The sequence below is a fragment of the Streptomyces sp. NPDC048291 genome (assembly GCF_043201715.1).
Taxonomy (GTDB): Bacteria; Actinomycetota; Actinomycetes; order Streptomycetales; family Streptomycetaceae; genus Streptomyces.
In genome coordinates, this window is sequence record NZ_JBICZC010000002.1 from 148016 (window position 1) to 376249 (window position 228234).

Below are 228234 nucleotides of genomic sequence, written 5' to 3' on the forward strand. Positions count from 1 at the left end.
ATCGCGTTCTCCGAGACCCGGCGCCGGGTGCCGGTGGCCCTGGGGGCGTGTCTCCTGTCGTTCGCCGCGTTCTGGGTGGCCCAGCGGGCCGCGCAGGTGTCGATGATCGACCTGATGGTCTACCGGGCGGAGGGGGCGACCGTCCGTGCGGGCGGCGACCTCTACGCGCTGCGTACGACGGCGGCTCATCTGCCGTCCACCTACCCTCCGTTCGCGGCGCTGCTGTTCGTCCCGCTGACGCTGCTGGACGTCACGGGCATGCGCACGCTGGCGACGGCCGGGAACCTGGCCCTGCTGCTGGTGTTCGTCGGGCTGTCGATGCGGCTCGTCGGGCACGCGCGCGTGGAGCGCGTCCTGTGGGTCGCGGCGGCGGCGGTGTGGTGCGAGCCGGTATGGACGACCGTGCGCTACGGGCAGGTCAATCTGCTGCTGGCCGTACTGGTGCTGTGGGATCTGTCACGTCGTCCCGCCGAACGCCCGGACCGCTGGGCGGGGGTGGGCGTCGGGCTCGCGGCGGCGGTCAAGCTGACCCCCGCCCTGTTCGCGGTGTTCCTGCTCGCCAGCGGCCTGGCCGCGCGCCTCGCCGGACGGGACGGCGGCCCGTGGCTGCGGCACGCGCGCGGGGCGGCGGCCGTCTTCGCGGGGGCGACGCTGCTGGCGGCGGCCGTCCTGCCGTACGACTCGTGGCGGTTCTGGACCGGGATGGTGTTCCGGACGGGACGGGTGGGGCGGGCCGAGGAGACCGCGAATCAGGCCCTGCGCGGCGTTCTGGCGCGTCTGCTGCACACTCCCGACCCGGGAGCCCTGTGGGCCGCCGCGGCGGCCCTGACGGCCGTTCTGGGGCTCGCGGTGGCGGTGACGGCGGAGTTGCGCGGCCGGCGGGCCTGGGCGGTGGCCGCCTGCGCGGTGACCGCGCTCCTGATCAGCCCGGTGTCCTGGTCGCACCACTGGGTGTGGTGCGTGCCCGTCGTGCTGCTGCTGTGGACCCGCGGGTACCGGACGGTGGCCGCGGGCACGCTGCTGGTGTTCTGCTCGTACGCACTGTGGTGGGTGCCACACGGGAACGGGCGGCCCGAACTGCACCAGGACGCCGTCGCCTTGACGTTGTCCGCGCTGTACACGGCCACCGGGGTGCTGTTCCTCGTGCTCGCCCGGACCTCGTTGCCGAGGCCGGGCCCCGGTCAGGCCGTGACGAACGAATAGAACCGTTTGAGCGTGCAGTGCTCTTCGAGGAGCCGACCGTAGATCGGCTCGCCCTCCAGCTCACGGTAGGTCTCGATCGGGTCGCCTTTTATGATCAGCGCCCGCGCGCATTCCTCGCACCAGTACTGGTAGTCGGGATTGATCGGCTCCATGTCGCGGACGATGGGGGTGCCGCTCCCGCACCAGTCGCACTTCCGCCTGTGTGCACCCATCGATCAGCTCCAGCTGTGGCCGCAGGCCGTGCACACGTAGGAGATCCCGCCGTTGTCGCCGAGTACTTGGGCGACATCCACGGAACCACAGGAAGGGCAGAGCAGCCGGGTGATCGTGTCCCGTATCAACGCCGCACCGAGGAGGTGGCCGCCCTCCTCAAGGATGCTCGCAGGCATCGCTACTCCTCCCGTCGGGCCGCGCCCCCTTCCGGCCGTTTGATTCTGCCACGGCCGGACCAATACGGTCAGCGACGCCTCAGTACCAGTCCGGACACGGCACCCGCGGCCGCCGTCGCGGCGAGCGCCCATGCGCAGGCTGACAGCGCCTCCGCAGAGGTATACGCCCGCGGGCCCCCAACTGACTCAAGCCGGTTCAAGAACAGTGTGCCGAACGCCGCGACCCCGATGAGCTGGCCGAGCTGGGTGACGGTCGCGAGGAGTCCGCTGGCGTCCGCCGCGTCCTCGGGGCGCACGGTTGCAAGCGCGCCGGTGAGCGTGGGACTGAACGCGAGCGCGAGCCCCGCGCCCACACCGGCGTACGCCACATAGAGCTGCGCGCCCCCGTCGCCGCCCCCGTGGAAGGCCAGCCCGACCCCGGCCACGCCCAGCGCGGTGAGCGCGAACCCGGCCGGGGTCAGCGCCCGCTGCCAGGCGGCCGGCCACCTGCGCCAGGTGAGGGCGACCGCACCGAAGACGACGGCGGTCGGCGCGAAGGTGAGACCGGCGCGCAGCGCGCTGTAGCCGAGGCCGCTCTGGACGTGCAGGGTGAGCGTGAAGAGGAATCCGGCGTTGACGGCCATGACGGCGAGGATCCGCAGGACGGCCAGGCCCATGCCGGGGTGGCGCAGCACCCGGGGTGCGACGATCGGGGCGCCGCCGCGCCGGGCCAGCCTCGCCTCGTACCCGCAGAACAGCGCGAACAGGAGCACGGCGGCGGTCAGGGACAGCCAGGACCACAGCGGCCAGTCCTCCTCCTGGCCGAGCACCAGCGGAACCGTCAGCAGCGACACGGCGGCCCCCAGCAGGACCAGGCCGGGCAGGTCCAGGCCGCGGGCCCGTTCGGGACCGGATCCGGCGCCGGGCGGCAGGACGCGCCGGCCGAGGACGAGGAGTACGGCGCCGACGGGCACGTTGACGAGGAACACCGGCCGCCAGCCGGTGCCGAACAGGTCGGCGCTGACCAGGACGCCGCCGATGACCTGGCCGGCGGCGGCGCCGACCGCGAGGACCGCGGAGTAGGCGCCGAGCGCCCGTATACGGGCCTCGCCGGTGAAGGCGCGCTGGATGATGCTGAGGACCTGCGGGATCATCACCGCCGAGCCGGCGCCCTGCACGAGCCGGAACACGATCAGCTCGGTGGCCCCCTGGGCCAGGCCGCAGGCGAGCGACGCCGTGGTGAACAGGGCGAGGCCTGCGAGGTGGACCCGGCCGTGGCCGAGCCGGTCGCCGAGCCGGGCACCGGTGATCAGCAGCACCGAGTACGTGATGGCGTAGCCGGCCACGACCAGCTGCAAGTCGGCGCCCGAGGCGTGGAGTTCGGAACCCATGGTGGGGGCCGCGACGTTCACGATGAAGACGTCCAGCACGGCCATGAACAGGGCCGCGAGGACGATCGCGAGGAGCAGCCGGGGCCGGTTGTCAGTGCCGGGTGCTTCACTTTTCGCAGGGGTCGGAGCGGGTGCGGGACCTGGTCCCGTCCGGGATGTCGTCGTCATGCGACCGAGCGTGGCGGCGGTCCGGTACGGGTGCCGAGAGCCCGCCGATGCTGGTACTGGCAGCACCTGGCAGAGGACGGGGGCTGCACCGACGATGGATGACGTGACGACGGGGGACGTGACGATGGCGACGACAGCACACCGCCGCAGGCCGGAGCTGGCCGCGTTCCTGCGCGGCAGGCGGGCCCGGGTGCAGCCGGCGGACGTGGGGATGCCGCCGGGGCTCAGGCGGCGCACGCCCGGGCTGCGCCGGGAGGAGGTCGCCCAGCTGTCCGGGGTGGGGGTGACCTGGTACACGTGGCTGGAGCAGGGCCGGCCGATCAACGCGTCGGCGCAGGTCCTGGACGCGGTGGCGCGGACCCTGAAGCTGGACCCGCCCGAGCGGGAGCATCTGTACCGGCTGGCGGAGGTGCCGTTCGCCCCGGTTCCGGAGGGGCTGTCCCGGTCGGTCGGCGCGGAGGTGCAGGGCATCATCGACGCGCTCGACCCGCTGATGGCGGTGGTGTACACCTCGCGCTACGACGTGCTGGCCACCAATGCCGCCTACCGGGACCTGTTCCTGGTGCCGGAGACGGTGCGGATCGGCGTGCCGAACGTGCTGTGGACGCTGTTCACGGTCCCGGAGGAGACCAGCCCGGTGGTGCACGTGCAGCGTGAACTGCCGGTGATGGTGGCGACCCTGCGTTCCTCCTACGGCAGGCATGTCGGCGAGCCGGCCTGGGAGGACTTCATACGGGCGCTGTCCCAGGCGAGTCCGTACTTCGCCCGGTTGTGGGCGAGCGGGGCGGTGGCGCAGCCGGGGCCGCGGGTGAAGACGTTCCGTCACGGGGCGGTGGGCGAGTTGCGGATGACGTCGCAGTCGCTGTCGGTCGACGGGATGCCGGAGGCGCGGATCGTGGTCTACACGCCGGAGGACGAACGGACGCGGGAGCGGGTGGCGTTGCTGCGGGAGCGCAGGCAGCGGCTGTGGCCGGTGACGGAGGAGGAGGCCAACGAGATCCTCCGGGAGTGGAACACAAGAAAACCCGCCCTCTGAAGAGGACGGGTTTCCCATTACCGATCTTTGACAACTCGACAGTGTGTGGAGTGCCGATCTGTGGAGCTAAGGAGAATTGAACTCCTGACCTCCTGCATGCCATGCAGGCGCTCTACCAACTGAGCTATAGCCCCGTGCGTTCTTCCCGTCTTTCCGCTCGGCGGGGTGAACAAGAAGAACTTTAGCCTGCGACCTGCCGGAAAGTGAAATCCGGGCTCCGGGCGGGCCGGGTGGCCGCAGGTTCCTCAGTCGTCGTCGCCGAGCACGGGCTCCGGGAGGGTGCCGGCGTTGTGCTCGAGGAGCCGCCAGCCGCGGGCGCCTTCGCCGAGCACGGACCAGCAGCAGTTGGTGAGACCGCCGAGGCTCTCCCAGTGCCGGGACTCCAGGCCGAGGAGGCGGCCGATGGTGGTGCGGATGGTGCCGCCGTGGCTGACGACCACGAGGGTGCCGTCCTCGGGGAGCTTCTCGGCGTGCCGGAGCACGACGGGGGCGGCCCGGTCGGCGACCTCGGTCTCCAGTTCGCCGCCGCCGCGGCGGACCGGCTCGCCGCGCTTCCAGGCGGCGTACTCGTCGCCGTGGCGGGCGATGATCTCCTCGTGGGTGAGGCCCTGCCACACGCCCGCGTAGGTCTCCCGCAGTGCCTCGTCGTGGATCACGTCGAGGCCGGTGAGGGCGGCCAGCTGGGCGGCCGTGTCGGCGGCCCGCTTCAGGTCGGAGGAGACGATCGTGTCCGGGCCGAGGGAGGCGAGCAGGCGGGCCGCGCGGCGGGCCTGGCCGATGCCGGTCTCGGTGAGCTCGACGTCGGTGGAGCCCTGGAAGCGGCGCTCCACGTTCCAGGCGGTCTGGCCGTGCCGCCACAGGATGACGCGGCGACCGCGGCCTGCGCGGTCGGTCACCTCGCCCGTGGCGCTCATCACCAGTCCCCGCCCGGCTCGCCGGAGTCCTCGGCGGCCTGCAGCGCGGCGTGGGCCGCCGCCTTGCCGCGGGTGGCCTTGGCGTCGGCGGGCAGCTCGATCTCGGGGCAGTCCTTCCACAGCCGTTCCAGGGCGTAGAAGACGCGCTCCTCGCTGTGCTGGACGTGGACGACGATGTCCACGTAGTCGAGCAGGATCCAGCGGGACTCGCGGTCGCCCTCGCGGCGTACCGGCTTGACGCCGAGTTCTTTCTGGAGGCGTTCCTCGATCTCGTCGACGATCGACTTGACCTGCCGGTCGTTGGGCGCGGAGGCCAGCAGGAAGGCGTCCGTGATCGACAGGACGTCGCTGACGTCGTAGGCGATGACGTCGTGGGCGAGCTTGTCGGCGGCGGCCTGGGCGGCGGCGGTGATGAGCTCGATGGAACGGTCGGTTGCGGTCACTGCGTGGCTTTCCGTCGGCGGTCGTTTGACCTCAAGGGTCTCACGGACCGCCGGGCGCACCCCACGTGATTACCGGGTCACGTGGGGTGCGGCGGGCCGCCTCAGGAGGAGGACGGCTTGTAGTCCTGGCCGAGGACGACCGAGACGTCCGCGCCGGAGCCGACGGTGCCCTTGCGGACGGCACCGGTGCCGAGGCCGAGGGTCTTGGCGACCTCGGTGGCGTTCTCCTTGTCGGCGGCGTCGGAGTAGAGCACCTCGGAGGTGGCCCGGGTGCCGGAGGCCGTACCGCCCTCCAGGAAGGTGTAGCCGCCGTTGACGAGGACCACGCGGGCCTTCTCGGTGTCGTCCTTGACGCCGGTGGCGTTCTGGACGGAGACGCGCACCGCGGATCCCGCCGACGGGCTCTTGGCGGTGCCGCCGAGGATGTCCTTGACGACGCTGGAGCTGGTCTCGGCGCTCAGGGTGCCGTCGTTCTGGACCGGCAGCAGGGCGGTCTTGTAGTCGCCGTCCTTGGCGAGGTCGGCGAGCTTGGCGAGGAAGGTGCCGAGGTCCTTGTCGGTGAGGGACGGGTCGAGGATCTGCGCGAGGGTCTGCACCGTGGTCGTCGCGGTGGAGGCGTCGGAGGGCAGTTTGCGCAGGACGCCCTGCATGACCTGCCCGAACCGCTCCAGCTGGGCGTTCTGTGCCTCGCCGGAGGCGCGGTACGTGGCGTAGGCGACGGCGGCCTTGCCCCCGAGGGTCTGGTCCTTGCCCTTGTTGACGAGGGGCTCCGAGCCCTTCTTCTTGGCGTCCGGGTCGGGGACGTCGGCGTTGGTGTCGATGTCGATGTTGCCGACGAGGTCGACGAGATTCTGCAGGTAGGGGGTGTCCAGGCGCCAGGTGCCCTCGATGCTGGTGCCGAGGACGGTGTCGAGCTGGTCGCGGGTGCCGGAGGAGCCGTCGCCGTCGACGGACTTGGCGAGGGTCGTGGTGGTGCCGTCGTCGTCGGTGAGGGCGAGGGAGTTGGGCAGCAGGACGGTGCTGCCCTGTTTGGTGGTGGTGTTGTCGACGAGCAGCGCGGTCGAGGTCCCGCCGCCTCCGGTGTTGTGCAGGTGGACGACGACCACGTCGCGTTTCTGGGCGGCCGCCGGGGTCGTCGTGCCGGTCTTGGCGGCGGTGGAGGACAGGCCGGGGATCTTTCCGGCGTACCAGAGGTAGCCGACGCCGCCGACGGCGACCAGGGCGAGGACGACGACCAGGGCGATCATCCGGCTGCGGGCGCGGCGCTTGGCCTCCTCGCGGCGCTCGGTTCGGTTCTCGGTGAAGTTCAGCCAGTCGATGACGTCCTCGGAGTCGCCGTCGGGCTGTTCGACGAACGCGAACTGGCCGGTGTGGTAGTCACGTTCGCCGTCGTCCTGCCGGGGACCTGCGGCGTGGTCGGCCGGTCCGGCCTGCTGCGGGATGTGCGCGGTCTGCTCGGCGACCCGGGGCTGCCGGCCGCTCGTGGCCGCCTGCCCGTAGGGGTCGTAGGCGGCGTGGCCGCCGGTGCCGTACGGGTCGTACGCGGGCGTGGGCGGCTGCCGGCCGGTGTCGTGGACGGGGGCCTGCTGCCCGGTGTCGTACGACGGCGCGGCCTGCTGCCCGCCGCCGCCGGCGTACGGGTCGTAGCCGTAGCCCTGCCCCTGCCCCTGCCCCTGCCCCTGCCCCTGCCCCGCGTACGGGTCGTACGTCTGCTGCTGTTGTTGTGCGGGGATCTGGCGGTACACCGGCTGCCCGTACTCGTCGTAGCCGACGAGTTCGTACTGGTCGCTTCCGTATCCCGCGTCGTATCGGTCGTTCACCGGTGCCCCTCTCGGCTCACTCGCCGCGGTACAGCTCGCGCTTGTCGATGTAGCGCACGACTCCGTCCGGCACCATGTACCAGATGGGGTCGCTCTTGGCGACTCTCGCACGGCAGTCTGTGGAGGAGATGGCGAGCGCGGGAACCTCCACCAGCGAGACGCCGCCCTCCGGGAGACCGCGGTCGGTCAGGTGGTGGCCGGGCCGGGTGCAGCCGATGAAGTGGGCCAGGGAGAAGAGTTCCTCCGAGTCCCGCCAGGTGAGGATCTGGCCGAGTGCGTCGGCGCCGGTGATGAAGAACAGGTCGGTGTCGGGGTTGAGGGCGCGCAGGTCGCGCAGGGTGTCGACGGTGTAGGTGGGGCCGCCGCGGTCGATGTCGATGCGGCTGACGGAGAACTGCGGGTTCTCGGCGGTCGCGATGACCGTCATCAGATAGCGGTCCTCGGCCGGCGAGACGGCGCGGGAGGTCTTCTGCCACGGCTGCCCGGTGGGCACGAAGACCACCTCGTCGAGGTGGAACTGGGCGGCGACCTCGCTGGCCGCCACGAGGTGCCCGTGGTGGATCGGGTCGAACGTTCCGCCCATGACACCGAGGCGGCGTTTGCCGGTGTGCGCGGGGCCCGCCGGCGTGTACCGGGGCCGTGTCGCCATGTCGTCGGCCTCGTCAGCTGCCGGACCGGTAGGCATGTCCTGCTCTCCCATGCGTGCAGACCCTACCGGCCCGGCCCGTGGGCCCCGCCCGGAGGACCGGTGCCGGGGCTCGGCGTCCGGCTCAGCGGTCGCGGTTGAAGCGGGTGGTGATCCACAGCAGGAGCAGCAGGATGACGAAGGCGCTGCCGCCGGTGACGGCCGGGTTGAGGCTGTTGTGGTTGCCGCCGTGCTCCTCGCCCTCTGCGGCGAGGGTGACCAACTGGGCAGCGGCACTGTGGAGATTCATCATCTGCGGCAGGACCTATCGCGTGTGGGCGGGATAAAGATGTCGGCTCATCGTATGCGGGCGCCCCGGCGGCGATCACGCCGACTCCTCCATCGGGGAACGATCCCGGCGGCTCAGTCGTCCTTCTGTTTGTACCCGCGCAGCAGGAACCAGGCGGTCAGTGCGCAGCCGACGAACATGACGACGATGACGACCCGGAGCAGATCGCCCGAGCTCTGGTGCTGGGCGGCGCTCGCAGCCTGGGTGAGCCAGGCGGCCGGGGGGTGGTGCTCCATGAGGACTCCTTCGGCTGTACTGCCCGTCCACGGTATCTCCGCCTAGGCTGGGCCCTGCCCCGGGGGCACGGCAGACACTCACGCACATGGGGGATGACATGTCCGACGACGGCCACCAGCAGAACGGGCACGAACAGGACGGGCACGCGCGGGTGCCGAGCAGGCAGCGCAGGCGGTTCCCGGGGATCTCCTCGCGTGCGTACGAGCATCCGGCGGACCGTTCGGCGCTGGTGGCGCTGCGCAAGCTCAGCGGCTTCGACGCGGTCTTCAAGGCGCTCAGCGGGCTGCTTCCGGAGCGGAGCCTCAGGCTGCTGTTCCTGTCCGACTCGGTCCGGGTGTCCGACCAGCAGTTCACACACCTGAACGACATGTTGCGGGACGCCTGCTACATCCTGGACCTGGAGAAGGTCCCCCCGATGTACGTGACGCAGGATCCGCAGCCGAACGCGATGTGCATCGGCCTGGACGAGCCGATCATCGTGGTGACCACGGGTCTGGTGGAACTCCTCGACGAGGAGGAGATGCGGGCGGTCGTCGGCCACGAGGTGGGGCACGCGCTGTCCGGGCACTCGGTGTACCGGACGATCCTGCTGTTCCTGACCAGCCTGGCGCTCAAGGTCGCCTGGATCCCGCTGGGCAACCTGGCGATCCTGGCGATCGTGACGGCCCTGCGGGAGTGGTTCCGCAAGTCGGAGCTGTCCGCCGACCGGGCCGGGCTGCTGGCGGGCCAGGACCTGCGGGCCTCGATGCGCGGCCTGATGAAGATCGCGGGCGGCAACCACCTGCACGAGATGAACGTGGACGCGTTCCTGCAGCAGGCCGAGGAGTACGAGGCGGGCGGCGACCTGCGCGACTCGGTCCTGAAGATCCTGAACGTGCTGCCGCGCTCGCACCCCTTCACCACGGTCCGCGCGGCCGAGCTGAAGAAGTGGGCCGAGTCCCGCGACTACCAGCGGATCATGGACGGTCACTACCCGCGGCGCGCCGAGGACAAGGACACCTCGGTCGGCGACTCGTTCAAGGAGTCCGCGGCGAGCTATGCCGGTGACGTGAAGACCTCCAAGGACCCGCTGATGAAGCTGGTCTCGGACTTCGCGGGCGGGGCGGGAAACCTGGGCGGCCGGGTGAAGCGCGGCTTCGACGGCTTCACCAGCGCGCCCCCGCCGAAGGACGCGCCGCCCCGGGACACTCCCGCGGAGGACGACGAGGCGTAGCGGGGCCCTGCCCTGCCCTGTCGCCGGATCGCCGGATCGCCGGATCGCCGGATGTACGGTACGGCCGCTCAGACCTTCGGTTCGGCCGCGGCGGACAGCGTCCCGCACAGAGCGGTGGCGCCGTCCGTGGCGAACGGGTTCGTGCCCGCGGGGCCGCCCGCCCTGGCCGTCTGGCCGGCCAGCAGGGGGTGCAGGTGGTCGGCGGCGTCCTCGGCGCAGGACAGGGGGCCCGCCTGGACGTAGGAGACGACCAGCTGGGTCTGGTGCAGGCGCAGGTCGTCCTGGTCGAAGCGGAAGGTCAGCTGGCGGCGCACGGTGAACAGGGAGGCCTGGGCGCCGGCCGGAGCGCCGGTGGGCCGCAGCGCGTAGACGAAGGTGTGGTCGGCGGTGACCTCCAGGGTGGCCGGGTCGGTCTCGGTGGCCGTCAGGCTGCCCTGGACGCGGATCCTCGGGTCGGCGAGTTCGGCGCGGGTGGGGTCGAAGCGGACCAGCCATCCGGTGGGGGCGTGCCGGCCGTCCGCCGCGGGGTGGTCGACGCTCTGGTCGAACTGGTCGAGCTGACCGGGGTCGAGCAGCGCCCGCGCGGGCCGCACCTCGCTGCTGTCGAGGACCTCGCGGTAGAGCGAGGAGCGGACGAGGTAGTCCTTGACCGTGGTCAGGGCGGTGACGACCTGGCTGTCGGAGAAGTGCGCGGTGCTCCGGGCGGCCGGCAGCGGTATCCCCTCGGCGCCGACCTCGTACTGCGCGGCCGGGCTGTGCGCGAACAACGTCTCGGCGTCGGCGGCGCCGGGCACCTTGCCCTGCGGGGAGAGCGGGATGACGGTCATCCGCAGGGGTTCGACGGGCGGCTGGGCCTCGTCGCTGCCGTAGGGGTGGCGGACGCCCATGTAGATCGCGGTGCCGAAGGCCACGAGGATCAGCACGACGAGGATCAGGGCCTGCCGGGTGAGGCCCCGGCGCAGGGCCGGGCGACGGCGTACGGCGGGCGCGTGGTCGGTCATGCGTTCGCGTGCGGAGGACTCCTGGAGGCGGGCAGCGCGGATGAACGATTCGTCGAAGACGACGGATCGGTACTCGTCCTCGCCACCCACGGGGCCGCCCTCGGGTGTCCCCTCAGGTGGGTCTCCTGGCCCGCCCATACTTTCAGAGTAGGTCCCGGGAGCCTCAGGTAAACGCCCTGCTACACGACAACTTCTGACAGGTTCTCACCAGGACTGCCACCAGGGCGACCGCGACCGGTCAGGGGGTGCGCGGGACCACGGAGACCGCTGGCTTGGCGGACTGGGAGTAGTCGGCGGACACGGAGGGTGCCGCCGCGGTGCCCTGTTCCTGGCCCGTGGAGGGGGGCCTGGGGACCTGGTCGCGGCTGCCGCCCGAGGAGGCGCTGCGGTAGACCGCGGCGAAGGCGAGCGCGACCATGCCGATGCCCATGACGAGGGCGAGCACCCAGGCGACCGGACGGTGCCAGCGGACGTGTTTGCCGTAGGTCCCGGCGGCGCCGTAACGGTCCTCGACCAGGTCGGTGTCGTCCAGGTCGTCGAGTTCGCCGGCGTGCCCGAACTCGGGGCCGTCGGGGCCGAAGCCGTCGTCGTAGCGCTCGCCTCTGGTGCGGGCGCGGCGGGCCTCGGCCTCGGAGGCCTCGGCTCTGGCCTGGGCGGCGGCAAGGAGGCGTTCGACGGCGGTCGGCTCATGGACCACTGCCGCCTTCACGAAGGCCTCGTCGAAGACCACGGAGTCGAATTCTTCGTCCGACTTTCCGTGGTCATGGTCGTCGTCGGGCTCCCAGCCGTCAGGGAACGGCGTGCCCCCCACGTCCTCCGGCACGGATCCAGAGTAGACCTGGGGGGTCAATTTGGGCAGACGGTATGGAAATTCATAGGTCCGGTGAGACGCCTTTCACGCCGGCCCGGGGCCGCGGGCGCCCCGCCGCGCGCCCGCACGCCGTACGGAGTGCGCGGCTGGGCCGTACGGGTGTCAGCGGCGGATGTGGCCGTCGCCGGTGACGATGTACTTGGTGCTGGTCAGCTCCGGCAGGCCCATGGGGCCGCGGGCGTGCAGTTTCTGGGTGGAGATGCCGATCTCGGCGCCGAAGCCGAACTGGCCGCCGTCGGTGAAACGGGTGGAGGCGTTCACGGCGACCGTGGTGGAGTCGACCAGCTGGGTGAAGCGGCGGGCGGCCTGCTGCGAGGTGGTGACGATGGCCTCGGTGTGCCCGGAGGTCCACAGCCGGATGTGCTCGACGGCCCGGTCGAGGGAGTCGACGACGGCGGCGGCGATGTCGTACGACAGGTACTCGGTCTCCCAGTCCTCCGGGACCGCCTCGACGACGGTCGCCTTGGAGTCCGCGGCGTAGGCGAGGACGCGTTCGTCGGCGTGGACGGTGACGCCGGCCTCGGCGAGGGCGTCCAGGGCGCGCGGCAGGAACTCGGCGGCGATGTCCTGGTGGACGAGGAGGGTCTCGGCGGCGTTGCAGACGCTGACCCGGTGCGCCTTGGAGTTGATCAGGATGTCGACGGCCATGTCGATGTCGGCGTGGGCGTCGACGTAGACGTGGCAGTTTCCGGTGCCGGTCTCGATGACGGGGACCTTGGACTCCATGACGACGGTCTGGATGAGGGAGGCGCCGCCGCGCGGGATGAGGACGTCGACGAGGCCGCGGGCGCGCATCAGCTCGTGGACGGAGTCGCGGCCCTCGCCGGGCACCAGCTGGATCGCGTCGGCGGGCAGCCCGGCGCCGCCGACGGCGTCGCGCAGGACGCGGACGAGGGCGGTGTTGGAGGCGTGGGCGGAGGCGGAACCGCGCAGCAGGACCGCGTTGCCGGACTTCAGGCAGAGGGCGGCGGCGTCGACGGTGACGTTCGGGCGGGCCTCGTAGATGATGCCGACGACGCCGAGCGGCACGCGGACCTGGCGCAGGTCGATGCCGTTGGGGAGGGTGGAGCCGCGGACGACCTCGCCGACCGGGTCGGGCAGCTTCGCCACGTCGCGGACGTCGGAGGCGATGGTGCGGACCCGCTCCGGGGTGAGGGTGAGGCGGTCGACGATCGCCTCGCTGGTGCCGTTCTCGCGGGCCTTGGCGATGTCCTTGGCGTTGGCCTCGACGATCTCGCTGGTACGGACCTCCAGGGCGTCCGCGATGGCCAGCAGCGCGTCGTCCTTCACGGCCCGCGGCAGCGGCGCGAGGTCGGCGGCGGCGGCCTTGGCGCGGTAGGCGGCCTGGGTGACCGGGGACATGGCGTCGTACGGCGAGAGCGTCGTCATGAGGGAAGGGTAGTGCGCCCCGGCGGGCCGTCCACGTGGCATCCCATACCGCGAGACGTGGATCAAAACGGGTGAATACCGGCCGGCGGCGGAGGCGGCACCGGAAGGGCAGGAGGCTTCGGAAGGGTTCAGAAGGGTTCAGAAGGGGTGGATGCCGACCGGGGTCGCGGGCGGCGGGCCGTAGCCCTCGGCGACGCGCTGGTGGTAGGTGGCGCGGTCGATGACCTCGAGGCCGACGATCTCCCAGGCCGGCAGACCGGCGGTCTGGCGGTGCTCGCCCCACAGGCGCAGGGCGACGGCGGCGGCGTCGTGCAGGTCGCGGGCCTCTTCCCAGTAGCGGATCTCGGCGTGGTCGCAGGCGTAGCGGCTGGTGAGGAGGAACGGGTGGTCGTGGGCCAGCTGTTCGAGTCCGCGGCGCAGTTCCGGCAGGGGGACCTCGGCACCGCAGACGCTGAGGGTGACGTGCCACAGGCGGGGCAGGTCCTTCGGCTCCTCGTAGGTGTCCCCGGCCGCGACGCTCGTCAGAGCACCGCGGGAGGCCGCAGCTCCAGGGCGCACTCGTCTCACGACGGCCTCCTTCAGCTGTGCTCGTGCGGAACGTGGTCCTGAGACAAAGTTGAGCAGGCCGCAAGGGTTCGTGTGGCGGTTTTACGGAACGTCCCCCACCGGGGTCCGTCGTTACGCCCCGTTTTACGGGTGCAGGATCACCAGGTCGTCCCTGTGTACGACCTCGCGTTCGTACGCGGGGCCCAGCTCGCGTGCCAGCTCCCTGGTCGAACGCCCGATCAGCTGGGGGATCTCCTTGGCGTCGAAGCTGACGAGCCCGCGGGCCACCGCACGGCCTCCGGTGTCGCGCAGCTCGACCGGGTCGCCGGCGCCGAACTCGCCCTCGACCGCGGCGATCCCGGCCGGCAGCAGCGACTTGCGGCCTTCCACGACCGCGCGGACGGCGCCGTCGTCGAGGGTGAGCGAGCCCTGCGGGGTGGAGGCGTGCTGGAGCCACAGAAGGCGGTCTGCGGACCGTTTGCCGGTGGGGTGGAAGTAGGTGCCGGTGTCACTGCCCGAGAGCGCGTCGGCGGCATGCACGGCGCTCGTGAGGACCACCGGGATGCCCGCCGCGGCGGCGATCCGGGCGGCCTCGACCTTGGTGACCATCCCGCCGGTGCCGACACCGGCTTTCCCCGCGCTGCCGATCTCGACCCCCGTCAGGTCCTCGGGTCCCGTCACCTCCGCTATCCGCGAGGTGCCGGGCCTGCTGGGGTCGCCGTCGTAGACGCCGTCGACGTCGGAGAGGAGGACCAGCAGGTCGGCGTGGACGAGGTGGGCGACGAGGGCGGCGAGGCGGTCGTTGTCGCCGAAGCGGATCTCGTCGGTGGCGACGGTGTCGTTCTCGTTGACGACCGGCAGCGCGCCCATCGCGAGCAGCTTGTCCAGGGTGCGGGAGGCGTTGCGGTGGTGGGCGCGGCGGCTCATGTCGTCGGAGGTGAGCAGGACCTGGCCGACGCGGACGGCGTAGCGGGCGAAGGAGGCGGTGTAGCGGGCGACGAGCAGGCCCTGGCCGACGCTGGCGGCGGCCTGCTGGCGGGCCAGGTCCCGGGGGCGGCGGCGCAGGCCGAGCGGGGCGAGTCCGGCGGCGATGGCGCCGGAGGAGACGAGGACGATCTCCTTCTCGCCGCCGCTGCGGCTCTTGGCCAGGGCGTCGACGAGCGCGTCGACACGGTCGGCGTCCAGGCCGCCGGAGGCGGTGGTCAGCGAGGAGGAGCCCACCTTGACGACGATCCTGCGGGCCTCGCCGACGGCCTGCCTTGCCCTTGCCACGTCCTGTGTGTCCCCTCGCGTAGGTACGGCTGCCCGCCCGGCAATCTACGCGAACGGGACCGTGCGGCGCGCGTCGGTCCATACCCCGGACAGCGGTCCGTGACCGGCCGCAGGGACGGCGGGCCGCCAGGTCGGCCGACGTGGCTCAGTAGCCGCGGACGACGGTCCGCATGGAGACGAAGTTGTTCTTGTACTGGTCGTGGATGCCCGCGCTCTTGATGCGCAGCAGCGCCTCGTCGTTTTCGCGGAGCGACGATTCGTCGTAGTTGGGGCTGCCGGTGAACACCCATTTGGTGTCCTTCTGGCTCGCGTAAGTGCCTTCCACGAGGAGGTACTTGGAGTGGATGAGGTCTCCGTCGGCCTGGTTGAGCTCGTAGAGTTTGATGCGGTCGTGACCGGAGAGACTTGCGGTGCTGCCGGAACTCATGTGGCGGTAGACGACGTCGATCCAGCAGTTCTCGTCGGCGAGTTCCCGCAGTTTCCTCGCGATGCCCTCCCTGGTGAGGTCCCAGGCCCCGATCCTGATCACCGTGCGGCCGGTGGGCGTGCCGACGGTGGTGTTGCCCTCGCAGGTGACGTTGTCCAGGATCTCGACGACGGTGTCCGTGGAGTCGCCGGTGCCGGCTCGCGGGAAGAAGTACGACTTGACGTCGCCCGAGGTCGTCATCCGGTAGTAGTCGTCGGTCTCCCGGTCCGGCGAGGCGGCCAGGTCTGCGAAGTAGTCGACATAAGCCGTGTAGAGGCCCGTGTTGCCGACCACGGTGACCGCGTTGTTCCAGTAGTCCTGGGTGTTGTGTGCGGTCAGGTTGGCGGAGGACTGCACGACGACGTCGTCCCCGTCTCCCGTGCGGGAGAAGAGGAAGAACTTGTTGTGCATGCGCGGGGTTCCGGCGTTGCCGACACACGCGCGGTTCGCGCATCGCTTGACCCACGAGTTCGCACCACGATCGCTGCCCAGTGCCGACACCAGCCTGGCGTACGCCGCGTCGTTCTGGTCGGTCGAGTCGAGCACGATGCGGACGTGCACGCCCCGTGCGCTCGCGGCGATGAGTTCGTTCACGAAGTCCATGTCCGTGACGACGTAGAGCGCGATCCTGACCCGTGCCTCGGCGGGCGCCTGCCGGACCAGGCTCCTGATGTGGCTGACGATCGCCTGTTGTTCCGTCGCGGTGCCCTGCGGGTCGTTGAAGACGGCGCCGGTCGTGATCGCGGCCGCGGCCGGTTCCTCCGCGGCGGGGGCGGCGTTCGTCGAGGCGGCCAGTACGGCTGTCAGCGTCGCGGCAACGGCGAGGGCACGCCGGAGGGACGGCCTGCGGGGCATGGGACTCCTCTTTGCGGTTCGGGGTGGACGTGGAACGGCGGCCCGGGGCGGGAGCGCCCGGACCGCCGTGCGGATCGGGTACTAGAGGCCGGCGACGCCGTTGATCCAGTCGAGGCTCGTGGGCACCGTCGAGGACCACATCGGGCCGATGCAGACGTTGTCGCTCGTCCGGTAGGTGACACCGGAGGTCACGCCGACCTGGTATCGCAGTCCGTCGACCAGCTTGAACTGCGGGCCGCCGGAGTCGCCGGAGCAGGCCATGCCGTTGCCCTTGGAGCTCTTGATACCGCGGCCCTCGCCGAGGATGTCGGTGCTGTCGATGTCGTCGACGGTGACCGTCGCCCGCTTGAGGCCCTTCGACGGTGCGCCGCCGATCTTGCTCTGCGATCCCCAGCCGAAGATGTAGTTGGTGGTGCCCTCCTGGGGGCTCGCACCCGCCAGGCGTACATGCTCGGAGTTGGCGTCACGGGTGAGGTGGAGCAGAGCGATGTCGTGGTTGGTGCGCCATTTGATGTCGTCCACCTGGATGACGCCGCCGCCCTCGTTGTACTGCGTGCTCTTGACCCGGACCTGGATCTTGGAGGCGTCCTGTCCCACGCTGGTGTTGGCGAAGCAGTGCTTCGCCGTGAGAATCCAGCGTTCGGCGATGATCGAGCCGGTGCAGAGCAGATTGCCCCGGCCGGTGCCTGCGTCGGCGCTGTCCCAGAGAATCGCGGCTATGCCGTCCGCGGAGGCCGCGGCTTCTCCGTTCACGACCGTGGGGGACTCGGACACTCCGTCGCCGGTGGTGCCCACCGGGCCGATCGTGGCGACGCCGTCCTCTGCCATCGCACTCGGTGCACCCGCGCCGAAAAGGCTCGCGCCGATGATCGCGGTCGTGGTCACGAAGGTACGAATTCTCAAGGCTGTTCCTTCTGTCGGCCTGTATGGGGTCGCCGAACATGCTCGACGCCGGCCCTGAAAACCGCCTGAATTCTCATTGAAAGCGCGTGATCAATGCCGAAAAATCGGCTGTTGGACGCGGAAAACAGAACTAAAGATCATGTTCCGGACAACGGGAAAGAGACAGTGGTCACCGGATTACTCGGAGGTGACATCCAGGGCCACTGGGGTAAAATCGAGGTATTGCCCAGGGGTGGGTCAGGTCAAGGGGGGACAATGAGCCAGGTCGAATTCCGACTGCTTGGACCTGTGGATATCTTGAACGGGGAACAGTCGCTGGGGCTCGCGACACCGCAGCAACGGGGAATTCTGGCCTCGCTGCTGCTCGACGCAAACCGGGTCGTCCCCATAGAGAAGATGCTTCGAGCGATATGGGGAGAGGAACCGACGGAATCGGCCCGCAACGCCGTGCAGGGATACATATCAAAAATCCGCCGCATACTGGCGCCGTTTCCCGATTGCGGGATAGCGACCAGCCCGCAGGGCTATTCCCTGCAAGTGGACCGGGATCGAATCGACCTCTACCGTTTCCGGCATCTGGTGGACGTGGCCCACCGGTCGGACGCGGCGCATTCGGCCGAACACCTGAAGCGGGCACTCGAACTGTGGCAGGGCCCCGCCCTCACAGGAGTGGCGGGCCAGTGGCTGCCGTCGAGGGTCGGCACCTACCTTGAGGAAGAACGGCTCTCCGCCCTCGAGGACCACGCCGCGGCCGTACTGGCGGTCGGGCGGCTACGGGAGGCGATTGCGGAACTGACGACCCTCGTCGTCGACCATCCGCTCCGGGAGCGGGCGGCCGGCCTCCTGATGGCGGCCCTGCACAGAGCGGGCCGCCGAGCCGACGCCCTGACGGTCTTCCGGAACACCCGGCACCATCTCGTGCGGGAACTCGGCATCGAACCGGGAACCGTCCTGCACCGCACGCATCAGCAGATCCTCAGCGACGCTTTGTGACCCGCGCCAGAGCACCCCGGCGCGGCCGCCGCCTACGCCGTCACGCGGCCGTGGCCGTCCCGCCGGGCGGCGACCCTCGGTCTCAGCAGGCGGCGCACCCTGCGTGCCGCGCGGCGGACGAACGTACCGGCGGCCGCTTCCCTGTACCCCTCGACGGCGCGGGCCTCGCGGGGTTCGGCGAGGTAGATCCAGTCGGGGACGCCGGCCGCCTCGGAACGGAAGTGCGGGTAGCCGAGGTAGACGCTGGTGCCGCGGTTCTCCAGGACCGGTGCGGGCTGCTTCCCGGCCCGCACGAACTCGAGCACGTCCGGGAGGAGTTCGGTGCGCCGGACGGCGACCAGGTGCAGCTGGAGCCGCTCGTGGACCTTGAGGCGGCGGGCCACCTCGGGGTTCCAGTGGGCGTCCAGCAGCGGCTCGGCGAGCTCCCGTTTGTGCCGCCGCACCTCGTCGGTGTCCTTGAGGAACCGGGGGCCGAACTGCGGGAGCAGTGTGACCTTGAACGGCCGGACCATGAGGCTGTCGCGTCGCGGCCCCGCCGGGACCATCTCGGCGATCAGGCCGATCAGGGCGCGCGCGGAGTCGAAGCGGAGGGTGTAACCGCCGCTCTTGGTGACGTGTTTGCCGTCCTCGCGGCCGACGAGGTAGTAGCAGGGGTAGTCGGCGACGACCGAGACGCCGTCGGCGCGCAGATAGGCCTCCATGGTGAACAGCGCGTCCTCGCCGGTCCACAGGGATTCGTCGAACCGCATGCCGTGGCGTTCCAGCAGGGCTCGGCGGAAGAGTTTCTGGGCGCTGAGGGTGAACTTGATGTTGGAGGAGAAGACGTCGGTACGGTCGAGCGTCTTCCCCCACATCGACTGCGGGGGTTTGCGGTTGATTCCCTCGACCTTGCCGACGACGACGTCGGTGCCGTTCTTGTCGGCCATGGCGACCATGCGTTCCAGGGCCTCGTCGCCGAGCCGGTCGTCGGCGTCCAGGAAGAACACGTAGCGGCCGGCGGCCTTGGCGAGGCCGACGTTGCGCGGGCCGCTGGGGCCGCCCGAGTTCTCCTGGCGGATCACGGTCACCGGCATGGCGGCGCGGGCCGCGAACTCCTCCAGGCACTCCCCCGTGCCGTCGGTCGATCCGTCGTCGACGGCGATGACCTCCATGCGGGCCGGGTCGAGGGTCTGGCGCTCGACGGAGGCCAGGCACTCGACCAGGTACGGCATCGCTTCGTACGCCCCGATGATCACGGTCACATCAGGCTGCGCAACGACGGTCACGTTTCCCCCTAGTCAATGGTGCATTCCCCCTGCGTCACCTCGATCGCAACGTTTTAGATGACCGATCGGTGCGACAGGTTGCCCCGGGAGGCCCGTCCAGTGATCCAGCTCACATGACGAGCGGACTGCCGGGTGGTGTACAGCGGGTTACATCGGACAGTACGGGCGTGCGGTAAGAGCTGCTCAACGCGAACGGGGAAGCACGGGTAAGAAGACATCCGCGTATCTCGAAGCAGAGGTAAGAGAACGCGGCGGGAGAACGGGAACGGCGAACGGGCTCGGTCCCGGGGAGAAGTCCCCGGGACCGAGCCCGTTCGCCGCAGTGGCGGAGGTCAGCCGGTGGTCGCGCTCTTCGCCTTGGGGTCGCCGGCCGCGATCCCGGTCTCCTGGCCCAGGTTGCGGGTCTCGGCCTTGCGGGCGAGCGCGGTCACCGCGTCGTTGAACTGCTCGATGGAGGTCGGCTCGTCCGGCCCGAGCAGGTAGTGCTTGAGTTCGTCCCGGTCCGCGGCCAGCGGGTCGGCCGAGGGGTCGCGTACGGCGTCCAGCAGGCCGCCGAGTTCCTTGGCGCTGTTGGAGAGGATCACGGCGGCGCGCACGGCGGTGTTGGCCCGCTTGAACTCCTCCGCGCCGACGCCGGCCGAGTCGGTGACGGCGTACGGCTTGCCGCTGGCGATGAAGTCGGAGACCACGCTGGAGATGTCGGAGACCATCGCGTCGGAGACGTTGAAGCAGTCGTACAGGGGGGGTTCGGCACCCGCGATGACGGCGTGCTGGTACGGCGGCAGGGCCTGCCAGTAGGAGTCGTTCCAGGCGGCGCGCAACCGGGCGATCTCCTCGTGCTTCGCCAGGTCGACGACATCGTCGCGGCTTGCCTCGGCCTCGTCGCGCCTGTCGTCGCCGGTGCCGGCCAGTTCGGTCAGGCGGGTCTCGATGCGGGTCAGTTCGGCCTGGGCCGCCGCCTGGGCGGCCGGGTCGGCGGTGAAGCGGGCGTCGGTGGCGCGGGCGGCGGCGGCCTTCTGGACGAGGGCGGTGACGCGCCGGTGGGCGGCGCCCGCCTCGGCACTGACGGTGCCGGTGAAGGGGTGCGGCTTGTAGAGGACGCGGACCGGTGGGTCGGCCTTGACCAGCTTCTTCACGATGTTCTCGCCGGCGAGCACGAGGGAGGTGTTGCCGGGATTGCCGTCCCAGCCCTCCCAGGTGGGCGCGTAGAGCACGGTGGGGATACGCCCGTCGGGGACGTCCTGCCGGCCCTGGATGGGGGCCAGCTGGGGGCGGCCGACCTCGACGATGTCGTCGTCGCGGACGCCGACGTCGGCGATGGCGTAGCGGTCGCGGCCCGCGCGGCCGGCGGTCCACACCTCGTCGTACACCTTGCTGAACGGGTTGACGCTGGCCAGCTTGTCGCTGTCGCCGTGGCCGATGAAGACGTGCTTCATCGTGGGGACGCGGAGCAGGTGGATGTTCTTGCCGACGTTGGCCGCGTAGAGGGCGACGCGGACCGTGGAGAGGTCCATGTTCATCAGGTGCACGCCGCCGGGCACGCAGATGACGGGGACGGTGGTCGGGGCGAGGTTCTGCAGGATGACCCGCTCGCGCAGCAGGATCAGCGGGCGGGACTCCAGCTGTTCCATCGTCTCCAGCCACATGTTGAGCTGGTAGGTGGAGTCCTTGGAGCCCGAGAAGTACAGCACGGTCCCGGGCCGGTACTCGGCCAGCCAGTCGTCGACGGCGGCGAGGACGGTGTCGGCGTCCGGCGGGGTCTTGCGGCCGCGCACGTAGGGCGTCAGCACCAGTACGTACAGGCAGCCCAGGGCGAGGGTGACGCCCATGCCGACGAAGCCGGCGACCGCGTCGTCCGTCGTCGCCGAGACCAGCAGGCCGACGACGGCCGCGAGGTCGAGGTGGAGCATCTTCTCGGCGGAGCGGTCCAGCAGGCCCTGCGGCGGGGCGTCCGGGATGCGGATGCGGGACTTCAGGTCGACGTTGCGGGTGGCGACCGGCAGGCGACGGCGGTTGCGGATCAGGGTGACCAGGGCGCCGTGCGGGGCCTGCAGGCCGTAGAAGGCGATGAAGCAGGCGACCGCGCCGTAGAAGACCAGGCCGTTGGAGAGGTCCATCCTGGCCAGCAGCAGGATCAGCAGCAGCTGCCGGATCAGGAAGCGGATCGACAGGCCGGCCCGGACCTTGCTCAGGCGGTTGACGAGGTAGCTGCCCTTGCGGTGCAGGTAGTGGTCCGCCAGGTACGTGACGGCGGCCGCGGCCGCGAAGGCGTAGACGCTCGGGACGAGCGCGGCGACCATGAGGGCCGGGAAGCCCAGGATCATGAGTGCCGCCGCGGCCAGCTCGGCCGCGCTGCCCACTCGGGCGACGCGAATAGCGGTGGATATCACGGAGAACCTTTTGCTGACAAAAAGGCCTGAATTCGACCTTGCGGACAATCTGAGAGGTGGTCGATCCGGGTTCTACGGGTTCAGGCCCCTGCGATTGCTCCGCGAACGCGCAACCACAGAGGCCTGAATTACATACGACTAATGGCTGTCGATTATGCCACGCCGTCCTGTCGGTCCAGGACACTGGCGAGGGCCTGCTCGAAGCCGGAGGCCTGGCCGGCGGCGGCCGTCGGGTCCTGCTGGCGGACGTCGATGACATGGCCGGTGAGCTCGGAGAGCAGCACGTCGAGGGAGGTGCGGGCGACGGCCTCGGAGGAGAGCAGCGAGCCCGTCGGCTCCTGGCCGAACGCCTTGGTGCGCATGGGGGTGGCGGTGCGCTCGGGGTTGATGCAGTTGACGCGGACGGCGTCGCCGGCCCATTCGTCGGACAGGGCCTGGGTGAGGTTCACCATGGCGGCCTTGGTCGAGGAGTAGAGGCTGTACTCGGCACGCCCGCGGGTGTAGCTGCTGGAGGTGTAGAGCAGCAGCTGGCCCTGGGTCTCGGCGAGGTACTTGTAGCTGGAGCGGGCGATCTGCACCGGGGCCAGGTAGTTGACCTTCAGCGCCTCCTCGATGGTGGCGTTGTCGGTCTCGGCGAGCTTGCCGATGCGGAGCACGCCCGCGGTGTTGACGACGTAGTCGATCCGGCCGGTCTCGGCGTAGGCCTTGGAGAGCGCGTCGTCGACCTCCTCCGGGTTCTCCACGTGGGTGCCGGTGGTGGAGCGGCCGAGCGCGTAGACGTTCGCGCCGTAGGACTCGGCGAGTTCGGCGATGTCCTTGCCGATGCCGTACGAGCCGCCGAAGATCACCGCGGTCTTTCCGGTGAGGAGTTCGCGGTAGGCGTCCTCGCCGTTCTGCTCGGGGGCGGCGGTGGAGGCGAGCTGGAAGAGCTTGTCGGCGATGAAGACGTCGACGGGCTGCGTGACCTTCATGTTGTACTCGTCGCCGGCGACGACGTGGATCGGTACGTCCGGCAGGTACTTGAGGACGACGGAGCAGTCGTCGGTGGCCTGGAAGTTGGGGTCGCCGGCGGCGACCTCGTAGGCGCGCTTGACCGTGGACAGCTTGAACGCCTGCGGGGTCTGGCCGCGGCGCAGCCGGGAGCGGTCCGGGATCTCGGTGATGAACTCGCCGTCCCCGCCGTGGGTCCGCGTGACGATGATGGTGTCGGCGGACGGGATCGCGACGTCGACGGCCTGGTAGCGCTCCAGTGCGGTCACGCAGTCGTCGATGACCCGCCGTGAGAGCAGGGGGCGTACGGCATCGTGGAAGAGGACGTTGAGGTCCTCGCCCTCGGCCAGGCCCTCGCCGAGGGCCGCGATGGCGCGCTCGGTGGTCTCGTTCCGCGTGTTGCCGCCCTCGATGATCTTCTTGACCTTCGCGAACCCGGCCTTGGCGACGATCTTCTCGACGTCCGCGACGTAGCCCGGTGCCATCAGCACGATGATGTCGTCGATCGAGTCGGCCTTCTCGAAGGTGGCCAGGGTGTGCTCGATGACGGCCTTGCCGGCGATCTTCAGCAGCTGCTTGGGGATCGACAGACCCACCCGCTGGCCGGTGCCACCGGCCAGGATCACTGCGGTGGTTCGGGGCTTGGCTATGTGCTGGGACACAGGTGACCTACCTTGGGGCATCAGGGAACCAGGAAATGGTCCCACTTCCGGTAACCGCTGTGCAAGGTGAGCGCCGTCCGCTGCATATGTGCCCGCAACCTTTCATTCACCTTGCGTCGCTGGTGATGGGCGCCGCCCACCGGACCACCGGAAGAGTTCCGTGAATTTGCTGTGAGTAACTACACAGGGCATTCCGATTGCTGTGCGTGACCCGATCCGCGCCTCAGTAACGCTACGCCGTACCGCGGGAACTACTTAGCGCGACTAAGCCGTCCCCGCGGGCCCGGCCCGCCGTCCGGCTCGCCGACCGGCCCGCAGCGCGGTCCGCAGCAGGGCTCCCGGCTCCTCAGCGCCGTCGCAGCTTCTTCAGACATCGGTGCCCCAGGACCCGTACCAGTTCCTTCGACGACGTCTGGTGCACGGTGCGGGACTTCGCCTCGGCGGTGTGGCGTACCGGGGCCGCGGCCGCCGCGGCGAGCGCGCCGTAGAGGGCCTGGGCGGCGACCTCGGGGGCGATGCGGGCCTCGGCGGCGGGCGGTCCCGGCTGCGTGGGGATGGCGGGCAGGGTGTGGAGCAGGGCCGGTTCGCCGACGACGCGGACGCCCATGGCGCCGATGCGTTCGACCATCTCGGCGCCGATGCGGCCGGCGGCCTCGACGGCCCAGGCGGGGGTGGAGATCTTCACGTCGTCGGCGGTGGGGCTGCACGAGTTCTTCATATGCATGACGGCGCCGTTGCGGACGAGCTTGGAATACAGCTCGTCGGGGAGTCCATTGCCGCGGAATTCCACGTTGAGCTTTCGCAGCATTTCGGTCTCGGCGAGGGTGAGGGAGCGGTTCGCCGTGTCCGGGACGGGCTGGAGGAGATTTTCCGGAAGTCCGAGGAGGGCTTCGAAGGTGCGCATCAGGCCGTCGCGGTCCCGGTCGTCGACCACGACGACGGTGACCCGGTCCGCGCCGACCGCGCGGACCCAGCGTTCGACGAGCCGGTCGTGCCGGTGCCGGTGCCAGAAGCTGGGGTTGGGCTTCTCGTAGGGGGCCTTGCGGAGCATGTGGTGCAGCCAGTCCTCGTAGCCCATGCGCAGTCCGTTCTGCACGTACTGCTGCCACTGGGAGGGCATGATCCTGGCGAGCGGGCGGAGGGTGACGAGGACGTGGACGCGTTCGCCGCCGAGCTGCTCGACGATGCGGGCGACGGTCTCGTCGTCGGGGGCGTCGGCGAAGAACTCGCTGCTGATCACCGAGGTGCGGGTGCCGGTGGCCTCGACCTGGCCGAGCAGCCGTATCCAGTGCTTCTCGGTGGGCACGGTGTCGCCCATCATCGCCGGCCGGGCGCAGGCGGCCAGGGCGGCCTCCATCGGGTGCCGGGTGGCCGCCGGGAACTCCACACCGTGTTCGGGCAGCCTGTCCCTGGCCGCGAACAGGGCGCCCTGGATGGCCGTCGTGCCCGTCTTGTGCGGGCCGATGTGCAGCAGGCGGGTGCCCGCGGCCAGGGCGGCAAGGGGACCGGTCGGGCCTGCGGGGTCCGTGATGGCGTTGTTCACCGGGGCTTCGCCTCTCGTACAGTCCGTCTCCATGGTTAACGGAAGGTAAGACGTTTACCTTAGGTTCACCTGAGAGAAGCCTGGGACACAGATGAGTCCCAGGCTTCTGTTACACAGACTTGACCTTCGGCGCACCTGGCGACGGTGCGCTCAAGGCGGCCGGCGGGCCTACTCGAACGGGTCGAAGTCGCCGTACTCCTGGAGGGACTCGTCCCGTTCGGCCTGCCGGTCGCGGCGGCGCTGGACGGCGGGCCGCTGTTCCTCGAAGCGGTGGTCCTCGCCGCGGCGGCCGAGCATCTCGGCGCCGGACATCATGGACGGTTCCCAGTCGAAGACGACGGCGTTGTCCTCGGGGCCGATGGCGACGCCGTCGCCTGCCCGGGCGCCCGCCTTCATCAACTGCTCCTCCACGCCGAGGCGGTTGAGGCGGTCGGCGAGGTAGCCGACGGCTTCGTCGTTGTTGAAGTCGGTCTGGCGGACCCAGCGTTCGGGCTTCTCGCCGCGCACCCGGAAGAGGCCGTCGTCCTCCGGGGTGACGGTGAAGCCGGCGTCGTCGACGGCCTTGGGCCGGATGACGATCCGGGTCGCCTCCTCCTTCGGCTTGGCGGCGCGGGCCTTGGCGACCAGGTCGCCGAGTGCGAACGTCAGCTCGCGCAGGCCCAGGTGGGCGACGGCGGACACCTCGAAGACGCGGTAGCCGCGGGCCTCCAGGTCGGGGCGGACCATCTCGGCGAGGTCCTTGCCGTCGGGGACGTCGATCTTGTTGAGGACGACCATCCGGGGCCGGTCGCCGAGGCCGCCGTACTGCTTGAGCTCCTCCTCGATGACGTCGAGGTCGGAGACGGGGTCGCGCTCGGACTCCAGGGTCGCGGTGTCGAGGACGTGGACGAGGACGCTGCACCGCTCGACGTGGCGGAGGAACTCCAGGCCGAGGCCGCGGCCCTGGCTGGCGCCGGGGATGAGGCCGGGCACGTCGGCGATGGTGTAGACGGTGGAACCGGCGGTCACCACGCCGAGGTTGGGCACCAGGGTGGTGAACGGGTAGTCGGCGATCTTCGGCTTGGCGGCGGACAGCACGGAGATCAGCGAGGACTTGCCGGCGCTCGGGTAGCCGACCAGGGCCACGTCGGCGACGGTCTTGAGCTCCAGGACGATGTCCCCGAGGTCTCCGGGCTCGCCGAGCAGCGCGAAACCGGGGGCTTTGCGGCGGGCGCTGGCGAGGGCCGCGTTGCCGAGGCCGCCGCGGCCGCCCTGAGCGGCGACGTAGGAGGTGCCCTGGCCGACGAGGTCGGCGAGGACGTTGCCGTCCTTGTCCAGGACGACGGTGCCGTCGGGTACCGGCAGGACCAGGTCCTGGCCGTCCTTGCCGGCCCGGTTGCCGCCCTCGCCGGGCTTGCCGTTGGTGGCCTTGCGGTGCGGGGAGTGGTGGTAGTCGAGAAGAGTCGTCACCGACTGGTCGACGGTCAGGGTGACGTCGCCGCCACGGCCGCCGTTGCCGCCGTCGGGGCCGCCGAGCGGCTTGAACTTCTCCCGGTGAACGGAGGCGCAGCCGTGGCCTCCGTTACCCGCGGCGATGTGCAGCTCGACGCGGTCCACGAAGGTGGTCATGGTGCAGTGCCTCCAAAAACTTACGGGGTGATACCTATGTCAACACGCGAAAGGCGGACCCGCCTTCCCGATCGGGAAGTGAGGTCCGCCTCGCGAAACGTTCGGTGCAGAGCCTTGCGGTGAGCAGACTCAGGCGACCGGGACGATGTTCACGACCTTGCGGCCACGGTGGGTACCGAACTCCACCGCGCCCGGCAGGAGCGCGAACAGCGTGTCGTCGCCGCCGCGGCCGACGCCCGCACCCGGGTGGAAGTGGGTGCCGCGCTGACGGACCAGGATCTCGCCCGCGTTGACGACCTGACCGCCGAAGCGCTTCACGCCGAGGCGCTGAGCGTTGGAGTCACGACCGTTACGGGTGGACGATGCGCCCTTCTTGTGTGCCATCTCTCCTCAGTCCCTTACTTCGCAGCCGCGGGGATCTCAGTGACCTTGATCGCCGTGTACTGCTGGCGGTGGCCCTGACGACGGCGGTAGCCGGTCTTGTTCTTGTAGCGAAGGATGTCGATCTTGACGCCCTTGTGGTGGTCCACGACCTCGGCCTGGACCTTGATGCCGGCCAGGACCCACGGGTCGCTGGTCACAGCGTCGCCGTCGACAACGAGCAGGGTCGAGAGCTCGACCGTGTCGCCAACCTTGGCGGTGGAAATCTTGTCAACCTCAACGATGTCGCCGACAGCAACCTTGTGCTGGCGACCACCGCTGCGCACGATGGCGTACACGCGGATCTCACTCTCTCGCTCGGGAACGGCACCCCCGCAGTCCAGCCACCCGGCGAACGCGGGCGGCCTCTCCGGAACAGGGTGTGCTCCGGAGGAAGAGGTTTACGGGGATGTGGCACGTCCTCATATCCATGGACACGCCGACGGTCAAGGTTACGGGGCCGCGCGGAGGCGGTCAAACCGGGCCCGTGCCGACCGGTACGGGCGGCCCGCCCGCCGGCCCTCCCGCCGACCCGGTCGCTGCTGAGAAGCGGCTGCGGTTACCCTGTGACTCCACTCGTGCATCAGTTGGTCACCGGCTGTACACGGTTCATTCAGGTCGTAGTCAGCTTCCCCGAAACTGGAGCCAGGTAACAGAGATGTCGATCAAGGTGAGCGTCATCATCCCGGTGTACAACCCGGGAAAGTACATCCAACCCTGCATCGACTCCCTGTTGAGGCAGACGCTTCCCGCGAACGAGTTCGAGGTCCTGTTCGTCGACGACGGTTCGACCGACGAGAGCCCCGCCGAGCTGGACGCCCTGGCCGAGAAGCACCCGCACTTCCGGGTCATCCACATACCGAACTCGGGCTGGCCCGGCAAGCCGCGGAACATCGGCGTGGGCGAGGCGAAGGGCGAGTACGTCCAGTTCGTCGACCAGGACGACTACCTCGCCTCCGACGCCCTGCGCCGGCTGTACGAGATGGGGCACCGCAACGGCTCCGACATCGTCATCGGCAAGGTGGCCAGCAACTTCCGGGGTGTGCCGCACGGCGTCTTCAAGGCGGACCGGGAGAAGTGCACCATCCACGACGCGCCGCTGTACGACAGCCTCACGCCGCACAAGATGTTCCGCGCGGAGTTCCTGCGCGAGAACGGCATCGCCTATCCCGAGGGCAAGCGGCGCCTGGAGGACCAGCTGTACATGATGGAGGCGTACTTCCCCGCCAAGGTCGTCTCCATTCTGGGCAGCTACACCTGCTACTTCTACTCGAAGCGTGACGACGGCCAGAACGCGGGTTCCGCGCGGATCGTGCCGTCGGGTTACTACGGAAACCTCCGTGAGGTGCTCGACGTCGTCATGGCGAACACCGAGCCCGGCGACTTCCGCGACCTGCTGCTGCGCCGTTTCTACCGGGTGGAGATGCTCGGCCGGCTCAGCGAGCCCAACGTCCTCAAGTACGACGAGGCCTACCTCGGCGAGATGCTGGAGGCCGTACGGCCGCTGGCCGAGGAGTTCATGGGCGAGGGCGTGCGCGACGGGCTCGGGGCCCTCACCCGCGTCCGCTCGACGCTGCTGCGCCGTGACGACGGCGACGGCCTGCTGCGGTTCGCCCGCTTCGGGCTCTCCGTCAAGGGCGCGACCCGGCTGGAGGAGGCCGAGTGGCGGCCCGACGGCAAGCTCGCCGTCACCGTCAGCGCCCGGCTGGTGCACGGCGACGACGCCGCGCCGGTCCGCCTGCTGCGCCGTGACGGCCGCTTCTACCTGCACCCCGACCTGGTCAAGGACGTGCTGGACGCGGACGACCTGGTCGACGTCACGGACGAGATGGACCAGTTCAAGGCCGAGATGTCGCTGCGCAACCGCGAGACGGCCGTCGAGTGGCCGTGTGCGGCCGAGTTCACCTCGCACGTCGAGGACCTCGGCGACGGCGCCTGTGAGGTCGTCCTGCGCGGCAGCGGCGTGGTCAGCCCCCAGGGCGTGAAGGGACGCGGCCCGGTCTCCAGGGGCTTCTGGGACATCTGGGTCAGCGTCCGGGGCCTCGGTCTGGTCCGCAAGGCCCGGCTCGGCGCCGACCGCGTCGCCGGTGTGGAGACGGAGCTGCGTCCCGCGCTGCTCGGCTCTCCCGCCCGTGCGGTCATCCCGTACTTCACCGACCCGCACGGCAACCTCACCCTGGACGTCGCCCGCCGCAGCAAGAGGCTGGCGCCCTACCTGGAGAACCGCCCCGTGCAGCGGATGCCGGGCAGCCGCCCGGAGCTGCGACTGGACGTGTTCACCCGCCCGAAGACCGCCCCGGCCAGGACCGAGCTGGTCCTCAGCTCCGGGGACGGCGGCGGTACGCACGTGGTGACGGCCGAGATCCGCAACGTGGCCGGCCGCGCCCACATCGCCGTTCCCGCGCGTGCGGCGTCGGTGCCCGCCGGCCGCTGGAGCCTGGCGGCCCGGCTGGACGGCGAGAAGGACGCGGCCCTGCCGCTGTGCACCGTGACCGTCAGGAGCAACGGGCGGCTGCGGCTCGACGACGCCCTGCCCGTGGTGGACGCCGAGCTCGTCCGCACGACGCTGTCCAAGCGCCGCAAGGCGGCCCTGCGGCGGCGGCTGCGCGCCGTCGGCGGTCCGGTCGTGCGCAGGCTGCCCGCACCGGCCCGCAGGAAGCTGCGCGGCCTGGCGGCGAAGCTGGCCGGCTGATCCGCCGGTCCCACCACGCCCACCACCGCGTGCACGCGGCACGGCCACGGGCACACAGCACGGACACGCAGTACGACAAGGATGTGATCGACATGCGGGAGCTCGGCATCGCCGGCGCCTGGGTCCATGAACCGAAGGTCTTTCCGGACGCCCGCGGGAGCTTCCACGAGTGGTTCAAGGGACCGGACTTCGCCGAGGCCGCCGGCCACCGGCTGAATCTGGCGCAGGCCAACTGCTCGGTCTCCAGCCGCGGCACCCTGCGCGGCATCCACTTCGCCGACGTGCCGCCCAGCCAGGCCAAGTACGTCAAGTGCGTACGGGGCGCCGTGCTGGACGTCATCGTCGACATCCGTACCGGCTCGCCCACGTACAAGCAGTGGGAGGCCGTACGGCTGGACGACGTGGACCACCACTCGGTCTACCTCTCCGAGGGGCTCGGGCACGCCTTCATGGCGCTGACCGACGACGCGACCGTGGTGTACCTGTGCTCCGAGGGGTACGCCCCGCAGCGCGAGCACGGCATCCACCCGCTCGACCCCGAGCTGGGCATCGAGTGGCCGGCGGACCTGACCCCGGTACTGTCCGAGAAGGACGCGGCGGCACCGTCCCTGGCCGTCGCCGAGGCCGAGGGCCTGCTGCCGTCCTACGAGGCGTGCCAGGCCTACGCGGCGCGGCTGCGCGGCTGAGACCCGTACGACCGGTACGACGAGGGGCCCCGCGGATGATCCGCGGGGCCCCTCGTCGTGGTCGTGCCGCCGCTCAGCCGCCCAGTGCCGCGATCTGCCCCCGCAGCCGCTCGAAGCCCGCGCGCGGACGGCGCAGGTTCCGGGCCCGGACCAGGGCGGGCCAGAAGTCCGCCGCCAGCAGCGCCTCGGGGCGCGCGGCGTGCTTGCGCACCAGCACCTCGTCGGGGACCGCCTGCGGATCCGGGGTGACGTACTCCGCGATGATGTCGTCGTAGGCGTCCTTGAGCACCGTGTTGTCCGGGTCGGCGCCGAAGACCACGGCGACACCGGTCGGCTCGGTGTCGACCTCCACGACGACCAGGTCGGGGCGGTACTTGCGCAGGACCGTCACCAGTTTGTAGACGTCGCCCGTCCAGTATTTGGTGTGCCGGTCGCGGGCGGCCTCGTCGACGTCGCGGGGCAGCATGTCGTCGAGGACGATCACGCTCGACCAGCGGGAGTGGCGTTCGACGTTCATGAAGTCGCGCAGCGCGTACTCGAAAAGATGCATGCCGTCGATGAACGACAGTTCCAGCGTGGGATCGCCTCCGAACACCCCGAGCGGGTCGCGGCGGGCGAGGGCGCGGAAGGGGTTGCGGCCTCGCCGCAGGTGCACCAGCGGGTCCTTGCGGGCGAAGAAGTCGTCGCTGGTCGACTGGACCAGGTGCACATCGCAGCTGATCGACGTCACCACCTTGAAGGCAGGGTCGATCGCCACGGACGCCACACGGGAAAGCGCCAGACTGCGACCGTCGTTGACGCCGATCTCCAGATAGTTGCGCGGGTGGTAGACGCGGTGGAGTCCACGCAGCAGTTCATGACGGTTCACTGGAGCGGCCTTTCGTAGTGATTCCGCTGTCCGGGTTCCCGGCGAAGTTACTCGTACGACAAGCGTGCGCGTAACCTTTCCCGTCAATTTACCGAGCGTTCCCTGTGAACGGGCCGATGCCTCCGGCCACCGTTCTCGTCCGGTCGGTCACGCTGTGTGGCGGGCGTCCAGGCCGTCGCCCCGCCGACCCGGTGCACGACCCGGCCCGGGAACCCGGCGCGGGATCCGGCGAAAACGCGATCGGCTCCCGGCCGTGGGGCCGGGAGCCGATCGCTGGTGTGCGGGCCGGGGCCCGTCAGTCCTCGTCGGAGGCGGTGGCGACCGTGGTGGTCTTCTTCGCCGTCGACTTGGCGGCGGCCGTCTTGGCGGTCTTGGCCGCCTTCTTGGCCGTCGTCTTCTTCGCGGCCGTCTTCTTGGCAGCGGTCTTCTTGGCGACCGTCTTCTTCGCCGCGGTCTTCTTGGCCGCCGTCTTGCGGGCCGTCTTCTTGGCCGGAACGGCCTCCTCGACACCCTCCTCGGCAGCCTCGGCGGCCCCGGCGGCCTCGCTGGGGGCCTCCTCGGCCGCCGCCGGCGTCTCCGCCGACGGTACGACCACGACGGCCGTCTCCTCGGACGCGGTCGGCGCGGTGGCCTTGCGCACCGCACGGCGGCGCGCACGGGCCGGAGCGGCGCTCTCGGCGGCCATGGCCGCCTCGGGCTCGGCGACCGGTTCCGGCGCCGTCGCGGCCACCGTCTCCGGCACCGCTTCCGCGGCGCTGTCCGCCACCGGGGCGCTCTCGGCGACGACCGTCACCACGGTCGCCTCGGCACCGGCCGGGGAGCCGGCGGGTGCCGACACCTTCCGGGTGGCGCGCCGACGCGTACGGCCCTTGGGAGCGGCCTCCTCGGCGACCGGGGCCTGCGGGGCCTCGACCACGGCGGCCTCGACCACCGGGACCTCGACGGCGACCGGCACGTCCTGCGCGGTCGGCGCCTCGGCCTCGCCGGCCCCGCCGGCCGCCGCAGCGGTCTCGGTGCGTGCCGTACGGCCCTTGGGCGCGCCGGCCGGAGCCGAGGCCCTGCGGCTCGCGCGGCGGCGGGTACGGCCGCGGCCGGCCGCGGCCTCCGCCTCGGCGACGCTGCTGTACAGCTCCTCGTCCGGCGCGAAGTCGGGCGCGGGCAGCGCGATGGGTCCGGCGGCCTCGGCGGCGACCTCCGCCGCCGTCTCGACGGCGTGGACGGCCTCGGCGTGCTCGACGGCTCCGTCGGCCGCGACCTCGTGGGTCTCGTGCACGTCGTGCTCGTGGTCGTGCTCGTGCCCGTCACCGCCGCGCCCGCGCTTCTTGCGCTTGCCGCCGCCACCGCCGCCACTGGAGCCGGGCTGCTCCATGTGGACGATGACGCCACGGCCGTTGCAGTGCACGCAGGTCTCGGAGAAGGACTCCAGGAGGCCCTGTCCGACGCGCTTGCGGGTCATCTGGACGAGCCCCAGCGAGGTCACCTCGGCCACCTGGTGCTTCGTGCGGTCCCGCCCGAGGCATTCGAGCAGGCGCCGCAGCACCAGGTCCCGGTTGGACTCCAGGACCATGTCGATGAAGTCGATGACGATGATGCCGCCGAGGTCGCGCAGCCGCAGCTGGCGGACGATCTCCTCGGCCGCCTCCAGGTTGTTGCGGGTGACGGTCTCTTCGAGGTTGCCGCCCTGGCCGGTGAACTTGCCGGTGTTGACGTCGACGACGACCATTGCCTCGGTCCGGTCGATGACCAGCGAACCGCCGCTCGGCAGCCAGACCTTGCGGTCCAGCGCCTTGGACAGCTGCTCGTCGATCCGATACGTGGCGAAGACGTCGACCTCGGAGGTCCACTTCGACAGGCGTCCCGCGAGGTCGGGCGCGACGTGCGAGACGTAGCCGTGGACGGTCTCCCAGGCCTCGTCACCGCTGACGACGACCTTGGAGAAGTCCTCGTTGAAGATGTCGCGGACGACCCGGACGGTCATGTCCGGCTCGCCGTACAGCAGCGTCGGGGCGTTGCCGTTCTTCGACTTCTTCTGGATGTCCTCCCACTGCGCCTGGAGCCGTTCGACGTCGCGGCGCAGCTCGTCCTCGCTCGCGCCCTCGGCGGCGGTGCGCACGATGACGCCCGCGTCCTCGGGGACGATCTTCTTGAGGATGGTCTTCAGCCGGGCGCGCTCGGTGTCGGGCAGCTTGCGGCTGATGCCGGTCATCGAGCCCTCGGGGACGTACACCAGGTAGCGGCCCGGGAGGGAGACCTGGCTGGTGAGGCGGGCGCCCTTGTGACCGATCGGGTCCTTCGTCACCTGGACGAGGACGGACTGGCCGGACTTCAGGGCGGCCTCGATGCGGCGCGGGCCGTTGGCCATGCCGAGCGCCTCGAAGTTGACCTCACCGGCGTACAGGACGGCGTTGCGGCCCTTGCCGATGTCGATGAAGGCGGCCTCCATGGACGGCAGCACGTTCTGGACCTTGCCCAGGTAGACGTTGCCGACGTACGAGGTGGCCTGCTCCTTGTTGACGTAGTGCTCGACGAGCACGCCGTCCTCCAGGACGCCGATCTGGGTGCGGTCGCCGTGCTGGCGTACGACCATCACGCGCTCGACGGCCTCGCGGCGGGCGAGGAACTCGGCCTCGGTGATGATCGGGACGCGGCGGCGGCCCTGCTCGCGGCCTTCGCGGCGGCGCTGCTTCTTGGCCTCCAGGCGGGTCGAGCCCTTGATGGACTGGACCTCGTCGGACGGCTCGGAGGGCTTGCGGGGCTCGCGGACCTTGACGACCGTGCGCTCCGGGTCGCCCTCGCCGGGCTCGGTGTCGGGGCCGTCCCCGGAACGCCTGCGGCGGCGCCGGCGACGGCGGCTGCTGGAGGAGGACATGCCGGCCTCGTCGTGGGCCTCCTCGTCGTCCTCTTCCTCCTGCTCGGCGGTGTCCTCGGCGTCCTGCCCGGCCTGCTCGGCGGCGAGCTCGTCGGTGCCGTCGTCGCCGTCGCCGTCGGCGGCGTCACCGCGACGGCGGCGCCGGCCACCGCGGCGGCGGCGCCGGCGGGAGCCGGACTCCTCGGCCTCGTCGTCGCCGTCGGCGATGTCCTCGGCGGACTCCTCCGGCTCGTCGGTCTCGTCCTCGACGGCGGCCTCGGTGACCGGGGCCTCCTCCACGGCGCCCCGGCGGCGGCGCCGGCGACGCGAACCGGCGTCGGCCTGCTCGGCCTGCTCGGCGGGTTCGGCGGTCTCGGTGGCGAAGGACGCGGAAGCGGCCGAAGCGGAGGAGGCGGCGGAGGCGGACGGGGCGGGGGCGGCAGGGGCCGCCGCGAACTCCTCCGGCTCCTCGGCGACCACGGCCGAGGCGGCCGCCTCGGCGGCGGCGCGCTCCGGGGTCTGGAACCTCGGCTCGGTGAACACGGGCGCCTGGAAGACGGCGACGGCGGGCCTGGCCGGGCGGCGCTGCGGCTCCTCCTCGGCGCCGGCCCGGGCGGCGGGCTCGGAGAACCCGGTGGCGGCCTGCCGCACGACACGGCGCCTACGGCGCGGCGTCTCGGCCTCGACGGGCTCGGCGGACGGGGTCTCGGCGGTCACCGGCTGCGGCTCCTCGGCGGCGGCCGTCTCGGCGGCCTCGGCCTCGGGCGCACCGGCGGGCGCGGACACCCGGCGGGTGGCGCGGCGGCGGGTGCGGGGAACGGACGCGGTCTCTTCGGGAGCCTCGACGGGCTCGGGTGCCTCGGCCGCCTCGGTGGACGCGGCGCTCTCCGCACCGGCCTCGGCGGCGACGGCCGGGGCCGCGGCTTCTTCGCCGGACTCGGCGGTGGCCGGGGCGGCGGCGGGCGCGGACACCCGACGGGTGGCGCGGCGGCGGGTCCGCGGAGCGGGCGCGGCCTCGGCGGCCTCGGCGGCCTCGTCCACGGCTTCAGCGGCCTCGGGGGCCTCTTCCGCGGGCTCTGCCGTCGCTTCGGCGGCGGACGGCTCCGCCGCCTCGGCCGGAGCCTCGGCGGGCGCGGAGACGCGGCGGGTCGCACGGCGACGCGTCCGCGGAGCGGGCACCGCCTCCTCGTCGCCGTCGGCGGCGGCCTCGGCCACGGCCGTGCTCTCGGCGGGCTCGGTCACGGCACCGGCGGCAGCAGCAGGCACAACGGTCTCTGCGGTCTCGGCGGGGGCGCCGGCGGGCGCGGACGCCCGGCGGGGCGCACGGCGACGCGTCCGCGGAGCGGGCGCGGCCTCGGCAACCTCCTCCGGGGCCTGTTCCGTGACCTCTTCCGTCGCTTCGGCGGCGGACGCGAAGGCCTCGGCGGCCGGTGTGGCCGGCGCCGTGGTCTCGGCGACGGCCTCGGTCCCGGTGGGCGGTCCCGCGGGGCGGGACGCGGCACGGCGACGCCTGCGCGGCGGCAGGGTGTCGCTGGGGGTGTTCAGTTCGGAGCCCTCGGTGGGCTCGGTCGGTTCGAGCATGCGGGCGTTTCTCCCGTCAGGCTCCCGGGCGCCGCGCCTGGTCCGGCGTCGATCGGTTCGAACGACCGCCGGTGACGTCCACGGCTCGCGCGATGCGCGGTGCCGCCGTGTGGGGCGCGGGCGCCGCACAGGAGCTCTCTGTGTCCTGTCTCGCCGGTTCCGTACGCCTTGTCGCGGACGGCCTGGCGAAAGTCTTCTGGTCGGTGCGCTGCCCGACCCAGGTGGCTCCCGAGTACGAGGGCGGCGCTACGACGTCCGTCCTTCGCGGGACCTTCCTTACGCCGGCACCGTCGCGGCGGCAGTGGGTTCGGCCTTCGAGAGGGCCTCGGCTGCCTCGCGGTCGGGCGCGAGCGGGTCGGTCACCGTGCCGGTCTCTTCATCGAGCAGCCCCTGCGCCAGCCTGGTCACCGCTGCGGGGACCGGCGGCGTCAGGTCGGCCACGGCGCGGAGACCGGACAGGACGTCGTCGGGTCGTACGGCAGGCGTCACGTGCCGAACAACCAGCCGCAGTATCGCACAGGCCTGGTCGGTCGGCCTATCAGCCGTTTCACTCTGTGTTTCAAGTTGTACGACGGCGGGGCGGGCGTCGAAGGTGCGGACGCCGTTCTTGGTGGTGCGCCGGACCTCGACGGACTCGGCGGCGTTGAACGCGGCGACGGCCTTCTCGGCCTCCGCCGGGTCCTGGCCGGCCAGCCGCAGCTCCCACACGGATGCGGTGAGCCGGTCGGCCAGTCCGGACGTGTGCACCTCGACCGCGTCGACGATGTCGAGCCCGGCGGGCAGGGACTCGTCGAGGAGGGCGCGCAGCCGCTCCGGGTCGCGGGGCGCGGTGAGCGCGATCTCCAGGTACTCGGCCTCGCTGCCCGTGCCGGTGGGTGCGGCATTGGCGTACGACACCTTCGGGTGCGGTGTGAACCCCGCCGAGTACGCCATGGGCACCTCGGCGCGGCGCAGCGCACGCTCGAAGGCGCGCTGGAAGTCACGGTGGCTGGTGAACCGGAGGCGGCCGCGCTTGGTGTAGCGCAGTCGGATGCGCTGCACCGCGGGTGCGGGCGGCGGGCCTTCGGGCTGTCGCTTGCCCAGTGTCGTCAGTCCTTCGTGGTTCTTGTGCGTTCTGTTGCGTTCTTGTCTGTTCCGCTGCGAGGGCCGTACCGCTGTGGGCCGTACGGCAGTGCGCTGCTATCCATCAAGAGTACGTGTGTCGCGGCCCCCGGGTTCCCGGCGGTCCACGGGCGCGGGCCGTCGCGGCTCGCCGAAAAGGGCGCGGCGGACGTCGGCGCGGGCCTGGCCGACGGCCCGGCCGATCGCGCGGGCGGCCTGGGCGGCGGGGCGCAGGACGAGGTCACGGACGACGTGTCCGACGGGGGTGAGGACGGTCCGGTAGGCCCAGCGCGCGGGCTCCAGGAAGATCCACCGGAAGAGGGTCCCGAGAACCCGCCCGGCGGCACGTGCGACGTATCCGGCGGCCCGCCAGGCGTGGCCGAGGGCCTCCCCGATCTCGCGCAGGACGATGCCGAGGACCCGGGCGACGGGGGCGAGGATCCAGCGCCACAGGGCGAGGGCGGGCAGGACGAGGAGTACGCGCGCGGTCCAGTACAGGCCGACGGCGAGCTTCCCGGCCAGCCAGGCGATCTTTCCGGCCGCCCAGACGACGGCTGCGGCCAGGGCCTCCACGACGGGCGTGAGCAGCCATACGAGTGCGCGGCCGATCGGGGTGAGCACGCGCGCGTGGAGCCACAGAAGGGCGTGGCCGAGCGGGGTCAGCAGGTGGCGGTACAGCCAGACCAGGGGGACGACGAGGAGGACGTGCAGGAGCAGGCCGAGGGCGCGGCCGGCGGGGGCGAGGAGGTAGCGCCACAGGAACCGTGCGACGGCGGCCAGGGCGTCCCAGAGCAGGCGTACCGGCAGCACGACGAGGAAGGCGAGGATCCGCACGGGGATTCTGATCGCGACGACCAGGCATCCCTCGTCAGGCGCGGGTTGCCGCGGTTGCCGTGGGTACTGCGACTGCGAAGGCTGGGGCTGTTTCTGCATGTCCATGGCCGAAGAGACGCTATCGCGTACCGCGCGGATGCGATCGGCCGGTATTGATCACCGATCGGCGGCGAGAAGGTAACGGTTGACCCGCACACGCCAATCTGAATGGAACCGGCCACGTCGGCTTGATTTGCTGTGGAACCAATCAAGCCTTGATCCCCGGGGGGACGAGTAATGAACTGGTACGTGGACGTACTGAAGAAGTACGTGGTGTTCAGCGGACGCGCGCGTCGGCAGGAATACTGGATGTTCACGCTGATCAACACGATCATCGCGATCGTGCTCATCGCCGTCGGCGCGGCCATCCACTTCAGCGCCCTCGCGGCGATCTACGACCTCGCGGTCCTGCTGCCCAGCCTCGGTGTCGCGGTGCGCCGCCTGCACGACACCGGCCGCTCCGGCTGGGCGATCCTGGTCGGCATCATCCCGCTGGTCGGCTGGATCTTCGTGCTCGTCTGGCTCGCCTCCGACGGCAAGCCGGAGGAGAACCAGTACGGCGTCAACCCGAAGTACGCGGCCGCCGTCTGACCCGCCGTCACCCCGAAGGCCCGCCGGAACCGTCCGGCGGGCCTTCGCCGGTTCCGGCCGCACGGCGGACTTCGCCTACGCGGCGGACGACGAGCTCTTGTTGCGTTCGGTCTGCAGGTGCAGCACCAGGAAGAGGACGCGCAGCAGGTCGTCGGGAAGAGCGTGCATTCCCGCCGGCAGGACGACGCGGCGGGGCCGCCCGCCCAGCAGGTCGTACTCCACGGAGAGCGGTCCGATGCCGCGCACCCGGCCGCTGAACCTGGGGTGGTCGACCGGGTACGGCCCGATCTGCCGCGGGATCCCGGACCAGGCGGCGCAGTCGACGTCCCAGCTCCCGAACGTCCTGGGGACGCTGCCGAGGCGGCCGTAGCCTATCTCGACGTCGCCGATCCGGCGCAGCCGGCTGCCGAGCAGGTCGTACTCCAGCGGATGCGGCCCGAGCGCGCGGGGCCGGCCGCCCCACCGGCCGTAGGTGAGTTCGACCTCCCCGATGCTGCGGAGCCGGCCGCCGAGCAGGTCGTATCCCAGTTCAAGTTCCATATCAGCCCACTCCCCCGCGGTCCGTCTGTGTCAGGCCGTGTTCGGCTGCACACCCGTGTTCGGTTTTCCTGATTGTGCGGCCGGTCCGGTGCGGCTTCCATGGCGGTCGTGTCACGGTTTCGTCGGCGTCCGCCAAGGCCCGGTCCGAGGCGCGTCGGTCAGGTCCGGGGGGCCGGCCTGCCGTTCCAGCGGGCGAGGAACTTGCCGGTCTCCCACAGTGCGAGCAGCGCGAGCGCCGGGAGCAGCGTCCAGGCGAACTGGGCGAGGTTCAGTTCGGTCGTCCCGAGCAGCCTGCGGAAGGCGTCCATCTGGGTGACCAGGACCGCGAGGACGAACTCGATCAGCATGGCCCGGTTCATCTGCTTGCTGTCGAAGCTGGCGGTGGTGAGCACGGTGTCGCGTTCGCTGCGGCACTCCAGGGCGGCCACGATCAGGCAGAGCGCGAAGGACGTGAACGCCATCGACTGGCCGATCGCGACGCTGTCGTAGCGGGAGGTGCCGAGGTCGATCAGGCAGAGCAGGCCGATGGTGATGACCAGGCCGGACAGTCCGACGGTGAGCATGACGCCCCGGGTGAGCACGTGCGCGCCGCGCGGTCGCGGGCGGCGGGCCATCAGACCGGGGCTCTGCCGGTCGAAGCCGAGCGCGAAACCGAAGGCCGCGTTGACGAAGAAGTGGATCCACAGCACCTGCGCAGGGGTGAACGGCTCGCCGGCGGCGATGTCGAACAGGGTCGCGCCGAGGAACGTCAGCACGAAAACGACGAGCAGGACGAGCACGAACCGGATGTATTTGGTGAGGTTGTCGTAGATCTTGCGGCCCTGTTCGACGGCGAAGACGATCGTGGCGAAGTTGTCGTCGGCGAGGACCATACGGCCGGCGTTCTTGGCGACCTCGGTGCCGGACCCCATGGCGATGCCGACGTCGGCCGCCTTGATCGCGGGCGCGTCGTTGACGCCGTCGCCGGTCATGGCGACGACGTTGCCCTTCTTCTTCAGCGTCTCGGCGAGCAGCACCTTGTGCTCGGGCGCGACCCGGCCGACGACCCCGATGCCGTCGATCCTGGCGAGCCGTTCGCTCTCCGGCAGGGCTGCGAAGTCCGCGCCCAGCACGGCCTCGCCCTCGATGCCGAGCTGCCGGGCGATGGCGGCGCCGGTGACGACGTCGTCGCCGGTCACCATGCGGACCCTGATGTGCGCGGACTGCGCGTCGGCGACCGCGGCCTTCGACTCGGCGCGCGGCGGGTCGACCATGCCGACCAGGCTGGTCATCTGCAGGCCGGTGACGTAACCGAGGAGGTCGCCGTCCGGGTCGAACGCCGCCGGGTCGAGGTCGCGGCGGGCCGCGGCCATCACCCGCAGGCCTTCGCCGCCCATCCGTTCGACCTGTTCCTGCGCCCGCTGCCGCAGTTCCTCGTCCCAGGGGACGGAGGTGCCCTGCCTGAGGGCCGTGGCGGCGCGGTCCATCACGGCGGGCGCCGCGCCCTTCACGAAGCAGCGCACGACGGGGCGGCCTTCCCCGTCGGTCGCCCGGTTGAAGGTGGCCATCAGCTTGTAGGCGGGGTCGAAGGGCAGGACGGCGAGCCGGGGCAGCCGTTCCCGGGTGGCGTCGACGTCCAGGCCGGCCTTGTGGCCGAGGACCAGCAGGGCGCCCTCGGTGGGGTCGCCGACGACCTTGCCGTCCACCAGCCGGGCGTCGTTGGCGACCAGGTAGGGCAGGATCGCGTCGGTCATGTCCGGGGAGCTGCCCACCGGGTGCCGGATCCTGCCCTCCAGGCCGTAGCCGGTGCCGGAGACGGTGTAGCGGTCGCCGGCGTCGACGACCTCCACGGCCGTCATCTGGTTCATGGTGAGCGTGCCGGTCTTGTCGGAGTTGATCGCCGAGGTGAAACCCAGGGCCTCCACCGACGGCAGGTCCTTCACGATGGCCTGTCGTTTCGACAGGTCGACGGCCCCGATGGACAGGATCGTCTGGGAGACGGTGGGCAGCGCCTCGGGAATGGCGGCGATGGCCAGCGAGACGGCGCTGACGAACAGCGCGTCCCATGCGGTGCCCCGGCCGCGGCCGAGCACGAACATCAGGATCATCGTCACCCCGGCCGTACCCGTGATCCACAGGGTGAGCCGGTCCATCTCCCGGGTCAGCGGCGAGGCCTCCCGGCGGGTGGTCGACAGCATGCCCGAGATGCGGCCGAGCTCGGTGTCCACGCCGGTCGCCGTGACCACCACCGTGCCGCTGCCGTGGGTGACGGGAGTGTTCATGAACGCCATGTTCCGGCGCTCCCCCGGTGGCAGGTCGCCGGCGGTGAGGGTGCCCGCCTCCTTCGCGGCCGGCACGCTCTCACCGGTCAGCGCCGACTCGTCTATCTGCAGGGCGTTCGCCGTGACGACCCGGCCGTCCGCCGGCACCTCGTCGCCGGCCGCGAGCAGCACCACGTCACCCGGTACGACCTCCTCGGCCGGGATCTTCGACTCGGTGCCGTCCCTGCGCACGCGCGCGCTGGTCTTCATCATCGACTTCAGCGCGTTCATGGCGCTGTCCGCCTTGCCCTCCTGGCGCATCCCGGCGACCGCGTTGACGACGGTCAGCACGAGCAGCAGGATCCCGGTGCTCCACTCCTTGATGACGAGTGAGACGACGGCGGCGGCCACCAGGACCAGTTGCATGTAGCTGCGGTACTGGGCGAGGTAACGGCGCCAGCCCGGCAGCGGCTTCTCCTCGGGCAGCGCGTTCGGGCCGTGGGTCCGCAGCAGTTCCGCGGCGCGGGCGGTGGACAACCCGGCGGCCGGATCCACATCGAAGGCGGCGGCCACCTGCTCGGGCGGACACGCGTACCACGGCCTGCCGTCGGCCGCCCGGCCCTGCGGGACGTCTGCCGGCGCGGTCACGAAAACGCCTTCTCGTTCTTCTTGTTTTTCTCGCCCTTCTCGCGCTTCCCGTTCTTCTTGGTTTTCTTGGATTTCTTGGTTTTCGGCCCGTTCTGCTTCTCTGCCGCCTCGTACGGGTCCGGGGCCGCACCTGCGGGTGCCTCCGCCTCCAGGTCCTGCCTGATCTCGGCGAGCTCACGCCGTTTCTCGTCGCTGACCTGCGGGTACTGCGGGTCGATGTCCATCAGGGTGTGCACCAGGACGGCGGCCGCGCAGACCCGGGCGAACCACTTGTGGTCGGCGGGAACGACGTACCAGGGCGCCCAGTGCGTACTGGTGGCGGACAACATCTGCGAAAACGCATGCTGGTAGTCGTCCCAGTAGGCCCGTTCACGCACGTCGGCCGACGAGAACTTCCAGTTCCGTTCGGGTACGTCGATGCGTTTGAGGAAACGGGTGCGCTGTTCTTCCTTCGACAGGTTCAGGAAGATTTTCACGATCCTGAAGCCGTTGTCGGTCAGGTAGCGCTCCCAGTCGTTGATCTCGCGGTAGCGCCGCTCCCACACGTCCGGGCCGCGGGCCGCGTCGGGCAGCTTCTGGCGGCGCAGGTTTTCGGGGTGCACCCGCACCACGAGCACTTCCTCGTAGTGGGAGCGGTTGAAGATGCCGATCTCGCCGCGGCCGGGCAGGTTCCGGGAGTAACGCCACAGGTAGTCGTGGTCGAGTTCGTCGTTCGAGGGGACCTTGAAACCGACCACGCGCACGCCCTGCGGGTTCACTCCGCTCATGACGTGGCGGATGGTGCCGTCCTTGCCGCCGGCGTCCAGGGCCTGCAGACAGAACAGCACGCCGTAGGTGTCCTGGGCGGCCAGCCGCCGCTGGTAGTCCGCCAGCAGTTCGATACCGCCGCGGAGCAGTTCGACGCCGTCCTGCTTCTTGCGGATGCCCGCTCTGAAGCCGGGGTCGAAGTCCTCGGCCAGTCGCACCCTGCTGCCGGGTTTCACCCGCAGCGGCTCGATGAACTCCGCGATGCGGTCGGCGCTGCCGACTCCGCCGTCTCTGTCGTCGCCCATGGCCCACCCGCCCTTCCGGACCGACCATGCTCCCGCCGGCCGCCGGGGACAGCCTCACCCCTCGGGGGTGGTTCAGGCGGCCGGGCCGTCACCGCCGCCGCGGCGCGGAAGGACACCGGCCGCGAGGAGGGTGTCGTACAGGCGCTGCTGTTCCGGGTCGAGGCCGGAGTACAGCAGGTCGTACGCCTCCTCCTCGCCGCGCACCGTCTCGACGGGGTCCCAGTCGTCGCCGAGCGCCGCCATGACATGGGCGCGGCGGGTCAGCTCGTGACCGGTGAGGTCGACGGAGAACTCGACCGGCTCGGCGGGAAGGGAGGCATCTTTGTCGGACATATAACCGAATTTAGGTAAGCCTTCCGGGCGCGGACAAGGGCCCGTGGGGCACCTCACAGCAGGTCGGAGCGGAAGGAAGGCTGCTGGTCACTCTCCGCGGCCGGCTCACGTGGGCGGTTCGGTCCCGGCCTGCTCGCTCACCAGGTAGCGCGCGTACCAGTCGGGCCAGTCCGGGTCCTCGACACCGGTGCGTGCCTCGTGCTCGCCGTGTGCGGCCGCGGCCCGGCGCAGCGCGTCCGCCAGGTCACCCGCGGAGGAGAAGGCGGTGGTGGCGGGGTCGAGCCGTCCCGGGAGCCGGGTGGTGACCTCCTGGAGGAGCCAGCCGTTGCCGTCCGGGTCGCTGAACGACAGGAAGGACCCGTAGCTGCCGTCGGGGCCGGCCACCCGGGCGTCGGCGCCGGCGTGGTGGAAGACACCGCCGGCGTCGTGGAACACGTCGCTCGGGTGGGCGCCCTGCCGGGCGAGTTCGTCGTGGGCGGTCCCGATGTCGTCGACGATCAGGTGCAGGCCCTGGGCCGAGCCCGGAGCCTGGTCGGTGACCGAGGAGCCGAAGATGACCGACGCCGGGGAGCCCGGCGGGGTCACCTGCACGACCCGGAAGTCCCCGTCGCCCGCGATGTCCGCGTCGAGCCGCCAGCCCAGCGTGGTGTAGAAGTCCTTGGCCCGGTCGACGTCGGTGACCGGCACGACGACGACCTCCAGTTTCATGTCCATGGCTTGCGTCTCCCGTCTCGTGGACGTGCAGGGACGTTCAGGGATGTTCGAAGGCGTGCGGCGGCGTGTGAGGGCGCAGGGGATGCCGGCGGGCGCGGGCGGTCAGTGGGCGAGCAGTTGCTGACCGCCGTCGATGTCGTAAGTGGCGCCGGTGAGGGCGTCGTTGACCATGATGTGTACGGCGAGAGCGGCCACGTCCGCCGGGCCGACCACCCGGCCGATGGGCAGCGTCCTGCGCAACTCCTCACGCCGTTCCTCCAGTCGGTCCCCGAGGAGGGCGGCGGACAGCGGGGTGTCCACGAACCCGGCGGCGATGAGGTTGACCCGGACCGGGGCGATCTCCAGGGCCAGGTTGGCGGTGAGCGCCGGCAGCGCCGCGGTGACCGCGCCCGCGACGGCCATCCCGGGCGCGGGCCGTCGGCCGCCGGTGCCGCCGATGAACAGCAGCGTTCCCCCGGCTCTGACCTTCTCCCGGCCCGCCCGCGCCACCGCCAGCATCACGGCGAGCCGCGTGCCGAAGTCCCGGGCGGCGTCGGCGGGATCGAGTTCGCCGAGCGGGGTGTACGACGGGCTGCCCGCCGTCACCAGCACGTGGTCGACCCGTCCGGGCAGCTCCCCGAGGAAACCCTCCAGTCGGGCGGTGTCCTGGGCGTCGAACGCGGCCGTGCTCAGCGGGTGCAGTTCGTCCGCGGCCCGCCGCAGGCGCTCGGCGTTGCGCGCCACCAGCACCAGGTCGCCGCCGGCCGCCCGCACCTGGCGTGCCGTCTCCAGCCCGATGCCGGCGCTGCCGCCCACCACGACGACCGTCTGCCCGGCCAGTTCTCCGTGCGCGCCGCTCGGCTCACCGGCCATGACCGACTCCATGGCCGACTCCCTGACCGACTCCGGGGGCGGCTCCGGCGACGGCTCCGGCGACGGCTCCAGGAACGGCTCCAGGAACGGCTCCAGGGCCGCCCACGTCCCCGTCGTCCGCGAGGCCGGTGAACTCTTCGGTGGTGAGCACGGCGTGGGCGTACAGGGGCGCGTTGAGATCGAGCGTCGCTGTCATCTCCGCCCAGCTGAAGGAGCCGATGGCGTCGCGGACGAGGGTGACGTGGTAGCCGAGTTCCTGTCCGAAGCGCGCGGTGGTGTCGATGCAGGTGTTGGCCCGCATGCCGATGATCACGATCTTGCGGATGCGGTGCTGCTTGAGCATCAGGTCGAGGTCGGTGTCGGCGAACCCGCTGGAGGCCCAGTGCTGCCGTACGACGATCTCGTCCTCGCGCGGCCGGAAGTCGGGGTGCCACTCGCCTCCCCGGCTTCCTTCCGCGAACGTCTGGTCGGCCATGGTGCGCTGCTGGGACGGCGACAGGTGGTCCCAGGTGCGGTAGTCGCCCGGTACCGTCCGGTGGTGGGGCACGACGAGGACGCGGCAGCCGTGGCCGCGGGCGGTGGCCAGTACGGCACGCATGTGGTCGGGCAGCCCGACCCGCTCCGCCACCTCCTTCGCCCGGGGCCACAGTTTTCCGCCCTCGGACAGGAAGTCGTTGCAGGGGTCGACGATCAGCAGAGCGGTTTCCCGCGGGGAGTACCGCGCTTCAGAAGTCATGGGGAGTTCCCGACTGGCCGGCGAACGGGCCGATCGCTGCTGGGTCGCGCGGAGCGGGGACGGACGGGGCCGCCCGAGCTGTCCGCCACGGTCACCCGGCTCCGGACCTCAGTCTGTCACCCGCCCGGCGGAACGGCATCCGGGCCGCCCCTCGGCGGGGCCGTGGTGAGGCCGAACTGGGCGGCTTCGAGGGTTCCCGTTCCGCTGCCCGACGTGTGGGCGTCGGCGAGTTCGAGTGTGAGGCTGTTGCCGGCGGCGTAGCGGGTGTACCAGATCGCGTCGATCCCGAGGTGGTCCAGGGCGGTCTTCTGGGCCGGCGTGGGGCGCGTGGCGTACTGGCGTGTGACGATGAGCCGGCTCGTGTCGGTGAAGGTGCAGTCGGCCCTGTCGTCGCCGCTCGCGAAGTTCCAGTGGACGGTGCCGTAGTAGTCCTTGGGGTAGGCGGCCTCGGGGTGCGGCACGGGGGCGGATTCCGTGGCGGTCACGGTGGCCGCATCGTAGGCGCCGACCAGGCGTTTCCCGGTCGTGGTGTCGTCGACGAGGAACACGGGGACGGTGGCGGAGCCGTACTCCTCGCGCAGGTGGAGGTCGGCGCCGATCACCGAGAAGGGGCCGACGGAGCCGCGTCCCCAGCGCCAGTGTTCGACGCCGCAGGGGAAGGGCCGGTTGCCCCAGTTGCGGTCGTGGTAGCCGTGTCCGGTGAAGGACCGCTGCTTCCCGTTGACGGTGACCGTTCCGGTGACGGTCCCGGACGGAACGACGCAGAGCCAGCCGAAGTACTTGTCCGTGTCGCCGAAGCGGATGATGCCGGTGCCCGGGCGGAACGGCCGGACCACGCTGGTCAGGGTGAGGTCGACGCCCACGTCGCCCGACCGGCCCCGCATGCGGTACGTCTTCAGGTCGCCGGTGAAGGTGAAGGGGCCGAGGCGTACGTCGCAGTGTTCCGTGGAACTGCTGAAGTCGCTCCAGCCGTAGGTGTGGGTGCCGCCGTGCCCGGTGCCGTCCGGATCGGTGATGATGACGCCGGCCTTGGGTCTGCGGCCGGCCTCGCCCGGCTCCGGGACGAAACCGTCGTCGAGACGGGTGCTCAGGGTGAAGGAGACCACCGTTCCGTCGTCCCCGGTGAAGTCGGAGTACCACCACTCGAAGACGTCGGGGTCGTCGTTGTCCGCGGCCGTGCGGAACCCGTCCTCCCACTGCTGGACGCGGTCGCGGGAGAGGCGGGCACGGGCGAAGTCGGCGTCGGTGTGCCCGTAGCCGTTGGAGGTGAGTCCGCCGCCCGGCGCGCTCGGCGAGGTCCGGGGGCTCGGCGAAGCAGGCGCGGCCTCCGTCTCCAGGGGCCCCGAACAGGCCGTCAGTACCGGGCCGGGTACGGCGACGGCCGCCCCGGCGGCCGCCATGTCCCGCAGTACGGTGCGCCGGGAGGGACGGGCGTCGTCAGCGGTCACGGGAACCCCCAGGCGTACAGCTCGGGCGGCAGGATCAAGGGCCGGGTGAAGTGGTTGTCGGGCACCTTGGTCCCGCCCCTTCAAGTCGGCGTCCCGGACGGCGCGGGAGCATCCCCTGAGACCCGTTCAGGCGATCCGGCGTCCGAGAGCCGGGGGAAGGCCGGCCGGGCGAGCGCGAGGCGCCGCACGCAACGACGCGGCGGGGCGGGGCGGGGCGAATCGTCCTGCCACGACCGCTGCCACAACCGATGTCACGGGGCTGGTTCGGCGCGCCGAAGGCTGCGGAACACCGCCGGGGTCGTCCAGCCGCGGAGGGTGGCGTCGATCGTCGACCGGAAGGTGGCCTCGGCGGTGGCGGTGTCGAGGGCCCCGGCCAGTTCGAGTGTCACCAGCCCGTGCAGGGTCACCCAGACGGAGAGGGCGATCGACGTCCTCTCGCCCTCGATGAGGGATTCCGCCAGGCCGCGGTCGATCGCTGCGAGGAGCGGCCGGACCGGGTCGCCGGCGGAGACCGCGCCCGACGGGTCGAAGGACTGCACCCCGCCGAACAGCACCGCGTAGAGGTGGCTGTGTTCGCCCGCCCACCGGCGGTACGCGACGGCAAGCGCGTGGATGTCGGCGAGGGGCTGCCCGGAGGCGGGCACCGCGGACAGCCCCCGGAAGAGTCCGAGGACAGCTCTGTCGCGCACCTCGCCGATCAGTCCGTCCTTGCCGCCGAACAGGGAGTACACCGCAGTCGTCGACGCGCCGGCGGCGGCGGCCACGGCGCGCACCGTGACGGACTCCTGCGGACCGGTGGCGAGCAGCTCGGTCGCGCACGCCACGAGCCGCTCCTTGACTTCCTCGTCGTTCGTTCTCGGCCTACCCACGACGAGCAGCCTACCCGGACTGATAACGTCGTTTCAGAACAGCGTTCTGAAACCACTGGGGAACCGTCGTGCCTACGTCCGCCAAACGCCTCGTCCGTCCCGCAGCCCGCTTCACAGCCCGCTTGCTCCTCGCTCTGGCAGCGGTCGTGGCGCTGCTCGTCGTCTTTCTCGCACTGCTCGTCGTCACGGACGGGGCGGGTTCGGGGCTCGCCGCGTGGTCGGCGACCCTGGGCATCGCCACCGGCGCCGCACTCCGGCGGGGCCGGCGCCGCCCCGGGCGGGCCCGGCTGATGATGTTCCTGCCGGTGGTCGTCGCCGCGGCCCTGGCGGCGTCGGTCTGCATACCCGGCGCCCCCACCGCACGGCGCTACCCGCCCGCCCTGCCGTCCGTGGCCACGCAGCACTGGAACCTGGCCACGGGCAGCCGGGTCGCGGTGTACCACTACCCGCCCGCCAACACCGGCGCCCGGCACCGGATTCCTTTGGTGTACCTCAACGGCGGCCCGGTCCGCGGCATCTCGTTGCTCGACCACCGCTTCCTGCGGCTCCTGGCGCGGCAGGGCTATGACGTCTACGCCTACGAACAGGCCGGCGGCGGCCGCAGCGACCTGCTTCCCATGGACCAGTACACGATCTCCAGGTCGGTCCGCGACCTGGCCGCCTTCGTCGACCGCCTGGGCAGGGGCGGCGTCGACGTCCTCGGGTTCTCCTCGGGTGCGGTCGTGCTCACCCGGGCGCTGGCCGACCCGCACACGGCCGCACGCCTGCACCGGGCGATCATCGCCGAGCCCGGCCCGATGGACGGCCCGACGGCGCGGATCGCCGGGCACGAGGGCCGCCGATCCGCGCGCGGCCTCGCGCCTGCGCCGACCGGACCGCGGTCGACGCATGTTCCGCGCTACGCCGTCGCGTTCGGCCTCATGCGGCTCGGGCTGCTCACCCCCGGCACCGGACTGATCGGACAGGCCGAGGGCGACAACGCGTTCACCGCAGCCGATCTCGGCGGCGACACCGCGTCCGGCTACTGCGCACGCGACGCGCACCGCATCCCCGCCGAGGACACGGCACAGAACTTCTCCTTCAGCCCGGCCGCCAGCCTCCGCATCCAGCAGACGGTCAAGGACTCCCCCTCCATCGCCCCGCAGCTGAGACGCTCGCGGACCCCCGCGATGCTGATGATCGCCGAGTGCTCCTCCCAGCTCCGTGAATGGGCGACCGCCGTCCTCGCGGACGACCCCGCCGTCCGGCGCACGCAGTACATGCCAGGGGTGGGACACCACATGTGGAACGGGCTCGACGACAACAACGAACGGGCCGTCGCCGTCATCACCGCGTTCCTTCAGGACCGGCGGGCGCCCCTGCCGGACTACCCGACCCGCGCCGATGTCCCGGCGTTCCTCGGGGACTGATCCGGACCGGCGCCGTCCGCCGCGTTCACCGGCCGACCGATCAGTTCCGCGGGCCCGTGGAGTCTGCCTCCGTACCGGCAGAAGCCGCGTACGAGAACTGTGAGGGAACCATGACCAGGACCGACATCGCGCTACCGCCCGTCGTCGACGCCACGACGTGGGAACACCGGCTCCAGGCGCTGCGAGCCCGGGAGAAGGCCGCGACGCGGGAGCTCGACGCCATCGCCGCCGAGCGCCGCCGCCTGCCGATGGTCGAGATGCCCGACTACACACTCGAAGGCGCGGACGGCTCCGTTCGGCTGGCGGACGTCTTCGAGGGGAAGAGCCAGCTGATCGTCTACAACCACATGTGGTTCACCGGCAAGGAATGGCAGTGCCCGGGCTGTACCGGGTTCACCTCGCAGTACACCCGCCTGGAGTTCCTGGACAACTACGATGCGCGTTTCGTCGTCGTCACCCAGGGACCGATCGATGAGGCACTCGCCTACAAGCAGCGGGTCGGCAACCGGATGGCGTGGTACTCGACCGCGAACAGCCCGTTCGGGTCGGACGTAGGGGCACCGCCCGACGCAGGATTCGCGGTCAACGTGTTCCTGCGCCACGGCGACACCGTCTACCGCACCTGGCACACCGACGGCCGGGGCACCGAGCAGCTCAGCCACAGCTTCGCAATGATCGACCTCCTGCCGTACGGCCGCCAGGAGGAGTGGCAGGACTCACCGGCGGGCTGGCCCCAGTCCCCCACCTACAGCCGGTGGGCGACGTCTCAGAACATCGCCGCGCTCTACGGCCCGGATGCCGGGTGAACGCCCCTGTCACTCACTTACGCCCGTGGCCCTCTCCGCGACAGCTCACGCCTGTCGCAGAGAGAGCGACAACCGGCGCCGCTCCCGGTCGACGTCCACGACCACGACGGTCAGTTGATCGCCGACCTGTACGACTTCCTCCGGCGCCGAACGGGAGCCACCCCGCGCCTGACTCGACGGCTGCGCTGCGCCCGCCGACGCCTCGATGCCCCGGTCGAGCGCCCCGCTCACCTCAGTGCGTGTGCCTGCTCGCAGCTGGGGCCGGCGCGGCGTTCTTGCGCCGCGTCCAGGATGCGTTCGCGGTTGCCCTGGGCGTCCGAGCGCAGGGTCTGAGGCAAACGGTCGGTCACCGCTCTCACTTCAGCGAAACGGACGCAGGCGTCCGTTAGCGTCCGGGATCGGCGGGCGGCTCCGTCCCCACCGGTCCCAGGAGCAGGAGACGACCTTGAAAGCAGTCACGATCCGGGCGTTCGGAAGCGCCGAAGGTCTGGCGGTCATCGACCTTCCGACCCCGGTCCCCACCCGTGGGCATGTGCTGATCGACACCGAGGCGATCGGCGTCGGCGGTGTCGACACCCTGATCCGAAGCGGCGCCTTGGCCGCCTACGGCTTCAGGGAAGGCCATGTCCCCGGCGGCGAAGTGGCGGGCACGGTGACAGCGGTCGGCGACGAGGTCGACATGTCATGGATCGGTCGGCGCGTGTGGGCGTCCACCGGCCTGGGCGGCGGCTACGCGGAGCAGGCCGTCGTCCCGGTCGAGGAGATCCTCCCCCTCCCCGCGGACCTGTCCGCCGCCGACGCGGTGACGCTCGGAAGCTCCGGAGTGGTGGCCCACTTCGCTCTCTCCCACGCCCGCTTCGGCCCCAGCGAGTCGGTGCTGGTACGCGGCGCGGCCGGCAGCATCGGGATCATGGCGGTCCAGCTCGCGGCCGGTGCCGGTGCCGGTGCCGGTGCGGTGGCTGTCACGACATCGTCGGCGAAGCGCGGCGAGCGCCTGCGCAAGCTCGGCGCGACACATGTCCTGGACCGTTCCGGCGCGGGGGACGAGGACGCTCCGGCCGGCTACGACGTCGTCATCGACATCGTCGCGGGTACGGACATGCCCTCGTTCTTCGAGCGGCTCAACCCGAACGGCCGCATGGTGGCCGTCGGCATGGTCGGCGGACCTCCGCCGGCCGACTTCGGGATGAGCATGATGGCGGCGTTCCGGAAGTCCATGTCGTTCGCGACGTTCAGCGCCGACACCGTGAGCGCGCCCGCGCGACGTGCCGTCCGGACCGAACAGTTCGCCGCGGCGGGTCGCGGTGAACTCCGCACGGTGGTGCACGAGTTGCTGCCGTTGGAACAGGCCGTGCTCGCGCACCGCACGATGGATGCGGGCGAGGTGTTCGGCAGGATCGTGCTCGTCCCGTAGCCGGTGGGCCCTGCGGGCGTTCCCGCAGGGCGCGATCGACCTACTTGTTCACCACGGTCAGCGGAAGAAGCTTCTTCCCGGTCGGCCCCACCTGGATCTGGGTGTCCATGGCCGGGCACACCCCGCAGTCGAAGCACGGGGTCCAGCGGCAGTCCTCGACCTCTGTCTCGTCGAGGGCGTCCTGCCAGTCCTCCCAGAGCCAGTCCTTGTCGAGGCCGGAGTCGAGGTGGTCCCAGGGGAGGACCTCCTCGTAGGCGCGCTCGCGGGTGGTGTACCAGTCGACGTCGACGCCGGCGGGGGCGAGGGCCTTGTCGGCGCAGGCCATCCAGCGGTCGTAGGAGAAGTGCTCGCGCCAGCCGTCGAAGCGGCCGCCGTCCTCGTAGACGGCGCGGATGACGGCGCCGATGCGGCGGTCGCCGCGGGAGAGGAGGCCCTCGACGATGCCGGGCTTGCCGTCGTGGTAGCGGAAGCCGATGGAGCGGCCGTACTTCTTGTCGCCGCGGATCTTGTCGCGGAGCTTCGTGAGGCGAGCGTCCGTCTCCTCGGCGGAGAGCTGCGGCGCCCACTGGAAGGGGGTGTGGGGCTTGGGGACGAAGCCGCCGATCGAGACCGTGCAGCGGATGTCGTTCTGGCCGGAGACCTTGCGGCCCTCGGCGATCACGTTCATCGCCATGTCGGCGATCTGGAGGACGTCCTCGTCGGTCTCGGTGGGCAGGCCGCACATGAAGTAGAGCTTCACCTGGCGCCAGCCGTTGCCGTAGGCCGTGGAGACCGTACGGATGAGGTCGTCCTCGGAGACCATCTTGTTGATGACCTTGCGGATGCGTTCCGAGCCGCCCTCGGGGGCGAAGGTGAGGCCCGAGCGGCGGCCGTTGCGGGTCAGTTCGTTGGCCAGGTCGATGTTGAAGGCGTCGACGCGGGTGGAGGGCAGGGAGAGGCCGATCTTGTCCTCGGTGTAGCGGTCGGCCAGGCCCTTGGCGATGTCGCCGATCTCGGAGTGGTCCGCGGAGGAGAGGGAGAGCAGGCCGACCTCCTCGAAGCCGGTCGCCTTGAGGCCCTTGTCGACCATCTCGCCGATGCCGGTGATGGAGCGTTCGCGGACCGGTCGGGTGATCATGCCGGCCTGGCAGAAGCGGCAGCCGCGGGTGCAGCCGCGGAAGATCTCGACGGACATGCGCTCGTGGACCGTCTCGGCCAGGGGGACGAGGGGCTGCTTGGGGTAGGGCCACTCGTCCAGGTCCATGACCGTGTGCTTGGAGACGCGCCACGGGACGCCGGACCGGTTGGGGACCACGCGGGCGATGCGGCCGTCGGGGAGGTACTCGACGTCGTAGAAGGCCGGGATGTAGACGGAGCCGGTCTTCGCGAGGCGGAGGAGGACCTCCTCGCGGCCGCCGGGGCGGCCCTCCGCCTTCCAGTCGCGGATGATCCTCGTCATGTCGAGGACGGCCTGTTCGCCGTCGCCGATGATCGCCGCGTCGATGAAGTCCGCGATCGGTTCCGGGTTGAAGGCCGCGTGGCCGCCGGCCAGGACGATCGGGTCGTCGAGGGTGCGGTCCTTGGACTCCAGGGGGATGCCGGCCAGGTCCAGGGCCGTGAGCATGTTCGTGTAGCCCAGCTCGGTGGAGAAGGACAGGCCGAACACGTCGAAGGCCTTCACCGGGCGGTGGCTGTCCACCGTGAACTGCGGGACCCGGTGCTCGCGCATCAGCGCCTCCAGGTCCGGCCACACGCTGTAGGTGCGCTCGGCGAGGACGCCCTCCTGCTCGTTGAGGACCTCGTAGAGGATCATGACGCCCTGGTTGGGCAGGCCGACCTCGTAGGCGTCCGGGTACATGAGCGCCCAGCGGACGTCGCAGGTCTCCCACGGCTTGACCGTGGAGTTGAGCTCCCCGCCGACGTACTGGATCGGCTTCTGTACATGCGGGAGCAGAGCTTCGAGCTGCGGGAACACAGACTCAGCGACCTGGGCGGCGGCTTCGGCAGGCATCTCGCGGACCTTTGTGAGGTGGCTGGGGGCTCCCCGGCCGGAGGCTGGGGCGGCTCCCCGGCCGTGACCGGGGAGGGTGACCATCAAGCCTAACCCGGTCGGCGGACTCCCCCGTACGTCCGGATCACACCGGCGCCCCGGCCTTGATCGCCGCCCAGGCCCCGGGGGTCTCGGCCTCCACCGCCGCCGCGCGCTGCTCCTCGTGGCCGTAGAGCAGCCCGTAGGTGAACGTGCTCTCCCCGGCCGCGTGGGCCACCGCGGACAGCTCGCGCAGGGTTTCGCGGGCCATGACGCTGTCCTGGTGTTCGCCGAGCAGGGTCTGCAGGGACTTCATGGACTTGAGCAGGGTCTTCGCCGGTCCGCCGAGGGCGGGGCGGGCCGTCTCGGCGGCGTAGCGGGTGCGTTTGGCCTTCTTGCGGGCCTCGTGCAGGCCGAGGTCGCGGTCGTGGCCGGGGGGCTGGGCCATGGCGGTCTCGATCAGGTCGGTGACCTTGGCGAAGTCCTTGTGGACGGCTTTGGCGAGGATCTCCTCGGGGTCGCCGGCGGCGGCCTTCAGCAGGGGCGGGTCGGCGGCGAGGGAGTCGAGGGTGTCGAGGAGCGCCAGGTAGCGCTTGGAGTCGAGGACGCCGAGGAGCCGGCTGCGGGAGCCGCGTTCACTCGCCTCGGCCCAGTGGCGCAGGCGGTCGTCGACGGGGCCGTCGACGAGGGCGGGGGGTACGGCGGCGAGGTCTGCCTTCAGGCGTTCGGCGAGGACCTCCTGGTCGCGGCCGACGCCCAGTTCGCCGGCGAGCCATTTCAGCTCGTCGGCGATCGGGTCGGTGACCCGGCGGTCGAGGACCTTGCCGAAGGTGCGGAAGGTGCTGCGCAGGCGGCGGGTGGCGACCCGCATGTCGTGGACGCCCTCCTCGGTGTCCAGGCGGACGGCCGGGTCGAGCTCGACGACGGCGTCGCGCTGGTCGCGGACGTAGGCCATGACGTGGTCGCCGGCCGTGCGGGGCGCGGCGGGCCCGGTCTTCGGCCGGCGGGGCTTGCCGCCCTTGGTCTCGGCGAGGGCGCGGGCGAGCTTGGACGCGGACTTCGAGGGGCGTACGCCCGCCTTGCCCAATCGTTTCTCCACCTTGTCGAGGAAGGCGGGGTCGCCGCCGTCGGCGAGTTCCACCTCGATCTCGGTCCACTGGGCCTTGCCGTCGCCGCCGAAGAGCCGGTCGGCCCGGACGCGGTCCACGCTCACCTCGGCGAGCAGGGCGCCGTCGGCGTCGACGAGGTGCCGGATGTCGCGGGTGGTGCGCAGCCGGATCACCGGGACCAGCTGCCCCTCGCGGACCCGGGAGCGGGCCAGGGCGGCGAGTTCGTCGGGGAGCGTGTCGGAGAGGGGGGCGTGGATCTCGTCCCGGACGCCGGGGGCGACGGGGAGTTTGAGGTGCCAGCCGGCGTCGCTGCCTCCGCTGCGGCGGCGCAGGGTGACCTTGGCCGAGGCCAGGCGCAGGTCGGAGGTGTCGTGGTAGGTCGCGTCGAGGTCGGCGGTGCCCTTGTCCACGACGTTCGCCACGCCGGCGACGCCGGTCAGGTCGGGCAGGCCGCTGTCCTCGGATTCGTACTTGCGCTCGATTTCACGCTTCGTATCCGCCATGAGTTGAATCTAGTGGTCGGGCCGCCGTAGAGGCAGAGGCCAAAGAGAGTAAATCGCAGGAAAACTGAATTCGTACGGGAGGTGAACAAGCCGTTGTGGCGTGTTCACCTCCCTGGGTTCCCCGGGCGGGGTCGCCTATGCCGACATCGGCCGCTGCACCCTGATCGACTGCAGCAGACCCACCGCCACCCACACCGCGAACATCGACGAACCGCCGTACGACACGAACGGCAGCGGCAGGCCGGTGACCGGCATGATGCCGAGGGTCATGCCGATGTTCTCGAACGCCTGGAACGCGAACCAGGCCACGATCCCCGCCGCCACGATCGTGCCGTACAGCTCGGTCGTCTCGCGGGCGATCCGGCAGGCGCGCCACAGGACGACGCCGAGGAGCACGATGATCAGTCCCGCGCCGACGAAGCCCAGCTCCTCCCCCGCGACCGTGAAGACGAAGTCGGTCTGCTGCTCGGGGACGAACTGGCCGGTGGTCTGCGAGCCGTGGAAGAGGCCCGCGCCGGTCAGGCCGCCGGAGCCGATGGCGATGCGGGCCTGGTTGGTGTTGTAGCCGACGCCGGCCGGGTCGAGGCTGGGGTTGGCGAAGGCGGCGAAGCGGGCGATCTGGTACTCGTCGAGGATGTGCAGCTGCCAGATGGCGACACAGCCGACCACGCCCGCGGCGAGCAGGCCGAAGACCCAGCGGTTGGAGGCGCCGGAGGCGAGCAGCACGCCGAGGATGATGGTCACCATGACCAGGACCGTGCCGAGGTCGGGCATGAGCAGCACGACCATGATCGGGACCGCGGCCAGGCCCAGGGACTGCAGGACGGTGCGGTGGTCCGGGTACTTCTTGTCACCGGCGTCCACCCGCGCCGCCAGTATCATCGCCATGCCCAGAATGATCGTGATCTTGACGAACTCGGCGGGCTGCAGCGAGAACCCGCCGCCGAGGACGATCCAGTTGCGGCTGCCGTTGATGGTGGCGCCCAGCGGGGTCAGCACCGCGAGGATGCCGGCCAGCGAGAGGCCGTAGAGGATCGGTACGGCGTTGCGGAGCTGGCGGTGGCCGACCCAGATGGTGCCGATCATCAGGGCGAGCCCGATGCCCATGTTCATCAGGTGCCGGACCAGGAAGTAGTACTGGTCGCCCTGGTTGATCTCGGTGCGGTTGCGGGTGGCCGAGTAGACCAGCACCGAGCCGAGCAGGGACAGGGCGAGGGCGGCCAGCAGCATCGGCCAGTCCAGGCGGCGGGCGAGCGAGTCCCGGGCGAGGACCCGGGTCCAGCCGGCCCGGGCCGGGCCGTATCCGGAGACGGAGAAGCTGTTGACGCCGGTCATGTGAGCATCCTCCGGCTTCCGCGCTTGCGGGCTCGCCTGCGGGTGTTGCGGTTGCCCGTGGACGGTGAGGCCGTGGTGGCGGCCGGGGTCTGCCCGTCGCCGGTGCTCTTGTCGCCCTGCTGGGAGTAGACCTGGAAGTCCTTCGCCGGGTCCTTGGACACCTTCGGGGAGTCGATCGTGCCGTCCGTGCGGACCTTCGGCAGGCCCTGCTGCGGGGTGTAGAGCAGTGCCTTGTTCTTGTCGACGGAGCCGTCGGCCGAGACACCGTACAGCGCGCTGTAGATGTTGCGGACCGCCTCACCGGAGGCACCGGAACCGGTACCGGCCTGGGCGATGGTCATGATGACCGTGTAGTCCTTGCTGTAGGTGGCCAGCCACGACGTGGTCTGCTTGCCGTAGACCTCGGCGGTACCGGTCTTGCCGTGCAGGGCGATCTTGTTCTGCGGCCAGCCGCCGAACTTCCAGGCCGCCGTACCGCGGGTGATGACGCCCGCGAAGGCCTCGTCCATGCCCTTGAGGGTGGCCTGGGTGACCGGCAGCTTGCGGACCACCTTGGGCTTGATCTCCTGGACGGTCCTGCCGTCGGCGCTGATGATCGCCTTGCCGATGGTCGGCTGGTACTCGGTGCCGCCGTTGGCCACGGCGCCGTAGATCATCGCCTCCTGTATCGGCGTGACGAGGGTGTCGCCCTGGCCGATGGAGTAGTTGATCTCGTCGCCCTCGCGCATCTTGTTGCCTTCGAGGCAGTTCTCGTACTCGATCTTCTCGACGTAGGTGCCGTCCTTCTTCCCGGACTTGCACCAGGCGTCCTTGTTCGCCTTCCAGTAGTCGATCTTCCACTGGCGGTCGGGGACGCGGCCGGTGACCTCGTTGGGCAGGTCGATGCCGGTCTCCTTGCCGAGGCCGAACTGGTGGGCGGTCTTGAAGAAGTAGTCCTTCGGCTCGCCCGCCTTGGGGTTGATGCCGCCGTCCTTCTTCCACTCGCGGTCGGCGAGGCCGTAGAAGACGGTGTCGCAGGAGACCTCCAGGGCGCGGCCCAGGGAGATGTCGCCGAAGTTCTCGCCCTCGAAGTTCTTGAAGACCTGGCCGCCCACCGAGTAGGAGCTGGTGCAGGGGTAGCCGCCGTCCCACGCGTAGCCGGCGTTGACCGCGGCGGCGGTGGAGACGACCTTGAACGTCGAACCGGGGGCCGCCTGACCCTGTATGGCCCGGTTGAGCAGCGGGTAGTCGGAGTTCTTGCCGGTGAGGGCCTTGTAGTCCTTGGCGGAGATGCCGCCGACCCAGACGTTGGGGTCGTAGGTGGGGGCGGAGGCCATGGCGACGATCCGGCCGGTCTTGGCCTCCATCACGATGACGGCGCCGGAGTCGGCCTTGTAGTTCTCGTGGGTGATGCTGTCGTACTGCTTGCGGGCGGCCTTCATCGCCGTGTCCAGCTCGTACTCGGCGACCCGCTGGACGCGGGAGTCGATGCTGGTGACCAGGTTCGAACCGGGCTCGGCGGCATCGGACCTGGCCTTGCCGATGACGCGGCCGAGGTTGTCGACCTCGTAGCGGGTGACGCCCGCCTTGCCGCGCAGTTCCTTGTCGTACTCGCGCTCCAGGCCCGAGCGGCCGACCTGGTCGGAGCGCAGGTACGGCGAGGAGGTGTCCTTGGCCTGCTGGATCTCGTCGTCGGTGACTGGGGAGAGGTAGCCGAGAACCTGGGCGGTGTTGGACTTGCCGGGGCCCGCGTACCGGCGGACGGCCTCGGGCTCGGCGGTGATGCCGGGGAAGTCCTCGGAGCGCTCGCGGATCTGCAGGGCCTGCTTGGCGGTGGCCTCGTCGGTGATCGGGATCGGCTGGTACGGCGAGCCGTTCCAGCAGGGCTGGGGGGTCTTGGCGTCGCAGAGGCGGACCTTCTGCATGACCTCCTCGGGCTTCATCCCGAGGACGCCCGCGAGCTTGGTCAGGACCGCCTTGCCGTCGTCCTTCTGCTTGAGCAGGTCGGTGCGGGAGGCGGAGACCACCAGCCGGGTCTCGTTGTCCGCGAGGGGGACTCCGCGGGCGTCCAGGATCGATCCGCGCACGGCGGGGTCGACGACCTGCTGGACGTGGTTGCCGGAGGCCTCCTTCTGGTACTCGGCGCCCTCGCGGATCTGCAGGTACCACAGGCGGCCGCCGAGGGTGCCGAGCAGGGAGAGGACGAGGATCTGGATGACGACGAGACGGATCTGGACGCGTGGGGTCCGACCGGTCTCGGGAATGTTGGTCACTGGGCTGCCTCCCCCTCTCCCGGCACAAATGCGCGTGCGCGTACGAATGATGAACGATCGACCTGTGAGACCGCGTTCCGCCCCCGTGCACCCGTCCGGGTGAACTCCGCCGTCCTCACAGGCGCTTGACCCCCTTGATGCGGCCGACGCGGACGTTGCGGGTGCGGGCCCTGGCCCTGAGGCTGCCGAGGCCGCCGCGCTGGCCGCCGATGCGCATCCCGGTGCCGGAGGAGATCCAGCCGGAGGAGATGTCGCCGGCCTTGCCGCCGGAGTTGGCCTCGGTGAGCGGGTCGTTGTCGGCGCGGCGGGCCAGGGCCATGACACCGGGGACCACGAACGGGGCGAGCAGCAGGTCGTAGAGGGCGGCCGTGATCAGCAGACTGGTCATGCCGACGTGCCGGGCGGCGGTGTCGCCGACGAGGGCGCCGACGCCGGCGTACAGCAGGGTGGAGCCGACGGCGGCGGCGACCACGACGAGCATCGGGCCGGTCGCGGACTTCAGGCGGCCGTTCTCCGGCTTGATGAGGCCGGCGCAGTAGCCGACGACGCAGAGCACCAGGGCGTAGCGGCCGGCCGCGTGGTCGGCCGGCGGCGCGAGGTCGGCGAGGAGTCCGGCCCCGAAGCCGACGAGGGCGCCGCCCACATGGCCGTAGACCATGGCGAGGCCGAGGACGGTGAGCAGCATGAGGTCGGGGACGGCGCCGGGCAGGTGGAGGCGGGCGAGGACGCTCACCTGGATCACCAGGGCGACGACGACCAGGGCGGAGGAGAGCAGGATCCGGTTGACACGCATGGGGGATTCAGCTCCTACTGCTGCTCGCCGGTGGTGTTGGACGCGTTGGTGCTCGCGTCCGCGGACGGGGTGACCGTGACGGTCACCGTCGGGGTCGGGGTCGGCCTGGGCTTGGCCGGGAGCACCTCGTCGCGCGGGTCCTTCTTCGGTGCCTGGACGACCACGCCGACGATGTCGAGCTTGGTGAAGGACACGAACGGCGTGACGTACAGCGTGCGGGTCAGGCCGCCGTTGGAGGGGTCGACGCTGGTGACCGTGCCGACCGGGACGCCGGGCACGAACGGCTTGTCGCCCTGCGAGCCGAAGGTGACGAGCCGGTCGCCCTTCTTCACCTCGGCCTTGCTGTCGAGGAGTTCGACGCGCAGCGGGCGGTCGCCCTGGCCGGAGGCGAAGCCGAGTTCGTCGCTGCCCTCCATGCGGGTGCCGACGGTGAAGTCGGGGTCGTTGGCGAGCAGCACGGTGGAGGCGTCCGGGCCGACCGTGGTCACGCGGCCGACCAGGCCGTTGCCGTTGAGGACGGTCATGTCACGCTTGATGCCGTCGTTGTAGCCGACGTCGATGGTGACGGTCCAGGAGAAGCCCTGCGCCGACCCTATGGCGATGACCTGGGCGCCCTTGATGCCGTACTGGCCCTCGGCGGCGACGTTGAGCATCTTCTCGAGCTGGCTCAGGCGGCTGCGGTTGCGGTCGTCGCTGCCGAGTTTCGCCTTGAGGGTCGCGTTCTGCTTCTCCAGCCGGGCCAGCCGGTCGTGCCGTTCGCCGGAGTCACGGACGGCGGAGACGGCGTTTCCGACCGGGTCCACCACCGTCGACATGCCGTTCTCGATCGGGCCGAAGACCGCTGCCGCGGCCTGCCGGGCGCCGTCGACCGGGGAGTTCCTGCCACCTCGGATGTCCACCGTGATCAGCGCGAACGCGATGGCGATCAGCAGCACCAGGAGCAGCCGGCTCTCTTTCGTGTCCCTCACGTGCGGCGGCCGTGCCTTCCTCAATAGGAACTTGCGGAGCTTGATTGGGATTGCGGGAGCTTGTGAAGCATGTGGGGGGGGTGGGGGTGCGGAGGCTTGTGGGGGGGGTGGAGAACCCGCCCGGTGCGAGCCTATGCCTCCATATCAACGATCCGCCGTACGAGAGGGGATCATCTCGTACGGCGGAATCGAAGAGTTACGTCATCTGCGCGGCTGGGCGTCCAGGACCTGCTGGAGCGCCTCGAACTCCTCGACGCACTTGCCGGAGCCGAGCGCCACGCTGTCCAGCGGGTCCTCGGCGATGTGGATCGGCATGCCGGTCTCCCGTCGCAGCCGCTCGTCCAGACCGCGCAGCAGGGCTCCGCCGCCGGTCAGAACGATTCCCCTGTCCATGATGTCGCCGGACAGCTCCGGCGGGCACTTGTCGAGCGTGGTCTTGACGGCGTCGACGATCGCGTTGACCGGCTCCTCGATCGCCTTGCGGACCTCGGCGGCCGAGATGACGACGGTCTTGGGCAGGCCGGAGACCAGGTCCCGGCCGCGGATCTCGGTGTGCTCGTCGGAGTCGAGGTCGTACGCGGAACCGATCGTGATCTTGATCTGTTCGGCCGTCCGCTCACCGAGGAGGAGCGAGTACTCCTTCTTGATGTGCTGGATGATCGCGTTGTCCAGTTCGTCGCCCGCGACGCGGATGGACTGGGCGGTGACGATGCCGCCGAGCGAGATGACCGCGACCTCCGTGGTGCCGCCGCCGATGTCCACCACCATGTTGCCGGTGGCCTCGTGGACCGGCAGGCCCGAGCCGATGGCGGCGGCCATGGGCTCCTCGATGATGTGCACCTGGCGGGCACCGGCCTGAGACGACGCCTCGATGACGGCGCGGCGCTCGACGCCGGTGATGCCGGAGGGCACGCACACGACGACGCGCGGCCGGGCGAGGTAGCGGCGCTTGTGGATCTTCAGGATGAAGTAGCGGAGCATCCGCTCGGTGATCTCGAAGTCGGCGATCACGCCGTCCTTCAGCGGGCGCACGGCGACGATGTTGCCGGGCGTGCGCCCGATCATCTTCTTCGCCTCCGCGCCGACCGCCAGAATTCCACCGGTGTTCGTGTTGATCGCGACAACGGACGGCTCGTTGAGTACGATCCCGCGACCCCTGACGTACACCAGCGTGTTGGCGGTCCCGAGGTCGACAGCCATGTCACGGCCGATGAACGACATTGAGTTCCCCATCAGGATTCGTCTGGCCTTCCCGGGAGCTTTTGAGGGCATTTCAGGTCGGCGAAGTGGGTGCTGTGACGTGAAGGCTTACATCGTAGACGCGCCTGCACGAACACTGCGCGAGGGTCTTCGCCATTGTCAGCACGTGTACGGCCGCCTCGCTTGTGGAGACGGTCCGACGGGGCCACTCGTTCCCCCGATCGGCACGCATATGCCGAGGGACGGCCGAAATCGTTCGGCCGTCCCAGGTCACGCAGCTCAGCGGGCTGACGCCTCGTCAAGAACTTCCACGAAAACTCCGTACGGGCCCTTTACGGGGTCCTCGCGACTACGCGCGGCCGGGGAAGAAGATCTTGACCTCGCGCTCGGCGGACTCCTCCGAGTCGGAGGCGTGGATCAGGTTCTCGCGGACGATCACGCCGAAGTCGCCGCGGATGGAGCCGGGGGCGGCGGCGATCGGGTCGGTGGGGCCGGCCAGGGCGCGGATGCCCTCGATGACCCGCTCGCCCTCGACGATCAGGGCGACGGACGGGCCGGCGGACATGAACTCGACCAGCGGCTCGTAGAACGGCTTGCCGACGTGCTCGGCGTAGTGCTGCTCCAGCGTGGCGCGCTCCAGGGTGCGCAGCTCCAGCGCGGTGATCTGCCAGCCGGCCTTGCGCTCGATTCGGCTGATGATCTCGCCGGTCAGGCCCCGACGGACGGCGTCGGGCTTGAGCAGGACGAGGGTGCGCTGGGTCACGGGTGAGCTCCTTCGGTACTGGCCGGGTGCGGTGAGGAGAGGCTACAGGGCTGGTCTGAACGCCCGTCGCACAGTGTCCGGGTCGGTCGCTGCCACCGTCTTCGGGGGCCGCCGCCCCCGACCCCCCGCCTCGGCCCGAACGGCCTCGCCCTCAAACTCCGGACGGGCTGGCAGGGGGTACGGACCAGCCTTCGTCCTCACGCCCCCCGACGGGCTGGGAGGGGGTGCGGACCAGCCTTCGTCCTCACGCCCCCCGACGGGCTCAGAGGGGGTGCGGACCAGCCTTCGTCCTCACGCCCCCCGACGGGCTCAGAGGGAGTACCGGCCGGACCTCGTCCTCACACGCCCAACGGGCCGAGAGGAGGCACCGACCAACCCTCGTCCCCACACACCCAACAGGCTGAGAGGGAGTACCGACCGGCCCTCGTCCCCACGCGCCCGACGGGCTGGGAGAGGGTGCGGACCGGCGTTCATCTCCACACACCCAACAGGCTGGGAGGAGGCGCCGACCGGCCCTCGTCCTCATGCGCCCGACGGGCTGAGAGGGAGTACCGACCGGCCCTCATCCCCACGCGCCCGACGGGCTGGGAGAGGGTGCGGACCGGCCCTCGTCCCCACGCGCCCGACGGGCTGGGAGAGGGTGCGGACCGGCGTTCGTCCTCACGCGCCCGATGGGCTGTCCTGGGTGGGTTGGGTTGTGAAGCGGGCCTTGGCCTCGTCGATCTTTTTTCCGTAGTGGACGGAGGCCCACCACAGGCCGGCGAAGATCGCGCCCATGAAGTACATGGTCGGGACGAAGATCCCGGAGGCGATCAGGGCGATCTGGAGGGCCCAGCCGAGGGCGACGCCGCCGGGGCGGGTGAGCACGCCGCACAGGGCCACGCAGAGGAACATCGCGATGCCGCTGACCAGCCACACCGTGGCGGTGGACAGGTCGGGGTCCTTCATGGCGACCAGGGCGGCGAAGCCGATGACGAAGAACTCGCCGATCAGGGTGGAGGAACAGAGCGTGCGCATGGTCAGGGCCTCCCGAGGAGCAGGCGGGCCTCGCCCACGGTGATGACGGAACCGGTGACCAGCACGCCGCCGCCGGCGAACTCGCCCTCCTCCTCGGCCAGCGTGATCGCGGCCTCCAGGGCGTCGGGCAGCCGCGGCTCGACCTGGACGCGGTCCTCGCCGAACACCTCGACGGCGATCGCGGCCAGCTCGTCCGCGTCCATCGCGCGGTGGCTGGAGTTCTGGGTGACGACGACCTCGGCGAAGATCGGCTCGAACGCCTCCAGGAGACCCTGGACGTCCTTGTCGCCGCTGGCCCCGACCACGCCGATCAGCCGGCTGAAGTCGAAGGCCTCGCCGACCGCCTCGGCGGTGGCGCGGGCGCCGGCCGGGTTGTGGGCGGCGTCGAGGACGACGGTGGGAGAGCGCCGTACGACTTCGAGGCGGCCCGGGGAGGAGACGGCCGCGAAGGCCTTGCGGACCGTGTCGATGGCGAGGGGCTCGGGGCGCTGGGAGCCGACCCCGAAGAACGCCTCCACCGCGGCGAGCGCGACGGCCGCGTTGTGCGCCTGGTAGGGGCCGTGCAGCGGGAGATAGACCTGCTCGTACTCGCCGCCGAGCCCGCGCAGGGTGAGCAGCTGGCCGCCGACGGCGACCTGGCGGGCGACGACGCCGAACTCGAGGCCCTCACGGGCGACGGTGGCGTCCACCTCGACGGCCTTCTTGAGGAGCACCTGCGCCGCGTCGACCGGCTGCTGGGCCAGGATCGCGGTGGCGTCCTGCTTGATGATCCCGGCCTTCTCGCCGGCGATCTCCGCGGTGGTCTCGCCGAGGCGGTCGGTGTGGTCGAGGTCGATGGGGGTGACGACGGCGACGTCCCCGTCGATGACGTTGGTGGCGTCCCAGGAGCCGCCCATGCCGACCTCGACGACGGCGACGTCCACGGGGGCGTCCGCGAAGGCCGCGTACGCCATGGCGGTGAGCACCTCGAAGAAGGAGAGCCGGTACTCCTGCTGCGCGTCGACCAGCTCGACGTAGGGCTTGATGTCCTGGTACGTCTCGATGAACCGCTCGGCGGAGATCGGGGCGCCGTCGAGGCTGATGCGCTCGGTGATCGACTGCACGTGCGGGCTGGTGTAGCGGCCGGTGCGCAGGTCGAAGGCGCCGAGCAGGGCCTCGACCATGCGGGCGGTGGAGGTCTTGCCGTTGGTGCCGGTGATGTGGATCGAGGGGTAGGACCGCTGGGGCTCGCCCAGCACGTCCATCAGGGCGGCGATCCTGGTGACCGACGGCTCCAGCTTGGTCTCGCCCCAGCGGGTGGCGAGCTCCGCCTCCACCTCGCGCAGGGCCCGGTCGACCTCGGGGTCCTCGGGCCGGCCCGGGACGTCGGCCTGTTGCGGGCCGCCCTGGGTGCGCAGGGTGCGGCTGCCGGCCTCGATCACCGCGAGATCGGGGTCACGGTCCGTCTCGGCCGCGACGATGTCGTCGAAGCCGTCCTCGAAGTCGCCGTCGAAGCTCTCATGGGGGTCGCGCGGAGGCAGATCACTCACGGCACCAGTCTACGGAGCCCGGCGGACGCGTGGACGCGACGGTCGCCGGAAGCGCCTGCTCGCACCAGATCGTCTTGCCCGCGGAGGTCTGCCTGGTCCCCCACCGCCGGGTGAGCCGGGCCACCAGCAGCAGGCCCCGGCCGCCCTCGTCGAAGACCCGGGCCCGCCGCAGGTGCGGGGCGGTGCTGCTGCCGTCGGAGACCTCGCAGATCAGCATCCTGGTGTCGCGGATGAGCCGCAGCTGGATCGGGGGGCCGCCGTAGCGGACGGCGTTGGTGACGAGTTCGCTGACCACCAGTTCGGTGGTGAAGGCCAGCTCGTCCAGTTTCCAGGCGGCGAGCTGCTCGGTGGCCAGGGTCCGGGCCCCGGCGACCTGCTCGGGGTCCGCGGGGACCTCCCAGGCGGCCACCTGGTCGCCGGGCAGGGCGCGGGTGCGGGCGAGGAGCAGGGTGACGTCGTCGGCGGGTTCGCCGGTGCGCAGCGCGGCCACCACCCGCTCGCAGGACTCCTCCAGCGGCTCTCCCTCCCCGGCCGCGGTGAGCGCGCGGCGCAGCCGGTCGAGGCCGCGGCTCAGGTCGAGGTCGCGGGAGTGCACCAGGCCGTTGCTGAACAGGGCGAGCGTGGAGCCCGCGGTGAGCTCCAGGTCGGTGGTCTCGAACGGCAGCCCGCCGAGCCCGAGCGGCGGGCCGGCCTGGCCGGGGGCCGGCTCCACCACCCCCTGGGGAGTGATCACGAAGGGCAGCGGATGGCCGGCGCTGGCCAGCGAGCAGTGCCGCGAGACCGGGTCGTAGACGGCGTACAGGCAGGTCGAACCCACCTCGCCGGCCTGCTCGCCGACGCCGTCGTCGAGGTGCAGGACCAGGTCGTCGAGGTGGGTGAGGAGTTCGTCGGGGGGCAGGTCGACGTCCGCGAGGGTGCGGACCGCCGTGCGCAGCCGGCCCATGGTGGCGGAGGCCTGGATGCCGTGGCCGACGACGTCCCCGACGACCAGGGCCACCCGGGTGCCGGACAGCGGGATCACGTCGAGCCAGTCGCCGCCGACGCCGGCCCGGGTGCCGGTGGGGAGGTAGCGGTAGGCGAAGTCGACGCTCGGGCAGTCGGGCAGGCCGTGCGGGAGCAGGCTGCGCTGGAGCGCCAGCGCGGTCTCGCGCTCCCGGGTGTAGCGGCGCGCGTTGTCGATGGCGGTCGCGGACTTCGCGGCGAGTTCCTCGGCGTCGGACAGGTCGTCCTTCTCGAAGGGCGGGGAGTCCCGGGTGCGCCAGAAGACGATCACTCCCATCAGGACGCCCTGTGCCGACAGCGGCGCGGTGATCAGCGAGCGCATGCCGTAGTCGAGGAGCTGTTCGGTGTGGCGCGCGTCGGGAAACCTCGCGCGCCGGGTGACCCGCAGGTCGGCCATGAGGGCCGGGGCGGCTGCGGTGTGCCGGTCGGCACCGGGCGGCGGGTCCACGGCGATCAGGGCTCCGGTGGGGTCCAGCGGGGGGTCGTCGCGGACGCCGCCGCGGGCGACGCGCCGCAGGACGGTCTCGGCGGCCGTCGGTTCCCCGCCGTGCAGCACCGACTCCTCCAGGTCGACGGTGACGAAGTCGGCGAAGCGGGGTACGGCCACCCGCACCAGTTCGTCGGCGGTGCGCCCCACGTCCAGGGTGTTGCCGACGGCGGTGCTGGCGTCGTAGAGCAGCCGCAGTCGGCGGTGGCTCTTCTCCAGCGAGCCCGCCATGGTGTTGAACGCGGTCTCCAGCTGCCCGATCTCCCAGCGCCCGGAGGGCGGCACCCGGGCGCCCATGTCCCCGGCGGCGAGCCGGGTCGCGAAGCGGGCCATCCTGCGCACCGGCCAGACGATCACCCGGGTCACGTAGGCGCCGTAGGCGACGATCAGCAGGACCGCCGCGCCGACGCCGACGGACGCGGCGATCGTCAGCATGCGCATCCGGGCCTCCAGCGCGTTCTCGCGCCGGCTGATCGCGACGCGCTCGTCGTGGATGTAGCGGGAGAACTGGCCCCGGAGCGTGTCGAGCCGCTGCTTGCCCTCCAGCGTGCGCGCCGTGCTGCTCGCGTCGGGATCGCCGCGCCGGGCCTCGGCCACGAGCGGGACGGAGTAGTCGTCGATGAAGGACTGGCCGGACCGCTGGATCTGCCGGGCGAGCTGCCGCTGGCCGGAGGAGGTGCTGACGTCCACGAGCCGCCGCGCCTGTGCGGGGAACGCGGCCCGGGCGGTCCGCCAGGGTTCGAGGAAGGCGTCCTGGCGGGTGATGACGTAGCTGCGCTGACCGCCCTCCATGTCGAGGACGGTGCCCTGGACCACGCCGATCTGATCCAGGGCGGGCCGGCCGCTCCGGGCGGAGAGCAGGGAGTGCTGGGCGTCCGCGATCGCCAGTACCAGTATCAGGAAGACGAGGCCCACGAGTACGGCGAGCAGGCCGCCCGCACCGGCCGTCAGGGGGACCAGTCCCCGGTGCGGAGGCGTCCTCGTCCGGCCCCTGAGCTGCATGTGGGCGTTCCCTCCGCCGCATGGCACCAAAACGGATCATTACGGTCATGTTCCTACTTCTGGATTGTAGGGCGACGGCCGGACGGCGCTTCGCGACCCGGGAAACGCGCGCAGGCGCCCGGCGGCCCCGTGGAAGGGGGCTGCCGGGCGCCTGCGGAACGCGGTGCGGCTACGCCTGCGGGAGGCGGTCCAGCTGGGTCCCGATGCGGGCGATGTCCTCGTCGGCCTTGGCGAGCCGGGTACGGATCTTCTCGACCACGTTGTCCGGGGCCTTCGCCAGGAACGCCTCGTTGCCGAGCTTGCCGGTCGCCTGGGCCTTCTCCTTCTCGGCGGCGGCGAGGTCCTTCGCGAGGCGCTTGCGCTCCGCGGCAACGTCGATGGTGCCGGAGAGGTCGAGGGCGACCGTGGCGCCGGCCACCGGGAGGGTCGCGGTCGCCGCGAAGGCGTCGCCCTCGGGCTGCAGGCGCAGCAGCTGGCGGATGGCCGCCTCGTGCGGGGCGAGGGCCGTACCGTCCAGCGTCAGGCGGGCCGGGACCCGCTGGCCGGGCTGCAGGCCCTGGTCGGCGCGGAAGCGGCGGACCTCGGTGATGACGGACTGGAGGCTCTCGATCTCCCGCTCCGCCGCCTCGTCCCGGAAGCCGCTGTCGGCCGGCCAGTCGGCGATCACGACCGACTCGCCGCCGGTCAGCGTCGTCCACAGGGTGTCCGTGACGAACGGGACGACCGGGTGGAGCAGCTTCAGGGTGACGTCGAGGACCTCGCCCAGGACGCGCCGGGAGACCTCGGCGCCCCGGCCGCCCTCCAGGAACGTCGTCTTGGACAGCTCGACGTACCAGTCGAAGACCTCGTCCCACGCGAAGTGGAAGAGGGCGTCGGAGAGCTTCGCGAACTGGAAGTCGTCGTAGAACGCGTCGACTTCGGCGACGGTCTCGTTGAGGCGGGACAGGATCCAGCGGTCCGTCGCCGACATCTCGGCCGGGTCCGGGAGCGGGCCCTCGACGGTCGCGCCGTTCATCAGGGCGAAGCGGGTGGCGTTCCAGATCTTGTTGGCGAAGTTCCGGGACGCCTGGACCCACTCCTCGCCGATCGGGACGTCGGTGCCGGGGTTGGCGCCGCGGGCCAGGGTGAAGCGGACGGCGTCGGAGCCGTACTTGTCCATCCAGTCCAGCGGGTCGACGACGTTGCCGAAGGACTTCGACATCTTCTTGCCGCGCTCGTCGCGGACCAGGCCGGTCAGCGCGATGGTGTGGAAGGGGACCTCGCCGTCCATGGCGTAGAGGCCGAACATCATCATCCGGGCGACCCAGAAGAAGATGATGTCGTGGCCGGTGAGCAGGACGTCGGTCGGGTAGAACTTCCGCAGGTCGGCGGTCTGTTCGGGCCAGCCGAGGGTGGAGAACGGCCACAGGCCGGAGGAGAACCAGGTGTCCAGGACGTCGGTGTCCTGCTTCCAGCCCTCGGCCTCGGTGCCGGGCGGCTCCTCGTCGGGGCCGACGCAGACGACCTGGCCCTCGGGGCCGTACCAGACCGGGATGCGGTGGCCCCACCACAGCTGGCGCGAGATGCACCAGTCGTGCATGTTGTCGACCCAGTCGAAGTACCGCTTCGACATGTCCTCGGGGTGGATCTTCACCCGGCCGTCGCGGACCGCGTCACCGGCGGCCTTGGCGAGCGGGGCGACCTTGACCCACCACTGCATGGACAGGCGCGGCTCGACGGTGGTCTTGCAGCGCGAGCAGTGGCCGACGCTGTGGACGTAGGGCCGCTTCTCGGCGACGATCCGGCCCTGCGAGCGGAGCGCGGCGACGATCGCGGAGCGCGCCTCGAAGCGGTCGAGTCCCTCGAACGGGCCGTGGACGGTGATGACCGCCCGCTCGTTCATGACGGTGATGGACTCCAGACCGTGGCGCTGGCCGATCGCGAAGTCGTTCGGGTCGTGGGCCGGGGTGACCTTGACGGCGCCCGTGCCGAACTCCGGGTCGACGTGGGTGTCCGCGACGACGGGGATGGTGCGGTCGGTCAGCGGGAGCTTGATGCGCCTGCCGACCAGGTGCTTGTAGCGCTCGTCGTCGGGGTGGACGGCGACGGCGGTGTCACCGAGCATCGTCTCCGCACGCGTGGTGGCGACGACCAGGGTCTCGTCGCCCTCGCCGTACTTGATGGAGACCAGCTCGCCGTCGTCCTCCTGGTACTCCACCTCGATGTCCGAGATGGCCGTCAGACAGCGCGGGCACCAGTTGATGATGCGCTCGGCGCGGTAGATCAGCTCGTCGTCGTAGAGCTTCTTGAAGATGGTCTGGACGGCCTTGGACAGGCCCTCGTCCATGGTGAAGCGCTCGCGGTCCCAGTCGACGCCGTCGCCGAGCCGGCGCATCTGGCCGAGGATCCTGCCGCCGTACTCTTCCTTCCACTGCCAGACGCGCTCGACGAACTCCTCGCGGCCGAGGTCCTGGCGGGACTTGCCCTCCTCGGCGAGCTGCTGCTCGACCTTGTTCTGGGTGGCGATGCCGGCGTGGTCCATGCCGGGCAGCCACAGCGACTCGAAGCCCTGCATGCGCTTGCGGCGGGTCAGCGCGTCCATCAGCGTGTGCTGGAAGGCGTGGCCCAGGTGCAGGGAGCCGGTGACGTTGGGCGGCGGGATGACGATGGTGTACGCGGGCTTGTCGCTCTTGGCGTCGGCCGCGAAGTAACCGCGCTCTACCCAGCGCTCGTACAGCGGCCCCTCTACGTCGGCCGGCGCGTACTGGGTCGGCAGTTCGGTGCTGGGCGCTGTGGGCTGCTGCTGAGCATTCTCGGTCACGGGGCCCAGTTTAGGGGTGTCTCAGGGCTGTCCCGAAACGCGTTTGTTCCGTAACGGTGGGCACCCCCGCGCCATGAGTCCGCTGTGCCTGCGCCAGGATGTCAGGAACACATAAGCATCTGGAGGGGAACCCAGAGATGAGCTACAACCAGCCGGGCCCGTACGGCGCGCCGCCGCCGCAGCAGCCGGGACCGTACGGGCAGCAGCCGGGCCCGTACGGCCAGCAGCCGCAGCCGCCCCAGGCGCCCCAGCCCGGCTACGGCTACCCGCAGCAGGCTCCGCCGCAGCCGGGTTACGGCCAGCCGCCGCAGCCCCCGCAGCCGGGCTACGGCTACCCGCCCCAGGGCGTTCCCCCGCAGGACAACCCGTACGGCCAGCAGCAGCCGCCCTACGGCCAGCCCCCGTACGGCCAGCAGCCCTACGGCGTGCCGCAGCCGCCGCCGGGCGGCGGGAAGAAGAAGACGGGGCTGGTCATCGGGGCGGTCGCCGTGGTGGCGGCGATCGGCGTCGGGGCGTACTTCGTGCTCGCCGGGAGCAGCGGCGCGGGCGGCATCAAGGACGACGGCGCGCACAAGCTGACGACGCCGGCGACGGTCATCGACGGGACGTACAAGAAGTCGGACAACGCCGACTCCTCGGACGGGCTGACCGACTCCGACGTCTCGGACTTCGAGAAGATGGGCGTGAAGAACCCGAAGGCCGTCAGCGCCGTCTACGGGAACGGCTCGGGCCTGACGACGAAGAGCCTCTCGTTCGCCGGGGTGTACGGGACGATCGACGACCCGGAGGCCGTCGTCGACGCCATGTTCGCCAAGGTCAAGTCCGAGTCCGAGAAGAGCGGTTCGTCGGACCGGAGCAAGCTGGTCGGCAGCCCCGAGGCGGTCGAGCCGGCGGGCTTCACCAACGGCGTCATGAAGTGCCAGGTGGTGCAGGTCGACAACAGTTCCGCCGCCTCCGCGGGTGAGCCGAAGACCCTCAAGTCGCCCATGTGCATCTGGGGCGACCACAGCACCGTCGCCATCGTCTCGGCGTTCAGCTTCGCCAATCTGGCCGGGAGCGAACGCAACCTGGTCGCCGACAACGCGGAGATCGCGGCCAAGCTGCGGAACGAGGTCCGCGTCAAGCTCTAGCGGCGAACGACGGAAGGGGCCCCGGTCACGGTCGACCGGGGCCCCTTCCGTCGTTCGTCGTACGGGGGTTACGCCGACTTCTGCTCCCCCGCGCCCCGGCCGCGCGCGTCGCGCGGGATCAGGGTCGGGTTGACGTTGGAGTGGACGACGTCGGCGGTGATGACGACGCGGGCCACGTCCTTGCGGGACGGGACCTCGTACATCACCGACATGAGGACCTCCTCCATGATGGCGCGCAGGCCGCGCGCGCCGGTCTGGCGGAGGATGGCCTGGTCGGCGATGGCCTCCAGGGCCTCGCGCTCGAAGTCCAGCTCCACCCCGTCGAGTTCGAAGAGGCGCTGGTACTGCTTGACGAGCGCGTTGCGCGGCTCGATGAGGATCTGGAGCAGGGCCTCGCGGTCCAGGTTGTGGACCGAGGTGATGACCGGGAGGCGGCCGATGAACTCCGGGATCATGCCGAACTTGACCAGGTCCTCGGGCATGACGTCCTCGAACTGGTCCTTGGACTGCAGTTCGCGCTTGGAGCGGATGGTCGCGCCGAAGCCGATGCCCTTGGCGCCCGCCCGGGACTCGATGATCTTCTCCAGGCCGGCGAACGCACCGCCCACGATGAACAGCACGTTCGTCGTGTCGATCTGGATGAACTCCTGGTGCGGGTGCTTCCGGCCGCCCTGCGGCGGGACGGAGGCCGTGGTGCCTTCGAGGATCTTGAGCAGGGCCTGCTGCACACCCTCGCCGGAGACGTCGCGCGTGATCGAAGGATTTTCGCTCTTACGGGCTACCTTGTCGATCTCGTCGATGTAGATGATCCCGGTCTCGGCCTTCTTGACGTCGTAGTCCGCGGCCTGGATCAGCTTGAGGAGGATGTTCTCCACGTCCTCGCCCACGTAGCCGGCCTCCGTCAGCGCGGTGGCGTCGGCGATCGCGAACGGCACGTTCAGCATGCGGGCCAGGGTCTGCGCGAGGAGCGTCTTGCCGGAGCCGGTGGGGCCCAGCAGGAGGATGTTCGACTTCGCCAACTCGATGGCGTCGTCGCGGCCTTGGGCGCCGCCGTTCTCCCCTGCCTGGACGCGCTTGTAGTGGTTGTACACCGCGACCGAGAGGGCCTTCTTGGCGGGCTCCTGGCCCACCACGTAGCCCTCGAGGAACTCGTAGATCTCGCGGGGCTTGGGGAGTTCCTCCCAGCGCACCTCGCTCGTCTCGGCGAGTTCCTCCTCGATGATCTCGTTGCAGAGATCGATGCACTCGTCGCAGATGTACACACCGGGCCCTGCGATGAGCTTCTTGACCTGCTTCTGGCTCTTGCCGCAGAACGAGCACTTGAGCAGATCGCCGCCGTCACCGATGCGTGCCACGGTGTGCTTCCCCTTCGCCTGGGAGACGCCTGGACTCTCTCGAATCCAGCGGCTCCTGGTGCTGCCTTATGTCGACGGTACCTTGCCGGGCCCCCCGTACGGGCCCCCCTTGGCACGGTTCACTTTGACGTGCACCTTGCGGTGCGCGCGGTCAAACCGTGCCAAGGGCGGCAGAGAATACATTCTCTGTCAGCGGCCTCTGTCAGCGGACGTCCGCGTTGTTCATCTTCCGGGTGGAGATGATCTGGTCCACGATGCCGTAGTCGAGCGCTTCCTCAGCGGTGAGGATCTTGTCGCGCTCGATGTCCTCGCGGACCTGCTCGATCGGCCGGTTGGAGTGCTTGGCCAGCATGTTCTCCAGCTGGTCGCGCATCCGCGTGAACTCGTTGGCGATGATCTCCAGGTCGGAGAGCTGGCCGCGGCCGGTGGAACCGGCCGGCTGGTGGATCAGCACCCGGGAGTTCGGCAGCGCCATGCGCTTGCCGGGCGTGCCGGCGGCCAGCAGGATCGCCGCGGCGGAGGCCGCCTGGCCCATGCAGACCGTCTGGATGTCGGGCTTCACGAACTGCATCGTGTCGTAGATCGCCGTGAGGGCGGTCATGTCGCCGCCCGGGCTGTTGATGTAGATCGAGATGTCCCGGTCGGGGTCCATCGACTCCAGGCACAGCAGCTGCGCCATGACGTCGTTGGCGGAGGCGTCGTCGATCTGGACGCCGAGGAAGATCACGCGCTCCTCGAAGAGCTTCGCGTACGGGTCGTACTCGCGGATGCCCTGGGAGGTGCGCTCGACGAAGCGCGGGATGACGTAGCGGGCGTCGGGCCGGGGCCCGTCGTAGCGGGCGTCAGCGGCGCCGGGGATGTTGGTCATGAGGGTGTTCACCGTCCTGGTGGCGTTCGGGGGGCTGGAGTCTCGGCGGAGTGCGGCCTGGCCGGGCTCAGGCGGCACCGGTGCCGCCGCCTCCCGGAACACCGGAGGCATGCGTGATGATCCCGTCGATAAGACCGTACTCCTTGGCCTCTTCCGGGGTGAACCAGCGGTCGCGGTCGCCGTCGCGGACGATCGTCTCGACGGACTGGCCGGAGTGCAGGGCGGTCAGCTCGGACATGGTCTTCTTGGTGCGCAGCAGGTACTGGGCCTGGATCTTGATGTCCGAGACCGTACCGCCCAGGCCCGCGGAGCCCTGGTGCATCATGATGTCGGTGTGCGGCAGCGCGAAGCGCTTGCCCGCGGTACCGCCGGTGAGCAGGAACTGGCCCATCGAGGCCGCCATGCCCATCGCGATGGTCACCACGTCGTTCGGGATGAACTGCATGGTGTCGTAGATCGCCATGCCGGCCGTCACCGAGCCGCCGGGGCTGTTGATGTAGAGGAAGACGTCCTTGTTGGGCTCTGCCGCGAGCAGCAGCAGCTGTGCGGTGATCTTGTTGGCGATGTCGTCGTCCACCTGCTGGCCCAGGAAGATGATCCGCTCACCGAGCAGCCGGTTGTAGACCTGGTCACCGAGGCCACCACCGAAGGAAGGCTCGCCGGCGGCGGAGGGCATCAGATTCGTCACGTATCCACCTGCTCGTCTGTACGACGGCGCCGGGCCGTCTCACGTTTCCCTAGCCGGGGGCTTGGCCGGGGGCTGCAGTCCTGTCGGACTCCGGTCCCCTTGCCCTCGTACTCATGGACCCTAACGCGATGGTCCCTTCGGGGAATCCCGGTAACAGGGCTGTTCGCCGGGGGCGTAGCGGCTGCGCCGGTGGGCCGACGGCCACGCGCCGCGGTGGCGCGGGTGCGTGGGCGCGTGCGAGTGCGTCGTGGTTGCCCGCGCAGTTCCCCGCGCCCCTTTGGGGCACGCTGCAGCCCAGGGGGATGCCAAAGGGGCCCCCGGGATGGTCCCAGGGGCCCCTGTGTGGCGCTGTGGGCGCCGGTGGGCTCAGCCCTCGGTCTTGTCCTCGGCGGGGGCGTCCGTGGCCTCGGCGGCGGCCTCAGGGGCCTCCGTCTCGTCCTCGTCCTCGTCGTCCAGGTCGACGATCTCGCCGTTGGTGTCCTTCACCGTGGCGGCCTCGACCACGACGGCCAGGGCCTTGCCGCGGGCGACCTCGCCGACCAGGAGCGGGACCTGGCCGCCCTCGACGACGGCCTGGGCGAACTGGTCGGGGGACATGCCGGAGGAGGCCGCGCGCCGCATGAGGTGCTCGGTGAGCTCCTCCTGGTTGACGTTCAGCTTCTCGACCTTGACCAGCTCGTCGAGGACGAACTGGGTCTTGATGCCCTTGACCGCGGCCTCACGGGTCTCGGTCTCGAACTCCTCGGCGGTCTTGCCCTGGATCTCCAGGTACTTGTCGAGGTCGAGGCCCATCTGGCCGAGCTGGTGGTGCTCCAGGTTGTGCTTGCGGGTGTTGATCTCGTCCTCGAGCAGCTTCTCGGGGACGGGCACCTCGACGAGCTCCAGGAGCTTCTCCAGGACGCGCTCCTGGGCCTGCGTGGCCTGGTCGTACGTCTTCATGTTGGCGAGCCGCTTGCGGCTGTCTTCCTTGAGCTCGTCCAGCGTGTCGAACTCCGAGGCGAGCTGCGCGAACTCGTCGTCCAGCTCGGGCAGTTCGCGGGCGGCGACCTGGGTGACCTTCACGGTGACCTCGGCCTCGCGGCCGGCCGCGGAGCCGCCCTTGAGCTCGGAGGCGAAGGTGGCCTCGCCACCGGCCTCCAGGCCCTTCACGGCGTCGTCGATGCCGTCCAGCAGCTCGCCGGAGCCGATGGTGTACGAGACACCGCTGGCGATGCCGTCCTCCAGGACCTCGCCGTCGACCTTGGCCTCCAGGTCGATGGTGACGACGTCGCCGTCCTCGGCGGCCCGCTCCACCGGCGAGGTGGAGGCGAAGCGCTCACGGAGCTGCTCGACCGACTTCTCGACGTCCTCGTCGCTGACCTCGACCGCGTCGACCTCGACCTCGATGCCCGAGTAGTCCGGGATCTCCAGGGCGGGGCGGACGTCCACCTCGGCGGTGAAGTTCAGCGTCTCGCCGTCCTTCAGCTCGGTGATGTCGACGTCGGGCTGGCCCAGCGGGTTCAGCTCGGCCTCGTTGACCGCTTCGGTGTAGAACTTCGGAAGCGCGTCGTTGACCGCCTCCTCCAGGACCGCTCCGCGGCCGAACCGCTGGTCGATGACGCGGGCCGGGATCTTGCCCTTGCGGAAGCCCTTCACCGTGACCTGCTGGTTGATCTTCTTGTACGCCGCGTCGAGGCTGTCCTTGAGCTCCTCGAAGGGCACCTCGACAGTGAGCCGAACCCGGGTCGGGTTCAGGGTCTCCACGGCGCTCTTCACGGTTCGGTCTCCTTGTGGCTGACTTCTTGGGTTCTGCCGGTGCCAGAGGGGCCCGGCGGAGTTTCGCCGCCCGGAGGAGTTCGTAGGCCGCCGTGCGGGGGCCGGGACACGCGGGCGCGCAGCTTGCATAGTAACCGCAGCGGCTCAGCGCCCCAAAAGGCGATCAAGACGGACGCCGTCAGGTGGTGGTCGGGGTGGCGGGATTTGAACCCACGGCCTTCCGCTCCCAAAGCGGACGCGCTACCAAGCTGCGCCACACCCCGTTCCGGTGCGACACGTAGGGTACATGCCCGGGCCGCCTGCGTCGGCCGCTTTGTTCACCCGCACCGGCGGCGCGTCCCCGGCGTGTCCCGGTCGTCCTCCGGTCGCATCCCCGCAGACCAATCGCGTTGGCCTACGTGGCGGGCGACCCGCTACGATGCCTTCTGTGCCGCGGTCGCCGACCTGCGGCGCGTGTTGTGCGGGCGTAGCTCAATGGTAGAGCTTCAGTCTTCCAAACTGACTACGCGGGTTCGATTCCCGTCGCCCGCTCCGAATGGCTCAGGCCCAGGTCACGGGGGTAGATTTACCCCCGTGACCTGGGCCTGAGGCGTTGTCGGGGCCGGGTCCGGGTCCGCGACGAAGGAGAAGCCGGCATGGCCATGGGAGCCGCCGGGCTGCCCGGCAGAGAGTGGATGGTCAAGGACGCGAAGGGTCGTAAGTACAGCTACGACTCGGCGGAAGAAGCGTTCCAGGAGCTCCCCGGGCACGGTGAGGGTGCCACCGTGTGGACCCGCGAGGTCTACCGGGTCCTCTTCGTGACGAGGTCGGTCGACGGCTGGAAGCAGGTCCCCGTCCCGCGCGGATAGGCGGATGGACGGGCACTGCCGCCGGCCGGCTCCCGCGGTCAGAAGTTGATCGAGTTTATGGTCTGCGCCAGCGAGTCGAGGAAGCGCTGGATGGAGGGGGCCATCCCGGTCGACGCGAGGAAGAAGCCGAACAGGACGGCGACGATCGCGGGGCCCGCCTTGATGTTCCCCCCTCTCATCAACACCACAAGGATGATCGCCAACAGCAACACTACAGACAGTGAAATGGCCACAACTGATCACACCCTCGGTCGGTCCGCTCTCCGGCCCTGGGGTACGGCCCCGCACCCCCGCCAGATCCATCGTGCCACCAACCCGGCCGCACTATGCGGTTCGTGACACAACGTCGACAACGCACCTCACACCGGCAACTGCCCGCACTGCAATTCGAGGCCCCACCCGCCCGCGGATCCACGGCAATTGACGGACATGGTTTCCGTGTCCACACAACTCGCGCGCAGCCAATTCGAATTATTGACACAGGCGCGGCAAAGAGCGGCGACCTGCGGACGTTATGCACCAATTAGTAGGGATGAATGGGGACATCAAGGGTCTAAGTGGAGCATGGAACTGCATAGGCGCAGGCATCTACCCCGGCAAATACCCCGGCGATCAAGATTCGGTTGTCGCCGATTACCAGGAATCACATCGGCGGTTTTACGAAATCCCACAGGCAACGCTAGGGTGCCTCAGATGTTTGACGCCGCCACGTCCCCCGGCCAGAACCGAACACCACGTCCCCCGGCCCGACCGCCGGCGGGCAGACCGCGCGACGCGTTCTTCGACAACGCCAAGTACCTGGCGATCGTGCTCGTCGCGATGGGTCACTCATGGGAGCCGCTGAAGGGCGACAGCCGCGTCCTGGAGGCGGTGTACTGCGTGGTGTACGCCTTCCACATGCCGGCGTTCATCATCGTCTCCGGCTACTTCTCCCGGAACTTCGACATGCGCCCCGACCGGCTGAAGCGGCTGGTCACCGGGGTCCTCGTCCCCTATGTCCTGTTCGAGACCGGCTACTCGCTCTTCCAGCGCTTCGTCGTCGGCGACTCCGGCATGGACATCAGCCTGCTCGATCCCTGGTACCTGACCTGGTTCCTGTGCGCGCTGTTCGTCTGGCGCCTGACCACGCCCCTGTGGAAGGCGGTCCGCCATCCCCTTCCGGTCGCCTTCGGCATCGCGATGCTGGCATCCGTGTCGCCGTCCATCGGCGACGACCTCGACCTCCAGCGGGTGCTGCAGTTCCTGCCGTACTTCGTGCTCGGCCTGTGCCTGCGGCCCGAGCACTTCCGGCTGGTGCGCAGGTGGCCGGTGCGGATCGCCGCGGTGCCGGTGTTCGCCCTCGCGCTGGCGTTCGCGTGGTGGTCGGTGCCGCGGCTGAACACCGCGTGGTTCTACCACCGGGACTCCGCGCAGGAGCTGGGCGCGCCGTGGTGGTCCGGGCCGCTGATGGTGCTCGGCATGTTCGGCTGCTCGATGCTGCTGACGGCCGGCTTCTTCTCCTGGGTACCGGGCCGGCGGACGTGGTTCACGGCGCTGGGCGCGGGCACGCTCTACGGCTACCTGCTGCACGGCTTCGGCGTGAAGTACGGCGTCCACGCGGGCTGGTTCGATCCGGAGTGGCTGCACGGGCCGCTCGGCGAGATCCTCGTCACGGCGCTCGCGGGCGCGTGCGTGACGCTGCTGTGCACGCGGCCCGTGCGGCGGGTGTTCCGGTTCGCCATGGAGCCGCGGATGGACTGGGCGTTCCGGCGGGACGCGGCGGTACCGGCCCGGGAACAGGAGCGGGAGCGGGAGCCGCGGAGCCGGGAGATGGCCGACGCGTGAGAGCGCCTACCCGGGGAGGCCGAGGAGGGCGCGCATCCGGGCGTACTTCTCGGTCAGCCGTGTGCGGGTGTGCTCGTCCAGTACGGCGAGGCGGCCGGGGTCGGCGTTGTGCGCGAGGTCGGCTTCCTTGACGAGGAGGGCGCCGGGGGTGGTGCGGACGCGGTGGGCGTACGACTCCGGGGGCTCGCCCGGGTGTTTGGTGAGGGCGAGCACGATGGCCTTCGTGCGGGGGCTCAGGGCGGCCGTGTCCAGCCACTCCTCGGTGAGGGCGTGGTCCTCGACGGCGTCGTGCAGCCAGGCGGCGGCGATCTGGTCCGGGTCGCCGCCGCGGGCGCGGACGCCGTGGGCGACGGCGGCGAGGTGCTCGGCGTAGGGACGCCCGGCCTTGTCCGTCTGCGCCGCGTGGGCGGTCCGGGCGAGCGACTCCACGTCGGCGAGGGTGAGGATGTCCACGGTGCGAGTATCTCGTGGCCGGGGCGGGGGGTTTCACTCACCGGCGCTTGCAGGGTCCCCCCGCGCCCACCCGTGCCGCCCTGCGGCACGCCTGCCCCCGGCTATGCAACTGGCGCGGGTACAACGCCCCGTAAGGGGCGCGGGGAACTGCGCGGCCGGCCCCCACTCGCCCGCAGACTCCCAAGACCCGCCACCACCCCGACGACACCACGGCCGCGGCCAGGAGGAAACGGCGGGCGAAGCGCCCCCTCAGGGGCGCGGGGAACTGCGCGGTCAGCCCCTATGCACCCGAGGCCGCCGACGGGCCGCGGGCGTGGCCCGGGCTGCGGTCATCTCGCCGGCTCGCGGCGAGTATGTAGGACGCGGCGGGGCAGCGCCCCGTAAGGGGCGCGGGGAACTGCGCGGTCAGCCCCTATGCACCCGAGGCCGCCGACGGGCCGCGGGCGTGGCCCGGGGCGCGGTCATCTCGCCGCCTCGCGGCAGATCAGGAGGAGCGCCCTGTCGTCGTTGACGTCCTTGGCCACTGCCTCGATGAGGTGCCAGGCGGCGCCGTGGAAGCCGCCGGCGACGTAGCGGTCGGCTTCTCCCGTGAGGCGGTCCATGCCTTCGACGATGTCGCGGTCGGCCGTCTCGACCAGCCCGTCCGTGAAGATCATGAGGACGTCGCCGGGGCGCAGGGAGCCCTTCACCGGGTCGAACTGGGCGCCGTCGTACACACCGAGGAGGGGGCCCTCGGCGGCCTTCTCCTCCCAGCGGCCGCTGCCCGCGCTGAGCTGGAGGCCGGGCGGGTGGCCCGCGGAGTACAGCTCGTAGTCGCCGGAGTCGAGGTCCAGGACCAGGTGTATGGAGGTCGCGAAGCCCTCGTCCCAGTCCTGGCGGAGCAGGTACCCGTTGGCGGCGGGGAGGAAGGCGTGCGGCGGGAGCGAGCCGAGGAGGCCGCCGAAGGCGCCGGAGAGGAGCAGGGCGCGGGACGCCGCGTCCATGCCCTTGCCGGAGACGTCCGTGAGGACGACCTCCATCGTGCGGCCGTTGTTCGTGCGGGCCGCGACCACGAAGTCGCCGGAGAAGGACTGCCCGCCGGCCGGCCGCAGCGCCATCTCGCGGTGCCAGCCGGGCGGCAGCTTCGGCAGCTTGCTCTGCACCCGGATGCGTTCGCGCAGGTCGAAGAGCATGGTGCCGCCGCGTCGCCAGGGCACGCCGACCCGGCTGCGGAACTGGGCGGTGAGGAGGCCGAAGAAGCCGCAGGCGGCCACCACCAGGACGACACCGGGGGTGACGCGGGAGGGGCCCTCGGTGTAGGGGCCGAGCCGTACCGACTCCACGATCAGGGCGGTGGCCGCCGCCGCGTACAGGCCGAGCAGGCTCGCCGGGCGCAGCAGCAGGCCGCCCGCGATGATCGGCAGGACCAGCGCGGCCGGCGAGAACCAGACCGAGTTGGCGAGGGTCATCGAGGCGAGGACCGGGACGGTGAGCAGCAGTCCGACCAGGGCGATCCAGTCGGAGCCGTCGCCACGGAAGTAGTCCACGGCGCTTCTGCGCACGCCGACGCGGACCCGGTGCCACTGCACTTTCCACCGGGCCGGAAGCGTCTCGGCCTTCGCGCGCCGCTCTCGGTCTACTGCCATTAGTTCGGGACCCTATCCATCGGACCAGCTGCTTGGCACGGGAGGTCCCACTTGTCCCCCGTCCGAGACTCACCTTCGGGTGCGACTTCACAGTGAACTTCACCGGAAGCCCCCGCGTCGCCGTCCGGGAGAAATTCGCTGGCTCGTCCTGCAATGCCCTGGTAGTCATGGCGTATGGCGACCGTGCGTGCGACCGAGTTGAAGGTGCTGCGTCCCGAGGAGTTCGACGGGTGGTGGGACCACCTGGTGCGGGCCTTCGGTGCCGGTTCGACTCCGGCCGAGGAGCGTGCGCTGGACCGGTCCCTGACGGAGTGCGAGCGGTCGCTGGCCGTCTGGGACGGGTCCGAACTGGTCGGGACGGCGGGGGCGTTCCGGTTCCGGATGACGGTGCCGGGCGGTGCCGTGCTGCCCACCGCGGGGATCACCATGGTGAGCGTGGCCGCGACGCACCGGCGGCGCGGGGTGCTGACGTCGATGATGCGCCGCCAGCTGGACGACATACGCGAGTGGGGCGAGCCGCTGGCCGCGCTGACCGCCTCCGAGCCGGCGATCTACGGCCGCTTCGGGTACGGCGCCGCGACCTTCCAGCTGCAGGCCGAGATCGACACGGGCCGGGTGACGCTGGACGTGCCGGCCGGCACCGGTGACATACGGCTGCGGTACGCCGACCCGGCCGCCGTGCTCGACGCGTGCGAGGCGGTCTACGCGGAGCTGGTGCCGCTGCGGCCCGGGATGCTGGCCCGGCAGCCGGGCTGGGAGCGGGCGGGCCTGCTGGACCCGGAGAGCGAGCGGGGCGGCGCGTCGGCGCTGCAGTGCGTGGTCGCGGAGCGGGACGGGCGGGTCACCGGGTTCGCCCGGTTCCGTACGAAGCTGGGCTGGTCGCCGAGCGGCCACGACGGCACGGTGTCGCTGGAGGACCTCGCCGCGCTCGATCCGGCGAGCGACGCGGCGCTGTGGCGGTTCCTGTTCGGCATCGACCTGATGTCGAAGCTGACGGTACGGGGGCGGCCGGTCGACGACGCCTGGCAGCACCAGGTCTCCGACATCCGGCGCTGTCTGACGCGGCTGCGGGACATGGGGTACGTGCGTCTCGTCGACGTCGGCGCGGCGCTCGCGGCGCGCACCTACCAGACGCCGGTGGACGTGGTGCTGGAGGTGGCGGACGCCTTCTGCCCCTGGAACGCGGGGCGTTGGCGGCTGACCGGGGACACCAAGGGGGCGTCCTGCGAGCGTACGACGGACGCGGCCGAACTGACCCTGCCGGTAAGGGAGCTGGGGGCGGCCTACCTCGGTGGCGTGTCCCTGCTGTCGCTGGCGCGGGCCGGGCGGGTGGACGAGGTACGGCCGGGGGCGCTGGCGGAGGCGTCGGTGGCGTTCGGTTCACCGGTGCCGCCGTGGCTGCCGCACGGCTTCTAGCGGCGCCGCGCGGTCAGCGTCTCTGGCAGGCGGGGCACCAGAAGAGGTTGCGGGCGGCGAGGTCGGCGGTGCGGATGCCGGTGCCGCAGAGGTGGCAGGGCAGGGTGGCCCGGCGGTAGACGTACACCTCGCCGCCGTGGTCGTCCACGCGCGGCGGGCGGCCCATCGCCTCCGGGGTGTGCTCCGGGCGGACGGTGTCGATGCGGTTGTTCCGGACGCCCTCGTGCATGAGTCCGACGAGGTCGGCCCAGATGCCGTCCCACTCGGCGGGGGTGAGGTCCCTGCCCGCGCGGTACGGGTCGATCCCGTGCCGGAAGAGGACCTCGGCGCGGTAGACGTTCCCGACGCCCGCGATGACCTTCTGGTCCATCAGCAGGGCGGCGACCGTCGTACGGCTGCGGGAGATCCTGCGGTACGCCGCGTCCGGGTCGGCGTCGGCGCGCAGCGGGTCGGGGCCGAGGCGGGCGTGTACGGCGTTCTTCTCGGCGTCGGTGATCAGGGCGCAGGTGGTGGGGCCGCGCAGGTCGACGTAGGCGGTGTGGTCGGCCAGGCGGAGCCGGACGGTGTCGGTGGCCGGGGGCGCGGGGGCGTCGCCGAAGGTGACCTTGCCGAAGAGGCCGAGGTGGATGTGGACCCAGTCGCTGTCGCGGAAGCCGAGGAAGAGGTGCTTGCCGTGGGCCTCGGTACGGGTGAGGGGGGCGCCGTCGATCAGCTCCGCGGCGTCGGAGAACTTGCCCTGCGGGCTGCTGACCCGTACGGGTCCGGTGAGCCGCCGGTAGTCCAGCGCGAGCCGGTGGATCGTGTGCCCCTCTGGCACCGGGATTCCTTTCCCACGCACCCACCCACCCGACTCGGTCGGTGAAGAGGTGAACGTCGAAGGGCGCACGACCACGGCGCCCCGTCAGGGGCGCGGGGAACTGCGCGAACAGCCCCCACGCGCCCGCGGCCGAACGTCTACCGGCCGTCCCCGGAGGGGTGGTGCGCCGGGATCGGGGGGAGGTCGCCCGTGGTCTCGTACGCGGACAGCATGTCGATGCGGCGGATGTGCCGCTCGCCCTCGGAGAACGGCGTGTTCAGGAACGTCTCGACGAACTTCGTCGCCTCGTCCTGCGTGTGCATGCGCGCGCCCACCGCCACGACGTTCGCGTTGTTGTGCTGCCGGCCGAGCGACGCCGTCTCCTCGCTCCAGGCGAGCGCCGCCCGCACGCCCTTCACCTTGTTCGCGGCGATCTGCTCACCGTTGCCGGAGCCGCCGATCACGATGCCGAGGGCGGCGGGGTCCGCCGCCGTCCGCTCGGCCGCGCGGAGGCAGAAGGGCGGGTAGTCGTCGTCGGCGTCGTAGATGTGGGGGCCGCAGTCCACGGGGTCGTGACCCGCCGCCCTCAGCCACTCGACGAGGTGGTTCTTGAGTTCGAAGCCCGCATGGTCGGAGCCGAGATACACGCGCATGGGATGAGTGTGACACGGGCGTGAACGCACGGCAGGGGCGGGGCCGCATACCGAAAGCGTCCCGGAAATTGTGAGTAACACTACAGAACCTCAGGAAAACCTCAAGTAACAATCTGGATTCAAAGGTTCAGGAATCAGTCCGCCTCCGTTTCACTGGACCAACTCGTACGCCGCTCGTACGAGAGCCCGCTCACCCGGCGCAAAGGATTCCCCCCATGACTGGCAACGGTCCCCACGGCCGTCCCCACGACGGTCTCCAAGCAGGACTCAAGAACCGGCATCTGTCGATGATCGCGATCGGCGGTGTCATCGGTGCCGGCCTCTTCGTCGGTTCCAGCACCGGCATCGCCACCGCAGGCCCCGGCATCCTGCTGTCGTACGCACTCGTCGGCACGCTCGTGGTGCTGGTGATGCGGATGCTCGGCGAGATGTCCGCCGCCAACCCCACCTCAGGATCGTTCTCCGCGCACGCGGACCGCGCGCTCGGCCGCTGGGCCGGGTTCTCCGTCGGCTGGCTGTACTGGTTCTTCTGGGTGGTGGTGCTGGCGGTCGAGGCCACCGCCGGTGCCACGATCCTGGAAGGCTGGATCCCGGCCGTACCGCAGTGGGCCTGGGCGCTCATCGTGATGACGGTGCTCACCGCCACCAACCTGGTCTCCGTCGGCTCCTACGGCGAGTTCGAGTTCTGGTTCGCCGGCATCAAGGTCGTCGCGATCGGCGCGTTCATCGTCGTCGGCCTGCTGGCGGTGCTGGGCGTGCTGCCCGGCGCGGACACCGACAAGGCGGGCTTCTCCAACCTCACCGGCCACGGCGGTTTCCTGCCGCACGGGCCCGGCGCCATCCTCACCGGCGTGCTGCTCGTCGTCTTCTCCTTCATGGGCAGCGAGATCGCCACCCTGGCCGCCGGCGAGTCCGAGGACCCGCAGCGCGCGGTCACCAAGTCCACCAACAGCATCATCTGGCGGATCGGCGTCTTCTACCTCGGCTCGATCCTCATCGTGGTCTCGCTGCTGCCGTGGAACGACCCGTCCATCAAGGAGAAGGGCTCGTACGTCGCCGCCCTCGACTCCCTCGGCATCGCGCACGCCGGCCAGATCATGAACTTCATCGTGCTGACCTCGGTGCTGTCCTGTCTCAACTCCGGTCTGTACACGGCCTCCCGGATGGCGTTCTCGCTCGGGCAGCGCGGTGACGCGCCGAAGGCGTTCGCGCGGACCACCGCCCGCGGGGTGCCGACGGCCGCGATCGTCGCGTCCGTCGTCTTCGGGTTCGTCGCCGTCTTCTTCAACTACCGGTTCCCGGACTCCGTCTTCCTCTTCCTCGTCAACTCCAGTGGCGCGGTGGCCCTGTTCGTCTGGCTGGTCATCTGCTTCTCGCAGCTGCGCATGCGGAAGATCATCCAGGCCGAGGCGCCGGAGAAGCTCGTCGTGAAGATGTGGCTGTACCCGTACCTGACCTGGGCGACGGCCGCTCTGATCGTCTTCGTGCTGGGCTACATGCTGACCGACACGGAGGGCGAGAGCAGCGGTCGTACGACGGTGCTGCTCTCGCTGCTGGTCGCGGCGGCGGTGGTCGCGGTCGCCGTGGTGAAGCAGAAGGTGACGGGCGGTGGCCGCGCGGACGCGGAGGCCGGCGCGGACGCCGACTCCGACGCCGACTCAGCCGACCAGGTGTCCGTCGGCTGACCCTCACAGCAGGGTGAAGCTGTCCTTCACCTTCTCGTACGTCCGTACGGCCTGGGCTTCGACCGCCGGCTGGTACCAGGTGTTGATCTGGTACGACTTGCCGCCTGCGTCGAAGCCCAGCAGCCGTGCGTGCCAGGGGGTGCCGCCGAGGGTGAAGGTGTACTCCCAGACGACGGCCGGGTGGCCGCGGAAGGTCGTCTCGGCCAGCCGGATCTTGGTGTAGTCCTGGCCCTGGTGGGCGCTCTGCTCGGAGGCGCTCCAGGTCTCCATAAGGTTGCCGCGGGCGAGCGAGGACTTGGCGACGAGTTCCTGGCCGCCGTCGGGGGAGGTGTAGTGGACCTCGGCGCCCGTCTTCACGTCCCTGCGCCAGCCGGCGGGCGGCGCCCAGGCGAAGCCGCCGGCCTCTTCGTGGGTGCCGGGTGGGAGGGAGCGGGGGCGAGTCGTTCCCTCTACGGTCGGCGCCGATGAAGCGGGCTTGGCCGAGGAGGAGGTGCCGGTCGCTGTCTTGTTGTCGCCGCCGCCCGTTGTGGTGGTGAGGAGGATGGCGAGGGCGGTGACTACGGCTGCTGTTCCCAGTACGGCGAGGAGAGTTGTGCGTTTGGGGGGCTTGCGGTGGTGGGGCGGTGCGGGTGGGTGGGGGCTGGGCGCGCCGTTCCCCGCGCCCCTTACGGGGCCCTGTTGTTCGGAGCGTTGGAGGGGTTCGGGGCGTTGGAGGGTCGGGGCCGTCGAGTTGTCGGGCGGGGTTTCCGAGCGGACCTCCGTGCGGGGTTCCGAGGCCGCCTCTGTCGATGCACTGACCTGTGGCTGTGGGGGTTCGTCCTGCGGGGTCGGGGGGCGCAGTACGTATGTGGGGGTTCGGCGTTCCACGGGGGCCGGGTGGGCCACCGGGCGCAGTTCCCGTTCGACCTCCTCCAGGCCTGGGCGGGCCTCCGGTTCCTTCTCCAGCAGGGCGGCCAGCAGGGCGTGCAACGGGCCTGCGCCGGACGGGAGTTCGGGCTCCTCGTAGAGGACGGCGTGCAGGGTGGCCAGGGTGGTGTCGCGGGAGAAGGGGGAGCGGCCGCCGAGGGCCGCGCACAGGGTCGCGCCGAGCGACCAGAGGTCGGAGGGCGGGCCCTGCGGGCGGCCGGAGACGCGTTCGGGCGCCATGTAGTCGGGGGAGCCGACGAGCATGCCGACCATGGTGAGCGCCTTGGCGTCCTGGATCGCGGCGATGCCGAAGTCGGTGAGGACGACCCTGCCCGCTGCGTTCTCGACGAGCACGTTCCCGGGTTTGATGTCGCGGTGCAGCACTCCCCCGGCGTGCACCTGACGCAGCGCCGCGACCAGGCCGAGGCCGATCCGGGCGGCTGCGCGGGGGCTCAGCGCGCCCTCCTCGGCCATGATCCACTCCAGGGAGCGGCCGTGGACCAGCTCCATGACGATCCAGAGGCGTTCGCCCTCGTCGACGACGTCGTAGACCCGCACCACGTTGGGGTGGTCGATCCGGGCGGTGGCCCTGGCCTCGCGCAGGGTGCGTTCGCGGCGGGTGCGGGTGTCCTCGGCGTCGAGGCCGTCGATCCGCATCTCCTTGACGGCGACCTGCCGGTCGAGCGTCTCGTCGGCGGCCCGCCACACCCGCCCCATGCCGCCCTGCCCGATACTCTCGGCCAGCCGGTAGCGGCCGGTCACCAGCAGCCCGGGGACCCCGCCCGTCCCCGCGCTCTCCGGATTCCCCGGATTCCCCGGATTCCCCGCATTCTCCGGACCCCCCGGATTCCCCGCGCCAACTGAATTCCCTGAATTCTCTGAATTCCCCGGCAATTCGCTGCACCCCCTCAACGACCGCCCCTGCTGACACACAATGGTCACACTTACGGCCGTACCAGCATAGTGCGGAGAAATCTTGTGGTACCTCTTCAAGTGACCGCGAATTCAGGGCGCGGTCCAGGGGGATGCAAGGGGGACGAACATGAGTTCTCGTCGTACGGTCCGGCGGCTGACCGTGGTCACCGGATCGCTGGTCACGGCATCTTTCTCGGCCGTGATGATCCTGCCGTTCACGGCTGTCGCCGACGACCAGGGACCGGGAAGCGGCAAGGGGGGAAAGGCGGTCGACCAGGCGCCGGACGGGGTGCGGCTGACGACCACGCTGCCGGAGAGGATCTCGGTCGACAACAGTTCGCGGAAAACGGCGATCACCGCCACCGTGAAGAATGAGGGGACCAAGGACAGCGGCGACATCAGTCTTCTGGTGGTCGGTTTCGACGGCCTGAAGATCAATGGCGTTCAGGGTTGTACCTCGATCGCGCAGAAAGACCTGCCGGCCGGTTCGAACAGCGCCTTCACATGCTCCGTCGGCGCGCTCGGCGCGGGCAGGTCGAAGTCCTATGCCGTGGACGCCACGTTCGACCTCGGCAGGACCGGGAAGATCTGCCTGCCCGTGCAGAGCGCGGACGGGAAGAAGACGTTCTGGCAGCAGGGCCCGGTGCCGTTCGGTACGACGAACCCGTCGCCGAACGCGCCGGCCACCCCGCTGCTGCTCGGCACCGACAACAAGCCGGTGGGGCCGAGCGGCGACCAGCTGCCGAAGACCGGCGCGGGCGGTGACGTGCTGCCGCTCGGCGCGGCCGGCGCGGGGCTGATCGCGGCCGGGGCGGCGGGGGTGTGGTGGTCGCAGCGACGGCCGCGGCAGCAGCCGTAACAGCCCGAACAGGAGTGGGGCCCCGGGTGCCGAAGCATCCGGGGCCCCACCGCCGTTCGGGTCGGGTCAGCGCTTGTCGACGAGCTTCCACGCCGCGGGCACCGCGCCCATCGCCAGGACCGCCTTCACCGCGTCGCCGATCAGGAACGGGGTGAGGCCGGCCGCGATCGCCGCGGACGCGGACATCCCGGCGGCGTAGGCGAGGTAGGGCACGCCGATCGCGTAGATGATCGCCTCGCCGAGCAGCATCGTGCCGGCCATGCGCAGCACGCCGCGGTCGGCGCCGCGCCGGGCCAGGGCGCCGACGACGGCGGAGGCCAGCATCATGCCGAGGATGTAGCCGAAGGAGACCGAGACACCGGAGGTGCCGCTCGCGAACCAGGGCACGCCCGCGAGGCCGGCCAGCGCGTACAGGGCGAGGGAGAGCAGGCCGCGGCGGGCGCCGAGGGCGGTGCCGACGAGCAGGGCCGCGAAGGTCTGGCCGGTCACCGGGACCGGGGAGCCGGGCACCGGGACGGCGAGCTGGGCGGCGAGGCCGGTGAGCGCGGCACCGCCGAGCACGAGGGCGGCGTCGCGCACCCGGGACGCGGGCAGGAGGTCGGCGAGGACGGTGCCGGTACGGGTCGGCGCGGCGGCGGTGGCGGTGCTCATGGGGACTCCGCGGGGTGGGGGCAGGCAAGGGACTCTGTGACGCTATCCCGACCCGTCTGAGCCGGACACGTCAGCGATCGACAAAGGCCGGAAGCGGCACTTGGTGGGCTCCCCACAAAGGGTGCGGGTTACACGCGGTAGGGGGTGACGCCGATCACTGAGGCAGAGATGTTTCAGTCACGTCAACGGCGTTGAACAGGCCTGTGGAGTTCCGCCAATCGAATCCCAGCGGTCTGGTGGGATTCAAGGTTTCTGGCCTACGCTTCCGGACATGGTCGCCCAGTCCCTGAACCTCACGTCGCGTCGCTATGTCGACCTGCGACGCCAGGGGGCTGCCACCTGTCGCCGTACGCCCTGAGGCCGCGCGGCGGGAGACCGGTCCGGCGCGCCTCGACGTCCGAGACGTGTCGGCCCCGTTCCCGAGGACGGTTTCCCATGCCCCGTACCGCGGCACCTCCGCCCACCTCCGCGCCCCGTGACCGGCGGCGGACCAGCGCCAGTGTGGTCCTCCGCTCGGTCCTGGAGCACGGGCCGGTCGCCCGCTCCACCATCGCCCGGCTGACCGGGCTCTCCCCGGCCTCCGTCACCGACTACTGCGCCCGGTTCACCGAACTCGGCCTGATCCGGGAGACGGAGGCGCCGCGGCGCGTGAAGGGCGTGGGCCGGCCGCACGTACCGGTCGACCTGGACGACTCGCGGTTCGTGGTCGGCGGGGTGCACGTGGCCGTGCCGTACACCACGGTCGCCCTGCTCGACCTGCGCGGACGGGTCGTCGTACGGCGGGAGTTGAAGCACCGGGACACCGATCCGCGCGCGGTGCTGGCGCGGGCCGCCGCGGGGCTCGACGCGCTGCTCGACGAGACGCCCGGCAGCCGGCCGCTGGGCGTCGGCGTCGCCGTCGGCGGCTGGGTGGACCGGGACTCCGGCACCGTCGTCGAGCACCCCCTGCTGGGCTGGCGCGAGGTGCCGGTGCGCGAGCTGCTCGGCGCGCACACCGGGCTGCCGGTCCATGTGGACGGGCACGCGCGCGCGTTGGTCAACGGGGAGCGGCTCTTCGGGCGGGCCCGGTCCAGCCGCAGCGTGCTGCACCTGTTCGTCGGGAACGTGGTCGACGCGGCCTTCGCCACCGGCGACGAGGTGCACCACGGCCCGCGCTCCCAGGCCGGCACGATCGGCCACCTCCCGGTGCCTGGCGGTACCGAGCCCTGCGCCTGCGGACGCACCGGCTGCCTCCAGGTGGAGCTCAGCGAACGCACCCTGGTGCGGCGGGCCCGGGCGGCCGGGGTGACGGACAGCGGCAACCCGATGGACGTCCTCGCGGCGGCCGGGGCCGGCGATCCGGCGGCCGCAGGACTGCTGGTGGAGCGGGCGCGGCTGACCGGGCGGGCGGCGGCGCTGCTGCTCGACGTCCTCAACCCGGAGAGCGTGGTCGTCACCGAGGTCGGCGTGCTCTACCGGGAGGACTGTCTGGCCGCGCTGCGGGAGGCGGTCGGCACGGAGCGGGCGGCCGTGGTCGCGCCGACCAGTTTCGGGGCCTCGGTGCTGGCGGTGGCGGGCGGTTCGGTGGTCCTCGACGTGCTGTACCGGGACCCGCTGAGCGCCTCGCACGCCACGGCTCCGGCCCTGTCACCAGAGCTTATTTAATTCAGAAACTCGGAATATTGACAGCCGTCGTCCACGGCAAGGAACATCCCTCTCATGACCTGTCGCACCCTCTGTTGCTGACGTCTTGACGCGCCCCGGGCGCGCATTTCCCTCTGCGTGAGATCTCTCTTTCCGGCCTTCCGTCGCCGGGAATTCGCCCTGCCTTTCTGCTGCTTTTCTCCCCGGAGCACTCCCATGCCTTCTGTGTCCTCCTCCGGCATCGACCGCCGGCTCTTCCTCACCTCACTGCTCGGCGCCTCGGCGGCCGTGGCCGGGCTGAGCGGCTGCGCGGGCGGCAGCGCGGCCGCCGACACCGCGGGCGCCTCGACCGCTCCGCTGGCCGACAAGGTCCCGGCCGGCACCAGCCTGAAGATCGCCTCCTATCTGGGCGTGCAGCAGCTGGCGTTCAATCTGGCGAAGCTGCCGGAACTGCCGTTCACGGTGTCGAGCTGGGTGAACATCGGTGCCGGTCCTGATGTCATCAACGCGTTCCGCGCCAAGTCCCTCGACCTCGCCAACAATGCGGGAATTCCGCCGATCCAGGCGCAGTACCAGGGTTTCGCCGCAAAAATCGTGGCGATCGAGCTGACCCGCAAGCCGAACTACCTGTTCGCCACCAAGCCCGGCAGCGACATACGCACGGTCGCCGAATTCAAGGGAAAGAATCTCGCCTTCTCGCAGGGGCAGGCCCAGGGTGTGGTGCTGCTGCGGGCGCTGAAGGAGGCCGGGCTCGCCTACGACGACGTGAAGCTGGTCCCGCTGACCAGCAACCAGTTCCTCACCGCCCTGCAGTCCGGGCAGGTGGACGTGGCCCCGCTCGCCAACACCCAGGCGCCGGCCTACCTCCAGCAGTACGGCTCCAAGGGCGCGCACACCATCGCCACCGACGTCGTCGACCTGCTGAACCTGCTGTGGGCGCCGCAGGCGGTGCTGAACGACAAGGCCAAGGCCGCCGCGGTCGCCGCGTACATCCCCGAGTGGGCCAAGGGCCTGGTCTGGCAGTGGGAGAACCCGGGCACCTGGAACGAGGAGTTCTACGTCAAGACGCAGAACCTGACCCTCGCCCAGGCCCAGGGCATCACCAGGCTCGCCAACAAGCCTCTGTTCCCGCCCAGCTGGGACGAGGCGATCAAGTGGGAGCAGGAGACCGCGGATCTGCTCGCGGAGGGCGGGTTCGTGAAGAAGACCGACGTCACCGGGCTCTTCGACCACCGCTTCGAGTCGCTCGCCGCGAAGGCCGTGGCGGCGGAGTACCGGAAGTGACCGCCGTGACCACCGGCACCGTGCCGGTCCCCGTCGCGGAGGCGCAGGCGCGCCGGGTCCGGCCGCGCCGCCGGCTCTCCCCCGGCCGCCGGCTGCCCGCCGCCCGGCTCGCCGGTCCGCTCGTCGTCCTCGCCGCCTGGGCAATCGCCTCCGCCGCCGGGCGGCTCGACCCCGGCGCGATCCCCGCGCCCTGGACCGTCCTGGACACCGCCGTCCACCTGTGGACCGCCGGGACGCTGCGCACCGACGTCCTGACCTCCGTGGAGCGGGCCGGGTACGGCTTCGTGATCGGCCTGGTCGCCGGGGTGCTGCTGGCCCTGGCCTCCGGGCTCACCCGCACCGGCGAGGCGCTGATCGACGGGACCGTGCAGATCAACCGGGCGATCCCCACCCTCGGCCTGATCCCGCTGTTCATCCTCTGGCTGGGCATCGGCGAGACCTTCAAGATCGCCATCATCGCGATCGTCGTCTACATCCCGGTCTACCTGAACACCCATGCCGCGCTGTCCGCGATCGACAGCCGGTACGTCGAACTCGCCGAGGTGCTGGACCTGTCGAGGATCCGGTTCATCCGGGAGGTCGTGATCCCCGGCGCGCTGCCCGGATTCTTCGTGGGGCTCCGGCTCGGCGTCACCGGCTCCTGGCTCGGCCTGGTCGTCCTGGAGCAGATCAACGCCGCCAGCGGCCTCGGCTACATGATGTTCCAGGCCCAGAACTACGGGCGCAGCGACATCATCCTCGTCGGCCTGCTGATCTACGGCGTCTTCGGCCTCGTCTCCGACACCGTGGTCCGCGTCGTCGAACGGAGGGTGCTGTCATGGCGCCGCACACTGAGCAGCTGACCCGCCCCGCCGTCCGGCTCCGCGGCCTGACCCGGTCGTTCGGGGAGCGCACGGTCCTCGACTCCGTCGATCTCGACCTGCCGGCCGGGCAGTTCACCGCGCTGCTCGGGCACAGCGGGTCCGGCAAGAGCACCCTGCTGCGGGCGGTCGCCGGACTCGACCACGGGGTCACCGGCAGCGGTGAACTCACCGCCCCGGAACGGGTGTCGGTGGTCTTCCAGGACTCCCGGCTGCTGCCCTGGCGACGGGTCCTCGACAACGTGGTGCTGGGCCTGGACGGCCGGGACGCCCACGACCTGGGGCGGGCCGCGCTCGAAGAAGTCGGCCTCGGCGGCCGGGAGCGGGCCTGGCCGGGCGAGCTGTCCGGCGGTGAGGCGCAGCGGGCCGCGCTCGCCCGCTCCCTGGTCCGCGAGCCCGAACTGCTCCTCGCCGACGAGCCGTTCGGCGCGCTGGACGCCCTGACCCGCATCAGGATGCACCACCTGCTGCGCGAGCTGTGGAAGCGGCACCGGCCGTCCGTGCTGCTCGTCACCCACGACGTCGACGAGGCGATCGTCCTCGCCGACCGGGTGCTGGTCCTGGAGCACGGGCGGATCGGCCTCGACCTGGCCCTCGACGGGGGTTCCCGCGGGGAGTACCGGTCGCGGTTGCTGGCGGCGTTGGGGGTCACGGAGGACACGTGAACGTCCGCGGGGGCTGCCGCCCCCACACCCCCGCTTCGGCCTTCGGCCTCGTCCTCAATCGCCGGACGGGCTCAAACGTTGCAAAGGACCCCCATGACCCGCCAGCTCCACCTCAACGCCTTCCTCATGAACACCGGTCACCACGAGGCGTCCTGGCGCCTCCCGGAGAGCGACCCGTACGCGCACGTCGACCTCGCGCACTACGTCGGGCTGGCCCGGACCGCCGAACGCGGCACCTTCGACTCCCTCTTCCTCGCCGACGGCCCGCACCTGTGGGGCAGCGTCGGGCAACGGCCCGCCGGGGCGCTGGAACCGCTCACCCTGCTCACCGCGCTGGCGACGGCGACCGAGCACATCGGGCTGATCGCCACCGCCTCCACCTCCTACAACTCCCCCTACAACCTGGCCCGGAAGTTCGCCTCGCTGGACATCATCAGCGGCGGGAGGGCGGGCTGGAACATCGTCACCACGGCGGGGGCGGAGGCGGCCCGCAACTTCGGGATCGACGGGGAGCCCGCGCACGCCGAGCGGTACGCGCGGGCCGCCGAGTTCCTCGACGTGGCCCTGAAGCTCTGGGACAGCTGGGAGGACGACGCGATCGTCGCCGACAAGGCGGCCGGCGTCTGGGGCGACGACGCGAAGATCCACCCGCCCCGGCACCGGGGCACGTATTTCAGCGTTGAGGGCGCCCTCAACGTGCCCCGCAGCCCGCAGGGTTACCCGCTGCTGGTGCAGGCCGGGTCCAGCGAGGACGGCAAGGCGTTCGCCGCCCGGTACGCGGAGGCGGTGTTCACCGCGCAGCAGACCGTCGAGGAGGCGCGGGACTTCTACGCCTACCTGAAGTCCCGTACGGCCGCGGCCGGCCGCGACCCCGACCACGTCAAGGTGCTGCCCGGCATCGTCCCCGTCATCGGCTCGACGGAGGCCGAGGCGCGGGCGCACGAACAGCTCCTGGAGGACCGCATCGTGCACCGGCACGGCGTGGCCAACCTGGAACGGCTCCTCCATCTCCCTTCCGGAACCCTGGAGTTGGACAGCCCGCTCCCCGCCGGGCTGCCGTCCGAGGACGCCATCGAGGGTGCGAAGAGCCGCTACTCGCTGGTCGTCGGGCTCGCCCGCCGCGAGCGGCTCACCGTGCGGCAGCTGATCGGGCGGCTCGGCGGCGGGCGCGGCCATCTGACCTTCGCCGGAACCCCGGAGCAGGTCGCCGACGCGATCGGGACCTGGTTCACCCAGGGCGCCGCCGACGGGTTCAACATCATGCCGCCGGTGCTGCCGTCCGGCCTGGAGACCTTCGTCGACCACGTCGTCCCGATCCTGCGCGCCCGCGGCCTGCTGCGCGAGGAGTACGGCCCGCGCCGGACCCTGCGGGAGCGCTACGGCCTCCCGCGCCCCGCCAACCAGTACACCGCCAGCCCTGTGTTCGCCTGAAAGGAACCGCCATGTCCCTCCAGATCACCAAGATCACCGCGAACATCGGCGCCCGGGTCTCCGGCGTCGACATCTCCCGCCCCCTCGGCCCGGAGACGGCCGCCGCCGTCCGCGAGGCGCTCAACACGCACAAGGCGCTCGTCTTCGACGACGTGAACCTCGACGACGACACCCACCAGGCGTTCGTCCGCACCTTCGGCGAGGTCACCACCGCCCACCCGACGGTCTCCTCGGTCGACGGCGTGCCGAACGTCCTCCCGGTCGACAGCGAGCGCGGCCGGGCCGCCAACCACTGGCACACGGACGTGACCTTCGTCCTCAACCCGCCGCAGGCCACCACCCTGCGCTCGATCACGGTCCCGCCGTACGGCGGCGAGACCCTGATCGCCAGCTCGGCCGCCGCCTACCGCCAACTCCCGGAGCCGCTGCGGGCCCTGGCCGACACGCTGTGGGCGGAGCACACCAACGACTACGACTACGCCGTCCCCGACGAGGAGATCGACGAGCGGCAGGCCGCCCAGCGTGCCCAGTTCACGTCGATCAAGTACCGCACGGTCCACCCGGTGGTCCGCGTCCACCCGCTGACCGGTGAACGCGGCCTGTACATCGGCGGGTTCGCGCAGCGCGTCGTCGGTCTGTCGCCGTCCGAGTCCCGCCGGGTCCTCGACCTCCTCCAGGCCTACGTCACCCGCCCGGAGAACATCCTGCGCCACCGCTGGTCGGAGAACCAGCTGGTCGTCTTCGACAACCGGATCACCCAGCACTACGCCATCGACAACTACGACGGCCTGGCGCGCCGGCTGCACCGGGTGACCCTCGCCGGCGACATCCCGGTCGGCACCGAGGGCAAGGAGAGCTACTCGATCCAGGGCGACGCCTCGCACTACACGTCCGTAGCCGCGTGACCACGGGGCGTTGACGGCGCGTCCGGATAATGGGCGGTCTCTCCCCCCGAGCGGAGAGGCCGCCCATGCTGTGGGCGTTTTTGCCCATCTCACCCATTGGACGAGCCGCGCCCATGCCGCACCGCAGCACCCCGGTCGAGACACCGCCGTCGCACGAGGACGGCGGTGTCGCGCCGTCCCCGAGCCCGTCCCCGAGCAGCGCCCCGGGCCTCTCCCCCGGTCTCAGGCAGCGCCACCCGTCGATGATCGCCCTGGGCGGGGTGATCGGCGCGGGGCTCTTCGTCGGCTCCGGCGCGGGCATCGCCGCCGCCGGGCCGTCCGTCGTCCTCGCCTACGCCCTCTCCGGGCTCCTCGTGATGCTGGTGATGCGGATGCTGGGCGAGATGTCGGCCGCGTACCCGTCGTCGGGCTCGTTCTCGGCGCACGCGGAGCGGGCCATCGGGCCGTGGGCGGGGTTCACGGCCGGCTGGGCGTTCTGGGTGCTGCTGTGCACGGCGGTGGGGCTGGAGGGCATCGGCGCCGCGAAGATCGTGACGGGCTGGCTGCCGGGGACGCCGGAGTGGGCGTGGGTCGCCCTGTTCATGGCCGTCTTCTGCGCGACGAACCTGGCCGCGGTCCGCAACTTCGGCGAGTTCGAGTTCTGGTTCGCGGCGCTGAAGGTGGCCGCGATCAGCCTCTTCCTCGTCCTGGGCGTGCTGGCCGTCGCCGGTGTGCTGCCCGGCACCGACTCGCCGGGCACCTCGAACCTCACCGACTTCCTCCCGCACGGCGGCGAGGGCCTGATCATCGGCGTCCTGGCCTCGATCTTCGCGTACGGCGGCCTGGAGACGGTCACCATCGCGGCGGCCGAGTCCGAGGACCCGGTCCGGGGCGTGGCGAGCGCGGTCCGCACGGCCATGTGGCGCATCGCGCTCTTCTACGTCGGCTCGATGGCGGTCATCGTCACCCTGGTCCCCTGGGACTCGAAGGAGCTCGTCGAGAAGGGCCCGTACGTCGCCGCCCTCGACCAGCTGGGCATCCCCGGCGCCGGGCAGCTGATGAACGTCGTCGTCCTCGTCGCCCTGCTCTCCGCGATGAACGCCAACATCTACGGCTCCTCGCGCATCGCCCACTCCCTGGTGGAGCGCGGCCAGGGCCCGCGGGCGCTGGCCAGGGTCTCCGGGGGCGTCCCGCGTCTCGCGGTCCTGACCTCGTGCTTCTTCGGGTTCGTCTGCGTGCTGCTCAGCTACTGGCGCCCGGACGACGTCTTCCCCTGGCTGCTGAACATGATCGGCGCGGTGATCCTGGTCGTCTGGGCCCTCATCGCCGTCTCCCAGCTGCTGCTGCGCCGCCGCCTGGAGCGGGAGGCGCCGGAGAAGCCGGTCGTGCGCATGTGGGCGTTCCCGTACCTGACCTGGCTGGCGCTGGCCGGCATGGCGGCGGTCCTCGTCCTGATGGCCCGCGAGGCGGACACCCGCGTGCAGCTGTACTACACGGGCGGGATGACGGCCGTCCTGGCGACGGTGGGCTACGTGCGGCAGCGCAGGCGCGCCGACACCTGACGTCCTGCCCCTCTCCAGCCTTCTTGTTGCTAACGTGTAGTTGCAAGCTCTTCGCAATAAGAGGTTCGGAGGGGACCCACACCCATGCCCGTCTACACGCTTCCCGAACTGCCCTACGACTACTCCGCGCTCGCGCCCGTGATCAGCCCCGAGATCATCGAGCTGCACCACGACAAGCACCACGCGGCCTACGTCAAGGGCGCCAACGACACCCTGGAGCAGCTGGCGGAGGCACGGGACAAGGAGAGCTGGGGCGCGGTCAACGGCCTGGAGAAGAACCTGGCCTTCCACCTCTCCGGCCACATCCTGCACAGCATCTACTGGCGGAACATGACCGGCCCGAAGGACGGCGGCGGCGAGCCGCTGGCGGCGGACGGCGTGGGCGGCCTGGCGGACGCGATCACCGAGTCCTTCGGTTCCTTCGCCGGCTTCAAGGCCCAGCTCACCAAGGCGGCGGCCACCACCCAGGGCTCCGGCTGGGGCGTCCTCGCGTACGAGCCGCTGAGCGGGCGGCTGATCGTCGAGCAGGTCTACGACCACCAGGGCAACGTGGGCCAGGGGTCGACGCCGGTCCTGGTCTTCGACGCGTGGGAGCACGCGTTCTATCTCCAGTACCGGAACCAGAAGGTCGACTTCATCGACGCCATGTGGGCGGTCGTCGACTGGCAGGACGTGGCCCGCCGCTACGAGGCGGCACGGTCGCGCGCGGATGTGCTGCTGCTGGCTCCCTGAGCCGCCGACACGTCCTGCCTCGTGATCGTCTTCTCACCGTTCACCGGGGCGGGCGGACAGAGGGGAAGCCCCCGCGAGGACGTGACTCGCGGGGGCTTTCCGGTGGCCTGCGCCTTGCGGACCGGAAGGTTCCAGCGATCCCTACAGGTTGCTGAAGTCGGGGCCCTTGGTCCGGCTCCGCTTGATCTCGTAGAAGCCGGGGACGGAGGCGACCGCGAGGGTGCCGTCCCACAGGCGGGCCGCCTCCTCGCCCTTGGGGGCGGGGGTGACGACCGGGCCGAAGAAGGCGATCTGCTCGCCGTCGGAGCCGGGGACCGCGATCACCGGGGTGCCGACGTCCTGGCCGACCTTGTCGATGCCCTCCTTGTGGGAGGCGCGCAGCTCGGCGTCGAACTCGAAGTCCTCCTGGTCGGCGTAGTCGATCAGGTCGGCGGGCAGGCCGACGTCCGCGAGCGCGCCCGCGACGGCCTCCACGGTCGGGCCCTCGCCGTTGTTGTGGATGCGGGTGCCGAGCGCGGTGTACAGCGGGCCGAGGATGTCGGAGCCGTGCTTCTGCCAGGCCGCGGTGACCACGCGGATCGGCTTCCACGCCTTGGTCTCCAGCAGCTCGCGGTACTCCTCGGGCAGCTCGTCGAGCTTGGGCTCGTTGAGGACCGCGAGGCTCATGATGTGCCAGCGGACCTCGATGTCGCGGACCTTCTCCACCTCCAGGACCCACCGGGAGGTCATCCAGGCCCAGGGGCACAGCGGGTCGAACCAGAAGTCGACGGGGGTCTTGCCTGAGCTGGTCACGGTCTCGGACATGGCGCTCCTCGGAATACGGGCCTTTTCCAGCGGCAACACCGTCACCGGCCACCCCATTCCCGGGCTCCCGCCGTCAGGGGCACGTGGGAGGATCAGTGCTGTCCCGACCACTGACGACGATGTGTGTCGACACGAAGGAGTGCCGCCCGTGCCCGGTGAGAATCTGTCCCGCGACGAGGCCCGGGAGCGGGCCGCCCTGCTGTCGGTCGACGGGTACGACGTGTCGCTGGACGTACGGTCCGCCGTCGGGGAGGGCCAGGACGAGCCCCGCACCTTCCGCTCGGTGACCACGATCCGCTTCCGCTGCAACGAGCCGGGCGCGTCGAGCTTCGCCGACCTGATCGCGCCCGGCGTGACCGCCGTGACCCTCAACGGCAAGGACCTCGACCCCGGGGAGGTCTTCGACGGCACCCGGATCGCCCTGGAGGACCTGGCCGCCGAGAACGAGCTGGTGGTGGACGCCCGGTGCGCCTACTCCCGCACGGGCGAGGGCCTGCACCGCTTCGTCGACCCCGAGGACGGCGAGGTCTACCTCTACACCCAGTACGAACCGGCCGACTCCCGCCGGGTCTTCGCCAACTTCGAGCAGCCGGACCTCAAGGCGCCGTTCCGCTTCGAGGTGCGGGCGCCGGAGGGCTGGACGGTGTGGAGCAACGGCGCCGGTGAACTCGCCGACGGCAGCTGGCGGTTCGCGGAGACCAGGCCGATCTCGACGTACATCACGTGCGTGGTGGCGGGGCCGTACCACTACGTGACGGACTCGTACTCCCGCACCCTGCCGGACGGCTCGACGCTGGAGATCCCGCTCGGCGCGATGTGCCGCAAGGGCCTCGCCCCCTACTTCGACGCGGACGACGTCTTCCTGATCACCAAGCAGGGGCTGGACTTCTTCCACGAGCACTTCGACTACCCGTACCCGTTCGGGAAGTACGACCAGGCGTTCGTGCCCGAGTACAACCTCGGCGCGATGGAGAACCCGGGTCTGGTGACCTTCCGGGAGGAGTACATCTTCCGGGGCAAGGTGACGCAGGCGTCGTACGAGGCGCGCGCCAACGTGATCCTGCACGAGATGGCGCACATGTGGTTCGGCGACCTGGTCACCATGGTGTGGTGGGACGACCTGTGGCTGAAGGAGTCCTTCGCGGACTTCATGGGCACGTTCGCGAACGTGGGCGCCACCCGTTTCCAGAACGCCTGGACCACCTTCGCCAACCGCCGCAAGGCCTGGGCGTACCGCGCCGACCAGCTGCCCTCCACGCACCCGATCACGGCCGACATCCGCGACCTCCAGGACGCCAAGCTCAACTTCGACGGCATCACCTACGCCAAGGGCGCCTCCGTCCTCAAGCAGCTGGTGGCGTACGTCGGCCAGGACGCGTTCCTGGAGGGCGCCCGCCGCTACTTCAAGCGCAACGCGTACGGCAACACGCGCCTCGGCGACCTGCTGTCGGTCCTCGCGGAGACCAGCGGCCGGGACATGGGCGCCTGGGCCGGGAAGTGGCTCCAGACGGCGGGGGTGAACTCGCTGACCCCGCAGGTGCTGCTCGACGGGGACGGCAGGGTGGCCGAGCTGGCCGTGCTGCAGGAGGCCGCGGAGTCGCACCCCGAGCTGCGCCCGCACCGGGTCGCGATCGGTCTGTACCGCCTGGCGGACGGCGACCTGGTCCGGTACGCGCGTGCCGAGGCCGACGTGGACGGCCCCCGTACGGTGATCAGCGAGCTGGCCGGCGCCGAGGCCCCGGAGCTGGTCCTGGTCAACGACGACGACCTCACCTACTGCAAGATCCGCTTCGACGAGGCCTCGCTGGCGACCCTGCGCGGCCACCTCGGCGCGCTCACCGACCCGCTGGCCCGGGCGCTGTGCTGGTCGGCGCTGTGGAACCTGACCCGGGACGCGCTGCTGCCGGCCCGGGACTTCGTCGGCCTGGTGCTGCGGTTCGCGAGCCGCGAGTCGGACATCGGCGTGCTGCAGATGCTCCAGGCCTGGGCGGAGTCGGCGCTGGTGAACTACGTGGCGCCCGAGGGCCGGGAGGCGGCCGGGCGGCTGCTCGCCGAGGGCGCCCTGCGGGAGCTGCGGCAGGCGGCGCCGGGCAGCGAGCACCAGCTGGCCTGGGCGCGGTTCTTCGCCTCGACGGCGACCGACGAGCCCGACCTCCGGCTGCTCCAGGACCTCCTGTCGGGGGCTGCCGCGATCGAGGGTCTGGACGTCGACCAGGAGCTTCGCTGGGCGTTCCTCGAACCCCTCGCCGCGCACGGCCTGGCCGACGAGTCGGTGCTGGCGGCCGAACTGGCCCGGGACGACACCGCGTCCGGCAAGCGCCACCAGGTGCGCTGCCTCGCCGCCCGGCCGTCGGCCGCGGTGAAGGCGCAGGCGTGGGCGCAGGTCGTGGAGTCGCAGGCGCTGTCCAACGCGCTGGTGGAGGCGACGATCGCGGGCTTCGCCCAGTCCTCGCAGCGGGAGCTGCTGGCCCCGTACGCCGGCAGGTACTTCGAGGTCATCGCCGGGATCTGGGCGGACCGCTCGATCCAGATCGGCATGGACGTGGTGCGGGGCCTGTACCCCTCCCTCCAGGACCGTCCGGAGACCCTGGCCGCGACGGACGCGTGGCTGACGGCGCACGCCGACGCGGCTCCGGCGCTGCGCCGACTGGTCCTGGAGGCGCGGGACGACCTGGCACGGACGTTGCGCGGACAGGAGTGCGACGCGCGGTCCGCCGGGGCCTCGGCGAGCTGACCTTTGGCCAACGGTTGCCCTCCGGGTGACCGTTACGCAATTCATTCCATCATGGCCGTAACCCCTGGTCCCCACCCATCCGGACCAGGGGTTTTGGCTCCCTACTCGGCACCCGAACACCCGTCCTTTAGTCCCGTCTTGTCCGTATTCATCGACGAACACGTAACACCGGTTAAGGACCCGGCCGGCCCCGGGAATCCCGAGGCCATGACCCACAACACCCCGCTCTCCCCCCGCCCCCTGCACCACCTGTCCGACGTCCGCCGCCGGGTGCTGACGACGGCCCAGCTCCGCTCGCACGGCGTCGCGGCCACCGAGATCGCCGAGCAGTGCCGGCCGGGCGGCCCCTGGCAGCAACTGCTGCCCGGCGTGGTCCTGCTCCACCCCGGCCCGCCGACCAGCGAGGAACGCCTGCACGGCGCCCTGCTGTTCACGTCCCGCGAACCGGCCCCGGGCGTCCCGGCGCAGCCGACCCCCGACTCCCCCCACCGCCCGGTCTACGCGGACGCGATGATCACGGGCCTGGCGGCGCTGACCCTGCACGGCTTCTCCGCGACCCCGCCGCTGCTCTCCCTCGACCACGTGGACGTCCTGGTCCCGCGGCTGCGCCGGCTGCGCTCCACCTCCTACGTCCGCGTGCTCCGCACCCCGGCCCTGCCCACCCCCGTGCAGGTGACGGGCCTCCCGGTCGCCCCGGTCCCGCGTGCCCTCGCGGACGCGGTGGCGGACCTGACCGACGCGGAGGCGGTACGGCGGCTGCTGACCGAGGCGGTGCGCGGCGGCCACTGCGAACCAGCCGCGGTCGTAAGGGAGTTGACCGAGGCGAAGCTGCTCTCCCGCCCCCATGTGGTGGACGCCGTCGACTCCCTGGTCGCCGAGGGCCGGGCCATCGCGGAGGACCGCCTCTACCGGATGGTCCACGAGTACGGCCTCCCCGACCCGGTCTGGAACGTGGACCTGAGGCTGCCGGGCGGTCCCCACCTGGGCGGTCTCGACGCCTACTGGCCGGAGCAGGGGGTCGCCGTCGAACTCGACACGCGCGCACCGCGCCAAGGCCATCGGCAGGACGAGGACGCGCTGTGGTCCGAGTACGCCCGCAAGCGGGAACACCTGGAGCGGCTCGGCATCACGGTCGTCTACCTCACCCCGCGCAAGCTCCGCGACGCGATGGAACAGCAGGCAGCCGTGGTCCGCACGGCCCTGATGGCGGCCAACGACCGCGACCCGGCCGCGTACGTGGTGGTACTCCCGCGCTGAAAGACCGCCCCCGGAACAACGCCCCCGAAGGGGCGCGGGGAACTGCGCGACCGGCCACGACGACGCGTCACGGCAGCGCCCACAACGGAAGAGGCCGCCGGTTCGGAGGGGAACCGACGGCCTCGGGCTACTCGTGAGGGACGGGAGCCGCCCCGTGGGCGGCGAGGCGCGCGTCGATCTCCCGCACGCCGCCGACCCACCGGCGGCCCTCGCGCGGATCGTGCGGATGGCTCGCGTACATCTGCCGCAGCGCCGGCCCCAGTTCACGCACCGCGCCGTCGTCGCGCAGAAGCCGCCACTCGGTGAAGGCCCGCTCCAGGCAGCCCCGCATCCGTGCGGTGTCCCGCCGGGGCGGATCCGCGTGGAAGCGGGCCGCGCTCAGCCACAGGTGCACGGCGAGGCGGCCGTCGCCGGTGAGATGGGCGACGTGGGCGCGGACCTCGATCCAGTGGGTCGCCTCGGCCGACTTAGCACCGTGCAGGCGGACCGCGTGGTTCTCCGACCGCCGGATGGCGTGCTCCGCCTCGGCGATCCTGCCCAGCCGGGCGTCGCGCCAGATCCCGTCGTAGACGTCGTCGGCCGGAGCCGCCGCCAGTATCGGGTGCTGGAGCAGGGTGTGGAGACCGGCGCCGGCGTGCCCCGGCAGCTCCGGCGCGGCCGGCGCCCGCCGCGCGTCGCCGACCACCACGACGGCCACCCCGAGCATGATCAGGGCGAGTCCGGGCCAGGCGGCACCGGTGGGCAACTGCCCCAGCCAGACCCAGGCGACCAGCGCCGCCACCGGCGCCTCCAGCAGGAGCAGGACGCTGACCGCGGTCGCCGGGGCCCGGCCGAGGGCGAAGTTCAGCGAGAAGAGGCCCAGCAGCTGCGGCAGCAGGAGCAGGCCCAGCAGGGCGTACCAGGCCTGCGCGGTGAAGGTGACCGGCGAGGTCCCGGTGACCAGGCACAGCACCAGCATCTCGACGGTGCACACCGAGAAGCAGAGCACCGAGTACATCGGCGTGCTGACGTCCGGGCGGGCCTCCTCGCTCAGCGCGGTGTAGGCGGCCAGCGCGACCGCTCCGGCGAGCGCGAGGACGTCCCCGGTCACCGCCCGCGCCCCGGTGCCGAGGTCGGCGCCGCTCGCCACCACGGCACCGGCCACCGACACCGCAAGCCCCGTCCACGCGGCCCTGGACGGGCGTCTGCCCTGCGCGGTCGCGATGAGGGCCTGCCACACCGGCTGGGTGGCCACCAGCCCGGTCGCCATCGCCACGCTGGTCAGCTGGGCGCCGGTCATGAAGGTGGCGAAGTGGACGGCCAGCGCCGTGCCCGCGCCCAGCCCGAACAGGACCGCCCTGCGCTGCTCCCTGCGGACCAGGCCGCGCTCCCCGCTGAACACGCGGTGCACCTCACGGCGCCGGGCCAGCAGGAAGGCCGGGCCCAGGGTCAGCAGCCCGAGGGCGTTGCGGCCGAACGCCAGCGCGAACGCGGGGGCCGCGGCGTAGGCGGTCAGCGGGGCGGTGGCGGAGAAGGCGAGGACGGTGACCAGGACGGCGGCACCGGAGACCGCGTCCAGTTTCGTACGCATGGTGGTGGCTGAACCTCGGGTGGGGCGGTGGGTACTGCCAGCACACCAGCGCCGCGCCCGCGGATCACTGCCGTACGCACCCCAACCCCGGGTACAGCAGGCTGTACCACGGTCCCGTCCCGTCCCGCCTCGCCCGCGGCGCGGGTGAGGCGGGACGGCGGGGCACTACTGCCCGCCGACGCCCGGGCGCAGCTCGTCGCGGACGTCGCCGACGACGTGGTCGAGCAGGTCGGCGTAGGCGGCGATCATCCGGGTACGGCTGAACCGCTCGCGGCTCGCCGCCAGCGCGGGAGCGAACAGCTCCCGGTCGGCCACCGCCGCCGACCAGGCGAACGCGATCGCGTCGGGGTCGAAGGGCGTCACGAACCCGTGTCCCTCGACGATCGAGGCGCTGTCGCCGACGTCCGTCGTGACCGGGACGGCGCCGCACATCATGCCCTCGATGAGGCAGAGCGGCGCGGCCTCGCCGGAGGCGGAGGTGAGGGCGACGACGTCGGAGCCGGCGTAGACGGTCTCCATGTCGTGCCGTACGCCGAGCAGGTGCAGCCGGTCGCCGAGGGCGGCCCGGTCGGCGCCGAAGGCGACCTCGATGTCGGCCCACAGGGCGGGGTTGTCCTCGGTCATCCCGGCCCCGCACATGAGGACGTGCCCGCCGCCCTCGCGGGCCAGCCAGGCCCGTGCCGCCCGCAGGAAGAGCGGCACGTTCTTCATGCCGGCGTACCGGGCGGCGAAGACGACCACCGGGGCGCCGGCGGGGATGCCGAGGGACTCGCGGAAGGCGAGCCGCAGCGCCGCGTCCGGCCGGAAGCGGAGCAGGTCGACGCCGTTCGGGATCACGTGCAGCAGCTCGCCGGGGATCCCGGCGGCCTCGTACGCGTCCCGGGTGGACTCGGCGCAGCACACGCAGGCGACCACCGTGCCGTCCGCGATGGCGGCCTTGAGCTCGTCCAGCGCCTCGCCCTGGTTCTCCGGGTCGGACCGGTGCAGGCAGACGACGACGGGGCGGCGGGGCAGCCCGGCCTGGTTGAGCAGCGCGAGCGGCTGCTCCTTCAGGGACAGGATGACGTCGGCGCCGGCCATGGCCCGTGCCGTATCGGCCAGCTCGGGGCCGCTGAAAACCGATGCCGCGACGGTGCCGTCCACGAGTCCTGCGCTGCGGCCGAGGGAGGTGACCTCGATGCCACCGGCCGTAAGCGCCCGGTAACACGCGTCGTCCTCCATGCGCTGCGTGGTGGCTTCTCGGTGGACCTCACCGTGCAGACTCAGCACCCGATGCCACTGCTGTCCGCCCTCTACCAGGCCCAGCAGCACATCACTGTGCACGATCCGGGCTCCCCCGGAGAAAAAACCCTCGTAGACCGAGAGCACACGAAGTCCGAGCCGAGCGCTCACACGACCACCAGCCTTGCACCAGATCGAGCCATCCCCGGGATCCGCGGGTTAGCCGATATGAGGCGGTACGGACGTTTCATTCGGATGAACGGAGTGTCTCGTGTCGAAGTCGGGTTCGTTTACGCGGCATGCGCGGGACGCGCTCCCGCCGACATCGTTCCGCTTCCCTCGCCGCCACCCTCCTGACCTGCACTTTTACGGGGGTGTCCGGCACTCGCGCGCCCTCCGTACGAGCCTTGCCGACGGCAAAAAATCGGCAAGCGATCCACCCGGACGCGCGACGATGTCACGCGTCGCGGCGGGCGTTGAGCCGGGCGGCCCGGCGGGTCAGGTGGTCGCGCTCGGCGAGGTTCGGGGCCTTCAGGGCCGCCTCGGCGTACAGGCGTGCCGCGGTGGTCCGGTCTCCGTCGCGTTCGTGCAGGTAGGCGGCGACCGCGGTGTACCGGGGCAGGGCGGCGTCCAGCTCGGCGAGCGCGGCGAGGCCGGCCCGGGGCCCGTCAGCCTCGCCGACCGCGACCGCTCGGTTGAGCCGGACGACGGGGCTGTCGGTCAGCCGCGCGAGTTCGTCGTACCACTCGACGATCTGCACCCAGTCGGTCTCCCCGGCGGTGGGCGCGTCCGCGTGCAGGGCGGCGATGGCGGCCTGGGCCTGGAACTCGCCGAGGCGGTCGCGGGCGAGGGCCCCCTGGAGGATCCCGACGCCCTCGGCGATCAGCCGGGTGTCCCAGCGACCGCGGTCCTGCTCGGCGAGGGGGACCAGGCTGCCGTCGGGCCCGGTGCGGGCGGCCCGCCGGGCGTGGTGGAGCAGCATCAGGGCGAGCAGCCCGGCGGCCTCGGGGTGGTCGATCCCGGCCACGAGCTGCCGGGTGAGCCGGACGGCCTCGGCGGCGAGGTCGACGTCACCGGAGTAGCCCTCGTTGAAGACCAGGTAGAGAACACGCAGCACGGTGGCGACGTCGCCGGGTTGGTCGAGGCGCACGCCGGAGACCGTGCGCTTGGCGCGGCTGATGCGCTGGGCCATGGTCGCCTCGGGCACCAGGTAGGCGCGGGCGATCTGGCGGGTGGTGAGGCCGCCGACGGCGCGCAGGGTGAGCGCGACCGCGGCGGAGGGGGTGAGGGAGGGGTGGGCGCAGAGGAAGTAGAGCCGGAGGGTGTCGTCGGCGGCGGGGACGGGTCCCGGCGGCGGCTCGTCGTCGACGCGGTCCTCGCGCCTGCGGCGGGCGGTGTCCGCGCGGGTCGCGTCGAGGAACCGCCGCCAGGCCACGGTGACCAGCCAGCCCTTCGGGTCCCGCGGCGGGTCGGCGGGCCAGACCCGGACCGCCTCGACCAGGGCCTCCTGCACGGCGTCCTCGGCCGCCGCGAAGTCGGCTCCGCGGCGGACGAGGACGGTGAGCACACCCGGGGTGAGGCTCCTGAGCAGGACCTCGTCCATCATCACTCGCCCATCATCGGTCGTCCGGCATCAGTCGTCCGGCATCAGTAGTCCGGCATCAGTGGCAGGACTCCGTGACGGTGGGCGGCGCGGTCAGGAACGGGCGCACCTCCAGCCACTCGTGGATGGGCCTGCCGCCCGCCCCGGGGGCGGCCGACAGTTCACCGGCCAGCTCGACGGCCCGCTCCTGGCTGTCCACGTCGATGACCATCCAGCCGGCGATGACGTCCTTGGTCTCGGCGAACGGGCCGTCGGTGACCGGCGGGCGCCCCTCGCCGTCGTAGCGGACCCACAGCCCGTCGGGGGCGAGGGCCTGGCCGTCGACGAACTCGCCGGTCTTCTCCAGCCTGGCCGCGAAGTCGTTCATGTACCGGATGTGGGCCGAGATCTCCTCGGGCGTCCACCGGTCCATGGGCACGTCGTTGACCGGGGCCGGGGCGCCGCGGTAGTGCTTGAGCAGCAGGTACTTGGCCATGGTGGTTCTCCTCGGTGCTCGTGCGACCCATTGTGGCCGCCTTCACCCCTGGGACGGAGCCGGCCACGGGTTCTCGACATCACCGCCGAAGATTTTTTCAGGCCTTCTTCAAGACCAGCTCCGTGTTCCGGTCCGTCGGGTTCCCGGCGAGGGCCTTGCTTGCGCCGGGAGCGTTGAAGGCCAGCTCGCGGTAGAGGGCGGCGAGGCCGGTCTGGGAGAGGTCGGAGAAGTCGGTGCGGTGCGGGGCGGCGGACTCGATCAGGGTGGTGAAGAGCGAGATCGTGCCGTCCTTGTTGTCCACCAGTTCGACGATCCGCGCGAGGTGCGGGTAGTCGACGTGCGAGGCGGTGGTGATCTCCCAGAAGGTGTTGCCGTTGGAGGCCTTGTGCGGGGTGACGAGGTTGCGGTGGATGTGGCCGTTCACCCAGGCCAGCACGTTGGCGTGGCGGTTGAGCAGGGTGACCACCTCGGCGCCGGTGTGGCGGCGGTCGCTCGGGTGGGCCGGGTCGGGGCGGGTGTTGGTCATCGACTGGCTGGTGTGGTGGCTGAAGACGACCGCGTAGGAGTCCTTGTTCTCCTTCAGGGTCTTCTCCAGCCAGGCCAGCTGGACCGAGCCGATGGAGCCGTCGTAGTGGCCGCCCGCGTCCGTCGTGTCCAGGCTGATGCCGATGACGTCGTCGGAGATGCGGAAGGCGTAGTACTGGGTGCCCGCGGCCACGTTGGCGCTGGAGTAGCCGTGGCCGACCGGGCCGAGGCCCTGGTAGGCCGGGTCCAGGTGGGCCTTGAGGTAGTCCGCGGGGGTGTAGGGGGCGCGCTTCTCGTCGGCGGTGACCGAGCGCATCGACCGGGCGTGGGCCTTGAGGAAGTCCCGGTAGCCGCTGCCCTTGGGGTCCTGGGCGTTGTGGATGGCGTCCTGGAGCTTCTTGGCGTCGGCGTCACTGACCGACATCAGTTTCTTGCCGGCGACCGCGGCCTGGACCAGGTACGGGTCGGCGTGCGAGCCGTAGCAGCCGAGCGGCAGGGCGTCGTGGTTGCCGACGGTCGAGTACCAGGGGAGGTTGAGGCCGGGGCTCTTCACCTCGCGGATCGCGGCGGCCAGGTAGCCCGCGAGGTGCGGGAAGCCGAGCGTCTTGTCCTGGTCGCGGACGGTCGAGGAGGCCTGCCAGTACAGCTTCATCCCGCTGTTCTGGACGCCCTCGTAGTGCTTGGGGTCACCGGTGTTGGGGGTGATCCGGCCGCCGCTCATCACCTTCATGAACCACTCCAGTTCGGAGTGGGCGTTGTTGTCGGTGTTGTCGCCGGTCGTCATCACGAAGTGCAGCGGCGAGCCGGTGACCGGGGCGCCGCGCAGCGCGTTGACCCGCTCGACGAGCGAGACCGCGCCGGGCACGGTGAGCGCCTCGTGCGGACGCCAGGCGTGCCGGTCGTGGACGCGCACGTACTCCAGGCGCAGCGGGTGCTGGACGTCCATCAGGTGCAGGTCGGTGAACTGCACGAACGCGGCGAGGGCGGTTCGGCGGTTCTCCCGCCCCGACTTGGCGGCGGCCAGGTCGGAGCGCAGCACGCGCGACCAGCCGGCGCCGTCGCCGAGCCGCTGGTAGCCGGAGCTGTTGCGGGGCGCGGCGACGGAGGCGAGGGTGGTGCCCTTGGTGTAGGGGGCGAGGGCGGCCGCGGGGGCCTTGCGGCCCTCGGCGACCGGCTGCTCCTCGGCCGCGGCGGGTGCGGCCTCGCTGTCGGTGGGACGCAGTGCGTAGCCGACGCCCGCGGAGAGCGAGACGGCTCCGGCGGCGGCGAGCACGGTACGGCGGTTGATCTCCAGTGCCTCGCGGCCCTTGTGGGCCGCGGAGGTGGCGACAGAGCGTATGCGCGACATGGCGCGATCTCCCCGAGTACGAACGCGTCGGCAGTGGTCACGGGCGATCGCTTCCGCGAACTTCCCGCTCACTGTGGATCGTTGGCACCGGGGGTGACCTGCGCGTGAACGCGGCGGCAACGCGCAGCGCCGATCACCGTACGTGGATCAGGTGAGGTGGGGACCGGTCATGGAGCGGATTGCGGGCGGCCCTGGCCCGGCTACTCCGCGTTCATCTGCCGGGGTAGGGGAGGGTCTCCGGTGCTTACGACTGCTCTTGTGCAAACCGTCCCGCGGCCGGCCGCTCCCGCCACAGCCGCAGGGCGACGTCGACCAGCCGGATGTGCCTCAGGTCCGGTACGTCGTCCAGGTCGTGCCAGGCGGCCATGTCGGTGGAGCCGTTCACCTCGTTCGCCAGCTCGCCGCCGACGATCTCGCCGGAGTAGATGATCCGCACGCCGTGGTGGTCGGTGGTGCGGGACAGCAGGGTGCCCCGGGTGAAGCGCTGGTGGAAGGAGTCGATGCCGAGCAGACCGGTCACCTCGATGCGGTAGCCGGTCTCCTCCACGAGTTCGCGGCGGACGGTGTCGTAGGGGTCCTCGCCGTGCTCCATGCCGCCGCCGGGCAGGACCCATTCGGGTGTGCCGTCGTCGGCCGGTGACCGGGCGAGGAGGATCCGGTCGTCACGGACACACACGGCGTAGGCCGCCACCCTGAGCTTCTCGCGCACGTCGGCACGGTAGGGCGTGCGGCGGCCCGCGGCCAACGGGATTTCCTCCCACGGCAAGGGCACAGATAGGGGGTTTTCCCCATACGTTCATATCGATTCGGTCAACGTTCCCAAAAGACCGTTCCGTTGGGTAAAGCTGTGCGCCTACGTGCCGGTACTTGACCAAGTTCCGGCCGCTCCATGCTCGTTCCTTTACCTACAAGGGATGCAGATGACCCTCAGCCCCCAGCACGACCCGATACCGGGCCACAGACGCCTGGGCCGAATAGCCGTCGCCGTCGGTGTCGTGGCCGCGCTCTCCGCCGCCGGGCCGGTACCCCTGGCCGCCGCCGCGACCGCCACCGCGTCCGCCGCCACCGCCGACCCCGGCGTCAAGTCGGCCCACGACAAGCTCGGTTCGGACGACGCGGAACTGCTCGCCGAGGCCAAGTCCGCGGGCGCCAAGAACGTCACGATGATGGTCGCGACCGCGCCGGGGCAGACCGAGCAGGTCGCCGAGGAGCTGGACGCGGTCAAGGGCGGCTCGGTGGGCCGTACGTACGACAAGCTCGGCTACGTCCGGGCGACCGTCCCCACCGGGCGGGCTGACTCGGCGATCGCCGCCGCCGCGAAGCTTTCCTCGGTGCACGCGATCGACCTGCGCCAGGAGATCCGGCTCGACGACCCGACGGCGAGCGGCTCCGACGCCAAGAGCGCCGAGGCGGCCAGGAGCGCCAGGACGGCCAAGGGCACCTACTCGGGGCCGGACAAGAACACCCCCGCCGTGAACCCCTACAACCCCTCCTTCGAGACGGGCGCCGTCGACTTCGTCAAGGAGCACCCGAAGGCGGACGGCCGGGGCATCACCATCGGCATCCTGGACTCCGGCGTGGACCTCGGCCACCCGGCGCTGCAGAAGACCACCACCGGCGAGCGGAAGATCGTCGACTGGGTGACGGCGACCGACCCGATCGTCGACAGCGACCAGACCTGGCGGCCGATGGTCACGGCCGTGTCCGGGCCGAGCTTCAGCTACGCGGGCAAAACCTGGACGGCGCCCGCCGGGTCGTACGAGATCAGCACCTTCAAGGAGTCGTACACCACGGGCGGCGACGCGGCCGGTGACGCCAACCGCGACGGCGACACCACGGACAGCTGGGGCGTGCTCTACGACCCGGCGGCCGGCACGGTCACCGTCGACCTGAACAACAACAACGACTTCTCCGACGACACGCCGATGAAGCCGTACAAGGACGGCTACCAGGTCGGCTACTTCGGCACCGACAACCCGGCGACCGACGTCGTCGAGCGGCAGCCGTTCGTCGTGCAGATCCGCAAGGACGTCCCGATGGACCCGTACGGCGGGACCTGGGTCGGCAAGACGGCGGACTTCGTCAACATCGGCGTCATCGAGTCCGAGCACGGCACCCACGTCGCCGGCATCACCGCCGCCAACGGCCTGTTCGGCGGGAAGATGAACGGCGCGGCCCCCGGCGCGAAGATCGTCTCGTCCCGGGCCTGCACCTGGACCGGCGGCTGCACCAACGTCGCCCTCACCGAGGGCATGATCGACCTGGTCGCCAACCGGGGCGTGGACATCGTGAACATGTCGATCGGCGGCCTCCCGGCGCTGAACGACGGCAACAACGCCCGCGCGGAGCTGTACACGCGGCTCATCGACACCTACGGCGTGCAGCTGGTGATCTCGGCCGGCAACTCCGGCCCGGGTGCGAACACCATCGGCGACCCGGGTCTGGCCGACAAGGTCATCTCGGTCGGCGCGGCCATCTCCAAGGAGACCTGGGCCGCCAACTACGGCTCCCAGGTGACCACCAAGTACCAGCTGCTGCCCTTCTCCTCGCGCGGCCCGCGCGAGGACGGCGGCTTCACGCCCACGCTGGTCGCGCCCGGCGCCGCGATCAACTCCACCCAGACCTGGCTGCCCGGTTCCCCGGTCGCCGAGGCGGGCTACTCGCTCCCGGCCGGCTACTCGATGCTCCAGGGCACCTCGATGGCGTCCCCGCAGGCGGCCGGCGCGAGCGCGCTGCTGCTGAGCGCCGCCAAGGAGAAGGGCATCGCCCTCTCCCCCGCCGACCTGCGCACGGCCCTCACCTCCACCGCCCACCACATCAAGGACGTGCAGGCGTACGAGGAGGGCGCGGGCCGGATCGACATCGTCGACGCGTGGGAGTCCATCCGCGACCACGCCACCGCGCACGACTACACGGTGAAGGCGCCCGTCGACACCGCGATCGACTACGCGCTGAAGACCCCGGGCTTCGGCACCGGGCTGTACGACCGTGAAGGCGGTCTCAAGGCCGGGCAGAAGAAGACGTACGACGTCACGATCACCCGTACCTCCGGCGCGGACAAGGCGATCCGGCACGAGCTGCACCTGGCGAACAACGCCGGGCACACCTTCAAGATACTCGGCTCCGACGAGGTGACCCTGCCGCTGAACCGGCCGGTGACGGTCAAGGTGCAGGCGAAGCCGAAGAGTTCGGGCATCAAGTCGGCGATCCTGGAGGTCGACGACCCGCGGACCGAGGGCGTCGACAAGCAGATCCTGACGACGGTCGTGGTGTCGGACCCGGTCCACTACACCTACGCGGCGTCGGGCTCGGTGCAGCGCAACAGCTCCACGTCGTACTTCGTGACCGTGCCCGAGGGCGCCACCTCCCTGGAGGTCGCGATGAGCGGGCTGGCCGACAAGAGCCAGACGCGGTTCATCGCCATCCACCCGTACGGCACTCCGGTCGACAACACCGGTACCCCGTACTGCTACAACAACTACCTGAACGGCAACGGCTGCACGCCCGACGTCCGTTCGTACGCCGACCCGCAGGCCGGGGTCTGGGAGATCGAGGTCGAGGCGCGCCGCACCTCGCCGCTGCTCGACAACCCGTACAAGCTGGGCGTCACCGTGCTCGGCGCGGACTTCGACCCGGAGACCGTGACCGTGCCCGAGGCGAAGGTCGGCACGCCGGTCACCGCCTCCTGGAAGGTGACCAACAGGTTCGCCGCCCTCGACGGCACGCTGGTCGGCGGCCCGCTCGGCTCCTCCAAGACGGCCCGCCCGGCCATCAAGGAGGGCGAGACCCAGACGACGACGGTGACCGTCCCGGCGGGCGCGAACTCCCTGGACGTGGCGATCGGCAACGTGTCGGACGCCTCGGCCGACCTGGACCTGACCGTGTACGACGCGTCCGGCAAGCAGGTCGCGCAGTCCGCCGACGGCGACTCGGAGGAGGCGGTCTCCATCGCCTCGCCGGCCGCCGGGACCTACACGATCGAGGTCGTGGGCTACTCGGTCCCGGCCGGCTCCACCGACTACGACTACCGGGACGTGTTCTTCTCCGCCGCGCTCGGCTCCGTCACGGTCGACTCGACGACGCCGGTCCCGCTGCCCACGGGCGCCTCGGCCACGGTGAGCGGCCAGGTCACGGCCGCCGCTGCGGCCCCCGAGGGACGTGAGTTCTTCGGCCGGGTGCAGCTGGTCAACGCGCGCGGCACGGTCGCGGGCGTCGCCAGCGTGCAGATCGAGAAGGTCACGCAGTAACGAAGTCCGGTGCTGGGGGGCGGGCGTCCTGCGGGGCGCCCGCCCTTTCAGCTGTCCGGGCACGTCAGGGTCCGCGACTCGGGCAGGTCGCGGACGATCCAGGACCGCTCCGCCGCGATCCGCGTCTCCCCGACCGCGTACCGGTCGGGCACCTGCTGCCCGGCCCGGACGACGACCAGGACGAGGGCGCCCTGCCGGATCCGGCTGTCCGCGTCGGCCTCGAAGAGGACGTCGACCTCCTCGGCGGGCTTCGCCGGTTTGTAGGCACGGGTCACCTTGAGGGTGACGCGTTCCCGGCCGCTGTGCGGGACCTCGTGCACTCCGGTCACCGTGCCCTCGACGACGAGCCGGGCGCAGGCCAGGAAGCGGGCGCCGTCGAGGGATTCCTTGGCACCGCCCGCCGTGCTGCCGGCGGCGCTGTCGGCGCTGCTGCCCGCGCTCTTGCTGTCCGCGCCGTTCGACACGAGCCAGCCGAGGCCGAACACCGCCGAGGCGAACGCGGCCGCGAGAGCGCCGGCGAAGCCCAGCGCGCGGACACCGGGGTGCTGCCACGGCCTGCGGCGCCCGGCCGGACGGACATGGGGCTGGGGCTGGGGCTGCGGCTGCGGCTGCGGCTGCGGGCGTGGCTCGCCCAGGGTGTCCGCGATGACCCCGATCTGTTCACGCAGGAGCGCCACGTCGGCGGAGGCCGCCCGGTGCTCGGCCATGAAGGCGGCATCGGCACGCTGCCCGTCGGTGAGCGGCTCGTCCATGAGGACGGCGAACAGGGCGTCGAAGTCGTCGGCCCGGCCGTCGCGTCCGGCCCGGCCGCCGTACTCGTCGTACTCGTCGTGTTCGTCGTGTGCGTCGTGTGCGTCGTGTGCGTCGTGTTCGGCGGTCATGCTCACACCACCTCGTCCTCGTGCAGGCGGGCGCGCAGGGCCCGTACCGCCGTGTGCAGCCGGCTCTTGACCGTGCCCTCGGGGATGCCGAGCTCCCCTGCTATGTCGCGTACCGGCAGGTCGGCGTAGAAGCGCAGGACGAGGATCTGGCGCTGGGCGTCCGGCAGCTCGTCCAGACCGCGGGCGACAGCGACGGAGAGCAGTCTGCTGTCCTCGCCGGAGGCGTGGTCGGGCTGGCGGAGGGAGGCCAGCCGTTCGCCGAGGCGTTCCTGGCGGCGCTTGGCGCGGTGCCAGTCCATGGCGAGCCGGGAGGCGACGACCGCCGCCCACGCCGACACGTCCCGCGGCGCCTCCTGGCCGCTCGCGGCCCGCTCCAGCAACCGCAGACGTACCTGCTGTACCCCGTCCAGCAGGTCCGCCTGCGGTACGCCGCCCAGCGCGAGCACCGCCCGCACCCGGCGCTCCTGGTCCGCGTCCAGAGGATCACCGTGCTCGTCCCCCTGGGCGCGGCGGGCCTTTCTGCGCAGCACAACCCACCCCCTCACCGCGTTTCTCCTACGACGCCGCAGTCCCCGGAAACGTTCGCCCCGGTTCCCGGAAATCTTCCGCGCGGTGTCCCGGGGGCCTCCGAGGCGTACGTCACACCGGCGCGCGGCGCAGCACAGCTTGCGGTACGACGGCCAAGCGGAGGTAATTTCTGCAGCTCAGCGGGGTTGCGGACGGGAGTTCCGCGGTCCGGTTGGTCCGGTCGGTGGGCATGGCGTGCAAAGAATTGGACAGGCTGGCCCTGGTCGGCCGCATGATGGAAAGGCCGTAGACACACGTCAACGTATGCAGAGGGAGTCGCTGTGAGGGTCGGAATCGTCGGAGCCACCGGTCAGGTCGGCACGGTCATGCGCAGGATCCTCGCGGAGCGCAACTTCCCGGCCACGGAGCTGCGCCTGTTCGCCTCGGCCCGCTCGGCCGGGACCGTGCTCGACGGTGTGACGGTGGAGGACGCGGCGACCGCCGACTACTCGAACCTGGACATCGTGCTGTTCTCGGCGGGCGGGGCCACCTCCAGGGCGCTCGCGGAGAAGGTCGCCGCCCAGGGTGCCGTCGTGATCGACAACTCCTCCGCGTGGCGCAAGGACCCCGAGGTCCCGCTGGTCGTCTCCGAGGTGAACCCGCACGCGATCGCCGACCGCCCGAAGGGCATCATCGCCAACCCGAACTGCACGACCATGGCCGCGATGCCGGTCCTGAAGGTGCTGGACGCGGAGGCGGGCCTCGAAGCTCTGGTCGCCACCACCTACCAGGCCGTCTCCGGCTCCGGGCTCGCGGGCGTCGCGGAGCTGCACGGGCAGGTGCAGAAGGTCGCCGCCGACGCGGAGAAGCTCACCCACGACGGCACGGCCGTCGACTTCCCCGAGCCGCAGGTCTACAAGCGGCCCATCGCCTTCAACGTGCTCCCCTTCGCCGGCAACCTCGTCGAGGACGGTCTGAACGAGACCGACGAGGAGCAGAAGCTGCGCAACGAGTCCCGCAAGATCCTGGAACTCCCCGGGCTGAAGGTCTCCGGCACCTGCGTGCGCGTCCCGGTCTTCTCCGGGCACTCCCTCCAGATCAACGCCCGGTTCACCCGGCCGATCTCCCCCGAGCGGGCGACCGAGCTGCTGTCCGACGCGCCCGGCGTCGAGCTGTCCGACATCCCGACCCCGCTGCAGGCGGCCGGGCAGGACCCGTCGTACGTCGGCCGGATCCGGCGGGACGAGACGGTGGAGAACGGGCTCGCGCTGTTCGTCTCCAACGACAACCTCCGCAAGGGGGCTGCGCTGAACGCCGTGCAGATCGCGGAGCTGGTGGCCGCGGAGCTGTCGCGGTAGGACCGGCCGTCGTAGCGGTGCGGGTGCGTGGGGGCTGGTCGCGCAGTTCCCCGCGCCCCTGACGGGGCGCTGCAGTCGAGGGCGCTGACAGGCATTCTCTGGGGTTTTCCCTCGTCGCCCTCCTCCCGTGTCCCGTGGAAGGATGGCGCAACCCACACATAACGAGGAGATGACCGCGTGCCTGGCACAAACCTGACTCGCGAAGAGGCACAGCAGCGGGCGAAGCTGCTCACCGTTGACTCGTACGAGATCGATCTCGACCTCTCCGGCGCGCAGGAGGGCGGTACCTACCGGTCCGTGACCACGGTGCGCTTCGACGTCGCCGAATCCGGCGCCGAGTCCTTCATCGACCTGGTGGCCCCCGCGGTCCACGAGGTCACCCTGAACGGTGATCCGCTGGACCCCGCGGAGGTCTTCGCGGACTCGCGGATCGCGCTGCCCGGCCTGCTGGCGGGCCGCAACGTGCTCCGCGTGGTCGCGGACTGCGCGTACACCAACACGGGTGAGGGCCTGCACCGGTTCGTCGACCCGGTCGACGAGCAGGCCTACCTGTACACCCAGTTCGAGGTGCCGGACGCCCGCCGGGTCTTCGCCTCCTTCGAGCAGCCGGACCTGAAGGCGACCTTCCAGTTCACGGTCAAGGCGCCCACCGGCTGGACCGTGATCTCCAACTCGCCGACGCCCGAGCCCAAGGACGACGTCTGGGTCTTCGAGCCGACGCCGCGCATCTCGTCGTACATCACCGCCCTGATCGTCGGCCCGTACCACTCGGTGCACAGCGTGTACGAGAAGGACGGGCAGAGCGTGCCGCTCGGCATCTACTGCCGGCCGTCGCTGGCCGAGTTCCTGGACTCGGACGCGATCTTCGAGGTGACCCGGCAGGGCTTCGACTGGTTCCAGGAGAAGTTCGACTACGCGTACCCGTTCACCAAGTACGACCAGCTGTTCGTGCCGGAGTTCAACGCGGGCGCGATGGAGAACGCGGGCGCGGTGACCATCCGCGACCAGTACGTCTTCCGGTCCAAGGTGACCGACGCGGCGTACGAGACGCGCGCGGAGACCATCCTGCACGAGCTGGCCCACATGTGGTTCGGCGACCTGGTCACCATGGAGTGGTGGAACGACCTGTGGCTGAACGAGTCGTTCGCCACCTACACCTCCATCGCCTGCCAGGCGTACGCGCCCGGCTCGCGCTGGCCGCACTCGTGGACGACGTTCGCGAACTCCATGAAGACCTGGGCGTACCGGCAGGACCAGCTGCCCTCCACGCACCCGATCATGGCCGAGATCCGCGACCTCGACGACGTGCTCGTCAACTTCGACGGCATCACCTACGCCAAGGGCGCGAGCGTGCTGAAGCAGCTCGTCGCGTACGTCGGGATGGACGAGTTCTTCACGGGCGTGCAGGCGTACTTCAAGCGGCACGCGTTCGGCAACACGCGCCTGTCCGACCTGCTGGGCGCGCTGGAGGAGACCTCCGGGCGTGACCTGAGCACCTGGTCGAAGAAGTGGCTGCAGACGGCCGGGATCAACATCCTGCGTCCCGAGGTGGAGACGGACGCCGACGGTGTCGTCACCTCCTTCGCCATCCGCCAGGAGGCCCCGGCCCTGCCGGCCGGCGCGAAGGGCGAGCCGACGCTGCGTCCGCACCGGATCGCGGTCGGCCTGTACGACCTGGACGAGGCGACCGGCAAGCTGGTGCGCACCGACCGGATCGAGCTGGACGTGGACGGCGAGCTGACGGCCGTACCGCAGCTGACCGGCCGCGCCCGTCCCGCGGTGTTCCTGCTCAACGACGACGACCTGTCGTACGCCAAGGTCCGCCTGGACGAGCAGTCCCTGCGCTTCGTCACCGAGCACCTCGGCGACTTCGAGTCCTCGCTGCCCCGCGCGCTGTGCTGGGCGTCGGCCTGGGACATGACCCGGGACGCCGAGCTGCCCACCCGCGAGTACCTGTCGCTGGTGCTTTCCGGCATCGGCAAGGAGTCCGACATCGGTGTCGTGCAGTCGCTGCACCGCCAGGTGAAGCTCGCCGTCGAGCTGTACGCCGACCCGGCCGCCCGCGAGGCGCTGCTCACTCGCTGGACCGACGCCACGCTGGCCCACCTGCGGGCCGCCGCGCCGGCGAGCGACCACCAGCTGGCCTGGGCCCGGGCCTTCGCGGCCACCGCCCGCACCCCGGAGCAGCTGGACCTCCTGGACAGCCTGCTGGAGGGCACCCACACCATCGAGGGCCTGGCCGTCGACACCGAGCTGCGCTGGGCGTTCGTGGAGCGGCTGGCGGCGGTCGGCCGCTTCGACGAGACGGAGATCGCGGGCGAGTACGAGCGGGACAAGACGGCCGCCGGTGAGCGGCACGCGGCCACCGCCCGCGCCGCCCGTCCGACCGAGGAGGCGAAGGCGGAGGCCTGGGCGTCGGTCATCGACTCCGACAAGCTGCCGAACGCCGTGCAGGAGGCCGTGATCGGCGGCTTCGTCCAGACCGACCAGCGTGAGCTGCTGGCGCCCTACACCGACAAGTACTTCGAGATCCTGAAGTCGGTGTGGGACTCCCGCTCGCACGAGATCGCCCAGCAGATCGCGGTCGGCCTCTACCCGTCCCTCCAGGTCTCCCAGGAGACCCTCACCAGGACGGACACCTGGCTGGCCTCGGCACAGCCGAACGCGGCCCTGGCCCGGCTCGTCTCGGAGTCCCGCGCGGGCGTCGAGCGCGCCCTGAAGGCCCAGGCGGCGGACGCGGCGGCCCAGTAGGCGGCATCTCTCGGTGTCTCCCGGTACCTCTCGGTACCTCTCGGTACCTCTCGTCGGGGCGTTCGGTGGGATCTCCACCGGGCGCCCCGCCCTATACGCGAAGTACCCATCACCCAGAACGAGTTGAGTATCCGTGCTCACGCCCGGGGCGGTCGCGCGTTGCGAGGATCGACGCAACGGCGCGGCAGAGAGCGCCGGTACGTTCGGCCCGGACAGCCCGGGCCGGCCCGAGCCCGTTACGGAGAACTCGCCATGTCCCGTCGTATCGCCCTGTCCGTGGTCGCCGGTGTCGTCGTGCTCGGAGGTGCCGGGGCCTTCGCCCTCGCGTACGCCGGCGACCAGGACCCGGCGCCCGCGCTGGCCCACACCGCCGTCCAGTACACCGCGCCCGAGGCCGGTCACAAGGGCTCGTTCTCCTTCACCACCGAGGTCAGCGCCCCCTCCGGGGTCAAGAGCCTGAAGGTGCTGGCCTGGCCGGAGAAGTCCGAGTTCGCCAAGAAGCACCTGACCGCCAAGGAGATGACCCAGGTGGAGTCGGCGACCTGCACGCCGGCCGGCGGCAACACCGTCCGGTGCGTGTACAAGGACACGATGTCCGCCGCCGACGTCGCGTCGTCCGTGCACGGCACCTGGCACGTCGCCGTGCTCGCCACGGCGAAGGACGGGCACACCACCTTCGACACCCAGGCCGCGGACTTCACCATCGGCTGAGCCGGTCACCCGACGTGGGTGGCCAGCGCCCTCTCGATGTCGGGCGCCTGGGCGTCCTCGCCCGCCCAGGCCACGTACCCGTCGGGGCGCACCAGCAGCGTCGTACGACGGTCGCTCGCCCAGCGGGCCACGGCCAGGCGGTCCGCGCGTTCCGTACCCGGGTCGTAGGGGCCCTGGGTGATCAGCACGAACCGGCCGCCGCGCAGGGCTTCGTGGAGCCGGCCGCCGCCGGCCGTCGCGACGTCGGGGACGCGGGTGCCGGTGAGGGGGTGCGCGCCCCTGGGCGCGGGGTACCGGTAGCCGATGCCGGTGATCTGGCCGACCACCTTGCGGCGGGCCGGGGCGAGATGGTCGAGTGCGGTGGTGAGCGCGGCCCGCACGGGCAGCTGCCAGCCCTTGGCCATCGCGAGGCGGACGATCGCCCCACTGCTGCGCAGCACCGCCCGGCCGACGGGGTGCCGTTCGCTCTGGTAGCTGTCGAGCAGGTCCGGGGCGGCGTGGCCGTGCAGCACGGCGGCGAGCTTCCAGCTCAGGTTGGCCGCGTCCTGCAGACCGGTGTTCATGCCCTGGCCGCCCGCGGGGGTGTGCACGTGTGCCGCGTCGCCGGCCAGGAAGACCCGGCCCACCCGGTAGCTGGGCGCCTGGCGCTCGTCGCTGTGGAAGCGGGACATCCAGCGGGCGTCGTGCATCCCGTAGTCCCGGCCCAGGGCGAGGCGGGTGATCTCCTTGACCTCGGCGAGGTCCACCGGCTCGTGGTCGGGGACGTCACGGCCGCGGTGCCAGCAGATGACCCGGTAGTAACCGTCGCCGAAGGGCGCCAGGAACGCGAACGCGTCGCCGACCGCGGCGGCCGTCAGCAGCGTCTCGGGCTTCTCGGCGAGCAGCACGTCGGCGAGGACCACGGACCGGATCGCCGACCTGCCGGGGAACGGCAGTCCGACCGCCTCCCGCACCGCGCTGCGCATGCCGTCGGTGCCGACGACGTACGCGGCGCGCAGGTCCTCCCGGCCGTTCACGTGGACGGTCACGCCGTCCGCGTCCTGGGTCAGGCCGGTCACCTCGCACTCGTTGCGGAAGTCGACACCCGCCTCGGCGGCCCGGCGCTCCAGCACCTTCTCCACCTCGTACTGCGGGAGGACGAGGACGTGGTTGAAGCGGGAGGGAAGGGCGCCGAGGTCCAGGGTGAGCCCGTCGAAGAGGTTCAGCCGGGTGATGGGCCGGCCGACGGCCTCCAGGTCGTCGGCGAGGCCCCGGGCGTCCAGCTGTTCCAGGGCGCGGGCGTGCAGGACGAAGGCGCGGGAGAGGTTGCTGATCTTGTGGGGGCGCTTTTCGAGAAGGGTGACCGGGATGCCTGCGGCGGCGAGGTCACCGGCGAGGAGCAGGCCGGTGGGGCCGGAGCCGACGACGATCACGCGGGGGGTGTTCATGGGGGGCCTCCTGGATGCCTACGCCCGTTTGCCAACACTCGATGGCAAACACTCGATGACCAACGCCTACTGGCCAACACATGTTGGCCAACGCTTGTTGGCAAGCCTAGGGCGGGTCGATTTCGCAGTCAACACTTGTTGGCCCACGAGTGTTGGCCTACGCTCGTTGGCATGATCGATACCCCCAGTGGAAACACCGGCGAGGTGAACGGCCCGGTGAACGGCCCGGTGAAAGGCTCGGTGAACGGCCCGGTGAACGGCCCGGCTGCGCGCCGCTCCGACGCCAGCCGCTCCGCCATCCTGGCCGCCGCCCGCGAACGCTTCGCCGCCGACGGCTACGAGCGCGCCACCATCCGCGCCATCGCCAAGGACGCCCGCATCGACCCCTCGATGGTCATGCGCTACTTCGGCAGCAAGGACGGCCTCTTCGCCGCCGCCGTCACGCTCGACCTGCGGATGGCCGACGTGTCCCAGGTGCCGCCCGCCGAGGTCGGCCGGGCGCTGGTGAGCCACTTCCTGGACATCTGGGAGGCGAACGAGGAACTCACCGCGGTGCTGCGGGTCGCCGTCACCAACAAGGCGGGGACCGAACGCCTCCAGGACATCTTCCGGCAGCAGGTGGTGCCGGTGGCGGCGCGGGTGTGCCCGGACCCCGAGCAGGTGGTGACACGGGCGGGGCTGTGCGCCGCGCAGCTGATGGGGCTCGCGCTGACCCGTTACGTGCTGCGGCTGCCGCCGGTCGTGGCGCTGGCGCGCGAGGAGATCACGGCGTGGCTCGGGCCGACCGTGCAGCGGTATCTGACCGCGCCGAGCCCGTGAACGACGCGCCGGGAGCGAAGCGCCGAGGGCGCCGGTCGGCTCCCGTACGTGCGGTACGTACAGGAGGCGACCGGCGCCCTCGGCGGAACAGGAGCAGGGGGCTCGGGGCCCTCGGGTCTACGCCTTGGCCTTCGGCTTGACGACCCGGACCTTGGACTTGTCCAGCACCATCACCAGGCCCGCGATGACCGCGAACAGCACGAGCGGGGCCAGGACGTAGAGACCCAGCGTCTGGACGACGCTCAGGCCCTTGCCGGGGTCGTCACCGTCGTCACGCGTGAGCGCGAGGGCGGGCGACGACATGAGCAGCATCATCAGCGTCGTACCGGCAGCCAGGGCGCCGGCGCGCAGGGCGTTCTTCTTGTCCACGAAGCCAAAGTTAGCTGGCCCATCCGGGTGGCGCGCGTCCGGGGTACCCGTAAGCCGTCCTGGCCCGGCGCACGGGAGGATCTCCGGAAAAAGGTGACGTGGATTGTCACCTTTGGCGGGCACCGTGGTGCCATGGACAAGGACATCAGCACCCAGGACGCCGAAGGCCCACTCGCCGGACGGATCGCGCTCGTCGCCGGGGCCACCCGCGGGGCCGGACGCGCCCTCGCCGTCGAACTCGGCCGCGCCGGCGCCACCGTCTACGTCACCGGCCGCACCACCCGCGAGCACGCCAGCGAGGTCGGCCGGACCAAGGAGACCATCGAGGAGACCGGGGAACTGGTCACCGCGGCCGGCGGCACCGGCATCGCGGTCCCCACCGACCACCTGGACCCCGACCGGGTCCGGGCCCTCGTCGAGCGGATCGGCCGTGAACAGGGGCGGCTCGACATCCTCGTCAACGACCTCTGGGGCGGCGAGCACCTGCTCGTCGGCTCCGTCTTCGGCAAGAAGAGCTGGGAGACACCGCTCGCCGACGGGCTGCGCATCCTGGACCTCGGGGTGCGCTCGCACCTGATCACCGCGGCACTCGTCCTGCCGCTCCTGCTCCGCTCGGACGCGCCGCTGCACGTGGAGGTCACCGACGGCACGGCGGTCACCAACCGCCGCTACCGCGAGAACCTCTACTACGACCTCGCGAAGAACGCCCCCATCCGCATCGCCTTCGGGCTGGGCCAGGAGCTGGCGGAGTACGGGGGCACGGCGGTCGCCGTCACGCCGGGCTTCCTGCGCTCGGAGCAGATGCTCGCCCATTTCGGCGTGACCGAGGAGAACTGGCGCGGCGCCGTCGCCCAGGACCCGCACTTCGCCGTCGCCGAGTCGCCGCACTACCTCGCCCGCGCGGTCGCCGCGCTCGCCGCCGACCCGGACCGGGCCGCCCGCTGGAACGGCAGGTCCACCTCCAGCGCGGAGCTCGCCAGGACGTACGGCGTACGGGACGTGGACGGCAGCAGGCCGGACGCCCTGGCGTACTTCGAGGACGTCCTGTACGGCGGGAAGGACGGCTCGCCGGACGACTACCGCTGACCTCCGGCCTGTCTCGGCCTGACTCGGCCTGACTCGGCCTGACTCGGCCTGACTCGGCCTGACTCGGCCTGACTCGGCCTGACTACCGCCGGTCCTCCGGCTCCGCGCCGTACACGGCGGCGAGGGCCCGCGCGTGTTCGCGGAAGCGGGCCCTCAGACCCGCCGGGGCCAGCACCTCCACGTCCGCGCCCAGCCCGGTCAGCTGGCCGAAGGCGACGTCCTCCGACTCCACCGGCAGGTCGAGCGTGACCCGCCCGGCGGCGTCCGGCGCGGTCGCGGACGCGGATGCCAGCGCGACGGCCACGCCGGCCGGGTCCGCCACGGCGGGCAGCCGGCGCAGGCCGCGTCCGGTCAGCCGTACGGTGACGGTCGTGCGCAGCAGCGCCCGGGCGAACCCGGAGGCGTGCGCCTGCCAGTGCGCGGCCAGGTCGAAGGACGGGTCGCGGACGAAGCGTTCACCGGCGCCGGGGGCGGAGGCGGAGGCGGAGGCGAGTGCCGTGACGCGGTCGACGCGGTAGGTGCGCCAGGCTCCGTCCCCGCCGTCCCCGCGGTCCCCACCGTCCCCGCCGGGCCGTTCGGCCGGGATCCGGCCCACGACGTACCAGACGCCCGCTTTCAGGACGAGCCCGTACGGCTCCAGCAGGCGGGTCACCGTGCGGGACGGCGCGCCGTCCCGGCCCGGTCGCGCGTAGTCCAGTCGGACGGTGCGGTCGGCCCACACGGCGCGGGCCAGCTCCGGCAGCAGCTCCGGCGCGGACGGCTCGCGGAACCAGGCCGGGGCGTCCAGGTGGAAGCGGCGCACCGAGGACTCGGCCGCCGCGCGCAGCGAGGGGAGCAGGGTGGCCGACAGCTTCAGCCGGGCCGTGTCCGCCGCGTCCGACAGGCCCAGATCGCGCAGGGCCGCGGGCAGACCGGAGAGGTAGAGCGTCTCCGCCTCGGTGGGATGCAGCGTGGTGAGCCGGGTGCGGTGGCCCGGCGCCAGGTGGTAGCCGCCCGCCCGGCCGCGCTCGGACCGGATGGGGACGCCCGCCTCCTGGAGCGCCTGGGCGTCACGGATCACCGTGCGCCGGGAGACGTCCAGCTCGCGGGCGAGGGCGTCGGCGGTCAGTCCGGGGCTCGACTGGACGAGAAGCGCCATGCGGATCAGGCGGGCGGCACGCATGGTTCAAGGATCGTGGACCGGCGCCCCGAACGACCCACGCCCCGACTTCCGACCCCCGGCCCCCGGCCCCCGGCCGCCTGACGCCAGCGGGCCGGGGGCCGGGAGCCGGGAGCCGAGTCGTCGTCACCCCGTGGACGGGCTGTCCGTGTGCAACGGGCTGTCCGTGTGCAACGGGCTGTCCGTGTGCAGGGTCCGGAACAGTGCCCGTACCCGTTCCGAGGCCGTCAGCTCCTCCAGGGTCACCGGGCGGCCCTTCGTGTCGGCGATCGGGAGGCGCCAGTTCGGGTACTGGTCCCAGGTGCCGGGGAGGTTCTGGGGGCGCCGGTCGCCGACGGTGTCCGGGAGCCAGACACCGATCATCCGGGCCGGGGTGCGGAGCAGGAAGCGGTGGACGGCCCGGATCTCGGCCTCCTCGTCGCCGGACTCGGAGGCGGCGAGCAGGCCCAGGCGGGTGAGCAGGGCCAGCCACTCCGCGGTGTCGGCCGCCGCTTCGGCGCGTTCCTCGGCGAGCGGGCGGGTGAGCAGGCCGAGGCGGTCGCGGAGTTCGACGTGTTCGCCGGTGAGGCGGGCGGCGGTGGGCGGCAGGTCGTGGGTGGTGGCGGTGGCGAGGCAGTCGGCGCGCCAGTGTTCCGGGGGCAGCGGGCGGCTGTCGCCCTCCCAGTCCCGTTCGAACCAGAGCACGGACGTGCCGAGCACCCCGTGCCGCTGGAGCGTCTCGCGCACCCCCGGCTCCACCGTGCCGAGGTCCTCCCCGATCACCACCGCGCCGGCCCGGGTCGCCTCCAGAGCCAGCAGGGCCAGCATGGCCTCGGCGTCGTAGCGGACATAGGTGCCCTCCGTCGGCGGCCGGCCCTCGGGCACCCACCAGAGCCGGAACAGGCCCATCACGTGGTCGATGCGCAGGGCGCCCGCGTACCGGAAGAGGGCGCGCAGGAGTTCGCGGAAGGGGGCGTGGCCGGAGGCGGCGAGGCGGTCCGGGCGCCAGGGCGGCAGGCCCCAGTCCTGGCCGCGGGCGTTGAAGGCGTCGGGCGGGGCTCCGACGGACATCCCGGCGGCGAAGTGGTCCTGCTGGGCCCAGGCGTCGGCGCCCGCGGGGTGCACGCCGACGGCGAGGTCGTGCACGATCCCGATGGGCATCCCGGCCTCGCGGGCGGTGAGCTGGGCGGCCGTGAGCTGGGTGACGGTGAGCCAGGCGAGGCGGGCGTGGAATCCGACGCGGTCGGCCAGCTCGGCGCGGGCGCGGGCGGTCTCCGGGGAGCGGGGGTCGCGCAGGGCCTCGGGCCACCGGTGCCAGTCGGAGCCGTGCCGCTCGGCGAGCGCGTACCAGGTGGCGTGGTCCTCCAGGGCCTGGCCCTCCGCGGCGCGGAAGGCGTCGTAGGCGGCCTGCCGGCCGGGGGCGAGCGGGGCGGCGGCGGCCGTCTCCAGTGCCTCCCGCTTCAGCTCCCACACGGCGTCCCGGTCGATGAGGGCGCCCTGGTCGAGGACGGCGGAGCGCAGGTGTCCGGCGCGGTCGGTGAGGGCGGGGTTTGCGGTGTACTCGGGGACGGCCTCCGGTCGCAGGTGGACCGGGTCGGGGAAGCGGCGGGAGGAGGGCCGGTAGGGGGACGGGTCGGTCGGGGCTCCGGGTACGGCCGCGTGCAACGGGTTGACCTGCACGAATCCGGCGCCCGCGGTGCGTCCGGCCCAGTCGGCCAGCTCGGCGAGGTCGCCGAGGTCGCCCATGCCCCAGGAGCGGCGGGACAGCAGCGAGTAGAGCTGGACGAGGATGCCGTACGAGCGGCCGGCGGGGGCGGGCAGCCGGTCGGGGGCGACGACCAGGTGGGCTCGGGCGCTGCGGCCGTCGGGTGCGGCGGCGGTCAGCAGGTGGACCCCGGGCGGCAGACCCGCCACGTCGTCCCGGGTCTCCCCGTCCTCCGTCCGCACCTCCAGGCGGGTGCCGGCGGGCAGGCCGAGGGCGATCTCGCCGGTGCCCGCCCAGTGGACGACGGTCGGCGGCAGCAGCCGTTCGGCGAGTTCCCGCTCGCGGTCGGCGAGGGCGGTGCGGACGGCCTCCGGGCTGCCCGCGTCGACGCCCAGGGCGCCCAGCGCGGCGGTCACGGCACCGGCGGAGGCGGTGACCGTACGGTCCGGGGCGGGGCGGTAGGAGGTGGCGACGCCGTGCAGCTCAGCGAGCCGGCGCAGCCCCGGGTCCAGGGCTTCGTTCATCTACAACCCCGGCTCGCTGGTCAGCGGGACCGCGTCGGCCAGCGGCGGTTCGCTGGTGAGGGGCTCGGCGTCGGGCAGCGGCGGCTCGCTGGTCAGCGGGGCCTCGGCGCAGGCGCTCTCGGCGCTGAACGCGCACAGGTGGAACTCCTCCTCGGTCTCCACCGGGGGTTTGAACTGGGCCGGGATCGGATGATGAACCGTTGCGGCCACGGCGGCCTCCTCGTCTGTCGTCGGGTACGGCGGCGAATGCCGGGTCCTGGCAGGCCTACCCCGTGAGCGGGACGGCACTCTCGCCGGAAACCGAACCGACTATTCACTCAGTACATATCCTCGGTGCATACTGATCTCCATGAGTACCCGGCACATCCTCCTGGGGCTGCTGGAGGCCGGCCCGAGCCATGGCTACGACCTCAAGCGACGCCACGACGAGCGCTTCCCGCAGGCCCGCCCGCTGGCCTACGGGCAGGTCTACACGACCCTCCAGCGCCTGGTCCGCGACGGCCTGGCGGAGGTCGACGGCACCGACGCGGACGGCGGCCCCGAGCGGACCCGCTACCGCTCGACGGAGGCGGGCGCGCACGAACTGGCCCGGTGGGCGGGGGCGATCACCCCGCCGGCGCCGTTCGTGGCGAACGAGATCTTCGCCAAGGTCGTGGTGTCGATCCTGGCCGGCGGCGACCCGGCCGCCTACCTGCGCGACCAGCGGGCCGCGCACATGGAGCGGATGCGGGAGCTCACCGCCGTCAAGACGGCGCGGAAGGCCGATCTGACGACCGTGCTCTCGGCGGACTTCGCCCTCAACCACCTCGACGCCGACCTCCGTTGGATGACCACGACGGCGGCCCGGCTCACCACTCTGACCACGGAGGTCGACTCGGCATGAGCACCAAGGGGGACACCCCGATACCGCTTCTGGCGGGCCGGGACCTGGCCAAGGCGCACGGCAGGACCGAGGCCCTGCGCGGCGCCTCGGTCGGGCTGCGGGCGGGCGAGATCCTGGCCGTGACCGGCGCCAGCGGCAGCGGGAAGTCCACGCTGCTGCACTGCTTCGCCGGGATCGTCCGGCCGGACGCGGGCTCGGTGACGTACGCCGGGGAGCGGCTGGACCGGCTGCCAGAGAAGCGGCTGAGCGAGCTGCGGCGGACCGACTTCGGGGTGGTCTTCCAGTTCGGGCAGCTGATCCCGGAGCTGACGGCGCTGGACAACGTGGCGCTGCCGCTGATGCTCGCGGGGACGGCCCGTGCGGACGCGCGGGCGCGGGCCGGCTGTTCCTGGTGGCGACCGTCCTGCTGGGGGTGTCCGCGCTGTTCATGGTGGTGGCCGTGTTCGTGCGCGACCCCTTCGCGCTCCCCCTGTTCGGGCTGGGCGTCGGCCCGCTCGTGGTCTTCTCCCTGTGCCTGCTGGTGGGGGCCGTTGCGGTGTGGCTGGCGGGCTGGTCGTCCCGGTGGCTGGGCTCGGCGCTCGCCGCCCGCACCGGGAGCCCCGCGGTGCTGATCGCGGCGGAACGGCTGCGCGAGGACCCGTGGGCGGCGGCCCGGACGCATGCGGCCGTGCTGCTGGTGACGGTCGTCGGCACGGCCTTCGTGGGGGTGCGGCAGGTGCTCCTCGCCGACCTGCGCGCCTCCGAGCGCGAGGGGCACCTCGGAATGGGCCTGTCGTACTACACCGACGGGCTCGACCTGACGGCCGCCGCGATCCTCGTCGCCCTGGCGATCGTCCTGTCCGCGCTCGCCGTGGGCACCGCGGAGTCCCTGGCCACCCGGCGCCGGGGCCTGGCGGTCCAGACCGCGGCCGGGGTGCCGCACGGGGTGCTGGCCCGGGCGATGCTGCTGGAGACCGCGCTGCCGCTGCTCCCCGCGGTCACGGTGGCGGGCGCGGGCGGCTTGGGGATCGGGGCCCGGTACTCCGCGCTGGTCACAGAGCACGCCGCCGCGGGGGCGCCGTACGCCGCGCTGCTGGTCCCGGTGGGCGTGTACGCGTGCTGCCTGCTCGCCGCGGCCACCTCGCTGCCCCTGCTGCGCCGCTCGGTGCGCCCGGCGGAGCTGCGCTACGTGTGACCGCCGCACGTATGACCGCCGCGTGATGTCAGGACGGGCGCCCGGTCCCGGGGGCGCAGGGGAGCCCCGGGGCGGGGGCGGGCGCGTCGCGAAGGGCCCCGTGGCCGAGCCGGCGGCCACGGGGTATGCGAAGGCCCGGATCGTCAGGCGGAGATGCCGTCGATCCGGGCCAGGGCGTCGTCCGCGCCGTACGGCTGCAAGTACGGCAGCCAGCGCGGGTCCCTATGGCCGGTCCCGATGATGCGCCAGGCCAGGCCGGTGGGTGGGGCTGGTTTGTGCCGCAGCCGCCAGCCGATCTCGAAGAGATGGCGGTCGGCCTTGACGTGGTTGCAGCGGCGGCAGGACGCCACCACGTTGTCCCAGACGTGCTGACCCCCGCGACTGCGCGGGATGACGTGGTCGACGCTGGTTGCGACGCCACCGCAGTACATGCACCGGCCCCCGTCGCGCGCGAAGAGCGCCCTGCGGGTGAGAGGAACGGGCCCCCGGTAGGGAACCCGTACGAATCGCTTGAGCCGGACCACGCTGGGTGCGGGGACTGTGACGGTTGCGCTGTGCATATAGGCGCCCGATTCCTCCAAGGCGACAGCCTTGTTCTCCAGGACGAGGACGAGCGCGCGGCGGAGCGGTACGACGCCGAGCGGCTCGTACGACGCGTTGAGGACCAGGACATGCGGCACGGGTGCCTCCTTGGGCGTCGGCGACGCGTGGCTCGCGCCGGGACGATCTGTGGCCAGTCTCCCCTCATGCCTGGTGGACGCGCCACCATCTCCCGGTAACGGGCTGGGAGTGTTTTCGACCACACCGCATTCATCCCCCGGTCGCCGCCCTGTTCAAGCGGGCGTGAGCACGGTCTCTCCTTCTCGTAATCGGTGCGGCGCACACACAATGCCCCGTTAGTGTGGTGATCCTGCCCGTCCGGTGACCTTTTCGTGACCTTGAACCAGTCGTACGACCCGTGACCGCCGTACCGGAGGGCAGTACCGCACCGCCTGGAGGTACCCGCCGTGTCCTTGCCCGCCGTCCTACTGGCCGCCGGTTCGTCGCCGTCGCCGAGCCCCTCGGGTTCGTCGACCCCGGCGGTGCCCACGCTCCAGGACGCCCAGGAGAGCGCCACCAACGCCGCGAGCTGGGTCGAGCAGAACTGGTCGACCTGGCTGGCGATCGGTCTGAAGGTGCTGCTGATCCTGGTGATAGCGGTGCTGCTCAGAAGGGTCGTGCTGCGGTCGATAACCAAGCTCATCGACCGTATGAACCGCACGGCCGAGTCGGCCGAGGGCACCACCCTCGGGGGGCTGCTGGTCAACGCCGAGCGGCGGCGGCAGCGGTCGCAGGCGATCGGGTCCGTGCTGCGGTCGGTGGCGAGCTTCGTGATCCTGGGCACGGCCGCGCTGACGGTGCTGTCCGCCTTCCAGATCAACCTCGCGCCGCTGCTGGCCTCCGCCGGTGTGGCCGGTGTGGCGATCGGTTTCGGCGCCCGGAACCTGGTCACGGACTTCCTGTCCGGCGTGTTCATGATCCTGGAGGACCAGTACGGCGTCGGCGACTCGATCGACTCGGGCGTCGCCTCCGGCGAGGTGGTCGAGGTCGGCCTGCGCGTGACCAAGCTGCGCGGGGCCAACGGCGAGATCTGGTACGTCCGCAACGGCGAGATCAAGCGGATCGGGAACCTCTCGCAGGGCTGGGCCACCGCGGGTGTCGACGTCACCGTGCGGTCCAACGAGGACCTGGACCGGGTCCGCGCCACCCTCGACGAGGTCGCCGAGAAGATGGCCAAGGAAGAGCCCTGGAACGAGGTCCTGTGGGGCCCGATCGAGGTGCTCGGCCTGGACTCCGTGCTCATCGACTCGATGGTGGTCCGCGTCTCCGCGAAGACCATGCCGGGCAAGGCGCTGACCGTCGAGCGCGAGCTGCGCTGGCGGATCAAGCGGGCGTTCGACGCGGCCCACATCCGCATCGTGGGCGGCGAGACGGCCGTCCTCCTGGACGAGGAGATCCCGGAGCGCGCGGCCGGGGTGGCGGCGCCGTCGGCGTTCTCCGACTCGGACTCGCCGCAGGTGGCGGCCACGACGCCGATCGCTCCGCCGCGGTCGGCGACCGGCGGACGGTAGCGGAACGGTTCAGCACGCCCGTTCGAGTAAACGATGGGGCATTCCGGCGCCGAGCGCGCGGGGGTGCCCCATCGTTCTGCCGGGGCACCCGGCGCGGGCTTAGCCTGGCACCAGTACGACGAGGAGAACCAGGGATGAGCGCCGAACCGATCATGGAGAAGGTCATGACGGAGCAGGACCCCATCGATCTGTTGATCGCGATCGAGGAGGCGTCGGTAGCGCCGATTCGACCCGAGTACGTCGAGGGGATGGCCATCGTGCCGCCGCAACCGGATGACCAGCACAACGCCGGCGCCTTCCAGCTCGCCGTCCAGTTCTTCACGACAGGGCTCGACCTGGCGGGCATGGGCAACGGCTATCGAGGAGCGCACCAGGACGGCAGCACCATGGCCCTGGTCATCCCGGACTTCTATGTCCTGCGACGCTCGCCGACGGAACTCGACGAGGCCTACCGCAAAGCCCACAAGGGCTGGTACCCCATCGACATGGTTGCGCTGGTCGGCGAGGTGACGTCGACCAATCACGCGATCGACACCGGCGCCAAACTGGCGACCTACGCCGCCGCCGGCGTCCCGGTCTACGTCCTCATCGACCGCCACGCCAAGACCGCCCACTGCTACACCGACCCCGTTCTCCCCGGCGACGACCCCACCGAGGCGTACTACAGGACCGACGAGAAGGTGAGCCTCGGCGACCCGCTCCCGCTGCCGGCTCCCTACCCCACCCTCGACACGGCCCCCTTCCGGGGGGACTGAGCGGGCCTCGGGTCAGCGGTGTTCGAGGGTGCGCACTATCTGGCAGAGTGCGAGGAACACGGCGCCGTGGTTGAGGGGGGCGTCCGTCGTGAGGCCTTTGCCCGCCCGGACCTCGATGCGGGTCTCGCCCGAGGACTCGTCGAAGGCGACCGTGCCGTCCGCCGTCGCCCTGCCCCGGAACGGACGCCAGTGGAAGCCGAGCGGGTTGCCGTCGCCGACCTCGGACGCCCGCGGGGCCGCACCCAGTTCGGCGCGGACGAAGGAGAGCGGAACGCCGGTGAGGGTGTACGTCTGGGCGCGGTCGAGGGCGCTCTCGGAGACCGGGATACCCAGCCCGCGCGCCGCGCGTACCAGCGAGCGGACCCGCCAGGCAGCTCTCAGCGCCGAGAGCAGAAACCAGACCAGTGCGAACTCGGCCGCCTCGCTCAGCGTCGACCAGGCGAAGCCGCGGAAGAGGAGGGCGATGACGCACAGCATCAGCGCCAGCCACGCGCTGTCGGCGAAAGTGTGCCGCAGCATCCGTGCGAGCAGCCGTCTCCGGTGCACCATCCCGGTCCCCGCCCTCCTGGTCGACGTCGGGGTCAAAGAGCAGAGAACGCCGAGAAGAACCTCGTTGACCAGCACGGACGGGGATCGTGACGCAGCCGTGATCACAAACCGGCCGGTGGCCTGATTCAGACGGTCTTCACAGGTCCCCCGCGTTCTCCCCGCAACCGCGATGATCTATGGTCAGGCCACTACGGGCCCTTGTTCTGGAGCGCGACGTCGCCCGGGGGCCCGTCTCGAATGTGGGGAAACATGAGAAAACTCGCCATAGGCACCGCGCTGTCCGGTGCCCTGGCCCTGGCCGGCATCGCGGCGCCCGCCGCCTCCGCGGCCACTCCGAACCTGGTCTTCTCCGACGTGACCGTGAACAAGGGCAAGGCGATCGTCGTCGGCACCACCAAGACGGTGAACGTGCCGGTGACGTACACGCTGACCCGGCCGGCCGACCTGGTCATCGACAACAAGAAGACGTTCGCCGCCGTGATGCTCTACCGCGGCACGCTGAAGTCGCTCGGCAACGAGCTGGACCCGGAAGTCATGCCCGTCTGCACGACGACCGCCACCACGGACACCACGGTCACCGAGAGCTGCACCGAGACCCTCCCGGTCGACCCGGGCGACTACCTGTACGAGGCCGCGGACGCCACCACGTGGAAGGCCGGGGGCCTCTACGCCCACCTCGACGCCACCGTCTCGGACGACTTCCTCAGCACCGAGTCCGACGTGGCCATCTGGGGCAACCTGACCACGGCCAAGGTGCAGCGCGCCGCCAAGCTGACCGCCGACGCCTCCCCGGAGCCGGTGGCCAAGGGCAAGACGATCACCGTCAAGGGCAAGCTGACCCGCGCCGACTGGGACTCCCAGTCGTACAAGGGCTACTCGGGGCAGAAGGCCGTCCTGCAGTTCCGCGCCGCGGACAGCAAGACCTACACCAACGCCAAGGGCATCACCTCCGGCACCGGCGGCGCCCTGTCCACCACGGTGAAGGCGTCGAAGAGCGGCTACTACCGGTACGTCTTCGCGGGTACGACGACCACCGCGGCGGCGACGGCCACGGGTGACTACATCAAGGTGAAGTGACGGCCCACCGCCGCCGCGACACCCCGCAGGGCCCGTCCGGATCTCCCGGGCGGGCCTTTCGCATGCCCCTTCGCATACCCCTTCTCATGTCCAAGCCCAGGTAACGACTGGGTTGCCGCCCCGGCGGGCTATTGACGCTCTCCTTCCGGCGGCCTACGTTTTCCAGCCAACAGGAAACTTTCCTAACAGTGATCAACGGATGGACGCTTCGGGCGGGTCACCCGGGTGGACCGGAGGTCCGGGTCACTGGGAAACTGAGCGGCTGGAAAGGCAGGTGTCGAACCCCATGGCAGGAACCGCCGGTACGCCGGGCACCCCGCGCGTTCTGCGTGCCATGAACGACCGCGCCGCACTGGACCTGCTGCTGGAGCACGGCCCGCTCTCGCGCACCCGGATCGGCAAGCTCACCGGCCTCTCCAAGCCGACCGCCTCCCAGCTGCTGGCCCGCCTGGAGGCGGCCGGGCTGGTGCTGGCGACCGGCACCAGCGAGGGCCGGCCGGGCCCCAACGCCCAGCTGTACTCGGTGAACCCGCGCGCGGCGCACGCCGCCGGCCTCGACGTCAACCCGGGCCGGATCCGGGCCGCCGTCGCCGACGTCACCGGCCGCACGGTCGGCGAGTACGAGCTGCCGACCCCCGGCCGCCGGTCCGCGCAGTCCGTCGTACGGCAGGTCACCGACGCCCTGGACGGCGCCGTGAAGGCGGCCGGGCTGGCCCGGGACGACGTGCACCGGGTCGTCGTCGGCACGCCGGGCGCCTTCGACCCGAACACCGGCCGGCTACGGTACGCCTCGCACCTGCCCGGCTGGCACTCCCCCGCACTGCTCGACGAGCTCGCCGCCGCGCTGCCGATGCCGGTCGAGTACGAGAACGACGTCAACCTCGCCGCCATCGCCGAACAGCGGCTCGGCGCGGCCCGCGGCCACGGCGACTTCGTGCTGCTGTGGAGCCAGGAGGGCCTCGGTGCCGCCCTGGTCCTCGGCGGCCGGCTGCACCGCGGCTGGACCGGCGGCGCCGGCGAGGTCGGCTTCCTGCCGGTGCCGGGCACCCCGCTGGTCCGCCAGGTCACCAAGGCCAACAGCGGTGGTTACCAGGAACTCGCCGGTTCGCAGTCCGTGCCCCGGCTGGCGCGCGAACTGGGCATCGAGGACCTGCCGGCCGGATCGTACGACGAGGTGGCCGCCGAACTCGTCGCGCGCGCCGCCGACCACGCCTCCGGCCCCTACCACCAGCTGCTGCGCACCTACGCGACCCGGCTCGCCACCGGTCTCGCCTCCCTCGTCTCCGTCCTCGACCCCGAACTCGTCGTCCTCAGCGGCACCGCCCTGACCGCCGGCGGCGAGGTGCTGCGCGCCCTCGTCCAGGCCGAACTGGAGGAGCTGGCCGCCGCCCGGCCGCGGCTCGTCGTCGGCGACGTCCGTCAACACCCCGTGCTGCGCGGCGCGCTGGAGAGCGCGCTCGCGACCACCCGCGACGAGGTCTTCGACACCTCGCGCTGAGCCCCCTCAGACCCCCGCACAGCCAGTCCTTCCCTCGCACACCGCCCGCCCCGGGAGATCTCGCCATGCCCATACCCTCCGCTGCCCGAAAGACGGCTTTTGCCCTGACCGCGGCGGCCAGTTCGCTGGCCCTGCTCACCGCCTGTACCGGCCAGTCGTCCTCCGGTGCCTCCGACGACGCCTCCGCGAACACCACCATCAACTTCTGGCACGCCTGGAGCGCCCCGAACGAGGTGAAGGCGGTCAACGCGCTGATCGCCGGCTTCGAGAAGGCGCACCCCAACATCCACGTCAACGTCGTCAGCAACATGACCGACGACAAGATCAACCAGGCGCTGCGCAGCGGCGGCGACAAGGCCCCGGACGTCATCTCGTCGTTCACCACCAACAACGTGGGCAAGTTCTGCTCCTCGGGCGCGCTGGTCGACCTCAACCCGTTCTTCAAGAAGGCCGGCATCGACCCGGAGACGACGTTCCCGAAGGCGATGAACGAGTACACCCAGTACGACGGCAACCGCTGCACGGCGCCGCTGCTCGGGGACGCGTACGGCCTCTACTACAACAAGACGGCGTTCAAGGCGGCCGGCATCACCAGCCCGCCGAAGACCTGGACCGAATTCACGGCGGACGCCAAGAAGCTGACGATCAACCAGGGCGACAGCTACAAGCAGCTCGGTTTCATGCCGGACTACCACGGCTGGGAGACCACGACCGAGCACTACGCGGCGCAGTTCTCGCCGACGTACTTCACCTCCGACGGCAAGTCGAACATAGCCAAGGACCCGGCTTTCACCGAGGCGTTCACGCTGCAGAAGAACCTGGTCGACGAACTCGGCGGATTCCAGAAGCTGGAGAAGTACCGGGCGACGCTCGGCGACGAGTGGGGCGACAAGCACCCCTTCCAGACCGGTCAGGTCGCCATGCAGCTCGACGGCGAGTGGCGGCTCGGGATGGCCGTGGACGCCAAGACGAAGTTCGACATCGGCGTCGCGCCGCTGCCCGTGCCCGACGACCAGGTCGCGCAGTACGGCAAGGGCTACATCACCGGCACCATCGCCGGTATCGCCGCCACCAGCAAGAAGCAGAACGCGGCCTGGGAGTTCGTCAAGTACATCACCACGGACACCGACGCGGTGGTGAACTTCTCCAACGCCATCCACAACGTGCCGTCCACGCTGGCCGCCCTGAAGTCGCCGAAGCTGACGTACGACCCGCGGTTCAAGACCTTCCTGGACATCGCCGCGAACCCGAACTCCACGACGTCGCCCGCCTCCATCAACGGCGGTGTGTACCTGGCGACGATCCAGAACTTCGGATACGACTACGAGAGCGGCAAGGTCAAGGACCTCAAGTCCGGTCTGGCGGCCACGGCCAAGCAGATCGACACGGACATCGCGCAGGCCAAGTAGCGATGAGCACCATCACGTTGGCGTCGAAGCGCCGCCGGTCGGCGCTTCGGACGGTCGCTTTCATGTCGCCCTGGCTGATCGGGTTCGCGGTGTTCTTCGCGTACCCGCTGATCTCCACGGTCTATTTCTCGTTCATGCACTACGACGGCTTCAAACCGCCGACGTGGAGCGGCACGAAGAACTGGACGTACGTCTTCGAGCACTACCCCTACTTCTGGCCCGCGCTGCGCAACACCCTGTGGCTGGTCGTCGTGATGGTGTCGCTGCGGGTCGTCTTCGGCCTCGGCGTCGGCATGCTGATCACGAAGATCAAGACGGGTACGGGGGTCTTCCGGACCCTCTTCTACCTGCCCTACCTGGCCCCGCCGGTCGCGGCGACCATGGCGTTCGCGTTCCTGCTCAACCCCGGTACCGGGCCGGTCAACTCGATCCTGGAGAAGGTCGGCATCCCGGCCCCGGGCTGGTTCAACGACCCGACCTGGTCCAAGCCGGCCCTGACCCTGCTCGCGCTGTGGGGCGTCGGCGACCTGATGGTCATCTTCATGGCCGCGCTGCTCGACGTGCCGAAGGAGCAGTACGAGGCGGCGGAGCTGGACGGCGCGTCGGCCTGGCAGCGGTTCCGGTTCGTCACGCTGCCCAACATCTCGCCGATCGTGATGTTCGCGGTCGTGACGGGTGTCATCCAGACGATGCAGTACTACACCCAGCCGCTCATCGCCGGAAAGGTCGCCTCGGGCGTCATCCAGGGCGCGGGCACCCAGTTCGAGCCCGGCTATCCCGAGAAGTCGACGCTCACCCTCCCCCAGCTGGTCTACAACCTCGGCTTCCAGCGCTTCGACTACGGCTCCGCGTGTGTCGTCGCCCTCGTGCTCTTCGCCCTGTCCATGGTGTTCACCGCGTTCCTGATGCGGCGCCGGGGCGGTCTCATCCAGGCAGGTGACTGACGATGACCCAGGTACTGGACCGGCCTGCGGAGCTGAAGGCCCCGGTGTCGGAGGCCGAACGCACCGCCCGCCGCAAGGCGTTGCTGAACTGGGTGGCGGTGCACTCCCTCGGCGTGGCCGCCGCCCTGTTCTTCACCCTCCCCTTCGTGTTCGTGTTCCTGACCTCGCTGATGAGCGACAGCCAGGCGCTCAGCCGGGACCTGATCCCGCACACCTGGGAGTGGGGCAACTACAGGAAGGTGTTCGACACCCCGGGCTTTCTGACCTGGTGGAAGAACACCCTGATCTACGCCGGCCTGGGCACCGTCCTGACCGTGGTGTCCTCGCTCCCGGTGGCGTACGCGCTCGCCAAGTTCCGCTTCCGGGGCCGCAATCTGTCCCTCATGCTGGTGATCTCGATGATGATGCTGCCGCCTCAGGTGGTCATCATCCCGATGTACCTGTTCTGGGCGAAGCAGCTTGACCTGTCCGGCACGCTGTGGCCGCTGATCGTGCCGATGGCGTTCGGCGACGCGTTCTCCATCTTCCTGCTCCGCCAGTTCCTGATGACGATCCCGAACGAGTACCTGGACGCGGCGAAGGTGGACGGCTGCGGCGACCTCAGGACCCTGCTGCGGGTGGTGATCCCGATGGCCAAGCCGGGCATCGCCGCCGTCGCCCTCTTCCAGTTCTTCTACGCCTGGAACGACTACTTCGGCCCCCAGATCTACGCCTCGGAGAACCCGGGCGCCTGGACCCTCTCCTACGGCCTGGAGTCGTTCAAGGGCATGCACCACACCGACTGGAACCTGACCATGGCCGCGACCGTGCTGGTCATGGCCCCCGTGATCCTCGTCTTCTTCTTCGCCCAGAAGGCGTTCGTCGAAGGCGTCACGCTCACCGGAGTGAAGGGTTAACCCATACATGCTGCATCTCCCCGGGGGACAACCCCCGGACCCCCGGCCGAACGATTCGATCACCGACGCCCGGAAGCGGAGGATTCCCCAGTGAAACTCACCGTGGTCGGCGGAGGCTCGACCTACACCCCCGAACTCATCGACGGCTTCGCGCGGCTGCGTGACACCCTGCCCGTCGAGGAACTGGTCCTGGTCGACCCGGCCGCCGAACGCCTGGAGCTGGTGGGCGGACTGGCCCGCCGGATCTTCGCGAAGCAGGGCCACGGCGGCCGGATCGTCACCACCTCGGACCTGGACGCGGGCGTGGAGGGCGCCGACGCGGTGCTGCTGCAACTGCGCGTCGGCGGCCAGGCGGCCAGGCAGCAGGACGAGACGTGGCCGCTGGAGTGCGGCTGCATCGGCCAGGAGACCACCGGCGCCGGCGGCCTGGCCAAGGCCCTGCGCACGGTCCCGGTCGTCCTGGACATCGCCGAACGCGTCCGCCGCACCAACCCGAACGCCTGGATCATCGACTTCACCAACCCGGTGGGGATCGTGACCCGCGCCCTGCTCCAGGCCGGCCACAAGGCGGTCGGGCTGTGCAACGTGGCGATCGGCTTCCAGCGCAAGTTCGCGAACCTGCTCGGTGTCACGCCGTCCGAGATCCACCTGGACCACCTCGGCCTCAACCACCTCACCTGGGAGACGGCGGTCCGCCTCGGCGGCCCCGAGGGCGAGAACGTCCTGCCCAAGCTGCTCGGGGAGCACGGCGAGACGATCGCCGCCGACCTGAAGCTGCCCCCGGCGCTCCTCGACCGCCTCGGCGGGGTGATCCCCTCCTACTACCTGCGCTACTACTACGCGCACGACGAGGTGGTGCGGGAGCTGCGCACCAAGCCGTCCCGGGCGGAGGAAGTCGCCGCGATGGAGAAGCAGTTGCTGGAGATGTACGGCGACCCGGCCCTGGACGAGAAGCCGGAGCTGCTCGCCAGGCGGGGCGGCGCCTACTACTCGGAGGCGGCCGTCGACCTGGCCGCGGCCCTGCTCGGCAGCGCCGGCAACCCCTACCAGGTCGTCAACACGTACAACGGCGGCACGCTGCCCTTCCTCCCCGACGACGCGGTGATCGAGGTGCAGGCGGCGGTGGGCCAGGCCGGGCCGAGGCCGCTGCCCGTCCCGGACGTCGACCCGCTGTTCGCGGGCCTGGTGGCGAACGTGACGGCCTACGAGGAACTGGCCCTGGAGGCCGCCCTGCGCGGCGGCCGGGACCGCGTCTTCCGGGCCCTCCTCTCCCACCCCCTGGTCGGCCAGTACGAGTACGCCGACGCCCTGACCGACCGACTGATCGCGCACAACCGGGAGCACCTCGCGTGGGCCTGACCGCAAGTGTCCTCGCCATCGACGCGGGCAACAGCAAGACCGACGTCGCGGTGGTGGCGGCGGACGGCGAGGTCCTCGCCACGGCCCGGGCGGGCGGTTTCCGGCCGCCGGTGGTGGGCGTGGAGCAGGCCGTGGACGAGGTGGCCGCGGCGGTCGCCGAGGCGTACGGCGCCGCCGGGGTCACCTCGGCCGCCCACGTCTCGGCGTGCCTGGCCAACGCCGACTTCCCGTTCGAGGAGGAGCAGTTGGCCGCCGCGCTGGCCACGCGCGCGTGGGGGACGACGGTGGAGGTCCGCAACGACACCTTCGCGATCTTCCGGGCCGGTGTCACCGAGCCGCGCGGGGTCGCCGTCGTCTGCGGCGCCGGCATCAACTGCGTCGGCATGCGCCCCGACGGCCGCACCGCCCGCTTCCCCGCCCTCGGCCGCATCTCCGGTGACTGGGGCGGCGGTTGGGGGCTGGCGGAGGAGGCCCTGTGGCACGCGGCCCGCGCGGAGGACGGCCGCGGGGAGCGTACGGCGCTGGCCCGCGCGCTCCCGGCGTACTTCGGGTACGACAGCATGCTCGCGCTGATCGAGGCACTGCACCGGGAGGAGGTCGAGCCCGCCCGGCGGCACGAGCTGACGCCGGTGCTGTTCGCGACGGCGGCCGACGGCGACCCGGTGGCCCGGGCGGTGGTGGACCGGCTGGCGCAGGAGGTGGTGGCGATGGCGGTGGTCGCGCTGACCCGCCTGGACCTGCTGGACGAGGAGACGCCGGTGCTGCTCGGGGGTGGCGTGCTGGCCGGCGGTCATCCGCAACTCGACGACGGGGTACGCGAGTTGCTGGCGGCGCGGGCGCCGAAGGCGGTGCCGAGGGTGGTGGCGGCGCGGCCGGTGCTGGGTGCCGCGCTGCTGGGGCTGGACGTGGTGGGGGCGGGGGTGGCCGTGCAGGAGAGGGTGCGGCGGTACTTCGAAGGGTGACGGTGGGTGGGGCGGGGGGTGGGGACGCTCACCGGCGCTCGCCGGGTGCCGCCGCGCCCACCCGTGCCGCCCCAGCGGCACGACTGCCCGCGGCTGAGGAGCCCCGCAAGGGGCGCGGGGAACTGCGCGACCGGCCCCCACCGGCCCGCGGCGGAGCGGGGGCCCGAGGCTGAGTCTTCCAGGGGCGCGGGGAACTGCGCGTGCAACCCCCGCCGGCCCGCGCCCCGGAACGCACCGTCACCACCCCTCAGGAACCGAACCGATTCCCCCGGCGTATTCATGGGCAGGGGTTCCGCTGCGATCCGATCAAGATCCAGTGAAGGCCGGTGCCGAATGTCAGTCCGGGCGGCGATACTGGGCGGCGACCGGATGACCATGGGGGAGGTCAAGTGACACACCCGCCGACGAAGAGCGCGGCACCGCCGGGCGCGGGCACCGTGCTGCCCGCGCAGCGGGCCGGCTCCTCCCCCGCGCCCGACCCGGCGCCCCCGCGCCGCTCCGCGTTCGCGGAAGGCGCCGACCGGCTCCGCACCGCCGCCACCACCGAACCCGGCCGGCTCCGCGTCATCGGCGCCGTCCTCGCCGCGCTGATCGTCGCCTTCGGCGCCGTCACCGCCTGGCAGATGACCGACCGCGCGGCCGCCGCCGACGACGTGCTGCACCGCAGCCAGCCGCTGAGTTCGGGCGCGGCCGACATCTACCGTTCGCTGGCGGACGCCAACACCGCCGCCTCCAGCGGCTTCCTGGCGGGCGGTCAGGAGACGCCCGCCTCCCGCGCCCGGTACGAGAAGGACATCTCGACCGCCGCCGCGAAGCTCGTCACCGCCGCCGCCAACTCCGAGCCCGGCTCGCCCTCCGAGGCGGCCATCGCGAAGCTGAACACGCTGCTGCCGGAGTACAAGGGGCTGGTCGAGCGGGCCAGGGTGTACAACCGGCAGGGCTACCCGGTCGGCGGCGCCTACCTGCGGTACGCGAACGAGAAGATGCAGCTGGAGATGCTCCCGGCCGCGCAGGACCTCTACACGAAGGAGAACGCGCGCCTCGCCTCCGACTACTCGGACGCGACGCCGTACCCCTGGGCGGCCATCGTCCTCGGCCTCCTCGCGCTCGCCGCGCTCGCCTGGGCCCAGCTGCGCCACTACCGCCGGACCAACCGCCTGCTGAACCACGGCCTGGTCGCGGCCTCGGCGGCCACGGTGGTCACGCTGCTGTGGCTGGTCGTCGGCCACACCCTGGCCCGGGCCGGTCTGGACGGCTCCTACGACCACGGCGTCCGCTCGCTGAACGTGCTGCACGACGCCCGGATCGCCTCCCTGAAGGCGCGCGGGAACGAGAACCTGAGCCTGGTGGCGCGCGGCGCCGAGACGGTCACGGTCGGCGGGCAGACGTACGACGCGTACTACTACGACTTCGACAAGGACATGACGGCGCTCGGCAAGGGCCTCACCGAGGCCGCGGCGCTCGCGGACGACACGGCCGGCAGCAAGCCCGTCGTGGCGGCCCAGGGGAACATGAAGGTGTGGAAGGAGCGGCACGCCGACGCCCGCACCGAGGACGAGAACGGCGACTACCAGGCGGCGCTGGACAAGGTGATAGGCACGAAGGGCGCGACCGCCGAGTGCTTCGACAGCGTCGACACGAACCTGAAGAACGCGCTGGCGTACGAGGAGACCCGGTTCAAGGAGCAGGCCACCGACGGGCGGGACGCGATGTCCGGACTGCCCATCGGAGCCGCCATGCTGGGGGTCGCGGCGGCGGCCGGCGCGCTGTTCGGCATCGGGCGCAGGCTTTCGGAGTACCGGTGAGAGGGGGCGTGACGATGTTCGTGCGGCGGATGAGGGCCTCCCTGCGCGGCTGGGGCGGAGTGGGCGCGATGGCGGTCGGCTGCGCCCTGGCGCTGGCGTTCGTCCTGCTGCTGCCGCTCACCCAGTCCCGCGGTGCGGGCGGCCAGGGCGAGGGGCTGGGCGGTCCGGGGCTGGCGACCGGCAGCCCGGCGAAGGCCGACGACTGCGTCGACTCCCAGGCGCAGAACGAGACCTGGTCGCCGTCGGGCGCGGACGGGTCCACCATCGACGCCATCAAGGCCCGTACCGGCGCCAAGCGGAAGCTGATCGTCGGCGTCGACCAGAACAGCTACCGCTGGGGCTACCGCAACCCGAACAACTCCGATGCGGAGCTTGAGGGTTTCGACATCGACCTGGTGCACCGGATCGCCCAGGACATCCTCGGCGACCCGGACGCGGTCCAGTTCAAGGCGATTCCGACGAGCCAGCGGATACCGGCGATACAGGACGGCCGCGTCGACATGGTGGTGCGCACGATGACCATCAACTGCGACCGGCTGAAGGACGTCGCCTTCTCCGCGCCGTACTTCAAGACCGGGCAGCAGGTCCTCGCCCCCAAGTCGTCGTCGATCACCGGGTACAACGGCACGCTGGCGCACAAGAGGATCTGCACGGCGGCCGGTTCGACCGCGTACGCCAAGCTGGACGCCGACCGGAAGTCCGGGAAGCTCGCCGCCTCGACGGACATCTCCACCACCGTCCCCAACCAGCTCGACTGCCTGGTGCGGCTGCAGCTCGGCGAGGTCGACGCCGTGGTCACCGACGGCGCGCTGGCCGCCAGCCAGGCCGCCCAGGACCCGACGGTCGAGCTCAAGGGCGCCCCCTTCACGACCGAGTACTACGGGGTGGCGATGAAGAAGGACGCGACCGATCTGGTCCGCCGGGTCAACGAGATCCTGGTGGAGTACCGGTCGGACGGCTGGCAGGCGTCGTACGACAAGTGGTTGTCGGCGACACTGGGAGCGGACTCGACGGCGTCGAAACCACCCGCGCCGCAGTACCTGCGCACCAGCTGACCCGCATCCGCGAGGCCCAGCCCCGACGAGCAAGCGAGAGGTGATCGATGGGCGTCACGGACCCCGCCGGGCCGGTGATGGACCGGGACGAGGTGGACCGTGCGCTGGCGCGGCTCGGCGCGGAGCACGAGGCGATCGAGACCTCGCTGCTCGCCCTGCAGGACCACGCGGGCCGCAGGCTCCTCGAAGGGGCCGAGCTGACCGGGACGACCCGGGAGCGGTGGACGTCCGCCGAGGCCTCGATCACCCTGCTGTGGGCGTATTTCGACGCCTACACGGACGCGTTGCGCTCCGCCCGGGAGATCAGGGCGAGACGCCGCTGGTCCAGCCGTGAGGACCTGGTGGAGCTGACCGAGCTGCTGCGCGGCGAGTCCGTGACGGTGGCGGGCAGCGCGACCGCGACGGCGAACGCGCCGACCCTGCTGTCGGCGCCCGGCCGGCTCAGCGAGCGGTTCTCGCTGAGCGGTCTGGTCGACCGGATGAACGAGCTGTACGCGACCTCGCTGAACATGGTCGTCACCGCCGACGCGGTGTGGTCGGCGCTGCCCGCGCGGATCGATTTACTCGCCGCCGAGCTGCAGCGCACCCGCACGCTGGCGCACTCCGTCGGGGTGCGCCCGGGCGAGCACCCGGCCGGTGACGACCTGGAGCGGATCACCCGCATACTGACGAGGCTCCGCGAGGACGTGGTCTCCGACCCGCTGGCGTTCTGGGTTCCGGCGCCGGGGAGTTCGGCGCCCGGCGGCGGCCGTCCCGACACCACGGTGTACGACCGGGAGGCGCGGGCGCTGGAGGAGGTGCGGCGGGAGATCGACGCCGTGCTGACGGTACGGCAGGACGCCGAGGCCCGGCTGATCAAGCTGCGGGACGTGCTGTCCCGCGCGGACCGCACCCTCGCCGAGGCGCGCACCGCGCGCGGCGAGGTGCTTGCGAAGATCGCGGCGACCGAGGTGCCGGTGGTCAGCGGCCCGCCGACCGTGCTGCAGGAGCAGCTGGCGACGGCCGCCGAGTACCGCAGAGGGGCCCAGTGGCACCGCCTGTCGCCGCTCCTGGAGTCCCTGGAGCAGAAGGCGGAGGACGAACTGCTGCGCGCCCGTGAGTCGTTGACGGCGGTCACCGCGCCGCTCGCGGTCCGCGCGGAGCTGCGCGGCCGGCTGGACGCGTACAAGGCGAAGGTGGCCCGGCACGGGCTGGCGGAGGACCCGTTCCTGATCGAGCGGTACGACGCGGCCCGGCGGATGCTGTGGAGTGCGCCCTGCGATCTCCGGGTCGCGGAGCAGGCGGTGCTGCGCTACCAGCGGTCGGTGGCCGAGGCGCTGGGGGCGCCGCGGGTGCCGCAGCAGAGCGGGCCCGAGGACCGGAGGGGGGAGTAGTCGTGAGTCAGGCGGGAGAGAACTGCCAGCGGCCGGGCTGCGAGGGGTCGTACGAGGACGTAGGCGGCGGTGAGCTGTACTGCGACACCTGCGGTCTGGCGCCGGTCGTCTCCGCTGGGGGTCCCCCCTCTGGGGGAGGGATGGTCGGTTCGCCGCCCACCGGGATCACGGCCGGCGGCAGGGGCTCGGCGGGCAGCGGGAGTTCGGGGTCGAGCAGCCGCGGCAGCAGCCGCAGTTCGCGTACGTCGTCGCAGTCGTCGAAGTCGCGGCGCTCGGTCTCCGGGCGGCTGTCGCGGTCCCTGTCGGGGAAGTCGACGGGCCGTTCGGTGTCGGTGCGCAGCTCCGGTTCCTCTGCGAGCACGTCCGGGCGCAGCCGGCTGGGCGCCGGTCTGGTCACGGTGCCGCAGGTGCCGAAGCCGGACCCGCGCGAGATGGTCCAGGAGAACCCGGAGGTGCCGGAGCGCAAGCGGTTCTGCTCGCGGGCGGACTGCGGGGCGCCGGTCGGGCGGGCCCGCGGGGAGCTGCCGGGCCGGACCGAGGGTTTCTGCACCAAGTGCGGCAACCCGTATTCGTTCGTGCCCAAGCTCAAGGGCGGGGACGTGGTGCACGGCCAGTACGAGGTCGTGGGCTGTCTCGCGCACGGCGGCCTCGGCTGGATCTACCTCGCGGTGGACCGGGCCGTCTCCGACCGCTGGGTGGTCCTCAAGGGCCTGCTGGACACCGGCGACCAGGACGCGATGGCCGCAGCGATCTCCGAGCGGCGGTTCCTCGCGGAGATCGAGCACGCCAACATCGTGCGGATCTACAACTTCGTCGAGCACCTGGACCAGCGCACCGGCTCCCTCGACGGCTACATCGTCATGGAGTACGTCGGCGGCAAGTCCCTCAAGGAGATCGCCAACGACCGCCGTACCCCGGAGGGCCGCCGCGACCCGCTGCCGGTGGAGCAGGCGTGCGCGTACGGCATCGAGGCTCTGGAAGCCCTCGGTCACCTGCACAGCCGCAACCTCCTGTACTGCGACTTCAAGGTCGACAACGCCATCCAGACCGAGGACCAGCTCAAGCTGATCGACATGGGCGCGGTGCGCCGGATGGACGACGAGGAGTCGGCCATCTACGGCACGGTCGGCTACCAGGCCCCGGAGGTCGCCGAGGTCGGCCCGTCGGTCGCCTCCGACCTGTACACGGTCGGCCGGACCCTCGCGGTCCTCACCTTCGACTTCCAGGGCTACACGACCGTCTTCGTGGACTCGCTGCCCGACCCGGACAACATCGAGGTGTTCCGGCAGTACGAGTCGTTCTACCGGCTGCTGGTCCGGGCCACCGACCCCGACCCGGCCCGCCGGTTCGCCTCCGCGCAGGAGATGGCGGAGCAGCTGACCGGTGTGCTGCGCGAGGTCGTCTCGGTGCAGTCCGGCACCGCCCGGCCCGCGCTGTCCACACTGTTCGGGCCCGAGGTGAAGGTCACCGACACCGAGCTGTTCCCGAAGCTGGACGGGGACGTGTCCCGGCTGGGCGCACGGGCGGTGGCCTCCCGGTCGCTCGCGCTGGAGGCGCCGGGAGGGGCCGCGGCCCCCGCCGACCCCGCCCTGGTGAGACCCATCGCCACGCCGGCCGCCGCGCTCGCCCTGCCGGTCCCGCTGGTCGACCAGAGCGACCCGAACGCCGGTTTCCTGGCGGGTCTGTCGACCTCCCTGGTGGGCGAGGTCAGCCTGCTCACCGCGCTGGCCGCGGCGCCGGCGCAGACCGTCGAGACCGAGCTGCGGCAGGTCCGCGCCCGGCTGGAGAACGGCGACTTCGAGGCCGCGCTGGTGAGCCTCGGCCGGCTGGAGGACGAGCGGCCGGACGACTGGCGGGTGGTCTGGTGCCGGGGCCTGGCAGGCCTGGTCACCGGCGACTTCGAGGGCGCGGCGCTCGCCTTCGACGCGATCTACGACGCCTTCCCCGGCGAGACCGCGCCGAAGCTGGCGCTCGGCCTGTGCGCGGAGGTGCTCGGCCAGCTGGACAACGCGGCCGAGTACTACCGGCTGGTGTGGGCGACCGACCCGGGCTTCGTCAGCTCCGCGTTCGGCCTGGGCCGGGTGCAGCTGGCAGCCCGGGACCGGCGGGGTGCCGTACGGACGCTGGAGTCGGTGCCGGAGGCCTCGATCCACTACACGGCGGCCCGGGTGGCGGCCGTACGGGCGCGGCTGCGGCACCGGACCGCGGCGGCCGACGACACGCCGTTCCTGGACGACCTGACGGCAGCCGCCGGGCAGATCGAGGCGCTGGACGCGTACGGTCTGGATCCGGCCCGGCGCGAGCAGTTGTCGGCGGAAGTCCTCGGCTGCGCGCTGGACTGGATACTCTCCGGAGGCCAGGACTCCCAGCCGACCGTCGGCCGGGTGCTGCTCGGCAGCGGTCTGGACGAGCGGGGCCTCCGCTTCGGCCTGGAACGCTCGTACCGCACGCTGGCCAGACTGGCGACCGGCGGTGAGGAGAGGATCGACCTGGTGGAACGGGCCAACCGTTACCGCCCCCGGACGTGGGTGTAGTTGATGTCGCAGATGCCCCAGCAGGCAGCACCGGCGAAGTGCCCGAGCTGCGCGGAGCCGCTCGAATCGGGTGACCTGTTCTGCGGCGCGTGCGGGTACGACCTGTCGGCCGTGCCCGCCGCGCCGCCGGACCACCCGACCCTCACCATGGGCGCCGCCGGTGTGGGACCCTCCGGTGTGAACTGGCCCCCGCCCGAGCCGGAGAGCTCCGAGACGCCCGCGGCACCGCATCTGCCGACCGACCTGCCCGGCACCGACTCGGGCGGCACATCGCTGCCCGCGTCGCCGCCGCCCCCGCACGGCTCGCCCGCAGCCCCGCCCCCGCACGGCTCGCCCGCAGCCCCGCCTGCGCACGGCTCGCCCGCCGCCCCGGCACCGCACGGCACGCCCCCGCACGGCTCGCCGGTGTCGCCGGCCTCCGGGGTGCGGTTCGACCGGCCGCCGGAGCCGGACGAGTACCCGCTGCAGGCGCCGGACCCGCGGGTGGCCGCCTCCGCCGCCGAGACGGCCGGAACCACCGGGAGCGCCGAGACCACCGAGCTGCCGAAGGTGTGCGTGGCCTGCCGCGCGGGCCGGGTCGACGACGACGGGTACTGCGAGAACTGCGGGCACGCCCAGCCGCGCGAGCGCGACCACATGGAGCAGGAGGCGGGCCCGGTGGCCGCCGTCAGCGACCGCGGGCTGCGCCACCACCGCAACGAGGACGCGTTCGCCGTCGGCCACACCACGCTGCCCGACGGCACCCCGGCCACGCTCGCGGTCGTCTGCGACGGCGTCTCCTCGGCGACCCGTCCCGACGAGGCCTCCATGGCCGCCTCCCGGGCCGCCGTCGAGGCGCTGCTGGCCGCGCTGGAGCAGGGCACCCATCCGCAGCAGGCGCTGCACGACGCGATCGTCACCGCCTCCCAGGCCGTCAACGCCCTCGCGGAGGAGCCCCCCTCGGCCCGTGAGCACACCCCGCACCAGAACGCCCCGGCGTGCACGATCGTCGCCTCGATCGTGGCCTCGGGTCTGCTGGTGGTCGGCTGGGTCGGCGACAGCCGCGTCTACTGGGTGCCGGTGGACCGGACCGCGCCGCCCGCCCGGCTCACCGAGGACGACTCCTGGGCCGCGCAGATGGTCGCCGCGGGCCTGATGAGCGAGGCGGAGGCGTACGCCGACGAGCGCGCCCACGCGATCACCGGCTGGCTCGGCGCGGACGCCTACGAGCTGGAGCCGCACACCGCCTCCTTCAAGCCGGACCGGTCCGGCGTGGTGGTGGTGTGCACCGACGGCCTGTGGAACTACGCGGAGACGGCCGAGGAGATGGCCGAGATCATCCCCGCCGACGCGGACGTACGGCCGCTGCACGCGGCCCGGGTGCTGGTGGGCCACGCCCTGGACGGCGGGGGCCACGACAACGTAACAGTGGCGCTGCTCCCGTTCCCGGAACCGCCGCAGGGGGCAGGATCCGCCTGAGGCCGCCGCAAAACGGCCGCAAACGGGAGAGACGCGCGGGGAAACACCGGCGGACCGGAGGGGACCGGTCCGCACACCGTCAGCACCCACCACGCGTGGGGTGGAGGGGGACCAGAGCAGTCATGGCCAATTTCTCGAAATCGAGCGTGCCGCAGTTCTCGGTGGACGTGTACCAGAACGAGTACCTGCCGGAGGGCGGCCGTGAGGTCAACGCGATCGTCACGGTGACGGCGACCGGCGGCGGCACCGTCGGGACCGCGGTCGGCGCGTCGTACGCCCCCGGGCAGGGGCCCGCCGCCGGGGTCGCGATCATGGTCGACTGCTCGGGCTCGATGGACTACCCGCCCACCAAGATGCGCAACGCCCGGGACGCCACCGCGGCGGCGATCGACACCCTGCGCGACGGCACCCACTTCGCGGTGATCGGCGGCACGCACGTGGCCAAGGAGGTCTACCCGGGCGGCGGGCGGCTCGCGGTGGCCGACCGCACCTCGCGCGAGCAGGCCAAGCAGGCGCTGCGCAGGCTCAGCGCGGGCGGCGGGACGGCGATCGGCACCTGGCTGCGGCTCGCGGACCGGCTCCTCTCCTCCGCGGACGTCGCCATCCGGCACGGCATCCTGCTCACCGACGGCCGCAACGAGCACGAGTCGCCGGAGGACCTCAAGGCCGCCCTGGACTCGTGCGCCGGGCGGTTCACCTGTGACGCGCGGGGTGTCGGCACCGACTGGGAAGTGAAAGAAGTCACAGGGATCGCCTCCGCGCTCCTCGGCACCGCCGACATCGTCGCCGATCCCACGGGCCTGGCCGCCGACTTCACGCGGATGATGGAGACGGCGATGGGCAAGGAGGTCGCGGACGTCGCACTGCGGCTGTGGACCCCGGTCGGCACGACCATCAAGTTCGTCAAGCAAGTGGCGCCCACGGTCGCGCAGTTGACCGATCGCCGCACCGAGGCGGGGCCGCGGGCCGGGGACTACCCCACCGGCTCCTGGGGCGACGAGTCCCGTGACTACCACGTCTGCGTGGAGGTCCCCACGGCCGGCCTCGGCCGGGAAATGCTCGCCGCGCGCGTCTCGTTGGTCGTCCCGCAGCCCGACGGAAGCGTCCAGAACCTCGGCGCACAGGGCCTGGTCAGGGCGGTGTGGACGGACGACATGGTCGCCTCGACCTCCATCAACCCGCAGGTCGCGCACTACACCGGGCAGGCCGAACTGGCACAAGCCATCCAACAGGGCCTGGATCTCCGCAAAGCGGGTGATATGGACGGGGCAACGGCCAAACTGGGCCGGGCCGTTCAGTTGGCAAGCGCTTCCGGGAACGCGGATACTGCGAAACTGCTTGCGAAGGTGGTGGACGTGGTCGACGCCACGACAGGTACTGTGCGACTGAAGGCGAAGGTCGAGGAGGCCGACGAGATGACTCTCGAGACAAGGTCCACAAAGACTGTTCGTGTAAAGAAGTGACCTGACAGTCCACACGCAGGACCACCCAGACAGGCTCAGGACGATCCTGACAGAGAGGGAAGCCCGCCATGCCGACCTGCCCGAACGGACACCAGTCGGGTTCCGACGACTGGTGCGAGGTGTGCGGTCACCGCATGGCCGGTGCCGTACCTCCGCCGCCCCCGCCGACCGCCGGCGGCTACGGCTTCCCGCCGCCCGCGCCCGGCGCCCCGGCCGGTGGCCCGATGGGCGGCGGCCGGCATCTGTCCGCCGTGCCGAACTCGGGCGAGCCGGAGCTGTGCCCGCAGTGCCGTACGCCCCGTGAGGGCGGTGCTCCGTTCTGCGAGGAGTGCCGCTGGAACTTCCTGACCAACACGGCCACCTCGTACACCCCGGCCGCCCCGCGCCCGCCCGCGGGCGGCGGCCAGGGCGCGCCGACCTTCCGGCCGCCGGCCCCGCCGACGTTCGGCGGCGGCGACTCGTACGAGTACCAGGGCTCGCGCCCCTCGCAGGTGAACCGTCCGGCCGAGCCGATCCCCTCCTTCGGCAGCGAGCCCTCGGGCCCGACGCCGTTCGCGGGCGAGCGCGGCGGCCAGTCCCCCTTCGGCGCCGACCGCGGCCCCTCGGGCCCGCCGCCCGGCCCGTCGGGACCCTCCGGCCCGTCCGGCTTCGGCGGCGACCGCGGCCAGTCGGGCCCGCCCGCCTTCGGCGGCGCCCCCGGCCAGCCCGGTCAATCCGGCCAGTCCGGCTTCGGTGGCGGCGGCGACCGCGGCCAGTCCGGCCCGCCCGCGTTCGGCGGTGCCCCCGGCCAGTCCGGCCCGCCCGCGTTCGGCGGCGCTCCCGGCCAGTCCGCTCCCCCGCCCTACGGCGGCGAGCGCGGCCCCGCCGCTCCGCCCCCGCAGTTCGGCGGCGCCCCGGGCCAGAACGCCGGCGGCGCGTCCGCGTTCGGCGGTCCGCCCGGCGCCGGCCAGGCCGCCGGCCCCTACACCCGTGAACCCGTCGGCGGCCCCGCCGCCGGGCCCTTCGGCGGCTCGGACCCGTCCCGGCCCCCGGGCGGCCCCGGTGCGACCACCGGCGGCGCTCCCGGCGCCTTCCAGCAGTCGGCCCCGCCCGCGCCCCCCGGCTTCCCGCAGGAGACCAGGCCCCCGGCCGGCGGCCCGCCCTTCGGCGGCGGTGACGACGACTGGGTGATCTCCCCGCCCGGAGCGGCCGGCGGTCCGGCGGGCCCCGGCGCACCCGCCCGTCCCGGCGGCTACGGCTACCCGCAGCCCGGCGCCACCCAGGCCCCGCCCGGCCCCGGCTACCCGCAGGCCCCGCAGGGCCCGGCGACCTGGACGGCGACGATCGGCCCGGACCGCGAGTACTTCATGGCGATGATGCAGCGCTCGGGCCCGGAGGCGGCCGGCCTCAACCTGCCCGCGTACTCCCCGGAGCAGCAGCGCGCGCTCACCGGCAACCAGGTCACCATCGGCCGCCGCCGGCACTCCACCGGCGACACCCCCGACATCGACCTGGCGGTACCGCCGGAGGACCCGGGCGTCTCGCACCAGCACGCGGTCCTGGTCCAGCAGCCGGACGGCAGCTGGGCGGTCGTCGACCAGAACTCGACGAACGGCACCACGGTGAACGGCGGCGAGGAGCCGATCCAGCCCTTCGTCCCGGTACCGCTGCAGGACGGGGACCGGGTGCACGTGGGCGCCTGGACGACGATCACCGTCCGGCGGGGCTGAGCGCCGGCCGCCTCAGGGTCCTAAGCCTGGAGTCCTCGGTCACCCCGTCTGAGACCATGTAGGGGTGACAGAGATTCGGCGCGGCACGCTTCAGGAGAAGACCTTCTACGAGCAGGTCGGCGGGGAGGAGACCTTCCGTCGGCTCGTCCACCGTTTCTACGAGGGTGTCGCCGAGGACCCGCTCCTGCGGCCCATGTACCCGGAGGAGGACCTGGGGCCGGCCGAGGAGCGGCTCACCCTGTTCCTGATCCAGTACTGGGGCGGCCCCACGACGTACAGCGACAACCGCGGCCACCCCCGGCTGCGGATGCGGCACGCGCCGTTCACCGTGGACCGGGCGGCGCACGACGCCTGGCTGCGGCACATGAAGGTGGCCGTGGACGAGCTCGGCCTCTCCGCCGAGCACCGCGAACAGCTCTGGAACTACCTCGCCTACGCGGCCGCGTCGATGGTCAACACCCCCGACTGACCGGCGTCGCGCCGCCGGCGCTCAGCGGACGCTGACGCCCAGCGCGCCGAGCCCCGCCCGGCGTACGGCGATCGAACCGAACGGGGTCCGCAGCCGCAGCCACGCTCCCGAGGACAGCAGCACGACCTCGTCGCCCTGGTCGGTCGCGTCGGACGTCCGCAGGAAGCCGAGCGACTGGGCGGCGTGCACGGCCCGTACCGGGAGCGGGGTGCCGCCCACGGTCCGGGACCAGATGTCCCGCCCGATCCGGTCGAGTTCGGCGCGGGTACGGCCGTCCGGGGCCAACTCCTCGGTGCGGGACCGGAATTCACCGACCGCGGCGGTGACGGTGGCGCGCAGCGCCTGCGGCGCGGGCAGCCCCGGCTCGGGCCGCCAGCCGCCCCGCGGCGGCAGCACTCCGGCCCACGGCGGCCCGGTCACCGCCTTCGGCACGGCGGCCGTCGCGGCCCGTTCGTCCAGTGACTCCAGCAGTTCGCCCGCCGACACGGTCACGTCGAGGGTGACGTCCAGGCCGTCCTCGTACGGCTTGGCGAGCCGCACCGCGCGGATCGCCAGCACCTCGAAGGAGGGCGGCCGCCCGAAGACGGCGAGCGCGGTGCCGGCCGCCTGTAGCCGTACCGCGGCCGAGCGGTCGTAGCGGAGCAGCCGGGAGAGGAAGGCGGCGAGGTCCGCTGCCTCCCCGTCGTCGGCGAGGTGGAGCACCGTCATGCGGCGACGGCCTCCTCCTTGTCCTCGTCGCGGTACTCCGCGAGGAAGTCCCGCTCCTCGGCGGTGATCCGGCGCGGCCGTCCGGCGTCGAAGTCGAACGGCACGACGACCGTCGAGGCCCGTACGTAGACCAGGTCGTCGTCCTTCACCTCGTAGGTGATGGTGAAGGACGCGGCCCTGATCTCGGTGATCCACAGCTCGATGTCGACCGGGTGGTGCCGGTGGACGAGCTGCCGTTTGTAGTCGATCTCGTGGCGCGCCACCACCGACCCCTGCTTGAAGTCCTTGTCCGGGCGGAACAGGAAGTCGATACGGGCCTCCTCCAGGTAGCGAAGGAAGACCACGTTGTTGACGTGGCCGTACGCGTCCATGTCCGCCCAGCGCAGGGGGCAGCGGTAGATGTGGCGCAAGATCGATCAGCCCCGGGTCAGCTTCTTGTAGGTGGCGCGGTGCGGACGGGCGGCGTCCGCACCGAGCCGCTCGATCTTGTTCTTCTCGTACGACTCGAAGTTGCCCTCGAACCAGAACCACTTGGACTCGCCCTCGTAGGCGAGGATGTGGGTGGCGACCCGGTCCAGGAACCAGCGGTCGTGGGAGACGACCACGGCGCAGCCGGGGAACTCGAGGAGCGCGTTCTCCAGGCTGGAGAGGGTCTCGACGTCCAGGTCGTTGGTCGGCTCGTCGAGGAGCAGCAGGTTGCCGCCCTGCTTCAGGGTGAGCGCGAGGTTGAGGCGGTTGCGCTCACCGCCGGAGAGCACACCGGTCGGCTTCTGCTGGTCCGGGCCCTTGAAGCCGAAGGCCGACACGTACGCGCGGCTCGGCATCTCGACCTGGCCGACGTTGATGTAGTCGAGTCCGTCGGACACGACCTCCCACAGCGTCTTCTTCGGGTCGAGGTTGGAGCGGCCCTGGTCGACGTACGAGATCTTCACCGTCTCGCCGACCTTGATGTCACCGGAGTCCGGCGTCTCCAGGCCCTGGATCATCTTGAACAGCGTCGTCTTGCCGGCGCCGTTCGGGCCGATGACCCCGACGATGCCGTTACGCGGCAGCGTGAAGCTGAGCCCGTCGACGAGGACCTTCTCGCCGAAGGCCTTGTTCAGCTTGTCGACCTCGACGACGACGTTGCCCAGGCGCGGGCCCGGCGGGATCTGGATCTCCTCGAAGTCCAGCTTCCGCATCTTGTCGGCCTCGGCGGCCATCTCCTCGTACCGCGCGAGACGGGCCTTGGACTTGGCCTGGCGCCCCTTGGCGTTCGACCGCACCCACTCCAGCTCTTCCTTGAGCCGCTTCTGCCGCTTGGCGTCCTTCTGGCCCTCGACCTTGAGGCGGGTGGCCTTGGTCTCCAGGTACGTGGAGTAGTTGCCCTCGTACGGGTAGGCGCGCCCGCGGTCGAGCTCCAGGATCCACTCGGCGACGTTGTCGAGGAAGTACCGGTCGTGGGTGATGGCCACGACGGTGCCGGCGTACTTGGCGAGGTGCTGCTCCAGCCAGTTCACCGACTCGGCGTCGAGGTGGTTGGTGGGCTCGTCGAGGAGCAGCAGGTCGGGGGCTTCGAGCAGCAGTTTGCAGAGCGCGACGCGGCGCTTCTCACCACCGGAGAGCGTGGTGACGGGCCAGTCGCCGGGCGGGCAGCCGAGGGCGTCCATGGCCTGCTCCAGCTGGGCGTCGAGGTCCCAGGCGTTGGAGTGGTCCAGGTCCTCCTGCAGCTTGCCCATCTCGTCGAGCAGCGCGTCGGAGTAGTCGGTGGCCATCAGCTCGGCGATCTCGTTGAACCGGTCGAGCTTGCCCTTGACCTCGGCGACACCCTCCTGGACGTTCTCCAGGACGGTCTTGTCCTCGGTGAGCGTGGGCTCCTGCATGAGGATGCCGACGCTGTACCCGGGCGAGATGTAGGCGTCGCCGTTGGACGGCTGCTCCAGCCCCGCCATGATCTTCAGCACGGTCGACTTACCGGCACCGTTCGGACCGACGACGCCGATCTTCGCCCCCGGCAGGAAGTTCAGGGTGACGTCATCGAGAATCACCTTGTCGCCGTGCGCCTTGCGCGTCTTGCGCATGGTGTAAATGAACTCAGCCAAGAGAAACCGTCCGGCAGCTTGAAATCTGGCAGTGGGCAGATACACCCCATCTTGCCGTACGGCCAGCCCTGTGCGGAAACTCGTTGGATCCGGGGGCTGTGACCTGGGGGTTCGTCGGTGGGCTGGGGTGGGGGGTCCGGCGGTGTGGGGTGGTGTCGTGGGCTGTGGCCGTGATCGGGGAGGCGGCGAACGACCGGGGGGCCGGGCGGCTGTCGGGGGAACGGTTCGGTGGCGGGGTGCGTCGTGCCTCTTCGGGGCGCGGGGGGCGTGTTCCGGAGAGGGGAGAACGGGTGGGTGCGGGTGGCTTCGCGGAGTGGACAAGGTGGTTCGAGGAGGAGGGCGAGCGTAGACGCGCGCTGGGTGATCCGGACTGGGGGCGGGGTGCGACGCTGCATCCGGCGGTGTGGGCCGGCATCCAGCGTTTCCAGGTCGGGGAGGACGGTGACGGCGCCAATCTGATCGGCAAGGCGGACCAGGCGGGTGACGCCGACTACGGGGAGGCGGTGCGGCTCTTCGTCGCCGAGGAGCAGAACCACGCCCGGCTGCTGGCCCGGCTGCTGGCGGCGGGGGGCATGCCGACGCTGGCCGGGCACTGGAGCGACGCGGTCTTCGTGCGGCTGCGGCGTCTCATGGGGCTGCGCATGGAGCTGCTGGTTCTGATGATCGCGGAGGTCGTGGCGCTGCGTTACTACCGGGCCCTGCGCGACGGCACCGACGACGCGCTCACCACGGAGGTGGCGGGGCGGATCCTGTCCGACGAGGAGCGCCACGTGCCGTTCCACTGCGAACGGCTGCACGCCTCCCTGGCCGAGCTGCCCCGCGCCGCGCGCCGCCCGGTGATGGCCCTGTGGCGGCTTCTCCTGCTCGCCGTCTGCGCCGTCGTCGCCGCGGACCACGGACCGGCACTGCGGCGACTCGGCACCGGGCGCCTCGGGTTCGTGCGGGATGTCATGGCCTCGTCCCGCGCGGTGGTCTCCGCGGTGCTGACGACCGCCCCGGGCGTACGGCGGCAGGCCGCCCGGGACCGGTCCGGGGCCTGACCGCCGGCTGCCGGGGATTCCCGGCTCCCCTCGGCGGGGCGGCGGTCGACAGGACAGCGTTCGGGGAGGAGCGCACGCTGGGAGAGGCGAAAGGTCTCTCATGCCACGGTCCATGCGTGCGCTGGTAGCTGGTCGGGTCGGTGAGCCGGGCGATGTGCTGCGGCTGGAGTCCCGGCCGGTTCCCACGGCGGAGGTCGGCCAGGCGTTGGTGCGGGTGACGGCGACTCCGGTCCACGCCAGCGATCTGCATGTGGTGCGCGGCCGTTACGGCTTCTCCCCCGGGTTCCCCGCGGTCGGGGGGTACATGGAGTGCGTGGGCCGCGTCGAGGCCCTCGGTCCGGGCACCGAGGGGCTGCGGATCGGCGAGCGCGTGGTCGACGTCGCGATCCCGGCGGTACCCGGGCCGCACGTCGAGGGCACCTGGCAGGAGTACCTCGTCGCCGATGCGGCCAGGCTGCTGCCGGTCCCCGACCGGCTGAGCGACTCCGACGCCTGCCAACTCGCCGTCAACCCGTTGACCGCGCTGCTCCTGGTGACCCGCGAGCTCGACGTACAGCCGGGGGAATGGCTGTTGCAGACGGCCGCGGGCTCCACCGTCGGCCGGCTCGTCGTCCAGCTGGCCGGGCATCTGGGGATTCGCACGATCAATGTGGTGCGGCGGCGCGACGCCGTCGAGGAGATCAAGGCGCTCGGTGGCGACGAGGTCGTCTGCACCGAGGACGAGGACCTGGTGCAGCGGGTGGCCGAGATCGCCGGGCCGGCCGGCGTGCGCAAGGCCACCGACTGCGTCGCCGGGGAGCTGGGTGCCCAGGTGTCCCGGGCGCTGGCGCCGGGCGGAGAGCTCGTGGTCTACGGCGCGCTCTCCACCCATCGGCAGACCGACCCGGCGGCGTTGACGATTCCGGTGTCGGCGCGCTCGCTCATCTACGAGACCAAGGTGGTCCGCGGGTTCTGGCTGAACCGCTGGTTCGGTACCGCCTCGCCCGCGGATGTCGTGGACGCGCTGCGCGAGGTGCGCAGCCTCGTCGTCCGCGGTGTGCTGGCCATCCCCGAGGGCCGGGCGTTCCCGCTCGAACGCTTCGCCGAGGCCGTCTCGTTCGCCGAAGCGCCCGCGCACGGCGCCAAACCGCTACTCGTCTTCGAGGACGGCCGCTAGCGGGATCGCAGCGCCTTGTGCAGGAGAAGGGCGGTCACGGCGGCCGCTCCCGCCACTCCGGCCGAGCGGTACGCCCGGGAGGAGCGCCAGGACAGCGCGGACCAGCGGGAGTTGGCCGAGAGGACGGACCCCGTGCTCAGCCAGGAGGCTGCCGAGGCGAAGGACAGGGCCGAGCCGATCGAGCCTGCCGAGAGGGCGCTGCCGATCGAGCCGACGGAGAGGGCGCTGCCGATCGAGCCGACGGAGAGGGCCGAGCCCACCGAACCGATGGAGAGCACGGAGCCCACCGAGCCGATCGACAGCACCGAGTCGTAGGACCACAGGGACAGGACGGAGTCCGGGGACGAGGGCCTGCCGGGTGCGGGTGAGTTGGTCATGACGTCATGGTGCCCGCCCGGGAGTCAGTCGGTCTGCTGATTCTCCCGCTGACGGAGAATCACCAGGACCGCGCCGCCGATCACCACCAGGCCGATGGCCACGCCCGTGATCACGCCGGTCGCCGAGTCGCCGCCGGTCGCGGCCAGGTTGACGTCGGAGGCGGTGCCGCCGACCGAGGCCGGGCTGGGCTCGCTGAGGGTCTGGGTGGCGAGGCCCGCGTCGCTGCCCTGGGTCTTGCAGTCGAGGACACCGGTGAAGCGGCGTTCGAGGCCGTTCGGGCCGGTGATCGTGAAGTCGTAGGCCTGGTCCTCCTGGAGCGGTACGGTCACCGTCCGCGAGGTGTCGGCGGGGATCGTGTACTCGGTGCTCACCAGCTCGAAGGTGAACGGCTTGTCCCCGGTGTTGGCCGCGGTGATGTCCACGCCGCTGCGGGCGCAGTTCTTCTCGGCCGACAGTGCCGGTATCGCGCCCTGGGCCGCCCAGGTCGCGTTCGCGGTCGCGGCGACCGTGGACTCGCTGGAGCCGGCCAGGATCTGCGTCTGGCTGCGGCTCCCGGAGGTGAAGGCCCGGCCGACGGGGACCGTCGTCGACGCCTGGACGGCCAGCTCGGCCGAGGCTCCCCCACTGCTGGACGCGTGGGCGGTGCCCCCAGCCGCGTCGTCGGGGACCTTGAAGTACAGCTCGCTGCCGTCCTGCGCGGTGCTGACCGGCTTGCCGGCCTTGTCGGTGATCCGGACGCCGCTGAGCGCCGCGTCGGACGGCGGGACCACGGTGACCGTGCGCGCGTTGGTGTGCACCGTCACCGGGCCGAGCAGGCCGCCGGGCCGGCCCGACACGGCCGGCGGGGAGAGGGTCAGCGAGGCCTTCGGCTCGTTCTGGCCGCGGGCGTTCTTCTCCAGGTAGTCGGCAAGCTTCTCGGCCTGCGGGTCGACGGCGTCGACGTCCGCGCCGTCCGAGAAACGCCAGATCGCCACCTGGGTGCCGGCCGCCGCGTCCTGCTCGGTGAGGCTGCCGGCACCGGCCTTGCGGGCCAGCGCGGCGAGGTCGTTGACCTGCGGGTAGGAGTTCTGCAGGATCCAGCGGATGCCGCCGGCGTTCTTGTTGGCGCCGAGCGAGGTGCCGCTCCAGGCCGTCTCCTGGTACTTGGCGTCCCGCTGGGCGGGGTTGTGGAGATCGACGCAGTACGTCTGGAGCGTGCCGCCGCCGTCCACGGACATCTCGAACAGGCCGGCGGCCACCTGCTCGTCGCCGCTGTCGCCGTGGACCACGGCTTCGCCGTAGGTCTTCAGGCCGTTCATGGTCGCCGTGGCCCCGCTCTGGTTCTGGGCGGTCCCGTCGTCGGCCGCGGCCCGGCCGGCGCCGGTCAGCGCGACGGCGGCCACCAGCCCGGACACCAGGGTCGCGGCGCCGAGGCGGGCCATGCCTCTGACGACCACGGCGGTGCCGTAGTGCCTGGTGGACGCGCGAGGCGCCGAGGGACCAGAGAACGCAGCGAGCACAGAATTCCCCTTCGAGCAGGACCCGTTGGACGCGGGGGGTGGTCCCACCAGCAGAATCAGCGGCCCCAGGGGCCATGCCCGGCATCCTATGGATCAGCCGGACCGGCCTTTCCCGGTGAGATGGTCCGATGAGCGATCCGATCCGTAATCGTTATCGCGGAGACACGGGCGAGCAGCGCGCGAGCAGGGCTTATCGACAAATCCACCCGGCTGTGAGGGCGGGTGCCGCTGAGCCCATTCGCCGACGAGCCGTCAGCAGGTCGCGAACGGGGCCTGCTTCACGGCGCGTCACGGCGCCGCCGCCACCGCCATCGCCACCGGCTCCGGCTCCCGCTGCTGCTGGGCGGGCGTGTCAAGGGACTCCGCCGGTGTCTCCCAGTCGGGTTCCGGGCGCGGTGGTGCCGGTGCCGTCGTCTCCGGCCTGCCGGTTCGCCGGAAGGCCGCCGTGCCGCGGGCGAGGTCGTGGCCGATCGCGACCGCGTCGATGTCGGCGGAGGTCCACTGCTGGCCCTCCCGGGTCTCGGTGCGCACCTTCAGCCGTCCCTGTACGACGACCGGGTCGCCGACCGTCAGCGAGGTCGCCGCGTTGGTGGCGAGCTGCCGGTTGGCCCACACGGTGAAGAAGTTGGTGTGGCCGTCCGTCCAGGCGTTCTTCTCGCGGTCCCAGTAGCGTGAGGTCACCGCCAGCCGGAACCGGGCCGACGGACCCGCCGCCAGCTCCCGGAACACCGGCTGCGTCGCCACGTTGCCCACCGCGCAGACCATCGTCTCGTTCATCACGAACCCCTCCCTCGCCCGGCCGCCGCGGCCGGGCGGAACCGCGTACGGGTCCGTCCCGTACGGCGGTGTCCACCGCGGCGACCGCGTGCGTGGGATGCATCCGCGTACATCCGCGTGCGTCCGTGTACATCCGTGTGCGCCCGTGAGGGTCGCGATCGCCGTGGGACCAGACTGCCGCCGTCGGACCGGGCCCGCCGAGCGCTGTGGACCACCGCCGGCCTGTGGAGAAATCCACCACCCCAACGAGTGACCCCCATCCCCCGGACGGAGCCCCACCCCGGCTCGGGCAGGGGGCCGGGACCGCCCCCGACCCGCTGCCCCTGCCCCTGCCCCTGCCCCTGCCCCTGTCTCAGCCCACTCCGGCGCCCGTGCGCGTCACCCTCGCGTACTGCTCCCGCACCTCCTGGTAGCGCAGCAGCTCCGCCGCCACCGGATCCAGCACCCGGGCCCGGCCGCAACCGGCCGCAGCCTCGCGGAGCCGGCGTTCCGCCTCCGTGCCGTACCGGCGGGCCGGGCCGCGGGCCGCCATCCGGCAGCCCCACTCGACCAGCGGGCCGCCGATGATCCCGGAGACCATCAGCAGCACCGGAACGCCCAGGTTGGGCGCCGTCACCCCGGTGATCTGGCCCATCAACCACAGCCCGCCGACCACCTGGAGAAGCGTCATCGCGGCCTGGGCCAGCACCGCCACCGGCCACCAGCCCGGCCGCGGTGGCCGCCCCGGCGGCAGCCCGGCCCGCGCCGCCAGGTCGTCGAGCGCCTCCGGAAGGCCCTGCGAACCGCGCACGGCCGCCTCGCGCACCGCCTGCGCCCAGGGCGTGGGCAACCCGGCCGAGGCCCGCTCGGAGACCGTGCGCACCGCCTGCTCGACGCGCTGGCGCGCGGTCGCCTCCACCTCCGGCTGGGCCTTCTGCAGACGTCCGGTCTGCGGCTCGCCGCGCTTGTGGTACCAGCGCCACAGCCGCAGCCAGGGCGTGCCGCAGGCCCGGTTGGCGTTGCGCCGCCAGGCCCGCTCGGCGGCCTCGCCCGCGGCGGTGGCGCCGACCGCGTCCGCGAGCCGCCCGGCGAACTCGTCGCGCGCCTCCTCGGTGAGCCCGGCGCGCCTGCCGGTGGCGTAGACGGGCCGCAGCCGGGTCGCGGCGGCGTCCACGTCGGCCGCGACCCGGCGGGCCGCCGCGCCCCGCTCGGAGACGAACTGGCCGAGCACCTCGCGCAGTTCGCCGACGCCGTCGCCGGTGAGCGCGGACAGCGCGAGCACGGTCGCGCCCGGGTCGCCGTACTCGCCGAGGGCGATGCCGTCGTCGTCGAGCAGCCGCCGCAGATCGTCCAGGACCTGGTCGGTGGCCTCGCCGGGCAGCCGGTCGGTCTGGTTGAGGACGATGAACATGACCTCGGCGTGGCCGGCCATGGGCCGCAGATAGCGCTCGTGCAGGACGGCGTCGGCGTACTTCTCGGGGTCGACGACCCAGATCACCGCGTCGACGAGTTTCAGGATCCGGTCGACCTGCGCGCGGTGCTGGACGGCGGCCGAGTCGTGGTCGGGCAGGTCGATCAGGACCAGTCCGCGCAGCTGGGCGTCCGCCTCCGGGTTGTGCACGGGGCGGCGGCGCAGCCGGCCCGGGATGCCGAGCCGGTCGATGAGGGCGGCGCTGCCGTCGCTCCAGCTGCACGCGATGGGCGCGGCGGTGGTGGGCCGGCGCACCCCGGTCTCCGAGATGGCGACTCCGGCGAGCGCGTTGAACAGCTGGGACTTGCCGCTTCCGGTGGCGCCGGCGAGGGCGACCACGGTGTGCTGGCCGGAGAGCCGGCGCCGGGTGGCCGCCTCGTCCAGGACTCGGCCGGCCTCGGCGAGGGTGTTGCTGTCGAGACGGGTGCGGGAGAGGCCGACGAGTTCGCGCAGGGCGTCGAGGCGGGAGCGCAGCGGGCCGTCGTACGCGAGCGGGGCGGGGGCCGGGGCGCCCGGGCCGCGGGTCTCCACGACGGGGACGGCGGCTTTGGCGGTCTCGGTGACCCGGCGGGCGATGAGGCCGTCGTCCCAGACGTCGCCGTCGGCGGCCGGATCGTCGGCGGCGGGCGGGCGGTCGTCGGCGGTTGCGGTGGTGGGCGGGCGGTCGTCGGCCGGCTCCCGTTGCTCCCGCACGCGTGCGTGCGGGACGTTCTCGGTTTCGGCGGCCGACCCGGCGGCTTCGGCCGCCGCGGCGGCCTGCCTGGCTCCGGGGGCGGCTCCCCGGCCTCCGGCGGTGTCCGCGGACGCCTCGGACGCCTTGGACGCCTTGGACGCCTTGGACGCCTTGGACGGCATGGCTGGCTTCGACGGCTTGGATTCCTGGGGGTCCTGGGGGTCCTGGGGGTCCTGGGGGTCCTGGTGGCCCTTGGGATCCCTGGGGTCTCCGGTGTCCCTGGGAGCCCTGGTGTCCCTGGTGTCCGTCCCGGTCTCGTCCCGGTGCTGGGCGCCGTCCGGGGCCCGGTCTCGTGCGGGCTCCCGTACGGCGTCCGGCGCGGTGTCCGCCGCGGTCGCTCGCGCGGCCGGTGCGGCGGTCTCGAAGTCGCTGGCGTAGTCACCGGTGAAGTCACTGGTGTGATCCATGTGTTCCATGTGATCCGTGTGGTCGTGGTCAGTGACGGCGGTCACCGGTCACCTCTCCTTCTGCAGGACGGACAGGGCGGCGATGAGTTCGGCCTGGGGTTCGGGATGCACGTCGAGGGCGTCGAGCGGGGCGAGGCGGCGCTCGCGCTCGGCGTGCAGGACGCGGTCGACGTGCTCGGTGAGCAGCCGTCCCGCGCGGTCGCGCAGCCGCAGCGCGCCGTGGGCGCCGATGCGCTCGGCGAGCCGCTCCCCCGCGACCTTGGTGCGCCGGCCGCCGAGCAGCGCGGTGGCGACCAGGGCGGCGACGGCCTCGGAATCCGGGGCGACGCTGCGGTCGAGCTCGCGCACCTCGTCCTCGGCGTACTCCTCCAGCTCGCGCCGCCAGCGCCGGACGGCGAGGCCGATGCGGTGCTCGGCGCTCTCCAGGGACGGATCGCGGTCGGTGAGTCCGGAAGCCGCCGAGGCAGGCTCGCGGCGCCAGGCGTCGTCGACGCGTTCGTCGGCGGCGGTGACGGAGCAGAGCAGCAGGGCGGCGAGGCTCTCCACCAGGGCGTCCAGGAGTTCGTCGGCGGAGCAGTCGAGGGGGTAGGCACGCCAGCGCTTGAGGGCGTCTCCGGCGAGGACGGCCCCGCTCTGGAGGCGTCCTCGCACACGCGCGTGCTCGCTGTCGTACGCCGTCTCGACGGCCGAGGTCAGGCGCAGGGCGGCGGCGTACTGGGCGGCGGCGGCGCCGGCCAGTTCGGGCATGCGGGCCTTGAGGGAGTCGAGGAGGCCGTGCGCGGTCCTGGCCAGGGTGTGGCTGCGGGCGCCGGGGTCCTGGGCCTGGTGGAGGAGCCAGGCCCGCAGCGGGGCGACCGCGGTGGCCGGGAGCAGGCCGCCGCCCCAGGCCGACTCGGGCAGCTCGGGCACGGTGAACCGGGGTACGTCACCGAGTCCGGCCTTGGTGAGGAGGGCGCCGTACTGCCGGGAGACCTCGGAGACGACCGTGTGCGGGACCCGGTCGAGGACGGTCACCAGGGTGGCGTCGTACTCCTTGGCGGTGCGCAGCAGGTGCCAGGGGACGGCGTCGGCGTAGCGGGCGGCCGTGGTCACCATCACCCAGACGTCGGCGGCGCAGATGAGCTCTGCGGCGAGGACGCGGTTGTCGACGACCAGGGAGTCGATGTCGGGGGCATCCAGCAGGGCGAGGCCGCGCGGGATGCTGTCGGCGGTCTCGACGCGCAGCACGCGTGCGGAGTTCTCGCCGGGGAGGAAGGGGTCGTCGCTCGGTTCCTGGTGCGGTACCCACTCTCGGGTGAGGTCGGGCAGCACGCGCATGCCGCTGAACCAGTGATGGTCCTCCGGATGACAGACCAGGACCGGTGTGCGGGTGGTCGGCCGCAGCACGCCCGCCTCGCTGACCCGGCGGCCCACCAGTGAGTTGACGAGGGTCGACTTGCCGGCGCCCGTGGATCCGCCCACCACGGCCAGAAGTGGCGCTTCGGGCTCTTTGAGGCGGGGCACCAGATAGTCGTCGAGCTGTGCGAGCAGTTCGTCGCGGTTGGCACGCGCGCGTGGAGCCCCCGCCAGGGGCAGCGGGAAGCGTGCGGCAGCGACACGGTCGCGCAGGGCGGAGAGTGTGTCGAGCAGCTGAGGCCGTACGTCCAAGGTCACCACATGCGAAGAATGCCCAATTTTAGGGGAATTCTGAAGCATATAGACATGTCTGCGTGCCGACAGGACACAACGGGCGGAAGGGGCGACTGGGACGGAGGCACAGTCCAGGCATAACGAGTGCACAACACCCGGTGCGTCGGGCGCCAAAAGCGATGCACGATTCGTACCTGCCTGCGATTATCAGGACCGCTTCACCGAACCTCCACATTGAGCCACGGAGGCGAAGCAACAGGGACACGGATCGGGGAGTTCTATCCTTGTCCCCGGCAACGTCACGGACCCGCCCCCACCAGGGCAGTGCGTACGAGGCCGACACAGCCGGCCCCCGTAGCTCAGTGGATAGAGCAGGCGCCTTCTAAGCGCTTGGCCGCAGGTTCGAGTCCTGCCGGGGGCGCCCTGAGCTACCTGACCCACCTGACCTGCGTGTACGGGTCGGCCGAAGCATCGAGGACGGCGCGGTCGCCTACCGGGCAGCCCGCTGTGCCGAAGTTGGCCAGGAAGAGCCCCTTCGGAGCAGGAAAGCGCCGCCCACGGCCGACGGTCAGACGGGCCGCTGCCGGCGTGCGATGCCCAGCCGGGCGTAGTGGTCGAGGAGGTCCGGCGCGTCGACTGCTGACGGGTCGGCGGCCTCGGTCACCGGGGCGCCCTGGAGCAGGCGTTTGACCGGGACCTCCAGTTTCTTGCCGGTGCGGGTGTGCGGGATGCCCGGGACTTCGAGGATCTCGTCGGGGACGTGGCGGGGCGAGGCGCCGGTGCGGACGGCGTCGCGGATCCGGTCGCGGAGGGCGTCGTCCAGGACCGCTCCGGCCGCGAGGACCACGAACAGCGGCATCCAGTAGCCGCCTTCCGGCTCCTCCACGCCGATGACCAGGGCCTCGGCGATCTCCGGGAGGCGTTCGACGACGTCGTGGATGTCGGCGCTGCCGAGGCGCACCCCGTTGCGGTTCAGGGTGGAGTCGGAGCGGCCGTGGACGATCACCGAGCCGTGTCCGGTGACCGTGATCCAGTCGCCGTGCCGCCACACGCCCTCGTACACCGAGAAGTAGGCGTCGCGGTAGCGGGTGCCGTCCGGGTCGTTCCAGAAGTACAGCGGCATCGACGGCATGGGCCGGGCGACGACGAGTTCGCCGACCCTGCCGGTCACCGGGAGGCCCTCGGCGTCGTACGCGGCCAGCGCCACCCCCAGGTGCGGTGCCGACAACTCCCCCGCCCAGACCGGGGTGTTGGGCGCACTGCCGGCGAAGCCGGAGACCACGTCGGTGCCGCCGCTGATGGAAGCCAGCAGGACGTGCTCGCCGACGTGCTCGCGGACCCAGGGGTAGGCGGAGGCGGGCAGGGCGGAGCCGGTGCAGCCGACCACGCGGACCGCCGAGAGGTCGTGCCCGGACGGGTCGATGCCGAACTTGGCCATGCCCAGCAGGTACTGCGGGCTGGTGCCGAACACGGTCACCCGGTGCCGGGCGGCCAGCTCCCACAGCACGTCGGGCCTCGCGAAGGGCGCGGGGCTGCCGTCGTAGGTGCAGGCCGTGGCGCCGGTGAGCAGGGTCGAGACGACCAGGTTCCACATCATCCAGTGGGTGGTGGTGTACCAGAGGAGGCGGTCGCCGGGGCCGAGGTCCGAGTGGAGGCCGAGGGTCTTGAGGTGTTCGAGCAGGACACCGCCGTGGCCGTGCACGATGCCCTTGGGCAGCCCCGTCGTACCCGAGGAGAAGACGACCCACAGCGGGTGGTCGAACGGGACGGGCACGAAGGCGGGTTCCTCGGTGCGGGTGGCCGCGTCCTCCCAGGGGACCACCAGCGAGGGGTACGGCCGGGCGGGCCACGGCAGGCCCACGTGGTCGACCAGCAAGGTGCCCTTCAACGTCGGCAGCGCGGCGGCGAGTTCGAGGACGGCGTCGCGCCGGTCGTGGGTCGCGCCGTTGAAGAGGTAGCCGTCGGCGGCGACCAGCACGACGGGGTCGAGCTGGCCGAACCGGGCGGCGGCGGCCCGCGGCGCGTAGTCCTGCCCGCATACCGACCACACGGCGCCGATGCTCGCGGCGGCGAGGAACGCGACGATCGCGTGCGGGGTGTTGGGGAGGTAGCCGACGACCCGGTCGCCCGGGCCGACCCCGAGGTCGCGCAGGGTCGCGGCGACGGAGGCGACCTGGGCGCGCAGCCGGTCCCCGGTCACCTCGTACCCGGAGCCGGTCTCGTCGAGGGCGAGGACCGCGGGGCGGTCGGCCGGGAGGTCGCGCAGCGCGTGCTGGGCGTAGTTGAGGGTGGCCCCGGTGAACCAGCGGGCGCCCGGCATCCGTTCCTCGTCGAGCACCCGCCGGTACGGGGTGGCCGCGTCGACGCCGAAGTACTCCCACACCGCGGCCCAGAAGCCCTCCAGGTCGGTGACCGACCAGCGGTGCAGGGCGGCGTAGTCGGTGCCGTCCCGCCCGTTGCGGCGGGCGAAGTCCATGATGCGGCTGTCCGCCACGGCCTGCGGGTCAGGGACGGCGAAAGGGGTGGGGGCGGTGTGGGTGACCGGGGTGGTGTGCGAGGCCGGGGTGTTACGGGAGGCCGGGGTGTTGCGGGAGGCCGGGCGGGTCATGGCGTGGTGCTCCTCGGCAGGCGGTTCTCGATGAGGGTCTCGATGGGGGTCTCGGCGGAGGTCTCGATGGGGCTGTCGGCGGGGGTCGCGAGGGGGCTCCCGGCGGGGGTCGCGAGGAGGCTCCCGGCGGGGGTCGCGAGGAGGCTTCCGGCCGGGTGGGGGCTGCGCGTGGTGTGCAGCAGGGGTGCCCAGGCGGCGGGGTCGGTGAAGCCGCGGCCACCGGCCGGGACGACGTCCAGGACGACCCGGTCCGGCCGCAGCAGGACGGCGTCGGCCCGGCCGGCACGCAGCCAGGCGGCGAGCGTGCCGTCGTCGTGGAGGCCGGTCACCGGGACCACGCGGGCGCCGAGTCCGTGGGCGAGCGCGGTCACCGAGGGCGCGGGAGCGGCGGCGGTCAGGACGGTGAAGCCGTCGCCGAGCACCTCGTCGAGGCGGACCCGGCGGTCAGGGTGGTCACGGCGGTCAGGGTGGTCACGATGGCCACGGCGGCCGTCGTCACGTACCCAGGGCTGCGGGCACTGGGTGCCGGCGAGGCTCCGGCGGGTGCCGCGCCGGACGAGCGGCCCGGCGGTCAGGGCGGGGCTGAGGTCGCGGCCGGCGGCGGCGGTCAGGCCGGGGACGCGGCAGGCGGCGGCCAGCAGCCTGCGGCGCAGCGGGGCGGCACCGTCCTGGCCGCCGGTCATGGCCCAGCCGAGGGCCACCGCGAGCCGGATCACGTGCCGGGCGTGCGGCTGGCGCTCGCTCTCGTAGGTGTCCAGCAGCCGCTCGTCGCCGCCCTGCCGGAGCACCCGGGCGAGTTTCCAGCAGAGGTTGTGGGCGTCCCGCAGCCCCGCGCACAGACCCTGCCCGATGAACGGCGGGGTGAGGTGGGCGGCGTCGCCGAGGAGGAGGACCCGGCCGCCGCGCCACCGGTCGGCGACCCGCGCCCGGAAGGTGTACTCCGCCTCGCGGACCACCTCGAACTCCCCGTCGTACGACGGCGGCAGCCAGGGCGCGACCAGCTCGCGCAGCGGGGGTCGCTCCCCGTCGCGGAGCCGGAACTCCCAGCGGTAGCGGTCCTCGCCGACGCGCATGAAGGTGGCCGGCCGGTCCGGGTCGCAGACCTGGTCGACCCCGCCCCAGGAGCGGACGGCGGCCGGGGTGCGGACGTCGACGACGGTCCAGCTCTCCTCGAACCGCAGGTCCTCCCAGACGCCCCCGATCGCCTGCCGGGTCAGGCTGTTGGCGCCGTCGCAGCCGAGCACCGCCTCGGCACGCAGCTCGTGCTCGCCGGCGTCGTCGCGGTAGGTCACCCGCACGGGCCCGGTGCCGGTGCCGTCCGGGCCGACGGCGGTGACCCCGGTGACCCCGGTGACCTCCGCGCCGGTGCGCAGCTCGCACTCCGGGCGGCGGGCCAGTTCGGCGCGGAGCAGCCGCTCCAGCCGGGGCTGCTCGAACATGCTGGTCTGCGGATACCCGTGCGGTCCGTGCCCGGTGCGGCGGAACTCGGCCATCACCCGGTGCCGGGCGTCGAGCAGGCGCAGCCCGTCGGCCGGGCGGGCGATCCCGTCGAACTCCTCGCCGACGCCCACGGCCTGGAGGATCCGGCGTACCTCGTCGTCGACGACGAGGGCGCGCGGCAGCGGGTAGACGTCCCGGTGGCGTTCCAGGACGACACTGCGGACTCCGTACCGCGCGAGCAGCAGGGCGGCGGTCACACCCACCGGCCCGGCACCGACGATCACTACGGGTACGTCCGCCGAGAACGACTCAACGACCATGTGCGGCTCTCCCGAGGGGACTTGAGCGCCCCGCAAGGGGCGCGGGGCGGTATCCGACATGCGGCTACCGCCGCGTGGGCGCGACCAGCCACGACGGCGCCGCACCCGACACACGGCACGGCACTTCGCGGCGCTTCCAGCGGAGCGCCTAGCCCGCGTCGGTGACCGGCGTGCGCTGCTCGCCGAGGTCGATCCGGCCGTCGGGGGTCGCGATCGTCGCCGTGACCACGTCCCCGGCGTGCAGGTAGCGCGGGTTCTTCGCCTGGCTCCTGAAGAACGCCTTCCACTTCACCGCGGGCGGCAGCAGCGCGCCGAGCTTCTCGACCGCCTTCGGCGGTGCCTTCAGCGCGGTGCCGCCCGGGGTGCCGGTGAGCAGCAGGTCGCCCGGGTCCAGGGCCTGGAAGCGGGCGAGCAGCGTCAGCGCCCGTGCCGGGCGGACGATCATGTCGGCGAGGGTGCGGTCCTGACGCAGCTCCCCGTTGACGCTCAGCGTCAGCCGCAGGTCGAGGAGATGAGCGAAGTCCGCGGGCTCCAGCAGGGCGAGGTAGGGGCCGGTGGGCGTGAAGGTGGGGTACGACTTGCTCTCGTAGAACTGCGTCCTGGTGAGCTGCACGTCCCGCGCGCTGACGTCGTCGGTGACGACGAGTCCGGCGACGTACGAGGGCAGGTCGCGCTCCTCGACCACGGTGCCGACGGGCAGCGGGGCGCCCATGACCAGGCCGAGTTCGACCTCGTAGTCGAGGAGGGCGACGTGCGCGGGCCGGCGGATGGCCTCGCCGGGGCCGCTCACCGAGCCGGACGCCTTGCGGAAGAAGGCGGGCGGGATGTCGCCGGTGAACCCCGAATCGCGCGCGTGGCTGCGGTAGTTGACCATCTGAGCAACCACCCGGCAGGGGGTGGTGACCGGCGAGAGCGCGGCCAGGTCGGCGACGGGCGTGCCCGGCTCGCCCGAGGCGGCGGCCTCCCGTACGGCGGCGCGGTCGGCGATCAGTTCGGCGGTGGTGGCGGCCTTGGTGTGGACGGGGACGGCGTGTTCGCCGCGGACGGCCCACCAGCCGTCGGCGGTGCGCAGAACGCTGGTGCTCATGAGGTGGCTCTCTGTGCGGGGGTCTCGGAGAAGGGGGGCTCTCTGTGCGGAGGCTTTCCGTGCGGGCGACCCGCCGTGCGGGCGACCGCCGTGCGGGCGACCTGCCGTGCAGGCGACCCGCCGTGCAGCCGGCTCGCTGTGCGGGCGGCTCAGGACTTGGCGGCCTTGAGCAGGCCGAGCAGGCGGGCGGAGTCCAGCTCGTTGTCGCCGCGCAGCGCCTGGACGACCTCGCGGACCCGCCGCGGGGAGGGGCTCGCGCCCAGGAAGTCGCGGGTGGCGGGCGGCCCCCACTGGGCGAGGCCGCTGGTGGACATCGGGGCCCAGCCGGGTTCGAGGTCGCTGGAGAACAGGTCGCCGTCGGCGAAGTGCTCCAGCATGAGGCGGTCCGGGTCGCGCCAGTAGTCGAAGAGCTGACTGCCCTGGATGTGCCGGCCGATGCCCCAACTGCGCTGGTAGCCACGCTCCTTGAGGTACTCGCCGCCGGCCGCGATCGAGTCCAGGTCGGTCACCTGGTAGGCGGAGTGGACGTACCCCGTGCCGGGCCCCAGGTGCATGGCGAGGGTGTGGTGGTCGGCCGGCGTGCCGCCCAGGTCGCAGCGGACGAACGCCATGACCGGCCCCCGCGCGCGCTGCCCGTCCAGGAACAGGAAGTCGGACACGATCATGCCGAGGGTGTCCAGGTACCAGTCCAGGGCCTGCCCGAACACCCGCGTCTCCAGCACCACATGGCCGAGCCGCTGGATCCGGGAGGGCTCGCGGGGCGGGCGCTGGGCGGCGTTCGTACGACGGTGGCCGGTACCGGAGTTGAGCGGCAGGGGCCGCTGCTCGGGGAGCGCCGGCAGCCGCTCGCCGCAGTGCACGACGCGGACCGGGAAGCCGGACGGGTCCAGCAGGTCGACCGCCCGGCCGCCGCCGGGCACGTCCGCGTCCCGCACGTCCGTCCCCGTGGCCCGGGCCAGCCGGTCCAGGTCGGACCGCTCGGCCGCCCGGAAGACCGGCCCCGTGAAGCGGCCGGTACGCCCCTTGCGGACCACCGTGCACGGCGACCCCGCGAAGGTGCCGCGCAGCCACAGCTCGCCGTCGGTGCGGGCGGCGACGGCGAACCCGAAGTCGCGGGCGAAGACCTCGGCCCGGTCCAGGTCCGGCTTCTCGAACTCCAGCCAGGCCAGGTCCGCCACCTTGATCACGGGGTTCCGGGACCGGCCCGGATGCTCGCCGCGCAGGGCACCCCGCTCGCTGTGGAGGTCCTGGTGGGCCGTCCCGACGGTTTCAGACATGGTGCCCTCCGAGCGACATCACTTGATGACGAAATCATCAATCATGAGATTTCCATCGTCAAGATGTTCCCGGAAGTTAACTGATGAATCCATCAGAACTGCGACCGCCATCGGCGCCACGGCTAGACTCGGCGCATGTCTACGTCAGCCCCGCCCGGCAACCGGTTCGAGCGACGCCGCGCCGAGACCCGTCAGGCGCTGGTCCGCGCGGCCCGGCGAATCCTCGCCGAGACCGGCGACACCGGCACCAGCATCCAGGCGATCGCCGAACAGGCCGATGTCGGCTTCGGCTCCTTCTACAACCACTTCGACTCCAAGCCGGCGCTGTTCGAGGCGGCCGTGGTGGACGCCCTGGAGGAGTTCGGCCAGGCCTTCGACGAGCGGCTGACCGGGATCGACGACCCGGCGGAGCTGGTCGCGGCGGGTTTCCGGCTCAGCGCCCGGATGGCGGACTCGCACCCGGAGCTGATGCAGGTCCTGCGCCGCCGCGGCCTCGGCCACATCCACGCCGAGAACGGCCTGACCAGGCGGGCGCTGCGCGACGTCCAGGTGGGCATGGCCTCCGGCCGCTTCGCCGTCGCCGACCCGACCGTGGCCCTGTGCGCCCTCGGCGGCACCCTGCTGTCCCTGGTGGAGCTGCGGTTCGCCCGCCCCGAGGTGGACGGCGACGAGGCCGCGGCGAACCTCGCCGAGATGACGCTGCGCATGCTGGGCGTACCGCCGGACGACGCCCACGAGGTGTCCCGGCGCCCACTGCCCGACCTCGACCGACAGCGGCCGGCAGCGGCCGGCAGCGGCAACTGACAGCGGCCGACGACAACCGGCAGCGGCCGGTGGCAACAGGCAGCCGGGGCGGACGTCTCCGCTCGCGCGGCTCAGGCCTCGGCGGGATCCTCCGGGACGGCCTCGGCTGCGACCTCGTCGACCACGGCGCGGGCCTGCCGCTCCGGGACGCCGGCCGCGATGAGCGAGGCGACGGCCGTGCGGGTGCCGTCGTCCTCGAAGGTCCCGGTGTTGACCTCTTCCAGCAGGGCGATCGTCATGCCCTCCAGGGCGGCGCCGAGCACCGCGGGCGGGAGATGGGGGTGGAAGACGCCGTCCCGCTGGCCGCGCTCCACGATCGCCGTGGCCCGGACCCGGGCGGGCCGGAGTACCCCGGCGACGCGTTCCGCGCCCAGGTCCCGGTGGGCGAGGGCCAGGAGCATCCGGTAGCGGTCGCCCACCGGCCACATCGACAGGGAGAAGCGCGCGAGGGCCCGGTCGGCCGGCTCCGCGGTCTCCGCTCCCCGCGCCACGGCGGTCTGGAGCGTCTCGGCGGCCTCCTCGGCCAGCGCCTCCAGGAGCGCGGCCCGCCCCGGGAAGTGCCCGAAGAGCGTGCGCCGTACGACACCGGAGGCACGGGCCAGTTCCTCCAGGGTGATGTCGGGGTTCCGGCCGAGTTCCTGGCGGGCGGTGGCCAGGATCCGCGCCCGGTTGGACCGTGCGTTGCGACGTTGCGGCACGCGGCCGACGGGCTGGGACACGGACAACCTCGATGAAGACCGGACGGACGACGGGCGCCCTCATTCTGGCACGCGCGGCCGGAGACGGTGGACAACGTTGTCAGAAGCAGCGGACACGCGTGCCCGCCGCCACCGGTGGCCGTGCCGTCGTCCCACCGGTGGCGTCTGCACGGGGCTCAGGTGCGGTCGACCAGTTCGCTCAGGGTCGCGGCCAGTTCGCCCACCGACTGCTCGCGCAGGAGGTGGTGGGCCGGTACCGGGATGTTCAGGGCCGACTCCAGGGTGCGCTGGAGGGTCAGCGCGGTGAGGGAGTCGATGCCCTGGGTGTAGAGGGGGCGGTTGCGGGCGATGCGGTGGGCCGGGGGGATGTCCAGGTGCTGGGCGAGGTTGCGGCAGAGGAACGTCTCGAACACCTGCCTGCGGTCGTCGCCGGAGGTGTCGCGCAAGGCGCCCAGGTCGAACTCGGTCGTCGGTGTGCCTGACACGGTCTCATCGTCCTTTCGGGTGGCGTGGTCGTGGCTGGGAACTGCGCAGTTCGCTCGGGGCGGGTCCAGGACGCGGGCCGGCGCCGTCGGACCACACCAGCCGGAACCGCCAGCGGTGCAGCCGCCAGCCGTCCGGGGTGCGGACCGCCTCGCCCTCGCTGTAGCCGCCGATGTCGAAGCGGCCGTCCGGGTCCGGGCCGTCCTCGTGGTGCACGTGGGACGCGACGAGGTGGACGCGGATCCGGGCGGTGTCCCCCGACAACCGGATGCCGTAGTTGGCGGCCAGGTGGTGGGTGCGGGCGAAGCGGGACTTGCGGTCGTGGTGGAAGGCGGCGGCCGAGTCGCGGCCCTCGACGGTGCCGACCGGGAACTCCAGGCGGCAGTCCGGGGTGAAGACCGTGGCCGGCCAGGTGGGGTCGAAGCCGTGGTCGTCCTGGGTGTCGAGCAGGGTGATGTAGCGGTCGACCAGCTCGGCGACCGCGGCACGGTCGGCGAGGGCCCCGAACTCGGCGCGCAGCGCGTCGAGTTCGGAGCGAAGTTCGGTGACCGTGTCGGCGCGGTCGAGGGACGGGGAGGTCATGGGGTCCGGGACTCCGATTCTGTCGGGTATGCGGGGGCGCCGGTCGGCTGGATGTGCCACGACAGGCTGTCGGTCGACCGCGGCACCGTCGTGGCCGGTCGCGCAGTTCCCCGCGCCCCTTCAGGGGCGCAGCCGAACCACGGGAGAGCCGACCGACCGCGATGCCACGACAGGCCGTCCGTCGACCGCGCCGCCGTCGTGGCCGGTCGCGCAGTTCCCCGCGCCCCTTCAGGGGCGCAGCCGAACCACGGGAGAGCCGACCGACCGCGACGCCACGACAGGCCGTCCGTCGACCGCGCCACCGTCGTGGCCGGTCACGCAGTTCCCCGCGCCCCTTCGGGGGCGGTGCCGAACCGCGGGTGGGCCGACCGGCTGCGGTGCCGTCTTGGCTGGGGGCGTGGTTCCTCCGTCGGCCTTCGGCCGGGGGTACCCCCATCACGCCGCGCGGCCGCCGGTGAGGCGCCAGCCGCGGGGGTCGCGGTGCGCCGCGAGGCGTTCCGGGCGGCGCCAGGCGGCCACCGGGCGGGGCTCCAGGGGGCAGGGGTCCGCCGCGGCAAGGGCGGCGGCGCGGGCGAGCAGGACGGTGGTGAGGGCGGCGAGCTCGGCGGGGCTCGCCTGCCCCTTCACGACCCTGATGACCAGGGCACCGTCCGCACCGTCCGCACCGTCCACGCGCTCCGTGCCCGCCGCGCTCTCCCGGCTCTCCCGGCCCCCCGGGCCGTCTGCTCCTCGCGGGCTCTCCGGCGCGGTCACTGCGGCGGGTTGCCGTGCTTGCGGCACGGCAGGTCGGCCTGCTTGCTGCGCAGCATCGCGAGGGCGCGGATGAGGGTGGAGCGGGTCTCGCGCGGGTCGATGACGTCGTCGATGAGACCGCGCTCGGCCGCGTAGTAGGGGTGCATCAGCTCCGCCTGGTACTCCTTGATCTTCTGCGCGCGGGTGGACTCGGGGTCGTCCGCCGCCGCGATCTCCCGGCGGAAGATGACGTTCGCCGCGCCCTCCGCGCCCATCACGGCGATCTCGTTGGACGGCCAGGCGAGGGCGAGGTCGGTGCCGATGGACCGGGAGTCCATGACGATGTACGCGCCGCCGTACGCCTTGCGCAGCACCAGGGAGATCCGCGGCACGGTGGCGTTGCAGTACGCGTAGAGCAGCTTGGCGCCGCGCCGGATGATGCCGTTGTGCTCCTGGTCCACGCCCGGCAGGAAGCCCGGTACGTCGATCAGGGTGACCAGCGGGATGTTGAAGGCGTCGCAGAACTGCACGAACCGCGCCGCCTTTTCACTGGCGTCGATGTCCAGGACCCCGGCGAACGAGGCCGGCTGGCTGGCGACGAGGCCGACGACCTCGCCGTCCAGCCGGGACAGCGCGCACACCACGTTGGTGGCCCAGCCGGGCTGGATCTCGAAGTAGTCGCCGTCGTCGACGACCTCCTCGATGACGGTCCGGATGTCGTAGACCCGCCCGGGGTCGTCCGGGACCAGCTCCACCACCCGGTCGGTACGGCGGTCGGCCGGGTCGGTCGTCGCCGAACGGGGCGGCAGGTCGCGGTTGTTGGACGGCAGCAGCGACAGCAGGTGCCGTACGTCCTCCATGCAGCCGCGCACGTCGTCGTAGGCGAAGTGGGCCACGCCGGAGGCGCCTGCGTGGACGTCGGCGCCGCCGAGGTCGTTCTGGGTGATCTCCTCGCCGGTCACCGCCTTCACCACGTCGGGTCCTGTGATGAACATCTGGGAGATGTCCCGGACCATGAAGACGAAGTCGGTCAGGGCCGGCGAGTACGCGGCGCCGCCCGCGCACGGGCCGAGCATCACGCTGATCTGCGGGATCACCCCGGAGGCGCGGGTGTTGCGCTGGAAGATGCCGCCGTAGCCGGCGAGGGCGGAGACGCCCTCCTGGATACGGGCGCCGGCGCCGTCGTTCAGCGACACCAGCGGGGCCCCGGCCGCCATGGCCATGTCCATGATCTTGTGGATCTTCTGGGCGTGGGCCTCGCCGAGTGCGCCGCCGAAGATGCGGAAGTCGTGCGCGTAGACGAAGACGGTACGGCCGTGGACCGTGCCCCAGCCGGTGATCACCCCGTCGGTGTACGGCCGCTTCTTCTCCAGGCCGAAGCCGGTGGCACGGTGCCGACGGAGCATCTCGACCTCGTTGAACGATCCCTCGTCGAGCAGGAGTTCGATGCGTTCGTACGCGGTGAGCTTGCCCTTGGCGTGCTGGCGCTCGGTGGCGAGGGGGTCGCCGTGGCGGGCGGCCTCCTTCATCAGCCCGAGCTCCTCGATGCGCTCGGCGGCGGTCCACTGGCCGCGGTGCTCACGATCGTGCAGGCTCTGGCGGCCGGCTCCAGGACCGGCTTTCTGTTCGAGTGACATTGGCGGGTCACGCTCCCCAGTCGGATACTCGGGTGGTCACGCCCACGGACACGGGCACAGGCACGGGCACAGGCACGGCCGCAGGCACAGGCACGGCCGCAGGCACGGGCACGCCCACAGTCCCGTCGGCGTCCAGGTCGACGGTCGCGCCCGCGTACAGCGCGGCCGGCGGCACCCAGCGCACGGTGACCTGCTCGGGCGGACCGCCGCGCACCGCGACGGCCGCGTTGTGCCGGGGCCCGGACGGCAGGTCGAGGAGCGTCCAGCCGGCGGGCCTGCGGTACGGGTCGGCGCCCAGGTAGTCGTGGCCGGGGTCCCGGGAGAGCCCGGTGCCGAGCGCCTTGAGGTAGGCCTCCTTGCGGGTCCACAGCCGCCCGAAGACCGCGCGCCGTTCGGTGGCGTCGCCGTACCCGGCCAGCTCCGCCTGCTCCCCCGGATGCAGCGCAGGGGCGCAGACCTCGACGGTCTCGGTCCGCGGCAGCCGCTCCACGTCGGCGCCGACGACCGTACGGGAGACGGCGACCACGGCCATGCCGTGGCTGTGCGCGAGGGAGAAGTGCAGCGGCGGGTCGGGGTGGGCGACCGCCGGCCGGCCGTGCGGCTCGGCGCAGCCCGGGCAGGGCTCCCGCACGAACGGCACGGCCCGCGGGGGCAGCCCCAGGTAGCCGCCGAGCAGCCGGCGCAGGGCGACGTGCGCGGAGGCGTACGTCACCCCGTCCGCGGGCCGCACGAAGGACGCGGTCCGCCGGCGCTCGGCCTCGCTCAGCTCGGACAGGTCGAGCAGCTCGGCCGCGGTCTCCAGGGCGGCCCGGCGGACCAGCCAGACGTCCAGCTGCCCGGCGGCGGGCAGTCTCGGCGCGACGGCGAGGCCGGCCGTGCCGAACTCCAGGACCGGCATCCGCCCGATCACCTCGGGCTCGGCACGTCGTGCGCGACCAGGTGGTGCTCGTGCCGGCCGGCGTGCTTGTGCGGGCTGTCCTCGGGACCGAGCTGTCCGGCGAGGCAGTCGACCAGCTCGGCGGCGCTGTTGGCGCGCAGCAGCCGGTTGAGGTTGACGTCGACGCAGAGCGCGGCCTCCATCCGGCGCTGGAGTTCCAGGCCGTTGATGGAGCCGATGCCGAGGCTGTTCATCGGGCGGCCCACGGTGTCGATGCTGTCCGGCGCCACCCGCAGCACCCGGGCGAGTTCGCCGCGGACGTACGCGTCGATGAGCCGGGTGCGTTCGGCGAGGCCGACGGCGGCGAGGTGCGCGAGGCTGGGCGGCACCACCTCGACGATCTGGTCGCGCTCGAACTCGTAGTCCAGGTCGTCGAGATCGTCGTCCAGGTCGTCGAAGACCCAGGTCTGCGTTGTCTGGTCCATGGTCATTCCCCGTGGTGGAGTGAGGAGGGTGGGGTGCGGATCAGGCCGGTGAGGCCGACGAGCAGGCCCAGGAAGCCGAGGGCGGCGACCAGGGTCAGGGCCGGCCGGCAGGCCGCCGCCGCGGCGGCCGGTCCCGCGCCCGGCGCCGGCGCGTGGGCGGCGAGCAGGGCGGCGACGAGCGCGACCGCGAGGACCGCGGCGAGCTGTACGGCCGTCTGGTACAGGCCGCTGCCGGTGAGCCGGTCGGCGGGGGTGAGGCGGGACATCGCCTGCATGTTGAGTGCGGCGAAGGAGAGTACGAAGGCGGCGCCGACCAGGAGGAGCGTCGGGAGCATCCGGCCGGGGTAGTCCAACGGCCACGCATGCGGCCGGAGTTGGAGCAGGGCGCCGGCGAAGGCGCAGGCGGCGCCGGCCACGATGAGGCGCGGGGCGCCGAACGTGGCGACCAGGCGGCCGGAGGCCAGCGCGGTGAGCGCCGGGGGCGCGGCGGCCGGGAGCAGGGCGAGCGCGGTGTGCAGGGGGGACCAGCCGGCGAGGGTCTGGGTCTGGTACGTCAGGACGAACAGGAGGCCCAGGTAGGAGCCGTTGAGGCAGGCGGCGCCGAGGGCGGAGCGGATGAGGGTGGGGTTGCCGCGCAGGGGGCCGGTGTTCAGGAGGGGGTGCGGGGACCGGCGCTCGATCTGCCGGAAGGCCAGCAGGAGGAGGGCGGCGGTGCAGAGCGGCCCGACGGCTCTCGGGTCGCTCCAGTGGTGGGTGGGGAGTTGGGTGATGCCCTGGACCAGGGCGAGGAGGGCTGCCAGCAGGGTGAGGGCGCTGGGGATGCCGAAGGGTCGGGCCGTCGTCGTTCGGGTGCGCCGCCGTGGGGGCTGGTCGCGCAGTTCCCCGCGCCCCTTTGGGGCGCTCTCCGCGCCCCCTGTCGGAACGCTCGGGTCGGCTGCCTTCAGGGCTCTCTCGTCGTCGCCTCCGGGAATCAGGCGGAGCCCGAACGCGAACAGGAGGAGGACCACCGGGGCCGGGAAGGCGAAGGCCCAGCGCCAGGAGGTTTCGGTGAGCCAGCCGGAGAGGAGGAGGCCTGCGGTGAAGCCGCCTGCGCCGAAGAGGGTGTAGACGGAGACCGCTCGGGAGCGGGCACGGCCCTCCGGGAAGGTGCTGGTGATGATGGCCAGGCCGGTGGGGGCGGTGAGGGCGGCGCAGAAGCCCTTGGTCAGGCGGGTGGCGAGGAGCAGCCAGGGGTCGTGGGCGAGGGCGCTGAGGGCGGAGGCGGCGGCGAAGGCGAGGAGGGCCGCCAGGTAGACGGGGCGGCGGCCGAGGAGGGTGACCACGCGGCCGCCGAAGAGGAGCAGGCCGCCGAAGCCGGCGGCGAAGCCGGTCATCGCCCACTGGGTGACGGTCGGCGGCTGCCCCAGGTCCGTGCCGATGGCGGGCAGCGCCACCACCGCCACGGACACCTCGAGCGCGTCGATGAGCATGTTGCCGGCGAGGACGAGCAGCAGGCCCCACAGGCGGGGGCCGAACCGCTCGTCCGAGCCGTTGGCGACCGGTGACGGAAGGGTCCTGGTCACCGCGTCACCCGAGGAGCGTGCCGCCGCTCGCGTCGACGAAGGAGCCGGTGACCCAGCGGGCGTCGTCGGAGACGAGGAAGGCGATGACGTCGGCGACGTCCTGCGGCTCGCCGACCCGGTTGAACGCGGACAGCGCGGACATGGCCTGGACGGCCTCGGGGATGTCGAACAGCGGGTTGCCGTTGCGGGTGATGCCCGGCGCGACGCTGTTCACGGTGATCCCACGCGGGCCCAGCAACTTGGCGTAGTGGAGGGCGAGTTGCTCCACGGCGCCCTTGCTCATGGCGTAGGCGATCTCGTCCGGGTTGGCGAACCGGGTCAGCCCGGAGGAGATGTTCACGATCCGGCCGCCGTCGGGCATGTTCGCGAGCGCCCGCTGGATGACGAAGAACGGCGCCCTGGCGTTGACGGCGAAGATCCGGTCGAACTCCTCCGGGGTGGTGTCCTCGGCCTTGACCCCGCCCATCACACCGGCGTTGTTGACCAGGATGTTCAGCTCGGTCTCGCCGGTGCGCTCCTTGAGTCCCGCCTCCAGGGCGAGGAACAGGTCGTGGACGTCGCCGGGCGTGCCCAGCTCGGCCCTGACCGCGAACGCCCGGCCGCCGTCCTTCTCGATCCCGGCGACCACCTCGGCGGCGGCCTCCTCGCTGGTGCCGTAGTGGACGGCGACCAGCGCGCCGTCGGCGGCGAGCCGTTCGGCGGTGGCCCGGCCCATGCCCCGGCTGGCGCCGGTGACAAGGGCGGTCTTTCCGGTCAGGTTGCCCATCTTCCTTCTCCTGACGGTGGGTTGTGGTGTGTGAGGGACGGGTGGATCGGGGGCGAACCAGCGGCCGAGGGCCTCGTGCAGGCCGTCCGCCGTGTCGCCGGCCCAGGCGACGTAGCCGTCCGGCCGTACGAGCACGGCGGCGGCGAGGCCGTCGAGGGGTTCCGCGGGCCGGGCGACGACCGTGTCCACCGAAGCCGTCCGGTCCGCCGCCGCCCCGGCGAGCGCCGGGTCGGTCACGAGCAGCAACCCCCGGGCCGGGCGGAGCAGTTCGGCCGTGGTGGCCCCCGAGTCGAGCCGCAGCTCGGGCAGCCGAGAGCCGACGAGCACGTTCTCGTCGGCTCCGTCGGCTCCGTCGTCCCCGTACCGCACGTCGAGGCCGCTGATCGTCCCGGCGAGGTGTGCCCGGACCCGCTCGTACGAGGTGAGTTCGCCGACGACCGAGCGCAGCGACTCCACCTCGGGCCCGCCGAGCAGCAGCCGGGCCTGGGCGCGGATGGCGGACAGGACGCGGCGCCCGACGGCGTGCCGTTCGTCGTGGTAGCTGTCCAGCAGGCCCGCCGGGGCCCGGCCGAGGACGGTGGCCGCGAGTTTCCAGCCGAGGTTCACGGCGTCCTGGAGGCCGAGGTTGAGGGCCTGGCCGCCGATCGGCATCTGCTGGTGGGCCGCGTCGCCGGCGAGCAGCACCCGGCCGGTGCGGTAGTGCTCGGCCTGCCGGGAGGCGTCGCCGAAGGAGTTCACCCACAGCGGGGTGCCGTGGCCGATGTCCTCGCCGGTGACGTCCCGCCAGGCGGCGACGATGTCGGCGAAGCCGGTCCGCGTGGGGCGCGGCGGGGTGCCGAACCGGTGGACCATGACCCGGGTGACGCCGTCGCCGCGCCGGGCGGCGATGGCGAGCCCGTTCGGCAGCCGCTGGAAGCGCCGGTTCGGGATGTCGATGCCGTCGACGTCGGCGCGGATCAGCTCCCGTCCGGCGGCGTCGCCGGGGAAGGGGATGCCCGCGAGGCGTCGTACGGCCGACTGCTCGCCGTCGCAGCCGACGACGTACCGGGCGGTGAACTCGCGGCGGTGGCCGTCCTGTTCGGCCACCACCGTGACGCGGTCCGGGTGCTGGGTGAGGGCGAAGACCTCGTGCCCGCGCAGCACCCGCGCCCCGAGCCGCCCGGCCCAGGCGCCGAGGAGTTCCTCGGTGCGGGTCTGCGGGACCTTCCACTGCCCGGGGTGGGTGCTGGGCAGGGTGAGGTCGAGGGGAAGGCCGCCGAAGTGGCCGCGGGGCTCGTTCGGCGGCGGCTCGGGGTCGGTGAAGCCGCCGGGGCCGTCCAGCAGCCCGCGCTGCCCGAGCAGTTCCATCGTCCTGGCGTGCAGGGTGGAGGCCCGGGACTCCGTCGTCGGGGCGTCCAGCCGTTCCAGGACGGTCACGTCGGCGCCGCCCAGGCGCAGTTCCCCGGCGAGCATCAGCCCGACGGGTCCGGCGCCGACCACCAGGACGTGCGTGTCGACCGCGTCGGCACCGGCCACGGGTCAGCGCCTCGCTTCGGCGTACGCCTTGGCGTGGTTCAGGGTGGCGCGGCTGTTGGTGCTGAGCGCACCCTGCACGTACTCCCGGGCCTCGGCGACGCCCGCCTCGGCGCCGAGGATCCTCTCGATGTTCTCCGGGCGCAGCACGACGGTGTGCTGCGAGGAGGCGAAGGTGCCCTCGTCGGTCTCGTGGAAGGTCCAGTAGCCGGTGTGCAGGTTCATCAGGGCCGGCAGGGTGGTCTGCTTGTAGGCGATCTTCCGGCCGTCCAGGCAGACCCGGTACGACTTGGTGGTGTGCGTCGAGCCGTCCTTCGCGCGGGTGTCCATCTCCAGGGTCTGCAGGCCCGGGGTGTCCTCGGTGAGCCGGACGGTCGCCACGTGCGGCAGCCGCTCGGACCAGCGGTCGGCTTCGTTGACGAAGTCGTAGAGGTCCTTGGCGGCACCGTCGACCCGGACGGTGTCCTCGAAGGAGAACGTCAACTCCGCCGAGGCGGTGGCGAGTTCCACGTTGGTCTTCAGCGCGGCCAGCTCGGAGCGGGAGTTGCGGTCGACGGCCTCGTCGATCCAGGCCAGCCCGGCCGGGTCGTCGTCGACGGCGGTGTAGTCGTGCAGCAGCCGCACGCGCGAGGCCCCCGCGCCGGCGGACTCGATGATCCAGGTGCCGCCCATGCTCGCGACGGGCGGGGTGGAGACGGTCTGCCGGAAGGTGATCCGCAGGCCCTCGGGGTCCAGGACGCGGTGCGAGGTCCAGTTCTTGGCCTCGCCGTTGGCGGTGGCCCAGATCCCGATCAGCTCCTCGTTCCCGGAGCGCTCCAGGTGGTCGACGTAGATGGTCGGCGGGAAGATCCGCGGCCAGTTGGCCACGTCGGCGATCAGCCGGTAGACCTCGGCGGCCGGCGCCGAGACCGTGATCTCGTGCTCGACTTCCTTCGGCTCGGACATGGGTGAACTCCTAGGGGGTGCCGGGGTTTTCAGAAGTTGCCGAGGCCGCCGCAGACGTTGAGGGCCTGCGCGGTGATGGAGGCGGCGGTGTCGGAGGCGAGGTAGCCGACCAGGCCGGCGACCTCCTCGGGGGTGGAGTAGCGCCCGAGCGGGATCTTCGCCGTGAACTTGTCGCGGATGGCGTCCTCGCTGGTGTCGTAGGCGGCGGCGTAACCGGCCCGCACCCGCTGCGCCATGGGCGTCTCGACGTATCCCGGGCAGACCGCGTTGACGGTGATGCCGGTGGGGGCCAGCTCGTTGCCGAGGGCCTTGGTGAACCCGACGACCCCGTGCTTGGAGGCGGAGTACGGCGCCCCGAGCACGACGCCCTGCTTCCCGGCCGTCGACGCGATGTTGATGATCCGCCCGCGGCTCTTCTCCCGCATGCCGCCGGTGGTGAGGGCGGCGCGGGTGAGGCGGAAGACGCTGTTGAGGTTGGTCTCGACGACGTCGTACCAGAGCTCGTCGTCGATGTCGGCGGTCACCCCGCCGCCGGACCGGCCTGCGTTGTTCACCAGTACGTCGACGGTGCCGTACCGCTCGACGGCGGCCCGTACGAAGTTCTCGATGGACAGCGCGGACCGTACGTCGAGGGTGGTCCCGTCGACGTCGAGGTCCTCCGCGCGCAGTTCCTTGACGGTCCGCTCGACGTTCCCGGCGTCGCGGGAGCCGATGAAGACGCGGTGGCCCTGCCGGGCCAGCAGCCGCGCCGCGGCGAGACCGATTCCGCTGGTGGCCCCGGAGACCAGGGCGACCCTCTGCTGCTGTTCGGACATGTCTGCAGCTCCGTTTCAGGGCATGGGGGAACCGCCAGCGCCCGGTCAGGACGGGCGCCGGCGGCCGGAGGGGGGTGGGGAAGGTCAGGCAGCGGCGGCGACGTCACCGAGCTGCGTGTTGACGACGGCGAGCAGCTCGCGGGGCGTCTTGGCCTCGGTCACCACGGAGTCGTCCAGCGTGATGTCGTACTCCCGCTCGATGCGCCCGCAGGTCTCCAGGATGGCGAGCGACTCGTAGCTGAGCTCCTCGAAGTCGGTGTCGAGGATGTCCCCGTCGAGGTCGACGCTCTCGTCGGCGCCGGCGGCCTCCAGCAGGATCCGCTTGAGGTCGTCGAGGGTGAAGGACTGGGTGGCCACGGTGATCTTCCTTTCACGACTACGAATGGGAACGCCCGCGGTGCCCCCCGGGGAGGGGGCGGGGAAGGCGGGCGGGTCTTTCGAGGGGCCGGGGTCAGCGGGGCTGGGGGGTGGGGACGCTTACCGGCGCTGGCAGGGTGCCGCCGCGCCCACCCGTGCCGCCCTGCGGCACGCCTGCCCGCAGCTAAGAAGCCCCGCAAGGGGCGCGGGGAACTGCGCGACCCGCCCCCACCGGCCCGCGGTCGCGCCACCGCGCGCACCCCTGCGGCGGGGGGCCTAGGCCCGGACGACCATCGCGGAGTTGAAGCCGGCGTAGCCGCGTGCCAGGACCAGGGCCGTACGGACCTCGGTCAGGCGCGGCTCCCCCACCACCAGGTCGAGGTCGTAGCCCGCCTCCGGCGAGATGTTCACCGTCGCCGGTACCACGCCGTCCCGGACGGCGAGCAGCGCCGTCGCGACGTCCAGCGGCGCAGCCCCCGAGTACAGCCGCCCGGTCATCGTCTTCGGCGCCGTCACCGGCACCCCGTGCGGCCCGAACACGTCACTGATCGCTTCGGCCTCCACCCGGTCCAGCTCCGGCACGGCCGCCGCGTCGGCGAACACCACGTCCACGTCGGCCGCGTCGGCCCCCGCGTCGGCGAGGGCCAGCTCGATCGCCTTGCGCAGCCCCGGCGGGCGCTCGCTGCCCGGCGCCGGGTCGAACGTCGCGCCGTACCCCGCGATCTCCCCGTACACCCGGGCACCGCGCCGTACGGCCGTCTCCTCGGCCTCCAGGATCAGGATCGCCCCGCCCTCGCCGGCCACGTGCCCGGCCGCGGCGGGGTCGAACGGCAGGTAGGACCGGTCCGGCTCCTCCGACGTGGAGAGCCGGTCGCTGGCGAGCTGGGCCACCCACCCCCACGGGCAGATGGACGCGTCGATCGCCCCGGAGACGATGAGGCGCGTCCCCTTCCGGATCTGCCGGCGACCGTGCGCGAGGGCCTCCAGGCCGCCGGCCTGGTCGGAGACGACGACCCCGCTCGGGCCCTTCATCCCGTTGCGGATGGAGATCTGGCCGCTGTTGACGGCATAGAACCAGGCGAACGACTGGTATGCCGAGACGAACTGGCTGCCCCGGCTCCACAGCTTCTGCAGCTCGCCCTGGCCGAACTCGAAGCCGCCGGAGGAGCTGGCGGTGACCACGCCCATGTCGTAGGCGGGCAGGTCGGCCGGAGTGACCTCCGCGTCGGCCAGCGCCCAGTCGGTCGCGACGAGCGCGAGGCGGGTCATGTGGTCGGTCTGGGCGAGCAGCCGGCTCGGCAGGTGCTCCCCGGCGCTGAACCCGGGCACCTCGCCGGCCAGTTTCGCCGGGTACCCGGACGGGTCGAACCGCGTGATGCGGCCGATCCCGCTCTTCCCGGCCCGGGCGGCGGCCCAGTAGTCGTTCGTGCCAAGGCCGTTGGGCGCGGCGATGCCGAGCCCGGTCACCACGGTCCGTGCGCTCATGCGGCGGCGCTCCTGTCCGGTCGGGCGAGCACCATCGCGCTCTGGAAGCCGCCGAACCCGCTGCCCACGGTGAGCACCGCGTCGGTGCGGTGCTCGCGGGCGGTGAGCGGGACGTAGTCCAGGTCGCACTCGGGGTCGGGGGTGTGCAGGTTGGCCGTCGGGGGCACGACGTTGTGCTCCATGGCGAGGACGGACGCGGCGATCTCGATGGAGCCGATCGCGCCGAGCGAGTGCCCGACCATCGACTTGATCGAGGAGACCGGGGTCCGGTAGGCGTGGTCGCCGAGGCTCTTCTTGAACGCGGCGGTCTCGTGCCGGTCGTTCTGCTTGGTACCGGAGCCGTGCGCGTTGATGTAGTCGATGGCCTCGGGGTTGAGCCGGGCCTCGTCCAGGGCGACCGAGATCGCCTCGGCCATCTCCGCGCCGTCGGGCCGCAGCCCGGTCATGTGGAAGGCGTTGCAGCGCGAGGCGTACCCGGCGATCTCGGCGTAGATGTGCGCGCCCCGCCGCTTCGCGGCCTCCAGCTCCTCCAGGACGAACACGGCCGAACCCTCGCCCAGCACGAACCCGTTGCGGGTGCCGTCGAAGGGGCGGGAGGCGTGCTCGGGGTCGTCGTTGCGCGGGGTGGTGGCCTTGATGGCGTCGAAGCAGGCCAGGGTGATCGGGGAGATCGGGGCGTCGGTGGCGCCGGCGATCATCGCGCAGGCCGAGCCCTCCCGGATCAGCTCGACGGCGTGGCCCACGGAGTCCAGGCCCGAGGTGCAGCCGGTGGACACGACCGTGGCCGCGCCCTCCGCGCCCACCGACCAGGCGACCTCGGCCGCGAACGAGCTGGGCACCAGGTAGTTGTAGAGGTGCGGGACGGCGTAGGTGTGGTCGACCAGGTCGAGCCGGCCGCCGTCGCTGACCACCCGGTACTCCTGGTCGAGCCCCATGGTCGCGCCGACCGCGCTGCCGATGGTGACCCCGACCCGGTGGGGGTCGGCGCCGGACAGGTCGAGCCCGCTGTCGGCGAGGGCCTCCCGCGCGCTGACGACGGCCAGTTGGGCCGCCCGGTCCATCCGCCGTATCTCCTGCGGGCTCAGCCCGTGCTCCTCCGGGTCGAAGTCGACCTCGGCTGCGACCCGGGACCGGAAGGAGGCCGGGTCGAAGAAGGTGATGCCGCGGGTCGCGGTGCGGCCCTCGCTGAGCAGGTTCCAGAAGTTCTTGGTACCGACACCGCCGGGGGCGATGACACCGACCCCGGTGATGACCACTCGCCTGGCGTTCACGCCCGGCCCTCCCAGTCGTAGAAGCGCGTGGCGACCGCGTCGGCGGGAGACCGCCAGGTGGCGGGGTCGTACGCCTCGATGAACGGCTTCAGGTCCTCGCTGATCCGCACGAACCGCGGGTCGCTCTTCGCCTCCTCGATCAGCTCACCGCCGTTGTCGGTGTCGAAGTGCTGGAGGTGGAAGTACAGCCCGCGGTACGCGAACAGCTCACGGCGCCGCGTACCCATCAGATGCGGCATCTCGGTCCGGTCGAACTCCCCGAAAAGCCGGGCGACTTCCGCGCTGCTACCCGGTTCCATCCGGGCCACGATCAGAGTGCTGTGCATGAAAACTCCTCAAGGAAAAGCGCCCCGTCAGGGCGCGCGAACGTATCGTTGGGCGCCAACGACAGCGCCCCCGAAGGGGCGCGGGGAACTGCGCGACCAGCCACGACGGCGGGGCAGCCGCGACACGACACGACCCGGCACTCCCGGCGGCGCCGTCAGCGGGCGGGCCCGAACCACCGCTCCAGCGCCATCGGCAGATCCGCATGGCTCCCCGGCGCCACCCAGGCCACGTACCCGTCCGGCCGCACCAGCACAGCCGACGTGCCCTCCAGCACCCCGTCGGCCGGCACCGCCGTGACGACGTCCACCCGGTCCCGCCACGCCCAGACCCGCTCCCGCAGCCGCTCGTTGTCGGCGAGGTCGAGCAGCACGCCCCGCCCGCCGCGCAGCGCCTCCGTGCTGGAGGAAACCCTCCGGTGCCCGGTGAGCGGCACGTTCGGCAGCCGCCGCCCGAGCAGCGCGCCGGCGCCCCCGTCCAGGTCGTAGTGGATCTCCAGGCCGGAGACCATCGCCGCCAGGTGCCTGCTGACCTCGGGGTAGCGGATCAGCTCGTTGAGCACGTCGCGCAGCGGCTGCACCTCGGGTCCAGACAGGAACAGCAGCCCCTGCGCCCGGGTGTTCATCATCAGCCGCTCGCCGACCGGGTGCCGTTCGTCGTGGTACGTGTCGAGCAGCGTCTCCGGCGCCCGCCCCCGCACCACCGCACCCAGCTTCCAGCCGAGGTTCACGGCGTCCTGGATGCTGGTGTTCATGCCCTGCCCGCCGGCCGGCAGGTGGATGTGCGCGGAGTCGCCGGCGAGCAGGATCCGGCCGCGCCGGTACTCGGTGACGAGCCGCGTGCCGTCGCCGAACGACGACACCCACACCGCCTCGGCGTGCGAGATGTCGTCGCCGGTCAGCCGCTGCCAGGCCGCCGCGGCCTCCGCCCAGGTCGGCGGCTTGTCGCGGCGCTGCGGCGGGGTGCCGCGCTCGCAGATGATCAGCCGGGTGATGCCGCCGGGCAGCGGCCCGACCATCACCATGCCGCCGGGCAGGGTCTCCCCGATCATCCGGGGCTCCAGTTCGATGCCCTTCACGTCGGCGAGGTACATCTCCAGCGTGGACGGCGTCCCCGGGAAGTCGAACCCGGCGGCCTTGCGGATGGTGGAGCGGCCGCCGTCGCAGCCGACCAGGTACTCGGCCCGCAGCAGGTGCACGCCCTCGGGGCCGCGCACCTCGACCTCGACGCTGTCCTCCTTCTCCTTGACGGAGAGCACCTCGTGCCGGCGCCTGATGTCCGCGCCGAGCCGGCCGGCCCACTCCTCCAGGACGGTCTCGGTGACCGACTGCGGGATCGTTTTGGCAGCCTGGTGGGCGCCGTCCAGGACACCGAAGTCGACCGGCAGGCCACCGAAGTGGCCCACGTTGCTGACCTCGATGTCGCCGAAGCGGGGCAGCAGGCCGCGCTGGTCGAAGACCTCCATGGTGCGGGCGGTGAAGCCGAGTCCGCGCGACTCTCCGGTGCGCGCGGGCAGCTTCTCCAGGACGATGACGTCGGCGCCCGCGAGCCGTAGCTCGCCCGCGAGCATCATGCCGGCCGGACCGGCGCCCACGACGATGACTTGTGCGTCCATGACACTCCTCGGGAACGGTTCCGTACGGCCCCGTCGGGGAGACCGTCGGCGAAGGCGAACTGTCAGCGGTACAGGCGGCCGATCGCCCGGTTGGCCACGTGCGCGGCCGCCGCGTGCCGCGGGTCGGGCGCCAGCGCCTCGTGCCGTACGGCGACCTCGGCGAGCTTGATGGCGTGCTCGTCGCCGATCCGGACCGCCTCGGCGAACAGGGCGGCCGGGTCGGGGACCTCGGGCAGCGGGGCCGCGGGCCGGGGCACGGCGTGGAACCAGTCGAGCATCGTGCGGCTGACGGCCCGCGCCACCCGGTACGACGGCCACCGCTGCTCCGCCGGCAGGTGCTCCACGACCAGCCGTACGGCGGCGGGCCCGGTGACGGAGTGGATCAGCGGGACCGGGTGCGGGAGGGAGAGCGTGGCGTAGATCCCGGAGAACTCGGCGACGAGTTCGTCCAGGGCCCGTACGACGTCACCGTCACCGTCCCCGGCCTCCTCCACGACGATCCCGCCGTCCGAGTACCGGGCCGCCCAGTACCCCAGCCCCTGCGCCAGTTCGGCCAGTTGCAGTCGGTTGTCGGGGCCGGCGGTGACCACCGCGCGGACCGCGTGCGCGGTGCGGATCACTCCGTGCGTGAGCACCCCGGACAGGCCGGGCAGCAGGCGGGGCCACCAGCGGGCCAGCACGTCGGTCCACTCCCCCTCGGCCAGCTCGCGTTCGAACAGGGCGGTCCAGTCGGCGACCCGGCCGAACCGGCCGAGCGCCTGCCGCCAGTCGGCCTCGTCGGCCGGGTCGAGGGCGAACCGCCGTTCGGGCACGTCGTGGAAGGTATGGCTGCGCAGATGGCCCTCCACCCAGCCGGGCACCTCGTCGGCGTAGCCCATGTGGGCCAGGGCCTCGGCGGCCATCGGCGCGTGGTTGACGAAGCTGCGTCCGTGCTCGTATCCCACGGAACGCAGCCGCTCCAGGGCACCGTTCATGGCGTCGGAATAGGTGAGTGCTGCCAAAGCGATCAGTCCTCGATCGGTCCTGGGTCAGTCCTTGATGTCGCAGATCGCGACGCCCGCGGCGAGGGCCTGCCCCACCTCGGCGGCGATCCCGGTCACGGTGCCGGACCGGTGCGCGGCGAGCGGCTGCTCCATCTTCATGGCCTCGAGTACGACGACCAGGTCGCCCTTCTCGACGGTCTGCCCCTCGGTGACGGCGACCTTGACGACGGTGCCCTGCATGGGAGAGGTGAGGGTGTCCCCGGAGGCGGCGGGCGCCGGGCCGCCCGTGGTGCGGCGGCGGGTCCGGGGCGCGGCGGCGGCCCCCACGAGCGTCCGGTCGGGGGCCCTGCCCAGCACCGCGGGCAGCGAGACCTCCAGCCGGTGTCCGCCGACCTCGACGACCACCGTCTCGCGACCGGCGTCCTCCGTCTCGGCACCGGCGGCCGGGGCCGCCGCGTAGGCCTCGATCCCGTTGACGAACTCGGTCTCGATCCACCGGGTGTGGATCCGGAACGGGTCACCGGTGAAGGCCGGGTCCCTGACGACCGCCCGGTGGAACGGGATCGCCGTGGCCATCCCCTCCACCCGGAACTCGTCGAGCGCCCGCGCGGCCCGCTCCAGGGCCTCCGCGCGGGTGCGGCCGGTGACGACCAGCTTGGCCAGCAGCGAGTCCCAGGCCGGGCCGATCACGCTGCCCGACTCCACGCCCGCGTCCAGCCGCACCCCCGGACCCGACGGCGGTTCGAAGACCCTCACCGTGCCCGGGGCGGGCAGGAAGCCGCGGCCCGGGTCCTCGCCGTTGATGCGGAACTCGAAAGAATGGCCCCGCAGTTCGGGGTCCCCGTAGCCGAGTTCCTCGCCGTCGGCGATGCGGAACATCTCGCGGACCAGGTCGATGCCGGCGACCTCCTCGGTGACGGGATGCTCGACCTGGAGGCGGGTGTTGACCTCCAGGAAGGAGATCGTGCCGTCCTGCCCGACCAGGAACTCGCAGGTGCCCGCGCCGACATAGCCGGCCTCGCGCAGGATGGCCTTGGACGACCGGTACAGCTCGGCGGTCTGCTCCGGCGTCAGGAACGGTGCCGGAGCCTCCTCCACCAGCTTCTGGTGGCGGCGCTGCAACGAGCAGTCACGGGTCGATACGACCACGACGTTGCCGTGCCGGTCGGCGAGGCACTGCGTCTCGACGTGCCGCGGCCGGTCCAGGTAGCGCTCCACGAAGCACTCGCCGCGTCCGAAGGCGGCCACCGCCTCCCGCACCGCCGAGTCATAGAGCTCCGGCACCTCCTCCAGGGTCCGGGCGACCTTCAGCCCGCGCCCGCCGCCGCCGAAGGCCGCCTTGATGGCGATCGGCAGGCCGTTCTCCTCGGCGAACGCCACGACCTCGTCCGCGCCCGAGACCGGGTCCGGGGTGCCGGCCACCAGGGGCGCGCCCGCGCGCTGGGCGATGTGCCGGGCGGCCACCTTGTCGCCCAGGTCGCGGATGGCCTGCGGCGGCGGGCCGATCCAGGTCAGACCCGCGTCCAGGACCGCCTGGGCGAACTCCGCGTTCTCGGAGAGGAACCCGTAGCCGGGGTGGACGGCGTCCGCGCCGGTCTCCCGGGCGGCCCGCAGCACCTTGCCGATGTCCAGGTAGCTGGTGGCCGGGGTGTCACCACCCAGCGCGAAGGCCGCGTCGGCGACCCGGACGTGCAGGGCGTCGCGGTCCGGGTCCGCGTAGACGGCGACGCTGTCGATCCCGGCGTCCCGGCAGGCTCTGGCGACGCGGACGGCTATCTCGCCACGGTTGGCGATGAGCACCCGGCGCATGTCAGGACGCCTGCCGGGTGTGCTGGAAGCGGTCCGCGCCGGTCTCCAGCGGGCCCAGGGAGCCGTCGAAGAAGATCAGCGGCTCCAGACCGTGCTCGGGGACGCCCAGCTCCACCACCTCGCCGACGACGATGGCGTGGTCGCCCGCGGTGTGCACGTCGACCGTGGTGCAGGTCAGGTGGGCGAGGGCCTCGCTGAGCACGGGCAGCCCGTCCTCGGTGAAGTGGTGCGGGACACCCTCGAAGGCGCTCGCGCCCGCGGCGGTCCGGCGTCCGGCGAAGTGCCGGGCCAGCGGCTGCTGGCGCCCGGAGAGGAAGTTCACGGTGAACCCGCCGCTCTGCTCCAGGAGCGTGTGCAGCCGGGACTGGTGGTGCAGGCAGAACAGCACCAGCGGGGGTTCCAGCGAGACCGACGTGAACGAGTTGACGGTGGTGCCGTCCGCGTCCCCGTCGGGGCCGGTGGTGATGACCGTGACGCCGGTCGTGAACAGGCCGCACACGCGGCGCAGATCCAGCGGTTCGACGGGCCGGGTCTCTTCGGCGCGGGTCAGCGACCGCGCTGCTGCGGACATGCGCATCCCTTTCTGGCTTGGCTGGCAGTGGTCAGAGGAGCTTGCGGACCTTGGCGCCGGCCTTGAGGATGCCGAGCAGGAACTCGCGGCCGACGCTGTTCATCTCGGCGGGGGCCTCGACGGAGGCCCAGTACAGGAAGCGGGCCATGGTCAGCGTGGAGGGGTAGATGAACCGCCGCTCCTCGTCCTTCCAGCCGAAGACCGGGTTGACGACCGGGGAGTCCTTGAGCAGCCCGAAGACGATGTCGGCGGCCTCGTCGCCGGTGAGCGCGCCGGCCTCGTACTTCTCGCAGGTCTCGGCGGTGGACTCCAGGATCCGCTTGAAGGAGTCGCTCTGCGGCCACCACAGGCCCGGGTGGGCCACCTTCTCCAGCTCGTCGAAGTGACGTGTGTCGTGGTCCTTGAAGTGCTTGAGGCGGGCCCGGGTCAGCCGCATGGTGCCGGGGGTGATGAAGGAGCCCCAGACCCGGAAGACCGCGTTCCAGAGGCGGAAGTGGGAGAAGGCGATGAAGGAGCTGTTGACCAGGTCGTCGTTGTACTGGAGCAGGCCCTGCTCGACGCGCTCGACGTACTCGAAGCGCTCCGCGGAGAAGTCGCCGTCCTTGAGGGCGGGGATCAGCCGGGAGGTGAGCGCGTCGACGACCTCCATGGTGTTGGACAGGCCGCGGGAGAACAGCGGGTCGAGGAAGCCGGCCGCGTGCGACATCAGGCACCAGCGGTCGCCGATGGTCTGCTTCGAGGAGTACTGCAGCCGGTCGGTGGAGATCCACTCGCGGACCCGGGTGGCGCCGTCGAACTGGCGCTTCACCGCCGGGTACTTGTCGAGGAAGGACTGGAACTCCTGCTCCGGGGTGAGGTCCTTCGGCTTGGGGTAGGTGCGCTCGTCCATCGTCAGGCCGACGCTGCACAGCGGGTTGCGGGACTTGGGGTGGTTGTCGAACGGGATGATCCAGAACCAGCCGCGCTCGATGAGGTGGTGCATGGTGCCGGTGTGCCAGTCGGCCGGCGGGCGCAGGTCCTGGGGGTGGCCGCTGACGTCGTCGAACCGCTTGATGCCGACGTAGTGCGTGAACATCGAGCGGGAGTGGTGCTTGAAGCGGGCGGTGGGCTTGTCGCGCAGGTCGAACTTGTCGGCGAGCGGCGAACGGAAACCGGAGGCGTCCACCAGGTACTTGGCCCGGTACAGCTCGGGCTCGGCGCCGGGGGCGGCGCTGCGGCCGAGGACGGTGACGCCGTCGTCGTCGAACTCGACCTCGTTCGCACGCCAGTTCTGCCGGGGGGTGCAGCCGTACCTGACGGCGACGTGGAACATGAAGGCGTCGCTGTCCTGACGGAACATGTGGCTGTTCTGGTGGAATATCTTCGGCAGGGCGAGCTGGGTGGCCTCGCGCGGGTTCGGCTCTTTTCCGACCTCGTGCTTCATGAAACCGAAGTGGGCCTTCGTGCCGAAGGTCGGACCGATGTCACGGGTGGAGGCCTCGACGCTCGCCAGGCTTTTCAGCTCGGGAATGTCGTGGCGTTCGGCGAGGATGTGGATCCATTCCACGAGCTGCGGGGTCATGGACTCGCCGATGGCGAAGCGCGGGTGCGCGGCGGCGTCGACCAGCAGCACCTTGGCGCCGTGCTTGGCCAGGACGGCACCGGTGACGGAGCCGGCGAGGCCCGAGCCGAGGATGATGACGTCGAAGGTCATGTCCTCGGGTATGCGCGCCGGTTCCGGCGCGCCGTCGGTCTTCTGGGCGACCATGACTGTCTCCTTCGTCGAGGGGCGGTGCGCAACGGGAAATCAGCATGAAAAAAGGCCCCTCGCGGCCCTTCCGTAAAGAAACCGGAAGGACGGCGCGAAGAGCCTGGAACAGGATCTGGAAAAGCGTCTGGGGAAGGGCCCGGAAAAGGGCGCGAAGTATCCGCTGAATTAAGCGTGACATCCTTTGGCCAGAGGGTCAACCCCTGGCGGAGACGGATGACTTGGGATTCTCGGCGAACGCCGGACCGGAATGTGTCGGGGCCAGGAGTCTCAGCAGCAGTCCCCGCAGTTCGTCCGCGCCGCCGGGCCCGAGCATGGCGGAGACGTCCGCGGCGAGCCCCGCGACGGCGCGGGCTACGACACCGAGCTGCTCGCGGCCGAGGTCGGTCACTTCGAGGGCGTAGCGGCGCCGGTCGTGCGGGTCCCGGCCGCGGCGCACCAGGCCCAGCCTGACCAGTTCGTCGACGAGCTGGGAGGCGGCGGGTCCGGTGATGGCGAGCAGTTCGGCGAGCCGCTGCTGGGCGATGGGCCCGAGCACGTCGAGGGCGGAGAGCGGACCGTAGTGCCGCACCCTGAGGCCGGTGCCGGCCAGCTTGTCGTCGCCGTGCTTGCGCAGCCGGTGGTGGGCCTGCCCGACCAGGTACTCGGTGCCCTGCACGAGGGGCTGCGCGGACTCGGGCAGCAGCCGGGCCAGCAGCTCGTCGAGCCGGGCGCTCTCCTCGTCCGTCAGTACGGCGGTGAGCCGGGCGTCCCGCTCGGCGACCGCCCGCCGGCTGGCCTCGACGGCCTCGCGTCCCCGGTCGGTCAGGGAGAGCACGTACTGGCGCCGGTTGTCGGGGTTGCGGGTGCGCCGGACCTCGTCGCGGGCCTCCAGCCGGTCGATGACGCCGACCATGATGGTGCGGTTGATGCCGAGCCGTTCGGCGAGGTCGAGCTGGGACTCCCAGTCGCGGCCGGTGAGCGCGTCGAGGACCAGGAAGTCGCGGGGGTCGCTGTCGCCGCCGTCGTCGGTGGCGGCGAACTGCGCGTAGACGCGGCGCAGGAGGTAGCCGATGAAGTCGGTGAGCGCGTCCGGGAGGACGCCGGGGACCTCCGCGGTCTGCTCGGTCCGGGTCACCGGGCCGCGCTCGTCGTCGCTCTCGTACCGCAAGACAGCACCTCCTGCCCGAGTATATCGACGGCTTGCCGGCCGGCGCCGACACCGACACCGGCCCGGGGGAACCGGCGACCCCGCCCGGAAGTGGTCAGGGCGGGGCCGCCGGGGTCGGTCACAGGGCGACGGGCGGGTGCTCGGCGTCCTGCTGCTCGGGGCGGGTGCCCGGGAGGGTGGCCAGGGCCACGACCAGGGCCAGCAGGTAGAAGGCGCCGCCGAGCAGGAACCCGTACGAGTAGCCGGTGGTGAGGGCGTGCGGGACGCTGCCCGGCAGCTCGTGGTTCGTGATCGCGGTGGCCGCCGCGGCGAGGGCGGCGAGGCCGATGGCGCCGCCGATCTGCTGGGCGGTGTTGACCAGGCCGGAGGCCGCGCCGGTGGCCTGCGGGGCGACGCCGCGGACGCTGACGATGGTGACGGCCACGAAGACCATGCCGAGGCCGAGGCCGACGACCAGCTGGGCCGGCAGCAGCGCGGCCCACGGGGTCTGGCCGGGCTCGATGAAGCTGAACCAGACCATGCCGGCGGTGCCGATCAGCAGACCGAGGGCGATCACGTTGCGCTCGGGCAGCTTGGCGAGCAGCTGCGGGCCGAGGCCGCCGGCCGCGATGCCCATGCCGAGGGCGAAGGGCAGGTAGGCGACGCCGGTGACCATCGGGGCGTAGCCCTTGACCAGCTGCATGTAGAGGGTGAGGAAGTAGAAGGTGGCGAGCATGCCCGCGCCGACCAGGAACATGATCAGGTTAGCGCCGACGCGGCTCTTGTCGGCGAGCACCCCGCTCGGGATCATCGGCGCCTTGCCGGCGCGCTGGATGAGCACGAAGGCGAGGATCAGGACGAGCGCGGCGCCCAGGCCGATCAGGGTGACGCCGTCGCCGAAGCCCTTGTCGCCGGCGCGGTTGATGGCGTAGACGAGCGAGCCGAAGCCCAGGGTGGCGGTGAGTGCGCCGGGCACGTCGACCTTGCCGCGCTCGCGCTCGCCCTCGACGAGGACGCCGGTGCCGAACAGGACGGCCAGGGCGATCGGGATGTTCACGAACATCACCCAGCGCCAGCTCAGGTACTCGGTGAGCGCGCCGCCGAGCAGCAGGCCGACGACCGAGCCGAGGCCGCCCATCGCGCCGTAGACGCCGAGCGCCTTGTTGCGGGCGGGTCCGGCCGGGAAGGTGGTGGCCAGCAGGGACAGGGCGGTGGGGGCGGCGATGGCGGCACCCGCGCCCTGGATCACCCGGGCGGCGATGAGCAGTTCGCCGCTCTGGGCGAGGCCGCCGAGCAGTGAGGCGGCGGTGAACAGGACGAGGCCGGTACGGAAGACCCGGCGGCGGCCGAAGAGGTCACCGGCGCGCCCGCCGGCCAGCAGCAGACCGCCGAAGGCCAGGGCGTAGGCGGTGACGATCCAGCCGAGGCCGGACTCGCTGAGCCCGAGGGCGCTCTGCATGCTGGGCAGGGCGACGGCGACGATCGTGTTGTCGAGGACGAGCATGAGCTGGGCCGCGGCGATCACGAGTAACGCCAGTCCGAGTTTGCCGTCCTGCTGCGGCGGGGCCGCGGCCTTGGGGACGGCCTGAGTGCGGTCTTGCAGCGACATGGGATGTCTCCGTGTCTGTCTCAGGGTTGGGGGGGTGTCGAGCGGAGCGCGGAACCCTCGGGATCCGGTCAGCGGGTGGCGGAGGGGGTCTTGGGAGTCCAGATGGCGAGGTCCTCGTAGGCCTTGCGCCAGTCGTTCTCGTAGGCGTTGCGCAGCGGCTCGGGCATCTTGCCGAGGATGTGGGCGACCTTCGCGGCGTCGATGTCGTCGAGCATCCAGGGCAGGTAGCGGGCCGAGTCGTCGCCGATCCGGGTGCGCTGCTCGGCGGAGAAGTCCGCCCACTGCTCCTGGGAGAGCGTGATGTCCATCAGCTGCAGGGCATCCCGCTCCTCGTGGTCGAGGTGGCCGCCGAGCTTGGCGAAGAGGGTGTCGGTCAGGCCGGTCAGGCGCTCCAGGCCGGAGTCGCGGTCGGCGAGGGCGGCGTCGATGTCGGCGAGCAGCGGGTCGATGACGCCGTGCTCGGCCTCCATGTCGGCGAGCAGGGCCAGTTCGGCGTCCTTGCCCACCAGCGCGGCCTCCATGACCGGCCAGATCTTCACGTCCTCGGAGGTGTGGTGGACGGTCAGGAACTTCTTGAACAGCTCCCAGCCGACCGCGGCGCTCAGCACGTGCCGGGGGTCCTCGTCGACCCGCGCGGTGATCCGGGCGATCCGCTCCAGCTCCCGGCGGAGCGCGTCGTGGATGGCGAACATCATCGTCATGTCGAGGTTCTTGAAGTCCTGGCTCATCGTTCTCTCCCTCACTGCCTCACCGCTTCGTCGTACTGCGAGAGTATCGTCAACCCGCTTATCCATCAAGCTTCCAACTAGCAATATGCCAACCATCAGGGCCTGAACTATTCGCCGGTCGGCGGCTGACGCCACTGCCGTGCCCGAAGGCGCAGGTCAGCGGGTGCTCGCGGGCTCCAGGGCGGGCTCGTCCTGGCCGGTTCCGGCCGGTTCCGGCTCGGAGTGCTCGTCGATGCCCTTGCGGATCCAGGTCAGCGCGGGGCTGGTCATGGCCGTGGTGAGCAGCGCCATCAGCACCAGGACGGTGAACAGCTCCGGCCCGATGACACCCAGCCCGAGCCCGATGTTGAGCACGATCAGCTCGGTCAGGCCACGGCAGTTCATCAGCGCGCCCAGCGACATGGAGTCCCGCCAGTCCCGGCCGGAGAGCCGGGCCGCGAGCGTGCCGCCGCCCCACTTGCCGGCCACGGCGACGGCGAGCACGGCACCCGCCCACAGCCACTGGGTGCCGCTGCCGCCCAGCAGCCCCACGTCGGTCTTCAGACCGGTGCTGACGAAGAACAGCGGCAGCAGCGCGGGCACGGCGAAGGCCCGCATCCGGGCCGCGGTGGCCTCGATCCGGCGGCTGCCGCGCGGGGTGACCACGCCGAACAGGAACGCGCCGAACAGCGCGTGCACCCCGATCCGGTCGGTGGCGTACGCGGCCAGGCTCAGCCCGCTGAACAGGACGACCAGCACGACCCCGTCGGCGTACCGGCGCTCCGCCCGCGCGGCCCACCTGGCCAGCAGCGGCCGTACGACGAGGAACATCACGGCGGTGAAGACGAGCGCGTACCCGGCGGTGGTCAGGGCCTCCACGGGCGAGTTGCTCTTCGTCACCGCGACCACCGCGGCCAGCAGGCACCAGGCGCTGACGTCGTCCACGGCCGCGCTGGCCATGGCGAGCGCGCCGACCCGGGTCCGGTACAGGCCCCGGTCGGTCAGGATCCGGGCCAGCACCGGGAACGCGGTGATGCTCATCGACACCGCGATGAACAGCACGAACGGCAGCTTCCCGGTGCCGGGCGGCGCGAAGTCGCCGTACATGCCGAGGGCGAGCAGCGTGCCGAGCAGCAGCGGCAGCGCGATGCCGGCCTGGGAGACGGCGACGGCCGTTCTGCTGTTGCCGCGCAGGGACTTGAGGTCGAGTTCGAGTCCGACGAGGAACATGAACACGAGCAGGCCGATGTTCCCGAGCACGCCGATGTACGGCAGCGCCGACTCCGGGAACAGCCACGCCTGGCCGGCGGGCCAGAGCCAGCCGAGCAGGGACGGGCCGAACAGGATGCCGACGAGTATCTCGCCGACGACAGGCGGTTGCCCGAGCCGCCCGAGCAACTGGGCACCGGCCCGGCAGGCGAGGATCACCACGGGCACGGCGACGAGCAGGGGGGTGAGCGGATCGGGGGCGGCGGCAGCCATCGCGTTCTCCTGTGAAAGAGGGGGGACCTGTCCTTTTTTGGGGCGCGGGGAACTGCGCGATCAGCCACGACGGCGCCGCGGTCGCCCGACATCCGCGCGGGGCACGGCGATGCGCAGCAAGTGCCGCGATCCGTGGTGGACCGGCCACAGGTCCGATGTGGCTCGTCGCGCAGTTCCCCGCGCCCCTGAAGGGGCGCGTTGTCGGCGCCGGAGCTTTCAAGTGCCGTAAGGACGCGCGGCCTTGGCCTCGCGCAGCGCCGTCGCCCACCACATGAGCTGGTCCAGCATCAGCTTGGCCGCGGCCTCGGCCCCCTCCGGCTCCGCCGGAAACGTGCCGTCGGCGTCGTAGTGCTCCAGCACCCGCGGGAACGTCACGACGTCCTTCATCCCCACGCAGTGGAACTCGGCGAAGATCTGCCGCAGATGCTCGATCGCCCGCACCCCGCCGGCCATGCCGAGGCCGTAGCCGACGAACCCGACCGGCTTGGCCTCCCACTCGGTCTGGAAGCTGTCGATGAGGGTCTTCAGCGGCCCCGGAACGCTCCGGTTGTACTCCGGTACGACGACCACGTACGCCTCCGCCCCGGCCAGCCGGGGCCGCAGCGCCGCCGCCCGCGGGTCGGCCTCGTCGAGGCTGGCCGGCAGCAGGTGCTCGGCGACGTCGACGACGTCCAGGACCAGGTCGTCGCGGCGGGCGGCGACCCGCGCGAACCAGCCCGCGACGTCGGGGGCGAGCCGCCCGTCGCGGGCGGAGCCGACCAGCAGCGCCACCCGGACCGGCAGGGTGACCAGACCGGCGGCGGTCACGGCCGGGCCGCCCGCAGCCGCGCCGGCGCCTCGACCGGCGTCAGCGCGAGGAACTCGGTGGCCTCGACCCGGGAGAGGATCCGCCGGGTCAGGGCGGGCATCTTCGTCGTACCGTCGTCGGTGAAGACCACCGGTCCGGTGACCCGGATCCGGCGGCCCCGCGTGGTGATCTCGCAACCGCCCGCCGCCAGCACGTTCTTGACCCAGTCGGAACCGGGCCCGTACGGCAGCGTGATGACGATGTCCGCGCCGCGCCGGAACAGCTTGACGGGCGTGGTGAACTCGCGCCCCGACTTACGGCCGCGGTGGTGGACCTTCCCGAAACCGGGCAGCCGGCTGAACAGCGGCCCGACGAGATGGTTGGCGAACCGCCGGTTGAAGCGGGCGACTTTCCTGTCGATCGGCATGTCTCAAGTCCCTTGCTCCGTCGGGTCCTTGGTTTCTGATGGGGCGTACGGCGCCCGGCCCCCGCCGCCGTCAGCGGGGGCCGGGCGCGGCCGGGGCGGCGGATCAGGCCGCGGGCTTGCCCGCGGCGGGACCGCCGGCCGGACCGCCGGCCGGGGTCAGCGGGCCGCCCGGCCTGCCGCCGGACTTGAGGAAGCGCTCCAGGGAGAAGTTGTCGACGATGCCCCAGCGCTCGGCGATCCGGTCGCCCTCGAAGCGGAACCAGATGATCGCCTGGTGCTGCACCTGCAGCCCGGTCGGCTGGATGCCGATGAACGGGCCGGTGTGCCGGCCGTGCATGACCCAGCGGATGGCGGCCTTGTCGCCCATCGATATGAAGTCGAGGATCTCGTACTTGATGTCGCTGAACGCGGACTGCTGGATCCGGATGGTGTGTTTGAACGCCTCCGGGCCGCGCATGGAGTCGTCGTGGCTGCCGTGGTTGCGGAAGTCGGCGGTGAGGTAGCGGTCGGCGGCCGACAGGTCGCCGAGGTCCAGGCCCTCATGGAAGACCTTCTCGATCAGTTCCTTCTGCTGGTCCGCGGTGAGCGTGGTCGGCATGGGTGCGTTCTCCTCTGCTGAAGTGGGCGGGTTTCCACGGGTGTCGAGGGTCTTGCGGTCGACCTGGGTGACTCCCCTGGGCACGGCGCCGGTGGTCCACACGATCCGCAGCCGCAGCCGGTCGAACCGCCAGCCGTCGGGGGTGCGCCGGGCCGTGCCGGTGAACCGGCCGCCGAGCTGGAAGTACTGGGTCGGGTCCGGCGGCAGCGGCGAGCCGTGGTGCACGTGGGAGGCGATCAGGCTCCAGCTCAGCTCGGCCAGGTCGCCCTCGACCTCGACCTGGGTCTCCGAGCCGTGGTGGTGGGTACGGCCCCAGCGCGCCATGATCTCGGTGGTGAAGCCGGACACCCCGGCGAGGCCCCGGTGGCTGCCCACCGGGAACGTCATCTCGACGTCCTCGGTGAACAGGGACCTCGCCCAGGTCTCGTCGAAGCCGCCCTCGTCGAGGCCGGCCAGATAGCGCCCGGCCAGGTCCCGCAGGCTCAGCACGTCGGTGAGCCGGGCGACCTCGGCCGTCATGACACCCGGCGCGCTTCGGTCCGGGCGTCCGTCGCGTAGATCACGACGTCGTCGGGACCGTGCACGACGGCCTTGCCCTCACCGGTGAGCGCGTCGCCGTCGTGGCGCGCGGTGATGTCGATCTGGATGTACGCGGCCCGGTGGCCGTTGGGGCTGATCTGGGTGACGTCGAGATTGAAGTCCTCGCGCAGGGAGAACTCCAGCGAGTCGTCGCCGGTGACGGTCCAGGCGCCGGTGCCGGTGCTCTTGCGCGTGGTGACCGAGAGCGAGCCGTCCGGGGCGAAGGCGACGGTGTACTCGTCCACCTCGCCGTCGTGCGTGACCGTACCCGTCCATTGACCGACGGGTGTCCAGGTGGAAACAGGCATCGACCACACTTCCTCAAGTCGGGGCGGAGAGAAAACAAAAAATCCGCGCCCCGGTCGGGGCACGGATTTCGGGAAGGACGCCACGGGCTCGAATGCAGAAGCCCGGGAGAAGCGCCACCGCCGTCAGGGCATGGGGGCGCCGAAAAGAGTGTGACACCTCTGTTCGGTTGCGTCAACTTCCCTTTAGATAAAGCGAGTTGACAATCAGGCGGGTAATCGAAGAAGCCCCCGCGGCAGGGGGGATGGGCCGCGGGGGCTGCTTCGCACCGGATCCCCGCACGGATCCGGTTTCTTGCGGGTGATGGTCGGTGAATTCCGTGCGACAGCTACGACGGCGAAGAGTTGGTCGAATTGACCGCGGTCGCCGGGTCGCGCGCCGCCTATTCGGTCTCGCTCCTGCGCGCCAGTGCGAAGAGTTCGTCGAGGTCGTACTCGGCCCGCCGGGGGCCGCCGTGGCGGGTGAGTTTGCCGCGGCTCGCCCATTTGCGGATGGTCGCCTGGGTGACGCCCATCGCGAGGGCGGCCAGTTCCGTCGGGACCGTGCGCGGCTTCGCCGGTCCGGTCGCCTCCTCGCCCGCCTTCGGCCGGTCCGGTTCCGTCATGTCGTCGCCACCTCTCTCGCCCGGTTCGCGACCAGCAGCCACTGGCGTGGCGGCAGGGCGTGGCCGGCGTCGCAGGTGACCTGGTCGGGCACCCGGTCGCCGCCGTCCGCAGGCAGCACGCCGTAGAGCGTCCCGGCGCACTCCGGCCGGGTGCAGGCGCCGAGGGCGAACCGGCGTACCGGGCCCGGGCCGAGCAGTCGGCCGAAGTCGGTGCGGAGTTCGGCGAGTTCCTCGTCGAGGTCGGCGCCCGCCGGGTGCCCGGCGAACCAGGGCAGCTGCCCGCGCAGGAACCCGACCAGCGCCGGCACCCCGCGGCCGGCGGGGCGGGCGCCGGTGCGCTCGTCCACGACGAGCCGCGCCCACAGCCCCATGACCTCGGCCGTCCGGGCCCGCAGGGCCAGCGCCCGTTCGTCGAGGACGATGCCGACGGTGGCCCGGCTGCCGCTCACCCGCTCGCGCAGCACCGGCGCCCCGGGCGCCAGCGCCTGGTCGCTCTCCCGGTACAGGTCGAGCAGGGTGCGCAGCGCGCCGTCGATCCGGTCCAGGCAGCGGACGCAGATCCGGCCGCAGCGCCTGCGGCAGTCGCGGCTGGCGTGGTCGTCCGTGAGTCGCTCCGGCTCTTCCATTCGGATCCCCCGAATCCTCGGTCCGTGTGGAACTGCGTCCAGTCTCCGGGCGGCCGGCGGCCGGTTCAACGCACGGCGGTTCAGGCTTCCCACAATCCTCCGCAGCTCTGTCAGCGGAGTGTCAAACCTGTGTCAAGTGGCCGGATTTGAGCCATGTTACAAACAGACCTGTCTGATTGAGGACCAAGCCGAACCTTCGCTCGTCGCGCATGTTTCCGGACAACCATGCCCGTAGCCTGCGAAGTTGAGATCCTGTGGAGATCATGAGGAGGTGGACCACCACCGGGGTCCTCCCATGAAACAGGCATGGTTGTATGATTCTTACCACCATTGGCACCGGTGCCCGCGGACAGTGCATGCACCGGGCACACTGTTGGCAGGGAAGGCGGGTACGACCTGATGCAGGCGCGATCCGAGCACACGCGTCAGGCTCTCGTCCATGCCACCGCCGAGCTCATCGCGGACGGTCGGCTGTCCGACGCGGGACTGGTCAACATCTGCCGCCGGGCCGGGGTCAGCCGGGGGGCGCTGTACCACCACTTCTCCTCCACCACCGCGCTGACCGCGGCCGTGTACGAGGAGGCGAGAGCGCGGGTGGAGGCGCTCACCGAGGAGGCCTTCGCGGGTCCGGCGGCGGACGCGCCCAAACGCTTTCTGTTCGCGCTCGGCGAGGCCATGCGCACCGAGAAGGTGGTCCGGGCGGGCATGCAGCTGGCCGCGGACGGCTCGGCCGGACCGCCCCGGCTCCGCGACGACATGCTCGCCGCGGTCCACGAGCGGGTGGCGGAGGCGCAGCAGGAGTCCCCGGAGCCGGCCGCGGACCTCGCCGGCCTGGCGGTGGTGATGGCCGCGGGCATCGAGACCCTCGGGCACTCCGACCCGGGCTGGTGGGACGGCGAGATCACCCAGCGCCTGTGGCGGCTGCTGCGCCCGCTGTTCGACCGGGACCGGCCGCCGGGCCGGGGCGGCGAGCGCAGGATCTGAGAGCGGGCCGGTCACTCCTCGGGCGGCGTCGTGCGCAGCCGCCCGACCAGGCCCGGCGTGGCGAGGCCGGGCAGCAGGAACTTCCACAGGACGCTGGTGCGTTCGGGCAGGTCGGCGCGGCCGGTGTAGGCCTGGGACATGATCTGCAGGCCGGTGAAGGAGCCGACGATCAGCGAGGTCGCCTCGCGCACGTCCACCCCCGGCAGGATCTCGTCCCGCTTCTCGGCCTCCTGGAGCAGCGCCAGAATGGTGTCCATGGACTGCTCGTAGGTGGTCTGCGGCGGGCAGTCGAACGACGTCTGCTCCGTGGTCAGCCGCACGCTCGCACGCAGCACCGCGTCGTGCTGCAGGCGCCGGGCGAACTCCAGCGTCAGGTCGATCACCGACTGCAGCCTGACCGGCCGTTCGGGCACTTCCAGGGCCTCGGCGTGGGCCTGCACCAGGGCCAGCGCGATGGCTTCCTTGGAGGGGAAGTGGTGGTAGAGGGACCCCCGGGTGAGTCCGGTGCGGGCCAGGATCTCGTTGGTGCTGGCGGCGTCGTAGCCGCGCTCGTCGAAGACCTGGGCCGCCGCCTCCAGGATCGACCGCCGTGACCGCTTGCCGCGTTCCTGCTGAGCCATGCCAGATCCTTACGCTCTCCCACTGAATTCAACAGACTGGTCTGTATCGTAAGCCGCATGGCCGGCCTACGGTCAGTACCGCGACGGGAGTTGTCAGAAAGCGGTTCCCCGGCCGCACGCCGGAACCGGGTGTGACCTCGGCAAACGCGCGAGGGGGCTACGGACTGCCGATCCGGAAACCGACCCCCCGGACGGTGACGATCCAGGCACCCGAGCCCAGTTTGCCGCGCAGGGTGCCCACGTGGGTGTCGACCGTGCGGCCGCGCGGCGACCAGGCGTCGTCCCACACCTGGGCCATGATCTGGCGGCGCGGGATCACCGTGCCGGGCTGCGAGGCCAGCAGGTGGAGGAGGTCGAACTCCTTGCGGGTCAGGTCGAGGGGCCGTCCGTCGAGGGTGGCCGTGCGGGCGCCGGGGTCGATGCACAGCGGCCCGTGGGCGACGACCCGGCCGGCGGCCGGCTGGTCCGCCGGCCGTACCCGCACCCGGCGCAGCACCGCCTCCATCCGGGCCAGCAGTTCCCGGAACCCGTACGGCTCGACCAGGTAGTCGTCCGAACCCGCCTGCAGGCAGAGCACGCAGTCGAGCTCCGAGCCGCGCGCGGTGACGGCGATGATCGGCAGGTCGCTGACCGCCCGGATGCCCCGGCACACCTCGAGTCCGTCGAGGTCGGGCAGGTCGAGGTCGAGCAGCACCAGGTCGGCCTCGCGGTGGCCGCGCAGCGCCTGGGCGCCGGTGGTCGCGCCGTGGGTGGCGTAGCCGTGCCGGGCCAGCCCCTGCCGGAGGGGGTCGGCGGCCCGGGGGTCGCTCTCCACGACCAGGACGTTCAGCGCTCCCGCCCGGGGCGCGCCGGACACGGGGGCCGGGCGGGCCGGCTGCCCGGCCGAGTGGCCGGCCGGGTGCCCGGCCGGGACGAGCGGGCCGTGCGAGCGGTGGTGCCGCGGCGCCGGCGCCACGAGGTCCGCGTACTGGCGGTTCATCTGCTCCCCCTGAGGCACATCCACGTCATCTCGGACTGCGGGTTCAGGACCAGACCGTACCAAACAGACTTGTCTGATTGTCAACCGCCAAGGTTCTCCGGCGCGGCGCTCGAACCCCTTGTCACGACCCCTACCGTGAGCTGCGATTTCGTCGGAATACCGGACAAGTGGGAGGTGGTACTCCGTTAAGTCTCCCCACGGCAAGACGTGACCAAGGATCACGCAGCTCCGGTGAATCATACAACCTTGCACGTTTCGCGGTTGCAATACCGACATAACGGTCGCCTGACATCGATGGCAGACCCCCAGGGGTCCCCGACTCGCCCAAGAAATCGCCTCGCCTCTTGCAGAACCGGACCGACCTGTCTGTATCTTGTGGTGCAGAACGTCGGCCACGGGGGGTGACAGCCGACGTACGGCTTGTTGCCCCCTCCTTTCCGTCACACCGACACAGGAGCGCTGCACATGCCGCACCTCACCGACCGGGCCATCGCCCCGAAGCCGCTGCTTCCCGGACTGACCACCACTGTGCCGCGTGAGTACGTCCACCGCGCGGCGGTCTCCGAAGTCCTGCTCACCGGCTGGGAGCGCGACGAGTCCCCGGGCGCCGACGGCTTCGACGGCTTCGTCGTCCGGGCCCAATGGCCGCGCAGCCACGCGCTGTTCGCCCCCGACGGCGGATACCAGGACCCGATGCTGCTGATCGAGTCGATCCGCCAGATCGGGTCCCTGCTCGCCCACGCCGAGTTCGACGTGCCGTTCGGCCACCAGTTCCTCATGTCTGACATGTCCGTGACCGCCGAGCCCGACCTGCTGGTCACGGACGCGGTCCCCACCGACGTCGAGATGCACGCGGTCTGCCGGGACGTCGTGCGCCGCGCGGGCCGGCTGCGGGAGATGCGCTACGACGTCACCGTGGTCCGGGAGAACGGGGCCCGCGCCACCGCCTCGGCCGCGTTCCGCTGCATGAGCCCGGAGGTGTACCTGCGGATGCGCGGCGAGCGCCCCACCACCACCGACCTCACCCCGCCGCCGGCCCTCGACCCGGCCGCCGTGGGCCACGCCACCGCCCGGCACGTCGTCCTGTGCGCACCCGCGCCCGGCACGTACGGCAGATGGGAACTGCGGGTCGACACCGCGCACCCCACCTACTTCGACCACCCGGTGGACCACATACCCGGCATGTTCCTCCTGGAGGCCGCCCGGCAGGCCGCGCACGCCCGCACCGGGGCACCCTGCGCCCTGCTGCTCGGCATGCGCAGCGAGTTCACGCGGTACGCCGAACTCGACGCGCCCTGCTGGATCACGGCCGACCCCGAACCGTACGGCGACTCCGGCGACCTGCTGGTACGGGTGCACGGCAGCCAGCGGCAGGAGACGGTCTTCACCGCCGAACTCGTCCTGCGGCCCCGTGTCCGCTGACCCCGACCGCTCCCCGGGAGAGTCACCGTGCCCGTCCTTCTCATCACCGGCGCCTCCGGGTTCGTCGGGGCCCATGTGACACGCGAGGCACAGCGCCGGCGGGCAGGCCTCCGGCTCATGAGCCACCGCCGGTCCCTGCCGCGGTCCTGTGCCGGGGCGCGGACCGTGCACGCCGATCTCACCGACCCCGGCTCGCTGCGCGGGGTGTGCGACGGGGTCGACGTGCTCCTGCACTGCGCGGCGCAGATCGGCGGCAGCGCCGCGGCCAACGAGGCGGTCAACGCGCGTGGCACGGCGGCGCTGGTCGCCGAGGCGCGGCGGGCCGGAGTGCACCGGATCGTCCAGCTCAGCACGGCCTCGGTGTACGGCCGCGGCACCTTCCGCGGTGACCGGCCCGAGGAGCTCACCCGCAATCCCGGTTCCGTCACCTCCCGCACCCGCGCGGCGGCCGAGGACGCGGTCCTCGCGGCCGGCGGTGTGGTGCTCAGGCCGCACCTGGTCTTCGGCGTGGGAGACACGTGGGTCGGTCCCTCCCTGGCACGGCTGCTGCGGGCCCTGCCGGGAGAGGTGGCCGGCTGGCTGTCGCGGGCGTCGGTCATCGGCGCGCCGGACCTGGCCCGGCTGCTGGTCGCCACCGCGCTGGCGCCGGACGGGGTCCTGACCGGACGGGTGTACCACGCGGCGGATCCGGCGCCGGTCACCGTGGGCAGTGCGCTGCGGGCGGTCGCCGGCTGTGCGGGGATCGACTGGCCGCGTGACAACCTCACCGTCGAGGGGGCCAAGGCGATCCTCGCGGCCAAGGGGGTTGCGCCGGGCACGCTCGACATCCTCACGACGGACCACTTCTTCGCGGCCGACGCGCTGTGGTCGGAGCTCGGTCAGTGTCCGGGCGGTGGCTTCGACACGTGGTTCGGCCGTACCGAGCCGTGGTATCGGGCGGTCCTCGCGGCGAGGTGAGGTTGTGCCCGGCACCTTTTCTGTGCGGCGAGCTGCCGGGCGCCAAAGGGGGTGCCGGGACAGGTTGTCGGGCGACTGCGGGTGGGTTTCTGCTGGTCGCGCAGTTCCCCGCGCCCCTGAAGGGGCGCGTCGGGTGGACGGTACGGTGAAGCAATGCGTCTTCGTTGTGCTGTGCTCGACGACTTTCAAGGTGTGGGCGGGGAGTTCGGGGACTGGGGGTCGCTCGCCGACCGGGTCGAGGTCGTCTCTTTGCGGGAGCATTCGGCCGGTGAGGACGAACTCGCCGCCGCTCTCGCCGACTTCGACATCGTGGTCACGCTGCGCGAGCGCGTCGCCTTTCCCGGGTCGCTGCTCGGGCGGCTGCCCCGGCTCCGGCTGCTGATCGCCTCGGGGATGCGCAACAGTGTCATCGACTACGCGGCCGCCGAGGCGCACGGGGTCACGGTGTGCGGTACGGAGAGTTCCTCGACGCCGCCGGTCGAGCTGACCTGGGCGCTGCTGCTCGGGCTGGCCCGCGGGCTCGTCGAGGAGAGCAACGCGGTGCGCGGCGGCGGGCCCTGGCAGTCCACCGTCGGCGCCGACCTGCACGGGCGCCGGCTCGGGCTGCTGGGGCTCGGGAAGATCGGGAGCAGGGTGGCGCAGGTCGGGCTCGCCTTCGGGATGCGGGTGAGCGCCTGGAGTCAGAACCTCACCGAGGAGCGCGCAAAGGAGGTCGGGGTCGAACTCGCCCCGAGCAAGGAGGACCTGCTCGCCACCAGCGACTTCGTCTCCGTCCATCTGGCGCTCGGCGACCGCACCCGGGGGCTGCTCGGCGCCGCCGAACTCGCCCTCATCAAGCCCACCGCCTACCTCGTCAACACCTCCCGCGCCGCCCTCGTGGACCAGGACGCGCTGCTCGCCGCGCTGCACGAGGGCCGGATCGCCGGCGCCGGTGTCGACGTCTTCGACATCGAGCCGCTGCCCGCCGGCCACCCGATGCGCACCGCGCCCCGGCTGCTGGCCACCCCGCACCTCGGCTACGTCTCCTACGCCAACTACACGACGTACTACGGCCAGGCCGTGGAGAACATCCGGGCCTTCCTGGCGGGCGCCCCGGTACGGCGGCTGCCTCAGGGGGCGTCCCGACTCCGGCCCTTGGAGTGATCGTCCGGTGATCGGCGTGACCAGCCGCAGGTCGGGGCGTTGAAAGGGAAGTGCGGCGGCTGGTCCTGCCGCCGCACTCCCCGAGCAACAAGAAGGAGAACGTGATGTCTCGCATCGCGAAGGCCGCCGTCGTAGCCCTCGGCACCGGCGCTGTGGTGATCGGCGGGGCCGGCCTGGCCCTGGCCGACGCGGGTGCCAACGGCGAGGCCGTCAACTCGCCCGGCGTGGTGTCCGGCAACGTCATCGAGGTTCCGGTCAACATCCCGGTGAACCTGTGCGGCGACACCGTCGACGTCATCGGTCTGCTGAACCCCGCGTTCGGCGGCACCTGCGCCAACGAGGGTCACCTCAAGAGCGGCGACAGCAAGAACGGCGGCTACGGCTCCTGAGCCACTGCCCGCGGAGGAGCCCCGGCGCCCTGGGCGCCGGGGCTCCTCCGCTGTCCGGGGCGCCTCAGGCGTACCGGTAGATCCGGCTCACGTCCTCCAGCGACTCGGGGGTGACGTCCCACGGCGGCAGCTTCCCGCCCCGGGCGACGACCCGGTCGCGCTGCGGGTCGCCGGGGCCCGGCGGCCTCGCCGGCAGGTAGTGCTGCCCGCGGTGCCGGGCCTGCCAGCGCTCCCACTGGAGGTCGAGGAAGGCGTGGTGGAACCAGAAGACGGGGTCGTTGACGGAGGCGCCGCCGAGCATCGCCCCGCCGACCCAGCGGTGCACCCGGTTGTGGTTGTGCCAGGACGCCTTTCCGCTGCCGGTTCCCCAGCCCTCCAGCCGGTTGCGGAAACCCCGGGTGACCGTCGAGTCCCACGGCGGGACGTCGTAGGCGGGGTCGGCCAGCGCCCGGTCGAGGTCGGCCCCGGTGGGCAGGTCGATCGGGTCGCGGGCCCGGCCCAGGTCCCGGGCGAGGAACTCGCCGTCGGTGATGCCCTCCGTGATGGTCCAGTGCCCCGCGGCGTAGGCGAAGGGGCCGGTCATCACCTGCTGGTCGCGGGCCCGGCCGGTGCCGCCGAGCAGGTCCTTCGTCCACGGCGTGCCGGACGCCGAACGGTCCCTGGTCCAGTCCCAGTACGGCACCGTCACCGACCCGTCCACCCGGCGCAGGGCCTGCTCCAGGTCGAGCAGGAAGCGGCGGTGCCAGGGCAGGAAGGAGGGCGCCATATGGGCGGCGCGCAGTCCGTCCTCGCCGTCGGGCGTGTAGTACTCGATGTGCGTCCGCACGAAATCGTCGTACTCGCCCCGCCGTTTGACCTCCAGGAACGCCTTCACGAGCCGCCCCCGCTCGGCGGCCGTCAGGCTGCTGACGTCCTTTCGCACGTACGCCATGGTCTCCCCCCATGTGCATGTGTCCCCCGCCCGTCGGACCCGGCGCCGGATCGCGCAGCCGCTGCCCCGGACCCATCTCGTCCACGGCCGCCCGGGTCGCCGCCAGCGGGGTCGGGTACGAGCTGTAGTGGTCGACCATGCTGAGCCAGGTGCCGTCGGCCCGACGCATCAGATGCAGCGGCCGGCCGTCCACGGTGACCTGCCACTCGCCGTCGTCGACGGCCCGCTCGGCCGCCGGTACGAGGGCGCCCCGGATACGGCGGCCCCGGTAGGTCTCGTCGAAGGAGGTGTCCGTCGGCCCGTCCGCCCGGGGCGACGGGCGGGAGGCTGCGACGACCGGGGCGAACGCCAGGGCGACCACGGAGGCGAACAGCCCCCGGGCCGCCTCGCGCCGCGTCGGTCTGCCCGCCCCGGCTCTGCCCGGCCGCCCGGCTCCCCGCTCCGCGCCCACCGCCACACCACCGACTCCGACGACCATGCTCACTCCTCGTACCGTTCACCGGCCACTGTCGGTACCGGTAACCGTCCGAGGGGCCGCCCGGTCACCCCCGCGCCGCATTCCGGCCCGGAGACGGGCGGAACGGGCCGTACCGCGAGGAGGGTTACTTGCCGGGGCCGGCGCCCAGGTCGCCGCCGACGACCGTCTGGAGGACCGGACCGAGCACCCCGACCTCGGGCATCTTCAGGTGCGGCACGCCGTAGTGCTGCGGGTCGGGTGCGCTGAGGGGCGCGTCCAACTCCAGGCCGGGGGTGAGGGTGCGCAGGTCGGAGGCGGGGATGTCGACGCCGACGTGGTCGAAGCCGGCGCCGAGGGCACGCGGGAGCGGCACGCTGAGGCCGACGCCGGGCAGCTGGCCGTTCAGCGGAACCTGCGGCAGCGCCCCCTCCGGGATGAGCCGGCCCTCGACGTAGCGCGGCCCCTCCGGGACACCGGGGATCAGCAGCGGCAGCTCCAGGCCGAGCCTGGGCATCTGCGTGCCGAGGGACTTCTCGACGCCGTCCAGCGGCACGGGGACGGGGACCCCGCCGGCCGCGACGGCGGGCGTGGCGGCGGCCCCCACGGCGACGGCGACGCCCGCGACGACGGCGGCAAGGGTTCCTCGGGTGATCGGCTTCATGTCAGGTACGGGCCTTTCGGGATACGAGAGGAGCGACGTCCGTACCGGGTAACGAGCCGGAATCGGCATCAGCTCACAATTCGCCCGGGTGCCGCATTAGTCGGCTGTTCGCCAATTCACGGCCACCGATCAGCTCGTCCAGAAGTCCCACCACCGGGTCAGGATCAGCATGCCGACGACCCCGGTGTGCAGCACCGGCAGCACCCAGGTGAACTCGTCGAGGAACTCCCGCAGCGGGCGCGGCGCGGGCAGGAAGCGACGGCTCACGGCGAAGGAGGTGACGTACCAGAACAGGACGATGGTGGCGACCCAGGCCAGGCAGCACCACAGGCACAGCGCGCCGATCCGGTACAGCGACTGGAACTGCAGCCAGGTGACGAATCCGATCCCGAAGGCGCAGCCGGCGTCGAAGGTCAGCCAGTACCAGGCGGGGAAGCGGGCACCGGCCAGCAGGCTCATGCCGACACAGATCACGACGGCGTAGGCCGCCAGGCCCAGCATCGGGTTGGGGAACCCGAACGCCGAGGCCTGGGCGCTCTTCATCACGCTGCCGCAGGACACCACCGGGTTGAGGCTGCACCCGGGCACGAAGCGCGGGTTCTCGAGCAGCTTGAACTTGTCGAGGGTGATGACCCAGGAGGCCAGCAGCCCGGCCGCCCCCGCGACCACCGTCAGCAGCGCGAACCCCCGCCCGGCGCCCGCGGTCCTCGCCATCAGCCGCGCAGGCTGCGGGCCGGCAGGACGACGTGCGCGGCGGCCGTCAGGGTCTCGTCGGCCCCGGCGAAGTCCTTCAGCGCCTCGGGCGTGACGAGCTTGCCGGGCTCGCCCTCGGGCCACGGGCGGGTGGTGAACACCAGGTAGGCGTAGCCGCGTTCACCGACCGCGGCGAGCCACTCCGCGGGCGCGGGGCACTGGGCGTTGAGCGGGGCCAGGCTGAGGACGGCCTGACCGGCCTCGACGAGCAGCGTGACGGGCAGGCTGGGCCGGGCGGTGCCGTCGACGAGGTCGCCGCCGACCGGCAGCCCGTTGTTCGCCAGCAGCGCCTCGATCGCGGCCCCGGTGGCCTCGGGACCGCCCGCGGCGTCACCGAGGGAGTAGGCCAGCAGGTAGGGCATGTCGCTGCCGTCGGGGGCCTCGCCGCTCCAGGCCAGCACGACGAGGGTGCCGAGGTCGGCGAGGCGGAACGGGCGGGTTTCGCTTGGGGTTGAGGTCACCGCGCGACCCTACCGACGGGCCGTGCGGCGGCCGGGTACTCGCTCACCCGGTCGGCGGACACCCGCCGACCGGGCCACACGAACGAGGGACACCCCCTGGTGTCCCTCGAACGCCCCCGGCCCGCCCCGGCTCAGCCCTGCAGCGGCAGACCGCCCAGCAGCGGGTTGTGCTGGTTGAGGGCGCCGGCCGCGGTCTTGACCGTGTTGAGCGGGGAGCGCTTGTTCTCGGTGTCGAGCGCGTTCGACTGGTGCCGCAGCGGCATCGCCTGGTTCAGGTCCAGGCCGTCCTTGGTGATCGTGTTCACGGCGCCGTTGAGGCTGGTGGGCGTGAGGTCGGCGGTGTTGTAGGCGAACGCGGGCGCGGCGACGCCGACGAGAGCCACGGAACCGGCGGCGACGGCGACGGCCTTCAGCGACTTCATCATGTTCCTTTCTTCGGCGACTTTCGGCAACGCAAGCCGCCCGGGGGAATTCCGACGTCCTGCCCAACGATGCCCCGGCGGACCGGAAACCCCGTTTTCGGAAGACATATGAGATCCCGTGAGCACCGGCCGCCGGGTCGCGGTTCGGCGAAAGGCCGGAGAACGGCCGAGAAAGGCCGGAGAAAACGGACCGGCCGTCCGCCCGCGGGGTGCGCGGGCGGACGGCCGGCCGAAGGGAACAACCGCCGCGTCAGTCGCTGACGCAGGTGTTGCCGAAGCCCGGGTTCAGCAGGCCGATCACGTCGATGGTGTCGCCGCAGACGTTGAGCGGCACGTGGACCGGAACCTCGATCACGTTGCCCGACAGCACGCCGGGGGAGTGGGCGGCGGCGCTGTTCGCACCGCTGTCGGCGGCAGCCACACCGGCGCCGCCGGCGACGGCCGCGGCGGCGGCGGCGGACAGGACCAGGCCCTTCGCGATACGCGACATGGAGAGGTCTCCTTGGGGTCGAAACAAACATTCGGGCGGATGCCCAGCGCTGTGTCAACGCGCTGTGCCGCCCCGGGTTGTGCCGCCGAAGGAGTGATCTCCGGGGAGCCGCCTTCACGACTCCGACACACTTGCCCGGTTTTGACGGATTAATACGGATAGCGACTAGAGTTGCGAACCTCCCGACTTACCCGTATTGGCATCACATCGCACTCATCCCGCACCCTCGTCTCCCTGTCTCCCGTCTCCCGCTCCCGTCTCCCTGAAGGAACGAAGCCGGTCATGCGCAATCCCCTGGGCCCGCTGCTGCGCCGTGCGTCGGCGAGCGCGCTCGTCCTCGCCTCGGCCTGGGCACCGGGCACCGCCCGGGCGACGGCCCCGCCCGCCCCCGAGGCTCCGCGCATCCCCTTCGCCGAGCGCTACCACGCGGTGCTGCACGGCGGTTTCGCCCGCGCGGCCAACGCGTCCGTCAGCTGCCGCACGATGCCCGGCGAGCCGTCCGAACCGCCCTGCCAGGCCGCCCGGGAGGGCCAGGTCCCGGCGGTGAACGGGAACTTCGACATGTTCTACGTCGACGTCGACGACAACCCCGACACCTACAACTCCTCCCGCGCCGAGCTCCGGCTGCCGGCGGGCTCCCGGGTGACGTACGCGCGGCTGTACTGGGGCGGCAACCTGCTGGCCGGCGAACAGAAGCCGGCCGCCGACGACGGGCGGGTGCTGATCGCCGAACCCGGCGGCGCGTACAAGGAGTTGCTCGCCGACACGGTGGTGGGCCACCGCGTGGGCCGGGGCGCCGACGCCTTCCAGGCCTCGGCGGACGTGACCGCGCTGGTCCGCTCCAGCGGTTCCGGACTGTGGACGGTCGGCCAGGTGAACGCGGCCTCGGGCAGGTCCCGGTCCGGCGCCTGGGGCGGCTGGACGCTGGTCGTGGCGTACGAGGACCCGGCGCAGCCGCTGCGCACGCTCTCCCTCCGGGACGGCTTCAGCTCCCTCGACACGCCGGTCGAGGTACGCCTGAACGGGCTACACGCCCCGCGTGGCGCCGACGGGATGGTGGGCCTGGTGGCCTACAACGGCGACCGGGGCGGCACCGGCGACTCGCTCACCTGCACCACCGCCGGGCACGCACCCGTCCCGCTCCAGGACTCCGCCGACCCGGCCGACGACGTACTCAACTCCACGATCAACGAACCCGGCCCGGTACGCGCCCGGCGTGAGCCCGCGTACGCCAACACGCTCGGCTACGACTCGGATGTGTTCGATCTGGGCACCGGTCTCGCCCAGGGCGGTGACCAGCTGAGCTTCCGGCTCGTTTCCCAGCGCGACGCGGCGTGGGCGGGCGCGCTCTTCGCCGCCGTGGAGGCGCAGTAGTACGCCGCGTTCCCGCCCGCAGTCCCGAGCGCGCCCCCCGTGAGCGAGGAATCCGCGTATGCACCGATCAGCCACCGACCCTCGGCCACGGGTCCTTCACCTGGCGCAACCCGTCGAGGGCGGCGTGGCCCGGGTCGTCCTGGACCTGGCGAAGGCCCAGCTCACGGCCGGTCTGCGGGTCACGGTGGCCTGCCCCGGCGGTGAACTGGCCGAGCGCGCGCGGGACCTGGGCGCCGAGGTGCGCGGGTGGCGCGCCGACCGCTCCCCGGGCACCGGTCTCCCGGACGAGGTACGACGCCTCGGCCGGCTCCTCGACGAGGTACGGCCCGCGCTGGTGCACGCGCACAGCGCGAAGGCGGGCCTCGCCGGACGGCTCGCCGTGCGCGGGCGCGTCCCGACCCTGTTCCAGCCGCACGCCTGGTCCTTCGAGGCCGTCGGCGGCGCCACCGCCGCGCTGGCGCTGAGGTGGGAGCGGTGGGGCGCACGCTGGGCGCACCGGGTGGTGTGCGTCAGCGAGGCCGAGCGCGCGACCGGCGTGCACGCCGGTATCCGCGCCCGGTACACGGTCGTCCCGAACGGCATCGACACCGAGCACTTCACCCCGGGCGCCCCCGACACCGCGGGCTCCCCCGGCTCCCCGGCCGCCCCGAGTGCCCTCGCCTCCTCCGGCTCCCCGGCCGACCCCGGCGCCCTCACCTTCCCCGGCTCCCAGGCCGCTCCGAGTGCCCTCGTCTCCCCCGGCTCCCCGGCCGACCCGGGCGAGCGGTCCGCGCGGGCTCCCCTGGTCGTCTGTGTCGGGCGGCTGTGCCGGCAGAAGGGCCAGGACGTGCTGCTGCGGGCCTGGCCCGAGGTGCTGCGCCGGGTGCCGGGCGCCCGGCTGGCCCTGGTCGGCGACGGACCCGACCGGGAGACGCTGCGCCTGCTCGCCGCCGCTGCCACTCCCCCCGCCTCCGTCGCCGCCCCCGTCGAGTTCGTGGGCCCCGTCGCGGACGTCCGCCCCTGGTACCGGGCCGCCGACCTGGTGGTGCTGCCCTCGCGCTGGGAGGGCATGGCGCTCGCCCCGCTGGAGGCACTGGCCTGCGGGCGGCCGGTGCTGGTCACCGATGTCGACGGCGCCCGCGAGAGCCTGCCGCCCGGCCAGGCGGCGCACTGCCTGGTCCCGCCGGGGCGGCCGGGTGCGCTCGCCGGGGCCGTCGCCGCGCTGCTCCTCGACCCGGAGCTGCGCGCCTCGCTCGGCGACCGGGGGCGCCGGCACGTCCTGTCCACGCACGACGTGCGGCGCACGGCGCAGGCGGTCGCGGAGCTGTACCGCGAACTCCTCGGCGGGCAGCCGCTGGTGTCCTTCGAGCGCAGGGAGTCCATCCACTCGTGACCGCGGAAAGCACCGTCCCCTCCCCCGGCGCGCAGCCCCGGGACCACGGACTCTCGCCCGTCTCCGTCCTGCCGCCGCGCGCCGCGGGCGGCTTCCGGTTCCCGCTGCGGCGACCGCCCGTGCGGCCCGCCTCCCCGGCGCCGCTGCTCGCCGCCGACCTGTGTGCCGCGCTGCTCGGCGCGGCCGCGCTCGACGAGGCCGTCCGCCGGCCGGTCCTGGTCGGTCTGCTGCTGGCCGGGGCGATACTGCTGCGCCCGCAGACCGTCCGGCGCATGACCGGGATCCTGGACGAACTCCCGGCCGTCTGCGGCCGGATCGCCGTCGTCTGGCTGGGCCTGGCCGCGGCCGTCGCCGCCTGGGACCCGGACCGCGCGCTCTCCTTCCACATCCTGCTCCTCGGCTTCGCCCTGCACGCGGCGGCGGCCGGCGCGGGCCGCGGCCTGGTGCACTGGCGGCGCCGCCTCGCCCTGCTGCGCCGGCCGCGCGCCGCCCTGGTCATCGGCCCGGCCGCCACCGCCCAGCGGGTCGCCGCCGCCGTGCTGCGCCACCCGGGCTGCGGAGTGCGCCCGGTCGGCGTCGTCGCCGAACACCCCGAGGGCGCCGGGGGCCTGCCCGTGCTGACCACCGGCGAGGAGGTCGAGCGGGCCCTGATCCAGAACGGGGTCCGGGCCGTCCTCACCGTCCACCCCGCCGTCCGCACCCAACAGGGCCCGCTGCTGCGGGCGCTGGCCGAGTCGGGCTGCGTGGTGTGGGAGGTCGACGCGGACTCACCGGCGTACGAGATGCGCGACCAGCTCGCCGGGTTCTCCTGCCGCCGCCTGGAGATGGGCTCGCGGCGGCGCGGCAGCGCCGGCAAGCGGGTCCTGGACATCGCCGTCTCCGGGGCGGCGCTGGTACTGGCCGGACCGCTGCTGCTGGTCTGCGCGACGGTGCTGCGGATCACCGACGGACCGGGGGTCGTCTTCCGGCAGGAGCGGATCGGCAAGGACGGCCGCCCCTTCACCCTGCTGAAGCTGCGCACCCACCGCCCGGTCGACGAGCACGAGGCGGCCACCCGCTGGAGCGTGGCCGGCGAGATCAAGATGAGCCGCTTCTGCCGCTTCCTGCGCCAGACGTCCCTGGACGAGCTGCTCCAGCTGTGGAACGTGCTCTGGGGCGACATGAGCCTGGTCGGCCCGCGCCCCGAACGCCCTTATTTCGTCGGCCAGTTCAGCCAGAGCTACCCGGGCTACGCGGCCCGCCACCGGATGCAGACCGGCATCACCGGACTCGCCCAGATCAACGGGCTGCGCGGCGACACCTCCATCGAGGACCGGGCCCGCTTCGACAACGCCTACATCGACAACTGGTCGCTGTGGCAGGACGTCTGCATCCTGCTGCGCACCGCCGCCGCGCTCGTGCGCTCGACGGGGAGCTGAGAATGAGCTTCGCACTGTCGCCGGCCAGGCCGCTGCGGCTGCCGCCGGTCCTGGCCGCGGTCGCGGTCCTCGCGGTCCTCGCGCTGCCGCTCGCCCCGGGCGGCGAGGAGAGCGGTGCGGGGCCCGCCGATGCGGTGTCCGCCCTCGTGGTGCTGTACGCCGCGCTGCGGGCGGTACGGGAACGGCGGCGACCGCTGTCGGCGACGGCCGCGGTGGTGCTCGGCATGCCGGTGGTGGGACTGGCCGTCGCGGCGATGGGCGCGGCCTCGCCGGGCGCCGGGGTGACCGGCCTCGGCCGCTACCTCCAGGTGTTCGTCCTGGTCCCCGCAGCCGTCGTGCTGCTGGTCCGGGACCGCGCCGACTTCCGGCTGCTGGCCTGGTCGTTCGTGGGGCTCGCGGTCTGGCAGGGCGCGGTCGGCGTGCACCAGTACGTCACCGGGACCGGGGCGTCGTACCAGGGCGAGGAGATCCGCGCGGTCGGCACGTTCGGACCGCAGGACGTGATGGGCATGGCGACGGTGGTGTCGTTCGGCCTGGTCTGCGCGCTCGGGCTGACGCTCGGGCACTCCCCGGTACGGCAGCGGGTGGCGGCGGGGGCCTGCACGCTCGGACTGCTGCTGCCGCTGGCCGTCTCCTTCAGCCGGGGCGCCTGGATCGCGACGGTCCTGACCTGCGGTGCGCAGCTCGCCCTGGCCGGGCTGCGGCGGGCGCTGAAGACGGTCGCGGTCGCGGCCGCGGCCGGCGTGGTGCTGGTGGGCGGCTTCGGGGTCGGTACGGCGATGCTCCAGGAGCGGCTCAGCAGCATCGGGCAGGTCACGGACGCGCCGGACCAGTCGGTGGTCGACCGGTACACGCTGTGGGCGGCGGCGACGGGGATGTGGCGGGAGCACCCGGTGACCGGCGTCGGCCTGAAGAACTTCCCCGCGTACCGGGACGCGCACGCCTCGCTGGCGCTGTCGTCCGGGAGCGACACGGAGGGGGCGGGGGCGGCGTACCGGAAGCAGCCGCTGCTGTCGCCGCACAACATGTACCTGCTGGTGCTCAGCGAGCAGGGGCTGCTCGGGCTGCTGGCCCTGGCGGGCAGCTGGCTGGCGCTGCTGGCGTGCGGGCTGCGGGGGCTGTGGCGGGTGCGTGCGGGTGACGGGCTCGACTGCGCGCTGGTGGGGTGCGGGTTGCTGATCTGGCAGCTGGTGGATTTCGCGTACGCCGACATCGGGGGGCCCTCGACGGTTCTCACGGCGGTGGTGTTCGGGGCGGTGGCGTGGTGGGCGTTGGTGGGGGCGGAGCGGGACGAGAAGGCTGCGGCGCGGTGACCGTGACGCCTTCTCAGGCTTCGGGGCTGCCGGAGGTGGACGGGCCGGACGTCGGCTGCGGGCCGGTGGGGGCTGAGCGCGCCCACGCGGCGGAGCCGCACCTGTCACAGCCCCGCGCCCCTGAGGAAGTTGCCGAGCCCGGCGTCGAGAACCCACCCCCCACTCGTGGTTTCCTCGCCAAGGCCGCTCTGGGCACCGCCGTCTTCTCCGTGCTCGGGTCGGTGCTGGGGCTGATCCGGGACCAGTCGCTCGCGCGGCTGTTCGGGGCCGGGCGGGACACCGACGCGTTTCTCGTGGCGTGGACCGTGCCCGAGTTCGCGGCGACGCTGCTGATCGAGGACGGGCTGGCGTTCGCCCTCGTGCCCGCGTTCAGCGTGGCCCTCGCCCGGCGGACGCAGGGGGCGCCCGGCGATCCCGTCCGGGCTCTCGTCGCGGGGACGCTGCCCAAGCTGGCCCTGGCCTTCGCCGGCGTCGGCGCGCTGCTGATCGGCGGGGCGCCGCAGCTCGTGGAGGTGCTCGCGCCCGGGCTGCGGGATCCCGGGCTGGCCGTCGGCTGCACCCGGCTCACCGCCACCTGTGTGCTGACCTTCGGGCTGGCCGGGTACTGCAGCGCCGCCCTCCGCGCGCACCGGCGCTTCCTCGCCCCGGCCGCGATCTACGTCGCCTACAACGCCGGCATCATCGCGGCGATGTTCGCGCTCGGCGGCCACTGGGGCGTCAGGTCGGCGGCGTTCGGGGTGGCGGCGGGGGGTGCTCTGATGGTCGCCGTACAGGCTCCGTCGCTGCTGCGGCAGTTGCGGGACCGGCCCAAGGCGCGGGAGGAGGGCGTGACCGGGACCGGGGAGCGGCCGCTGAACGTGGCACTGATGGCCACCGTGCTGCTGTTCGCGCTGTGCCGGCAGTCGCAGGTGCTGATCGAGCGGTTCCTCGCCTCGCACCTGCACTCCGGGGCCATCTCGCACCTGAACTACGCGCAGAAGGTCGCGCAGATCCCGATGACGATGTCGATGATGCTGTGCACGGTCACCTTCCCGGTGGTGGCCCGGGCGCTGGCCGAGGGCGACACCGAGCGGGCCCGGAGCCGGGTCGAGCGGGATCTGTCGGTGGCCGCGAGCGTGGTGCTGCTCGGCACCGCCGTGGTCGTGGCCTGCGCGCCGCAACTCGTCCACCTGCTGTTCCAGCGCGGGGCGTTCACCGCCGCCGACACCGCGGCCACGGCCGGGGTGATGCGCGTGTACGCGCTCGGGCTGCTCGGCCAGACCCTGGTCGGGGTGCTGGTCCGCTCCTACTTCTCGGCGGGCCGCGCCAGCTGGTACCCGGTGGGCGCGATGGCCGCCGGGATCGTGGTGACCTCCTGGATCGGCGCCCTGACGGTCGGCCGGTACGGCGTCACCGGCATCGCCGCCGCCAACGCCGCCGGCATCACCGCCACCGCCGTACTCCTGCTGGCCGGCATGGGCCCGCGCAGCGTCCCGATCCGTACCCGGCGGGTGCTCGTCGAGCTGAGCCGGCCGGTGCGGGCGGCGGTCGCCGCGACCGCCGTCGGGATCTTCGCCGCCGCGGAGCCGGCGGACCCGCTCACCGGTCTGGCCGCCGGCGTCACGGCCGTCACCGTCGTCTTCGTCCTGCTCGGCTGGGCCCTGGACGCCCAGGGTTTCGCACCCGCACTCCGTTCCGTAGCCACCGTCACCCGAAGGCTCGCGCATGCCGTCTTCCATTGAGTCCGCCACCGCGAGGTCCGGACGCGTCACCGGCCCGGTCCCCTGGGTCGCCATGTACCACTCCGTGGGCGACTGTTCCGACGACCCGTACCGCGTCACCGTCTCCCCCGCCCGGCTGGAGAAACAGCTGGGCTGGCTGCGCCGGCGGGGGCTGCGCGGGGTGTCGGTGTCCGCGCTGCTCGCGGCCCGGGCCCGCGGCGAGGGGCGCCGGCTGGTGGCGCTGACCTTCGACGACGGGTACGCCGACTTCCTCGACCACGCCCTGCCCCTGCTCGACCGCTGGGGCTGCGGCGCCACCCTGTTCGTGCTGCCCGGGCGGTTCGGCGGCGACAACGCCTGGGACCCGCTGGGCCCGCGCAAGCCGCTGCTCACCGCCGACGGCGTCCGACGGGCCGCCGGCAGCGGGGTGGAGATCGGCTCCCACGGGCTCACCCACGTCGACCTGACGAAGGCCGACGCGGAGACGCTGCGGGCCGAGACCGCGGACAGCCGGGCGCAGCTGGAGGAGCTGGTGCAGGCCCCCGTCGAGGGCTTCTGCTACCCCTACGGCACCGTCGACCAGCGGGCCGTCGACGCCGTGCGGGACGCCGGGTACGGCTACGGCTGCGCCATCGACCCGGGCCCGCTGGGCGGCCCGCACGCACTGCCCCGCGTGCACATCGGGCAGCACGACCACGCCGTACGCCTCTTCCTGAAGTACCGGCTGCACCGGCTGCGCCGCCGTCCCGTCGAGGGGCTGTGAATGAGGGCACTGCATGTCATCACGGGCCTCGGGGTCGGCGGCGCGGAGCAGCAACTGCGGCTGCTGCTGCGGCATCTGCCGGTCTCCTGCGACGTCGTCACGCTCACCAACCCGGGGCCGGTCGCGGACGGGCTGGCCGCGGACGGGGTGCGGGTGGTCCACCTGGGGATGGCCGGGAACCGGGACCTGGCCGCGCTGCCGCGCCTGGTCCGGCTGATCCGCGGGGGCCGTTACGACCTGGTCCACACCCATCTGTACCGGGCCTGTCTCTACGGCCGGATCGCCGCGCGCCTCGCGGGGGTCAGGGCGGTCGTCGCCACCGAGCACTCCCTGGGCGACTCGCAGCTGGAGGGGCGTGAACTGACGTCGGGTGTACGGGCGTTGTACCTGGCGGGCGAGCGGCTCGGGCGGTCCACGGTGGCCGTCTCGCCGACCGTCGCCGAGCGGCTGCGCCGGTGGGGGGTGCCGGGGCCGCGGATCGAGGTCGTCCCGAACGGCATCGACCTGGACCGGTTCCGCTTCGACCCGGACCGGCGCCGGCGCGTCCGGGACCGGCTCGGCATCCCGCGGGACGCCTGGGTGGTCGGTGCCGTCGGGCGGCTCGCGCCCGGCAAGCGGTTCGGCGTCCTGGTCGAGGCCCTCGCCCGGCTCCCCGCCGACTCCAGGCTGCTGCTGGTGGGCGGCGGCCCGGAGGAGGACGCCCTGCGCGGCGCGGCGCGGGCGGCCGGGGTCGGCGGCCGGGTGCTGTTCGCGGGCGAGCGGCCCTACGCCTCCGACCGCGCCGAGGACCCCGACCTGCCCGCCCTCACCTCCGCCATGGACGTGTTCGCCTCGCCCTCCGCCGAGGAGGCGTTCGGTCTCGCGGTCGTCGAGGCGCTGGCCGCCGGACTGCCCGTGCTCTACAGCTCCTGCCCGGCCGTCGAGGACCTGCCGCCCGCCGCCGCCCCGGGCGCCCGCCGGGTCACGGGCGGTGCCGCCGCCTACGCCGGGGCGCTGGCCGCCGTCCGCGCCGCAGGACCCGGCCCGCGCGGCGTGCCGGACGCCGCCCGTCACTACTGCATCACCCGCAGCGCCGCCCAGCTCATGGACGTCTACGCGGCCGCACTCGCCACCACACCTCAGGGAGCCAGTACGCCATGACCGAGAACACCGTCCGAGCACCCCGCCCGTTCCCGCGCGCGATCCCGCCCTGGTCGCTGCTGGCGGCCGGGGTCCTCGCCGGCGGGCTGCTGGGCGGCGCCTACGGCGTGCTGACGCCGCCGAGCTACACGGCGACCGCCTATGTCATCGCCGTCACCGCCGACAAGTCCGACACCGCGTCCGCGCAGGGCTTCGCGCAGGCCTACGGCCGGGTCGCCACCCAGCTCGCGGTGCTCGGGGACGCCCAGATGTGGGCCGGGGTGCCGCTGAAGACGCTGCAGAGCAGTGTGCAGACGGAGACCTCGCCGGACGCGCCGATGGTCGCCGTCTCGGCCACCTCGCCGCACGCCCTCCAGGCCACCGACATGGCCAACGCGGTGGCCCGCTCGCTCATCCAGCACGCCGACGACACCAAGAGCGACACGAACGTCGAGCTCCTCCAGTTCTCCCGGGCGCCGAAGCCGACCACGCCGACCTCCACGTCCTCGAAGGTGACCGCTCTGGTGGGCGCGAGCGCGGGCGGGCTGCTGGGCGGTCTGGTGCTCCTGGTCCGGCCCCGGCGCCGGGTGGAGGAGGCCGCCTTCCAGGCCTCGGTGCCCGGCCCGGCCGTCGCCGCCGACGTACACGGACAGCTGTGACGACGACGGCCCACCCGACGCTCGCCGCGTACACCACCGAACTCGTCACCGACGAGGGCGTCTTCGCCGAGCTGGCCCCGGCCTGGGGCCGCCTCTACCGGCGGTGCGGCACGGCCACCCCGTTCCAGAGCCACGCCTGGCTGCACTCCTGGTGGCGCTCCTACGGCACCCCCGGCCGGCTCCGCCTGGTCCTGGTCCGCTACGGCGGTGAGCTGGTCGGCGCGGCCCCACTGACGCTGGTGCACCGGCCGCTGCCCACGCTGGTGCCGCTCGGCGGGGCGATCTCCGACTACGCGGACGTACTGCTCGCCGACGGCGACGACGGCCGGGTGGCGGGCGCCCTCACCCGGGAGCTGGCCGAGGCGGCCCGGACGGCGCTGATCGACTTCCGCGAGGTGCGGCCCGGCGGCGCGGCGGAGCGGGTCTACGAGCGCTGGCGCGGACCGTGCCGGAAGGTGCCGGACTCGGTCTGCCTGGAACTGCCGGCCGTGCCGATGGACGAGCTGGTCGGGCGGCTGCCGTCCGGCAAGGCCCAGCGGGTGCGCGCGAAACTGCGCAAGCTGGGCTCGCTCGGGGTGCGCCGGGACGTGGTGCCGCCCGACGGGGTGGACGCGGCGCTGCGCCGCCTCCTCGACCTGCACCGGCTCCAGTGGCAGGGGCGGAAGGTGACCACCGAGCACCTCCAGTCCCGGTTCCAGGAGCATCTGGTGCGCTCGGTGGGGCCGATGGTGCGGTCCGGGGACGCGGTGGTCACCGAGTTCCGGCTCGACGACGAGGTGGTCGCCGTCGACCTGACCCTGCTGGCGCCGAGTCTCGCCGGCGGCTACCTGTACGGGGCGCATCCGCGGCTGCGGGAGCGCAAGGCGGACGTGGCGGTGATGCTGCTCGACGCCTGCGCGCAGCACACCGGCAGCGGTGAGCGGGGCGCGCTGAGCCTGCTGCGCGGCGACGAGCCGTACAAGCACCACTGGCGGCCCCTGCCGGTCGTCAACCAGCGGCTGCTGCTGGCCCGGCGGCGCACCGCACCGCTGCTGACGGCGGCGCTGTGCGACGCCGCCGCCCGGCGGCGGATCAGGGAGGTGCGGCAGCGGTGGAAGGAGCGTCGGCAGGAGTAGGCGGTGCCGGGCCGGTCCGTGCGTCAGTCGAGGCTGAAGCAGAGCTCCTCGCCGAGCCAGTACTCGATCCAGGAACCCAGGTCCAACGACGTGCAGCCGGACGCGGGCGTGGCGCTGGGCGCGACGGCCGGGGGCGAGGTGCCCGGGGACGGTGTCGGGGTCGGTGTCGGAGTCGTGGTCGTGGTCGTGGTGTCGGTGCGGCCGAAGAGGGCATCGCGGTAGACGTGCGCGGAGCGCGGGTTGACCGAGCACTGCCAGACACCGTGCGGGCAGTAGTCGGTCAGCGTGTTGTACAGCGGCTTGTGCTCGTCCATCCAGGCGAGCATCCGCCGCATGTACTCGGCGTTGTCCCCGTTGCGGAAGAGACCCCATTCCGGATAGGAGATGGGTTTTCCGTGGGCCTTCGCGAAATCGACGTGCTGCTGAAGTCCGTAGGGTTCCCGCACCTGTTGGTCGAAGGACAGTCCGGACGGCTGGTCGTAGGAATCCATGCCGATGATGTCGACCGTGTCGTCCCCGGGATAGCACTCCGTCCACGGAACGGCGTCGCGGCCCCGGCTCGACGTGAAGTCGAACCGGAATTTCTGGCCCGGCACCGCACGCATGGTGGTGACGATTCTTTTCCAGTACGCCTTCCAGGCCTCCGGGTCCGGCCCGCAACGATGGGTGTAGGTAATGCCGTTCATCTCCCAGCCGAGCACGATGACCGTGTCCGGGACGCGCAGCTCCACCAGCCGCTCGGCCAGGGCCCGGAAGTGGTGATCGAAGTCTCCGGCGGCGCCCTGCCGCAGCAGCGAGCGGACCTCGTCGTCGCCGATGCCCTCCTCGTTGCGCTCCTGCATCGGCACGTTCAGGACGAGCGTCCGGTCGGCCTTCTCCCGTCGCCAGTGCGCCCAGACGTCCAGGAAGCCGGGGGCGCCCTCGATGTCGGCCCAGCGGTTGCCGGGCAGATACGTGTGCGCGACCTTCAGCTCGGTGCCGCCGAGCCAGCTGCTCAGCTGGGCCATGCGGGCGACGCCGAGCGGTCCGGAGTCGAGGAACGCCCCGAAGGCCGGGGGCGTCGCCCTGGCCGACGCACCGACGGCCGGTGCGTCGGCGGCCGGGGTCGGGGTCGGGGTCGGCAGGGGTGCCGCTGATGCCGGGACGGACGTCGTGGGGGTCGGGACGGCTGTCGCGGGTGTGGGAGCCGGTGGGCCGGTGATCCGCGCCGCCCCCGCACCCACGGCGAATCCCGGGCCGGTCGCCAGGGTCGCCGAGGCGGCGACGACGGCCGCCGCGGCCACGGCCGGCCGACACCACCGGAACCGCGTCCGCTTTCGCAGCTGTGGGGCCATGCCTGCTCCTTTCTCCACCAGTACTCGTACTAATCCGTTCGCAGCACCCCTGAGAAAGTGCCAGTTACTGACACTCAGTCATATCAATATGAATTCCGCCAGTGCGGTTGCGGCTTTCGGGTACCCCGAACGCCCGCACGGGTGAACAGACGCAAAGGAAATGGTGCGTGTCGCTGCTAGACATCCGGGTCCCCGCGGTTCTGCTGCGGATCGACCGGAATCCCTTTCACCACGGCACCCTGGGGGCCGTGCGCTCGCTCGGCAGAGCCGGGGTGGAGGTCCACGTGGTCGCCGACTCCGCGGGCAGCCCGGTCCGCAGGTCCCGCTTCGTACGGCAGCTGCATCCACCGCCGGCGCCGGGCGCGTCGCCCGCCGACATCGCGGCCGTGCTGCGCCGGGTGGCGGCGCGGATCGGCCGTCCCGCGGTGCTGATCCCGATGGACGACGCGAGCGCCATCGCGGCCGGCCGGCTCCGCGCCGACCTCGCGCCTGCCTACCTGCTCCCGCAGCAGCCCGGCACCCTGCCCGAACGCGTCGCCGACAAGGCCGAGTTGGCGGAGGTGTGCGCGGCGGCCGGGATCCCGCACCCGCCGACCCTGGTCCCGGACAGCGCCGAGCAGGCCGCCGCCGCGGTCCGGCGGCTCGGGCTGCCGGTGATCGCCAAGTGGAGCCGTCCCTGGCTGCTGCCGGCCGGGGCCGGGCTGCGCAGCACGGTCGTGGTGCGCTCGGCACAGGAGGCGGTGGAGCTGTACCTGCGCAGCGAGGAGGCGGGCAGCAGGCTGCTGCTCCAGGAGTTCCTGCCGCCGGGCCCGGACCGCGACTGGTTCTTCCACGGCTACGCCGACCGCACCGGGCAGGTGCACGCGGGCGGCCCCGGCCGCAAGCAGCAGGCCTGGCCGCGGGGCGCCGGGCTGACCGCGGTCGGCCTGTGGACGCCCAACCCGCAGGTCCGGGCGCTGGCCGAGCGGCTCACCGGCGAGCTGGGCTTCCGGGGCATCTTCGACCTGGACTTCCGGCGCTGCGGCAGCACCGGCCGCTACCACCTCCTCGACTTCAACCCCCGTCCGGGCGCCCAGTTCCGGCTCTTCACCGACAGCGCCGGCCTGGACGTCGTACGCGCCCTGCACCTGGACCTGACCCACCGTCCGCTGCCGGACGGGGCGCCGCTGGCCGGGCGGGCGTTCGTGGTGGAGAACTACGCGCCGCTGAGCGCGCTGCGTCCGGCCCCGCGCGGGCGGGAGCTGGCCTGGTCCGCGCCGGACGACCGGGGGCCGGGCCTCGCGATGTGGGCGCTGTGGGGCCGGCACGTGGCGGGCCGGCTCCTCGACCGGCTGCGCGACGGGTCGGCCGCCCGGGCACCGCACCCGCACACGCCCGTGGTCCGCCAGGCCGGCGAGCCCCTGGTGCCCGCACCCCAGACCGGGGAACCCCTCGTGCCCGCACCCCAGACCGGGGAACCCCTCGTGCCCGCGGCCCAGACCGGGGAACCCCTCGTGCCCGCACCCCAGACCGGGGAACCCCTCGTGCCCGCACCCCAGACCGGGGAACCCCTCGTGCCCGCACCCCAGACCGGGGAACCCCTCGTGCCCGCGGCCCGGGACGAGGAGTTCACCGGCGTGGCCGGGGTCCCCGCCGCGCCCGGTGCCGCCGGCCTCTCCGGTCTGCCCGACCGGTCCGACGACGAGAAAGCGAGCAGCTGCTGATGTACGACCTGCTGGTGGTGGGCGCGGGCCCGTACGGCCTGTCCATCGCGTCCCACGCCGCGGCGGCGGGCCTGAACGTGCGGGTCTTCGGCCGCCCGATGGCGTCCTGGCGCGACCACATGCCCCGCGGGATGTTCCTCAAGTCCGAGCCCTGGGCATCCAACCTGTCCGACCCCGAGGCGCGTTGGCGGCTGGACGTCTACTGCGCGGGCCGCGGCGTGACCGCCCGGCACGGGCAGCCGATCCCGCTGGACATGTTCGCCGAGTACGGCCTGTGGTTCGCCCGCAACGCCGCACCGCCCGTCGACGAACGCATGGTCACCCGGGTCGCGCCGCGCGCCGGCGGCTTCGAGGCGACGACGGCGGACGGCGAGGTCGTGCACGGCCGGACGGTCGCCCTCGCCATCGGCGTGCTGCCGTTCGTGGAGATCCCGGCCGCCGTGCGCGGCCTCTCCCCCGACCTGGTCACGCACAGCAGCCACCACGCCGACCTGGACCGGTTCCGGGGCCGGGACGTCACGGTGATCGGCGGCGGCCAGGCGGCCCTGGAGACGGCCGCGCTCCTCGCCGAACTGGGCGCCCGGGCACGGGTGCTGGTGCGTGCGGACGAACTGTTCTGGAACGAGGTGCCGCCGCCCTGGCAGCGCCCCCGGTGGCAGTCGGTCCGCGCCCCGCACAGCGGGCTCGGCCCCGGCTGGCGGAACTGGTTCTACTCCGAGCGGCCCGGCCTGTACCGGCGGCTCACCGAGCCGACCCGGACCCGGATCGCGGCGAACGCCCTTGGTCCAGCCGGCGCCTGGTGGGTGCGGGAACGGGTGGAGTCCGGGGTGGAGGTGCTGCTCGGCCGCGAGGTCACGGCGGCGCGCGCGACGGCGGGCGGGGTACGTCTGGACACCGCGGTGCGCGGCGGCGGGGTGGGCACCCTGGAGACCGAACACGTCATCGCGGCCACGGGGTTCAGGGCGACCCGGGGGCGGCTCACGCTGCTCGCCGACGACCTGCGGACGACCCTGGTGACCGGGGCCGACGGGGCGCCCGAGGTGGGCCGGGACTTCGAGTCGTCGTATCCCGGGCTGTTCCTGGCCGGTCTGGTCACGGCGGCGGGCTTCGGTCCGGCGATGCGCTTCGTGCACGGCGCCGGCTTCACCGCGCCGACGCTGGTGCGCGGGGTACGGCGGCGGCTGCGCTCGGGGCCGGCCGGCTGGGGCGTCCCGGCCGGGCGGCGGGAGTCGGCGCCGGACGCGGTGCGGAGCTGACGGGCGGGGTGCCGGGCCTTTCGGCGTCCGGCACCCCTTCCGCTACGGCCGACGGGAGGCCGTTCGTCCCCGGCGGTACAGGACCGCCCCACCCGCGACGAGCACGGCGCTGACGCCCGAGGCCGCGAGCATGGCCGCACTTCCGGTGTGCGGCAGGGTGGGCGGCGCCCCGTGATGCTGCCCACCGTGCGGAGGCGTCCGGCCCGGCGGCGGGGACACCGGCGGGTGGGTGGCCGGCGGCGATGTCGGGGGCCCTGTGGTGGGCGGCGGGGACGTCGGCGGTTTGGTGGTCGGAGGCGGAGACGACGGCGGGGGCGGGGTGTCTTCGCCGTAGGCGGGCGGGCTGTCGTCGCCGTACGCGCGGGGGGTGTCTTCGCCGTAGGCGGGCGGGCTGTCGTCGCCGTACGCCCGCGGGGTGTCGTCACCGTACGCGGGCGGAGTGTCGCCGCCGTAGGCCGGAAACGCGTCCTCGCCGTAGGCCGGAGGCGTCTCACGGCTGTCGGGTGGCGGGGTTGCGCCGGTCTCGCCGCCGGAGTTCCCCTCGGAGCCGTATCCCGAGCCCTCGCGTGCGCGGTCGCGGGCGTGCTCGTCCGAACCCGGCTCGCCCGCGCAGGAGTTGCCGACCGTCGGATGCGACGCGGTGGCGGTGCCGGCCGAGTCGGTGCAGTCCTCGGCCGGAGCGCTCGGGCTCTGGGCGGCACCGCCCGACACGACGCCCGGCGAACCGGCCGCGGTCCCGGTCGGGTCCGTGCCGGCGAGCGCGGGACTGCCGTACAGGGACAGAATGCTCGTCGCGGCGGCGGCCGCGAGCACTCCCCTGCTGAGGGTCTGTCGCAATCTCGTTGTCTTCCTGCTCGACGAAGTGGAAAGCCGGCCTCGGACCGCGGATGCGAAGAACCGGCGGTCCGAGGCCG

At 72.0% G+C, this 228234-nt stretch carries 198 protein-coding genes, 4 tRNA genes and 1 pseudogene (1 of these 203 running past the window's edge); 72 read left to right on the forward strand and 131 right to left on the reverse strand.

Annotated elements, in window-relative coordinates:
• Nucleotides 1-1203, forward strand: the 3' portion of a protein-coding gene (locus ACGF5O_RS04980; RefSeq protein WP_393808525.1) for a glycosyltransferase 87 family protein. 9 nt of this gene lie to the left of the window's left edge; the window shows 1203 of its 1212 coding nt (coding positions 10-1212); the start codon falls outside the window, past its left edge; its stop codon occupies nt 1201-1203.
• Here the strand turns inward: ACGF5O_RS04980 and ACGF5O_RS04985 are convergent.
• The 3 genes from ACGF5O_RS04985 to ACGF5O_RS04995 all read right to left on the reverse strand — a co-directional run bounded on the left by ACGF5O_RS04985 (nt 1182) and on the right by ACGF5O_RS04995 (nt 3130).
• The gene (locus tag ACGF5O_RS04985) at nt 1182-1415 is read right to left on the reverse strand and encodes a hypothetical protein (RefSeq protein WP_006136074.1); all 234 of its coding nucleotides are present in this window, start codon (nt 1413-1415) and stop codon (nt 1182-1184) included. The genes ACGF5O_RS04980 and ACGF5O_RS04985 overlap by 22 nt on opposite strands.
• A 3-nt stretch (nt 1416-1418) precedes the next feature.
• Nucleotides 1419-1592 carry a hypothetical protein gene (locus tag ACGF5O_RS04990; RefSeq protein WP_365288851.1) on the reverse strand — a complete coding sequence of 58 codons (174 nt, stop codon included), beginning with the start codon at nt 1590-1592 and terminating at the stop codon, nt 1419-1421.
• A gap of 68 nt (nt 1593-1660) precedes the next feature.
• On the reverse strand, nt 1661-3130 hold the full coding sequence (locus tag ACGF5O_RS04995) for an MFS transporter (RefSeq protein ID WP_393808526.1): 1470 nt from the start codon (nt 3128-3130) through the stop codon (nt 1661-1663).
• A gap of 94 nt (nt 3131-3224) precedes the next feature.
• On the opposite strand from ACGF5O_RS04995, the gene ACGF5O_RS05000 reads away from it, so the two are divergent.
• Nucleotides 3225-4166 (forward strand): helix-turn-helix transcriptional regulator, encoded by a 942-nt coding sequence (locus tag ACGF5O_RS05000; protein WP_393808527.1) that lies wholly within the window; start codon nt 3225-3227, stop codon nt 4164-4166.
• A 61-nt stretch (nt 4167-4227) separates the two neighbouring features.
• Here the strand turns inward: ACGF5O_RS05000 and ACGF5O_RS05005 are convergent.
• From ACGF5O_RS05005 to ACGF5O_RS05035, 7 genes are all read right to left on the reverse strand, one after another.
• Nucleotides 4228-4300: transfer RNA gene (locus ACGF5O_RS05005), tRNA-Ala, on the reverse strand.
• A gap of 111 nt (nt 4301-4411) precedes the next feature.
• Nucleotides 4412-5080, reverse strand: a complete 669-nt coding sequence (locus ACGF5O_RS05010; RefSeq protein ID WP_393808528.1) for a histidine phosphatase family protein — start codon at nt 5078-5080, stop codon at nt 4412-4414.
• Nucleotides 5080-5523 (reverse strand): ribosome silencing factor, encoded by a 444-nt coding sequence (gene rsfS / locus ACGF5O_RS05015; RefSeq protein WP_393808529.1) that lies wholly within the window; start codon nt 5521-5523, stop codon nt 5080-5082. The genes ACGF5O_RS05010 and rsfS overlap by 1 nt, the downstream gene beginning before the upstream one ends.
• A 101-nt stretch (nt 5524-5624) precedes the next feature.
• Nucleotides 5625-7343: an LCP family protein gene (locus tag ACGF5O_RS05020; RefSeq protein WP_393808530.1), complete on the reverse strand. Its 1719-nt coding sequence runs from the start codon at nt 7341-7343 to the stop codon at nt 5625-5627.
• A gap of 16 nt (nt 7344-7359) precedes the next feature.
• Complete coding sequence (gene nadD / locus ACGF5O_RS05025) at nt 7360-8043, reverse strand: nicotinate-nucleotide adenylyltransferase (protein WP_093503106.1); 684 nt, start codon at nt 8041-8043, stop codon at nt 7360-7362.
• Nucleotides 8044-8113: 70 nt separating this feature from the next.
• Nucleotides 8114-8281 (reverse strand): hypothetical protein, encoded by a 168-nt coding sequence (locus ACGF5O_RS05030; protein WP_167450157.1) that lies wholly within the window; start codon nt 8279-8281, stop codon nt 8114-8116.
• Nucleotides 8282-8391: 110 nt separating this feature from the next.
• Entirely contained in the window at nt 8392-8553 is a 162-nt protein-coding gene (locus ACGF5O_RS05035) for a hypothetical protein (protein WP_089106806.1), read from the reverse strand.
• Between the two features lie 98 nt (nt 8554-8651).
• Here ACGF5O_RS05035 and ACGF5O_RS05040 point away from each other — a divergent pair, with 98 nt between their 5' ends.
• Nucleotides 8652-9767 (forward strand): M48 family metallopeptidase, encoded by a 1116-nt coding sequence (locus ACGF5O_RS05040; protein WP_393808965.1) that lies wholly within the window; start codon nt 8652-8654, stop codon nt 9765-9767.
• Nucleotides 9768-9835: 68 nt separating this feature from the next.
• On the opposite strand, the gene ACGF5O_RS05045 is transcribed toward ACGF5O_RS05040, so the two are convergent.
• The 7 genes from ACGF5O_RS05045 to ACGF5O_RS05075 all read right to left on the reverse strand — a co-directional run bounded on the left by ACGF5O_RS05045 (nt 9836) and on the right by ACGF5O_RS05075 (nt 17070).
• A complete protein-coding gene (locus tag ACGF5O_RS05045) occupies nt 9836-10906 on the reverse strand; it encodes a hypothetical protein (protein ID WP_393808531.1) in 1071 nt (356 codons plus the stop codon).
• Nucleotides 10907-11006: 100 nt separating this feature from the next.
• Nucleotides 11007-11591 (reverse strand): hypothetical protein, encoded by a 585-nt coding sequence (locus tag ACGF5O_RS05050; RefSeq protein ID WP_393808532.1) that lies wholly within the window; start codon nt 11589-11591, stop codon nt 11007-11009.
• A gap of 150 nt (nt 11592-11741) precedes the next feature.
• Nucleotides 11742-13028 (reverse strand): glutamate-5-semialdehyde dehydrogenase, encoded by a 1287-nt coding sequence (locus tag ACGF5O_RS05055; protein ID WP_393808533.1) that lies wholly within the window; start codon nt 13026-13028, stop codon nt 11742-11744.
• A gap of 138 nt (nt 13029-13166) precedes the next feature.
• Nucleotides 13167-13595, reverse strand: coding sequence for a hypothetical protein (locus ACGF5O_RS05060; RefSeq protein WP_293995677.1), 429 nt, complete (start codon nt 13593-13595; stop codon nt 13167-13169).
• 123 nt (nt 13596-13718) lie between these two features.
• A complete protein-coding gene (proB, locus tag ACGF5O_RS05065) occupies nt 13719-14846 on the reverse strand; it encodes a glutamate 5-kinase (RefSeq protein ID WP_393808534.1) in 1128 nt (375 codons plus the stop codon).
• Between the two features lie 145 nt (nt 14847-14991).
• Nucleotides 14992-16167, reverse strand: a complete 1176-nt coding sequence (locus tag ACGF5O_RS05070; RefSeq protein ID WP_393808535.1) for a phosphatidylserine/phosphatidylglycerophosphate/cardiolipin synthase family protein — start codon at nt 16165-16167, stop codon at nt 14992-14994.
• 81 nt (nt 16168-16248) lie between these two features.
• Nucleotides 16249-17070, reverse strand: coding sequence for a S1 family peptidase (locus ACGF5O_RS05075; RefSeq protein WP_393808536.1), 822 nt, complete (start codon nt 17068-17070; stop codon nt 16249-16251).
• A gap of 255 nt (nt 17071-17325) precedes the next feature.
• Here ACGF5O_RS05075 and ACGF5O_RS05080 point away from each other — a divergent pair, with 255 nt between their 5' ends.
• The gene (locus ACGF5O_RS05080) at nt 17326-18063 is read left to right on the forward strand and encodes a BTAD domain-containing putative transcriptional regulator (RefSeq protein ID WP_393808537.1); all 738 of its coding nucleotides are present in this window, start codon (nt 17326-17328) and stop codon (nt 18061-18063) included.
• Nucleotides 18064-18095: 32 nt separating this feature from the next.
• Here ACGF5O_RS05080 and ACGF5O_RS05085 read toward each other — a convergent pair whose 3' ends face one another.
• From ACGF5O_RS05085 to rplU, 7 genes are all read right to left on the reverse strand, one after another.
• Entirely contained in the window at nt 18096-19328 is a 1233-nt protein-coding gene (locus tag ACGF5O_RS05085) for a glycosyltransferase family 2 protein (RefSeq protein ID WP_393808538.1), read from the reverse strand.
• A gap of 332 nt (nt 19329-19660) precedes the next feature.
• On the reverse strand, nt 19661-21718 hold the full coding sequence (locus ACGF5O_RS05090; protein WP_393808539.1) for a hypothetical protein: 2058 nt from the start codon (nt 21716-21718) through the stop codon (nt 19661-19663).
• Between the two features lie 152 nt (nt 21719-21870).
• A complete protein-coding gene (locus tag ACGF5O_RS05095) occupies nt 21871-23370 on the reverse strand; it encodes a D-ribitol-5-phosphate cytidylyltransferase (protein ID WP_393808540.1) in 1500 nt (499 codons plus the stop codon).
• Nucleotides 23371-23716: 346 nt separating this feature from the next.
• Complete coding sequence (locus ACGF5O_RS05100) at nt 23717-24946, reverse strand: hypothetical protein (RefSeq protein WP_393808541.1); 1230 nt, start codon at nt 24944-24946, stop codon at nt 23717-23719.
• 135 nt (nt 24947-25081) lie between these two features.
• The gene (gene obgE, locus ACGF5O_RS05105) at nt 25082-26521 is read right to left on the reverse strand and encodes a GTPase ObgE (protein ID WP_393808542.1); all 1440 of its coding nucleotides are present in this window, start codon (nt 26519-26521) and stop codon (nt 25082-25084) included.
• 129 nt (nt 26522-26650) lie between these two features.
• A complete protein-coding gene (gene rpmA, locus ACGF5O_RS05110) occupies nt 26651-26905 on the reverse strand; it encodes a 50S ribosomal protein L27 (protein ID WP_030779398.1) in 255 nt (84 codons plus the stop codon).
• A 14-nt stretch (nt 26906-26919) separates the two neighbouring features.
• Complete coding sequence (rplU, locus tag ACGF5O_RS05115) at nt 26920-27240, reverse strand: 50S ribosomal protein L21 (protein ID WP_007381993.1); 321 nt, start codon at nt 27238-27240, stop codon at nt 26920-26922.
• Nucleotides 27241-27599: 359 nt separating this feature from the next.
• On the opposite strand from rplU, the gene ACGF5O_RS05120 reads away from it, so the two are divergent.
• Complete coding sequence (locus ACGF5O_RS05120; protein ID WP_393808543.1) at nt 27600-29633, forward strand: glycosyltransferase family 2 protein; 2034 nt, start codon at nt 27600-27602, stop codon at nt 29631-29633.
• Nucleotides 29634-29725: 92 nt separating this feature from the next.
• The gene (gene rfbC / locus ACGF5O_RS05125; RefSeq protein WP_393808544.1) at nt 29726-30319 is read left to right on the forward strand and encodes a dTDP-4-dehydrorhamnose 3,5-epimerase; all 594 of its coding nucleotides are present in this window, start codon (nt 29726-29728) and stop codon (nt 30317-30319) included.
• Between the two features lie 73 nt (nt 30320-30392).
• Here the strand turns inward: rfbC and ACGF5O_RS05130 are convergent, their stop codons facing one another.
• The 4 genes from ACGF5O_RS05130 to ACGF5O_RS05145 form a co-directional block, all read right to left on the reverse strand.
• Nucleotides 30393-31187, reverse strand: coding sequence for a class I SAM-dependent methyltransferase (locus ACGF5O_RS05130; RefSeq protein WP_393808545.1), 795 nt, complete (start codon nt 31185-31187; stop codon nt 30393-30395).
• Nucleotides 31188-31482: 295 nt separating this feature from the next.
• A complete protein-coding gene (locus ACGF5O_RS05135) occupies nt 31483-35616 on the reverse strand; it encodes a ribonuclease E/G (RefSeq protein WP_393808546.1) in 4134 nt (1377 codons plus the stop codon).
• A 276-nt stretch (nt 35617-35892) separates the two neighbouring features.
• Complete coding sequence (locus ACGF5O_RS05140; RefSeq protein ID WP_393808547.1) at nt 35893-36657, reverse strand: TIGR03936 family radical SAM-associated protein; 765 nt, start codon at nt 36655-36657, stop codon at nt 35893-35895.
• A gap of 138 nt (nt 36658-36795) precedes the next feature.
• Nucleotides 36796-37656, reverse strand: coding sequence for a hypothetical protein (locus ACGF5O_RS05145; protein WP_393808548.1), 861 nt, complete (start codon nt 37654-37656; stop codon nt 36796-36798).
• 171 nt (nt 37657-37827) lie between these two features.
• Between ACGF5O_RS05145 and ACGF5O_RS05150 the strand changes: the two genes are divergently transcribed.
• Nucleotides 37828-38181 carry a DUF805 domain-containing protein gene (locus tag ACGF5O_RS05150; RefSeq protein WP_351700270.1) on the forward strand — a complete coding sequence of 118 codons (354 nt, stop codon included), beginning with the start codon at nt 37828-37830 and terminating at the stop codon, nt 38179-38181.
• 75 nt (nt 38182-38256) lie between these two features.
• On the opposite strand, the gene ACGF5O_RS05155 is transcribed toward ACGF5O_RS05150, so the two are convergent.
• From ACGF5O_RS05155 to ACGF5O_RS05195, 9 genes are all read right to left on the reverse strand, one after another.
• Nucleotides 38257-38721, reverse strand: coding sequence for a hypothetical protein (locus tag ACGF5O_RS05155; RefSeq protein ID WP_393808549.1), 465 nt, complete (start codon nt 38719-38721; stop codon nt 38257-38259).
• 158 nt (nt 38722-38879) lie between these two features.
• Nucleotides 38880-41609, reverse strand: a complete 2730-nt coding sequence (locus ACGF5O_RS05160; protein ID WP_393808550.1) for a cation-translocating P-type ATPase — start codon at nt 41607-41609, stop codon at nt 38880-38882.
• Nucleotides 41606-42661 (reverse strand): polyphosphate kinase 2 family protein, encoded by a 1056-nt coding sequence (locus tag ACGF5O_RS05165; RefSeq protein ID WP_393808551.1) that lies wholly within the window; start codon nt 42659-42661, stop codon nt 41606-41608. The genes ACGF5O_RS05160 and ACGF5O_RS05165 overlap by 4 nt, the downstream gene beginning before the upstream one ends.
• A gap of 72 nt (nt 42662-42733) precedes the next feature.
• Nucleotides 42734-42994 (reverse strand): DUF6400 family protein, encoded by a 261-nt coding sequence (locus tag ACGF5O_RS05170; protein ID WP_393808552.1) that lies wholly within the window; start codon nt 42992-42994, stop codon nt 42734-42736.
• Between the two features lie 105 nt (nt 42995-43099).
• The gene (locus ACGF5O_RS05175) at nt 43100-43708 is read right to left on the reverse strand and encodes a VOC family protein (protein ID WP_393808553.1); all 609 of its coding nucleotides are present in this window, start codon (nt 43706-43708) and stop codon (nt 43100-43102) included.
• Nucleotides 43709-43810: 102 nt separating this feature from the next.
• Complete coding sequence (locus ACGF5O_RS05180) at nt 43811-44572, reverse strand: SDR family oxidoreductase (protein WP_393808554.1); 762 nt, start codon at nt 44570-44572, stop codon at nt 43811-43813.
• Complete coding sequence (locus ACGF5O_RS05185; RefSeq protein ID WP_393808555.1) at nt 44550-45296, reverse strand: isochorismatase family cysteine hydrolase; 747 nt, start codon at nt 45294-45296, stop codon at nt 44550-44552. The genes ACGF5O_RS05180 and ACGF5O_RS05185 overlap by 23 nt, the downstream gene beginning before the upstream one ends.
• 116 nt (nt 45297-45412) lie before the next feature.
• Nucleotides 45413-46744: a lipocalin-like domain-containing protein gene (locus ACGF5O_RS05190; protein ID WP_393808556.1), complete on the reverse strand. Its 1332-nt coding sequence runs from the start codon at nt 46742-46744 to the stop codon at nt 45413-45415.
• A 251-nt stretch (nt 46745-46995) separates the two neighbouring features.
• The gene (locus tag ACGF5O_RS05195) at nt 46996-47613 is read right to left on the reverse strand and encodes a WHG domain-containing protein (protein WP_393808557.1); all 618 of its coding nucleotides are present in this window, start codon (nt 47611-47613) and stop codon (nt 46996-46998) included.
• Nucleotides 47614-47681: 68 nt separating this feature from the next.
• Here ACGF5O_RS05195 and ACGF5O_RS05200 point away from each other — a divergent pair, with 68 nt between their 5' ends.
• Together ACGF5O_RS05200 and ACGF5O_RS05205 are read left to right on the forward strand one after the other, a co-directional pair.
• A complete protein-coding gene (locus ACGF5O_RS05200; protein ID WP_393808558.1) occupies nt 47682-49022 on the forward strand; it encodes an alpha/beta hydrolase in 1341 nt (446 codons plus the stop codon).
• Nucleotides 49023-49132: 110 nt separating this feature from the next.
• A complete protein-coding gene (locus tag ACGF5O_RS05205; RefSeq protein WP_393808559.1) occupies nt 49133-49828 on the forward strand; it encodes a DUF899 domain-containing protein in 696 nt (231 codons plus the stop codon).
• Nucleotides 49829-49873: 45 nt separating this feature from the next.
• On the opposite strand, the gene ACGF5O_RS05210 is transcribed toward ACGF5O_RS05205, so the two are convergent.
• The gene (locus tag ACGF5O_RS05210; RefSeq protein WP_393808560.1) at nt 49874-50059 is read right to left on the reverse strand and encodes a S1 RNA-binding domain-containing protein; all 186 of its coding nucleotides are present in this window, start codon (nt 50057-50059) and stop codon (nt 49874-49876) included.
• Between the two features lie 214 nt (nt 50060-50273).
• Between ACGF5O_RS05210 and ACGF5O_RS05215 the strand changes: the two genes are divergently transcribed.
• Complete coding sequence (locus ACGF5O_RS05215) at nt 50274-51242, forward strand: zinc-binding dehydrogenase (RefSeq protein ID WP_393808561.1); 969 nt, start codon at nt 50274-50276, stop codon at nt 51240-51242.
• A gap of 40 nt (nt 51243-51282) precedes the next feature.
• On the opposite strand, the gene ACGF5O_RS05220 is transcribed toward ACGF5O_RS05215, so the two are convergent.
• The 12 genes from ACGF5O_RS05220 to ACGF5O_RS05275 all read right to left on the reverse strand — a co-directional run bounded on the left by ACGF5O_RS05220 (nt 51283) and on the right by ACGF5O_RS05275 (nt 70010).
• Nucleotides 51283-53232, reverse strand: a complete 1950-nt coding sequence (locus ACGF5O_RS05220; RefSeq protein ID WP_393808562.1) for a TIGR03960 family B12-binding radical SAM protein — start codon at nt 53230-53232, stop codon at nt 51283-51285.
• Nucleotides 53233-53356: 124 nt separating this feature from the next.
• The gene (locus ACGF5O_RS05225) at nt 53357-54862 is read right to left on the reverse strand and encodes a CHAD domain-containing protein (RefSeq protein ID WP_393808563.1); all 1506 of its coding nucleotides are present in this window, start codon (nt 54860-54862) and stop codon (nt 53357-53359) included.
• Nucleotides 54863-54997: 135 nt separating this feature from the next.
• Nucleotides 54998-56197, reverse strand: coding sequence for a rod shape-determining protein RodA (gene rodA, locus ACGF5O_RS05230; RefSeq protein ID WP_393808564.1), 1200 nt, complete (start codon nt 56195-56197; stop codon nt 54998-55000).
• The gene (gene mrdA, locus ACGF5O_RS05235) at nt 56194-58449 is read right to left on the reverse strand and encodes a penicillin-binding protein 2 (RefSeq protein ID WP_393808565.1); all 2256 of its coding nucleotides are present in this window, start codon (nt 58447-58449) and stop codon (nt 56194-56196) included. The genes rodA and mrdA overlap by 4 nt, the downstream gene beginning before the upstream one ends.
• A 115-nt stretch (nt 58450-58564) precedes the next feature.
• Nucleotides 58565-59242, reverse strand: a complete 678-nt coding sequence (gene mreD, locus ACGF5O_RS05240; protein WP_393808566.1) for a rod shape-determining protein MreD — start codon at nt 59240-59242, stop codon at nt 58565-58567.
• 14 nt (nt 59243-59256) lie between these two features.
• The gene (gene mreC / locus ACGF5O_RS05245) at nt 59257-60210 is read right to left on the reverse strand and encodes a rod shape-determining protein MreC (RefSeq protein WP_393808567.1); all 954 of its coding nucleotides are present in this window, start codon (nt 60208-60210) and stop codon (nt 59257-59259) included.
• A gap of 201 nt (nt 60211-60411) precedes the next feature.
• Nucleotides 60412-61431 carry a rod shape-determining protein gene (locus ACGF5O_RS05250; RefSeq protein WP_004001297.1) on the reverse strand — a complete coding sequence of 340 codons (1020 nt, stop codon included), beginning with the start codon at nt 61429-61431 and terminating at the stop codon, nt 60412-60414.
• Nucleotides 61432-61759: 328 nt separating this feature from the next.
• Entirely contained in the window at nt 61760-62173 is a 414-nt protein-coding gene (gene ndk / locus ACGF5O_RS05255; RefSeq protein ID WP_093503045.1) for a nucleoside-diphosphate kinase, read from the reverse strand.
• A 660-nt stretch (nt 62174-62833) separates the two neighbouring features.
• Nucleotides 62834-63190 (reverse strand): DUF4233 domain-containing protein, encoded by a 357-nt coding sequence (locus tag ACGF5O_RS05260; protein ID WP_393808568.1) that lies wholly within the window; start codon nt 63188-63190, stop codon nt 62834-62836.
• 2 nt (nt 63191-63192) lie between these two features.
• Nucleotides 63193-64719 carry a bifunctional folylpolyglutamate synthase/dihydrofolate synthase gene (locus ACGF5O_RS05265; protein ID WP_393808569.1) on the reverse strand — a complete coding sequence of 509 codons (1527 nt, stop codon included), beginning with the start codon at nt 64717-64719 and terminating at the stop codon, nt 63193-63195.
• Nucleotides 64712-67210 carry a SpoIIE family protein phosphatase gene (locus ACGF5O_RS05270; RefSeq protein ID WP_393808570.1) on the reverse strand — a complete coding sequence of 833 codons (2499 nt, stop codon included), beginning with the start codon at nt 67208-67210 and terminating at the stop codon, nt 64712-64714. Before ACGF5O_RS05270 ends, ACGF5O_RS05265 begins: the two co-directional genes overlap by 8 nt.
• A gap of 169 nt (nt 67211-67379) precedes the next feature.
• Nucleotides 67380-70010, reverse strand: a complete 2631-nt coding sequence (locus tag ACGF5O_RS05275) for a valine--tRNA ligase (RefSeq protein ID WP_393808571.1) — start codon at nt 70008-70010, stop codon at nt 67380-67382.
• Between the two features lie 137 nt (nt 70011-70147).
• On the opposite strand from ACGF5O_RS05275, the gene ACGF5O_RS05280 reads away from it, so the two are divergent.
• Entirely contained in the window at nt 70148-71140 is a 993-nt protein-coding gene (locus ACGF5O_RS05280; RefSeq protein WP_393808572.1) for a hypothetical protein, read from the forward strand.
• A 68-nt stretch (nt 71141-71208) separates the two neighbouring features.
• On the opposite strand, the gene clpX is transcribed toward ACGF5O_RS05280, so the two are convergent.
• The 5 genes from clpX to ACGF5O_RS05305 all read right to left on the reverse strand — a co-directional run bounded on the left by clpX (nt 71209) and on the right by ACGF5O_RS05305 (nt 76069).
• Nucleotides 71209-72495: an ATP-dependent Clp protease ATP-binding subunit ClpX gene (gene clpX, locus ACGF5O_RS05285; protein WP_093503035.1), complete on the reverse strand. Its 1287-nt coding sequence runs from the start codon at nt 72493-72495 to the stop codon at nt 71209-71211.
• A gap of 202 nt (nt 72496-72697) precedes the next feature.
• Complete coding sequence (locus ACGF5O_RS05290) at nt 72698-73363, reverse strand: ATP-dependent Clp protease proteolytic subunit (RefSeq protein ID WP_362582364.1); 666 nt, start codon at nt 73361-73363, stop codon at nt 72698-72700.
• A gap of 67 nt (nt 73364-73430) precedes the next feature.
• Complete coding sequence (locus ACGF5O_RS05295; protein WP_393534019.1) at nt 73431-74039, reverse strand: ATP-dependent Clp protease proteolytic subunit; 609 nt, start codon at nt 74037-74039, stop codon at nt 73431-73433.
• 378 nt (nt 74040-74417) lie between these two features.
• Complete coding sequence (gene tig, locus ACGF5O_RS05300) at nt 74418-75806, reverse strand: trigger factor (protein WP_393808573.1); 1389 nt, start codon at nt 75804-75806, stop codon at nt 74418-74420.
• Nucleotides 75807-75992: 186 nt separating this feature from the next.
• A tRNA-Pro gene (locus ACGF5O_RS05305) sits at nt 75993-76069 on the reverse strand.
• Nucleotides 76070-76266: 197 nt separating this feature from the next.
• Between ACGF5O_RS05305 and ACGF5O_RS05310 the strand changes: the two genes are divergently transcribed.
• Both ACGF5O_RS05310 and ACGF5O_RS05315 read left to right on the forward strand, forming a co-directional pair.
• Nucleotides 76267-76337, forward strand: a tRNA-Gly gene (locus tag ACGF5O_RS05310).
• A 104-nt stretch (nt 76338-76441) separates the two neighbouring features.
• Nucleotides 76442-76654, forward strand: a complete 213-nt coding sequence (locus ACGF5O_RS05315; RefSeq protein ID WP_393808574.1) for a hypothetical protein — start codon at nt 76442-76444, stop codon at nt 76652-76654.
• A gap of 38 nt (nt 76655-76692) precedes the next feature.
• Here ACGF5O_RS05315 and ACGF5O_RS05320 read toward each other — a convergent pair whose 3' ends face one another.
• Nucleotides 76693-76887 carry a hypothetical protein gene (locus ACGF5O_RS05320; RefSeq protein WP_217549461.1) on the reverse strand — a complete coding sequence of 65 codons (195 nt, stop codon included), beginning with the start codon at nt 76885-76887 and terminating at the stop codon, nt 76693-76695.
• Nucleotides 76888-77347: 460 nt separating this feature from the next.
• Here ACGF5O_RS05320 and ACGF5O_RS05325 point away from each other — a divergent pair, with 460 nt between their 5' ends.
• On the forward strand, nt 77348-78478 hold the full coding sequence (locus ACGF5O_RS05325) for an acyltransferase family protein (RefSeq protein WP_393808575.1): 1131 nt from the start codon (nt 77348-77350) through the stop codon (nt 78476-78478).
• Nucleotides 78479-78484: 6 nt separating this feature from the next.
• On the opposite strand, the gene ACGF5O_RS05330 is transcribed toward ACGF5O_RS05325, so the two are convergent.
• Together ACGF5O_RS05330 and ACGF5O_RS05335 are read right to left on the reverse strand one after the other, a co-directional pair.
• The gene (locus ACGF5O_RS05330) at nt 78485-78931 is read right to left on the reverse strand and encodes an HD domain-containing protein (RefSeq protein WP_393808576.1); all 447 of its coding nucleotides are present in this window, start codon (nt 78929-78931) and stop codon (nt 78485-78487) included.
• A gap of 461 nt (nt 78932-79392) precedes the next feature.
• On the reverse strand, nt 79393-80556 hold the full coding sequence (locus tag ACGF5O_RS05335; RefSeq protein WP_393808577.1) for a PP2C family protein-serine/threonine phosphatase: 1164 nt from the start codon (nt 80554-80556) through the stop codon (nt 79393-79395).
• Between the two features lie 174 nt (nt 80557-80730).
• Here ACGF5O_RS05335 and ACGF5O_RS05340 point away from each other — a divergent pair, with 174 nt between their 5' ends.
• Nucleotides 80731-81972 carry a GNAT family N-acetyltransferase gene (locus ACGF5O_RS05340; protein WP_393808578.1) on the forward strand — a complete coding sequence of 414 codons (1242 nt, stop codon included), beginning with the start codon at nt 80731-80733 and terminating at the stop codon, nt 81970-81972.
• Nucleotides 81973-81985: 13 nt separating this feature from the next.
• Here the strand turns inward: ACGF5O_RS05340 and ACGF5O_RS05345 are convergent, their stop codons facing one another.
• Nucleotides 81986-82789, reverse strand: coding sequence for an Fpg/Nei family DNA glycosylase (locus ACGF5O_RS05345; RefSeq protein WP_393808579.1), 804 nt, complete (start codon nt 82787-82789; stop codon nt 81986-81988).
• A 137-nt stretch (nt 82790-82926) separates the two neighbouring features.
• The gene (locus ACGF5O_RS05350; protein ID WP_393808580.1) at nt 82927-83421 is read right to left on the reverse strand and encodes a ribose-5-phosphate isomerase; all 495 of its coding nucleotides are present in this window, start codon (nt 83419-83421) and stop codon (nt 82927-82929) included.
• 215 nt (nt 83422-83636) lie between these two features.
• Between ACGF5O_RS05350 and ACGF5O_RS05355 the strand changes: the two genes are divergently transcribed.
• The gene (locus ACGF5O_RS05355; protein WP_393808581.1) at nt 83637-85106 is read left to right on the forward strand and encodes an amino acid permease; all 1470 of its coding nucleotides are present in this window, start codon (nt 83637-83639) and stop codon (nt 85104-85106) included.
• A 3-nt stretch (nt 85107-85109) separates the two neighbouring features.
• Here ACGF5O_RS05355 and ACGF5O_RS05360 read toward each other — a convergent pair whose 3' ends face one another.
• Entirely contained in the window at nt 85110-86729 is a 1620-nt protein-coding gene (locus ACGF5O_RS05360; RefSeq protein ID WP_393808966.1) for a protein kinase, read from the reverse strand.
• A gap of 325 nt (nt 86730-87054) precedes the next feature.
• Between ACGF5O_RS05360 and ACGF5O_RS05365 the strand changes: the two genes are divergently transcribed.
• Nucleotides 87055-87786 carry a hypothetical protein gene (locus ACGF5O_RS05365; RefSeq protein ID WP_393808582.1) on the forward strand — a complete coding sequence of 244 codons (732 nt, stop codon included), beginning with the start codon at nt 87055-87057 and terminating at the stop codon, nt 87784-87786.
• Between the two features lie 66 nt (nt 87787-87852).
• On the opposite strand, the gene ACGF5O_RS05370 is transcribed toward ACGF5O_RS05365, so the two are convergent.
• Nucleotides 87853-88437 (reverse strand): biotin transporter BioY, encoded by a 585-nt coding sequence (locus tag ACGF5O_RS05370; protein WP_393808583.1) that lies wholly within the window; start codon nt 88435-88437, stop codon nt 87853-87855.
• 435 nt (nt 88438-88872) lie between these two features.
• Between ACGF5O_RS05370 and ACGF5O_RS05375 the strand changes: the two genes are divergently transcribed.
• The 8 genes from ACGF5O_RS05375 (at nt 88873) to ACGF5O_RS05410 (ending at nt 97478) form a co-directional block, all read left to right on the forward strand.
• The gene (locus tag ACGF5O_RS05375) at nt 88873-90081 is read left to right on the forward strand and encodes an ROK family protein (protein ID WP_393808584.1); all 1209 of its coding nucleotides are present in this window, start codon (nt 88873-88875) and stop codon (nt 90079-90081) included.
• A gap of 195 nt (nt 90082-90276) precedes the next feature.
• Nucleotides 90277-91344, forward strand: a complete 1068-nt coding sequence (locus ACGF5O_RS05380) for an ABC transporter substrate-binding protein (RefSeq protein WP_393808585.1) — start codon at nt 90277-90279, stop codon at nt 91342-91344.
• A gap of 5 nt (nt 91345-91349) precedes the next feature.
• Nucleotides 91350-92186: an ABC transporter permease gene (locus tag ACGF5O_RS05385; protein ID WP_393808967.1), complete on the forward strand. Its 837-nt coding sequence runs from the start codon at nt 91350-91352 to the stop codon at nt 92184-92186.
• Nucleotides 92162-92869 (forward strand): ABC transporter ATP-binding protein, encoded by a 708-nt coding sequence (locus tag ACGF5O_RS05390; RefSeq protein WP_393808586.1) that lies wholly within the window; start codon nt 92162-92164, stop codon nt 92867-92869. Before ACGF5O_RS05385 ends, ACGF5O_RS05390 begins: the two co-directional genes overlap by 25 nt.
• Before the next feature lie 93 nt (nt 92870-92962).
• Entirely contained in the window at nt 92963-94300 is a 1338-nt protein-coding gene (locus tag ACGF5O_RS05395; RefSeq protein ID WP_393808587.1) for an LLM class flavin-dependent oxidoreductase, read from the forward strand.
• 11 nt (nt 94301-94311) lie between these two features.
• On the forward strand, nt 94312-95205 hold the full coding sequence (locus tag ACGF5O_RS05400) for a TauD/TfdA dioxygenase family protein (protein WP_393808588.1): 894 nt from the start codon (nt 94312-94314) through the stop codon (nt 95203-95205).
• Nucleotides 95206-95318: 113 nt separating this feature from the next.
• Complete coding sequence (locus ACGF5O_RS05405; RefSeq protein WP_393808589.1) at nt 95319-96746, forward strand: amino acid permease; 1428 nt, start codon at nt 95319-95321, stop codon at nt 96744-96746.
• Nucleotides 96747-96830: 84 nt separating this feature from the next.
• The gene (locus ACGF5O_RS05410) at nt 96831-97478 is read left to right on the forward strand and encodes a superoxide dismutase (protein ID WP_393808590.1); all 648 of its coding nucleotides are present in this window, start codon (nt 96831-96833) and stop codon (nt 97476-97478) included.
• A gap of 141 nt (nt 97479-97619) precedes the next feature.
• Here ACGF5O_RS05410 and ACGF5O_RS05415 read toward each other — a convergent pair whose 3' ends face one another.
• The gene (locus ACGF5O_RS05415; protein WP_393808591.1) at nt 97620-98282 is read right to left on the reverse strand and encodes a DsbA family protein; all 663 of its coding nucleotides are present in this window, start codon (nt 98280-98282) and stop codon (nt 97620-97622) included.
• A 148-nt stretch (nt 98283-98430) separates the two neighbouring features.
• On the opposite strand from ACGF5O_RS05415, the gene pepN (ACGF5O_RS05420) reads away from it, so the two are divergent.
• Nucleotides 98431-101016, forward strand: coding sequence for an aminopeptidase N (pepN, locus tag ACGF5O_RS05420; protein WP_393808592.1), 2586 nt, complete (start codon nt 98431-98433; stop codon nt 101014-101016).
• Between the two features lie 207 nt (nt 101017-101223).
• Entirely contained in the window at nt 101224-102273 is a 1050-nt protein-coding gene (locus ACGF5O_RS05425; protein WP_393808593.1) for a hypothetical protein, read from the forward strand.
• A 127-nt stretch (nt 102274-102400) separates the two neighbouring features.
• Here ACGF5O_RS05425 and ACGF5O_RS05430 read toward each other — a convergent pair whose 3' ends face one another.
• The 6 genes from ACGF5O_RS05430 to ACGF5O_RS05455 all read right to left on the reverse strand — a co-directional run bounded on the left by ACGF5O_RS05430 (nt 102401) and on the right by ACGF5O_RS05455 (nt 109724).
• Complete coding sequence (locus ACGF5O_RS05430; RefSeq protein ID WP_393808594.1) at nt 102401-103843, reverse strand: DMT family transporter; 1443 nt, start codon at nt 103841-103843, stop codon at nt 102401-102403.
• A gap of 165 nt (nt 103844-104008) precedes the next feature.
• Complete coding sequence (locus ACGF5O_RS05435) at nt 104009-105211, reverse strand: glycosyltransferase (protein WP_393808968.1); 1203 nt, start codon at nt 105209-105211, stop codon at nt 104009-104011.
• Nucleotides 105212-105521: 310 nt separating this feature from the next.
• A complete protein-coding gene (locus ACGF5O_RS05440) occupies nt 105522-106667 on the reverse strand; it encodes an RNA polymerase sigma factor (protein ID WP_393808969.1) in 1146 nt (381 codons plus the stop codon).
• 58 nt (nt 106668-106725) lie between these two features.
• Entirely contained in the window at nt 106726-107142 is a 417-nt protein-coding gene (locus ACGF5O_RS05445) for a YciI family protein (RefSeq protein ID WP_362583065.1), read from the reverse strand.
• A 97-nt stretch (nt 107143-107239) separates the two neighbouring features.
• Entirely contained in the window at nt 107240-109015 is a 1776-nt protein-coding gene (locus tag ACGF5O_RS05450; RefSeq protein ID WP_393808595.1) for a TIGR03767 family metallophosphoesterase, read from the reverse strand.
• Nucleotides 109016-109259: 244 nt separating this feature from the next.
• Nucleotides 109260-109724 carry an NUDIX hydrolase gene (locus ACGF5O_RS05455; RefSeq protein WP_393808596.1) on the reverse strand — a complete coding sequence of 155 codons (465 nt, stop codon included), beginning with the start codon at nt 109722-109724 and terminating at the stop codon, nt 109260-109262.
• A gap of 211 nt (nt 109725-109935) precedes the next feature.
• Between ACGF5O_RS05455 and ACGF5O_RS05460 the strand changes: the two genes are divergently transcribed.
• Nucleotides 109936-113262, forward strand: a complete 3327-nt coding sequence (locus ACGF5O_RS05460; protein ID WP_393808597.1) for a S8 family serine peptidase — start codon at nt 109936-109938, stop codon at nt 113260-113262.
• A 47-nt stretch (nt 113263-113309) separates the two neighbouring features.
• Here ACGF5O_RS05460 and ACGF5O_RS05465 read toward each other — a convergent pair whose 3' ends face one another.
• Nucleotides 113310-114143 carry a hypothetical protein gene (locus ACGF5O_RS05465; RefSeq protein WP_393808598.1) on the reverse strand — a complete coding sequence of 278 codons (834 nt, stop codon included), beginning with the start codon at nt 114141-114143 and terminating at the stop codon, nt 113310-113312.
• 2 nt (nt 114144-114145) lie between these two features.
• Entirely contained in the window at nt 114146-114673 is a 528-nt protein-coding gene (locus ACGF5O_RS05470) for an RNA polymerase sigma factor (protein ID WP_393808970.1), read from the reverse strand.
• A gap of 318 nt (nt 114674-114991) precedes the next feature.
• Between ACGF5O_RS05470 and ACGF5O_RS05475 the strand changes: the two genes are divergently transcribed.
• The 3 genes from ACGF5O_RS05475 (at nt 114992) to ACGF5O_RS05485 (ending at nt 119470) form a co-directional block, all read left to right on the forward strand.
• The gene (locus ACGF5O_RS05475) at nt 114992-116008 is read left to right on the forward strand and encodes an aspartate-semialdehyde dehydrogenase (RefSeq protein WP_393808599.1); all 1017 of its coding nucleotides are present in this window, start codon (nt 114992-114994) and stop codon (nt 116006-116008) included.
• 177 nt (nt 116009-116185) lie between these two features.
• On the forward strand, nt 116186-118759 hold the full coding sequence (gene pepN / locus ACGF5O_RS05480) for an aminopeptidase N (RefSeq protein WP_393808600.1): 2574 nt from the start codon (nt 116186-116188) through the stop codon (nt 118757-118759).
• Between the two features lie 252 nt (nt 118760-119011).
• Nucleotides 119012-119470 (forward strand): DUF5707 domain-containing protein, encoded by a 459-nt coding sequence (locus ACGF5O_RS05485; RefSeq protein ID WP_393808601.1) that lies wholly within the window; start codon nt 119012-119014, stop codon nt 119468-119470.
• A 5-nt stretch (nt 119471-119475) separates the two neighbouring features.
• Here ACGF5O_RS05485 and ACGF5O_RS05490 read toward each other — a convergent pair whose 3' ends face one another.
• Nucleotides 119476-120897 carry an FAD-dependent monooxygenase gene (locus ACGF5O_RS05490; protein WP_393808602.1) on the reverse strand — a complete coding sequence of 474 codons (1422 nt, stop codon included), beginning with the start codon at nt 120895-120897 and terminating at the stop codon, nt 119476-119478.
• 171 nt (nt 120898-121068) lie between these two features.
• On the opposite strand from ACGF5O_RS05490, the gene ACGF5O_RS05495 reads away from it, so the two are divergent.
• Nucleotides 121069-121716, forward strand: a complete 648-nt coding sequence (locus tag ACGF5O_RS05495) for a TetR family transcriptional regulator (protein WP_393808603.1) — start codon at nt 121069-121071, stop codon at nt 121714-121716.
• A 117-nt stretch (nt 121717-121833) separates the two neighbouring features.
• Here ACGF5O_RS05495 and ACGF5O_RS05500 read toward each other — a convergent pair whose 3' ends face one another.
• Nucleotides 121834-122085 (reverse strand): hypothetical protein, encoded by a 252-nt coding sequence (locus tag ACGF5O_RS05500; RefSeq protein WP_393808604.1) that lies wholly within the window; start codon nt 122083-122085, stop codon nt 121834-121836.
• Between the two features lie 132 nt (nt 122086-122217).
• Between ACGF5O_RS05500 and ACGF5O_RS05505 the strand changes: the two genes are divergently transcribed.
• On the forward strand, nt 122218-123171 hold the full coding sequence (locus ACGF5O_RS05505) for an SDR family oxidoreductase (RefSeq protein WP_393808605.1): 954 nt from the start codon (nt 122218-122220) through the stop codon (nt 123169-123171).
• 82 nt (nt 123172-123253) lie between these two features.
• Here ACGF5O_RS05505 and ACGF5O_RS05510 read toward each other — a convergent pair whose 3' ends face one another.
• The 3 genes from ACGF5O_RS05510 to ACGF5O_RS05520 all read right to left on the reverse strand — a co-directional run bounded on the left by ACGF5O_RS05510 (nt 123254) and on the right by ACGF5O_RS05520 (nt 126748).
• On the reverse strand, nt 123254-124333 hold the full coding sequence (locus tag ACGF5O_RS05510; protein WP_393808606.1) for a helix-turn-helix transcriptional regulator: 1080 nt from the start codon (nt 124331-124333) through the stop codon (nt 123254-123256).
• A gap of 123 nt (nt 124334-124456) precedes the next feature.
• Nucleotides 124457-126538 (reverse strand): 4-alpha-glucanotransferase, encoded by a 2082-nt coding sequence (gene malQ, locus ACGF5O_RS05515; protein ID WP_393808607.1) that lies wholly within the window; start codon nt 126536-126538, stop codon nt 124457-124459.
• Nucleotides 126539-126748: a hypothetical protein gene (locus ACGF5O_RS05520; RefSeq protein ID WP_393808608.1), complete on the reverse strand. Its 210-nt coding sequence runs from the start codon at nt 126746-126748 to the stop codon at nt 126539-126541.
• A 139-nt stretch (nt 126749-126887) separates the two neighbouring features.
• On the opposite strand from ACGF5O_RS05520, the gene ACGF5O_RS05525 reads away from it, so the two are divergent.
• Nucleotides 126888-127421, forward strand: a complete 534-nt coding sequence (locus ACGF5O_RS05525) for a PadR family transcriptional regulator (protein ID WP_393808609.1) — start codon at nt 126888-126890, stop codon at nt 127419-127421.
• The gene (locus tag ACGF5O_RS05530; RefSeq protein ID WP_393808610.1) at nt 127418-128032 is read left to right on the forward strand and encodes an ATP-binding cassette domain-containing protein; all 615 of its coding nucleotides are present in this window, start codon (nt 127418-127420) and stop codon (nt 128030-128032) included. Before ACGF5O_RS05525 ends, ACGF5O_RS05530 begins: the two co-directional genes overlap by 4 nt.
• 706 nt (nt 128033-128738) lie before the next feature.
• Here ACGF5O_RS05530 and ACGF5O_RS05535 read toward each other — a convergent pair.
• The gene (locus tag ACGF5O_RS05535; RefSeq protein WP_181805740.1) at nt 128739-129275 is read right to left on the reverse strand and encodes an HNH endonuclease; all 537 of its coding nucleotides are present in this window, start codon (nt 129273-129275) and stop codon (nt 128739-128741) included.
• Between the two features lie 327 nt (nt 129276-129602).
• Between ACGF5O_RS05535 and ACGF5O_RS05540 the strand changes: the two genes are divergently transcribed.
• Both ACGF5O_RS05540 and ACGF5O_RS05545 read left to right on the forward strand, forming a co-directional pair.
• Nucleotides 129603-130706, forward strand: a complete 1104-nt coding sequence (locus tag ACGF5O_RS05540; RefSeq protein ID WP_393808611.1) for a mechanosensitive ion channel family protein — start codon at nt 129603-129605, stop codon at nt 130704-130706.
• Between the two features lie 134 nt (nt 130707-130840).
• Nucleotides 130841-131461 (forward strand): Uma2 family endonuclease, encoded by a 621-nt coding sequence (locus tag ACGF5O_RS05545; RefSeq protein ID WP_393808612.1) that lies wholly within the window; start codon nt 130841-130843, stop codon nt 131459-131461.
• A gap of 12 nt (nt 131462-131473) precedes the next feature.
• Here ACGF5O_RS05545 and ACGF5O_RS05550 read toward each other — a convergent pair whose 3' ends face one another.
• Nucleotides 131474-132010 (reverse strand): hypothetical protein, encoded by a 537-nt coding sequence (locus ACGF5O_RS05550; RefSeq protein WP_393808613.1) that lies wholly within the window; start codon nt 132008-132010, stop codon nt 131474-131476.
• A gap of 249 nt (nt 132011-132259) precedes the next feature.
• Between ACGF5O_RS05550 and ACGF5O_RS05555 the strand changes: the two genes are divergently transcribed.
• The 15 genes from ACGF5O_RS05555 to ACGF5O_RS05625 all read left to right on the forward strand — a co-directional run bounded on the left by ACGF5O_RS05555 (nt 132260) and on the right by ACGF5O_RS05625 (nt 152021).
• Nucleotides 132260-133087, forward strand: a complete 828-nt coding sequence (locus ACGF5O_RS05555) for a hypothetical protein (protein ID WP_393808614.1) — start codon at nt 132260-132262, stop codon at nt 133085-133087.
• A gap of 286 nt (nt 133088-133373) precedes the next feature.
• Nucleotides 133374-134585 (forward strand): ROK family protein, encoded by a 1212-nt coding sequence (locus ACGF5O_RS05560; protein WP_393808615.1) that lies wholly within the window; start codon nt 133374-133376, stop codon nt 134583-134585.
• A gap of 65 nt (nt 134586-134650) precedes the next feature.
• The gene (locus tag ACGF5O_RS05565) at nt 134651-135994 is read left to right on the forward strand and encodes an ABC transporter substrate-binding protein (RefSeq protein WP_393808616.1); all 1344 of its coding nucleotides are present in this window, start codon (nt 134651-134653) and stop codon (nt 135992-135994) included.
• Between the two features lie 2 nt (nt 135995-135996).
• A complete protein-coding gene (locus ACGF5O_RS05570; RefSeq protein ID WP_393808617.1) occupies nt 135997-136938 on the forward strand; it encodes a carbohydrate ABC transporter permease in 942 nt (313 codons plus the stop codon).
• Between the two features lie 2 nt (nt 136939-136940).
• Nucleotides 136941-137834, forward strand: a complete 894-nt coding sequence (locus ACGF5O_RS05575) for a carbohydrate ABC transporter permease (RefSeq protein WP_388912689.1) — start codon at nt 136941-136943, stop codon at nt 137832-137834.
• A gap of 90 nt (nt 137835-137924) precedes the next feature.
• Nucleotides 137925-139193 (forward strand): 6-phospho-beta-glucosidase, encoded by a 1269-nt coding sequence (locus ACGF5O_RS05580; protein ID WP_393808618.1) that lies wholly within the window; start codon nt 137925-137927, stop codon nt 139191-139193.
• On the forward strand, nt 139184-140155 hold the full coding sequence (locus ACGF5O_RS05585) for an N-acetylglucosamine kinase (RefSeq protein ID WP_393808619.1): 972 nt from the start codon (nt 139184-139186) through the stop codon (nt 140153-140155). The genes ACGF5O_RS05580 and ACGF5O_RS05585 overlap by 10 nt, the downstream gene beginning before the upstream one ends.
• A 389-nt stretch (nt 140156-140544) precedes the next feature.
• Nucleotides 140545-141960 (forward strand): hypothetical protein, encoded by a 1416-nt coding sequence (locus ACGF5O_RS05590; protein ID WP_393808620.1) that lies wholly within the window; start codon nt 140545-140547, stop codon nt 141958-141960.
• A gap of 14 nt (nt 141961-141974) precedes the next feature.
• Complete coding sequence (locus tag ACGF5O_RS05595; RefSeq protein WP_393808971.1) at nt 141975-143015, forward strand: glutamate ABC transporter substrate-binding protein; 1041 nt, start codon at nt 141975-141977, stop codon at nt 143013-143015.
• A gap of 47 nt (nt 143016-143062) precedes the next feature.
• Nucleotides 143063-144388 (forward strand): hypothetical protein, encoded by a 1326-nt coding sequence (locus ACGF5O_RS05600; RefSeq protein WP_393808621.1) that lies wholly within the window; start codon nt 143063-143065, stop codon nt 144386-144388.
• A 2-nt stretch (nt 144389-144390) separates the two neighbouring features.
• Entirely contained in the window at nt 144391-146922 is a 2532-nt protein-coding gene (locus ACGF5O_RS05605; RefSeq protein ID WP_393808622.1) for a tetratricopeptide repeat protein, read from the forward strand.
• A 3-nt stretch (nt 146923-146925) separates the two neighbouring features.
• Nucleotides 146926-148380, forward strand: coding sequence for a protein phosphatase 2C domain-containing protein (locus ACGF5O_RS05610; protein ID WP_393808623.1), 1455 nt, complete (start codon nt 146926-146928; stop codon nt 148378-148380).
• Between the two features lie 122 nt (nt 148381-148502).
• Nucleotides 148503-149843, forward strand: a complete 1341-nt coding sequence (locus ACGF5O_RS05615) for a VWA domain-containing protein (protein ID WP_393808624.1) — start codon at nt 148503-148505, stop codon at nt 149841-149843.
• Between the two features lie 68 nt (nt 149844-149911).
• The gene (locus ACGF5O_RS05620; RefSeq protein WP_393808625.1) at nt 149912-151552 is read left to right on the forward strand and encodes an FHA domain-containing protein; all 1641 of its coding nucleotides are present in this window, start codon (nt 149912-149914) and stop codon (nt 151550-151552) included.
• 64 nt (nt 151553-151616) lie between these two features.
• Nucleotides 151617-152021, forward strand: a complete 405-nt coding sequence (locus ACGF5O_RS05625) for a globin (RefSeq protein WP_393808626.1) — start codon at nt 151617-151619, stop codon at nt 152019-152021.
• 21 nt (nt 152022-152042) lie between these two features.
• Here ACGF5O_RS05625 and ACGF5O_RS05630 read toward each other — a convergent pair whose 3' ends face one another.
• Genes ACGF5O_RS05630 through ettA form a run of 3 tightly spaced genes read right to left on the reverse strand, consistent with a single transcriptional unit; the run spans nt 152043 to nt 154810 of the window.
• On the reverse strand, nt 152043-152729 hold the full coding sequence (locus ACGF5O_RS05630; protein ID WP_393808627.1) for a hypothetical protein: 687 nt from the start codon (nt 152727-152729) through the stop codon (nt 152043-152045).
• Complete coding sequence (locus ACGF5O_RS05635; RefSeq protein ID WP_393808628.1) at nt 152726-153139, reverse strand: acyl-CoA thioesterase; 414 nt, start codon at nt 153137-153139, stop codon at nt 152726-152728. The genes ACGF5O_RS05630 and ACGF5O_RS05635 overlap by 4 nt, the downstream gene beginning before the upstream one ends.
• 6 nt (nt 153140-153145) lie before the next feature.
• Nucleotides 153146-154810, reverse strand: a complete 1665-nt coding sequence (ettA, locus tag ACGF5O_RS05640) for an energy-dependent translational throttle protein EttA (RefSeq protein ID WP_393808629.1) — start codon at nt 154808-154810, stop codon at nt 153146-153148.
• A gap of 290 nt (nt 154811-155100) precedes the next feature.
• On the opposite strand from ettA, the gene ACGF5O_RS05645 reads away from it, so the two are divergent.
• Entirely contained in the window at nt 155101-155850 is a 750-nt protein-coding gene (locus tag ACGF5O_RS05645; protein WP_393808630.1) for a ferritin-like domain-containing protein, read from the forward strand.
• Between the two features lie 112 nt (nt 155851-155962).
• Complete coding sequence (locus ACGF5O_RS05650) at nt 155963-157006, forward strand: zinc-dependent alcohol dehydrogenase family protein (RefSeq protein ID WP_393808631.1); 1044 nt, start codon at nt 155963-155965, stop codon at nt 157004-157006.
• On the opposite strand, the gene ACGF5O_RS05655 is transcribed toward ACGF5O_RS05650, so the two are convergent.
• The 5 genes from ACGF5O_RS05655 to ACGF5O_RS05675 all read right to left on the reverse strand — a co-directional run bounded on the left by ACGF5O_RS05655 (nt 157003) and on the right by ACGF5O_RS05675 (nt 163906).
• Nucleotides 157003-157383 (reverse strand): hypothetical protein, encoded by a 381-nt coding sequence (locus tag ACGF5O_RS05655; RefSeq protein ID WP_393808632.1) that lies wholly within the window; start codon nt 157381-157383, stop codon nt 157003-157005. The two genes, ACGF5O_RS05650 and ACGF5O_RS05655, sit on opposite strands and share 4 nt — an antisense overlap.
• A gap of 24 nt (nt 157384-157407) precedes the next feature.
• A complete protein-coding gene (locus ACGF5O_RS05660; RefSeq protein ID WP_393808972.1) occupies nt 157408-158805 on the reverse strand; it encodes a Cys-Gln thioester bond-forming surface protein in 1398 nt (465 codons plus the stop codon).
• 366 nt (nt 158806-159171) lie between these two features.
• Nucleotides 159172-159660, reverse strand: a complete 489-nt coding sequence (locus ACGF5O_RS05665) for a single-stranded DNA-binding protein (RefSeq protein WP_393808633.1) — start codon at nt 159658-159660, stop codon at nt 159172-159174.
• Between the two features lie 352 nt (nt 159661-160012).
• Entirely contained in the window at nt 160013-162250 is a 2238-nt protein-coding gene (locus tag ACGF5O_RS05670; protein ID WP_393808634.1) for a YfjP family GTPase, read from the reverse strand.
• Nucleotides 162251-162298: 48 nt separating this feature from the next.
• Nucleotides 162299-163906, reverse strand: a complete 1608-nt coding sequence (locus tag ACGF5O_RS05675; protein WP_393808635.1) for a dynamin family protein — start codon at nt 163904-163906, stop codon at nt 162299-162301.
• 321 nt (nt 163907-164227) lie between these two features.
• Here ACGF5O_RS05675 and ACGF5O_RS05680 point away from each other — a divergent pair.
• Nucleotides 164228-164300: transfer RNA gene (locus tag ACGF5O_RS05680), tRNA-Arg, on the forward strand.
• A 147-nt stretch (nt 164301-164447) separates the two neighbouring features.
• Here ACGF5O_RS05680 and ACGF5O_RS05685 read toward each other — a convergent pair.
• The 4 genes from ACGF5O_RS05685 to ACGF5O_RS05700 all read right to left on the reverse strand — a co-directional run bounded on the left by ACGF5O_RS05685 (nt 164448) and on the right by ACGF5O_RS05700 (nt 170611).
• Nucleotides 164448-166355, reverse strand: coding sequence for an acetoacetate--CoA ligase (locus ACGF5O_RS05685; RefSeq protein ID WP_393808973.1), 1908 nt, complete (start codon nt 166353-166355; stop codon nt 164448-164450).
• 128 nt (nt 166356-166483) lie between these two features.
• The gene (locus tag ACGF5O_RS05690) at nt 166484-168247 is read right to left on the reverse strand and encodes a bifunctional 3-(3-hydroxy-phenyl)propionate/3-hydroxycinnamic acid hydroxylase (protein ID WP_393808636.1); all 1764 of its coding nucleotides are present in this window, start codon (nt 168245-168247) and stop codon (nt 166484-166486) included.
• Between the two features lie 148 nt (nt 168248-168395).
• The gene (locus tag ACGF5O_RS05695) at nt 168396-169334 is read right to left on the reverse strand and encodes a fumarylacetoacetate hydrolase family protein (RefSeq protein WP_393808637.1); all 939 of its coding nucleotides are present in this window, start codon (nt 169332-169334) and stop codon (nt 168396-168398) included.
• Between the two features lie 149 nt (nt 169335-169483).
• Entirely contained in the window at nt 169484-170611 is a 1128-nt protein-coding gene (locus ACGF5O_RS05700) for a VOC family protein (protein WP_393808638.1), read from the reverse strand.
• A gap of 135 nt (nt 170612-170746) precedes the next feature.
• Between ACGF5O_RS05700 and ACGF5O_RS05705 the strand changes: the two genes are divergently transcribed.
• Nucleotides 170747-171415, forward strand: coding sequence for a TetR/AcrR family transcriptional regulator (locus ACGF5O_RS05705; RefSeq protein ID WP_393808639.1), 669 nt, complete (start codon nt 170747-170749; stop codon nt 171413-171415).
• A 71-nt stretch (nt 171416-171486) separates the two neighbouring features.
• On the opposite strand, the gene ACGF5O_RS05710 is transcribed toward ACGF5O_RS05705, so the two are convergent.
• The 30 genes from ACGF5O_RS05710 to ACGF5O_RS05855 form a co-directional block, all read right to left on the reverse strand.
• Nucleotides 171487-172134 (reverse strand): TetR/AcrR family transcriptional regulator, encoded by a 648-nt coding sequence (locus ACGF5O_RS05710; protein WP_393808640.1) that lies wholly within the window; start codon nt 172132-172134, stop codon nt 171487-171489.
• 155 nt (nt 172135-172289) lie between these two features.
• Nucleotides 172290-172598, reverse strand: a complete 309-nt coding sequence (locus ACGF5O_RS05715; RefSeq protein ID WP_393808641.1) for an acyl carrier protein — start codon at nt 172596-172598, stop codon at nt 172290-172292.
• 4 nt (nt 172599-172602) lie between these two features.
• Nucleotides 172603-173178, reverse strand: coding sequence for a nuclear transport factor 2 family protein (locus ACGF5O_RS05720; protein ID WP_393808642.1), 576 nt, complete (start codon nt 173176-173178; stop codon nt 172603-172605).
• Nucleotides 173179-173613: 435 nt separating this feature from the next.
• Nucleotides 173614-173850 carry an acyl-CoA carboxylase subunit epsilon gene (locus tag ACGF5O_RS05725; protein ID WP_393808643.1) on the reverse strand — a complete coding sequence of 79 codons (237 nt, stop codon included), beginning with the start codon at nt 173848-173850 and terminating at the stop codon, nt 173614-173616.
• Between the two features lie 77 nt (nt 173851-173927).
• Nucleotides 173928-175439 (reverse strand): acyl-CoA carboxylase subunit beta, encoded by a 1512-nt coding sequence (locus tag ACGF5O_RS05730; protein WP_393808974.1) that lies wholly within the window; start codon nt 175437-175439, stop codon nt 173928-173930.
• Nucleotides 175440-175554: 115 nt separating this feature from the next.
• Complete coding sequence (locus ACGF5O_RS05735) at nt 175555-176445, reverse strand: 4'-phosphopantetheinyl transferase family protein (protein ID WP_393808644.1); 891 nt, start codon at nt 176443-176445, stop codon at nt 175555-175557.
• An 8-nt stretch (nt 176446-176453) separates the two neighbouring features.
• Complete coding sequence (locus ACGF5O_RS05740; protein ID WP_393808645.1) at nt 176454-176909, reverse strand: acyl carrier protein; 456 nt, start codon at nt 176907-176909, stop codon at nt 176454-176456.
• A 2-nt stretch (nt 176910-176911) separates the two neighbouring features.
• Entirely contained in the window at nt 176912-178471 is a 1560-nt protein-coding gene (locus tag ACGF5O_RS05745; RefSeq protein WP_393808646.1) for an MFS transporter, read from the reverse strand.
• 4 nt (nt 178472-178475) lie between these two features.
• Nucleotides 178476-180752: an SDR family oxidoreductase gene (locus tag ACGF5O_RS05750; protein WP_393808647.1), complete on the reverse strand. Its 2277-nt coding sequence runs from the start codon at nt 180750-180752 to the stop codon at nt 178476-178478.
• 3 nt (nt 180753-180755) lie between these two features.
• The gene (locus ACGF5O_RS05755; protein ID WP_393808648.1) at nt 180756-181694 is read right to left on the reverse strand and encodes an aromatase/cyclase; all 939 of its coding nucleotides are present in this window, start codon (nt 181692-181694) and stop codon (nt 180756-180758) included.
• Nucleotides 181695-181723: 29 nt separating this feature from the next.
• Nucleotides 181724-182509 (reverse strand): 3-oxoacyl-ACP reductase FabG, encoded by a 786-nt coding sequence (gene fabG / locus ACGF5O_RS05760; RefSeq protein WP_393808649.1) that lies wholly within the window; start codon nt 182507-182509, stop codon nt 181724-181726.
• A gap of 84 nt (nt 182510-182593) precedes the next feature.
• Complete coding sequence (locus ACGF5O_RS05765) at nt 182594-182866, reverse strand: acyl carrier protein (RefSeq protein ID WP_393808650.1); 273 nt, start codon at nt 182864-182866, stop codon at nt 182594-182596.
• A 276-nt stretch (nt 182867-183142) separates the two neighbouring features.
• On the reverse strand, nt 183143-184351 hold the full coding sequence (locus ACGF5O_RS05770) for a ketosynthase chain-length factor (protein ID WP_393808651.1): 1209 nt from the start codon (nt 184349-184351) through the stop codon (nt 183143-183145).
• A complete protein-coding gene (locus tag ACGF5O_RS05775) occupies nt 184348-185622 on the reverse strand; it encodes a beta-ketoacyl-[acyl-carrier-protein] synthase family protein (RefSeq protein ID WP_393808652.1) in 1275 nt (424 codons plus the stop codon). Before ACGF5O_RS05775 ends, ACGF5O_RS05770 begins: the two co-directional genes overlap by 4 nt.
• Nucleotides 185619-185948, reverse strand: coding sequence for a TcmI family type II polyketide cyclase (locus ACGF5O_RS05780; protein WP_393808653.1), 330 nt, complete (start codon nt 185946-185948; stop codon nt 185619-185621). The genes ACGF5O_RS05775 and ACGF5O_RS05780 overlap by 4 nt, the downstream gene beginning before the upstream one ends.
• Nucleotides 185949-186103: 155 nt before the next feature.
• Nucleotides 186104-187561 carry an FAD-dependent monooxygenase gene (locus ACGF5O_RS05785; protein ID WP_393808654.1) on the reverse strand — a complete coding sequence of 486 codons (1458 nt, stop codon included), beginning with the start codon at nt 187559-187561 and terminating at the stop codon, nt 186104-186106.
• A 62-nt stretch (nt 187562-187623) separates the two neighbouring features.
• Entirely contained in the window at nt 187624-188562 is a 939-nt protein-coding gene (locus ACGF5O_RS05790) for a hypothetical protein (RefSeq protein ID WP_393808655.1), read from the reverse strand.
• Between the two features lie 27 nt (nt 188563-188589).
• On the reverse strand, nt 188590-190353 hold the full coding sequence (locus tag ACGF5O_RS05795; protein ID WP_393808656.1) for an acetyl/propionyl/methylcrotonyl-CoA carboxylase subunit alpha: 1764 nt from the start codon (nt 190351-190353) through the stop codon (nt 188590-188592).
• Between the two features lies 1 nt (nt 190354).
• On the reverse strand, nt 190355-190924 hold the full coding sequence (locus ACGF5O_RS05800; RefSeq protein ID WP_393808657.1) for a flavin reductase family protein: 570 nt from the start codon (nt 190922-190924) through the stop codon (nt 190355-190357).
• A gap of 31 nt (nt 190925-190955) precedes the next feature.
• The gene (locus ACGF5O_RS05805) at nt 190956-192671 is read right to left on the reverse strand and encodes an NAD(P)/FAD-dependent oxidoreductase (protein ID WP_393808658.1); all 1716 of its coding nucleotides are present in this window, start codon (nt 192669-192671) and stop codon (nt 190956-190958) included.
• Nucleotides 192672-192867: 196 nt separating this feature from the next.
• Entirely contained in the window at nt 192868-193788 is a 921-nt protein-coding gene (locus ACGF5O_RS05810; RefSeq protein ID WP_393808975.1) for a MarR family winged helix-turn-helix transcriptional regulator, read from the reverse strand.
• A 151-nt stretch (nt 193789-193939) separates the two neighbouring features.
• Nucleotides 193940-195409, reverse strand: coding sequence for an MFS transporter (locus ACGF5O_RS05815; RefSeq protein ID WP_393808659.1), 1470 nt, complete (start codon nt 195407-195409; stop codon nt 193940-193942).
• Nucleotides 195410-195477: 68 nt separating this feature from the next.
• Nucleotides 195478-196137 carry a hemerythrin domain-containing protein gene (locus ACGF5O_RS05820; RefSeq protein WP_393808660.1) on the reverse strand — a complete coding sequence of 220 codons (660 nt, stop codon included), beginning with the start codon at nt 196135-196137 and terminating at the stop codon, nt 195478-195480.
• A 156-nt stretch (nt 196138-196293) separates the two neighbouring features.
• On the reverse strand, nt 196294-197598 hold the full coding sequence (locus tag ACGF5O_RS05825) for a cation:proton antiporter (protein ID WP_393808661.1): 1305 nt from the start codon (nt 197596-197598) through the stop codon (nt 196294-196296).
• Between the two features lie 216 nt (nt 197599-197814).
• Nucleotides 197815-198405 (reverse strand): NADPH-dependent FMN reductase, encoded by a 591-nt coding sequence (locus tag ACGF5O_RS05830; RefSeq protein ID WP_393808662.1) that lies wholly within the window; start codon nt 198403-198405, stop codon nt 197815-197817.
• Entirely contained in the window at nt 198402-198812 is a 411-nt protein-coding gene (locus tag ACGF5O_RS05835; RefSeq protein WP_393808663.1) for a nitroreductase family deazaflavin-dependent oxidoreductase, read from the reverse strand. The genes ACGF5O_RS05830 and ACGF5O_RS05835 overlap by 4 nt, the downstream gene beginning before the upstream one ends.
• Nucleotides 198813-198915: 103 nt before the next feature.
• A complete protein-coding gene (locus ACGF5O_RS05840; RefSeq protein WP_393808664.1) occupies nt 198916-199929 on the reverse strand; it encodes an ester cyclase in 1014 nt (337 codons plus the stop codon).
• Nucleotides 199926-200297, reverse strand: coding sequence for a dehydrogenase (locus ACGF5O_RS05845; protein ID WP_256215980.1), 372 nt, complete (start codon nt 200295-200297; stop codon nt 199926-199928). Before ACGF5O_RS05845 ends, ACGF5O_RS05840 begins: the two co-directional genes overlap by 4 nt.
• 380 nt (nt 200298-200677) lie before the next feature.
• Complete coding sequence (locus tag ACGF5O_RS05850) at nt 200678-200899, reverse strand: hypothetical protein (protein ID WP_393808665.1); 222 nt, start codon at nt 200897-200899, stop codon at nt 200678-200680.
• Nucleotides 200896-201525, reverse strand: coding sequence for an OvmZ protein (locus tag ACGF5O_RS05855; RefSeq protein ID WP_393808666.1), 630 nt, complete (start codon nt 201523-201525; stop codon nt 200896-200898). Before ACGF5O_RS05855 ends, ACGF5O_RS05850 begins: the two co-directional genes overlap by 4 nt.
• 399 nt (nt 201526-201924) lie before the next feature.
• On the opposite strand from ACGF5O_RS05855, the gene ACGF5O_RS05860 reads away from it, so the two are divergent.
• On the forward strand, nt 201925-202509 hold the full coding sequence (locus tag ACGF5O_RS05860; RefSeq protein ID WP_393808667.1) for a TetR family transcriptional regulator: 585 nt from the start codon (nt 201925-201927) through the stop codon (nt 202507-202509).
• 11 nt (nt 202510-202520) lie between these two features.
• Here ACGF5O_RS05860 and ACGF5O_RS05865 read toward each other — a convergent pair whose 3' ends face one another.
• Nucleotides 202521-203129 (reverse strand): ScbR family autoregulator-binding transcription factor, encoded by a 609-nt coding sequence (locus ACGF5O_RS05865; RefSeq protein ID WP_393808668.1) that lies wholly within the window; start codon nt 203127-203129, stop codon nt 202521-202523.
• A gap of 157 nt (nt 203130-203286) precedes the next feature.
• Nucleotides 203287-204108, reverse strand: a complete 822-nt coding sequence (locus tag ACGF5O_RS05870) for a response regulator transcription factor (RefSeq protein WP_393808669.1) — start codon at nt 204106-204108, stop codon at nt 203287-203289.
• 465 nt (nt 204109-204573) lie between these two features.
• Here ACGF5O_RS05870 and ACGF5O_RS05875 point away from each other — a divergent pair, with 465 nt between their 5' ends.
• The 4 genes from ACGF5O_RS05875 to ACGF5O_RS05890 all read left to right on the forward strand — a co-directional run bounded on the left by ACGF5O_RS05875 (nt 204574) and on the right by ACGF5O_RS05890 (nt 208019).
• Nucleotides 204574-205530, forward strand: a complete 957-nt coding sequence (locus ACGF5O_RS05875) for a ScbA/BarX family gamma-butyrolactone biosynthesis protein (RefSeq protein WP_393808670.1) — start codon at nt 204574-204576, stop codon at nt 205528-205530.
• Between the two features lie 27 nt (nt 205531-205557).
• The gene (locus tag ACGF5O_RS05880; protein ID WP_393808671.1) at nt 205558-206487 is read left to right on the forward strand and encodes an NAD-dependent epimerase/dehydratase family protein; all 930 of its coding nucleotides are present in this window, start codon (nt 205558-205560) and stop codon (nt 206485-206487) included.
• A gap of 153 nt (nt 206488-206640) precedes the next feature.
• Nucleotides 206641-207630: a D-2-hydroxyacid dehydrogenase family protein gene (locus ACGF5O_RS05885; protein WP_393808672.1), complete on the forward strand. Its 990-nt coding sequence runs from the start codon at nt 206641-206643 to the stop codon at nt 207628-207630.
• A 104-nt stretch (nt 207631-207734) separates the two neighbouring features.
• Complete coding sequence (locus ACGF5O_RS05890; RefSeq protein WP_393808673.1) at nt 207735-208019, forward strand: chaplin; 285 nt, start codon at nt 207735-207737, stop codon at nt 208017-208019.
• A gap of 64 nt (nt 208020-208083) precedes the next feature.
• On the opposite strand, the gene ACGF5O_RS05895 is transcribed toward ACGF5O_RS05890, so the two are convergent.
• From ACGF5O_RS05895 to ACGF5O_RS05925, 7 genes and pseudogenes are all read right to left on the reverse strand, one after another.
• Nucleotides 208084-208950 carry a tyrosinase family protein gene (locus tag ACGF5O_RS05895; RefSeq protein ID WP_393808674.1) on the reverse strand — a complete coding sequence of 289 codons (867 nt, stop codon included), beginning with the start codon at nt 208948-208950 and terminating at the stop codon, nt 208084-208086.
• A pseudogene (locus tag ACGF5O_RS05900) lies at nt 208937-209428 on the reverse strand (tyrosinase family oxidase copper chaperone); the annotation flags it as partial. The pseudogene ACGF5O_RS05900 and the gene ACGF5O_RS05895, both read right to left, overlap by 14 nt.
• Nucleotides 209429-209552: 124 nt before the next feature.
• The gene (locus ACGF5O_RS05905; RefSeq protein ID WP_393808675.1) at nt 209553-210068 is read right to left on the reverse strand and encodes a hypothetical protein; all 516 of its coding nucleotides are present in this window, start codon (nt 210066-210068) and stop codon (nt 209553-209555) included.
• A gap of 129 nt (nt 210069-210197) precedes the next feature.
• Complete coding sequence (locus tag ACGF5O_RS05910) at nt 210198-210782, reverse strand: vitamin K epoxide reductase family protein (RefSeq protein WP_393808676.1); 585 nt, start codon at nt 210780-210782, stop codon at nt 210198-210200.
• Nucleotides 210782-211282, reverse strand: coding sequence for a DUF5949 family protein (locus ACGF5O_RS05915; protein WP_393808677.1), 501 nt, complete (start codon nt 211280-211282; stop codon nt 210782-210784). Before ACGF5O_RS05915 ends, ACGF5O_RS05910 begins: the two co-directional genes overlap by 1 nt.
• 131 nt (nt 211283-211413) lie before the next feature.
• Nucleotides 211414-211704, reverse strand: coding sequence for a hypothetical protein (locus ACGF5O_RS05920; protein WP_351959221.1), 291 nt, complete (start codon nt 211702-211704; stop codon nt 211414-211416).
• 250 nt (nt 211705-211954) lie between these two features.
• Nucleotides 211955-212194: a chaplin gene (locus tag ACGF5O_RS05925; RefSeq protein ID WP_393808678.1), complete on the reverse strand. Its 240-nt coding sequence runs from the start codon at nt 212192-212194 to the stop codon at nt 211955-211957.
• 282 nt (nt 212195-212476) lie between these two features.
• On the opposite strand from ACGF5O_RS05925, the gene ACGF5O_RS05930 reads away from it, so the two are divergent.
• Genes ACGF5O_RS05930 through ACGF5O_RS05970 form a run of 9 tightly spaced genes read left to right on the forward strand, consistent with a single transcriptional unit; the run spans nt 212477 to nt 223027 of the window.
• A complete protein-coding gene (locus tag ACGF5O_RS05930; protein ID WP_393808679.1) occupies nt 212477-213568 on the forward strand; it encodes a DUF3344 domain-containing protein in 1092 nt (363 codons plus the stop codon).
• Between the two features lie 58 nt (nt 213569-213626).
• Entirely contained in the window at nt 213627-214940 is a 1314-nt protein-coding gene (locus ACGF5O_RS05935) for a glycosyltransferase (protein ID WP_393808680.1), read from the forward strand.
• Nucleotides 214937-216358 (forward strand): exopolysaccharide biosynthesis polyprenyl glycosylphosphotransferase, encoded by a 1422-nt coding sequence (locus ACGF5O_RS05940; protein WP_393808681.1) that lies wholly within the window; start codon nt 214937-214939, stop codon nt 216356-216358. The genes ACGF5O_RS05935 and ACGF5O_RS05940 overlap by 4 nt, the downstream gene beginning before the upstream one ends.
• A 2-nt stretch (nt 216359-216360) precedes the next feature.
• On the forward strand, nt 216361-217671 hold the full coding sequence (locus ACGF5O_RS05945; protein ID WP_393808682.1) for an O-antigen ligase family protein: 1311 nt from the start codon (nt 216361-216363) through the stop codon (nt 217669-217671).
• Entirely contained in the window at nt 217668-219392 is a 1725-nt protein-coding gene (murJ, locus tag ACGF5O_RS05950; protein WP_393808683.1) for a murein biosynthesis integral membrane protein MurJ, read from the forward strand. Before ACGF5O_RS05945 ends, murJ begins: the two co-directional genes overlap by 4 nt.
• Entirely contained in the window at nt 219376-220134 is a 759-nt protein-coding gene (locus ACGF5O_RS05955; protein WP_393808684.1) for a polysaccharide deacetylase family protein, read from the forward strand. The genes murJ and ACGF5O_RS05955 overlap by 17 nt, the downstream gene beginning before the upstream one ends.
• On the forward strand, nt 220135-221274 hold the full coding sequence (locus ACGF5O_RS05960; RefSeq protein WP_393808685.1) for a glycosyltransferase: 1140 nt from the start codon (nt 220135-220137) through the stop codon (nt 221272-221274).
• The gene (locus ACGF5O_RS05965) at nt 221271-221912 is read left to right on the forward strand and encodes a lipopolysaccharide biosynthesis protein (protein WP_393808686.1); all 642 of its coding nucleotides are present in this window, start codon (nt 221271-221273) and stop codon (nt 221910-221912) included. Before ACGF5O_RS05960 ends, ACGF5O_RS05965 begins: the two co-directional genes overlap by 4 nt.
• Nucleotides 221909-223027, forward strand: coding sequence for a GNAT family N-acetyltransferase (locus ACGF5O_RS05970; protein ID WP_393808687.1), 1119 nt, complete (start codon nt 221909-221911; stop codon nt 223025-223027). Before ACGF5O_RS05965 ends, ACGF5O_RS05970 begins: the two co-directional genes overlap by 4 nt.
• 23 nt (nt 223028-223050) lie before the next feature.
• Here ACGF5O_RS05970 and ACGF5O_RS05975 read toward each other — a convergent pair whose 3' ends face one another.
• Nucleotides 223051-224361, reverse strand: a complete 1311-nt coding sequence (locus ACGF5O_RS05975; protein ID WP_393808688.1) for a glycoside hydrolase family 26 protein — start codon at nt 224359-224361, stop codon at nt 223051-223053.
• 167 nt (nt 224362-224528) lie between these two features.
• Between ACGF5O_RS05975 and ACGF5O_RS05980 the strand changes: the two genes are divergently transcribed.
• Together ACGF5O_RS05980 and ACGF5O_RS05985 are read left to right on the forward strand one after the other, a co-directional pair.
• Nucleotides 224529-226064 carry an ATP-grasp domain-containing protein gene (locus ACGF5O_RS05980; RefSeq protein ID WP_393808689.1) on the forward strand — a complete coding sequence of 512 codons (1536 nt, stop codon included), beginning with the start codon at nt 224529-224531 and terminating at the stop codon, nt 226062-226064.
• Entirely contained in the window at nt 226064-227320 is a 1257-nt protein-coding gene (locus tag ACGF5O_RS05985) for an FAD-dependent oxidoreductase (protein WP_393808690.1), read from the forward strand. The genes ACGF5O_RS05980 and ACGF5O_RS05985 overlap by 1 nt, the downstream gene beginning before the upstream one ends.
• 42 nt (nt 227321-227362) lie before the next feature.
• Here ACGF5O_RS05985 and ACGF5O_RS05990 read toward each other — a convergent pair whose 3' ends face one another.
• Complete coding sequence (locus ACGF5O_RS05990) at nt 227363-228157, reverse strand: chaplin family protein (RefSeq protein ID WP_393808691.1); 795 nt, start codon at nt 228155-228157, stop codon at nt 227363-227365.
• Between the last annotated feature and the right edge of the window lie 77 nt (nt 228158-228234).

Coding starts and splice junctions, on each gene's coding strand:
- ACGF5O_RS05070 (WP_393808535.1), bottom strand. CDS start 16,167: ATGCCCCGCAGGCCGTCCCTCCGGCGTGCCCTCGCCGTTGCCGCGACG.
- ACGF5O_RS05965 (WP_393808686.1), top strand. CDS start 221,271: ATGACCGAGAACACCGTCCGAGCACCCCGCCCGTTCCCGCGCGCGATC.
- ACGF5O_RS05325 (WP_393808575.1), top strand. CDS start 77,348: ATGTTTGACGCCGCCACGTCCCCCGGCCAGAACCGAACACCACGTCCC.
- ACGF5O_RS05925 (WP_393808678.1), bottom strand. CDS start 212,194: ATGTCGCGTATCGCGAAGGGCCTGGTCCTGTCCGCCGCCGCCGCCGCG.
- ACGF5O_RS05835 (WP_393808663.1), bottom strand. CDS start 198,812: ATGCCGATCGACAGGAAAGTCGCCCGCTTCAACCGGCGGTTCGCCAAC.
- ACGF5O_RS05270 (WP_393808570.1), bottom strand. CDS start 67,210: ATGCAGCTCAGGGGCCGGACGAGGACGCCTCCGCACCGGGGACTGGTC.
- ACGF5O_RS04995 (WP_393808526.1), bottom strand. CDS start 3,130: ATGACGACGACATCCCGGACGGGACCAGGTCCCGCACCCGCTCCGACC.
- ACGF5O_RS05785 (WP_393808654.1), bottom strand. CDS start 187,561: ATGGACGCACAAGTCATCGTCGTGGGCGCCGGTCCGGCCGGCATGATG.
- rpmA (WP_030779398.1), bottom strand. CDS start 26,905: ATGGCACACAAGAAGGGCGCATCGTCCACCCGTAACGGTCGTGACTCC.
- ACGF5O_RS05405 (WP_393808589.1), top strand. CDS start 95,319: ATGCCGCACCGCAGCACCCCGGTCGAGACACCGCCGTCGCACGAGGAC.
- ACGF5O_RS05155 (WP_393808549.1), bottom strand. CDS start 38,721: ATGGAACTTGAACTGGGATACGACCTGCTCGGCGGCCGGCTCCGCAGC.
- ACGF5O_RS05395 (WP_393808587.1), top strand. CDS start 92,963: ATGACCCGCCAGCTCCACCTCAACGCCTTCCTCATGAACACCGGTCAC.
- ACGF5O_RS05040 (WP_393808965.1), top strand. CDS start 8,652: ATGTCCGACGACGGCCACCAGCAGAACGGGCACGAACAGGACGGGCAC.
- rodA (WP_393808564.1), bottom strand. CDS start 56,197: ATGACCGGCGTCAACAGCTTCTCCGTCTCCGGATACGGCCCGGCCCGG.
- ACGF5O_RS05485 (WP_393808601.1), top strand. CDS start 119,012: ATGTCCCGTCGTATCGCCCTGTCCGTGGTCGCCGGTGTCGTCGTGCTC.
- ACGF5O_RS05860 (WP_393808667.1), top strand. CDS start 201,925: ATGCAGGCGCGATCCGAGCACACGCGTCAGGCTCTCGTCCATGCCACC.
- ACGF5O_RS05755 (WP_393808648.1), bottom strand. CDS start 181,694: ATGTCCGAGCCGAAGGAAGTCGAGCACGAGATCACGGTCTCGGCGCCG.
- ACGF5O_RS05910 (WP_393808676.1), bottom strand. CDS start 210,782: ATGGCGAGGACCGCGGGCGCCGGGCGGGGGTTCGCGCTGCTGACGGTG.
- ACGF5O_RS05960 (WP_393808685.1), top strand. CDS start 220,135: ATGAGGGCACTGCATGTCATCACGGGCCTCGGGGTCGGCGGCGCGGAG.
- ACGF5O_RS05380 (WP_393808585.1), top strand. CDS start 90,277: ATGCCTTCTGTGTCCTCCTCCGGCATCGACCGCCGGCTCTTCCTCACC.
- ACGF5O_RS05855 (WP_393808666.1), bottom strand. CDS start 201,525: ATGGAAGAGCCGGAGCGACTCACGGACGACCACGCCAGCCGCGACTGC.
- ACGF5O_RS05565 (WP_393808616.1), top strand. CDS start 134,651: ATGCCCATACCCTCCGCTGCCCGAAAGACGGCTTTTGCCCTGACCGCG.
- ACGF5O_RS05895 (WP_393808674.1), bottom strand. CDS start 208,950: ATGGCGTACGTGCGAAAGGACGTCAGCAGCCTGACGGCCGCCGAGCGG.
- ACGF5O_RS05375 (WP_393808584.1), top strand. CDS start 88,873: ATGCCCCGTACCGCGGCACCTCCGCCCACCTCCGCGCCCCGTGACCGG.
- ACGF5O_RS05985 (WP_393808690.1), top strand. CDS start 226,064: ATGTACGACCTGCTGGTGGTGGGCGCGGGCCCGTACGGCCTGTCCATC.
- ACGF5O_RS05920 (WP_351959221.1), bottom strand. CDS start 211,704: ATGAAGTCGCTGAAGGCCGTCGCCGTCGCCGCCGGTTCCGTGGCTCTC.
- ACGF5O_RS05890 (WP_393808673.1), top strand. CDS start 207,735: ATGTCTCGCATCGCGAAGGCCGCCGTCGTAGCCCTCGGCACCGGCGCT.
- ACGF5O_RS05620 (WP_393808625.1), top strand. CDS start 149,912: ATGCCGACCTGCCCGAACGGACACCAGTCGGGTTCCGACGACTGGTGC.
- ACGF5O_RS05705 (WP_393808639.1), top strand. CDS start 170,747: ATGTCTACGTCAGCCCCGCCCGGCAACCGGTTCGAGCGACGCCGCGCC.
- ACGF5O_RS05780 (WP_393808653.1), bottom strand. CDS start 185,948: ATGCACAGCACTCTGATCGTGGCCCGGATGGAACCGGGTAGCAGCGCG.
- ACGF5O_RS05820 (WP_393808660.1), bottom strand. CDS start 196,137: ATGAGCCAGGACTTCAAGAACCTCGACATGACGATGATGTTCGCCATC.
- ACGF5O_RS05465 (WP_393808598.1), bottom strand. CDS start 114,143: ATGACCGCCGAACACGACGCACACGACGCACACGACGCACACGACGAA.
- ACGF5O_RS05315 (WP_393808574.1), top strand. CDS start 76,442: ATGGCCATGGGAGCCGCCGGGCTGCCCGGCAGAGAGTGGATGGTCAAG.
- ACGF5O_RS05360 (WP_393808966.1), bottom strand. CDS start 86,729: ATGGGGCGGGTGTGGCGGGCCGCCGACGAGACGCTCGACCGGCAGGTC.
- ACGF5O_RS05870 (WP_393808669.1), bottom strand. CDS start 204,108: ATGAACCGCCAGTACGCGGACCTCGTGGCGCCGGCGCCGCGGCACCAC.
- ACGF5O_RS05415 (WP_393808591.1), bottom strand. CDS start 98,282: ATGTCCGAGACCGTGACCAGCTCAGGCAAGACCCCCGTCGACTTCTGG.
- ACGF5O_RS05525 (WP_393808609.1), top strand. CDS start 126,888: ATGAGTACCCGGCACATCCTCCTGGGGCTGCTGGAGGCCGGCCCGAGC.
- ACGF5O_RS05030 (WP_167450157.1), bottom strand. CDS start 8,281: ATGATGAATCTCCACAGTGCCGCTGCCCAGTTGGTCACCCTCGCCGCA.
- ACGF5O_RS05295 (WP_393534019.1), bottom strand. CDS start 74,039: ATGCCCTCCGCCGCCGGCGAGCCTTCCTTCGGTGGTGGCCTCGGTGAC.
- ACGF5O_RS05185 (WP_393808555.1), bottom strand. CDS start 45,296: ATGACTTCTGAAGCGCGGTACTCCCCGCGGGAAACCGCTCTGCTGATC.
- ACGF5O_RS05400 (WP_393808588.1), top strand. CDS start 94,312: ATGTCCCTCCAGATCACCAAGATCACCGCGAACATCGGCGCCCGGGTC.
- ACGF5O_RS05390 (WP_393808586.1), top strand. CDS start 92,162: ATGGCGCCGCACACTGAGCAGCTGACCCGCCCCGCCGTCCGGCTCCGC.
- ACGF5O_RS05460 (WP_393808597.1), top strand. CDS start 109,936: ATGACCCTCAGCCCCCAGCACGACCCGATACCGGGCCACAGACGCCTG.
- ACGF5O_RS05850 (WP_393808665.1), bottom strand. CDS start 200,899: ATGACGGAACCGGACCGGCCGAAGGCGGGCGAGGAGGCGACCGGACCG.
- ACGF5O_RS05610 (WP_393808623.1), top strand. CDS start 146,926: ATGTCGCAGATGCCCCAGCAGGCAGCACCGGCGAAGTGCCCGAGCTGC.
- ACGF5O_RS05250 (WP_004001297.1), bottom strand. CDS start 61,431: ATGTCGTTCATCGGCCGTGACATGGCTGTCGACCTCGGGACCGCCAAC.
- ACGF5O_RS05840 (WP_393808664.1), bottom strand. CDS start 199,929: ATGACGGCCGAGGTCGCCCGGCTCACCGACGTGCTGAGCCTGCGGGAC.
- ACGF5O_RS05695 (WP_393808637.1), bottom strand. CDS start 169,334: ATGAGCACCAGCGTTCTGCGCACCGCCGACGGCTGGTGGGCCGTCCGC.
- ACGF5O_RS05430 (WP_393808594.1), bottom strand. CDS start 103,843: ATGCGTACGAAACTGGACGCGGTCTCCGGTGCCGCCGTCCTGGTCACC.
- ACGF5O_RS05665 (WP_393808633.1), bottom strand. CDS start 159,660: ATGAACGAGACGATGGTCTGCGCGGTGGGCAACGTGGCGACGCAGCCG.
- ACGF5O_RS05730 (WP_393808974.1), bottom strand. CDS start 175,439: ATGAAGGAGGCCGCCCGCCACGGCGACCCCCTCGCCACCGAGCGCCAG.
- ACGF5O_RS05175 (WP_393808553.1), bottom strand. CDS start 43,708: ATGGACATGAAACTGGAGGTCGTCGTCGTGCCGGTCACCGACGTCGAC.
- ACGF5O_RS05575 (WP_388912689.1), top strand. CDS start 136,941: ATGACCCAGGTACTGGACCGGCCTGCGGAGCTGAAGGCCCCGGTGTCG.
- ACGF5O_RS05445 (WP_362583065.1), bottom strand. CDS start 107,142: ATGGCCAAGTACCTGCTGCTCAAGCACTACCGCGGCGCCCCGGCCCCG.
- ACGF5O_RS05165 (WP_393808551.1), bottom strand. CDS start 42,661: ATGGGCGACGACAGAGACGGCGGAGTCGGCAGCGCCGACCGCATCGCG.
- ACGF5O_RS05795 (WP_393808656.1), bottom strand. CDS start 190,353: ATGCGCCGGGTGCTCATCGCCAACCGTGGCGAGATAGCCGTCCGCGTC.
- ACGF5O_RS04990 (WP_365288851.1), bottom strand. CDS start 1,592: ATGCCTGCGAGCATCCTTGAGGAGGGCGGCCACCTCCTCGGTGCGGCG.
- rfbC (WP_393808544.1), top strand. CDS start 29,726: ATGCGGGAGCTCGGCATCGCCGGCGCCTGGGTCCATGAACCGAAGGTC.
- ACGF5O_RS05180 (WP_393808554.1), bottom strand. CDS start 44,572: ATGGAGTCGGTCATGGCCGGTGAGCCGAGCGGCGCGCACGGAGAACTG.
- ACGF5O_RS05045 (WP_393808531.1), bottom strand. CDS start 10,906: ATGGGCGGGCCAGGAGACCCACCTGAGGGGACACCCGAGGGCGGCCCC.
- ACGF5O_RS05600 (WP_393808621.1), top strand. CDS start 143,063: ATGGGCGTCACGGACCCCGCCGGGCCGGTGATGGACCGGGACGAGGTG.
- ACGF5O_RS05120 (WP_393808543.1), top strand. CDS start 27,600: ATGTCGATCAAGGTGAGCGTCATCATCCCGGTGTACAACCCGGGAAAG.
- ACGF5O_RS05595 (WP_393808971.1), top strand. CDS start 141,975: ATGTTCGTGCGGCGGATGAGGGCCTCCCTGCGCGGCTGGGGCGGAGTG.
- ACGF5O_RS05975 (WP_393808688.1), bottom strand. CDS start 224,361: ATGGCCCCACAGCTGCGAAAGCGGACGCGGTTCCGGTGGTGTCGGCCG.
- ACGF5O_RS05440 (WP_393808969.1), bottom strand. CDS start 106,667: ATGGACGAGGTCCTGCTCAGGAGCCTCACCCCGGGTGTGCTCACCGTC.
- ACGF5O_RS05490 (WP_393808602.1), bottom strand. CDS start 120,897: ATGAACACCCCCCGCGTGATCGTCGTCGGCTCCGGCCCCACCGGCCTG.
- ACGF5O_RS05945 (WP_393808682.1), top strand. CDS start 216,361: ATGAGCTTCGCACTGTCGCCGGCCAGGCCGCTGCGGCTGCCGCCGGTC.
- ACGF5O_RS05290 (WP_362582364.1), bottom strand. CDS start 73,363: ATGACCAACATCCCCGGCGCCGCTGACGCCCGCTACGACGGGCCCCGG.
- ACGF5O_RS05225 (WP_393808563.1), bottom strand. CDS start 54,862: ATGGCGGATACGAAGCGTGAAATCGAGCGCAAGTACGAATCCGAGGAC.
- ACGF5O_RS05825 (WP_393808661.1), bottom strand. CDS start 197,598: ATGGCTGCCGCCGCCCCCGATCCGCTCACCCCCCTGCTCGTCGCCGTG.
- ACGF5O_RS05650 (WP_393808631.1), top strand. CDS start 155,963: ATGCGTGCGCTGGTAGCTGGTCGGGTCGGTGAGCCGGGCGATGTGCTG.
- ACGF5O_RS05205 (WP_393808559.1), top strand. CDS start 49,133: ATGACCAGGACCGACATCGCGCTACCGCCCGTCGTCGACGCCACGACG.
- ACGF5O_RS05280 (WP_393808572.1), top strand. CDS start 70,148: ATGAGCTACAACCAGCCGGGCCCGTACGGCGCGCCGCCGCCGCAGCAG.
- ACGF5O_RS05550 (WP_393808613.1), bottom strand. CDS start 132,010: ATGGTGCACCGGAGACGGCTGCTCGCACGGATGCTGCGGCACACTTTC.
- ACGF5O_RS05170 (WP_393808552.1), bottom strand. CDS start 42,994: ATGTCCGACAAAGATGCCTCCCTTCCCGCCGAGCCGGTCGAGTTCTCC.
- ACGF5O_RS05685 (WP_393808973.1), bottom strand. CDS start 166,355: ATGGACTTCGCCCGCCGCAACGGGCGGGACGGCACCGACTACGCCGCC.
- ACGF5O_RS05410 (WP_393808590.1), top strand. CDS start 96,831: ATGCCCGTCTACACGCTTCCCGAACTGCCCTACGACTACTCCGCGCTC.
- ACGF5O_RS05335 (WP_393808577.1), bottom strand. CDS start 80,556: ATGGCAGTAGACCGAGAGCGGCGCGCGAAGGCCGAGACGCTTCCGGCC.
- ACGF5O_RS05875 (WP_393808670.1), top strand. CDS start 204,574: ATGCCGCACCTCACCGACCGGGCCATCGCCCCGAAGCCGCTGCTTCCC.
- ACGF5O_RS05935 (WP_393808680.1), top strand. CDS start 213,627: ATGCACCGATCAGCCACCGACCCTCGGCCACGGGTCCTTCACCTGGCG.
- nadD (WP_093503106.1), bottom strand. CDS start 8,043: ATGGGAGAGCAGGACATGCCTACCGGTCCGGCAGCTGACGAGGCCGAC.
- ACGF5O_RS05100 (WP_393808541.1), bottom strand. CDS start 24,946: ATGGAGACGGACTGTACGAGAGGCGAAGCCCCGGTGAACAACGCCATC.
- ACGF5O_RS05700 (WP_393808638.1), bottom strand. CDS start 170,611: ATGTCTGAAACCGTCGGGACGGCCCACCAGGACCTCCACAGCGAGCGG.
- ACGF5O_RS05495 (WP_393808603.1), top strand. CDS start 121,069: ATGATCGATACCCCCAGTGGAAACACCGGCGAGGTGAACGGCCCGGTG.
- ACGF5O_RS05260 (WP_393808568.1), bottom strand. CDS start 63,190: ATGCGCACGCTCTGTTCCTCCACCCTGATCGGCGAGTTCTTCGTCATC.
- ACGF5O_RS05340 (WP_393808578.1), top strand. CDS start 80,731: ATGGCGACCGTGCGTGCGACCGAGTTGAAGGTGCTGCGTCCCGAGGAG.
- ACGF5O_RS05560 (WP_393808615.1), top strand. CDS start 133,374: ATGGCAGGAACCGCCGGTACGCCGGGCACCCCGCGCGTTCTGCGTGCC.
- ACGF5O_RS05000 (WP_393808527.1), top strand. CDS start 3,225: ATGGATGACGTGACGACGGGGGACGTGACGATGGCGACGACAGCACAC.
- fabG (WP_393808649.1), bottom strand. CDS start 182,509: ATGTCCGAACAGCAGCAGAGGGTCGCCCTGGTCTCCGGGGCCACCAGC.
- ACGF5O_RS05690 (WP_393808636.1), bottom strand. CDS start 168,247: ATGGTCGTTGAGTCGTTCTCGGCGGACGTACCCGTAGTGATCGTCGGT.
- ACGF5O_RS05450 (WP_393808595.1), bottom strand. CDS start 109,015: ATGTCGCGCATACGCTCTGTCGCCACCTCCGCGGCCCACAAGGGCCGC.
- ACGF5O_RS05615 (WP_393808624.1), top strand. CDS start 148,503: ATGGCCAATTTCTCGAAATCGAGCGTGCCGCAGTTCTCGGTGGACGTG.
- ACGF5O_RS05055 (WP_393808533.1), bottom strand. CDS start 13,028: ATGACGACGCTCTCGCCGTACGACGCCATGTCCCCGGTCACCCAGGCC.
- ACGF5O_RS05220 (WP_393808562.1), bottom strand. CDS start 53,232: ATGCCTGCCGAAGCCGCCGCCCAGGTCGCTGAGTCTGTGTTCCCGCAG.
- ACGF5O_RS05660 (WP_393808972.1), bottom strand. CDS start 158,805: ATGGCCCGCCTCGGCGCCGCGACCCTGGTGTCCGGGCTGGTGGCCGCC.
- ACGF5O_RS05955 (WP_393808684.1), top strand. CDS start 219,376: ATGCCGTCTTCCATTGAGTCCGCCACCGCGAGGTCCGGACGCGTCACC.
- ACGF5O_RS05350 (WP_393808580.1), bottom strand. CDS start 83,421: ATGCGCGTGTATCTCGGCTCCGACCATGCGGGCTTCGAACTCAAGAAC.
- ACGF5O_RS05510 (WP_393808606.1), bottom strand. CDS start 124,333: ATGCGTGCCGCCCGCCTGATCCGCATGGCGCTTCTCGTCCAGTCGAGC.
- ACGF5O_RS05720 (WP_393808642.1), bottom strand. CDS start 173,178: ATGACCTCCCCGTCCCTCGACCGCGCCGACACGGTCACCGAACTTCGC.
- ACGF5O_RS05670 (WP_393808634.1), bottom strand. CDS start 162,250: ATGGATCACACCAGTGACTTCACCGGTGACTACGCCAGCGACTTCGAG.
- ACGF5O_RS05740 (WP_393808645.1), bottom strand. CDS start 176,909: ATGGACCAGACAACGCAGACCTGGGTCTTCGACGACCTGGACGACGAT.
- ACGF5O_RS05530 (WP_393808610.1), top strand. CDS start 127,418: ATGAGCACCAAGGGGGACACCCCGATACCGCTTCTGGCGGGCCGGGAC.
- ACGF5O_RS05805 (WP_393808658.1), bottom strand. CDS start 192,671: ATGGTCGCCCAGAAGACCGACGGCGCGCCGGAACCGGCGCGCATACCC.
- ACGF5O_RS05425 (WP_393808593.1), top strand. CDS start 101,224: ATGACCCACAACACCCCGCTCTCCCCCCGCCCCCTGCACCACCTGTCC.
- ACGF5O_RS05905 (WP_393808675.1), bottom strand. CDS start 210,068: ATGAAGCCGATCACCCGAGGAACCCTTGCCGCCGTCGTCGCGGGCGTC.
- ACGF5O_RS05770 (WP_393808651.1), bottom strand. CDS start 184,351: ATGAGCGCACGGACCGTGGTGACCGGGCTCGGCATCGCCGCGCCCAAC.
- ACGF5O_RS05735 (WP_393808644.1), bottom strand. CDS start 176,445: ATGCCGGTCCTGGAGTTCGGCACGGCCGGCCTCGCCGTCGCGCCGAGA.
- obgE (WP_393808542.1), bottom strand. CDS start 26,521: ATGACCACCTTCGTGGACCGCGTCGAGCTGCACATCGCCGCGGGTAAC.
- ACGF5O_RS05800 (WP_393808657.1), bottom strand. CDS start 190,924: ATGTCCGCAGCAGCGCGGTCGCTGACCCGCGCCGAAGAGACCCGGCCC.
- ACGF5O_RS05080 (WP_393808537.1), top strand. CDS start 17,326: ATGAGCCAGGTCGAATTCCGACTGCTTGGACCTGTGGATATCTTGAAC.
- ACGF5O_RS05555 (WP_393808614.1), top strand. CDS start 132,260: ATGAGAAAACTCGCCATAGGCACCGCGCTGTCCGGTGCCCTGGCCCTG.
- ACGF5O_RS04985 (WP_006136074.1), bottom strand. CDS start 1,415: ATGGGTGCACACAGGCGGAAGTGCGACTGGTGCGGGAGCGGCACCCCC.
- malQ (WP_393808607.1), bottom strand. CDS start 126,538: ATGAACGAAGCCCTGGACCCGGGGCTGCGCCGGCTCGCTGAGCTGCAC.
- ACGF5O_RS05885 (WP_393808672.1), top strand. CDS start 206,641: ATGCGTCTTCGTTGTGCTGTGCTCGACGACTTTCAAGGTGTGGGCGGG.
- ACGF5O_RS05135 (WP_393808546.1), bottom strand. CDS start 35,616: ATGCTCGAACCGACCGAGCCCACCGAGGGCTCCGAACTGAACACCCCC.
- ACGF5O_RS05145 (WP_393808548.1), bottom strand. CDS start 37,656: ATGGACATGCAGAAACAGCCCCAGCCTTCGCAGTCGCAGTACCCACGG.
- ACGF5O_RS05930 (WP_393808679.1), top strand. CDS start 212,477: ATGCGCAATCCCCTGGGCCCGCTGCTGCGCCGTGCGTCGGCGAGCGCG.
- mreD (WP_393808566.1), bottom strand. CDS start 59,242: ATGCGTGTCAACCGGATCCTGCTCTCCTCCGCCCTGGTCGTCGTCGCC.
- ACGF5O_RS05365 (WP_393808582.1), top strand. CDS start 87,055: ATGAGTTCTCGTCGTACGGTCCGGCGGCTGACCGTGGTCACCGGATCG.
- ACGF5O_RS05150 (WP_351700270.1), top strand. CDS start 37,828: ATGAACTGGTACGTGGACGTACTGAAGAAGTACGTGGTGTTCAGCGGA.
- ACGF5O_RS05010 (WP_393808528.1), bottom strand. CDS start 5,080: ATGAGCGCCACGGGCGAGGTGACCGACCGCGCAGGCCGCGGTCGCCGC.
- ACGF5O_RS05570 (WP_393808617.1), top strand. CDS start 135,997: ATGAGCACCATCACGTTGGCGTCGAAGCGCCGCCGGTCGGCGCTTCGG.
- ACGF5O_RS05815 (WP_393808659.1), bottom strand. CDS start 195,409: ATGTCGCTGCAAGACCGCACTCAGGCCGTCCCCAAGGCCGCGGCCCCG.
- ACGF5O_RS05545 (WP_393808612.1), top strand. CDS start 130,841: ATGAGCGCCGAACCGATCATGGAGAAGGTCATGACGGAGCAGGACCCC.
- ACGF5O_RS05355 (WP_393808581.1), top strand. CDS start 83,637: ATGACTGGCAACGGTCCCCACGGCCGTCCCCACGACGGTCTCCAAGCA.
- ACGF5O_RS05865 (WP_393808668.1), bottom strand. CDS start 203,129: ATGGCTCAGCAGGAACGCGGCAAGCGGTCACGGCGGTCGATCCTGGAG.
- ACGF5O_RS05630 (WP_393808627.1), bottom strand. CDS start 152,729: ATGACGGTGCTCCACCTCGCCGACGACGGGGAGGCAGCGGACCTCGCC.
- ACGF5O_RS05845 (WP_256215980.1), bottom strand. CDS start 200,297: ATGCCTGTTTCCACCTGGACACCCGTCGGTCAATGGACGGGTACGGTC.
- ACGF5O_RS05370 (WP_393808583.1), bottom strand. CDS start 88,437: ATGAGCACCGCCACCGCCGCCGCGCCGACCCGTACCGGCACCGTCCTC.
- ACGF5O_RS05505 (WP_393808605.1), top strand. CDS start 122,218: ATGGACAAGGACATCAGCACCCAGGACGCCGAAGGCCCACTCGCCGGA.
- ACGF5O_RS05035 (WP_089106806.1), bottom strand. CDS start 8,553: ATGGAGCACCACCCCCCGGCCGCCTGGCTCACCCAGGCTGCGAGCGCC.
- ACGF5O_RS05655 (WP_393808632.1), bottom strand. CDS start 157,383: ATGACCAACTCACCCGCACCCGGCAGGCCCTCGTCCCCGGACTCCGTC.